The following is a 224732-nucleotide window of genomic DNA, read 5'->3' as shown; positions in this document are numbered from 1 at the left end:
TCCTTGCATCACCTGTGCGTTCTTGATCGACAACGTGGCCCCAGGCGCATACAGCTTGGCCACCGACCACGGGATCGGGGTCGGAAACACGTTCTCGAGTCCAAGCGCCTTCACTGTCGGGTCGTAGGAGACGTCGAGCTTGTTGCCGCTGTCTGGAATCACCGCATCGATCGGGAAGCGGGTCCCGTTCGGGTCGATCCACAACACCTGTTCGGCGGCCACCGAATCAGCTGCGTCCCCGGTGACGCGGGCATACCAGCCATACCCCGGTCGCGTGATCGCGTCGGTGGCCTGCTCGGCAGTTCCCTCGTTGGGCAGCAGGCGCACAGTCGAGATACGTCCCGCTTCAGTCAGTGGCATCTTCGAATTGGTGAAAACCCGTGTGTGCGCCGCCAATTCACCGCGAGTCTTAGTCCAGCTCCAGCACAGCGCTGGATTCGAGACGAGGGTCGGCACCGACGACGGGAACCGGCCGTCGTCGACGATCGACACGCGTTCGAAGGTCTGCACTGTGGCGGGATCATCGATCAGCCGCTGTGCAGCACCGACATTGACCATCATCTGGGCCAGCACGGGTCCCACTTGCTGAATTCCGGTACGGCCCACCAGATAGAAGGCGCGGGCCCCTGATGCGGTGGACACAGTCAACACGTCGCCAATAGCCGACCCGGGGACCGCTGCGCTTGGCTGGCCCTGATCAGCCAGTTGCGGTGCGGTCAGGACCGGCGAGGCCGAAATCGCCCCCAGTAGCGCCGGGGACACCACCGCGGCCGAGTCAATGCGGGCGGGAGTCAGACCCAGAGCGGCTTGTGCGGCGAAGTCGCCTCGGCCCACTTGCGCACGGGTGTCACGGTAGATCAACCACAGCTGAGAAGGATCGGTGGACGGTCGAACCAGAACTGCCCGCGTCTGGCCAAGGTCCTCGCCACCTTCCAACATGTCTTTCCCGGCGATGACCGCGGTGGTGATGTCACCGGAGCGCAGCAGCGACAACGGCACAGCGGTGTCTCGCCAGTCGCACACCGTCCAGGCCGCCTCTTCATCGGTACGCGGCGTAAGCAGGTTCGGCGCATTGGGGATTCCCATCAGTGGGCCAGTCGGCATCGAACGTAGCGCCGTATCGGTGACGACCTTCGCATCGTCGGCCTTGCCCACAATCAGCCTCGCGGAGGCCAGGTTGGTCACCGGGTGCAGGCGCCCATTGAACTGGACGAACATGCCACCGCTTCGGGTCGTGACAATTTCGGCGACACTGCCATCGGGTTTCGGACTGATCAGCGACACCACGAACGCCGCGACCAGGATAAGGATGCCGCCTCCGAAGCCCAGCCCGAGCCAGCCGCGCATTCGCTTCAAAGGGGAACCTAGGCCCCGCACATCCTGACGCGACAGGGCTTCGTCGACGCGATTCAATTCGCGCCTGTATCCCTTGATCTGCCGCGGGGTTGTCAGATACCAGGGCACCGATACCTCCTCGATCACCGGCGCCGGGCCTGTTGCGAGCGGCGCATTCGGGGGCTGAGCGTGGTCGATTGATCCGCCACGGCACGGGTGGGGCGCGGGTTAGCGCGCCCGCCGTGTGCGTGATGGGCGTGGCACTGCATGTGGTGATGTGCGTATCGGGCCTCGTAGGGTGACCGAAAACGCTGTATCCCCCACCATTCCCGGCGGGTTCCCTCCACCGATGGGACAACATGTACAGGCCACCCGCGCCTTGCAGCGCCTGTTCCTGTCACATACGATCAAACTAAAGCTCTCTACTTTAGAGATTACTCACGACATGACGGAGACACTCGACGATGACCACCTCAGGCGCGCGCCCCGCGCAGTGCATCCGCGCCCAGAAGCGGCCTCGGCTGACCGACGCGCGGATCGGGGCAATCATTCGTATCGAACGTCAGAACCGTGGAATCAGCCAGAACCAGCTCTCCCGTGACACCGGGATCGACGTAAGGGTGCTCTCGCGTATCGAGCTCGGTCAGCGCCCCTGCCGCGCCACCGAGCTGTCCACCATTGCCGCGGCCTTGCCCATCCCAGTGGACAAGCTGCTAGAGCAAGCCCGCCAGCGCACCATCACACAGGCTTCTGACGGCCGGCGCCGCAAAGCCAAGAACAGTGCAATTGCTTGATGCGACCCGGCATCAAAAGCAACATCGCATTCCGGGACGCCGGCGAACGCCATCCTGGGCTATGCACTGACGGCTGCCGCTAGCTCGCTCGAATCATGTTGCCGCACGGTGGGCAGAAACCGGCGCTGAGCATTGCGGTGACCTCACCATGACACCAGCCGCCCACCCTCAGCACCGAATGCTCATGATGGGCCACACCGCCGGTTGCTCGCACAAAATCGACGAGGTTGCCGGAATTCTCACGCCGATCCTCGAAGCCGGCACCCGCAACTTCATCCGGCACCTCGTCGACGGGCGCGTCGACCTCAGTGAGGCGGCAACTGGCGATGATCACGGCCGGCGCCATTCGCAGCCGCCGCAGTTCTCGGGCGCTCCCTGCACGCCGTTCTCGGCGGCGAGATACGTGAGGACTTGTCGCTGCTGTGCTTCCGATATCGGCGCGTCGTCGCCCCGGTGAGCATCTCAGCCTCGCAGCGCTGGTCCCACTTTTCCCACCTGCTCGGGCTGGCCGTTGCGCCCATGTGGCGGACACACCTCTCAGAACACGGCGCACCACCGCTTGTCGATGGCCGCTACGCCGACGTCGAGACCGGCTGACCGAGCCGACCGCGGCCCTCCCCACGGTGCCGGAAGGGGCGCCTCGGATCGCCCCCGACTACTGCAGCCAGTGGAGCTCCCATCGAGCCCTCCTCGGAGTCCTGGGACCCGCCCGCCGGATCCGCTGCATCCCTGGCGCTTTCTCGCATTCGTTTCCGGTTCAGCCGGCCGGCATGGTTCGCCGCTAGCTAGACCTCCCCGAGTTTCACCGTAAATTTCCCATTTGACCTGCGGTAACTGTCAGTAAATCGGTGACTTTTCGGTTCACATGCACCAATGCGTAGCTGTCGTGGGAATGGGGGGTGCCTCGGACAGCTCGGCGTGACAGAAGGCAACAGGGTCTATAGGTGAAAGCTAATTAGTTAGTTGTTCTAGATACATATCTTTACCTGCATTCTCTCTGAAACAGAGAATATCCGCTGTCGGAGGCACCCCCCATTCCCACGACAGATGCGTGTTTGCCCAGCTGAGCGGTGAATTGACCGGAGCGGTGACAGTTACCGCAGGTCAAACGGGTAATTTACATCGAAGTACGGGGAGGTTCAGCGCGAACGGGACAATTTACATCCGACAAATCCAGCGGGAAACCGGGAACCGGTCTGTCGAAAACCTGTTCGAACAGATGGGCGCGGGACTCGTGACACGACAAGTTGGGAGCGCATCGGACGCCCCTACGCGGGGCATCGCCGCCGCAGTGGCGGGGGTACCCCGAGGCACATCGGCAGCAGCGGTGCGTGTCGCCGGCAGGTGCCGCTCGATGGTGAACCCGGACGCATCCTGGGTCTCGATTCGGGCTCTACTCGCGTAGCAGGGCGCGACACCGGGCGGGGAGGTCGAACTCTCATGGCCCGCCATGGTCCGGAGAATCGCAGCGATCGGAGCCGGCCGCAAAAACCGATCAGCAGGGACGGTGTAACCCGCTGCACTCAGCCGGGTCGACTTATTGCATTCAGGGGGCGCACTCGCACCGGAATGCGGGGCTTCAGCTGGAACCATCTCGGGGCCAGACACGTCGGCGGGGATCGGGGTCTGGTGCCGGAGCGTCCGCGGGCGCCGCGGGGGCATCTAGAACCGGTACGTCGACCGCAGCCGTGTACTCGGGCCTATGCCCGAGGTGGCGCGGGCGTATCGGGTGGCGTATCCGCAACGACCGGCAGATGCATGTAGTGGGTGAACTGGCGCTGGTAGGCACCTGGGCCGCCGAACTTCACCCCGCCACCTTCACCGGAGGACACCGTTGTACCCTCGGGCAACGTCACCGCGGTGTGCGACGCGTTCCACCCAATTACGAGGGCATTGGGTGCTGTGCCTTGGACGAACCCGCGGGAAGCCAGTTCGGATGCCTCGTCGGCGGTGCTGAATCGCCCCGAGAATGGGTCGCGTCCCACCGCGGTGTTGGCTACCCAGGACGCCAACCCAGAACAGTCGGTTCCCGCGGCGCTATTGCCCCCGGGGATGTACGGAGTTCCCTGGACCTTGGACAGAAGGACCAGGATCGCTGCGATCGCGTCTGGTGTCATGCCCGCACTGTCTCCGATGCGGACATGACACTGCGCATGTGGCGCATGTCAGCAAAAACTTAGCTATCACGCAGGCAGAGAACTTCGACTGTGTGGGTTCATCTCCAGTGTCGTGCTGCTAGGTTCCGCAAACGATGCTTTCACACCACCGCTCGCGCATCGCCCGCAGCGAGCGTGTTGCGCGCCATATGGCCCGCTCGATCTCTCCGAGGGGGCATGCTCCAAGACTCAGCGGTCCCGGAAACGCCTGTTTTCGCCAACATGTCACGTCCCTGCGCTGTTACGGTGGCCGCCACGGGTGGTTTTGCCATAATCTCCACGTTAGAGACGTGAACGCGCCTCGGTTAAAGCGGAAGGACGCACTGTGGCTATTCACCTCCAGCGCACCTACGACCTGACCGACGAGGCAGTGGGAGCGGTGCTGCGTCAGGCACGCGCAGCAGTGGGGATGGATCTCGATGCCGGCGCGGAGGCATCCAACGTCAATCGCGCAGTCCTCTCGCGGATCGAGATCGGTGACCGGCCATGCCGTGTTCCAGAACTTGACGCCCTATCCCGGGCCTACGACATCCCCCCGCACATCATGATGCAGGCGATCTCCGGCGATGAACGGGCGATGGCCCGTGTCCGGCGCGCACGCAGACTGGCTCCGCAATCGGTTCCGGCCAACACCTCTCCTCGAAGTGCGAAGAAAGCTCCTGCCAAGAAAGTCGCGGCCCCCGCCGTGAAGAAGTCTGCGCCAGTCAAAGTCGCTAAAGCCCCCGCTAAAAAGGCAGCCGTGACTGCGAAGAAATCCACGCCCGCCAAGGCCCCGCGCAAAGCTGTAGCCAAGAAGACCACGAGGCGCGCCCCTTCCCGCGATCGCTAATTCGTTACTCACCCGGCACGTCTGTCGTCGACGCCATCGCGCCTCACACGTGGTTTCACTGCGCCAGCCGCAAGTCTGCGGAACATCCGCACCGCGGATGGATCAAAGTCGGCAGTGTGCGCGAATCGTGCACAGGGAAAGGGGAAGAGCCCGTGGACGATCGACAAGCTGAGCAGCTGGGCCGTAACGCTTTCGCCGCCGGTCGCCCGGCAGCCGCGGCTATGGATCCCACCATCATGGCCGAGGTCGCCGACGCCGCAGTCGGTGAGAAGACGCACCTGCTGGCAGCTTTCAGCCGGGGCTGGAGCGCCGCCAACGCCGAGTCTTGACCTTGTCCCGCACTCGCCACACGCGGCCGGGGGTGCGTCGAGACATCACGGCAGCGCGTCCCCCGACCGCTCCCCCGGCGTGGCGCGCAGTTGCTTTGAGGTGATTCCCACCGTCGATCCTATTCTCCACTTTAGCGACAGGGGCCCGCTCTCTTTTGGGACGAGAGCGAGACGGCGGTGTGTGAAGGAGGAGGATTCGGTGAGCGCGGAGGTCTCCCCGGACACCAACATCGGATTCGGCGGCGATGGGCACCGGGACACAGAGTGGTTGGGATGCCACGAGACTGCAGCGAGAACGCGAGGCCAGGGCCTGCAGGCCGACGCGTTCGCCTGGCTGATCGCAGAGTTCAACCGTCACGTAGTTCTGTTGCCGGACATCGTCGGCGATTCAGACCCGGCCGCCGGCTTTACTCGCCTGTGTGCGCGAGCCGGCAGTTACCGGCTCTTCGAATTCGCAGCCGCGCTGGAGGAACGACGCACCGCGAGAATCGCCCAGGAGCAGTGGCACGCCGCCCTCGACCAGAGCGGCGCAGACGCGGCTCGCGCACTCGAACATGACCACCCGACATACGAAGCGGTGGCGAAGGACGAGATCCACGCCTGCATCGGCAACTTCCTCGCCGTGATCGGGTACGCCGCTGAGTTTCAGGGATCAGCGCCGCTCTCCCGGTGGATCGACACGGTCCCCGGCGACATCCCCGACACGTTGCGTGTCTTCGTCGACGCATACTTATCCGTGCTGCGGTCAAGTACCGGCCTCCTGTCCCATCACGAGGCGCTGCGGCGGTACTCACGGGAGTTATCGAACACGCACGGAGCATCTGCCGGCGACTTCGAAGCTGCCGCGGGGCGTGCGCACGCCTGGCGAGTGGTCCTTTTCGAAGGAGGGCGATGAGGATGTCATCCCGGGGGTCCGGCGGCGCAGTGAAGGCCATCAGCATTTTCGACGTCACCGAAGACATGCTCCCGGTCCACGCTCCGTATCGGCCGGTGACTGACGATGATCGGCTTTTCCTGGAGCTTCTCGCACTCGACCCGCCCGGCCCGCCACGCCGGCCGTCGGAGGCCCGAGCCGGTAACCACCGCGATTCATACGGGATCTCTGACGCCGAGCACAGCGTACGGCGGCTGTGTTCGCGATGCGGTATCCATTTCACCTCTGCCCACATGCAGGTCTCGGTGTCTGCGTCGACTGCGCTGAGGTTGAACTCAGCCTTACGGCGTGACGTAATCCTTGTTCGCGACGGTCATACGCCTCGGCGTGGCGCACTGATTCGGTTGCAGTGCAAGAACTCCTAGATACTCTCTTTTTTAGAGATTTCGTTGAGCAAGGAGAGTCGTTGTGCCCGTTCCGTTCGCCCCCTCCGCCGAGCAGCAGGCCGTGATCGATGCATATCTCCGCGGTGAAGACCTCGCCGTGCAAGCACTGGCGGGCACCGGAAAGTCGAGCACCCTGGCCTTGATCGCCCAGGCTCAGCGGGATCATCGGCCCGGCGCCACAGCCTGGTACATCACGTTCAATCGACGCAACGCGGACGAGGTGCAGGCCACATTCGCCGAGTACGGGCTCACCAACGCACGTGCCTCCACCGCGCACTCACTGGCCAACCGCACCTGCCGGGCGACCCCGGCGCTGCGGCACTGGGTGGAGCGGCTCAATAAGCACTCTCTTCGCATGGTGGAGGAGATGCGCTTGCTCGGTGTCCCCCGCGCCGCACGGTGTCTTGACGCCGTATTGAAGCTGGAGCCCGGCACCGGAAAGTGCGTAGGGGTTATCGTGCCATCCCGGGATCCGCGGTTCTCGTTGCAACGTCGGTTTCTGACACTGACTCGCAAGACGGTGGAGAAGTTCTGTCAGTCCGCAGAATCCGAGATTGACTGGATGCATGTGCCGTCCCTGGCAGGGATGCCGAAAGAGATGCGGCCGATCGTGCGCCGGGAGCTGGTTGCATGCGCACGACGCATGTGGGACGAACTGTCGGATCCCCACAGCCCTCTGGGAACGAGCCACCAGCATTATCTGAAAGCGTGGGCGTTGAGTGCGCCGATCATCGGCAGCCCCGACGACGTGCTGCTCTACGACGAAGCCCAAGACGCAAACCCCGTACTAGCTCACGTCGTCATGGCCCAGCAGGGCCGGGTACAGCTGGCCCTGGTAGGCGACGAGAACCAACAGATCTACACGTTCACTGGAAGCGTCGACGCCATGCAGGACTTCGTGATGCGGCCCGGAGTCCGGGCCTTGCCGCTCACAGAGTGCCGCCGCTTCGGCCCCGCCATCGCCGCGGAGGCCAACAAGGTTCTCGACCTGCTTGACCCTGCCCGAACTGGAATCCGCCTCGTCGGGATTGGGCCGGAGAGTGGGCAGGTGCACCACCAATACAGCGACAGCGATACCCACGCCGTCACCGCAGTGGTGTGCCGCACCAACGCCCGCGTGATCGAACACATCATGCTTCAGCTCGCAGCCGGCCGCCGCGTGCACTCAACGATCGACATCGTGTTGGAGCGACTGGCCCGGGATGTTGAACTCGTCGAAGACGGCAGAGCCGAAGAGGCGAAAGACACTGTGTTGCAGGGGTTCACCGACCTTGCGCTTTGGAACGACTGGCTCTATGAAGAGGACCCCGAAAACGAGGAGCTGCGAGACCAGGTGCTGGCAGTTCTCAAGTACGGGGTATCCGCGATCAAAACACTGGCCCAGGCTCTGGTGGGGGACTCTTCAGGCGCCGACGTCACCGTCTCCACCGTGCATAAAGCCAAAGGCGGAACCTGGGATCGTGTTTTGGTCGATATGGGCGACGTTCCGATCGATGACGACAATGACGAGCAGCTGCGTCTGCTGTACGTGGCCCTGACCCGGGCGCGACATCAGGTTCTGTGGGCCCCGCCGGAACCTAAGAACGGCGCCTACGGGCGTCCCGCAGCGTAGACCTACCGCGACACACTCACGAACACGGTCTCGGTCCGGGTCTTTCAATGAATCTGTCAGATGGGATGGATCGCGCTGTACCAGCCGGTGCAGCCTTCAACGAACACACCGAGTGACCGCAAGCGCGTCTGCAGCTGGTCATGGAGCTCGTACTGCTCGTAGTCGAGATTGAATGCGCCGGCATGATCGCCGCCATCGTGGGTGATGATCAGCAGTGAACCCAGTCCGTACAACTCGCCGCGATCCAGCCACTGCTGCGGCGAGTAGAACTTGCCTCCCCACCGTGATTGGTGATGTTCTTCTCGGTGAAGAAGTCTCGGATCGTCTCGGCGGCTTTGCGGCCGTTAGCGCTCAGGTCCTCGGGGATGGGCCAGTCGTTGCTCATGGCGAAGATCCTCGCCAACGAGTCTGGGAAGTCCGTCACGCGGCGCGATCGGATGCACTGCCCTTCAGGCCGGCTTACCTTGGAAGCGGGTAGCGACCCGGTCGCTGGACTGCAACACGCCCCGGTCGCCGGGTCGTCGAATCACGTGGAACCACAGCGTTTTGTCGCCGGTGTTCTGGTTGGTCTCGTAGCCGGCTTCGGCCAGTGATATGTGGCCCCGCTCGAGATCGTTAGTCCACACCCGAAGGCCCTCGGTGATCAGGACACCGTCGGCGGTGCGGTCAGCTCCTGACAGTTCAGTGTTTCGTTCCATCATGTGCTGCAGCGTCACAGCTGCGGTTGCCCGAACTTCCCTGCGGCGCGGACGCGCGTTGCCCCGTGTATTCGCTGGTCGATGTCGGTAGCGGGTGTTACCTTTTGATACATGACCGTGTGGGGCCGCGACTATCGCACAACGACCGGGATGCACGCTGCATCCCCGGCTGCGTTGTCGTGCGCGGGCACCAATATCGCCAACATTGTCGGCCTCTGGTCGGTCGACGAGTCCCGCATCTTCAGCCAGCCCAGGTGCTTCCGGCCATCACCGCGTCACCCTTCCGCCCCGTCAGTGGGCGTGTGCCCCGGTCGGAAGCTTGGGCCCGAAGAACAATCTTATAAATCTCTCAGCCTGGCTATTTTCCCTGACAGAAACGTCGCTTGACGTCTCTGTAGCTAACTGCACTCAAATCCGCAGTCCCACAAACTATTTCAGCCGAAAATGGGCTGGACAACTCGCTTTTCGAGTAGCACCATTCTGGTCACCGGATACGGAATCGCTCGCAGCGATCACGGCTTCGGTCCGCGACACCCTGGGACATCCCGGTGATGCACAGCAACTTGAGAACTCCACAGTGTGTGATGCACTGCCCCTCACCGGGACAGGCGAACGCGCCGCCTCGGCGTCCGGGCTCTTTCGAGGGCATGCGACCGGTCAGCCAGACGCTCGCGTTTCGCCCCGTACCGGTGAACCAGGGGCAGTGGCTGGGCGCCGCCATGCGCCCAGCTGCCGTACAGGACCACGATCGCGTGGGCTGTGCGGTCTTCTGCAGGCGCGGAACGGGTCTCGAATGCCGTTCCGCACCTGCAGATACGCGCCGCTAGCTCAGTCGGTAGAGCAGCTGACTCTTAATCAGCGGGCCGAAGGTTCGATCCCTTCGCGGCGCACAACACACGACCAGTCCCCGGCGCCGCCTGGGACACTGCGGATGTAGCTCAGCTGGCAGAGCGCCACCCTTCCAAGGTGGATGTCGCGGGTTCGATGCCCGTCGTCCGCTCGATGCGCGAGATGCGCGAGCTCACCTCGACCCGGATGCTGCGTCGTCGCATGACCAGGACGCTGCAGCACCCGCTCGGCTCCCCTCAACGGCCAGGCCCTCTGGCGGAACTGGAAGACGCACCGGATTCAAAACCCGGTGCCCATTCGGGCGTGTGGGTTCGACTCCCGCGGGGGCTACCGATTGCCTCGTGGTGTAACTGGCAGCACCGGCGATTTTGGTTCGCCTAGTTCAGGTTCGAACCCTGGCGAGGCAGCAGGTCGGCGGACCACAAACGCACCTTGCCCCGTGATGTAAACGGCAGCATGACTGATTCTGGTTCAGTTCGCCTTGGTTCGAATCCAGGCGGGGCAGCCACTCTCGTCTCGTCGGCGTGTCGCATCTGGGCTGCTCACTTGTAGGCGGCGGCATCTATTCTCTATTTTAGGGAAATTGATCGTTTCCAGGAGTGAGGACATCCACCATGTCGATGAACCCGAAACTGCACCTCACACCGATCAGTCTCGGCGGCGTGGGCGTGCGAGAAAAGTGGAACTATCTGGGAGCACGTGTCGCGCTCGGGTACGGACCGCAAGTTGAGGGCAAGCGCTGCTATTGGTTCCGCCGCGAGAACATCGGCACGGGCGGCACCGCGCTGATCATTCCGGTCGCTGACTTCTGGCCGGCTGGGCAGCGGTGCGACAGCTCGCCGGCGTAGGACGTGCACGCAAAGGACTCCACGCCCAATGGTTGCCGCTAGTACGGCCGTGAGCAGCGCTCCCACTCCCTCGATTGGCATGACTCCGCCCGGTATGAACGGTGGGTCCCCTCCCGAGAGACGAGCAGCATGAACGCATTCGCAACCGCCGCGAGGCGGACAACCCGCCCCGGTAGCTCAGTCCGGCCAGAGCGGCTGCCTTGTAAGCAGCGACCGTCGCCGGTTCGAATCCGGCCCGGGGCTCAACCCGATTGTGACGAATGCAGCGGCTCAAAGTGCCGCTCGATCGCCGCAAGCATGTCCTCCATTGTCGCGAGGCCGTAGCGGAGCCGCTCACGCCTGGCCATGGGCGTGTCTGAAGTCGACGCTTCAGCGAACCGGTCGACTCGGATCCTGAACCGGTGCAACTCATCGGCGTTGCACCGGCCGACGACGGCCAACAGCAGACAGCGCTGTTGTTCAAGTAGGGCTGTGTGTGGGGATATCTGCATGCATCACGACGCTAGGCGCCGCTGCGTGAATGCGCTACTCACCCTTGTCGCTAGCCGAGACCACGCAGATGATCTGGCGGACACGCTCAAGTACGATGCTCGCAGCTTCGCCTTCATAGCTCAGTGGCACGAGCGCGCCCTTGGTATGGGCGAGGCCCCGGGTTCGACCCCCGGTGAAGGCTCCACGGTTGTCGGTGACTATCCGCTCGCGCAGCGGAGCGCGGAACCGTCAGACCAGGTCCCCTCCCCCATGCGGGGGTGCATGGGGGCAGTAGCCGAACTGGGCAAGCCAGCTGCAGCTGGTCGAAAGTCGTGGGCTCTAAGTGGATGTGGCGCAGCCGGTAGCGCGTTTCGTTGCCAACGAGAAGGCCGCGGGTTCGATCCCCGCCATCCGCACCATGCCCCTCTAGCCCAACTGGTAGAGGCGTCGGATTTAGGTTCCGAAGGTTCCCGGTTCGAATCCGGGGAGGGGTACACAGAGGAAATACCTTGGCCCGTAGCTCAATTGGCAGAGCACGCGACTGTTAATCGCGTAGTTGAAGGTTCGACCCCTTCCGGGCCAGCGCACCACTTCGGGGGCTTAGCTCAGCTGGTAGAGCGCCTGCTTTGCAAGCAGGATGTCGGGAGTTCGAATCTCCCAGTCTCCACTTCTGGCGCATCCGCGCCACCTGGCCCGCCACGACACTGAAAGGAGGTGCGGCGCCATGACGATGACGGTCCCCGCACCTGCCGTCGAGGTGTTCAACGCCGACTACAGCCTGCTCGACCGGGTGGGCTGGCAGGCTGCGGTGTCGATGCTGATGCGCGAGGTCGCCTACGCGCTGGAGGCGCACGACCCGCCGCAGGTGCTGCGCTCCCCCACCGCCGCAATCGAGCTGCCTAAGTCGCTGCTGCTGGTGCGCTACGCCCCGGTTCCGTACCGTCGCGAAGCCGATCACGCCAGCCGCGCCGAGATCTTGACGCGCGACGCGAACCGGTGTCAGTTCGTCGGCTGCGGCGGGAGCGCTACGACGATTGATCACCTGTTGCCGCGCAGTCGCGGAGGCGGAAACACCTGGCACAACCTGGTGGCCAGCTGCGAGGCGTGCAACGGCGCCAAGGCCAATCGCACGCCAGCTGAGGCGGGAATGCGCCTGGTGCGCGAGCCGTTTCGTCCCGGCCACCTGTGACGGCGGCTGTGTCCCACACCGTGTCGACCGGCATGGTGTGGACACACCGCCTACCCGACATGGTCCGTTGGAGTAGTTGGTTATCTCGCCACCCTCTCAAGGTGGAGATCACGGGTTCGATCCCCGTACGGACTACCTAGCCGTCGCTGGTCAGCCGGCTGTCACGTCAGGCAGACTGTTGATTTCCGCGCTCGATGCGCGCCACGGCGTGACCCGTGAGGTGATGGTCGCTGTCGATGCTCACCTGCACCTGCACCCGCGTGTGCGGGTGTGAGATGGTCCCGAAGCTGACACGGTTCAAGCGCCGGGTTGAAGCCCCGGAGACGCCGGTTCGACTCCGGTCGGGACCGCTTTTGTGGGTGTACAGGTTCGACTCCTGCCACCGACACCAAGCCGCGGTAGCTCAGTGGAAAGAGCATCTGCCTACGAAGCAGGGGGCCGGGGGTTCAAATCCCTCTCGCGGTGCAACGGACCGGGACCGTCAACTCCCCGAAACGATCTGTAGCTCAGACGGTTAGAGCGCATCGCTGATAACGATGAGGTCCGAGGTTCAACTCCTCGCAGGTCGACCACGCGGCGGATCGCCGCGCATGCCGGTGTAGAGCAGCTGGTTAGCTCGCCGCCCTGTCAAGGCGGAGGTCGCGGGTTCAAGCCCCGTCACTGGCGCCAGCGGTGCAATGGGCACCGTTTAGGTCTCGTAGCTCAGCGGGAGAGCGCCGCGCCTACAACGCGGATGTCGGGGGTTCGAATCCCTCCGGGACCACCACGCCGGCACGGCGCAGATGGCGAGGCGCGCCTGACTGTAAATCAGGTCTCTCGGGTGAGGGGGTTCGAATCCCTCTGCCGGCACCAAGGCCCGCGTCGGCCTCAACGAGGCGAAACGGGGTGTAGCGCAGCTTGGTAGCGCGTTCGCTTTGGGAGCGAAAGGTCCTCGGTTCGAATCCGGGTACCCCGACAAGATTTTCAGCCCGCGTAGCTCAGCGGATAGAGCGCCTGTTTCCTAAGCAGGAGGTTCCGAGTTCGATTCTCGGCGTGGGTACTTCGCCTCCATAGCTCAGTCTGGTCCAGAGCCACCGACTTTTAATCGGAGGGTCGCAGGTTCGAATCCTGTTGGGGGCACCAGGTCGTATCTTCGGCCGAGATCTTGGAAGATGAACGCGCCCGGGCGCGCACGGCTTCGAACACCGTTGGTCGCTTCGGCGATGGGGATCAGCGCCTCCGTCTTCCGCTTTACGGGGATCTCTCCCCTATGCGTCCGTGGTCTAGCGGCTATGACGCCGGTCTCCAAAACCGGACAACGCAGGTTCGAGTCCTGCCGGGCGTGCAGATCTCCGATCACCGAACGATGGTCGGATCCAGAGGTCGTGGCGACGATCGCGGTCTCGTCCATGGCGCCGTGCTGTGATGGCTAGGCACTCGGGCTTTCACCTCGGGGATGCGCGGGTTCGATTCCCGTCGGCGCTACCGCTTTCGGCGTGTCGTGGCACTTCAGTGGAACACTCCGCACGCCGCGGAGATGCTTAATCCGCGAGATCCTGTGTCAACGCCACCCCTGCTATCACCTGGCGAAGGCACCTCCACGACGCCGCACCTATCCTCGGACGAGAGGTGACCTGCACGGGATCTCGTACATATGCCCCTGTAGCTCAGCGGACAGAGCGGCGCGGTCCTAACGCGACAGACGGCGGTTCGAATCCGTCTAGGGGCACAGGGTTTTCGAGCATGGCGAGGGGAATAACCATGACGCGCAATCCTCACCTGCTGCCGGCCGGCGTCGGATACCTGTTCATCGTGGACGTCGAAGCGACTGACAAGACTCCGATGTCAGGTCTGATGACCGAGTTCGCCGTGGTCCACGTCGTCACCGGGGCGTCGTTCTATGGGCACGTGTACCGCGCTCATCCGCACCCTGACACCCCAGCCCTGCCGGTCGTGGAACTCGACGCCGCGGGAGTACCGATCGTTGACGCCTATTGGATCACCGACGGCCACGACACCGCAGATGCCACTCACGCCCGCGAGGCCAGCGGAGTGGCCGGGGCGCTGCACCGCTGGATCGACAGCTTTGGTCTCGCACGGCGCACGTTGGTCAGCGACAACAACGGCTTCGATGCGATGTGGCTAAACTGCTTCACCGATGAACAGCTCCGGCGAGTGCTGTTCGGTCACTCGTCGCGGCGCATCGGTGACTTCTACGCCGGCTCCCGCGGCAAGTGGGACGATCAATCATCGTGGAAGGGGATGCGGCGTACCCGGCACACCCACCATCCGCTCGATGACGCTCACGGAAACGCCGAAGCCCTGCGGACCCTGTTGGGCATTCCGGAGCCTCGCCTCGCCGAAGCTTCGCACTAGAGAGAAGACGCGGGCCGTCGGCGCAATTGGCAACACGCTTCCGCGGCATGGAAAGGTCGCTCGTTCGGACCCAGCCGGAACCACGCTTCATGGTCGAACGCGATCTACCGCGGCGGGTGTCCATGCGAGCGCCCCGATACCAGTGTCGCCGCCCGTATCAGCCAACGCGGAGTAGGGCAGGTAGGTAGCCCGCCGGGCTCATAACCCGGAGGTCGCGGGTTCGAATCCCGCCTCCGCAACGACGTTCGCGCTGTCCGGGGTTCGATTGCCTCGTCCGATCTCCATGGGGAGGGAAGGTGGCAGGCGCGGCAAACCCGGTGAGACTCGAAAACCATCGAGTTCAAGGCCGAGCAGCACGGAGCATCGCCGTGCCTGACGCTCCGTAGCTCAGCTGGCAGAGCTCCGCACTCATAATGCGATGGTCGCGGGTTCAAGTCCCGCCGGAGCAACGACGCGCTGACCAAACAGGCCGGCGCATCCTGGAGGGCCAACCCGACGGATGGCGACGGGAACTGTCTTGAAAACAGCCGAAGCGCAAGCTCTTGGGAGTTCGATCCTCCCGCCCTCCGCGCACCGACACGGTTGAATACCGCGCTGGAACTGCCTACCCGGTTGAGATGCCAGGCGCGGGTGGCTCCGTCTCTGCGGCCGTGGACGGGCGGTTCGGCGACGTCGGCCGGGCTGATCTGTATGTCGGCCTGTCATGGCGGTGGTAGCTCAATCGGCAGAGCACCTGGTTGTGGTCCAGGAGGTAGTCGGGTTCGAATCCCACGCATCGCCCCAGACGTCTCCCTCGGACGGGAACGGCCCCGCGGTCCGTGCGGACGGCCAAACATGCCGCCCATCTGAATTCCAGTGCCCGCGGACTGCCAAGGGCGCATCTTCGCATTACAATCGTGTTTTCTTGCGATGCACAGGTGAGCGCTGGCTCGGGAGATAAAACACCGATGCGGACCTGAAAGTACCAATCAAGCCACCGCTGCAGTAACGTGAGCACACAGACACACCGTTAACCGAGAACTCATAAATACGCAATGGAGTGAATCGTGGCTGACCAAGCAGAAGACTCCGAACTGGCAGCGAAGATCAATCGGCTGTTCGAGATCATGCGGAAACCGACCGAATCGCCGCTCTCTAATGCTGCCGCAGCTGAGGCCATCACCGCGAAGACCGGCGTATCGATCAGCTCCGCCTACCTGTGGCAGCTTAGGTCAGGGATGAAAACCAATCCCACGATCGCTCACCTTCGTGCGATTGCTACATACTTCGGCGTTCCTGCGTCCTACCTGATTGACGATGGTACGGACCCCAACGTTGACGCCCAGCTGCGTTTGCTGCAGACTCTCCGAGATGCCGGAGTGCGTGACATCGCCGCACGTGCGTCTGGACTGACACCACAGTCGCTTGAGAGTATTCGAATAATGGTTGACCAGGCACGACGCGTCGAGCAACTGCCCCCTGTCGACCGTGTCGATGACGAGTCCTGACCGGGCGGACCTGTAGCGGGGGGTTCTTAATGACACTGTCCAACCAAGACATGCTTGACCTAGCGCGAACGCTCCCGATCCCCTCTCCATGGGACCGGGATGCTTTTGTGCAGGAGGTTGCCGACATGCGCGGTCGGCCGATCAGGCTGGTTCCCGTCGATACCGCGTTCCTAGCCGACAGCCCGTGCGGTCTGTGGGTGGCCCGCGATGACGAAGATGTGATCGTGCACGAACGAGGCACCTCGGACTACCACATTGATCAGATCGTGTGCCACGAAATCGGGCACATGCTCCTAGGACACCGCAGCGGCAGCCCGCGCGAAAACCGCGACGAGACTATCGAATCGGCGTGGCGCCATCTTCTCCCTTACATTGATCCCGAAACAGTGCACGCTGTGCTGGGCCGTAAAGACTATGGCGACGACCAGGAACGCGAGGCCGAGACGTTCGCCTCGCTGTTGATGATCGCCACCGAGGAACAGGCGCATGAGCGTTCGATCATTCGTCGTGTGTTTTTCCAGCGCAGATGATCACGGGGCTCCCCGATACGGTGGCGTGGCCGCTGCTGTTCTTCATGACAGCGGTGACCATCGCCCGGTTCGCGTTTTACAGCACCAACACGACGCAGTACGACAAGTACCTGAACTATACGCTCGGGTTCGCGCTGGCCTCAAATCTGTTGCGTGACCGCACCATTGAGACTTATCTCAATCAGGCCCTGGGCTGGGATCTGACCACCATGCAGCAGGTTTCGCTGGCCCTCATGATTTTCGTGGGCGCTGAGTTTCTCGGTTTCACCACCGTGTGGCGCGGCGACCTGTCCAAAGACGAAGCGATCCGCCGCCACCGCCGCCAACGGATCGTCGCGGTGTTCTGCTGCGTGGTGTTCCTGGTCGCCGCGACACCGGCACGCAACGCCGGTGAGCACCTCGAGGTGCACGGCGGATGGCTGGCCGTCATCGCCTGGGCGTTCTACGAAATTCCTATCGTGGCGCTGACCGCGCCGCTCATGTGGATGTGCGTCAAGGAAACCATCCGCCGCGACGCCGATTTCAAAGAACGCCTCGTGCCCATCGGTGGCATCGTGATCGGGCTGCTCATCGCGGTGTCCAACCCTGGCGCTGCGGTGCTGGCGCTGCTGGAGGAACTGGGTTGGCTGCACAGCGTCGACTACCGCTTAGCAGTGCACTCCGTCATTTTCTTCATCATCTCGGTTTTCGCCAATGGCCTGGCCGCGGTCCCCTGCCTGATGGCCGTGCACATGCGATCAGGGCTGGACTCCATGAGCCGCACCTGGCGCCAGCTGCAACCCATGCTGACCGACATGACACGCATCGTCCCCGGGATCGCATTCCAGCTGTATGAACCATCGTCCTACCGGCGCAAAAAGCCCCTGGACGTCCATCAGAGCGTCGTGCAACTGCGCGACGCCATGCTGCAGCTGCGCCCATGGGAACGGCCGATCGACACCGACGACGCCACGCAGTTCCTGCAACAACACGCAGTTCCCCCACGCCGACACCCTGAAGCACTGCGCGCTTTGAGCCTGGCGCGAGCTGCTGAGGCCAAGCGCACCGGCGCCCCCGTCGCCGACAACGACGAAACCGAAGTCACCACATACCGCTGTACCAGCCTTCAAGAAGAGGCCACCGACCTGCTCCGGCTGGCCGCCTGGTGGCCCGCGGCCCGAACGTTCACCAGCTCCGGCCATCCAATGGAAGCGACCCCGTAATGGCGTATGCCAGTTCACCCACCGGTTTCCCGCACACACCCTGGCGACTGCCGATCGTCGGCGACCTACTCACTCTGGACCGCAACAAGGTCTGCCAAGGCCTGGCCCGCGAACTGGTCAAGCACGGCGGCATCATCGAGCAAAAGGTTTTCAACGTTCGCGGCATCATCGTCTCGCGCACCGACCTCGTCAACGACATCAACGACGAACAGCACTGGGAAAAACAGGTCGGCTACTCGATGGTGAAATTGCGAGCGGCAGCCGGCGACGGCCTATTCACCGCACACAGCCACGAACCGAACTGGGCCAAGGCCCACAACATCTTGATGCCGGCGTTCACCAAGACCGCGATGGCGTCCTACCACCAGGACATGGCCGCCACCGTCGGCGAACTCATCGAGGTCTGGAATGACCGTGCAGGCAGCTGGATCGAGATCCCCGCAGTCACCAACCGGCTCACAGCCGAGCTGATCGGCCGCGCCGGCATCGGACACAGCTTCAACAAGCTCAGCTCCGAGTGCGACGATCCATTCATCGCCGCGGTCATCCGCGAACTCACCTACGCCAACCGCCGCACCGATGCCATCCCGTTCTACGAGAAGCTGTTCGGCGGCCCGCGCCGCGACCAGCACAGGCACGACAAAGCCTGGCTGCGCGAACAGGTGGCATCGATCGTCGAGGACCGCCGACGCAGCGGCGCGATCGATTCCGGAGCTGGCATGCTCGACGCGCTGCTCAACACGGCCGACCCCGACACCGGCGACAAACTCGACGACGCCAACATCGCCAACCAGGTCTTGACCCTGCTCGTCGCAGGCAGTGAAACCTCCGCCAACGCCATCGCTTTCGCACTGCACTACCTGGCCACCAATCCAGACATCGCCGCGGCTGCCCGCGCCGAGATCGACAGCCGATGGCCACGCGGGGACCTCCCCGAATTCGACTTCGATGAGATCGCCCGTCTGCGCAACCTGCGCCGAATTGTCGACGAAACATTGCGCCTGTGGCCGGTGGCCCCCGGCTACTTCCGCCAGGCCCGCCACGACACGGCGATCGGCAATGGTGAGTTCCACTTCCACACCGGCGACTGGGTTTTCGTAGTACTCCTGGCCGCCCAACGCGACCCGACAGCGTGGGGCGCCGACGCCGACCAATTCCGCCCCGACAGATTCCTGCCTGAAGAGATACGCAAACTCGGGCCCCGCATCTACAAACCGTTCGGCACAGGACCACGAGCGTGCATCGGGCGGCAGTTCGCACTTCACGAGATGATGCTGACCCTGGCCGCGGTCTTGCACCAGTTCGACCTGGAGCCTGACCCCGGCTACCAGCTGGAGGTCAGCGAAATGATGACGCTCAAGCCTGACGGTCTTCGCCTCGAGATGCACCGCCGCTGAGCAGAACCGGCGATAGCCGAGGCTGGTGGCCCTCGCCTCACCCTCCGACAAGCACTGTCTCCGTGGCCGAGTGGCAAGACAGCGGTCTGCAAAGCCGCATACGCCGGTTCGATTCCGGTCGGAGACTCCGCGCCGCGTCGCACCCCGATGTCGCGTGGCTTCATGTAGACACTGGCCGTCGCAACCCATCTCCCTGCGAACGAGGAAATGACGCCATGGACCGCATCGGATATCTGGATGGTCACCCTGATGTCCGGCACCTGGCGTTCGTCGACAAGCAGGGCAACACACTGGTCGCTGTCGATGCGCATGTTGATCGGGAGTCCGGTGAGCGGGTGGCGGTGTGCCAGAACTGCGTCTGGATCGAACGCGGAAACGATCGCGATCAGGTTGATGCTGCCGCCACAGCACACTTTGACGAACACTGCGCCCAGCTTGGCCTGTAACCGTTCCGGCTTACTCGCCGGACCCGCCCCCATAGCTCAGTCGGCCAGAGCGGCTCACTCGTAATGAGCAGGTCACCGGTTCGATTCCGGTTGGGGGCTCCAGGACGGCGCACTGCGCACGTCCGCGCCGCGTAGCGCAGGGAAAGCCTCGCGCACCTACCTTCTCGCGTGATCGAGGTCGCCCCCGTCGACCTCGCCGGTGAAAAGGAAACGGCGATGTTTGTATGCGAGTTCCAGAAGATCCGCAGCGGTGAGTGTTTCGGACGCTCCGAGCATCCCGACCGCACTACAGCCGAGCAACACGCGACCGCTGAACTCGCCCTGCTCGGCGAAGATCCAGCTGACGTCCTGCTTGCGGTCGCGGCTGCCGGCTACGGATGCGCAGACACCCGCGGCGACGGGTATGGGGTGCGGATCTTCGAGGAGTGACCCGGCGCGGTGTGGCATGCCCGGTGCCGCACCCGGGATATGGCGCAGTTTGGCAGCGCGCCTCGTTCGGGACGAGGAGGTCGGGGGTTCGAATCCCACTATCCCCGACGCAGATTGCGCCTCGACGCAATCTTGATTTTGGAGACGTGGCAGAGCGGCGAATGCAGCGCCTTGCTACGGCGTAGTCGGCAGATGCCGGCCGCGGGTTCGAGTCCCGCCGTCTCCGCTCCCGCATCACACACTGTGGAGTTCCCTGTCGCGTCGCATCTCGGCGTGATGCGCGCCCACGCTCATTGCCCCGCAGGGTTTCCCGGGTACATCGTCGAACCGCTGGGGCGCAGGTTCTCCTGGTCACATCGGATTCGCCCCGGGGATTTCATCGTGGGCCTCCCCGTCCCCGCGGTTCAGCTGTCGAGTGCCCTGCGAGTTCAGCCCGCTTGCGGCGGATCAGCGCGCGGGACAGTTCTCCCATGTAGTTGATCGGAACGGCACCGAGCCGAATCGCCAACTCCCGCTTGGTGTCCGTCACGTCGTAGTGCGAAATCGCCGTCCCCGGCTTCTGGTGCCAGGACCGGCGCAGTCCGAGCTGGTCGGCGAAGACGTGCAGTTCCTCGTCGGTATCGGCCAACAGATGCGACCACCGCGCGTTAAGGCGGCCGACCCGCGCCGGCATCCTCATATCGTCGACGTATACGGTCATCGCTGTCGCGCTTTCACCCTGTCGGCGACGTCGTCGGCGGCGAGCGACGCCTCCTCAGCTGTCAGACTCCGCAAACCTTGCGGGTATGAAGCGAACGGCTCCCACCCGACGTGGGGGTTGTCGTTCCATTTGACATAGAGCGCGGCGTCGGTGACCGCGAGAACACGGCCAACACGTCCGCTGTGTCCGATCGTCACCTGGTCGCCCTTGTGGAACCCGTTGTTCATTTCGCCGCTTTCAGAGATGACATGACATGCCGGTGAGTTTCGCTCCACTGCGGGCCGGCGTCCAATGACAGGCCCCGACACGCGGACGGGAAAGTCAGGTGTCGCCCTGCCGGACGAAACGATGCCGTGATCGAGGTCAAGACAGGACCCTCAAGACCACAACTTCGTCGTCGGCGTAGTCCCAATCGACCGGTGCTCCCGTGACGACGTCGCGCAGGTTCCAGCGACCGGTGGAACGGCGGCAGCCGTTGTACTTCGCGATCTGGCTGGGAGAGCCCCAGTGGTCCCAGTCGTCATCATCGAGCGCGACGATGTAAGCCCATACGTCCGGATCTGCGGTGGCGGGGTCGATGATCGAATCAGGGATGTCCATTGGCCCCTACAGTCCCCCGAGCTCGTTCTTGGCCTCGGAGATGTACTCCTCGTCGGTGTGAACGCAGCTGTCATAGCTGGACAATTCGCTGCCGTCGGGACCGTAGATCGTCACGATGTCCGAGGATTCGGAGTCACCACAATCGTCGACTTCCAGCCGGTGCGTTGCACCTTGATGGTCGAAATAGACTGTTCTCACGATGTCGCCTCCGGATGGTTGGGTGTGCCGGGGGCAACGCTGCTTCAGTTTCCGCAGCGACAGCGAGTGCGGCGCGACGAGAAGCGGCGCAGCTCCCCATCTGACACGACACCGACGAGTACAGAATGCTGCGCGCCTGTTCCCGGATTCCCGATCCACGGGTAGGCGCACACCGAGGCATCACACTTCGGCGATCTGAAACGATCCCGATCCGCCCTGCGGGAGGCCATCAAGGCCGGGGACCAAAGTGGTCGAGCTTTCGCCCGGCAGGGGCCGTACATTGCCGTGCTCATCGTCTGAGCGCGGGCAGCAGCGCCACCCGGGCGTCACGCCACGCCTGACCGCGGCATCCCAACCGAGTAGTGTTCGAAACTATGTTCGATGATCTGGATCGCTGGGTGACAACCGACGACTACCCCACGCTGTACAGGGTGGACAGACCCGTGTGGGTTCACTTCCAGACTCTGTTCCCCGACCTCGGTAAACGCCTGACGGGGGTCCCGATGTGGTTGAGAAGCGGCGGTCTCCGGATCGAACCGTGGCAGCGAGGCCGACAGGTGGCCTGGATGCGCCGATTTCGATGGCGGCTGGTTGGCCGCAGTCGCCGTTCCCGTCTCCAGCGGGAACGGCATATCGAAACTCAACATGCAGCTGTGGCTGGAGCCGGCACAGTTCAGCGCTACGCCGCCCCCGGGATGGGTTGAGCCGCAGGAACACAGGACGTGACGGCAGGGCTGCTGTCACGTCCACCGCGCAGTGCCCCAGCCCACTAGGACCACGCACCAGCATCAGTCACTGAGAAGATTCAGGAGGTCAGCCAGGATCCGATCAGCCTTCGCCTCGATGTCGTCGAGGGTGTCGCTCACGCCGCTGAGTTTCTGAGCCGCGCGGTAACGAGCGGCGACCCCGCGCGAGAACATCGAAGGGTCCAGTTCTGGAACCTGCGGCGGTTCCGGTGCCTCGTCTTCTGGATCCAGCGTCGGTGTGGGTCGGTTAACCGGACGGTGCGCGACAGGCGCGCCCGCCAGATGAGTGGCAACGATGTGAGCGATCGACGGCGCGCTCAGTGGAACATCCAGAATCGGAGTCGCGCCCCATCTGTCGATGGGGGTCACGAGCGGCAGCGACGGCGGAGCTTGCCCTGTAGCAGGTACCGATTCGCCTCGAAGGAAAGCCGCCAGAAACCGAGGATTGGACAGGCGGTGCTGAATGCTCCTGATCCGCGCCCAGTTCCGATGAATGTCAACTGCTGAGACCCCGAGATGCACCAGATCATCCGGGGTGGAAAGCATTCCACCGTTCTCGTCCCGGACAAGGACCCGGTGTCCGGACTGGTCGCTACGCACATCGCCGATCCGCAGTGCTTCCATTCTCGTCGCGGGCAACCCCGCAGCTGCCAGAACAAGTACAAGTGCGTCCCGGCTGGCGAACAGCGCTGTCGGCCAGCCTTCGTCCGGCAGTCTGGTGATCGCGCCGGCCGCAGCAACAGCACGTTCCCGCAATCGGCCGCGGCGGCGGTCATACATCAATTGGCGCACCGCCTCGCCCCGTCCAGGCGTGGGCAGGCCTGCGCGTGCGTGAATCGCGTTGACCACTCCTACGCGGCGGCGCTGGGTGGCTTGACTGGCTGGGGTGGCGGCGACGAACTGCGCCAGTGTCAACGGATCCGTTGGCAGCGACGCACGTCCCGATGCGGTGCACCAGTCGCAGAACAGCTGCCATACGGCGCGTTCACGAGGCCCGGTCCCAGTCATAGCCCTAGGGACGTGACAGCGTTGCCGATCAGCGGAGCTTCTTCGCGGGCGTAGCGCTCAACCATTGCGGGGCTGCGGTGTTGTGTCTGGCGCATGATCGCGTGCGCGTCAGCGCCGTTGCGGAAGGCCTGCGTCACGAATCCAGCACGGAGGCTGTGCGCCCCGAGTCTGGTCACCGCCGTCGCGGAGTATCCGGCCCGCTCAGCGCGCCGGCGGATCGCGGCATGCACTGCGGCGCCGGACATAGGCCCCGTCGACAGGTTGGCAGTGCGCCCCACCGCACGGAAAATCGCTCGGCTCGAATCGATCCCGGGGACAGTGCGACCTCGGCAGAGGTGCTCGCTAAGCACGCCGTCGTCTTCAGCGACCAGCGCAATCACTGCGGGGCGTCCTCCCCTGTCGAAGGCTGCAACCACCTGTGCCCACCGCGCGTACGCACACGGAGGGCAACGGTCAGGCAGCTCGGCACGCGGCAGTGCGTGCACGGTTCCAAGTCCTTCTTGATCGGTTTTGGACCGCCGGATGTGGATGTGGATCCCATCGAGCGGATGCAACTCGACGTCTGATCCCCGCAGGTCAACCAGCTCGCTACGCCGAAACGCACCGGCGAATCCCATCAGCAGGAGCGCCGAGTCGCGCCGCTCCGCTACTGCGTCGGCCCAGCTGCCGACTTGGTCGCGGGCGGCGGCGACAATGGCCAGCACATCATCGGTGAGCAGCGGCGCCCGCGGCTTGCGGGGACGGTCCCCAGCGGCGGCATATTCGCGCCGTATGCCCGCCAGGGTGGTCCGCACCATCTCATGGTGGGTGGGCGCGAACTCTATTCCGCTCTGGCGATGTCGGTCGGTAATCGCCGCCACCCACTTGATCAAGGTCGTTGGCGCATAGGCACGTTGGCCGTCGGAGGTCAACGTGTCGGCAGCATCCACCAGGTACGCGGCCACCACCGCGGGGTGTGCTGGCAGCGCCTGATGCCCCTGCGCGGCACACCAGCGTTCGAACCTGCTCCAGGAACTGTCGTAGGTTCGGCGGGTTCCTGGCGACTGGGCACCGGAGGCGGCGCGCAGGATCCGTTCGCGCACACCACGGTCCAGCCCGGCCACGGAGCCGGGATCGGGGACAGCCGGTGTGGACACGGCCGCAGCCTAACCTCGCCGATCGACAGGTTGCCAGACGCGCCTGCACAGTCCAGCGCTGGTCGACGGTTCGAGAGCCACGGTAACTGGGGGTTGGCTGTGAAAACAGCTGTGACCGAGTGCCGCGTTGGCGGCGTTGACAGCGTCGATCGAAGCGCATCCGCTGCTCATCCAGTCCTCCCCGATGTCGTGTGAGGGGTGGGACTTTGCCGCTGCGATCCAGCTGCGCGGGCACAGGGCGCGGATGGGCAGACGCCACACGGCTGCGCGTTCAGAGTGTGCTTCGCCCCGTCCACCGACACTTTCGGCGTTGACGCGCGTTGTCATTGGCGCCTGCTAAGCATGGATCTGTGGGGACAACATTCCAGGTGCGCGAGGCATCTCCAGGTGACAACGAGCGGGCGATCGGGCTGATCGAGCGGTATGTCGGTATCGATTATCCGTGGCCAGAGCGGTTGGGCTCCGGGTCGAGCGCCCACGAGTGGCTTTCTCTGGTGGCGACCGACAGCCGCGGCGTCGTGTGTGGCGTCATCGGTGTTGGCCAGCCCACGGATAAAAACCTGCATGTCCTGCACCAGAAAGGGGGGCCGGCCTTCGATCCGGCGAAGGTCCCTTGGTGGAAGATCTATGTTCTAGCCGTGGATGAGGGCCATCGCGGCAGTGGAATCGGACGAGCCCTGCTAGATGCCACTGTTCGCCGGATGCCACGCAAATACGTTGGCCTGTACGGCAACGTCGAGCTGACTCGCACGGACTCCATTCAGTGGTATCGGCGTCAGGGGTTCTACATCAGCCCGATGTCCGGGCTAACAAGCACGCAACGCCCCCAGGACACCGACACGGTCGGCGTCGCCCCCTCGAAAGGTGAAGTAATCTTCCGCGGCTACCGCCAAACTCTCGAGGACCATCTCGCAGGTCGAGCACCTGCAGAGTGGGAACGCCGTATCGCCACAGCTGAGTTCATCCGCCAGAACAAGCAGCGTGAGAAGGCGGCGCTGGACCTCGGATATCGGCTTTATGCACGGCGGATCGCTGAAAACTCTGATGCCCAAAGCTGTGTGCATGCCAGCATGGGACCCCGCAACCTCTCGGTGTTCGGCTGGGACCCCAACCACATGCGTGTCTGTTGGGAGTGCGTAGGCCCGCACACCCAGAACATCAAGGGCTACGACGCTGACACCCTCTGCGACGGATGCGGTCGACACGACCGCGACACCCGGGTTTCCTGGGCGACCGATGACGACCAGCTACTTGTGGTGTTCGCCGGCCTGTGCCTGTCATGTCGACGTGGCGATGTCCCGGGAGTGTCCACCCGATCGTAAGTACCGTCGACGCCTGACACTCCGCCATTTGGCGCCACTATGGCGGATCTCTCCCCCGTCGAACGCAGCGTATCCACATGAAAGGACGCTGTCGGTCAGCCTCGCCGGAGCGGGTGCCGAAGGACAACCGGTAACACGGAACCGCACAACTCATCGATCAGCGACGCCGAGTCGCGGCCGCCGCATAGGCTCATCGGACGCACGCGTTCGACGGACAGGGGGCACACAGGTGGGGACGATCCATGAGGTGATGGAGGTGTTCCGCGAGGCGCCGTCGAACTCCGAGCGGGGCACCAAGTTCGAGAAACTGATGGTGCGATACTTCGAACTCGACCCGATGCTGTCGCAGCAGTACGACGCGGTGTGGCGGTGGGTCGACTGGCCCGACCGCCCCAAGGGCAAGATCGATCTCGGGATCGACCTCGTGGCACGGGAGCGGGACACCGGCGAGTACACCGCGATCCAGTGCAAGTTCTACGAGCCCACTACGACGCTCGCCAAGAGCGACATCGACTCCTTCTTCAACGAGTCGGGGAAGAAGCCGTTCACCAACCGGATCATCATCTCCACCACCGACCGGTGGGGTCCGAACGCCGAGGCCTCCCTGGAGAATCAGACGACCCCGGTGCAGCGGATCGGCCTGGCGGAGATCGCCGATTCGCCGATCGACTGGGACGTGAGCCTGGTCGACGGCGACATCCAGGTCGACGTGTCGGAGGCGACCCGCCACGAACCACGACCGCACCAAGCCACCGCGATCGACAAGGTGTTCGCCGGCTTCGCAGCCGGCAACGACCGTGGCAAGCTGATCATGGCTTGCGGAACCGGCAAGACCTTTACTGCGCTGAAGATCGCCGAGCGCACCGTAGCTGAGAACGGTGGCAGCGCGCGGATCCTATTCGCCGTCCCGTCGATCTCCCTGCTCAGCCAGACGCTGCGTGAGTGGACCGCACAGACTCAGCTGGATCTGCGGGCGTTCGCCGTCTGCTCCGACGTCAAAGTCTCCCGCGCAGCGGAGGACATCAACACCTACGACGTCGCGATCCCGGTGACCACGAACGCCGCGAAGCTCGCCTCCGAGATGGAGCACCGCAAGCGAGCCAAGGGGCTGACCGTCGTCTTCACCACTTACCAGTCGCTGCCGGTCGTCGCGGACGCGCAGAAGCTCGGAGTGGCCCCTTTCGACCTGGTGATTTGCGACGAGGCGCACCGCACCACGGGCGTCACCCTGGCTGGCGACGACGAGTCCAACTTCGTTCGAGTCCACGACGCGGACTACCTCCACGCCGACCGCCGCCTATACATGACCGCCACCCCGCGGATCTTCGACGAGAACGTCAAGGCGAAGGCGGAGGAACACTCCGCCGTGTTGACGGGGATGGACAACGAGGAGGACTACGGGCCGGAGTTCCACCGCCTCTCGTTCGGGGAGGCCGTCGAGCGTGGCCTGCTGACCGACTACAAGGTTCTGGTCCTCACCGTGGACGAGGAGATGGTCGCCGCTCCGCTGCAGGGGCAGCTGGCGGGCGGGGAAGGTGAACTGCGGCTCGACGATGCCACGAAGATCGTCGGGTGCTGGAACGGGCTCGCCAAGCGTGCCGGCAAGACCCCCGACGGTCAGGGCTTCGTACCGGGTGCGCCCCCGATGCGCCGGGCCGTAGCGTTCGCCAAGGACATCGCGACCTCCAAGCAGGTCGCCGAACTCTTTCCGAAAGTCGTTGACGCGTACCGGGAATTGCTCACCGACAGCCAGGACGACGGCGTCGACATCAACACCACGAACCTGGATCTCGCTGTGCAGGTCCGCCACGTCGACGGCACCTTCAACGCACTGGAACGCAACCGGGAGCTGCAGTGGCTCAAAGCGCCGCTGCCGGAGGACGAGTGCCGGATCTTGTCCAACGCGCGGTGCCTGTCCGAGGGGGTGGACGTTCCCGCCCTGGACGCCGTGATGTTCCTGCACCCGCGCAACAGCGTCGTCGACGTCGTGCAGTCCGTCGGCCGCGTGATGCGCAAGGCCGAAGGCAAGGACTACGGCTACATCATCCTGCCGGTGGCCGTCCCGGCCGGGATCTCGCCATCGCAGGCCCTCGGCGACAACCGGCGGTTCAAGGTGGTGTGGCAGGTTCTTAACGCCCTGCGCGCCCACGACGACCGGTTCAACGCGATGGTGAACTCGATCGCGCTGAACACCGCGAACCCCGGCACGGACACCGGTCACGGATCGGATCGCCTACTCGGCGGGCACATCGGCCCGACCGTCGACAACCCCGAAACATTCGGCGCCGAAGGACCGACTACCGCCGCGGAAGGCAGCACCGAAACTGCCGACCCCGCAGCTGGTGTAACCGACGGGGACGGATCCGGCGGCGGTGGTGGTCTGGCTTCGCAGATGGCGCTCTTCTCCCTGTCGGAGTGGCAGGAGGCCATCTACACCCGCATCGTCGACAAGGTCGGAACCCGAACGTACTGGGAGGACTGGGCGAAGGACGTCGCCGACATCGCGGCGGCCTTGATCACCCGCATCGGCGCCCTGCTCGACGGCGCCGACAAGAAGGTGACCGCGGCGTTCGACCGGTTCCTGCGGGGCCTGCGCGACAACCTCAACGACTCGATCAGCCGCGAAGACGCGATCTCGATGCTCGCGCAGCACCTCATCACCGCGCCCGTGTTCGATGCCCTGTTCGCCGGCCACGAGTTCGCGGCGCACAACCCCGTCTCGAAGACGATGCAGGCGATGGTGGACGAGCTCGGCGGTGCGGGTCTCGAAGCCGAGACGGCGCATCTAGAGGGCTTCTATGACTCGGTGCGGATCCGTGCGTCGGAGGTCGGTTCTGCGGACGGTAAGCAGCGGGTGATCGCCGAACTGTACGAGAAGTTCTTCAAGATTGGCTTCGCCAAGCAGGCCGAGGCCCTGGGCGTGGTCTACACCCCAGTCGAGATCGTGGACTTCATCCTGCGGGCCGCCGACCACGCGTCGCGGGAGGCGTTCGGCCGCGGTCTCACCGACGAGGGCGTGCACGTGCTGGATCCGGCGTTTATGCGAAATTTTGATGTCTCACGAGACGCTCGGACCGTGTGTCACGACCCCATACAGTCTGTGAAGGTAAGTGCTTGATGGGGCTGGACTCGCACCATTCGCCACCCTCCAGAAAGTCCTAGGTCGCCGACCTGCGCTCTGCGCGCCGGCCCAAGCTGGCGAAACAACCCGGCTATCCGCGGACCCCAGACGCTTCTCTGCCGCTTCGACGCGCAAGAGTCTGTCGGATAGCTCGCGCCTACCCGTCCGCATCGGGCGCCTTGATGGCCGCACCGATGATCGGCAAGTAGCGCCTTACCTGTTCACGATCACTATCCTTCTCCGAATCGCTCAGGTCCTTGTAGGGCGTCTCGATCTGGGTTTGCCAACGCTTTGCTAAATGTGCGGGGATGACCAAAGACCCGTCCTTCGCACGCTGGCACTGGTCATGCATGTATTGCTGCCAATGAGCCCATCGTTCATGCTCGATAGCGGCGAGCTTTTCCATGAGTTCGGGCGTCTCCAGACGTGCCTGGACATCTCTTTCGGTAGACATCAGATGAGGCCGTCGTCGACGAGTTTCCAATAGTGCTGGCCAAGTACAGTCAGCTCGCAGCCGTGTGACCCCATCGCCGCGTGCCACATGTGTGGGGCACCGACGGGCCTCACGAGGTTGACCTTGACATAGTTTTGCAATACCGCGAAGACAGCCGTGTGGGCCGGATCGGGCGCTGGAACCGAAGGATCTTCGAAGCCGGAGCGGTGCGGCTCGTAGCTGGGATCGAGGCTGAATACAGTTGCAGGAGAGGGGAATATGTCAGTCAGCTGCTGCAGCTCAGCCAGTTCAATTGGCGCAGTGGCCTCCCGCAATGAGATGAAGGTCTTTACGTTGGTCTTGAAAACTGGGCGTTGCGCCCAAGGTCCAAGCGATTGGTCGATGTGCGCATAGACGCTTCCAGGAGTAATTGCTCCTACGAGGTTCGCCGCAGCCCCACTGAGAGCGTCGACGAACAGGCTCGTGAAAACGCCTGATCCACCGCCGGGCGTCTCCATCGCATACTGATCAGCGGTCGACGCGGTGAGAATAGTGACACCATCGGAAATCTCGGCAATGTTCTGGCTGAGGGCGCTTGTTCCCGCAATACCACCGTGACAACTGTCCAGGATGATGACCTTATTCTTTGCTTTCGACGAGTTGGCCAAGGACATTAGTTCTGCCAGCGACAGACCGTCGTCGCCTGACTGGCAGTCGCTGGCACAAAGGAAGCCTCCGGTGTCTTCGATGTATCCGTGACCGGCGAAGTAGAAGAGTGCTATATCGGCGTCATCAGCGAAAAGCTTCCGGACCGACTCCTTGAGTTCGAGCCTAGTGACCTCGGCCCCAGGGCCGGTCCCGACCAGCAGGTGCGGGGTGGGGAAATTCAGCGTGCCGTCGGCATTCCGCTCGAGAACGTTCTTCACAGCGTGGGCATCGTTGACCGCCCCGCTGAGGTCCCCAATGTATGTGTAGTGGTCGATTCCGACGATCAGCGTTTTCCGCACGGCGACCTACAGGGAGTCGATGAAGTTGCTGATGTTTTCATCGCTCCACGTGTACGTGGGCACCCCCGAAATGTTGGTGCGGTCGTCTTTATACGCCCAGATCCCCCGGATCGGCTTGCCCTCATCTTTGGCGCACTGGATCTCCCACTTCTGCCCCGAGGACGTCAGTGAGTTCTTGCTCACCAGCACGATCACTCCGTCCGAGCGACGGATCCGCGTCCGCACTTTTTCTTTCCACTCGGACTCGTACGGTTGCTTGACCGACATGTCGATGAACTCGAAGGGCGCGCGGGGGTGCAGGGACTGACCCTTCAGGAAGTCCCTTTGACGCTCGTCCTCGATCGCGAAGGCGATGAAAATGACCTTGGTGTCTGCCACGGTGCTCCTCGGTGAGCGTGTCGTCACCGCGCCCGGTTGGCCGGTGAAATTACCAGCGAAGTTTACCGGGGAGCACCGACAAGATGGCCGTCGCAGAATCCGAATACTGGTGGCTTGCCTCCCATCGCCAGAAGAGCCACGCGGTCGAGCACCCACAGCGCACGTTGGCAGATCCATTCGACACGTTCTGGTATCTGGCACTGCCAGCAATCGACGATGCTCACAGATCCCAGCGTCTTTTCCGTCAATTGAACAGACCCCTGATCACGTCGTCACGAGCTGCATCAGCTCCGTGTAGTCGGTGACGACGTCGTACTTGACGTTCTCGCCGTTCTTCTCGTTCAGCGATGCGAAGAACTTCCGGGCGCATTCGATCTTCGCGTCCTCGACTCCTTTGAGCTGAAGAGTCGAGAGTGACCCTTTGGTCTCGGCGACGAAGTAGATGTGTTTGACCGTTCCCTCGGTGAACGCGATGGCCCAGTCTGGGTTGTAGTCACCTACGGGGGTCGGGATGAAGAATCCGCGTGGCAGCTTCGCGTAGACGGCAACCTCCTCACTGGTATCGAGCTCGGTGACGAATTTCCGCTCGACCTTGGAATCTGTGACGACGTAGTCGTAGATGTGCTTCGTCAGCTTGTTGCCGGCGTGGGTGAGGTCCTGCTTGGTCTGATTCTCCGTGAAAATCGCTGTGTCAAACCGGTCTTCGAGCGCATCGTAGGTCAGGTGCTCGACGATCGCGGTTGCCTTCTGCTCGTTGATGAGCCGGGCGGCCTCGGTGATGAACTGCTCCGGATTGAGCCGGAACTTGGCGAACGTCTCCGGGGTGACTCCGCTGAGGATTGCCGCCGCAGTACGACGGGTGAGCTGAGTTTTTTCGGTGATTTCACCGAGGAGGTCGTACCTGACCTGGGACGCGGCCGACACCGTCGCGGTGTGGGTTGCGGTGCTGGATACGTCGAACCCGGCACCGCTGGTGAGGTCGTCAGCTTCGAGGGCGTCGCGCTGCGTGCCAGCTTGGACCACGTACTGCATCGCGGCGACCTTGAGATGCTTGTCGAGTGCGTGAATGCACTTGGCGACGAGCTCGGATGAGTCGAACTCGACCTGATAGACGGCCTTGTGGTTGATCCGACGCCACAGGGCCTGGAACTCCTTCTTGGCGAAGTTGGCCGCATTGAGCGGGATCTTCTTGGGCTTGCGGTCGTCGGTTGGGGCCGGCACATCGATGTTCAGCGAGTCGACCAAGGGCAACAGAAACTTGAGCATCGGTTTCAAGGCCTCCGATGTCGGCTCTGCCAGGGTGCCAGCCTCTGTCGCTGCCTTGTACTCGTCGGAAAGCGTGTCATCCTCGTTCAAGTAGTCATTCTTGATCAAGTATTTGTAGAGTGCCTGCGCGAGGGCTTCCTCGACTAGCGACTCGCCGTCTTCGGTCTGAATTGTCTTGCCGGTGAAGAACTTCACGCTTGCCTTGCGTGGCCGCGCAGCCAGCGAGTCGGAGATTTCCTTTTGTAGTCCTGCGACGAAGTCGGTGTAGGACTCGTCGGTGACGACCGTCAACTCGTTGATGTCGTGCACCGTGACGGGATTGTCCATACGTTCGCCACGTTGGTCGACGGCCAAACGCAGGCCGCGGCCGATCTCTTGTCGCCGAGATACGGTGTTATCGCTTTTCTTGAGCATGCCCATCACGAAGACGTTGGGGTTGTCCCAGCCTTCGCGAAGGGCGGAGTGGGAAAAGATGAAGCGAACGGGCTCGGCCAGCGATAGCAGTCGCTCTTTGTCTTTGAGGATCAGGTCGTAGGCGTCGACGTCTTTGGATTGGCCCTTTTCGTCACCTGTCGTGTGCACTGGCCCGTCGACCGCATGCTTGGTCTTCTTGTCGATCGAGAAGTAGCCCTCGTGCACGGCACGCACGTCGTCGCGGCGAAGATACGCCCGGTATGCCGCGGATGCGACATCGATTTCCAGCTCGCCGAGAATCTCGTCGACGATCGCGGCGTACTCCTCCTCGAAGATCCGGGCATAGTCGCCGAGCGTGTCCTCGCGGCCGTAATCGCGGTACTTCGCCACCTCATCGATGAAGAAGAGTGACAACACCTTTACACCTTGGGCGAACAGCTCTCGTTCCTTATCGAGGTGCGCCCGAATCACCTCACGGATCTGAATGCGGCGCTTGGCTTCTTCGGTGACGTCACGGGCAGAGAGCTGTCCAGCGATGACGACATCACCGTTGCTGAGTTCGATGACGTCGCGGTTGGCGTCGATGTCGGTGATGAAGAGGCCCTTGTAGGCCTCGATGCCATTGGAGATGTCATGGAGGTTGGCACGCACATCAAGGCGCTTGACCTGGCGCGCGATCGGCCCACCTTTGGTCTGTACCTCGATCTCCACGCGGGCCCGCGGTTTTGCGCCCTTGGCGATCTCGATGGCATCGAGGTACAAGTAGGCCGTCGTGCCGGCCAGTCCCTTCACGGTGATGCCTCGCACCGCGATCTTCTTGACCAACTTCTGGTTATACGCATCGAGCGCGTCGAGGCGGTGAACTTTGGTGTGCTCGACCTTGTGAGTTGCCGAGTAGCGCAGCACCATGAGCGCATTGAACCGCGACAGTGCTTCCAATGACTTTGGTGCACTGATCTTTTGCGGTTCGTCAATGATCACGATGGGACGGTTTGCACTGATGACATCGATGGGCCGCCGCGACTGGAAGTCGTCGAGTTCGTCGTAGATGCGGCGGTTATCCTTGCTCGTCGAATTGAACGCCTGAATGTTGATGATCATCACCTGCACCCCAGCATCCGAGCTGAACCGCTCCAACTCATGCAGCTGGGATGAGTTGTAGATGAACGACCGAGGCTTACTGCCGTACGTCTGCTGGAAGTGCTCGGCCGTCAAATCGATTGACTTCTTCACACCCTCGCGAATCGCGACCGACGGGACGACGATGATGAATTTCGACCAGCCATACCGCTTGTGCAGCTCCATGATCGTTTTGATGTAGACGTAGGTCTTACCGGTACCGGTTTCCATCTCGACGTCGAGATTCGGAGCACCCGGAGCGGCCTTGCTGTCCACCAGCTTGTCCGACAGCGGCAGGTTCCGCGACCGTTGAACGTGCTGAACATTGTCTAACCGCTGCGTTGGTGTCAACGCGATCTCGGCATTTCGCAGACCCGAGTCCGAAGTCGCACTTGGTTCAAAAAGCATCGGAGCCGTGGCCGGCTTCGCCCTGCCCGGATCGATCCGATAGGAAACACCATCATGTTTCGGCTGTCCGGCGAAGACCTCGACAACCGCGTCCACGGCATCGGTCTGATACTGCTGAATCTTGAACTGAAGCTTCATCAGTGTCAGATGGCCTTCACATCCGTCGCCGGGGAGATCTCATGGAAGATCTGTTCCGCATTGATCCGAGCGTCGTCGGAGGCGAAACCGGAGTCGCGGAATACCGCCCGCAGCGGCTCACGCTTCGCGATGGCCCGCACCAGCTCCGGGCTCACTTCCGAATCGAAACAGGCGATGAGAGCGTCGTCCTCGACGAGGTAGACCTCATGGCCCTCGAGCTTCTCGACGCTGATGGGCATCGTCAGTTCGAGACCCCAGTCGAGCAACACCTGGAACAGCAGATCCTCACCCGAGCGGTCCGGCTTCACGCTGTCCCCTAAGCCGGAAAGGGCCTGTTGCTCAGTCTCGTCGGGAGTACGCAGCACGTCCGTCAAGTTTGTTGTGTCGACCTTGAGTGCTCGAAAGCCGACATCCAGTCCTCCGGCACCCAGTCCGGCTTCTTCGATGACTTTCACACCAGCCCGCCGGATGCGCTCTCTCGACAACGCCGCAATCGACGAATACCCCTCCTTCGCGGCGACTGACTTTGGGTCAGGAATCTCATCGAGTTGCACCATGATGAACTTGCGGCGTCCACCATCGGCTGCATTGGCCAGCATTACTGCGTGGGCCATGGACGAGCTTCCAGCGAAGAAATCGAGCACAGTACTGCCCGGCTCCGCGGCGATCTCGATGATCCGCTTCATCAGTTGCGGGGACTTGGGAAAGTCCATCACCGCTTCACCAAACAGATCCTTGACGGACTTGCGTCCGTAGTCGTTATTGAACTCAGGATCGAGCCAAAGCGACTTGACGAGAGTCTTTGCCACCTCGCCGTCAGCGCCGTGGAGGTAGTCCTTGCGATAGATCCGCCACTCTTTACCTGTCTGTTCAGCGAGGAGGAGCGCGTTGTCGCTATTCACACGTTCGCGTCCCCAGGTCCAGCAGGTTTGTGTGCCATCAGGAGCATCCGGAAGCACCTCCACGCTGAACTCTGCGTTCTGTGTCGTGGAGACACGGCCGGTGCTCGGTGCGACGAACAGGGGGTAATACAGATTCGGACGGGTCTGCGGATTGAACGCTTGATTCCGATTGCGCAGGCCTAGGAGTCTGTGACGGCCCCTTTCGTCGGAACGCTGGTACTCGTCAGCCATGCGCCCCTCCTTTGCGACGCCCGCGATTGAGTCTGCAGTTGCGTTCCTTACGAAGACCATTAGAGATTCGTGCGTCTTTGCAACGAAGCGATCCAGATGTCGACCTCGTGGATTCACCTGTACTGCTAGCTGAGCGACGAAGTTCCCAGCACCAAGAATCTCGTCGCCGATCTTGCGCAGGTTTGCGCTCTCGTTGTCATCGATCGAGATCACAAGAACGCCGTCGTCCGACAGTAGGTTCCGTGCGAGCTTCAGCCTCGGGTACATCATGCTCAGCCAGTCGGAGTGGAACCGTCCATTCGATTCGAGGTTTGCGACTAACTTTGCACCGTTATGGTCGGTCTGGCCTGAACGCAACAAGTATTCGTCTGCAGTCTCCGCGTAGTCATCGTCGTACACGAAGTCGTTACCCGTGTTGTAGGGCGGGTCGATGTAGATGAGTTTGACTTTGCCGAGGTACGACTCCTGGAGCAGCTTCAGGGCTTCGAGGTTGTCGCCTTCGATGAACAAGTTCTTGGTGTTGTCGAAGTCGACTGATTCCTCGCCGATCGGACGAAGGGTTTTGGCGATTGGCGCGTTGGCGGCAAAGGCTGCTTCCCGCTTGCCTGGCCAGTCCAGCCGGTAGCGCTCCTGCGGGCCTTCGACAACATGATCTGACAGTTCCTGGCGCAGCAGGTCGAAGTCGACGGCCTTATTGGGATTCCCATCGGCGTCGAGCTTCTCGGTGATGACGTTGGGGAACAGCTCCGCGAGCCTGTCAATATTGGCCTCGGTCAGGTCGGGCGATGTCATGCGAAGTTTCTCCACCTGCTACCTCTGCTGTTTCAGTTCTGCTTGCTTAGTTTTCAGGGCGCGCCGAAGCTCCACCTTGCGGTTGAGTTGCGGCTCGGCGCGGAGTTTGCGCTCCAGGGAGGCGACCTCGCGTTCGAGCTTGCGCACGGCCTGGAGTCTGGCAGCAACGTCTGACAATTCCTCTCCTGGCCGTGCTGATACCGGGGTCAGCGGCGCGAGGAGTGCGGTGTACAGGGACGGCAGGCTGATCGCTGTCGGTAGTGGCTGCCGCTCGGCATCCTGTGGTTGCCAGTCGGTCGTGTAGTAGGCGCTGAGCTTCGGCGTAGCGTGGCCGGCCTGCTTGTGCGATGCAGCCATTCGGACTCGCTGCTCGTCTCCTTCGCCCGTGACAATCTCGAAGATGATGGGGGTCTTCACCGCTTTGTCGATGGCGGCGAGCACGGACTCGCCGACGTCGTCGCCCTTTGTGTCGATCTGAAAAATTTGGATCTCGGGGACGTCTGCGTTGCCGGGCAGGTTGATGGTGGATTGGGCGAGCTTGTAGGCCCAGGTGATGCGCTGGACCTCGGTGACGAATTTGTCACGTACCGCACCGGGGACGGTGCCGTGTTCGTAGAACTTGGCCTTCGGGACGGTACGACCGAATTTGGCGGCGACGGGCCAGCGGTAGAGCAGGGCCGTCATGTGGTTCCTTCGGTGGTGTCGACGATCGCGATGAATGCGGTGAGTTCGAAGTCGTCGAGGCCGGCGATTGCCTGGGTGAGCGCGGTCGTGTGTCCTCCGCTGAACAGGCTGTCGATGTCGCGTTCTTCGGTGACGTCGATCATGGATCGGATTGCTGCGGTGAGCAATTCGGAGTACTTGCCCATCTCTGCACCTTCGTGCGTGGCAGCGTTGAAGACGCGGGTGACCTCGGTGACGGGTTCGGCATGGGGCCGGCATCCTGTGCGAATCAGGTCGAGCAGGTGTTTGGCCTCGGTGTGGTCAGCGATCACGTTGCCGTTGTCGTCGAGGTAGACAAGGTAGTGCGGGTGAAGCCGGTTGCCCCGATTGATGTTCTCGTCGGCGTCGACGTTGCGCAGCGCGAACAACACACCGGGGTGGAGACCTCTTGAGGGGTCTGCCGGGAGCACAGCGTGAAGCCCCTTCGGCGCGGCTGCCAGATCACCGGACTTCTTGAGGTATCCCAGCAGGTCCATGCGGAAGTCGTTGAGACCTAGATCGGTGATGGACACACCGGTGCGGACGTCTTCGAGTTCGATGACTTCGTCTTGGAGCTTGCGCAGCTGCTCCTTCCGGAACGCGGCATCGCTGCCTTCAAGGGTGAGGACATTGTCGTCGGCGGTGCCGGCGAGGTCGGCGATGACCATGCGGTTCTCAACGCGTTCCTTGAGGTTGATGTATTCGTCGAGGGAGATGTCGGGCCAGAAGTTCACGAGCTGGATCTGGGCGTTGGTCGAGCCGATGCGGTCGATGCGGCCGAATCGTTGGATGATCCGTACCGGGTTCCAATGAATGTCGTAGTTGACGAGATAGTCACAGTCCTGCAGGTTTTGGCCTTCGCTGATGACGTCGGTGCCGATCAGCACATCGAGTTCGCCGGTGTCTTTGGGCATGGTGAGGTGGCGTTGCTTGGACTTCGGCGAGAACAACGTCAGGACCTGCTGGAAGTCGTAGCCGGTCCCCAGCGTTGTTTTCGCGGCGTGGGCGCCGCCGGTGACCAGCGCGGTGTGTAGCCCGGAGTCGCTCAATGTGGGCGCGAGCTGTTTGTAGAGGTACTCGGCGGTGTCGGCGAACGCCGAGAAGATCAGCGCTTTGCGGTTCAGCGGGTTGAGGGGGTTGGCGGCCTTGTCCTCGATGAGTCGTTTGAGCGCCTGTAGCTTGAGGTCGTGATCCGGTGTGACCCTGCGCATCTCGTCGAGTAGTTCACGGAGGGTCTCGCGGTCGTTCCACAGGTCGCGCTGCCAGGATTCTACGTCGATGTCGTCGAGGTCGATCTTGATCTTCTCGCCAAACGAGAGAGCCTCGACGTTGGCGTCGTCCTCGTCGTCGACGTCGAGGTCCAGGCCGGAGAAATCGACGCTGAGGTCGTTCAAGGATCCCGTTTTTGATTGAAGCCGGATCAGGGTGTTGTCGACCGCCCCTTCAATTTTGGCGAGGGTGAGCCGGAACGCCTCGACCGAACTCTCCAAACGCTTGAGCAGGTTGACCGTCATGAGCTTCTTCAGGCCTTGCTCGCGGCCCAGCTGCCCGATGTTGGAGCGGGCAGTGCCGCCCTTGACGTTGTAGAGGTCTTCGTACTTGCCGATCCGGCTTGGGAATACGTAGGCCAGTGGGGTGTAGACCGCCAGGGTGAGCACCTGGAGCTGTCCGAAGATTTCGTTGAATGCGGGCACATCGGGGAGGTCGGAGAGCGGCTCACGAATCGACCGCGGCGGGAGTCGTTGCGGGAAGGTGCCGATCTCGGTGGTGTCGTAGAACGCCTGAATGTGCTTGCGGGACCGCGCGATGGTGACCGAGTCGAGCAGTTCGAAGAAGTCGAAGTCGAGCATCTGCAGGATGCGGTCGGTGGTGCGTGCCTCGGGGTCGAGCTTGGACCACTCGTTGAAGACGCGCTGCGCGTCGCTGAACACTTTCTCGACCGTCGTCGAGATGTTGAGGTGCTGGCTGAGGTTCTCCGACTCTCCTTCGTAGGCAAGCTGGAGTTGGTTCTTCAGGTCGTTGAAGCGGTTGTTGACCGGTGTGGCCGACAGCATGAGCACCTTGGTCTTGACGCCTTCGCGAATGACTTGACGCATCAGCCGCTGGTAGCGCGACTCTTTTTCTTCTGCGTAGTCGGCGTTGCGGAAGTTGTGCGACTCGTCGATAACGACGAGGTCGTAGTTGCCCCAATTGATTCGGTCGAGCCGCAGCCCCAACGATTCACCTCTGGTGCGGGAAAGATCGGTGTGAGCAAGGACGTCGTAGTTGAACCGGTCGCGTGCGAAAATATTGGTGGTCAGATTGGCGTTGTAGTTGGTCCAGTTCTCCGCCAGCTTCTTCGGTGCAAGCACCAGGACGGACTTGTTGCGCAGCTCGTAGTACTTGATCACTGCCAGCGCGGTGAAGGTCTTCCCAAGTCCCACGCTGTCCGCGAGGATGCAGCCGTTGTAGGTCTCTAGCTTGTTGATGATTCCCGTCGCCGCATCTCGCTGGAAGTTGTACAGGCTCTGCCAGACCTGCGTTTCCTGGTAGCCGGTGCGGTCGTTGGGCAGGACATCCTCGCTGATGTCGTCGAGGAATTCCGAGAACAGGTTGTACAGGATCAGGAAGTAGACTCGCGCCGGTGAGTTTTCGGCGTACACGCTCGCGATGTGGTCGTACACCGCTTGGGTGACATCTTCGAGCTGCGTGGGGTTGTTCCAGATCTGATCGAACAGGGCGGCGTATTGCCGTGCCATGGGAGCATCGTCGAGCTTGGTCACGACGTTCGACACCGCGTTCCCACGTTCGTAACCAAGGTCGGCAGACGTGAACCCCTGGATCGGCTGGTAGGCGACCTTGTCATCCACAACGGCGAACTGCTGCATCGGTGCACCGGTCCGGTTCGACCGGAAGCGAGCCTTTCGGCGCACCCACTCCGCGCATTCACGCGCGATGGCCCGCTGCGTCAGCTTGTTGCGCAGGCGGATCTCAAATTGCGATCCGTAGAGCGACGACTCCCCGTTCGATCCCGGCGGAATGAAGAACTGGCGGCGTTCCTTGGGCAGCTGATCGGTAGCCGCCGCGGCGACAAACGACGGCGAGGTGAAGACGAACTCGAGCTCTTCGACACGCTCCAACTCCTTGCGCAGCGCCTCAAACGCGAAGATGGAAAATGTCGATGCAGCGATACGCAGCTTCGACCCAACCTGCACCTCAGCCTTGAGATCGTCGCCCAGGAGATCGTTGACGTTGTCGATGATGTGCACGTTCAGTCCTCCGCGGCCGTAGCCCCGTTACGACGAACCCAATCGTCGACCTCGGCTGCCTGGAACTTCCACAGGCGCCCCAGCTTGTGAGCCGGCATGCCCTTCTCGGCGATCCAGGCGTACACGGTGTCCTTGGTGACGCCAAGGTGGGTAGCAATGTCGTCGGCTGACAGCCACGGCTCGGGCACAGGCGACACCTCCTGGCAAATTGCTAATCGACACCTCGGTGCATGGGCGAGATGAGCTTATCGGGAAGAGACCCGTTTGGACCGGTTTTGACTGGGTATAGCGGGTGAAGCCCGTTCCACGCCGGGCTTGGGTTGGCGAACGCCGGCGAGGAGACGGAGGAGAAGTGGGCAGTCGTTATCGTCGGTCCAGCAGAACGCTGAGGGTGGCCGATAATCACCTTCGTCTGCGTGCTGCACGGTCCCGTATAGGCGTGACGGTGCCAATCGGAGTCTCGCCCCGACTGGCCTGAAGCTGCGCGTTGAGCTCTGCGATCACGGTGACGGCGGCCCGGTTTCTGCGTTCGAGGTCGCTGTTGTGTTCGCGCAGCCTCGCGACGCTCTTCTTGAGTTCCGTGACCGTGGCCTGTAGTCCAGCGAGCTCGGCGTCACGAGGAGCGGGTTCCGTGCCGACGCTGGCGTTCCAGTCTGCGATTACCTCAGTGGCACGGTTCATGGTTGCGCGGCTGACGCCGGCTTCGATGTGCAAGTTGGCTTTCGTGAGTCGGCCGTCAGTCCGTTTGGACTTGCCGGCCAGCAGGCGCTCCATCGCGTCGCGGAGCTTCTTCTCGGTTGCCGGGCTGACGGTGGTCACTTCGGCTCCTGGTGGGTGATTTTGCGGACGTCGGCGAGCTGGGTTTCGAGGCGCTGGCGATGGACGGGTGCCATTCTCTTGTCCTTGAGCTTGTCGACGAGGTCGGATTCCTCGCGCCGCCAGATGGGCAGGTGTTGGTCGGTGATGACCGAGTTTCGGCAGGTGGCGGGTTGACACATGCTCGGGATCGGGCCGCCGGCTTTCACGGCTGCGGATGCGCCTTCCAGGCATAGCGCTTTGGCGGGGTCACCGAGGCAGTGGTTGAGGGTGCCGAGTCGGATGGTGGCGAATTCGTCGCGCAGCAGGTTTCGGAGCAGCCGTTCGTTACCGATGGCGACGGTGGTCTTGGCGCGGTCGGTGACGTCGTCGAGGCCGTTGGCGAAGGTTGTTGCGCCGGGGCCGCGCAGAGCGTGGTCGCCTTGGGCGTGACGTGCCCAGTCAGCGACGAGTTCCCCGGCGGCCGCCTCCTTGGCGTGGTGTTCGAATTCTTTGGCCCATTCAGGCGTGGGCGCCGCGTACCCGCTCGTGGTGGCGTTGGCAAGTGCGCGAACGGCGTTGTGTTTCAGTGTGATTCCAAGTGCGATTTCTCCGTCTGGCTCGTTGGCGGTGATCACGGCCATGGTGCGGCGAAACATGTGAGGCGCCAGCGGAGTCGTGGGAATGGGCTCCAAGCCGTTCTCGGGTGAATGGTTGTTGACCCACGCCACGAACGATCGGATCTGCTCGTATTGGTCAAATCCTGTCAAGCCGCGGTGCACGCCTTCGCGCACGGTGCCGAAGAGTCGGTTCTCGTCGCGGGTGATCTGCTCGGCGACTTCGAGTGCCCTCACGACGGGTTCACTGACCCACCAGCGCTGAGGTGTTCCACCGTATGGCTGCATCTTGTGCAGTGTGCTGGTGACGGCGGGGGCACCGTAATGTGTTCCGATGGCCCCGGTGGCGAGGCTTTGAACTTCGCTGTCACGCATCATCGTCATGATCGCGACGAAAATGTATGCGGCGTTGCGCAGTTGGGTGAGTTCCTTGCTGACGATGATGCGGTCGAAGCCGCTTATCCAGGGCCCGTGTGTGCTGTCGGGCCGTTCAACAGCCGCGGGTTGGACCGAGCTGTAGCCGTATCGAGTGGGCACGCCTTGGCTGATCGCCTGATGGACGCGAAGTTGCCGAGCAGGTCCGCGGTTGCCGTAAAAGTTGGTGCCGCTCAATCGAAGTGCCGTGCAGAGACCCAGGCCGTCCCAGTTGATGTCTCCCGCCCGTGCGCGCCCCAAGGTGTAGATGTGCAGGGGAACAAAGGCTTGAGGTGATGACAGCCAGGCGTCAAGCGCGTCGTCGATGTCCCGTGTCGAGGGACGGACCTCCCGGTTTTTGGGTCCACGCGTATTGAGGAGCGCAATTTCGTCGCGAGCAGCGGTGATATCGGGGGCGAACGTGTCGATGTAGGTCCAGCAGGCGCGTACCAGTGGCCAGAAGGTTTCCGGCGGGATGACGGGAGTCTTGACTTCGCCGCCGGATCTTGCAGCCCACGGGCCGACCTGGATGGAAAGTCCGCCGTTGGGCAGGAGCCCCCGGAAATCACCGAGGTGACGCAGAAGGTCGTTGGCGCTACGGCCGGCAGAGAAGGATCGAGCCTTTCGCTCGGCAAGGTAGGCGTCACCGTCAGCGTGAGTCCAGGCCGACAGGTCGGCGGTGAGACCGGCCCTGGCGGCCCATTCCGCGAGGTATCTCAATTCGGTGAGGACATGTCGGATGGACTTCAATTTGTAGGGCCGGTTGGAACGATAGATTCCGGCTCGCCTGACTATGGGGTGGACCGGTTGCAGCATGGCCATCGCGAGGGTCTTGGCGGTCGGCACCCACCCGTCGGGGTACACATCGAAACGCAAATGTGCTTGTGCGGCATTGAGGTTCGGTGCGAGACCGCTGGCGGTGAGATCCCAGCGCGGGAGGTCCCCGAATCGGGGGTCAGGCCCGTCGGTCACGCGGCGGTCAGCGGGTAACACCGGCTCGTCGGGATCGAAGCCTGTCAGTGTCGAACAAGTCTGCGGCTCGGGTGCGTTGGTCATTGTTCAGCCCTTTGTCCAAGCGGGCGGTGCAAATGGATGTCCGCCCGGCGGGCAGCCTCGATCTGCTCGGGTGGGAACTCGGCGACAATGGCGTCAATGTTGACTCTCTGCTGGCCGTAGATCTCGCTGAACACCCTCGGCGGCGTGTTGTTCTCGATGGCGTCCAGTGCCTCTCGGTAGGCGATCAGGCGCGGAAGGTGATCGCGGAACACGATGGCGTTACGGCATTGCAAGCACATCGACGGTGAGGCATGGCATAGCGCGCCCTGATCCATGAACGGTGCGTCATAGGGATCGCGGCAAGCAGCGATCGTCAGTTCCTGCTCAGTGGGCGTCTCCGCGGCGACGGTGGCGGCAATTTCGGCGAGCTCGGGATCTGTCGGTGATTCGGAGACCTCGGCTGCCGTCGCGGCCACGAATGTTGGTCCCTGTGAGGCGCGTTGCAGGACCTTCTGCTGCGCACGCAGCACCGTCTGGGCGGCGATCGTGTGAACGGTCGTGGTTTGCGCGTAGTGGTCGCGGAAGACCTCGACGGTGTGGTCGTCGCCGGCAGCGCCGGCGAGAGTGCCCAGCAGAGCCGCGCGTGCGCTCTTGACCGTCTTACGGAGCCGGCGCATGTCGTGGGGTTGGCTGATCGAGAGGCCGTGGCGCTCAACGAGATTCTTCAGTGAATTAACGCTGCCGAAGTGGTGTTCCCGGATCACGTAATGGGGGTACTCGTGGTCGAGCCGGTCACGGACAGACCGGCATCCGGTCACCCAGAACAGCGGTTGATCCGGCGTCAACGCGTGGGCGTGGCGCATGGCATGGGCGGCTCGCCGCAGAAGGTCGCCGGCCTTCCACCCCCACGGCTGGTCCTGCGGCGAGGCCAGAGTGTGCCATCGGATCCGTTGGGCACGCGCCTTTGTCGCCCGAACCCGCACGGACTCCACGCCGAACTCGATGTCCTCGCGGCAGAGTCGAGCGCTCTCTTCGGGCGACCATCCGGTCTGCAGATGCAGTAACACCCGGATGGCCAGGAGGTACTCGGCATCGGGAGCCAGGAATGCGCCGACGGCAGTCAGTAGTGGTGGGGCCTTGATTCGCGCGGCGGCGCGCCAGACTCCGGACATGCGGTCGATCTCCAGCGGATCAAGTTGGCGTCGTGATCCGGCGAGATGGACGTGAAACGCATCCTCATAGGGCACGTTGCGCAAAGCCCACAGCACGTTCTCCACGCGGTTCCACCCGTGGATCCGCGGATCGTGGCCATCGCGAAGTAGGGCGTCGCCGCGCGCCAGACGGTCCTCTGTGTCGCGCACGATCTGCCGGCAGGTCTGCTCAAGTTGGAGGCGCTCGTCGTTGCTGAATTCGTCGAGAGGGAGTTCCTGCCATGGCCGTCCGTCTAACACCTGGCCGTTCGCCCAGTCCGCCAGCACACCTCCGGGGATCCCGTTGGACTGCAGGTAGCGTGCGACTTGATTGCGAAGCTCCATGCCCAGGTCTTTGGCTCGGACGCTGGGCGGGGGGAACTCGGCGACCATCGCCGATTCCCAATCATGCAGCCGCCGGGCCACGTCCGCGCCGTCGCCGGACAATGTCAGGAATCTGTCCGCGTCAGCGGTAAGGAACTTCCCGACACTACGAACCACGCTGGATTGGCGGGACACTGTGCCAGGTGATAGCGACGCGGTCTCTGCGCATTCCTTCCATGCGTCAGCCAGTTCAGCCACGAGCCTTGTCGCTACATACCGGCGTGGATCAATTCGAGATTGTTTCAGCGGACCACCCGGCGGAAACGTCACAATACGCGGCTGGCGGTCGGAATCGTTCACGGCCGTTGTGCCTCGATTTGCGCGAGAACGTAACTGGCGTAGTCACGTTCGTTGTCGCTCCACGACTCGAAGGCACGTTGAATGAGCTCGTCTGACTCATCGACATAACGCAGATAAACCATCGTCGTGGACGGGCTGGCATGCCCGAGCAGACGCTGCAAAGTCAACAAAGGGTTGTGAATGATGTGCTCGCTGATAGTGCCGAACCCGTGCTTGGGACGCGATCGTTCGAGCTGCGCAGCACGCGCCTGCAAGCTACGCAACATCACCACGGCAAACGTATGGCGCAAGTCATGTGGCGTGACCGCCACCGACATCATCGGAACCTGGCCCTCGAAGTTCGCCAGCCGGTCGTTGGCCTCCTCAAAGTATTGGTGCCACCGCCGCTGCGATGGCGGCACGCCGCCTCGACCGACGAACAGCGACAGTGGCTCGATCCCGCCAGGAGTCACCTTCACCAGTACGCGTCGCGTCTCTGGCGGAATCGTCGCGAACTCGTCGCGCCGCTCGTCACCATTAAGCGTGTAGACCAGCTTGCCCGCCGGCAGGTCAACGTCGTGGACCACCGCCATATTCGGCAGTTTCCGGCGCAAGCTCGCCTGGGCCTTCCGCACCAGCGATTTCCGTTCCGTGTTTCGGTACAGCTCAACTGTCTGGACGGTGGATGCCGGAACATAAACTCGGCGTCGACGGCCGTTCTTCGCGCATGCCTCCAGCACGAGTGAAGTGCCAGCCCCCTCCGATCGGACCTCGACGTCCAGCAGGGTGCTCCATTCGGTGAGCCTCATCCCCGTGGTCAGTGCCAGCTCGGCGGCGCACGCGTTTCGGACCGTAGACCTGCCGCGGTAGGAGCGATCCAGCTCTCCCGTGGGCAACTCCCCGCCGAACCCAACATCGCGCAACGCGACCCACTGCGCGTGAGAAAGCGCCCGAACATCCATCTCAGTCCGAGGAATCCGCGGAGTCACCACCGACCGGCTACCGACCTGAATCCACGGCAAACTGTCTCTGCGCCCGGTTTCGTACAAGTACGTGAAGAGAGCTCGAATCACCACCAATTGCCGAGCCCACGAACGCGGCGAGACCCCGGAAGCGAATCGGTCCGCCCGGTAGGCCACCAGGTCGGACTCCGAGACATCTAGCACCCCAACGCCTCTCGTCTCTAGGAAGCGGCCGAATTCGAGCGCGTCGCGGGCGTAGGAGACAACAGAGTTCCGACGTAGATTTTGCGAGTACAGCCCCAGGAATGTGCACCAAGGTTCCACCGGGCGCATCGAATTGTCCACCAATACCGGAGTCCCGTCGGGCACTCGTGGCGTCGAGATGGCGTCGGAGCCGACCGCCTTCAACCTGTCCGGCCGCGACACCAGCGACCAGTCAGCGAAGTACAAATCCACCGGAAGCGTCCCCCTCAACGGCCCTTCTGTAGTCAGGGTTGCGGGCACTGTAACGGGGTGGCGCATGGATCCGAGTGAGACACGCCCAAATACAGCGCATAACGTTCACCGGCACCGCCACGTTCCTGACCCGGCTGCTGCAGTCAGGGTTGGTCAAGCGGCAGGATCTGGAGCGGAAGTACGCCAGAGAGCTTCACGCCAACGAGATCATGTTGCTCGCCTACTACATCGCGGCGGTCAACATCGAGACCACCTACCACGCGCTCACCGAGACGGAGTACAGCCCGTTCGAGGGGATCGTGCTCGCTGATACTTTCCAGATCACCGAAGACGGTGATTCGATGGACACGGAGATGTTCCCGCAGAACAACTCCCGGATCGTCAAGCAGCTCGCCGCGCCGATCCACATCATCGTCGGTAACCCGCCCTTCCGTAGAATGTCGGTGTGTTGTGGCAGGTTCTGTTGCTGTGGAACAACACGACGGCTCCCGCTGGAGACTGTGTTGGGCACGGCAGCCTAGCCGGTCGTACACCGCGAGGTCCGCTGTCCTTGCTGACTTCCCGGACATAGCAGAGCGTGAGGCTGCGCTCGGAATTCGTCCTGGTCAACCGTTTCTCCTGACGGCCGATGGCCGGCCGGACGTTGAGGTCCTGGAGTTCTTCCGGTCGGCGGCGTTCCAATCGTTGGCGGCGGGCTCGCAGGAGTCCTATGCCCCGGACATCCAGCTGTTTCTCTCCTTCCTGTCCGTTCAAGGCATCGACTGGAGAGCTGCGAAGTTCGAGCATCTTTCCGACTATGAGTTCTGGCGGCGACGCGACCAGCGGAATCCGGATCGTGTTGGTGCGGCCACGTTTTCACGGGACCTGGCGGCGATCAGGAAGTTCTACGACTGGCAGCAGTGGCGCGGCAATGTGGCTGTTTCTCCTGTCGCCCTGCACAAGTCCAGCTCGTCTGGGGACTCGGACTCCACGCGGTTGCAGCCGAGCGCTGTCCGCTCGGTTCAATTGAAGTGGCTGACGCCCAGAGCGTACAAGCGCTGGCGCGACGTCGGCCTCGGCGGTTACTGCGGCGACGGGCGGCGGAATGCGACCTGGCGAGGACGCAACGACGGCCGCAACCTGGCGTTCGCCGAAGCGCTGTGGTCGAGCGGACTGCGACTGCGTGAAGCCGGAACGCTGGTCCTGGGCGAAATCCCCAACGCTGACAACCAAGTTCGCTACGCCAAGGCCCGAGTCGGTCAAGCCGTCGCAAAAGGTCGCGGCCGTGATTTCTGGATCAGCGCCGCAGCACTGAAACACATTGACAACTACGTCATTTCAACCCGAGCAGCGGCCGTTCACCGAGCCCGTTCCGAAGGTCGTTACGACGCGCTGGCCGACATCAAGATCGTCGACACGGTGGACCATCACCGCCGTGTCCACTTCACCAACCGCGACGGCAGCAAGGGGACGGTCCCGCTGGACAGTCTCGACGCGGACGATCGGCTCAACTTCTACACCGCCACTGATCGCGGGCTTGAACCATGGATGGTGTGGCTGTCCGAAGCCGGTTTGCCGTTGCCGTACCGCACCTGGGAGGCGATCTTCTCCACGGCCAACGATCGGTGTCAGACCCATGGGGTAGACATCCATTGTCACCCGCATATGCTGCGCCACTCGTTCGCCCTGAGGATGTTGGTCACGTTGATCTACGCACACGAACGCAAGATGGGCATCACCCCCGCCGAACGGCGCGAGTATCGCCATATCTTCGGTGACCCTTGGGTTTTGGTTCAAACATTGCTGGGCCACGCAAGCTTGGAAACCACACGCAACTGCTATCTCGAACCCGTGTCGGGACTGCAGGTAGACCTGTTCCTCAATGACGACATGGCCGAGGACGCATCGATCGCCGATTTCATCACGCACATCGCGGCGGCGGCTCCCGGAATCGTCGACACCGAGGAGCAGTGAGCGGTGGCTTCGCGTAGAACAGCGGCACTCCCGGCAGGCAAGTACGCCCGACCCAGCGCAGTGGACCTTGAGCTTCGGCAACTCTGTTTCACCGACGAGGCGGGACGCACACGGACATTCTCATTCGATGACGTCCACGGGCCCGCCGAACTGATCGACGACCTGGTCACAGCACTGGCGAACGGATCTCAATCCGGTGGTCGTTGGCGCACGCTGGCGACTGTTGATGCGGCGGTGAGTGCCGCGCGGCAACTGATCGCCTATCTGGGTACGGAGTTCCCCGAGGTCCACTCGGTCGCCGATTTCGGGCCCGAGGTGTGGTGGGCGTGGCGTGCGGCCAAGGAGAGTCAGTCTCGCTGGCCGGGGCAAGTGAATCTCATGCGGGCCGTGCTGTCGGAGTCGCCGCGACTTCCCGAAACCACGCGGAAGGCGATGCGCGCGAAGGCCGTGAAGCCTCGGAACCGTTTGCCGGAGAATGACTCCTACAGTCGCGACGAGTTCGGACGGATCCGCAGTGCCGCCAAGGGCGAGGTCCGTCAAGCGCTCCGCAGAATCCGGACCAACACCGAGAGGTTGCACCGGTACCGCGAGGTTGGTGATGTCGGTGACGGAATCACGTTCAATGTCGGCGGGGCGCGGTGGAGCACCGGATCCCTGCTGGAGTATCTGTCGCGAAACGGGATGCTTCCCTCTCAGTACCTCGCGAATCGTGTGGTCCTGAAGGGCTGCTTCGACCTGGGTGGCGTGTCTAATCCGGCGCAGGCGCTGTTCCCGTCGATACGGGAAATCTATTGCTTGATGGTCCTTCTCGTGTGCGAGCGAGGATTCAACCTCTCCGTCATGGACAACCTCACCGTCACGTCGTTTAGGGCATCCGACGGTGCTGGTGAAGACTCGGTGTACACCGTCAAAACCGACAAACCGAGAAGAGGAACCAAGCGCTACAGCGCCGAAATCCTTGCTGGCGAGGCCGGGAAGCTGTGGGAGAACGCCGTCCGCTTGACCGAGCCATGCCGCGCCGCGTTGGCAGAGCTCGGAACCCCGTCGGAGAAGTTGCTCATCGCCCACCGGCACAAGAACCTCACCGACGAGGGCCCGTTCCGGCGGGAATGGTTGACCGCGGGCAGCGGCGATCACTACATGGCCGATGCAGGCCTGCTGGCAGACGACGGCACACCCTTGCGGGTGAGTCTGCGACGGCTACGGTTGTCCGAGCAGGTGTTGAACCAGCATGCCCGGCAGAACACCGAATCCGTCAGCGAAGACACCTACCGCAGCCCCGACCCGGCCACCGCAGAAGGGGCCGCCGACACCATCATTGATGGACAGGCCGATGCCGTGGCTCACGCCAAAGCCACGGTCGCGATCCGCTCGCTGAGTGCCGCCGAAGTGACTGCAGCCCGGAGAGATCCGGACACCGCCGCGACACAGCTGGGTATCCCGGTGCCGACACTGAAGCTGCTGCTTGCCGGACACCTCGATACCGCCACCACCGCGTGCACCGACTTCTTGAACAGCCCGTTCGCCGCCACCGTGGGCGAACCGTGCCCGGCCTCATTCTTCGCCTGCTTTACCTGCACGAACGCGGTTATCACTCCCGCACATCTACCGCGCCTGGTCACCCTGCTGGATGCCCTCGATAATGTCGCCACCCTCGTTGCGCCGGCCCGGTGGGAGACGGACTACCGCGACCACTACGCCCGACTGCGAGCGATTCTCGACCAGAACGCAACCAACGCCGAGATCGGCGATGCCCGCCGCCACGTCACCGACGCTGACCGCGAAGTCGTCACTGCGCTCATCGGAAGGAATCTCGACGCGTGAGCACCGCAGCAGCCAGCCCGTGGCCACAACAGACTGGTCAGCTTGAACTTGACGACACAGATCCGGTCATCGCCGACATCGAGCGCGTACCTGAAGCACAGCGAGGAATCCTCTCCACCGTGGGCGACAACCGGTGGGACCTCACCCCGCTGGTGCAGAAGCAGACCGTGTCAGGCACATTGACCATCGTCTTCGACACCTTCCCGCCACGCTACGTCGCCACGGCCAAGCGATTGATCTGGGCGAGCATCAACAAGCCGACACCGGTCGAGGATCTGGAGCGCTCCTCAGCGGCGCGTAGTCAACTCGCGCCGGCAACGGTGTGCATCTTCGCGCGCTTCCTGAGGCAGTGGATGACCTGGCTGGCAGACAGGGACATTCACGAGTTCAGCGCGGTCACCGACGCCATCTACGACGAATATGCCGAGCACCTCAAACGACACCGCGGCTCACGCGAGAACGTAGGCAACATTCTCTTCGCCGTCACCCGTGCCTGGCTCTACGCTCCCTACCTTCCCGAAGCCGACCGCCTCATACGGCCGCCATGGGAGAACAGCCCTATCGGACGCACCTCGGTGCTCGGCGCTGCGAACTGGTCGAGCGAGAACAAGACCACGCCCATCCATCCACAGACGATGGCTGGCCTGCTCGTTTGGGCGCTACGTTTCGTCACCGACTTCAGCGACGACATCCTTACCGCAAAGGCACTCAAAGCGACACCTTGCGATGTCCCGCCGAGCCTCCAGGCTCTCACTCCTTATCAACGGTTTCGCGCATACGTCGAACAGCGGCGTCACGATACGCAGACGGTGCCTGGGTGGGTGGCTTCCAATAGGCCGCACATGCGTTCTCTGGCAAGAGGATTCATCGGCTGGCAGCTCGGCCTGTCTCCCGAAGAAGCGATGGGGATGAACTCGCACTGGCCGATAGCCGGCCTGAGTGCCAGCGACGAAGCACAGCTACCCATGCCGATCACAGGCTCCGTCGACGGGAAGGACTGGACCCCGGCGATCAACTTCTACGAGGTCGAGGAGCTGGGCCGCCATCTGGCGACCGCCGCGTTCGTCGTCGTCGCGTACCTGACCGGGATGCGCGGGGAGGAGTGCCGCGCACTGGAGCGCGGCTGCTGCCGAACCCACACTGACCCCGCGACCGGGCAACTCCACTACCGCATCCACGGAAGAACCTTCAAAGGCGCACTTGATAATTCGGGCAACGCAATACCCGCCGGCGTTGAACGAGAACAACCCTGGCTGGCCATCGCGCCCGTGGCGAAAGCCGTCGCCGTAATGGAAGCACTGAACCCCACTTCCCAACTTCTGTTTCCGATCGACGCGTTCTCGCTATGGCCCTGCGGTGTCAACGCGGGAAAGGCTGTGCATCCCCGGATGGTTCGGGACCGTATCCAAGACTTGATCGATTGGAGCAATCGCGCCGCTGTGAGACTCGAACGCCCTCACGAGGTGATCCCCGCCGATCCCGAGGAAGCTGTGACCGTCAAGCGGTTCAGACGAACACTGGCCTGGTTCATCTACCGCAAGCCTGGCGGCCGCGTGGCCCTCGGCGTGCAGTACGGACACCTGCGCGGCTACACCACCGACGGCTACGGATCACGGGTCGCCAGCGGCCTCCGAGACGTCTTCCCGATGGAGGAAGCCCTCGCCCGAGCCGACTACCTCGAAGACGCACATCAACGCCTCGAAAACGGTGAACAGGTCAGCGGCCCGGCCGCTGGTCGATACACCCAGGCCATCCACCTCTTCGACCGGCAATTCCGCGGCCGCTACATGAGCACCAAGCAATCGGCCGCCCTCCGCGCCAACCCGCAGCTGCGCATCTACGACAACCCGCAACAGTTCGTCACTTGCTGCTACGACCAGTCCAAGGCCTTATGTCACCCCGACCGACAGGTCACGACAAGCCAGCACCGATCACCTGATGCCTCTCACTGCCAACCCGGATGCGGCAACATCGCCCGAACTGACCAGAACGTCGCTCAGATCGAGGACGCCATCACGCAACATCGAGCCGAGATCGCCTCTCCTACAACGCCGATACCGCTACGCAGCCGGCTCGAACAACGCGTCACTGCGCTGCAGGCCATCGTCGACGAGCATCACGACAGCGGGAAGTGGCGATGACCGGTCAGGCCGACGAGCATGTGCGCCGCGCGATCCGCGACGCGATGGACCGACTCATCGCCGGCAAACCACTGCACTCCGACGGCAAGCTCACAGTGAAGTCGCTCGCCGAGGAGGCCCGCGTCAAGCGATGGCTGCTCACCCACCGGCACACCGACCTCCAAGACGAGTTCCGCGCCCGGATCGCCAGCACCAACGTCGAGCCCCCGATCCTGCTCGCACTGCGCGAGGAGAAGATCGATGCTCAGAAGCGCGTGAAAGAGCTCACCGCCGACGTCACCGCGCTCACCGCGACGATTCATCAATTGGAGCGGATCATCCAGGTCTTGGCGTTGGAGAACGAGCAGCTCCGGTCAGGCGGTCTGGACCGGAGCAAAGTCGTACCGCTGCGAACCGGCGACTGCTCATGACGCCATGTCCACCGGTGTGCGGGGCGCGTGTAGCCCGACTTGCCCAGAAATGGTCGTGATGCTGACAGACTTGTCGGGCAAGAGCGGGTACGCATCAGACCCGCCCGGCAGGAATCGTGGGACAAGGAGCGCACCAGGTGGCGTTGAAGAAGTCGGATCTCTACTCATCGCTATGGGCAAGCTGCGACCAGCTCCGTGGCGGCATGGACGCCAGCCAGTACAAGGACTACATCCTGACGCTGCTGTTCGTGAAGTACGTCTCCGACAAGGCCAGGACGGACGCCAACAGCCTTATCGAGGTACCCGCCGGCGGCTCGTTCGACGACATGCTCGCCGCCAAGGGGGACAAAGAGATCGGCGACCGCTTCAACAAGATCATCGCCCAGCTGGCCGAAGCCAACGACCTGCGTAATGTCATCGACCAGGCCGACTTCAATGACGAGGAGAAGCTCGGCAAGGGCAAGGAGATGCAGGACCGCCTCTCCAAGCTCGTGACCATCTTCAACGACCTCGACTTCCGAGGCTCACGCGCCGAAGGTGACGACCTGCTCGGCGACGCCTACGAGTACCTGATGCGCCACTTCGCCACCGAATCAGGCAAGAGCAAGGGCCAGTTCTACACCCCCGCTGAGGTCTCCCGCATCCTCGCCAAGGTCGTCGGCATCGGGCCGAAAACGCGCCAAGACCAGACCGTCTACGACCCCGCTTGTGGATCCGGCTCACTACTACTCAAAGCCGCCTCCGAAGCACTGCGCGGAATGACGATCTACGGCCAGGAAAAGGACAACGCAACCTGGGCGCTATCCAAGATGAACATGATCCTGCACGGCAACGAGATCGCCGAAATTGAAAAAGGCGACTCCATCACCAGCCCACAGTTCACTAAAGGTGACCACCTGCGGACCTTCGACTACATCGTCATGAACCCGCCGTTCTCGGTGAAGTCCTGGAACAACGGCCTCGAAAACGACTACAGCCGTTTCGAATACGGCCGCCCACCGGAGAAGAACGGCGACTACGCCTTCCTGCTCCACGCCCTCACCTCGCTCAAGAGCACGGGCAAGGCGGCGATCATCCTGCCGCACGGCGTGCTGTTCCGCGGCAACGCCGAGGCCACCATTCGGCGCAATCTTCTCAAGCGTGGCTTCATCAAGGGCGTGATTGGCCTGCCGGCCAACCTCTTCTACGGCACCGGCATCCCGGCCTGTGTGGTGATCCTCGACAAGGAGAACGCGGTCGGCCGCACGGGGGTGTTCATGATTGACGCCTCCAATGGCTTCATGAAGGACGGCAACAAGAACCGCCTCCGTAGCCAGGACATCCACAAGGTCGTCGACACCTTTAACAAGCAGATCGAGATTGACCGCTACTCACGCATGGTGCCGATGAGCGAGATCGCCGACCCGAAGAACGACTACAACCTCAACATCCCGCGCTACATCGACTCATCCGAACCCGAAGATCTGCAGGACCTTTCGGCCCACCTGCACGGCGGCATCCCTGACCGTGACCTCGACGCACTCCAAAGCTATTGGGACGCCTTCCCTCAGCTCCGCAGCCAAATCTTCACCCCGAACCGACCCGGCTACAGCGACCTGGCCATCGACGTCAGCGCCGTGCAGCAAGCCATCTTCGACGCACCCGGCTTCCATAAGCTCCAGGACGAGGCTACCGGGATTGTCGCGGATTGGTTTGCCACACAACGCGACACCCTGGCCAGCATCACTGCCGACACCACGCCGAACGAGCTCATCGCCACCATCAGCGACGACCTGCTCGCACGTTTCAAGCCGGTACCGCTACTCGACGAGTACGACGTCTACGAGCAGCTCATGACTTACTGGCACGACACCATGCACGACGACGTCTATCTGATCATGGCCGACGGCTGGCAGGGAGCCGCCAGGCCGCGCAAGACCATCGAAGACAAAGAACGCAAGCTCACCGAAACCCCCGACCTCGTGGTCGGCTCCGGCCGCAGCGCCACCAAGTACAAGATGGACCTCATCCCCCCGGCACTGATCGTTGCCCGCTACTTCGCCGATGATCAGGCGACCATCGACGACCTCACTGCAACCGCGGAAGAAGCCACCCGTGCCGTTGAGGAATACATCGAAGAACACGCCGTCGAAGACGGCCTGCTGGCCGATGCGATGGACGACGACAAGATCTCCAAAGCCCTCGTCGCCACGCGGCTGAAGAAGATCAAGACCGGCGGTGACCCCGACGAGATCAAGGCGTTGCAGCACGCCACCAAGCTGTACAACGCCGAGGCCGCCGCCAAGAAGGCCGTCAAGGACGCCCAGGCTGAGCTCGACCTCGCCACGCTCAAGAAGTACGGCGACCTGACCGAGGCCGACATCAAAACACTTGTGCTCGACGACAAGTGGAAAGCGACAGTCGTGCGCCGCGTCGTTGGTGAAGTCGAAGCGTTAACTCTCGACCTGGTAGGGAGAGTTCAGCAGCTTGGAGGGAGGTACGCTGACACGCTCGACCTCCTCGACTCTCAGCTGCGCGTACTCGAGTTGAAAGTATCTGCGCACCTGGCTGAAATGGGTATTTCGTGATGGCTGATACCCCAGAACTCACGACGCTAGCAAGCGTCGTCGCAAGGACAGGTGGCGCACTCCAAACTGGCCCATTCGGCAGCCAGCTCCACGCGAGCGACTATCAATCGACCGGCACTCCACTAGTGATGCCGGTGAACCTCGGTGACAACGAAATCCGTGAGGGTGGCATCGCACGCATTGGCGCTACCGATGTTCATAGGCTGCGTCGTCATGCATTGCGAGACGGTGACATCGTCTTTAGTCGTAGGGGTGATGTGGGACGCCGATCCCTGGTGCGCGAGAAAGAAGTAGGATGGCTATGCGGAACCGGATGTCTTGCAGCGAAATTCGGCACCGACAGGAGGGCCGTCAATCCTGCCTATGTAGCGGAGTACCTTGGGTCAAACGCAGCACAAACCTGGCTTGTCGACAATGCGGTCGGCGGAACGATGCTGAATCTCAATACGGGCATTCTGGCAGCGCTTCCTGTTCTGTTGCCACCGAAGCACGAGCAGAATCGCATCGTATCCGCGTTCGGCGACGTCCAGCAGACGATCAAGACCCTCGAACGCCTCATCGCCAAGAAGCAGGCGATCAAACAGGGCATGATGCAACAACTCCTGACTGGCCGCGCTCGTTTGCCTGGGTTTACAGATGACTGGCGGCAGTCGACTGTTGGTGCCGAATTTGATGTTCAGCTCGGGAAGATGCTGGATGCGGCGAAGAATGCGGGTGTCGTGAAACCGTACCTCGGAAATCGTGCTGTTCAGTGGGGGCGCATCGACGTCTCAGCTGCGGGAAGTGTGCCGATGACTCCGAGTGACATCCACCGCTATCGGCTGCAGGCAGGTGATCTCCTTGTGTGCGAAGGTGGCGAGGTCGGCAGAGCGGCTGTCTGGCGAAATGAATTGTCGGAGTGCTACTTCCAAAAGGCGCTTCACCGCCTTCGCCCAAGAAACGGCTACGACATACGAGTTATGCAGGCGTTGCTTGAGTTATGGTCGTCTGTCGGTTCCTTCGCTGATTATGTGACGCAGACAAGCATCGCGCATCTCCCGCGCGAGAAGTTCGTTGAGATGCCGTTGCCACTTCCATCAATCGCGGAGCAGACGGCGATCGGAGACTTGGTTGAGGATTTGGACCGTGAGATTGCCTGCGTAGACCGTCGCATCGTCAAACATCGAGCGATCAAGCAAGGCATGATGCAGCAACTCCTGACCGGCCGGACGAGGCTGTCTGGGGCGTCCGCCTCATGAGCGACGTCGGCCAGATTGAGCGCAAGGCGCAACACCGCGTCGTCGCGCTGTTTCGTGATCAGCTCGGATACGAGTACCTCGGCACCTGGGCGCACCGCGAGGGCAACTCGAACATCGAGACTGAGCTGCTGGTGCAGAACCTGCGAGCACGCGGCTACGACGACAACCTGATCAACCGTGCCCTCGACCAGGTCGGTAAGGCCGCCTCGGTTGGCGCTGGACACGGTCTCTATGAGGCGAACCGCGATGTCTATGGGCTGCTGCGCTACGGCGTGAAGGTCAAGCCCGGGGTGGGTGAGCAGACCGAGACGGTCTGGCTGATCGACTGGAAGAACCTCGACGCTAACCACTTCGTCGTGGTCGAGGAAGTCACTGTCTCGGGCCACCACACCAAGCGCCCCGATGTGGTGCTGTATGTCAACGGTCTTGCGCTGGTTACGCTGGAACTCAAACGCTCGAAAGTGGCTGTGTCCGAGGGCATCCGGCAGTCCATCGGCAACCAGAAGCCGGAGTTCATCCGCTCGTTCTTCTCGACGGTGCAGTTCGTCTTCGCCGGCAACGACGTCGAAGGGCTGCGCTACGGCGTCATCGACACACCGGAAAAGTACTGGCTGGAATGGAAAGAACCGTCCGGCGTTGAGGATCCGCTCGACCGGGCGCTGCTGCAGATGTGCAACAAGCATCGTCTACTCGAACTGACCCATAACTTCATCGTCTTCGATGCGGGCGTGAAGAAGGGGCCGCGTCACAACCAGTACTTCGGCGTCAAAGCGGCGCAGGAGCGCATCGCCAAGCGTGAGGGTGGAATCATTTGGCACACCCAGGGTTCGGGCAAGAGCTTGACGATGGTGTGGCTGGCCAAGTGGATTCGCGAGAACCAGCCCGATGCGCGGGTGCTGTTGATTACCGACCGCACCGAACTCGACGAACAGATCGAGAAGGTATTCAACGGCGTCAACGAGCAGATCTACCGCACCACGAGCGGCGCCGACCTGATCGGCACACTCAACACCAGCGAGGAATGGCTGATCTGTTCGCTGGTGCACAAGTTCCGGGCAGCCGACAGCGACGCCGACGACGAAGAGGCGACCGCCGAGTTCATCAAAGAACTGAATGCCACGGTCCCAAAGGATTTCAAGGCCAAGGGCAACATCTTCGTCTTCGTCGACGAGGCCCACCGCACCCAGTCCGGCAAGATGCACACCGCCATGAACGCGCTGCTGCCCGAGGCGATGTTCATCGGCTTCACCGGCACCCCGCTACTCAAGGCCGACAAGGCCACCAGCATCGAAACTTTCGGCTCGTTCATCCACACCTACAAGTTCGATCAAGCCGTCGCTGACGGCGTCGTGCTCGACCTGCAATACGAGGCCCGCAACATCGACCAGGACCTGATGTCACCTGAGCAGGTCGACAAGTGGTTCGAGGTCAAGACGAAGGGCATGACTGACCTGTCCAAGGCTGAACTCAAAAAGCGTTGGGGCACCATGCAAAAGGTCGTCTCCAGTGAGCCGCGCGCCAAGCAGATCGTCAACGACATCCTGCTCGACATGGAGACCAAACCCCGCCTGATGGACAGGCGCGGCAACGCCATGCTTGTCGGCTCCAGCATCTACCAGGCCTGCAAATTCTACGAGCTGTTCAGTAACGCCGGCTTTAAGGGCAAGTGCGCCATCGTCACCAGCTACATCCCCAATGCCGGCGACATCGCCAAAGAAGACTCCGGCGAAGGCAAGACCGAGAAGATCCGTCAGTACGACATCTACCGCAGGATGCTGGCCGACTACTTTGATGAACCCGAAGACACCGCCGTCGGCAAAGTCGAAGAGTTCGAGAAAGCAGTCAAGAAGGAGTTCATCGAGAACCCTGGCCAGATGCGCCTACTGATCGTGGTCGACAAACTGCTCACCGGCTTCGACGCCCCGAGCGCTACCTACCTTTACATCGACAAGAAGATGAGCGATCACGGCCTCTTCCAAGCCATCTGCCGTGTCAATCGCCTCGACGGCGATGACAAAGACTACGGCTACATCGTTGACTACCAGGATCTGTTCAACTCGCTGGAAGACGCGATCACCGACTACACCTCCGGCGCCCTGGACGGCTACGAGAAGAACGACATCGAAGGGCTGCTCTCCGATCGTATCGAGAAGGCCCGCGAGAACCTCGACGAAGCCCTCGAACGGATCCGCGCTCTAGTCGAACCCGTTGCGCCACCGAAGAACACGCTGCAATACCAGCAATACTTCTGTGCCGCGGAGCAGGGTAACGCCGAGCAGTTGAAGGCCAACGAGCCCAAGCGTGTCGAGCTGTACAAGTCGGTCGCCGCCGTCACCCGCGCCTACGCCAACCTCGCCAACGACATGACCGCCGCTGGCTACACCGCGGCCGAGGCCGAGGCGATCAAGGCCGAGATCGCGCTCTACGTCGATGTGCGCGCTGAGGTGAAACTGGGTGCGGGCGAGGATGTCGACTTCAAGCAGTACGAGGCAGGGATGCGGTTCCTGCTCGACACCTACATCCAGGCCGGCGCCTCAGAAGTCGTGTCCAATTTCGAGGACTCGGGCCTGATCGATCTGATCGTGAAGCTCGGCGCGGGAGCAATCGACAAGCTACCGGCCGGGATCAAGAACGACCCCGAGGCGGTCGCCGAGACGATCACCAACAACATGCGCAAGGTGATCATCGACGAGCACGCGATGAACCCGAAGTACTACGACAAGATGAGCGAGTTGCTCGACGCCATCATCGAGCAGCGTCGCCAGAAGGCCATCGACTACCGGGAGTTCCTGGCCAAGCTGCTCGACGCCGCCAAGAAGCTCGGCAGTAAGGAATCCGACACCAAATACCCAGACTGGGCCGACAACGGCGCACGCCGCGCCTTGATCGACTTCGGATGGCCCGACCCGACGTTGCCCATCAGGGTGGACACCGCGATCCTGACCAGCAAACCGCACGACTGGGTGGGCAACACGATGAAAGAGAAGGTCGTCAAGAGAGCAATCAGCCGCACCCTTCCTGACGATTTCGACCGGCTCGATGAACTGTTTGAACTGGTGAAGGCGCGCGATGAGTACCGCTAATGCCTACCTGACCATCCGCGGCATTGACGTCGACGTGATCTACAAGGACATCAAGAACCTGCACATCGGTGTCTATCCACCGATGGGTCGAGTGCGTGTGGCGGCGCCACGCCGGCTCGATGACGATCAAGTGCGTCTGGCTGTCATCCAGCGGCTGTCGTGGATCAAACGCCAACGTGCGCAACTCCGTTCGACCGACCGGCAGTCTGAGCGCGAGATGGTCACCGGGGAATCCCATTACGTCTGGGGTGTGCGCCGCCGACTCAAAGTCGTTGAGCGGCTGGGCCGTGCCCACGTGGAGGTCGACGGTGATCGACTGATCCTGTACGTCTCGCCTGACCGTAACGCCGAGCAGCGCCGCGCAGTGCTCGACACCTGGTACCGGACGCAGTTGCGCGAGGCGCTCCCCGGTTTGATCTCGACCTGGGAATCAAAGCTCGACACACAGGTACCGGACTGGATTATCCGTCGCATGCGCACCAAATGGGGAACCTGCAACCGCGAAACCCGGCGACTGACGTTCAATGTCGAGCTCGCCAAGAAACATCCAGACTGCTTGGAGTACATCGTTGTTCACGAGATGATGCACTACTTCGAGCGCAACCACGGCGAACGATTCACCAAGCTCATGGATGATGCGATGCCCGACTGGCGTACGCGCCGCGATCGACTCAACGATAGTCCGCTGGCCAATGAGAAATGGGAGCAGTAACCAGATGGCTGAACCGACCCCAGGTGCCCACTGGATTCGAGCTGCGCTGCAGGTGAATCCGTATGCGTACAAGGGGAAGAACGAGCCTTCGAAATCGTTCGTGGCAGAGTCGGACTACAACACAGCTCTGCTCGACGAGTGTGAAAGCCTCGGCATCAACTTAATCGCCATCACGGACCACTGGTGCGTTGATAGTGCGAACGGCCTCCTTGCGGCAGCCACAGATCGAGGCATCGTCGCATTGCCCGGGTTCGAGGCGAACTCGTCGGAAGGCGTCCACATCCTGGTCATCTTTGAAGCCGGTACCCAACTATCCAAGGTCAATGCGGCGATTGGTGCTTGTGGCGTTCAGCCTGGATGTCCGAATGGTACGACGGGCCATGCTTTCACGGACATCCTTGAGAAGATGACCGACCTCGGTGCGATGGTCATTCCAGCACATATCAACGTGCCGAACAGCGGCATGCTGACCGGCCGTTCCGGGCCTCCGTTGATCGTGATGGTGAAGGATCCGAACCTGCACGCAGTTGCGATCACGCCAAGTCAAGCTGACGGGACTGACCAGGAACTCATCGTCAGAGGACGGAAGCCTTACGACCGGCGCCATCCCCTTGCGGTAATCCATGCCGACGACATCGTGCACCCGGATCAGCTGAGAACCGACGGGGCAACATCGTGGTTCAAGGTGAGCGACTCGCGCATGGAGAGTCTGAAGCTCGCGGTTCGCACACCTGAGACTCGTGTTGCGCTTGCCGATCCGACCGGGCCACCCCGTGCTCTGCTCAAGCAGATCAGCTGGATCGGCGGGTTCCTTGACGGTGTCACGGTCCCGATCGCTAGCGATCTCCACTGCCCTCATCGGTGGTCGCGGCACTGGCAAGTCGACAGTGATTGAGAGCTTGCGGTACACGCTCGGGCTCGAGCCGATAGGCAAAGAGGCGAAAGCTGACCACAAAGCGATCGTCGAAAAGGTCCTGCGTTCGGGGACAATTGTGAGGATTGAGGTCGAGACCGTTTCACCCACCCCGCGGCGTTTCACCGTCGAACGCGTCGTGCCCAATCCCCCCGTCGTGCGCGATACGAGCGGTACCGCCACTAACCAGCAGCCAGTAGATGTCGCGGGGTTGGTCGAGGTGTTCGGCCAGCACGAGTTGGCGGAGTTGGCGAGTCGCCCCGAAAGTGTCGCCGACATGCTCCATCGGTTTGAAGGTACGGGTGGCACGGACGATGAACACAGGCTGGTCCTTGAACAGCTCGCAGCGAACCGACAACAACTGCAGCACACCGAAGACGCGCGCACAAAGCTCAAAGATCAGCTCGCTGATATCCCGCGTCTGGACGAGCAGGTGCAGCAGTTCAAGGAAACCGATGTTGCAACGCGGCTCAAGGATTTGCAGCGTCTAGATCGAGACGAATCGGTGTTCAGCGAAGCTGCAGTTCGGACGAGTGCCGCTACCGAAGCACTCAGTGAGCTCGTCAACCCGCAGCTTGAAGCGACGTTGGTTGCCGACTATGAGGGCTTGGACGACTCTCCGCACCAGCTGACGCTTCAGCGCGCTACTTCAGCAACTGTTGGGTTGGCATCGAAGCTCAAGGAAGTCGCGGACGCCGCAATAGCTGCTATCACCGCGGCAGAGGCCGAAATCAGTGCTGCGAAAGCAGATTGGCACTCCGCCGTAGAGGATGAAAGGATCGAACACGCTGAAGTTCTTCGCAAGCTCCACGATGAGGGTTTAGAACCAGATAAGTACCTTGATACATCTAAGGCCCTCGATGACCTCAAGGCGAAGGAACCCCGCCTCTCAAGTTACGACGAAACGCTGAGAACCCTACTGGGTGAACGCGATAAGCTTCTGGGTCAACTCGCGGAGCATGAGCGGAAGCAAGCTGAGAGCCTGCACGAGGCCGTACGTGCGGCGAATGCCGCCACGGGCGGCGTCGTGGTCGTTCGCCCTATAGCCGCCCCAGACCGTAGCGACATCACCCAGGTTATTACGAATCGAGTCTCGGGCGCGCGAACGCAGATTATGGCGGCCGTTACCGCTGCCGATTACTCACCTCGAACATTCGTTACCGCTGTTCGCCGCGGGTCCGCCGAATTGGAGAAGCTGAACATCCGTGGCGCACAGGCAGCAAACTTGATAAGCGCCGGTGAACCACTGTTGCGTGAGTTGGAAGAGATGGCAGTCGGACACGCGGTCGAGGTGCTCCTCGACATCTCGTCAAACGGCGGTCAGCGCGAGCTCAGGACCATGGAGGAACTCTCAAAGGGCCAGCGTGCTACGGCTCTGCTCCTACTCTTGCTGGGCGCGTCGACCGCACCGCTCGTCATCGATCAGCCGGAGGACGATCTCGACAACCGCTTCATCTACGACGGAGTTGTAGCGCACCTACGCAAGCTCAAGGGCGTTCGGCAGATCATCGCCAGTACGCACAACGCGAATGTTCCTGTGCTTGGTGATGCCGAATTGATTGTCGCGCTCCAAGGCGATGGGCAGCACGGCAAGCCGGCGGCAGACGGTATCGGATCATTGGACGACGCGGCCATCAGAGCACATGCAGAGAACATCCTCGAGGGCGGACCAGCAGCCTTCAACGCCCGCCACCATCTCTATGGCTTCTGACCCCAGCACGGCGAGGCCAAACCGCCCACCGGGGCAGTACCGAGAAAATCCAACCGTTTCGTTGCGGCGCCATTGTTGGTGAGGGTCGCGTCCGAAAGTGGGTGTAAAAAGCACCGGCCGGTTCGCAGCTTCGTCGTGAGCATACGGGTTGGGGGACTCAAGCGACAGGCCTCTTGCGGCTGCCGCTGATGGTGTCGGGGACAACGGGCAGCGGGTTCGGTAGCTTGGCTGCGGAATGCTTTGGCACGCCCAGGGCTGATGCGGTAGGTCCCAGAGATGCTCAGCTGGAGAGGGTTTGGGCGGCGTCGGTCAGTACGTTGAACGCGGCGTCGAGGCGGTCTTGGCGGCGGCGGTTGGGTTCGTGGTTGGCTTCGGCGGCCACGAACCCGATCAGCTCTTCGAGGTCGTCGGCATTGGTCAGTAAGGCAGCGCCGTTTGGGTGGGCGCGCATGCCATACACCAGTCGCTCGCAGTCGGGGTCAAGCAGCATCAGGTCGCGTAACACGGCGGCGGTCTTGTCGCTGACGATGACCTCCTCGAGGGCGTCGGCAAGGCTGAGTCCGCGGCGGCGCAGGTCGTATGGGGAATCTGCCCAGTTGCTGATCACCCCCTCGTCGTCGCAGACGCTGCACGACCATCGGATCGGCGCCGATGCCTCGGCCGAGGCGATGGCGATGGTCATCCGTCCGGGGCAGCGTCGGTGGGCCGGTCGGCGCCGACACGGCAATGCCGATACCCACCGATCACCGACCTCGCCGGCGGTGCCCGCCCGGACTATGTCGCCCAAGTGCTGCGCGAGGCGCCGCGCGGGACCCGAAGCGTCGTGCGGCATGTCGAGGAAGTGATGCAGATCAGCGACCAACACGTCGCCACACTGTACCGGCGCCCAGCCACGGCGTTCTTGCATACCGATTGTCGGCGGCCCTGCCTACGATCATGGGTCGTGATGCTGCGATGTACCGCCAGGGTGTTGGCGCTGCTGGGGGTGTCTGAGCCGGCCATCGGCGAAGCCTGCGCGACCGACTGGTATGCCCACATGGTCTGGATCGACCGACGCAAATGCCTGCTGGTGACCCACGCCGGGACCTTGTTCTCGGTGTTCATGCCCAACGTCACCGCCGCGGGGTTGCGCCCGATCGGCCCGCCGGTCGTCTCGGCGATCCAGGCCGCGCTGCACGCCGAAGGCCTGCCCGTGGATACGCTGGGCGATCTTGATCCCCAGCAGGTGGCCGTGGCCAAGACCGCTGACCGTCGCATTCTGGGCACCATCAACGACCTCGCGTTTACCACCGAACACGTCATCGCCACCGCTGGCGGCCTGGCCCGCTGCGACATCGACGCACTGCACCACGGCCTGCATCGCACCATCAACAGCATCACCGGCTACATCCCACCGATCGACCTGGTCACGGCAAGCCGTCAAGACCAGCGGTAATAGAGCCGTCCTCCTGCCTGAGCGGAGGTGTCGGTTCCAGTCGGAAACTGAACCCGGCGAAGCAACACAGGGTCGCTACGCGGTGGCCGAAATGGGATCTGCGGGGTCGGTGTCGCCACTCGTGGCGGAGGGCGGCGGCCGCAGTTCACGGGGTGGGTCGAGCAGTGATCGGCGTAGGTCTTGGAGCAATCGGGTGCCGACCGGTGTCATGGTCAGGCCGCGCCAACCGGCCGAGGCGCGGTCGAGTACGGCCCACACCAGGCTGATGGCGCTGGTCTCGCCGGGGAATCGGCCGATGACCTTGGTCCGTCGCTTGGTCTCCCCAAACGAGCGCTCAATAAGATTCGAATGCCGAACGCGCCCATGGTGTTCGACCGGGAATCGCAGATAGGCGGTCAACCCTGCTTTGTCGGTGAGCAGGATCCGCATCGCTGCCGGGTAGAGGTCGCAGTATTTGGCGGCGAACGCCTCGATCCGCTTGTCGATGATCTCGACCAGCCCAGGCCCCGGTTCAACCGTCAGATCGGTGGTATCGAAGATGGCCCAGTAGCCGTCGCGGACCTCGGCATGCATCCCGGTGGGAATCTTGGCGAGCACGTTGCGAAGTCGATGAATAAGACATCTCTGGCGCAACGCTTTTGGGTAGATCTGTTCAATGGCCGCGATCAGGCCCTTGGCGCCGTCGGAGACGACCAGCAGCGGAGTGCCAAGGCCGCGCTCGCCCAGATCGGTCAGGAAGTCGGCCCACGCGTCGGTCGACTCGCCGGTCCCGGGCGCCAACCCGACGAACACCGGCTTGCCCTCGGTGGTGATGCCCCAGGCGGCCAGCACCGGCTCGGCCGGCGACCCCGGATGCATCCGAAAGAAGCTCGCGTCCAAAAACAGGTAATCCAGCGTGATCTCGTCAAGTCGACGACGCGCCCACGCCTGGTACTCGGCTCGGATCGCCTTACACACTTCCGAGACCGTGGATTTGGAGATCGCGGCCTGATCGCCGAGTGTTTCGGCGAGGGTGGCCTGCACGTCGCGCACCGACAGCCCACGGACGAACGAGGCGATCACCAGCGTCTCCAGGGCGTTGGTTCTCGTGACGTGCTTGCCGAACAACCGCGACGCGAACGCTGCGGTGGCGCCGCGCAGCTTCGGCCGCTCCAACGTAACCGGCCCAGTGGTGGTCTTGACCGTCACCGGCCGATACCCGTTGCGTGAGCCGCCGTTAGCGTCGGGACAGTCCGCGGCGCGTTGGTAGCGTTCGCGACCGAGGAACTCGGTGACCTCGGCCTCCAGGGCCGCCTGCATCAACAGTTGAGCGCCCAGACGGGCGACTTCTTCGAGGGTCTCCGAAAGATCCCGATCCTCGGCAAACAGAGCGTCGATCTTGGTGCGGATGCGATCGGTAGCTGATACTCGAACAGGCACGGGCGTGACTCCTTCTTCGCAGACTTGCAGGTCGTGAAGCGGAACCTACGCCCGTGCTCCCCATTTACACCGGATCCCGGACACGACCTTGGTGAGTCCGATGCGAAGTAGCCAGGTGATCCAAACGAGCTGCCTGATTCCCGGTTCGATCCGACGATTGCCAACGAGAGGGGTGCGACACGCTGGGGGGCTCGCACGTTGGCACGTGCAACACGCCGAAACCCTGTACGGAACCGCCCTACTCCGTGGGGCAGACCTCGGCGAACGACCTGAACGCCAACCTGGCCTACCCGACGTTGGACAAGAGGATCGCTGACACGTACGCGAAGAGGTCGACGGCGACCTTGAAGAACAGCCTGTACGACTCTTACCTGCGGGCGTTCCGGTGGGCCACCGACCGCGTGGGTGACCACGGCGTCGTCGCGTACGTCTCAAACGGCGGCTGGATCGACGGCAACACAGCCGACGGCATCCGCCTGTCCCTGGCCGACGAGTACAGCCGGATCTACGTCTACAACCTCCGCGGGAACCAGCGCACCTCCGGGGAGCTCTCCCGCAAGGAGGGCGGCAAGGTGTTCGGCTCTGGCAGCCGCAACACCGTCGCCATCTTCATCGGCGTGAAGAACCCCGCCTACACCGGTCCGTGCGTGGTCCAGTACCGCGACATAGGCGACTACCTGACTCGCGAGCGGAAACTGGAGATCGTCGCGGGTGGTGATCTCGAATCTGTTGAGTGGCAGCCGATCACGCCGAACAAGCACGGCGACTGGGTCAGTCAACGCAGCGAAGAGTTCGCAGCATGGCCCGCGATCGGCGACAAAGACGGGGGGACCAGGGTGTTCGGTGTCCACTCCGCGGGGCTGAAAACCAGCCGCGACTCCTGGTGCTACAACTTCTCTCGCCTGGCCCTGGAAGCGAACATTGTGAGAACCACCGCGTACTACAACGACGAGGTGGCACGGATCGCGACGTTGCGTCTGCGTGACGGCGCGTCTGCCACCGTTGAGGAGCTGATTCGCCCGGACTCGACCCAATTCAGCTGGGACCGTGTGAACAAGCGACAGGTGATGCAGGGCACGCGCATCGAGTACAACGCAGAGGGCCTGCGAGTCGGGTCCTATCGGCCGTTCGAGAAGATGCACGTCTACTTCGACCCCAAGCAGCAGCTAAACAACACCACCTACCAGCTGCCGTCCATGTTCCCCACACCGCACCATGAGAACGTGGGCATCCTGCTGACCGGATCGGCCTCCCACTTCGAGTTCACACCGTTCATGACGGATCGGTTGCCCAACCTGCACCTACTCGACACAGGTCAGTTCTTCCCGCGCTGGACGTACACCTCGGCTGAAGCGGATGGCACCCTTGATCTCGACACCGGCGAGATTGACGAGTACGGCTACCGGCGCGTCGACAACATCACCAACAAGATCCTCGCGCTATACCAGGAGGCGATCGGAGGCCAGGTCACCAAGGACGACATCTTCTTCTACGTCTACGGCTTGCTGCACGACCCCATCTACCGCGAGACCTACGCGGCGGACCTGAAGAAGATGCTGCCGCACATCCCGACGCCGGACTCCCACGCGCGCTTCGAGCAGCTCACCGCTGCTGGCCGTAAGTTGTCCGATCTTCACATTCGCTACGAGACCGTCGAGCCGTATCCCTTGGACGTGCAACTCAAAGCAGGCACCGATCCGAAGGCCAGTGAGACCTGGCGCGTGACCAAGATGAAGTGGGCCAAGTGCAAGGATCCCGATTCCGGCAAGAGCGTCGACGACCACACGAAGCTGATCTACAGCGCCAAGGTGACGATCGCCGGTATCCCGGAGGAAGCCGAGCGGTACATGCTCGGTCCTCGTTCGGCGCTCTCCTGGATCATCGACCGTTACCAGGTGAGGACCGACAAACCGTCCGGCATCACGAACGATCCGAACGACTGGTGCGATGAGCACGACGACCCGAAGTACATCGTCGACCTGATCGCGAAGGTCACCACGGTCGCGGTCGAGACGATGAAGATCGTGGACAGCCTGGCCGAGAGCGCGGATGGCTGACCTCGGTACAGCGCTGCTATCGGGCGGGTTCGGTCTGTTTGGTGCACTCATCGGTGCATTCAGCGCCCAAATCGCGTCGCGCAGAACGCGGGAGGCGGACCGCCGGAAGCGCACCTGTCACGTCCTTGCAGATGGCGCTGGCCATCACGACGGAGATCAGTCCAGGCATCGCTTGTCTGTCCGGGCGCGCGTGATCACCTGCATTCGTCCGCCCCGCAGGATCAACAGGTCGTCAACTCTCCGCATAGCCGGGTCGACCGCCTCGGATGGCGCTGGTGGCACCTCCGCGTCACGGTCCAGCACTAGATTCGTGCGTTTAGCGGGTTGAGACCTGCGCCGGCCGCTGGGGTGGCGGGTCGTCGGACACGGCGGCGGGAAGGCCGGCGAACGCGAGTGCGACCAGCAGCAGGACGCCGATAGCGGTGGCCACCTCGTCGCTACGTCGCCAACCGACAATCAGAAAGCAGACGGCGATCCCGGCCACGAGGATGAGGAGGAGTGCGATCATGCTCATGGCCTGGATAGTCACACACTTTTAGGACACGGCGGCCAACGTCTAGCCCCCACCCCGGCTGTGGAGAACCTTGAGCCGCCACCAGCCCCTCACCGCGGTTGACCGGCGGTTACTCCCGTACGTCGTGCACCCAAAATGCGCTCACCAGCGCTTTCCCTGGACTCGCTGCGGGAATGATAATTCTCGTCGGTCACCGCCGATAAACCGCGAGTGACTGTGCTCCGGTCCGTGATCGACGCCGGAACCGCGTCCGCCGGCTCCGGTCCCGGCGCGCACCGAGCGGCGCCGCGTGCCCCATAGTGGCTGGTCAGAAGTATGTCACGTCCTGTTCCCGGATAGGGACCGGAATGTTGAACGGATGGTCGGTGTTCTGCATCGCAACGGGTTGCACTTACAAGTGACACCCCCTAGCCTGGTTAAAAGATGAAGGAGGTGCACCGTGACCGCTACGTTGCAGCGCTCGATTGTGGTCGAGCAGCAGGCGGTTGAACAGGCCAAAGAGGCTGAGCGACGGATCGAACACTCCGATGCCCTCGCAGTCCTGCCCGTCAGCGGCAAACCGATCAAGCTTCCCCGTGAACTGGCTGACCTACTGGGCCAGATCATCTCCACGGTTTCGGCCGGAGGCACGGTCACCGTGGGCATGCTCCCCGCAGAGCTGACCACGACTGAAGCTGCAGGACAGCTTGGGGTGTCGCGGACGACGCTGATGAAAATGATCCGGCGCGGCGACATCGAAGCACACAGAGTCGGAAGCCACGCACGTCTGCACGCCGAGGATGTCCAAAAGTTCCGTGAGCGTAGACGCGCGCAGCAGCTGGCAGCTCTGTCTGCGCTCCGGGATCTCGATGAGGAAATGGGCCTGGACACTTAGCAGTTCAGCAGTTCAGGCATCCGGTACGGTCCCACCTATGCCCGTGGCACGTGTGCTGATCGATGCCAACGTGATCTATTCGAGGACGCTGCTCGACTGGGTCAGCATGCTTAGCGTCTACGGGAACATGTACGAGGTCGTGTGGACCGAGGATGTGCTTGCGGAAGCGAGATATCACCTCCGCAAGGACAAACCCGAGATCTCTGACGGGTACCTGACGAAGCGGTTCGACCGCATCCGCGAGCTCTTCCCTGACGGCCGGATCGACGGCTTTGAGATCACCAACCGCGATCACCCGGATCGCCACGATTGGCATGTCGTGAATGCAGCCGCCTCTGGCGGTGTCGGCTACCTCGTGACTGACGATGCCAAGTTTGAGCGCCTGGCAGGAAACGACGACCTCGAGTTCGAGACGCACACCGCCGACACTTTCTTGACCCTGGTCGACGACTCTTCGCCGGGACTGGTCCGGCGGGTAACCGCCGAACAGCATGCGTATTGGAGCGCCAAACCCGGGCACCGGCCGCTTCCTTACGCTCTCAGCCTGGCCGGAGCACCCGAGTTCGCAGACAGGGTTCAGCAGCGGCTTCAAGAGCTGTTCGGATAGCGGGCGACGACACACACCCGCACCGTGGACACCTCAGTCTGCGCTGCCGCAGCAGGCTCATGGTGAACGCGTTCGGTGATGCGGTGGCTTCCGCTACCGAAGGTTCCCAGTACAAGGTGTCGCCCACCAAGCGGGGTTCAACATCGAACTCGACAGCGTCAACGCGAAGTAGTGGGAGCTCCACGACCGCGCCGGTCTGCAGTCCAGTTTTCGCTGGCGAGTACGCGAGCATGCGTCGTACTGCACGATCACCGACCGCCAGGTACGGAGGGCGGCCGACGCGCCGCTGCCCGAAGATGCGGCAGCTGCGGCGGGGCTCAGTACACAGGGTCTACCCGGGTTCGCAGACGTGGCCAGTTAGGGTCGGTCAACGCTTGCCGCATCCACGCACCCTCGGGCAGCGCTTCGATCGCACCGATTGCCTCGGTATCGCCGCGTTTGGCCCGCTTGACGATCGCAATCTGAGCGGGAATGTTGTTCGGAATCTCGAAAGCCATATCGGAGAGCATGTGCCGGCTTGTCGTTCGCGACCCTGAGCGGCGCGGTCAGCATGTCCCTGCACCACCGTCGTCGCACATCAGGATCGACCCGGGCTCGGCCTGGATCCGCGCAATTACCTCTCGCTGCTGCGGATTGAGCATGTCGGCGGTGTAGCCCTCCATGGCCAGCGCCCACCACACGGTGCGGTTGATGGCGCAGTCCGGGCAAACGCGCGGGCCGATCACACCGAACTGGCCCATCCGCGGCGGGTAATCCCATCCAGCAGCGAACGCTGCCTCCGAGTCGAGGATCGCCTCGGTCCCACACGCCTCGCAGATATGACGGAGTCGCATGGGCCGGGATGGTAACGGCGCGCCGCGGCCCCTGGAAGGCGGTGGCGCGGTGGGCGGCGGGCTGCACATATCTTTTGACATCGCGGCGTCCATGCGCGCGATCGCACGCAGCTGCATAACTTCTTGCGCATCGTGCGATGTGCAATCCGCATCTTATGCTACGCATTGCGTTACGCTGCGTCACATGGAGAATCTGCTTGAGTTGATCAATCGGATCCTGGACGCACGCGATGAGACAGTGACAGCGTTCGCCGACCGCATCGGCGTGAACCGACTCACCGTGACTCGATGGAAGGCGAGCCTCCCCGCCCCGGAGACGCTGCGCCGCATTGCGGCTGACCTCGCCATCCCGTACTCCCACGTCATGATGTCCGCGCTGGCATCCGCCGGCTACGCGACGTGCCCGGCCGATCTGCTCGCCGGCCAGCAGGTGCGCGTCATCACCCGCTGCGGCGACCCGTTTGACGAACCCGCGGGCGCCACCGTCGACGCGATGTTCACTGACCCGGCACGCGCGAGCGAGTACCTGCGCGTGGCTAGCGCCATCGCACCCGATGCGGATATCGAGGAATCCGTCGTCACCATCGACAGCACCGAAATACCCGACACCGTACGCGTTTTCACCACGGTTTGGTCGAGCCGAACCGACCAAATACACCAGCCAGTGACGCTGTGTGGCTCTCGTCCTGCGCGCCTGCAGGACCGTGAAGTGACCGATGTACAGGCCACCGCGCTGGCCGATTCCGATCTGGTTTTCTCATTGCAGGTCGACAGTCTCACCGCCGAAGCCGGCCGCACTGCGCTCATGGCTGTGATCGACACGCTGCGCAGGCAGGGCCGCCTGTTGCCGCCGGGGGTCGATCCCTATCCCGGGCTCTCCCGCTCGGTGGCATATGCGCTGAACGCCGCCAATCGATCCGCACCCCAGGCGATGCCGTCCCCGGGCCCAATATTTGGGGGCGCTGCACTGCAGACAGTGCCGTCGACGTTCGCCGGCGCGCGCAGCTACGACAGCGACGCGGCGGCTAGTGGCCAGCAAGATCCATCAGCAGTCTGGCCAGCAACCCGGCAGTTCTTCGTCGACCTACCTGGATAGCAGCTGCACGCAGTGACCGCGATGATCATTTCGTGCCGATCCCGGCGGAGTACCAAGCGCTCTACGCCGAGCCAACACCCCTGGCTCTGGCAGGGGTGGACTGTACGGCAGGAAGGGAATCCGAGCCCGCGGGCGGCCTATTGCGCAATCGACTCATCACTCGTCGTCTTCGTCGTCCGCTTCCTCAAGCGGCGGGCGCGGTTTGCGCAACACCACCGCCAAGATCACGCCGCCGATCAGCGCCGCGACGACCGCGAAGAAGAGCAGCTGTCCCGCCATGTAGGACATCGCCATGCCTCTCGGTCGCGCTCAGTCTCGGAACTGAGGTGGCACGTAGAAGTCCTCAACGGGGATCTGCCGTCCTGTCGGTGTGTCGTAGATGCTGATGCCGCGTTCGTCTCGCACGATCTGCAGGTCGGATCCGACCGGGAAGTCATAGATACCTATGAGTGCTGGTTCGATGTTGCACACATCGTTGAACGCGACGATCCGCCAGTTGCTCTTGTCGGTGAGGTACTCGGTGGTGTCGATGTGGCTCATGATCTGCCAGCCGTTGTCCGCGCCGCCGGTGGACGGCACCCTCACCATCCACCGCACCTTGCCCCGGCGGTCCATGACGTTGGTCGTCGCCAAGCACGCGCCGGCGTGGGGGATGAACTCGATATACCTGGTCACCGCAGCTGGCCTAGTGCGGCACTTCGTCGAGACCGTTCGCGGCGAGCGTCTCCGTCATCGCGGCGACCACCCGCTCGGCCGCCCAGTCGTCCGGCGCCGAGATCAACATTCCCCCAGCCAGTTCCGACGCGGTGAGCCCGTGCGCGACCCGACTGACCATCCCGACCTCGGAGCTGATCCAGGTGCGGTAGCCGATGCCGATCTTCCAGTTGCCCCGCCGCGCGAGCTGACGAACCGGGTCGTCGGACAGAGTGAACGTGGCAGACTCCCACGTCTGCGCGACCGCGGCGCACGCAGCGTCGCCGTCGCCCGCGGTAATGGCGCCGACGTACATCTCACGGAGTTCAAGGAGCAGATGGTGGGTCGGTAGCCTCCGTCCGACGACGGGGTTCCCAGCTGCGATCCAGACCCGCGGGGAAACGCGCCCCCCAGCACCGGACAGCACGAACGAGTACCCCTCGCCCTGCAGGGCCTCCCCGATCTCCTCGGACCCGCCGACAAGTTCACGCACGGGGTTGCTACGCACGAGGTCCACTAGCGCATCTGGGGAGCCCTCCCACACCTGACCGCTAGTCAGCCGCCATTCCGGTACGTCGAACGCTGCTTTCAACTCGCGCAGCAGTGCGTCAGTGCGGGCCGCGATCGATTCCGGCGACTCACCAGCAGCTACGCGGATCGCGCGGACATTCGCGCGCTGATTGCCCCACACCGGGGCTGTGACGGCGGTACTCATCGTCTCTGAATCCTATGGTGCTTTCGGGGTGTAGAACACGTCGACGTCGTAGATCTGGCGGTCCTGGAACAGTTGCCGAAGTGCAGCCGCCCCGTAGGGGTCCGACACGTGCCATTCCAGCACGGCATCTGGAGGGATCGCCTCGAGCTGCCGTTGGACCTGGGCGAGTGCTTTCTCCGCTCGCCCTTCCCAGTAGGAGTTGTCCGGCGCGAACGCCAAGCCCCGGAACCCGTCCTTGGCTTCGAGGAACACCTCCTGGGGGCCGCGGTAGTCGTGTCCGTCGAAATCGACTTTCGCACCCGTTTCAGGGTTGATCTGACTCCACTCGGGCATCGCGCCCTCGGGTGTGCGCTCGACACCTCCGATCTGGCCCTGGTAGGGCAGCCAGTCCTTGTCAACGTTGTGCTGGATATGCGTCCAGCCCGACTGCCCCTCGGCCTTGTTGTAGGTGATGTCGGGCGTCTGCGGCGGCCACATGCCGGGGTGGTGGGAGTCGGCGGAAGGGTAGTGCAACCCTTGGCCCGGGTCGAAAGTGTCGGGCGCTGGTGGCCGGTGGGTCGGCACCTGGTCGGGGACGTGGTGTGCCGGGGTATCGGGCGCCGGCGCAGAGTGTTCCACTGGCGCGTCGGCGGAAGGCGTGTGGTGCCCGGCCGGCGGGTCTGCCGTGTGCGGGACGGGTGGCGGCTCCGCAGTGTGGGGAGCGACCGGCTCGGCGCTGTGCGGGATCGGAGGCGCTTCTGCGGTGCGGGGCGCCACGGGCGGCTCAGCTGTGTGCGGAACCACCGGCGGTTCGGCCGTGTGCGGGACGACCGGCACCACGCCACGTTCCAGCGCACCTACCTCGGGCAGCACGCCACGTTCCAGCGCACCCAGCTCGGGGAGCATCGACTTGCCCAGCAACCCCTCCGCGCCCAGCGGCGCCGTGGCGGCCATGGCGGTGGCGTCGAACAACACGTCGCCGGCGTGCTTGCCCGGGTTCTCGATCATCTCCGGTATGTCGTCCACGACCCCGTTGACGGCGCCCCACGGTCCCAGAGGCCCCATCGGGTCACGCAGATGCAGCGGATCCTTCATATGGTTCTCGACGGCCGCTTCCCCCAGCTGTTGCCATGACTCGAGGACGCCGGGGCGGCCCTCACCACCCGTGCCGGTGAGGTTCTGCAGCGTCTCCACCGTGGAGTCGAGGCGGTTATAGAACTGGTCGTGGGCTTCCTTGACGAAGTTGTTGAACCCATCTCCCAGCTTCTCGCCGAAGCTGCGAGTGTCGACGGGGGCGGGACCCGGCGTGGTGTCCGGCTTGGCCGGGGTGTGAGCAGCTGAGTCCGCGAGCGCGGCGTTCATCCGCTGCGCGTCGGCCACCATGGCGTTGACCTGCGACTCGATCTGGTCCGGTGGTACGCCCTGCTGCCGTAATAGGTTCCGAGCCTGGGACTTGAACTGTTCGACTGCCTGCGGGCTTATCGGCGGCGCCGAGGGCTTCGGTTCTGCTCCGGCGGCCGGAGGGTCGTTGACACCCAGCAGGTCTCCGAGATCACCGCCGACGTCACTCGCGGCGGGCTTCTCCTCGGGTTTCAGCCCATCCTTCTTCGCCGCGTCCTCTACGGACTTGGGTACCGCGAAGGGGCCGATCTGCCCGGGTGCCGCACCGGGCTTCTCGCCCTTGCCATCGTCGCTCGGCTTGTCCTGAACCTTGTTGTCGACGAGCTGCACCGTGGGCTCGCCGTCGCGTCCCTCGCCCTCGCCGTCGCGTCCCTCACCCTCGCCTTCGAACCGGATCCCTTCCAGCTCACCGGCCTTCGCCTGCAGCCGCCCCTCCGCGAAGGCCACGGTCTGGCCCAGCCGTTCGGCGTACCACCTGATGTCCTCCGCATGCTCGGCAGCGGCCTTGTTCCGCTCGGCGATCGTGTTGATGTCGTACTTGCGTGCGTCGGTCACCTTGAGGTCTTCGCTCACCGTGAACCCGTCGTTCTCCGCGGTGGTGATCGCGGCCACCACCTCGCGCTGGGCGGCGCTGATGTCGGTGACGGCGTCCTCGGCGATGCCGGCGGCTTCGCGCACGACTCCGTTCTGGTCACCGGCCACCACACCGTCAGCGATCGCACGATCCAACGCCGCGTCCTTGGCGTCACCCTCCCAGGTGGTTCCGCCCGGGGAGGCGATGTTCTGGCGGTGCCGGTCGAACACTTCGTCGGACTGGTCGGCGGCGGTGCGCCACCGTGCTGCGGCGTCGGCGAAGTCGGACGTGGTGAGGTCCTCGATCTCCGAACGCGTGGTGAATCGGCCGGAGGGAGCAGCGCTCACACGCTCACCGTGGTGATGGCATCGCCGCCGTCTCCGTCGGTGGTGTCGTAGCGGGCACCACCGGTGGACAGGTCGCCGGCCTGGCCGCTGATCCGGTCGGCCTGGCGACGGCGAAGCGAGGACAGCGCCGCGTCCATCGCGGCGATGCCGACGTTCGAGGACACCTCGCCTTCGCCGGCCAGTGCAGCGGTAGCGACATCGCTGTCGGCGGCTGCGATGCGCAGGCCGTCAGAGTTCACATTCAGTTTGTTTGCCATGCCAATCCCCCAACCGGCGAACACCTGGTCGTGAGGCTACCTCACGATTGCTGGGGGACGTGACAATGTTCGGCAACTACGATTTGCGCAGCTTGAGTGGCTGAAACGCCCAGTCTGTCGAGGCTCACCAGGAGCGCGCCAACGGACACAGCGAACCCGGCGACGAGCTTCCAGGGTTCGTGTCCCGGATCCCGGAGAGCATCGGCACCACCCGGCCCGTACCGGGGTACGGGTTTTGGCCGTTGGTCCGGATGAACTTCTGGCGTCGGCGTCGGTGCGGTTGATCCGTCGATGGAACGTGACTGCAGCTATTGGGGGTCGGGCGACCCGGAGCAATCCGCTCGCGGTGACAGCCGCGCCGCGCGGGAGTACAGGCGAAACAGACAACGGCGCAGGTCATCCGCATGCCGCGTCCACCGACGCGGGGAGGACGAGAGTCCAGAGCGTGTCAGTCGCGCGTGCCGGCCGGATCAATCGCCGAATCGCGGCAGCGGCCCTGCGCCGCCCGGGTCCCACATCGAAGGTGAGCACGTCAGGCAGGGCTCGCGCCCCGTGCGGTGAATCAGCGCACGGGGCGCGATGGTGGGCCCGCAGTGACAGAACAAGGCGCCTTCGGACGATAGAAAGACGACACGATGCCCAATTACACCCGTGACGGCAACTACGACATCAACCTGATCAGCTCCGGCTCCGGCTGGCTGGGCACCTTCGCCGCCACAGTGTCCTCCACAGCCGCCGACATCCTCACCGACGGCGAACCTTACGGGCCCGTCACCATCACCACTGGACCGGACTCCCCGGCACCTGACATGACCATCACCGGCACCCTCACCGAGGCCGACGCGCAGGCCCTGACGGTGATCGCCGACGACGACGCCCGCACAGTGCACCGCATTCCCGTCAACACCGTCGTGCGGTTCAGCGCCTAACCACCGCAAGGGGCCTCATGAGTCACCTTGACCCCGGAAACCGCTGAAGGGAACAGCACGTGCCCATCGACATCCAACCCGAGCAGGCAACCGTCCGGACGCAGCCGACGTCGGACTCGAAGATCAGATCCTGGACCCGCTCGCTGCGGACCTCATTGCCGCCGTCCTGAACAACCAAGACCGTACCGTCGCCGCGGAGCGCACGCGGCGTGCTGTCCAACAGGCACGAGGTGAGCGCTGAAGCCCGAGGCGAAGCGGGGTGCCGGCGGTCGAACTCCGTGCACTGGTGCGAAGAAAGGGAACTGACATGGACGTGACCGTCAACAGCATGGTCGACCGAGCGGTTTCAGATGGAATGAACCCCACGGCTGCGCGAACTGTCCTGACCGATGTGCTCGCCAACTACACAGGCGACGATCTCGAGTACCAGCTCGTAAGTCTCGGCTACGCCAGCGAGGCGGAGGCGTACCACTACGCGCATCAGGATCCGGGTATGCCCGAGGTGGTCGAGTGGATCAAGGGGAAGTACGGTCCGGTCGGTCTCGTACGGCTCACCTATGACGACTGGAATCAGCACTGCTACAAGTGCTGCGCAGGGCTCGCTGAAGGTGATCTGGCGCAGGACTGCGGCGATCACTGGCTGTGCCGGAACTGCGCTCGCTGACCGGCACAAATCTCGAACCATCACCGATCACGAAGGAATCCACTCCATGCGTAAGAAGACCGTGTTCGACCTGTGCGAGAGCCACGCCAGCCTAGGCGGTGGCCGTCGCACCGCAGAGATTGTCTGCGAAGGCGGGCCCGCCTACGGATCGCCGTGCACGCCGCGGCCGTGCCGGATCCTGCCCGGCTCGGACTATTTCGCGGAGTCGGCGACCGATGAGGTGGCTGCCGAGTGGGTCCGCGACTGGGCCATCAACCGGTAGACCAGGAGCAATCGATGCACGCCACCGTCACCGTCGTCTCGGACACCGAGCACGATCCGTACACCTGCTTCTGGGCCGAACTCCGCGACGTTCCCGCCGTGGACGCGGCGAACTACTTCATCGGCTCCGACAACTGGACGCAGGTCGAAGAAGAGCCGGAACCTGAGGCGCACCCGCACTCCGCGTCGGTCGAGCGCGACGGGCACCCTCCGCTGCACTTCATCGCATCGGAGCCCGCAGTCGCGGACGCGGCCTCCGATGCGCTCGTGAAGATCCTCGGGCGCGGCCCCGACAGCGTCCACTGAACTTCCCCCAACCCACGGAGACCACCGTGCCCGTCAACACCCAGACCTTGATCGACTGTCGCGTCGTCGGCGCGTCGGGGAACTGCGTTGCGCATATACGCCCGTCTCGCACCGCGTCCGCCAATTGAGTCGGTGTGACTTGGCGGCCCGGGGGGGTGCCAACTTCGCCGGGGATGGCTCCGACGCTGATTTCGCGTGGGCGGGTCCAAAACTCGGTGGAACCGATCGCGGCCGGGGTGCGTCCAACTGGTTGTGGACGAATACGCGGAGGATCTGACTGGGCCTCAGTTGCCGTCCGAGGTGGAGGAGTACCTGGCTGGAGAACGCGAATGGCACAGGCTGCTGCGCGGGACCGGGGCTGTGTCGGCGGAGGAGGCCGCCGAGGCGCTGATGCCGTGGGCGGGGCAGTGACCCGTTACCGGTACGCCGGCCGGCTACGGATCTGGGTGTTCTCTGGCAACCCGACGCCCTTCTGCGCCAAGGCCCGTAGCACCGACTGCCCGACGCCCAGCGGTAGTGCCGCCGAGCTATGTGCCAGCGCAACCGGGATGACAGCGTTCGGATACAGCCGTGTCCGAACACCGTCGAGCACCTCGCAGATTCTGCCGCTGTCGTTGCCGTACATGGCCATGACGCCACGCGGGCCGACAATCACGCCGGGAATCTCGCCGCTCACTTCGCACCGCGCCCCACAACCGATGCCGGACGCATCTCTACGACGATGCCGCCCATGGCCGATATCACCGCGCGCTCGATGGAACTGTTTCTCGATTACGCCCGCGACGCCGACAACTGGGGCGGGACCCCGCTCGTAGGCGGCAATGTCGGCGGCTCACGGGAGGACAACGGCAACCTCACGCAACTCAAGCAGGCCGGGCTGATCACCACGTTCAACCATGATCCGGGCGACACGTGGATCAGGTTCACCGAGGCTGGCAGAGCGTTGGCCGCAGAACACGGCGTCGAGATGGTCTGAGACCGGTTTCCCGCAACGTATTCGCCCCCGTTCCCCAGCCCTCGCCATGCGACACCAGGAGAACCGGTCACGTGGGCCCCACTCGCACACCTGCGAGGACACACAGGTCGATCGCGTCGCAGCGCAAGATCGCGCCCCGGACTGTGACGGTCCTCATCGGCGGGAAACATCCCGGCCGTGAAGTGGATTGAAGCGACCCAAACCGTCGAATTGACGCAGCGCAACGTGACTGCCCTCGCCGACAAACTCGACGACCGGCTCTCCTGCCGGACCCTGGTCACGGACTGTCGCCGGATCGCCGTCTGCTCCATCGAGGACTCCGACTGCACCGTCAGGGACAAGGCAGCTGCGGCTTCCACCGGCATCGTGCGACTGACCAGGTCCGATCTGGCGGCGCTGGCTTCCCCGGGCGCAGCAGTGGCCGCGGCGGGTGTGACCGTGGTCGCCGTCCAGGACAAGGATCACTACGGCGACCGCGCTCCCGGGACTGTCTACATGCCGAGCACTGAGGAGTACCGATGAGCCGGACGTACGACCGCAGCGAGGTTCCCGATCTGTCCGAAATCGGTGGGCACTGGGACCCGCGTCAACCCCAGTACCACCAGACCCCGGGAGGTTTCGTCTCCCCCGGCCGACTTGTGGCTCGGATTCCGGGTCGAGATTGGCCCAGTTCCCCCGAAGAGTGCACGGCGGGGCTCCGCGATGCGGAGTGGATCCTGGGCGGTCGGGTCCTGATCTGCACCGGCTGTGGACTCGATGGCACATGATCGCGTCTTTTGTCCGCCACGCTCTCAGCCGGTCGCGAAGGGCAACACGGGGCGTATTTCCTCCGGACTGATACGCCTACCATGGCGTGCTCATTGGAACTCGCACAGATGGGTGAGCTTGATCTGATCGGTGCGCCAAACGATCATCTCGTTGTTGAGCACACCGCAGTGGCCGCCGCGGATGTAGAGCGAGTCGAACTTGCGGCCTTTATCGTCGGTGCCGGTGCGGGATCTGCGTACCAAATCAGACCCGTATGAGCCCGCAGTGGAGCGGCATTCCCGGCCCATCACCACGTCGGCGAGGAACATCAGAGGATTGCCCTGCCCACCACGACCCCGCTGCCCAGGGGCACTGCCGATCGCGTAGTTGAGGCTTTTCGTTGACTGGTCGGAGAAGTAGACACCATCGCCAAACATGCGGCCGGTCGTGTTGTAGGCACCTGCCGTCGACGGTGGGCAGATCAAGCCGGTACGCAAGATCGAGAGCACATTCCCCGTGGTGGTGCCGTGCCACAACTCACGCGTGTGTTTGAGGGAGTCCTTACGGGCGTCCCAGGCTGCGCCGTCTCCGTCGACGAGAGCCCACACACGGCGCAGTTTGAGCCGATTCGCGGCGTGCATGGAGTTGCGAGAATGATCGAACTTCGCTGCAATGCGTGCGAAATCCTCATCCCCCGTACCCAGTTCGGTCATCGTGTGACGGAACGGGATTGCCACATTCTCAGCCTCGTCGTCGGCAGCCGCGGTTGACATGACGACCGCCGATTCCAACGCGTCAAGTAGGTCGTCCTGCTGTCGGCACCATGTGGACGTCACCCAGTCCGTCTCGCGAACGTTGGCGATTCTCTGCGGGATCAACGTCAGGTACCTCTCCACTGCCCAGCGGTCGTATCCGGAGCGCAGCTGGGCGAGTGCTGACCGCGCCGCGGTGACTTGGTCAAGCGACACGGGTCCCAGTGCGGTAGTCACCGATCCGCTGTCGCTGACCGTGATTCGGCCACCGGTGGCGCTGTCGATAGCGTGCCTGTTGTAGCGGACCAGCTGGTCCAGCAGCTCGGCTGACGTCGATGGCACGGCACCGGGGAACAGACCGGCAGCGACGTGGCGGCGCAACGCGCCGTTTGCTGAGTGAGGTTTGCACGCCCGGGTGGAGGCTCCGTCGAACACGGTGTAGCCCTTGCGCAGCTTCTCATCGAGCTTGGCCCGGAAACTGCCGTGTCCGGGGTAGGTGCGGGCCTGGGCATTGCCAGCGCCGATGCGGCCCCACCGTGCCAGTGTCGATCCGTCAGGCATCCTCGACAGCTCGTAGAACTTGTTGTTGTTGCCGGCCGCGTTGACCTGGATCAAGGTCACGGTCTCGACTGCATTGGTGGGCGTCGTGGCGGTGGTCATGTTCTTCTCCCCGTCTGGCTATCTCTAAAATAGAGATTAGAGGACAGGTGTGACAAGTAGTCGCACACGACCGCCAACGCGGCTTGGTCGTGGCGTTGGCAATCTGATGCGTCGGCGAGTGAAGCGTCCGATTAACGGCACTCGTGACGCGCAGCTGCGTCACGAGTGCTGCACCGATACGACCGGCCGCCGCGTCACCTGACGCAGTGACTTGACGCGGCTGAGCGCATTGCAGACGGACTCGTGACGCAGTGCTGCATCACGCGCACACGGAAAACGTTCCGCGCAGCTGTACCGCGTCATACGGTTCATGACGCACCGCTTCTGCATTGGTGACGCAATCACCGCGGGCACCGATGCGTCAGCGTGACGCAAAGCAGTTCTTCTGGCGCCCCGGAGTTTCGTGGCTACCAAACAGCTGCGGAGAAAGGCGCCAGCGCCCAGCTGCGCCACCGATCGATGGATGTGGAAACCGGCCGGGGTGTCGCATGCTGTCGCGAAAACCGGCATGTCGGATGTGCGGATACTCCCCCGCCGGCCACCCAGGGCGCGACGGCAGCTGGCGACTTCAACGGAGACTGCGAGCATTTAGCAACGTGATCATTGAGGGACGTGACAGCTCGCCATCGGTCCGCGCTAACCGCTGCCACAGGTGCAGATACAACCCCGGCTAGTCAAGGACGTCCCGCGAGCCGGCGACCTGCATGCGCCCATCAGTCGGCGCGGAATTCGAGCCGCAACGGGTACGCCTCAGCTCCGCTGATCCCGCCGTGCACGAGCACGTCGGCGGGTGGTTCACAGCGGAGGGTTCGGGGGCAGTTATCCATCGCCAAAGACTTTGAGGGAAGCTGTATCTGGCGTTGTATCGGTACATGTATCTATCTGTGTAGCTATCGCTGTATCGATCGCTGTAGCGAAGTCCGTAGCGTGCGCTGTAGCGCGGCCTGTAGCGCGGACCCGTCATCGAACAAATACTCCTCACGCATGCGCGTTACGACATCGTGCGGCCTATAGGAGGCTCGCATCAGCCGGCCGACGATGCGAGAGGCCTGTAGCAATGTCGACTATGGGTGCCACAGCTCGCAGTGCCCCCAAAAGCGCCGCCTCGTCCGATGCGCGTCCTGCACCCGAATCGTGTTGCAACTTCTGGTTTCCTGTTCGCGGCCGCCGCACCCAGCGCACGGGCCAGAAAGGGAATGCGGTGACCCCCTACGAAATACACACACGCGTACGTCGCCTGTTGTGGGCGCTGCTGGCATTCGCCACCACCGCTAGCCTGTCTGGAAACGTTGCTCGGACTGTGATCACGCACTCCGGTGCTGCCGCTGTCGGACCGATTGTCGCAGCCGCGCTGGCACCGTTCGCACTGTTGAGTCTCACTCACCTGCTTGGCTTGTGGTCACATATCGCCGCACGTGGTCCGACCTACTGGTGCTTCCTTGTCGCGATCGTCGCCCTGTCCGTAACGGCATTCAGGCTCTCTTTCGACGCACTGCGGTCGCTAGCCATCGAGTACGGATACACCCCGAACGAGGCGGCGCTCTTCCCCGTGATGATCGATGGAATCATCGCGGTCTGCACTCTCGGACTAGTCGTGCTGACGCGTATCGAGATCGCCGCGCTGGCACACCAAAGCGCCGCTGCTGACGCACACACTGACGCAACCAATGACGCACCTGACGCAGCACGTCACCTCACCTCTCGCCTGCGCGGCTGCATCACCACCGCGGTGCATCGCTTCAACCGGAGCGGGCCGGTGACGCAAGCCCGGCCCGCGGTGATGCAGCAAAACGACACTCGTGAAGCACCTGTTGACGCGACGCATCGCGACGCAACTCCCGCCACCACACGTGATGGGGTGCATCAGAACCAGACACCCGCAACGCTGCCACCACCTGGTCTTGAAGCACCCACATCCGCTTCGTCACTGTCCACGTCTGAACCGGCCACCGCTTCCGGCAGCGACCAAACGAACCGCCCACAGCCAGGAAGCTCGACGTACCCCGCGCCCCGACGGTCGCAGCTGTCGCGGTCCAAACACGCCGCTTTGGCTCACCAGCTCTTCGACTCGAAGCGTGTCGCCGCTGCCCCCGACATGATCTGCGCCGTCCTGGATCACAACGCGGAAAAGAAGCCGAGTCGGGAGATTGCAGCTGAACTCGGTACGTCACCGAGCAAGGTTCAGAGGATCCTGCGCGCAGCACGAGAAGTACAACAATCGGGCTTGGATTGAACTTTGCTCGCCGCTTCCTGACCCGCGTTGGAATTGATGACAGCGAGCGATTCTGCGGCGCGGTCCGGCCGTTCTCGCTCCCCCGGCGTGTCGTGCTCGCTCCCTGGGCCAACGCACCGCGCGCAGGCAAGGTGTCCCTGAAACGCATCAGGTCCGACCGATCCGCGACTGCAATCCCAGATGCGCCTCCCCGGACCAAGAAGGTGCGCGGCACCAGCCCCCGCCACCGACGGAAGGATCTAGTCAGTGAGCTACACCGCCGCGGATGTCATCGAGCTAGACGACATCCAGCACACCCGGATGCGGCCACAGGTCAACCTCGGTGCGAGGGTCTACCAGACCGCCGCTCGCGAGATCGTCGACAACGCCGTGGAAGAGGCAGGTGCTCACGGGTCCACGGTGTCGATCATCTTGAGATCCGACGGATCGTTCACCGTCACTGATGACGGTCGGGGCTTACCTGTTGACTCCGACCCGGCCGGAAAGAACGGCGTCGTCAAAACACTGGGCACGGCGCGGTCAGGTGGGAAGTTCACCGCGCATGCCGACGCCGAGTCCACCGGTGCCGGCCTCAACGGGATCGGTGCTGCAGCTGCGGTATTCATCTCCCGACGCACTGACGTCACCGTGTACCGCGCCGGGAAAACGTACAAGCAGAGCTTTGGTGGTGGGTATCCTGGCCGCTTCGCGGGTGACGGCTTCAATCCCGACGCCGACTTCACCCGCGATGACACTCAGAAGCTGCGTGGAGTGTCCAACGGCGAGCCCGCCGTGCACGGCACCTCTGTACGCATGCTGCTCGACCCGTCGGTGGCCCCCGACACCGCACTCGACATCACCGAGGTTCTGCTGCGTGCCCACGCGGCGGTGCGCATGACCCAAAACGTGCACCTGACCGTGATCGACGAAGGCTGGCCAAGCGGTCCCCTACCCGCAGCTTTGTTGGGGTCATTCTCCGGGCCTTGGGGTACGAGCGCAGTGCTGGACTTCATGTGTGCCTGCGCGCAGACCCCCATACCCGCGCTTCGGGCCTCCGTCGAGGGCCGCGGCGAGTACGTGACTGGTCGTGGACCTACGCCGTTTCGCTGGTCGCTGACGGCCGGACCGGCCGAGCCCGCAACGGTGTCCTCTTTCTGCAACACCGTCTACACCGCTGATGGCGGATCACATCTGAACGCGGCTGTAAAAGGACTGACCGAGGCCCTGGCGTCCCGCGCCGCGCGGCTGCGCGACCTCGGCCTGGCCAAAGGAGAGGATGGCCCCGAGCCGCAGGACTTCGCCGCGGTCACCGCGCTGGCCGTCGATACCCGTGCGCCTGATGTCTCCTGGAACGGCCAAGACAAGACCGGAGTGTCGTCACGGTCTCTGAACACGGCAATGTCGACCGACGTGGCACGCAGCACCGCGGTGTGGTCGGCCAACCCGGCGAACACCGACACCGTGACCATGTGGACGAAACTCGCTCTCGAAGCCGCACGAGCTCGCCGCAGCGCTGAGGGGGCCAAATCCCGGTCCCGTGCGGCATCTAAAGCCAAGGGGCTGGGGACGAATCTGTCACTGCCGCCAAAGCTGCTGCCCTGCCGTGAAACTGGCCGCGGTTCTGGAGCAGAACTGTTCATAGCAGAGGGTGACTCGGCTCTTGGCACCATCAAGGCCGCGCGGGACGCAACGTTCCAGGCAGCGTTCCCGCTCAAAGGCAAACCACCGAACGTCTACGGGTGGACGGTCGCAAAAGCTCGCGGTAAGGAGGAATTTCAGGCTATCGAGCGGATTCTCGACTGCGGGGTACGTGGCCATTGCGACCCGGAGAAGTGCCGGTACGACAAGATTCTTTTCGCCTCCGACGCCGATCCCGATGGGGGCAACATCAACTCGTCGCTGATCTCGATGTTCCTCGACTTCTACCGGCCTCTAGTCGAAGCCGGCATGGTCTACGTCACCCTTCCGCCGCTGTTCGTGGTCTCCGACGGCTCGCAGCGCATCTACTGCCAGGACGACGCCGAACGTGACGTCGCCGTAGCTCGATTGAGGTCAGGAGGCCGGTCGAGGGTCGAGGTGCAACGCAACAAAGGCCTCGGCGAGATGAACGCCGACGACTTCTGGAACACCGTGCTGGACCCAGGTCAGCGGACCGTTATTCAGGTACGCCCCGACGACCTCGGCGGCGCACTGCACCACACCTTGTTCGGCGGGACTCCTGAAGGCCGGCGCACGTGGATGGCCGACGCCGCTTCGCGCATTGATACCTCGTCCTTGGACCTGGATTAGGAGCTCCACACCGTGACTGCCACAGAACAGAACCGCGACCTTGTGCTCGAGCAGAGCGCCGAGGACTACTGGAACCGATACCAACTCACCTTCGCGCTCTACAGCGTCAGCGATCGTGCGATACCGTCAGCATTCGACGGTCTCAAACCGGGACAGCGCCGTCTGCTGTACCAGATGCACGCCTCCAAGCTGCTGCCGGGCAACAAGCCGCAGAAGTCGTCGAAGGTCTGCTCGGCGGTTACCGGCAACCTGCACCCGCACGGAGGTGCAGCGATGTATGGCGCGGCGGCGCTTCTGGCCGCTGACTTCCAGCGCGTCAAAATCATTGACGGACAGGGAGCTTTCCCGCGCATTCAAGGTGACATACCGGCCGCCGACCGATACACAGAAATGCGCCTGTCCCCAACGGGTGCCGCGCTGACCTCTGAACTCGCAGACCACGCGGTACCGATGACCGACACGTTCGACGGGGAATGGATTGAGCCGGCCGTGCTGCCGGCGCAATTCCCGTTCCTGCTCTGCAACGGTGCCGTCGGCATCGCCGAAGGTTGGGCCACCAAGGTTCCCGCACACAATCCTCGCGAGGTAATGGCGGCGTGCCGGGCGCTGCTGGCTGATCCACAGCTATCCGATGACGCGCTTATGGAACTGCTGCCTGGTCCCGACTGGGGTTGCGGGGCATCCGTGGTCGGCTCCGACGGGCTGCGCGACTACATCACCACCGGAAAAGGTGCGTTCACCGTACGCGGCACGGCGGTGGTCGACGGTAAGACGATCACGATCACTGAGCTTCCGCCCGGTGTTGCCAGTTCCACTGTGCAGGAACGAATCCGTGCTCTAGTCGAGTCGGGGGAAGCTCCGGGCATAGCAGACATGTCCGACCTAACCGACCGCCGCAACGGACTACGCATTGCAGTCACAGTAAAGCGCGGGCACGATCCTGAGACGGTGCGTGACCAGCTGCTGGCCCAGACTCCGCTGGAGGGCACGTTCGCCGCCAGCGTGGTTGCGCTTGATGGCGACCGGGTTCCGCGCTGGTGGACTGTGCGCGAACTGATCTCGGCGTTTTTGTCCCTGCGTGATTCAGTGGTGTTGCGCCGCAGCGAGTACCGGCTGGAGAAGGTCGAGGCGCGGCGGCACCAGGTGGCCGGCCTGATGGCGGTGCACTTGGACATCGACGCCGCCGTGGCGATCATCCGCCGCTCCGATACCGTCGACGACGCACGAACTGGGCTGCAAGCGCGGTTCACGCTTGACGCAGAGCAGGCCGACTACGTACTGGCGATGCAGCTGCGCCGACTGACCCGGCTCGATGTGCTGGAACTGCAGGCTGAATCGAAGAAGCTGGATGCTGAACACGCCACGCTCACCCGACTGGTCTCGTCACCGACCGAGCGCCGCGCGGTGATCGACAAGGAGCTGGTGGAGACGACAAGATTGTTCAACGCGCCCGAGTTCGATCGCCGCACGCACCTGGACTTCGATGCTGTTCCGGTGTCCGGTGGGAGCTCCGACGACGGCCCCCGTGAGCGCACGATCAACAAGAACTGGCGACTCGATGATCGGGGCGTGTTCTCCGACAGTCACGGTGAGTTGCTCTCGAGTGGTCTCGGATGGGCGGTATGGACTGACGGCAGAGTGAAACTGACTGACGGCAAAGGCCTGCCGACCAAGACTCGCGACGTTCCAGTCGCCCCAGATATCACCGGGCTGCTGTGCTCCGGAGTGTTGGCCCCCGGTGCGCACCTCGGACTGATCACCCGACGCGGGAAGGTTTTGCGACTGGATCCCGCGACTGTTAATCCACAGGGCGCCGCCGGCAACGGGGTGGTCGGCGTCAAGCTGGCGGCCGATGGAGGTGACGCGGTGATTGCCGCGTTCCCGCTCACTGGAGCTGAGTCTGAGGCGATCTTGTCGATCTCAGAGAAGGGCTGGAAAGTCACTGCTGTCTGGGATATTCCGCCGAAAGGACGTGGCGGTAGCGGTGTCGGGTTCCATCCGTTCATCAGCGGTGAGAGCATGCTCGTTTCTACAGTCGCCTCCACCGCCGGCTTCGTGCGCGACGGAAAACCGGTACGCGCCGAGAAGCGAGCGAAGGCCTCGGTGAAGGGCGCAGCTGCCGGAGTGGATCCGGCGAGCTGATCGGGTACGCACTGCCCCTGTGGGTTGTCAGCACCAGGACTGCCGCGAGGAGCATCGTGATCGGCACCAAGGAGGCCGGACCGCGCATCAGTTCCAGATCTCGGCACTCCTCGCGCAGTCGAGCGCGTTCGTTAATCCTGCAGCTGGAGTCAATCAACGCTGCGCACGTTGTCGCGGCGGAATGCGAGCGCAGCCGAGGCCCCAGAAGCCGATCCTGCGGCGTTGACGCCACCGTTGAGGGCTCGGCCGGCCAGCAGCTCCGCGGCGTACCCGAGATCCGGGGAGGAGACAGGCTTTGACCAACTACGACCGGGCGAAGGCCGTGCGACGTAGCGCGGCGTTTTGAGGACGAAACGGACCAGGCTGACCGGCACCCGATCCACACCACGTAAATTCGTGTAACCCATCAGGGTGAGACATCACCCTGTGTTCGTGGGTGATTCGAACGGACGCAGGGGGCTGGATGCGGAAGGTGCCGACGAAGGCGATCGCTCTTCTTCTTGTGGTGCTGGTTGCGACATTCGTGGCCGGGTGCCAGGAATCGCCCCAGAAACCAACGTGCAGAGACGATAGTTCTTCCCTTCACGGAGCACTCAGGGATGCCACGAATGCCGCCTGCGAGGCGGAATATGCCTGGTACCAGGCTCAAGAGGATCGATCGCTGCCGAGAAAGCTGGCTGACGGAGACAAGGACTCCTGGTCGATAGTTGCTGGAGCCTTGCTTCTCGTTGCCGGTATCGCCGGAATCGCCATAGGCCGATCAAAAGGCAGCAATGCCCCATCGACAGAAGCGGAACAACCTCCCGGCCAGGAGTCGGCTTTCGTGACGCCGACTCCTGAGTCAGCGGCGGGTTCACTGATGGATTCCGACGGAGGCTGCACCCGTGCTCGATGGGCGACCGTCGGCGCGTGCGCCGCGGTCGGCATGCCGGACGCGCTGGTTCTCGTCAGAGTCGACCCGCGACCAGACGGGGACGCTGAAGTCATTCTCGAGCTTCGGGGAATCACTGAAGGAACGGCCATGTCCCTGGTCAAAAGCCACCTGCTTGCGGCGTGGGGCGTTCGGTCGGTGCGCGGCATCGGCCTGTCCCGAGACGGTCTGTTCCAAGTGACAGTCAGCAACGACTAACTATGTGCTGACATCCTGGGACTGGGTCTTCACCCAGATTTCCCGCTCGCCTTCAGCGTCGATGATCCCGACAAGTGCCGGGTACCCGGCTTCAAGCCGTTCGACGGCGGCACCCAACACGAAGGGCCCGGGAAGCAGTTCCGCGATCAGTTCGTCAACGGTCAGCGCTCGCCCATCAGTGGACCCGCCACGCACCTCGAACTGCTTCCCATCACCTGCCACGCGCAATCGCTGCATCAGATCGGTTTCCGTGGCGGTGATGGTGGTCATATTCCGAATGCCCTTCCTGCTGCGGTTATCTCATGCCACTGCGTACTTGGCGGTGGCGCCAAATGAGAGTCCGGTCGGCTGATCCGACGGACCCTCCTCTAGATGAGTTGAGCATACATAGACGTCTAGACAAGTTCTACACACAGCGGGGCCATCAAAAGGGTTTCCGAGGATTTAACGCGCCGAGAACTCGTATTCGAGCAGGTAGGAAGGTGCGACTTTCACGGTGTCGCAAACTTCGACCGCCACATCGTTCACGTCGTAGGCGGTACGCAGCACGGTCAAGACAGGCACGCCCAGACCGATGTTGAGCACACGGCGTTCGTCAGGAGTGGGCATCCGTGCTCCAACCTCCTCAGTGAACCGTGCTAGGACATGCCCGGATTCTTCGAGACGCGCATAGATACCGCCGGGACCCGTGTCGGTTTGTTCGATCGCGGTGCCGGCAGCAAAAGCCACCGGGATGTAGGAAACGGCGGTCTCGATTGGCTGCCCGTCCGCCAGGTAACGCCGCGACCGTACAACGACGTCATCACTGACGGGAACGCGAAGTCGCTCGGCAACGATGGAACCTGGCTTCTGTCGCCGAACAGTGATGCTGTCGACGCGGGGAGAATAACCGGACTTCTCAGCTTCGACACTGAACGCGGCTTTTCCCTCGTCACGATGCCTGCGCGCGAACCGATCAGAGGCCAGTCGCCGAATCGGCGGACGCGCCTGCACAAAAACACCACGACCGTGTTCGGAGACAACAAGCCCCTCGCCGCGCAGCTCCTGGACGGCCTGCCGGACGGTCATGCGTGCTACACCAAAATGCTCGATCAGGTCCGCTTCGGACGGAAGCCGCTCGCCGGCCGCAAACTGGCGCGACTCGATAGCTGCACGCAAAATCGCCGCGATCTGACGATACGGTGGACGGTCGTCCGTCTTGTCGATCCCGTCAAGTTGCAGCACGTGTCGGCCTTTCATGGCATATCTAGACGACTAGCCTAGAGGTATCGCTCACGCGTGTCACGAAGCAGCACCCGAGTCAATGGAGGTCGGACGGTGGCAGACACACCGAAACACTCGGTCAGTGTGGCAGGGATCGTCGTCGACAGCGACAATCGAGTTCTCGTCATTCGACGTGACGACAACGGCCGCTGGGAAGCTCCCGGTGGCGTTCTGGAGCTGGACGAATCGTTCGAGGACGGTGTACGGCGTGAGGTTCGCGAAGAGACCGGTTTGCAGGTCGAGGTCGAGCAGCTGACGGGCGTCTACAAGAATCTCAGCCGCGGCATTGTTGCGCTGGTTTTTCGGTGCCGCCCTGAGGCCGGCGAGGTTCACCCGACCGACGAGGCTCAAGACGTCCGCTGGATGACCAGGGACCAGGTCGAGGTCGCGATGACGCCCGCGTTCGCCATCCGGGTGCTCGATGCGTTCGACGGCACGGTCCACACACGAATTCACGACGGCACCAACCTGGTCACCGCCTGAACACGCGGCTGTCCAGTAGATTCTGAGTGTCGGTCTCGGTCCTGCCGCGCCGTGCGTCGATCAGCTGCCTCCCGAGGCGGATTCTCACGGTGCCCCCGACTTCACAAAGGATCACCGTGACCCGCACTCAGGACCAGCTGTTCGACACGTTCCTGGACGACGCCTGCGCCAACCTCACCAGCGCCGGCATCCTCGCGCCGCCGCACACCTGTGACAGTGTCGCCGAACCTGCATCGCTGGCTGGCGAGTTCCACCGGTTCATCTCCGGCATCGGCTCCCCTTTCAGCGACCGGGCAGAGGCCGCCGAAGTGGCACTGGATGCGGTGGCGTCGGTCATCGCCGGATTGCCGTGGCCGCAGTGGCTGCACGAGCCTGCAGACACAATCGGCAAGCAGGGTTACCGCGCCGAGGCCCTTCTCCTGATATGCGCACTCGCCGAGGATGCCGAACCCGTTCAGGTTCGCGACTGGTACAACTCCCGCAGCGGTTTGTGGGACGACCCGGGGTATGACCGCAGCAGTGACGCCGCCGCGGCACTTCGGCGCATCGGTGAACTCGCCGGCGAGGCGGCTGGTCGCGCTGACGGTTACTTGGCATGCATCACCGAGGCGTAGCAGGCCACCGGAGTCCGTGCCCGCAATATTCCAACTGCGCGCCCGATCCGTGGACGGGTCCGAAACCGTGGCACGCTGCCCTTCGATCAGCAACTCCGGGAAAGGCGGCAGCCCATGGCATTGTTCAACGTCTTATCGAGCGTCGTCGAACTGATCGAGGCCCCGACAGCTGAGGCGGCCATCGCAGATCTGAACACGCGCCTTCGGAAGGCCGGCTTCGAACTATACGATGGTCAACCGTCGAACGCTTTCGAGAGTGAGCCGCAGTGACACGGCGCTCAACTTGCCAATGCTGGATACCGCGGGGCCCTTCGTCAGGTTCCTCATCCCGGGAATCGTCGTTGGTCTACTGACGGACGGCCACACTGGGCCGGACCACCCCGACCACTCCGCCGACACGGCATCCGCGAGGATGCGGCCGGGTTGCCAGCGGTGATCGCCAACGTCGATGCAGTCCTGCCCTCCCCAATCACCGACCAAGTTCCACAGAGCACCGTGTCGGCGCTGCGATGGTGGTCCTTGGGTTCGGACTGCTGCCGGACGGATCGCTGCGTGATGGGCTGATCGATCGGCTGCGTCAGGGATGGGCGGTGGCGCAAGCGTATCCGGCGATGCGGGGTGCGGTTTCCGGTGTCGATTCACGTGGCGGACACACCGCAGCTGCGGCCACGCGCGATTGTCTGATCGGCGGAAGTATGCCGGCACAACGCATCCTTACCGAGCGCACGTTAATATCAGCCACATCCAATGCTGCAGCGCCGCTGCGCCGTTCGATGATCGTCTCGGGCACGGTGCTGATCACCTAACCGGACCATCTGCGCCGCGCGATCGCTGATTTCCTGGTGGGCGGCGCAGCACTGCAAGCGGTCTTGGCCAGACCCGGACTGGTTCCGGGCCCCGACCAGGTCGCGCCTGTCCACGCCGTTTCCTGGGCTGTCTTAGCCTCAATCCGTGGACTGACTTGAGTGGTGTGGTTCGACGGTGATTCTGACGGCGGTTTGTGGGGTGGGCAGGATGTAGCCGCTGGTCTGCCCAGCTTTTCCTGTGTGCTTCGGTGGGGCCTGTTCGGCGACGGTTAGACGGTTGCGGTAGCGGGTGGGCTGTAGCCGATGGTGTTGCGCCACAGGGTGAGCCAGTGCTCGGTCCAGGGCCAGTGGCTGGGTAGGTGCAGGATGGGTCGGCGTTGCGGTCGGGCCAGCCGTGCCGGGACGGTGATGATCGTGCGTCGCAAGGTGGCTCCCCGGGCCACTGCGTGCGCTCCACCGGCAAGCACACCGGCGGCGCGCAGCAGATTGTGGGCGATGGCCCCGCAGAGCACCCACGCGGAGTTGGCGCCGAATTGCCCGGAGGGCATGTGGGCCAAGGGGCCGGCGATCAGGTCGGCGAAGACAGTTTCGATGATCGCGTGTTGACGGTGGGTGATGTCGGCGTCGGCGGTTGGTAGGTCGGTGTTGGTGAAGAACGGGTGATACCGCCAGACCGGGAACAGGGCGTCGCGGAAGCGCGCATCTTTGACCCGACGTACCACCAGTCGGGCGGTGAAGCGGTCTGTGGTGGCCGCGAATGCGGTGTAGCTGATTTCGGCGACTTCGGCATCAGAGATCCACTCTCCGGTGTCGGGATCACGCACCGCGCCCGGGTATTTCACCGGTGTCCACGCCGCGTCGTCGATGGCGTTGATGGCCCGGTTGATCGCGCTGTTGCGGCCCATGACCACCGAGAATTGCGCACCATGGCGTCGGCAGGCGCCGACGACGGCGCGGGTGCCGTAGGACGAATCGCCGCGGACCAGGATCTGGCCGGTGACCCCGGCCGCTCGGGCCGTGGTGATGGCCTGGGCGACCATTCGACCGGCTCCTTTACCGGAGCCGGTCTTGCCGGCCCGCAGCCGCATCCCGGCGATCACCGGCGCCGCACCGGGGGTGCTGATCGTGGTCGCCAACGGCGAGAGTCCTTTGCGCAGGACCTGCTTGCCAGCGATTTTGGTGTGTCCGTAGGAGGCGCCTTGTTTGGCATGGCCGTAGACCGGTCGTAGCAGGGAGTCGATGTCGATGAACACACCGCTGTCGGATCCGGGTAGCAACTCAACGCGCCGGCAGAGGGCGGCCAAGTGTTCGCGCAGGACTGATTCGAGTTGGCGTGCGTGTCCGAAGGTGAACTCCCGCAACAGGGTTCCGATGGTTGATGGTGCGTACACATCGCCGAAGAGTGTTTTCATGCCCCCGGCCCGGACGATGTTGAGGTCATCAATGCTGTCGGCGCCGGCGCACATCCCGGCGATCACCGTGGCCAGCTTCGGTGCCGGATTCGCTGACCCGGATTTGATCTTCGGCGCGGGGATGAAGATCTTGTCAGCCAACAGATTCGGCAGGCCGGTCTGCTCAGCCAGTGTCATCACCGGCACCAGTCCGGCGCACGACACGAGATGATCCTCATCGAAGACCGCCGACGACGCAGCGAACCCGTGGGACACTTGCACTGGAAGTGCCTTTCTTAACTGGCCTGATTGATGCGTAGAGAACACCAATCCTCCCAGCTCAAGGGGCACTTTCCTTATATCGACACCCACCTACACAGGCAATTCATCGGTGGATCGAGGCTTAGGTATCTGAGCTACGCGCCTGGCGGCCCGCTCTTCCGGCGCCCATGCCACGATCAGCGGGCGTATCACTCACCGCGGCAACGGAAGGGGGCCCACAACATGGACCAGGAGTTCGTCGCTGACGACGTTCACGTGTACGGATTCAGCGGTCCTGCTCAGGATCGAGTACTGATCGCCACGGCCGAGTCGCCAACCTGGGCGAAGACGATCGCCGAGCTTCTCACCCGCGACCCTGACGCTTATGTCGTCTGAGCCCACGGCACACCCATTCAGGGTCGGGGACCGCGTCACGCGTCGGGGCGGTTCCGGTGTCGAGGGCGAGGTGCTCGCCGACAGCGGATCCATGGGCGGACTGAACCCGGTCCCCGGCTGGGAACCGGGAACTCCACGTCCGCCGGCCGCCACCACCGGTCTCATCCCCGTGTTCTGGATGGACCGCGACCGCGGGGTTCACGAATGGTGGGAGGACCCTGCTGGGCTGGAAGTCGCGCCAGCCGACTAAGCCCCCAGCGCCGCACACCGCGACACCCCCTAGAAATCCAGTTCCGGTTTCCTCAGTTGACTGCCCATCCTTGGATGCACCCATCGGCAGCGCGGGCCGGCTGAACCTTGATGCGGTCACTCATTCGGATGCCTCCGGTGTCCAGGCGACGCGGCGTGGGAACGGCAACCGGGCTCAGTCATCCGCACCGCCTGGACAGCCCGGACGACGCGGCGCTGAATATCGGATCCCTCGCTGATGGCCCGGCCCACGTGGTTCATCACAAAGTACGACCCGTCCGGTCGGCGGCTTGCCGTGTACCACTTGCGGCCGTCGACGACTTCGTAGAGCTGATCTTCGATCAGCCGCGCCTTCACGGTGCACCGTCCCGCAGGATCTTGTCGGCTTCGGCGGGGTCTTCAGGTTCGAATCCGGTGCAATAGCAGACGCGTTCGCGACCGAACTCGACGACGAACGCAACGCACGACGCGGATGCACCGGTGTGCTCGTCATGTTCATGTGGACAATCGGCGCACGTGCCGGTGGTGACTGGCGCCGTCACAGCGATCCCCCGCCTGCGCCGCCGTCTGCCACGGTGCCAGCGAAAGCCGCTTGCGCGTCTGCGAAGATCGCGTCGATGCGATATTCGCGGGTTTCCAAGCTCGTCTTCAGTTCCAAGATGTCCGATGGGACCGACATACGCTTACCCTCCCCGAGGTCAGTATCTCTATTTTAGATACTACCACCAACACGGTGCAGATTTTGCGCCAGAAACCGGCTCGTACCAGCAGCTACTCGGTTGTCACGTCCTACAGCCGCTGCGGGAAGAAAGCGCTAAGGACACAGGACAGTAATGGCAAAAGACCGCAAGACCGCACCAGTCGACCCATCCGATTCGATTGCCGCAGCGCTGCCCCGCACGGTAAATGCATCGTTGCTGCGGCTCGCCACAGCGCCAGATCCGGCCACGTCGGAGGCATACCGCAACGTGAGACCGTCCACGGCGCCCAGGTCAACTTGCTCGACGATCGGCTCGTGTGCGTCGGTGACGATGGCGGTGATCTTGGATTCACCAGTGCCGATGACGATGCGCACTTTTCCGCCAACGGTGCTGCAGGCCACTGCGGATTCGATGTCGAGCGGCACCCCGCCGACCGAGACAGTGGCCGCACTGGGGCCTGGCGCGGCGGTGCGACTGGTCGTCGATGCAACGTCGCCGGCGACGGGCGCCGGTTCCGCGCCACACCCGGCGACCGCGAGCGAGATGACAGCAGCGGCAGTGATCAACGAACCGACCTTCTTGGTGCCGTAACGGCAGCTGCCAGGGGACGAATCGATCATCAGGTCCTCAATCTTGACGAGTCGGATCGTTGTTGGCGGACGTTAAACCGACCGATACCAGCACCAGACACTTGATGCGGCTCCTCAGTCGGCGATCAGACGGGTACTTGATCACGGCCTCGTCCTGGTCGACATCGACCACCGTTCCCGGGATTCCGCTCCAGACCTCACGCACGATGTCGCCTCGACCGATCTCAATGTGGTCGCGAATCTGGCATTCCGACATTCTGGTCAGTCTCCCGCCAGCTCGGGGAACAGACGAGCCGCCGCTTCGTCCGCGGCCAGTTGTGCGGTTTCGAGGCCGTCGTCGCCGTCCGAGCTCCCCTGTTCGATGACGCGCCCGCAGGATCCGTCCTCTACTGACCAGTTGTACGTGTAGGGCTGCGTGCGGCCGCCGTCAAGATCTGGGTCCGGCAGATCGAAAGCGACGTAGGCCATGATCCGATCGCCGCCGACTTCGCGTCGGTAGCAGGCCCGGCCGCCCCAGGTATCACCGCGAACCCAGCCGCTCATCGCCGTGCCGTCCACTGCAGCGGCGCGGTCGGGATGGCGATGCCGGTCGCGAGAACCGTGACGCCGCTTCGAATTTCCCACTCCCCGGCGCTACGCGACTGCACCAGCCGCGCGCCCTGCGCTGCGGGGTAATCGGCGAGTTCGGCGTTGACGCGCCGCACGTCGTCGTCGGTGAGCTCAGCTGTGCGGGTGATGGTGAACGTGACCTGACCTGCGCCGATCGGCTCATCGACGGTCAAGGCGACGTTTCCCCGATGGTAGGTGTTGATCACGGTCCCCCGTTTCCTTGTGGTCGCTGCGTGAGCTGTCTACCTCCGCTGACGCGTGGGCTGTGTTTGCGGCGCGATGATGTCAGTGCCGGCGGCACTTTGGTGACAGCCGGGTGGTGCGGGATCCCTCGTCGGTCGCATCGCACCACCCGGCTGGAGTCCGAGCAGGAGGTACCGGCTACTGAATCGCAGCGAGTCGATAGGGCGCTGAGCCGATGCTCGTCAGAAAGCGGCGTGCGGCAGCCCGCAACGCGGGACGTGCCGAACTCAGCCATCCCGCCCCCGAACTGCGTCGATAACTGTGCCGAAGATGCTTTTGGGAAACTCGCCGCCAGTGACCTGCCCTGGCCCATAGACACGAACACGGTTGTCCTCGGGCGCGTCGACATGCAGACTCCCCTCGTTGTCGATTGTCACCTTGGTGTGGCCGTCGGTGAGGACGTGAGCACTGGCGGCGGGGCGCACCTTGAGTGAGTTGCCCCAAGATGACCGGAATTCGATCGTGACGTGACCGGACTCGACGATGAGCCTCGGAATACCGCTCCACACCACGATCATTAGCTCGTTGCCGGGTGCGACGTTGATGGGATATTCCGGTGACACGTCTCGTGTCTTGATGTGGTTCCAGTCCACTCTGCGGCGGATACCGGTGACTCGTCGAAGGTTCAGCGCCGACACGCCTTCTCGGTGTGTGGCCGGCTTACGGCAATCGATCTCGGTCATGGTGCTTTCTCCTGGATTCGGAACTGCTTGAGCTCGGCGCGGAGCTGGTCAAGGCTGTCGAACGGAGCTCCGGTGTGTTCCGGGGAATGCGCCCACGGACGATCGCGGCAGTAGTCCATGACTGCGCCGATGTCCCAGTCACTTTTTGGCAGCACGTATTTCTGCATACCGTGCTCCAGCGAATGCTTGTGGAGCTTGATTTCCGGCTGGTCGTAGGTCGAGTGACGATAGGCCTTGATCGCGCCTTCGCGGGTCACCGAGGTCACGAGACCCACACTGATGGTGGTTCGGTCGTAGGACGGTTGACCGATCATGGCCACCCGCTCATTGCGCACGAACACGATTCCGTCACCGCGTTTGAAGCTCGTCATAGGGAGCACATCCGACTCTCATGCCGTCGCGGGATCTCGAACGCGAGGCCGGAAAACGCCTGCCCTACATGGTCTCCGTACATCAGAGTTCCCCAATCCAGTTGGGGCGATGCCACTGTGGGTGTTCGCTGGTGACGTCGCGAAGATTGACCGGCATGATGACACCGATGAAGGCGTCTCCGATCGTGACCAGGATGCTCTTCTGCGACTTGCCATGGACGCCGTCGCGCGTCACCAGGACCATCGGGGAGTCCTCGACGACGACCGCGAACTTGGCGATCTGCTTGGGGTTGAGGCCAGTCACCGCGCGCGGCACACCTTCGGTTGACTCGGGGAAGAGGGCTTGCCAACGCGGGAAATAGACGTCAGTGTCCTTGACGGTCAGCGTCTCCCCGGAACTGAACACGAACTCGGCATAGTTGCCGGCCGGATTCACCGATACAGTCCGCGTCCAGCGGTCACTTTTGAGCGTACGGCTCAGCCGTATCAGTTCTTTGGCGTCGTCGAGCGAAACATTGAGCCCGAACACCGGACCCGGCTGGTTGTCGAACTGCGATGGCGACGGGATGTCACATTCCCCGCTGATCTCAGTAATCCACTTCGCCTTCGAGACGCCCATGGCCTTCCCGTCGGTGGCCACCGAGAGCAGGTTTTCACCGAATGAGGTCAGATGGATCTGGTGGTAGCTCTTGGCCCATCCGGTGTATGCGAGCACTTTGTCGTGCTCGGCGAATGCCATCGCCTGCTTGATAATCCGGTACAAGTCGGCAGTGAACAGAACGTTGCTCATGCTCGTACCCCTTTTCAACAGTTGACATCACGGGTCGATGGCGTTGAGCTCCCGCCGTCAGCCCACTCTCTATTTTAGAGATTAGCACACCGCTGTCTATGCCGTGATCACCGGACGCACCTCATCCCCGCGCCGAGGGGCTGCGCGTGGACGGTGCCATGAACTACAACGGATTCCAGTCGTGGGCAGATCACATCGACGCCAGCAGCGCGCAACAAGCGTGCGAAAAAGCGGCTGGCTGGTGAGCGCGTGCGGGCGGGAGAAGTTGCACCACGTGAGGGGATCCCGCGTACAAAACGACCACTGCGAGGAACCACGGCGGGTCGCAGATGCCGCACCGAGGGACACGACAGCCGGCCGTCTGTTCGGCGCGTTCTACCAAAATCACTCATCGCCGCACCTTTTCCAACGTGGACACTAATTCAATTGGCAGTCCGCTTCTCTCAGCGGCATGCTTGACCGAATACCCTTGATCTACAAGTGATTTGGCCCAAGCCTCCGCATCGGGTGTCACCGACTTAGCGCGGTCAACTCGCTTGTTTCGCCGTGTGGGCGATTTCTTCGTTCCCGGCTTCTTCGCTGGTGGCAACGGGGGCGGGGTCAGGTCGCCGTCCAGCGACTCGAACCAGACATGGACGAGTTTGGCCTGGGCGATGGTTACGGGCTTGCCGCTGATCGGCGTGTTGGCCGTACTGCTGTAACCGAGCGCTGCGGTCAGCTGCTGGCGTGTCCAACCCGCCGCTGCGGCCTGGTTGAGCAGCATCCAGGTGGGCTCCGGGTCGTCGACCTGCGCGTTGTAGTCACGGATGCCTTGACGTCCCCGGGACCGCTGCACTGTCCGCACCGCGCGGACGTCGTCCGCGGTGAGGTCAAGCAGTATGCGCCGATGCAATTTGCTGCACCTGGGCTCCGCTGCTCGCCCAACGAGCAGCGACACTAGACCTCGCGAGACACATGCAGCCGCGGCGATCGCACCGATCGTGAATGTGGCATCAGATCGGTCCTTGCTTGCCTCCAGCGCAAGCAAGCCTTGGAGGTGTTCACGGACGTCCTGCGCGGACACCCAATCAGCGCGGTACGTCGCTCGCCGCTCCGATGCGACGCGTCGCATGTAACTGCGGTTCTCGGTGACGCAGACAACGCAGCGGCAACCCTGTTGAAATCCACGGGTGCTGTGGTCGGTGACGCCCGGCTTTGGACCGGTGATCATGTCGGTGCCGCCTTGCCCGGGTGAACCCCAGGTCCATCCAGTGAATCGTTCGATAGCGCCATCCTGCGGCCGTAAGTCTCCGCGCTTGCGCCGAGACCGGGTGGCCGCACACCATTGGTACAGCTCGAAACGCTTGCCTTCGACGTCCTCGACGGTCCCAATCGGCATCCGCGCCAGTGTGCCGTGCTTGGCGATGTACTGATGGCACGCCATTTCCGCTATCTGCCATCGCGTTTCCGATGGCTTCCACAGGAAGCGCCGTTCTCCTTTGCGGCCGGTCGGTGTCGATGCCAGTAGGACCGATTCCAGGATCGGTGGCAGTGTCCCGTAGATCTTGCGGCGCCGAACTGTTCCGAGCCAAGCGTCGAGGTCGATGTCATCCTCGATGTGCCCCGGTGGGACATCGGCGTGACCTTCCCACGCGGCGAAGGAGCGAAATGCCGCCACGCCGGCTTGATCGACCTCTGACAACGGATACCAGTCCCAGCCCGGCATCTGCCGGAGTGCCTCGGCGATCCCGCTGTCCAGCTCGTTGTCCCAGTATCTGCACAGCTGTGTTGCCACCCACAGCCGCAGTGGGCGGTTCAGTCCGTCGACGTATCCCGTGAAGATCGAATCGCCCGGTGCCGTGTCATCGAGGCTTCCCCGATCAGTGCAAACAGCGCGGAGACGGTCCAAGGTTCGCTCGTCGGAGGCCTCTTTCGCACCCCATCGCCAGCCGTTGACCGATTCAAGCCTCTTGCGACGGTCTTCGTCGAGCATCCCATCACGGAATAGAATGCGCTGCAGCGTGATCCACTGGCCCAACGCTGTGCATTGCGTGGTAATCCGCGCGGCTGACCCTAGCCGATCTGTCTCGTGGCATAGCTGCTGAAAGTTGCGCTCCCATACCGACGATGTGCGCTGCAGCAGCCGCGTGATTATCGTCCCGGGCTGGCTCCCGGTAACTTCCAACCAGTCCACAACATCGCGATCGATGTAGCCGTGGGTACCTGTGCGGCGTGCCTTGTCGATGTCGTGACCGATCCGCGAGTCATGGGCACGCAGCCCTTGCAGAACCCGCCACACGTGGGCGTAGGAGGACGTGGACAGCTGGTCCTGATCATCAGCGTCGGGGTCGAGAATCAGCGGAATGACGATGGTGCCGTGGGATTTTCCGGGATGCTTACGCAAGGCTCGACCAATGGCCTGGATGATTCCCACCTGGCTGGTGCGTGGATCGGCGAACACGACGGCGTCGACTGCCGGCACGTCGATGCCCTCACGCAGGCACTGCGACGAGGCAACCACGGTGATCCCATCCGTCCGTGTATCGGCGAGTCTGGCCAGGATCTTCACGCGCTCTGAGTCGTGCATTGAACCGTCAACGGCGAGCGCACGGATAGGTGCGCCGTCCACATCGATGAGTGCGCTGACACGTTCAGCGAATGCCCGTGCAGAATCGACTCGATTGTGAAAAGTCAGGATGCGCCGCACACCGTACCGGCGCACTACATCGAGCAGCGCGGCCAACGCAGCTCGCTCTCCGGTCGCTTCCCCTGCTGGTTCGGTTGTGGTGGTCACCAAGACGCGGTAGTCGGCCAACAATCCAGCGCTGACGGCTTCCCCAACATTCAGGGTGTATGCGATCTCCCCGAACAACGCAGTGTCATCCATGGATCTTGCGACCGCACTCGCTCCGGACAAATCGTCGATGGCCTCAGCGCCGCCACGGCTTTTCAGGACGATGGGCGTTGCCGTTGCGAATACTCGGCGCCGCGCCAGCACACTGCGCGGATCGAGCACCGGGAGAAATGCAGCGTTGGTGCGGCCGGCAAGGTGGTGAGCCTCGTCAGCGACCACCAGATCCAGGGGTCGTCCGCTGCGCGTCAAGCCGATCCCGTCAGCGACCACTTGCGAGGAATGGTAAGTGGACACCACGAGAGACATGGACGCACCGGATTTCTCAGCACGTTCAAGGAACCCGGCAACCACCTCAGCTCGGGTGGTCACGTTGCCGTCTTGGTCGTGTTGCCCTTCGAACGGGTCGATTCCGTCAACGCCGATTTCCGCGCGCCCGGCATCCGTTGTCGGATCTGAACATACGGCCAATACGCGCACGCCAGGTACGACGCGGCGCCACTCGGCGATGGTCTGTGCCACCAACGCAATGCTGGGCGTGAACACCGCGACTGTGCGGGCCCCGACTTCGAGCGCGTGCCACGGTCCGATGAGAGTCTTGCCGGTACCGCATGCCATCCGCAGCTGCGCTCGTTCCCCTGCGTCGGCTAGCTCGTCGAGCGCGGCACGCTGATGCGGACGCGGTTGCGGCACAGCATCACTGATCGGTGAATACCCCTGCAGTAGCGCAGTCATGCCGCCACCTGCTGCTCGCCCCGAAGTTTGGCCATCGCCCCTTCAATGAGCCCGCGGACCTTGACGACGGGGAGCCGATACTTGTCTGCGACTTCGGTCACCGACTGCGGCTCTCCCGTATCCAGCCCGAACACTTCGGAAATGACTCGCCGCTCGCGATAAGAGAGCCGCTCCATCAACTGCGAAAGCTGCTGGGCAGCACAGTCATGAGCATCATCCCGGTCGCCACAGTCTCGACCTGCCAGGAGGTCGAGCAGGCTGGAGGCGCCATCGCGACCTCCCTCGCTTAGCGGTGCGTCCAGAGAAACTGCGCGGGACATCATGGCGCGCATCTGAGCGATGCCCATTGGGCTGACACCCATCACGGCTGCGAGATCAGCATCGCTAGGCGTCCTACCCAGGTCAGTACCCAGCTGGGAGGTGACCATGAGCAGTTCCCTGCAACGCTCCTGGTCGCTGGAAGACAGCGCGGCGGGCGTTGCCTTGGCGATCGCTCGCTGTTGATGGAGACGCACCCAATGAAGCGCGTACGTGGAGAACTTGAATCCCTGTGTGTAGTCGAATTTTTGAACAGCCCGAATGACGCCGACCATCCCTTCGGCGGTGAGGTCTTCCACTGTCAGCAACGCACTGGCGCCCCTTACCGCCCGCTTACGCGCCCACCACGCGGAGAGCCGAACATTCGCGGTCACGAAATGCTCGAATGCTGCTCGACCGTCCGCAGCGACCAATCTCAACTGTGCCGGGGTGTACGGCGAGGCTCCCTTGGCGAGTAGGAACTGTGCGTACAAGCCGGCCTCTATCCGCTTGGCAAGCTCCACTTCTTGCTCCGCGGTCAACAACTCGGGCAGATCCTTGGGAAGATCCGTCTGCTTCACTAAATGCATGGCCGTGCTCACATCTCCCTGAGACGCGACACAATCGCGTGTGGGCCGTAAGTGACGTACCCCTCTCGGACTCCTCCAATGGAGGGATCCTCTACGCGGAGCCGAGCCCCATGCTCGAAGAAGTCTCCCGCCCGAAGCGGCTCAGCGTGGATCTCGGTAGTCCTCATAGCGACCACTGATCCGGCATGCACGGCGTCTCCCCCAGCGGCACAACGATCTCATCCTCGTCGCCACCCGCGTACTCATCGCAGCGCTGATCGCCCTGTTGTTCATCACCTTCGTGGTCTTCGTGATCGCTATCGAGTTCGTCGTCCGAATCACCGAACGACACCACGACGCCGAACGTCGGACGTGGCTTATTCCCCTCTCGGCGGGCGTATTCGTCGGACGCCTCGAAATCAGGCACCGTACGGATATGCTCAATCACCGCGTCCGAGATCTGCTCACCGTCGTGACGAGCGGCGACCGTCAGGCGGCACACCCGCATCTTCTGCGCGTTGTGATCGGCGGGCACCGACACCACATCGGCCGGGTCCACCAACACCACCAGCATCTGCTCGCTGAAATCGCTGGCATAGTTGTAGGTTCCGACATGCAGGCCCACCGAGCACGCCGAGTGCCTGTCTGGGTTGACCAGATCACGGTCCATCCACACCGTCGCACCGACCGGGTACGGAATGTTCCCGGTAATGGTCTCGCTGGTGCCGTCCTGGTGGACCACCGTCACCGCCTCACGACCGGCGTGCGCCGAGAAGCCATCGTTGCGTACCGACTTGTAGCCGACGATCAGCCCGTCGGTGGTCAGCACGAAGCCTCCGGCCTTGAGCCAGCCGAACAGCTGTGAGCGCGATGCGGCCGACGGGTTCCGCTCCAGACGGCGCAGGAACGCCCCCAGTGGTGCCATGTCGGCGGTCTCGCGGGCAAGCCGCAGCGCGGTAGACAGCACTGTCTCGGCCACCGGGTCACCGTGAGTGACCCGGTAGGCGTCGTCGGCGTCGTCGTCGTTGCCGTCCACTACCGACACCGCCTCGGCGACGGCTGCTTTTACGGTCACCCGCACCACCTCCACCAGGCTCTTGACGGTGGCGAAGTCCTGGCCGTGGTCATCAACCAGGTAGGTCCGCACGTTCTGGTAGGCGGGGTCGGCGGAGCCGACCATCACGGTGTCATCGCCTTCGGTGACGATGATGGAGTTGGCGTCGATGAATGCGCGCATGGTGTGTGTTTCCTTGTCTTTCGAAGCTCGATGGGGAGATACCGGTCAGGCAGCGTTAGCGGAGGCGTTGTCGGCGGTGGGCAATCGCGGCGGGGTGTGCACGATGTAGTCCACAAAGTTCCGGCGGTCGAATTCAGAGACGCTGCCTCGCATGTGGTCCAGCAGCGGGTACGCCTTGTTCAGTGCTGTAGTCAGCTGCCGCACCTCGGCCAGGGCGCCGCTGCCGACCCCCAGGACAGCCGCACGGGCCATCACATTGGCATGGTCGACGGACAGAGCCCGGCGGGCAGTTTCGATCTCGGCTAGGCGCACCACCATCTCGCGCAGCGGATGGTTCGGGTCGATCCGGTCCACCACCTCAGCGGCGAGCCCCAAGCGCACCTTGTCGCTGGTCCAGTAGGGCTGCGCGTCCACCGCAGCGGCGATACGTTCGATGTCGGTCCAACCGGCGGACTCGGCGTCGAACCGCGCCCGCGCCCACTGGTGATAGGGCTGCGCCTCGGGGACCGCAGCCAGCAACGGACCCGGTTTGCGCCTACCCAGGTAGACCGCCACTGCCACAATGGAATCCAGTCGGGAATCGTGGCTGTAGTGAGGGTCGCCCTCGATGTACCAGACCGGCAACCCGAGCGCGGCGATCTCCGCGCCGGTCAGCACCTGCCGGGTCTGCGGCCCGCCATCCGTGGCGACCATGCGGGTCTCGTATCCGGACAGCCCGCTGCGCGGTGCGCGCTTAGTTGTCGTGGCCGCCAGCCACTCGGTGAAGCTGTACACGGTGACACCGGGGGTGTCGGCACTGATCGGCCAGACCTGCCCGGTAGCGGTGTCGCCTTCTCCCAGTATCGGAAGATCGATGCGGTCGGAGCCTTCGACGATTGGGACCACCCACCGAGCCTCAGAATGCGTTTCAGCCATCAGCGTGGCGAAGCTGCGCAGGCCACGTCGCGCGGGAACACCGGTAACCACCACAACGTCTTTGAGGACACGTTCAGCTGCCAACGCGGTAAACACCACCTCGTCGGCCTCGGCGATCTTCCAACGCCGCCGGTTGGTGCGCCGCCCCTTTTCCGACCCGAACCGCACACCCGAACCGGCGGGCACCACGGCGTGAAACGGGACCGGCAGCAGATCGGCGCGGGCCACATCGCCCAGGATGCTGGCGCGCAGAGTCGCAGCGGCGTGCACGTCGGTCAGTGCCAGGGTCGCCACGTCTTCTTCAAGGTCTCCGTAGACCTGCGCGAATGTCTCGAGCGCGGCGTCCACGGCGGTCAGCGTGCGCTCAGTGGCGACCACTGATTCGCGACTGGGAGTGTGATCGAACGAACCGATGGGCAGTTCGATCACAGCCGCCTGTAGCCGCGTGGCCCCAAGAACCTGGTCGACCACCTCTGGAACGGCGTCGAACAGTGTGCCGCCGGACAGCACCGCGACGGTGCGATCCCCCGCGCGCAGGCAGCCGACGGGTCCGATCCAGCGCAGCCCACCCGACAGGCTCGCCACCGGCTTACCGTCCACCAGGACGGTGCCTTCGGGGTGGGCCGAGGCGACCTCACGGATGACCGTGTTCCACTTGTCGATCTGGCCTGTGACTTCCACGGCGACGGTGATCGTGGTGCCGTTGGGCAGGTCACTGGGAGCATCAGCGAGTAGCACCTGATGGGTGAGATCACGAGCGGCGCGCACCAGTGTGCGGCGGCCGCCCTTGATGGTGTCCACCAGGAACGATTCGGCCACTGTGAGAGCCGATTTCGCGCCGACACCAAGACCGCCGATCTGGTCGTTGCTGTCGCGCTTGGTCGAAGCGGCGAACGCCAGGAACGTGGCTTCAACCTCGGCTGCGGACATACCTATACCGGCGTCGGTGACAATGAGGTTGGGTTCCAGTTCGGTTGGGCTGGTCACCTGCACCGGGGCGGTACTGCCCGCCACGCGAGTGGCGTCAACGGCGTTGGAGACGTACTCGCGCACCACCGCCAGGCGACGGTCGGCGTAGAGGTTGATGAGGATATCCATCATGCGTCGCGCCCCCTCGGGGTCCACGCGGCTGGCCATCGTCGGTGCCGAAGCGGTGACATCGCCAGTGGTGACCAGTGTCGAGGTGGGGGCGGGAAGACGCATTTCAAGCTCCTGAAGGGGTGTCGGCTGATCTCTATTTTAGAGATTACACACAGCCGCCGACAAGTTCGCGTTGTGCAATAAATGCGGTGTTAGTCAGCCACTAGTCAGTCAAGATTCCGTCCTCGACGAGCCACTGAACCAGGCGCGCTGCAACTGTGGGCGCGTGCGGCCACCCCAATGCGCGCAGATCGTCACTGGGACCGGGAATGCGACGTTCGATGGCCGGCTCCAGCACCTCGATGCACCACATGGCCGGATCGGCTCCCCACTGCGCGGGACCGAGACCACCCATGAGCGCGGCGGCGAACTGCCGTGCCACGCAGGCGCGGTCGGGCCAGCCGAGATCATCGGCGCTGCGGCCGGCCAGAAACAGCGCCGCTTCGGCTGCGACTCGCGATGCGCTCTCAGACATGGGTTCTCCTTGCGTTCCAGGCGGGACATCGTTGGCAGGAAACCATTTCCCGGCCGCTCGACCTAGCCACATGCACCGACACACCGGGGCGCAGCCTGCCGCCGGTCACGGGCTACGGCTCGGTCGCAGGAAGGACGTGACAGCTACCAGCCTGGGCTCGTCGCGCCGCGTGCCCCCGCCGATGGGGTCGCCTGACACTGTGGCGACGCACCTGGCCCCCACGAAAGGAACCGCCCAGTGCAGATCACCGTGAAATTCACCGACGTCTATGACGGCCAGGAGTATCCGCGCACAGAGACCTTCGACGTGCCAGCTCCGACTGGCGGCCTCGACGAGTGGGCCGATGAACATCTGCGCCCACGCACTGGCAGCGATGCCGGTGCCGACGAGTCCGGTTACTTCGCCGAGATCGCCACCTGTTCCGACGATCCGGGACTGGTCGGCCGCGAATTTAGCTGGGACGTCTGATGGCCTGGGAGCTGACCACCGCCGACCCAAGTGCGGGCGAGCCTGCAGTCACGCGTCACGCCACCTACGACGAGGTGCTCGACCACATTCGCGCCACCTACGATCCCGGCGGCTATTACGCCGACGAGGGCAGCGGGAGTCTGCAGAACTACCTCCACGGCGAGGGATACGAGTTCGACTACCGCGAACTCCCCAACTGAACGGACCGCAGGATGCAGTGGATGTTCAGGACGCACCTGCCGTCAGTTCAGGTGTGCCCGTGAGGCTTTGGAGCGGCGACTTTCGCGTTGACCAGAGCACACGCCGTGCGTGTGGGCGCGTAACGACGCCTGAACGCCGCTCTGAATAGGACCCCGGTGGCGGCCAGCGCGGCGGGAACGACGGGATGCAGAGAAGCCCCTTCGGTGATATTCTCTATTTTAGAGATTTACGAAGAGCAATCACCGACCCTGTCGCGAGACCCGCAGAACCCGAACCGCCTCCACAGTTGCCGCGGTCGATCACCGCTCCAACGCCGTCAACCAGAACAGACAAGGAATGCCATCTATGTCCGCACCCGCGCTAACGGCCACACTCCCCGACTGGGCACAAGTTCTCCCACAGCATCTGGCCTCCGGGACTCTGGAGGGCCGAAGTGTGATCTTCTACCGCCACATCGACGGGGTGTTCTGGGACTCCGCGTGCCGGATGTGCCAGGGGCGCACCGCTGTCAACGAGCTCATGCCCAATCACCGCACCTCTCCAGCATGCCGCTCCGGCGGCCACCACCACTGCACCTGCGACGCCTGCTTCTGAACGGAAAGGACGAACGATGCGCGTATTCGGACGGGATCTGACAGAGGGTGACGTGGTTGTTCTCAGCGGCGTGAACTGCCACATCCGGTCCATCCTCGGCGGTGATTCGTACCGGGATCTGTTCACTGACAAGGGCTACCACCTCGTCAAACCCGGTTTCACCTATACGGTGTTGGAGCGCGGCGGCGTCGCCGCGACGGACGCCGAATCCAAGATCTGAGACTTCCGCGCCCAGCTTTCCCGGGGCCGGGCCCACGGCACTGTCGTCCTGCGCCGTTATATTGCGACTCACACGCTGCATGCAGGTCGGAGGGGAAGATGGCTGGACGTTCGCACCGGTGGGATGCATTCAGCATGCCGTGGATCGCCGAGGCACTCGCAGATTCCGAACGCTGCTACCAGGCCTCGATCGACGAGATCGACACCGTCCCAGACGAGATGAAGAACCACCCCACCAGGCCGTACATGAAAATGTTCGCCGACAACATCGCTGACGCCGAGCTGTACTGGATGAGCCGCACAGCGGCATCCGTTGCAGCAGACCTCGCCAGCCGCGATATGCCGGAGACCACTTTCCAAGAGCTGATCACCACGTCAGATCTGGCACCAGTCGGGCTGATGCTGTGGCCGAAACCGCTGGCCACATTCAGTTGGCGAAGCATTGACATGAAAGACGCGGGCCAATCAACGGTTCCGGTCACCTGGGACGGTATCGCTTGGATCTATGACCAGACCCACATCACCAGCTACCTGCTCTCCCAGATGCGCGATCCACGCAAGCACGGACAGCTCAGCGACATGCGCCCCAAAACATCACCAGGAAAAGTACTCCGCTTCGACCAGCACGAGCTAGCCACAGTGGTCGACCGCGGTTCCGGCGTCCTCGACCTGGTAAGCCCGCTCGACGACCCCGAACTGAATCAATCCGGACCACCCACACTGACGGCCACAGTGCTCTCGCTGCTCGCACTGATCGGCCAGCAGCGCGTTGTCACCCAGAAACGGGTCAACACTGGCCCGGCCAAGAAATCAACCCGCACCACACGCAACGACGTCACGATGCTCGACATTCTGCGCCCACCTGGAGTCAGCGGCGTCAACGGCAACCCAGACAACGACGATCGCGCCTACCGTCGATGGTTCGTACGTGGCCACTACAAGCACCAACCACACGGCCCACAAAACAGCCTGCGCAAACTGATCTACGTCTCCCTGCACACCGCCGGCCATCCCGACGCACCCGACCCGACCGGCCCACCGCCGCCACGTGTCTCAGGCATCTACGGCAAGAAGTTCAAGCGTCGGTAGCACTCCGGCTACAGTTTCACCCCGATCAACTCGCGCGGCCGTACTCGTCGACACGGTTCCCCTGCCGGTCGACAAGCTGATACTCCTGCCACGGTTCCAGCTCTGGGGCGCGTCCGTCACGCAGATGCTCGACAGTGACCGGGATCGGTGTCCGAGGCAGGTCACCGCGGCACTGTCGCAGCCTGATCGCGGTACGAACGCTCTTGTCCGACACCAGGAACCCGCCATGGTTGACGGGGAAGTCGCGCTGTACCCATGCCCCGCCCTCGATGCGGCACCAACGCTGCTTGGCCGCCTCGATCGCCAGCAGCGCTCCGCGTTCGATCATGCGCAGCACGGTTCGTTCACTGACACCGAGGTGGTTGGCCGTGTCATTGACAGTCTGGTTGTAGCCACCGAACCGCCTGTGCTTGATCGTTCGATACGGCCGGACCGTCTGCCGGTAGCGCACCAAACCGGGGCCGTAAACCTCGCTTTCATGCAATCGATGGTTCCCCGACCCGAAGCGCACCGCGTGCAAGGTTCCGATCCTGGCCAGATAGCGAACCTCAGATGCGGGTCGCTCGACAATCTGGGCGGCCTGGTCAAAAGTGAGGTATTCCGCGGTGACGCTGCGCCGTTGACGCGGATCACCGATCCTCAGCTTCGGGCACATCCGCGCCACCTTGGCACTGAACACCCCTGCCGCAACCAGATCGACGGTGCGGATCCGAAGATCGCGGCCGCGGCGCTGGGCCGGCAGCAGCCCTTCGGCGACAAGCGCCTCGATGACATTCGGTCGGGTGCCGGCGAACGTAGCCGCGCTGGAACGCGTGTGCAGTGCCAATGCGGGGTCGATGTCGGGTTGGCTCCACTTCAGCCACGCCAGGAAGTTCTCCACGTGCGCATCGGTCAGATTCGCACCCCGTTCAGCAGCGGCGCGACGGCGGTCGCAAGCCTCGGCGGCGCGTGCTGGTTTGGCGGCCTGGGCGGCAACGAGCGCATCCACCTCGTGGCGCCGTAACCACAGCTTGGATCCGGAGGTGACTATTTCGAGCTTGCCAGCAGCGGCACGGCGGCGCAGGGTGCGTACGGTTACACCGATCTTGTCGGCAGCCATCGCGATCGGCACCAGCAGTGGGTCCTTCATCAAGCCACCGGGCGGAAGGCCCCGAGACTTGCGGATCTTGTCGCTGCGCAGCTGGAGCACAGCGAACAAGTCGTCTTGACAGACCCGCGTCGTCCCAGCAATGGTCCAGGTGATGGCCCCTCCGCGCTGCAGCGCCTTGCGGGTCCCTGAGGTACTGATCCCCATCATCGAGGCAGCATCCGCCATAGTGAAGCACTGCAGGCCCGATACCTGGTCGCGGATCATCCTGTTTTTGCGCCGAAGCAGGCCGGGAGCGACACCATCGGTTCGGCGGCGGTTCTCGGCGATCGCCGCGCGGACTTCGGCGTCGATGCGATACGCCTCCTCGAAATAGATGCGGCGCAGCGAGGATTTCTTGTAAGGAATCCCCCACACCATCAGGATGTCTTCCGGGACCATTGCCCGTTCACGCCGACCCACACAGCGCCACATCAAATTGCGCGGCTTCATATCCGGGTTGGCCTTGGCAAACCTGCGCCACCACCGCCACATCGTTTGCGGATGCAACCGCAAGATGCGGGCCACCTCCTCGGCAGGCACACCGCGGTCGAGTGCTCCGCGAGGGCGGTTGGTGGCCCAGCCGCAGCCCATCTCTGGAGGCAGACCTGCCGCCAAGATGTTGCCCATCGCCCACACGTAGTCCGATCGGATACGGATCGTTCCGAACATCCGCAACGCGGGCAGTCCCCCTCCCAGGGTCATGCGGCGCACCCGCTCCCTCCCCAATCCCAGCTGAGCGGCTGTCTCAGCGAGGGTGAGCATGCGGACCGGCTGGTTGTGGCACGCGGGATAGAAACCGCGGTCCGGGTTCGGAGTGCCCAGCAAGGCGTCGATCTCGCGGACCCGATCGTCTGGCAGCGGTTCGGCTTCCAGATCCCGGCCCGGGTAGAGCAGCTCAGTGACCAGTGTCCGGTCGTCGACTGACGGCGGGGCGGGCACCTCGAGCCGCGTCTGCTGCTCTTGCTGCTCGTCGTAGGCCGCCATCGCTGTCATGGACTGCAGCATCATCTGGCGTTCTTCGGGGGTCAGGCCTTCGCACGCGGAACGTAGCCACTCGGGCAGCTCGTCGAAGTCGCACTGGGTGTAGTCCGCGGCCATGGGCGTCAACGTAATGGCCACACGCGGAGGCGCTTTCCTGCGACGCGGGGCACGCCGAGCAGCCGACAAAATCACAACACGCTCGAACAGGTTTTCGACAGGCCGGTTCTCGTGTCCGGTTCCTGTTTCCGTCTGGATTTGTCGGATGTAAATTGTCCCGGCCGCGCTGAACCTCCCCGTACTTCGATGTAAATTACCCGTTTGACCTGTGGTAACTGTCAAGGTTCTGGTTAATTCACTGCTCAGCTGGGCAAACACGCAACTGTCGTGGGAATGGGGGGTGCCTCCGGCAGCGGATATTCTCTGTTTCAGAGAGAGTGCAGGTAAAGATATGTATCTAGAACAACTAACTAATGAGCTTTCACCTATAGACCCTGTTGCCCCTGTCACGCCGGGTTGTCCGAGGCACCCCCCATTCCCACGACAGCTACGCATTGCTGCAGGTGAACCGAAAAGTCACCGATTTACTGACAGTTACCGCAGGTCAAATGGGTAATTTACCGCGAAACTCGGGGAGGTCCAGCTAGCAGCGAACCGCAGCGAAGACGAACACCCGAGTAGGCGTTCGAGCATTTGGAACTGGTCGTGCTGGCATGCACTTGCGCCTCATGAACGAGCACTAGCGGAACCTTGGTGCAGTGGCGGTCCAGAGCCCGGTCTGCGCATCCTGGATGGTGGATGGATCAGTAATCGCACCGGCCCGGAGGGTGGCGAAACCGCCCAGTCCGGTGGCGTGGCCCGCCGGCGCCCGGATCAGGTCAGTTCACGAGCAGCTGCGCTGAGTCCCATGGTGTGGCTTCGGTGGCCGCCTCGACCAGATTGCCGTCGGCGTCGAAGCCTACGAACAGGGTTCCGATCTTGCCGCTGGAGCTGGCGGTCACCGTCGCCCGCCCGCCCGTGCGAGCGCTGACCAGCGACGGGGAGCTGTCGTCGAGGATCATGAAATCTGTCCCGGCGAACCGGACCCGCTTGGCCACCAGCGACGCTGGCGCCACGCCTTCACGCTCTTCGCGCTGCACGTCCGACCAGATCTTTCGGAGACCGACGACGATTGCGGCCGCTCCCCCAAACACGAGCCAGGTCGGGCCGCCTTCAGAAAAGTAGAAGGCCACCGCGAGCAGACCAACGCTTGTGAAGAGTGCACCGCCGGGGTCGTGCTGTTTCATGGTCCGCTCCTTTCGTCAGATCCGTTCGGATGTGCAAGTGTTGCCTGCTGCGAGCAAATCTAACGCGGCAAGCGCCAATCATTCTCGCGTTGGCTGTCACGTCCTTCTTCCTGCTGGAGATCTTGATCGCCTCGGCCATTTTGGAAGACGGCTGACGCGCGACTAAAGAGTGTCGAGCAACGCCACGGAAGACCGGGCCCGGCCGGCCGATTAGGATGCGGTCATGATCTGGACGCTTCACGCCAGCACCAACAAATGCCTGTACAAGGCCAGGATTCATGGCGTCGCAGATATTGAAGACACCATCCGCGCGCAACGACTCGAGACCATTACAAGTCCCGGCGGGAGCCTAGTTTTCTGGTTCTCGCCGTATAGGACCATCCAGGTGCTGAATCATGTTGGCGTCGAGATGCTGCTCGCGGCGTCGGATTTCACAGCTCGCGATGTTCCGTTGCTGTATGGCGGCGTTGTTGTTTCCGGTCGCGACGCGGCTGGCAGACTGGCAAGTCTGACTGATGAGCAGATGCGCTGGTTAATAAACGTGGAGCCCGGACGTCGCGAGGATTGGGTTTTGTCCCGGCGTTTCGCCCGGGCGGAGAAGGAGCTGCGCCGCCGGTCCCGCTCTGAGCATGCGGCATTGGAGGCTTCGCTGTGGGAGAAGTTCTTGCCGCCATCCGACTGAATCCGGCCGACGTAGCTATCACTTAGGACGCACCACTAATCACGGCTTCAGCAATATCTTCACGATACCGACACCGGTCGCTAAGAGAGGCACCCCTCGGGTGATCGCCGTTCACTCTGTTCATCGATCGCTGGAATGCGGTTGCCGACAGGAGAACCAGGCGTCCCGCACGTTCGAACTGCCCCATCTGCCGACCGGGGCTGCACTTGGCCGGCTGAGTGATCGGTGTCGCGGTTGCGGATCGGCAATCCGGAACATAACGTATACAGATAGTTTCATCTGCATACGTTATGTTCCAATGACAGTGCGAATCACCTTTCGAAGCGAAACGTACACAGGTATGATCATCTGTACACGTTTCGTTTCACTGTGCGATTGAGGAGGTGACCTGTGGAAGCCCTCACCCCGAACACGGCCAAGCTGCGGGGACTGTCGCGCAGCGCGCTCTACCGCCTCGCGAACGACGGACGGATGGACCGCATCGCACGGGGGATCTACCTGCCCGTTAACGCGCCGGCTGCCGACTGGGACCAACTCGAAGCCGCGACCCGACGTACCGACGCGACGATCTGCCTGACGTCTGCTCTCGCCTATCACGACTTGACCGACGCGATCCCCTCCACGCTGGACGTCGCGATCCGGCGAGGGGCGCGCCCACCGGCCAGCACAGGTGCCATCACGTGGCACCTGTTCGATCGGGACACGTTCGACATTGGCCGCGAGCAGATCACGATCGCCGGATCGGACCAAACGATCGGGATCTATTCCCCGGAACGCTCGATCGCCGACGCGTTCCGCCTCCGCGGCGAGGTCGGACACGAGCTGGCACGCGATGCGTTGCGCGAATGGCTGCGCCGCGGTGGAAAGCCCGCGCGGTTGATCGACATCGCGACCCGGCTTCCGAGGGCCAAGACCCCCGCTCTGCGCGCGCTGGAGATGTTGGGTTGAGCGACGGCGACAAGGTGTTCCGCCGCATCCAGTCCGCCGCCCGCTCGGCCAAGGACAGGGGCGGCCCCGCCGCGCCGACCCAGGAGTACTTGATCCGTCATGTTCTCGAGTCGTTCCTGGACCGGCTCACCCGCACGCCGCACGCCCGTGACTTCATCCTCAAAGGCGGGATCCTATTGGCCGCCTACGGTGTTCGCCGACCGACGAAGGACGCTGACGCTAACGCTGCCAGCGCCGACGTCACCGCGCAGCACCTCGTCGACGTGGTCCGCGATATCGCCGCTGTGGCCGTCGACGACGGAGTCGTCTTCGACATCGACGCAATCACCGTTCAGGACATCCGCGAGCAAGCCGAATACCCCGGCTTGCGCGTGCGGGTTCCTGCGACGATCGGTCGGTGGAAAGGCGTAGCGCTGTGGGACGTTTCCACCGGTGACCCGGTCGTTCCGGCGCCCCGGCCGGTGACCATCGAGCGGATTCTCGGCGACCCGATCACGCTGCTCGGCTACGCCGCCGAGACCAGCATGGCCGAGAAGGGCGTGACGATCCTCGAGCGCGGCATCACCAGCACCCGCTGGCGGGACTATGTCGACATAGTCGCGCTCGGTCGGGCGGGCTTCGACGAGGCGGAGCTTCTGCGCGCGGCCCGGGCCGTCGCGGGATACCGAAGGGTTGTGCTCGGTCCGGTTGCTCCGCTCCTGGAGGGCTACGGCGCAGTGGGACAGGCGAAGTGGGCCGCGTGGCGGCGCAAGGAGGGCGTCGAGTCCCTCTGCGAGGAGACCCTCGATGACCAGGCCGCCCTGGTCGCAGCCTTCCTCGACTCCACCTTCTCCCTCGGCCCCGGGTAACCGCCCGCCTGGCCGACGGTCGGCGGGCACGTCCCCCTGCCGAACGGCCGACCGGCCTTTCGTTACGACGCACTGCACGTGCCTTCGACCGGCCCATTGAGTGCCCACGGCGCATCCGCCTTCCGAGCCGATAGTCCTCAGCGGGATACCGCCGCGTAAATGGTGTCGGCGCCCCTGATTCGCCGCACGCAGGCACGCTACAAGCGCTGCCGCGCCGGACACCCGCGTCAGCTGCGCGCTGTGGCACAGTGCGCGACAACGGGGCGCAGACGGAAGGGACTGCAATGGCCAATTGTGAAGTCAATCGACCGCTTGAAGTCTTCGAAATGGCACTGACACAGCGTCTGATGGACACGTTCGAGCCGATGATCGAGCGCGCGACAGCCGAACAACTCGACAGGCTGGCCACCCTCGTTGAGACCCGCCGGACCCACCTTGCCGACCCGGTAGATCAGGCCCGCCGCATTGCGGCTTTTAAGCGCGCCGCGATGGAGCTGGCGCGAGAATCAAGCGGCGATGACCCGTTGCCCGCAGGCGCCGTGTTGTTCTACGCAATCGAAACCGAATCCATGCTGACCGGCCAGCCGCCGAACGAGATAGCGGCTGGAGATCCGGCTGCCGCGGAGGCGCTCGAGGAGATAGCGCGTACCGGCCGCAGAACCCATGTCATGCGGGGGTGGCTGCATCAGAATTGGGAAATTGTGTCGCAGCGCGCCTCAACGATTCTGAGCGTCGAAGCGATCACCGCTGCGGGGTGATGAGTTTGCAAGCGCCACAGTCTTTCTCGCCGTCCAGACACCAGCTCATGCCCGCTCGCCTGCGGGCGGCGGTCAACGATCCAGGTTCGCGATATCCCTGAGTAAGTTGGACCAGATACGGGCGACGACGCCGTAACGGACCCGGTCCTCGACCAGCACAGTTTCGTCACTGTCGAGCACGCCGGCACCGCGCACGGCGACGCTGGCTAGCAGGAACACCGTCTCGATCCGGTCCCGCAGCTCAGCGTATTCGGTGTCGGTGAGGTTGACCGTTTCAGCCGCCCCAGCGGAGCCGAGCGTGGTGGGGATGGTGCTGGTTTTCATCGCGAACCTTTCGACGGACGAGTGACATAGACGGCGGCATGTGGACCGAATAGCTGCTCCCAAATGGCATCGAGCGCTGGCCGGTCAGCTTCGGTGTAGGTGAACGATCGCAGTCCTGTCCCCCTCGGAGCCCCTGACTTGCGAAGGGCAGGGAGGGACTCGATGCCGCGATTGCCCAGGAATGCGTCGAATTCCGGCTCCAACGCTTCGGCCACGGCCGAGGTCATCCCCCGCTGCTGCAGGTAGTCGCGCAAGCGCAGCGGAGCATCGCCGGGGTCGATGTCCGCGATCTCGCCGAGTGCGCCGGCAAGGGCTCGGCGCGCCTCGGCTTCCAAATGATCCGCGTCGACAAGGTCCCGAAACGCGCGCAGCACCGTCGCTTTGGCGTGCACTGCCTCGACGACGCACGCCAGCCGATCCCCACCGACACGCGGGTTGGCCCCAGCGATCTCCCCAGCCGCGGGTGCGGGTGGATCCAGTGCTGGAGATGTCCCATTGAAGTACGCATCGAGAGCATCGGCGGCCTCGGCCTGAAATGCCTCGATGATCGGACGGGCGTCATCGGAGACACGGTTGGTGTCGATGGTTGCCAGCCACATCGTGAAGGTGCGGCGGTCGATCATGACCATCTCGCGGTTCTTGCCATCCTCCGCGACCGTGGAGACGAGCTCCATGGTTGCCCAAGACTTCCCCTTAAGCTTCTGAAGTTGGCCCGAGTAGTCGACATTGATCGATTCGCAGCCGTGACGAAGCGACACCATCGGCGTGCTGTCGATCAGGGTCGCGACGATTTCGCGGTTGGTACCGGGCACCGCGATCGGAATGAGTTCAGCGCTCATCAAATCCCCCCAAGCCTCAAAACGTACGTTAACTATTGCGTACGTTCGCGCGTACGTCAAGATAATCGCGCCCTGAACACGGACCCAAACGTTCGTGTCCCCGAGATCGTCTACCGCGCAGCTCGCTGGACTTCGCCAGTCCCGTAGCCGACACTTACCCTGTGCGCGAACCTATGCAGCCACCAGAGGCGGAGTTTTTAGAACGTCTGCGTACCGCAGCAAAGCCCAGCCTTTCGGTACGCGCGGCCGCCAAGGAGGCTGGCATCTCAGATTCGCGATGGCGACAGATCATCAAGGGCTATCGGCAGGAGACGAAAGACCTGCGTATCCCTGTCCGTGCACCCGCCGATACCTTGGCCCGGATGGCAACGGTTGTTCAAGCCTCCCCTGAAGAACTTGATGCTGTTGGCCGAAGTGACGCGGCCGACATCATGCGCGCCGCTGCTGATCGCATGATGTCGGCGCTCGACGAACGAGAACGCAAGCCCGAAGGATTGGCTGAGACTGCTTCGGTCCAGGCTCTCGGGAATCGGGCCGCCAGGTACATCTCGGAGCATCCGATGTTGGTCGATGGGGTTTCCATCGAAGAACTCGCCGAAAGATTCAAAACCCTGCTCGACATGGTCGACAACAGCCAGGCCACGCATCAGGCGATGACCCAGCTGGCCCGACAACTTGAGGCGGCGACCGACAACAATCCGGAGTTTCCAACGCCATCCGAAATCGAGCAGTCCCTACACGAGGCCCGACGGGGAGCTGTCGAATTCCGGACATTCCTGGCCGACGTGATGTTCCAAGTAATGACGACCGCAAATTCCGCGACCGCTGCAGAGCTCAAATCGCTGCTACGGCCCCTGTACGACCGCGCGATCACCGGAGGGGCTTCACCGCACGCAGACGACAGCGAGGCACCTCGCGGTTGACCACAACCGCATAGTTCCTGATTCCATGGTCATTCATCAGGAATGGAAGCTGCTTCCGGCCGTGGGCTGAGAGCGGGCTACGCCCTTTAGCCGGATTCTTAAAAGGACGTGACAACGCGTGCGCAGGCCAGTAGCACACGGGTGCGACAATTGAGCGATGAACAGGCGCACGGCACTATTGGCGGCTGTGGTGGTTACGGCCAGCGCAGCGGTGTCGGCATGCTCGTCCAGCGATGCCGCCGAGAGCGCTCCTACACCTGTTTCACACGCGGTTCCCACAGCGGACACCGCTAAGGGTCCGGCGGCGCCCGCACAGCGGTGGATTGACGTGGGCGGAACCGCTGTCCCCCAAGCAGATGCGGCCGGCATCCAATATGGTGCGCAGCCTTACCCAGGTATCAACATCGGACAAGGTCAGATCGGCACCTCACCAAACAAGTGCACTCTCGGACCACTGGCCCGACGGATCGCCGACGGCGCTTACGTTTTCGTGACCGCTGGCCACTGCGACGAACGCCCTGGAGAGGTGGTCAGCATCTGGTCCGGCCCCAACGGCGAAGGCCCGAAAGTAGTGGGAACGCTCACCGGGGAATTCGATGACGAAGCCACAGGCCAAGACTCAGCGCTACTGGAGACTGTCCTCGCACCTGCGCCCGACGCCACCAAGATCGCCGGAAAATTTCCGATCAGCGGGGTGATGCCCGAAGCCGAGGTGCGGAAACTGCCAGCCGGAACCCCGATCTGTCTGGACGGTGCACGCAGCGGGGTGGTGTGCGGGCCGCTGGTCCGAACCGACTGGGACACGATCAAATTCGGCACCAACGCTATAGGAGGAGACTCGGGCTCCCCTGTGTTCCTCGTCGGCGCGGACAATCGGGCTGTGCTGATCGGGATCTTCAAAGGCGAGCACGGAGCGACTGCGCTGGATGCGGCCACCTACCTGCAGCCGGCCCTCGACCGTCTCGGTGTCGAGATCGTCACCGGCTGACCCGCGCCGCCGACACATCGGAGGTGCATCGGCCGTCCACTTCCAACCCAAATTCATCAAGGCTGCAGAAAATGGTCGCATCTGCCTGGGTAAGCCCGCGCGACGAAGACCAAGCCCGCCAATCCCGTCGTCCGATCTGTAGTCATCAGCGTACCCATCCGATGTGGATCTGGCGTCTAGGACTCGTCTGCCCGCCAGGAGCGCCGGAAAAGCCCGTGGCTGAAGTCAGGATCCGCCGAGGTTCCTGTGAAATCCGGCAATGCATCTGCTGTGACGTTACGCAGGGTCGCCGCGGTGAAGGCGTCGGTGCCTTCGAGGTCCTCAATTAGCCGTTGTCGGTGCTGTTCTAGGGGCTCAAGTACTTCAGCCACCTTTAACGCCGCGTTGAACGAGGCCTGCTGGGCGGCGGCGACGATGAGCCGGCTCAGCCGGTCACGATCCATGTACCGTGTGTCGTCGGCCAGTTCGATGTCAACGAGGTTGCCGGAGGTCGTGACCCATGCGCGGACCAGCCCGTTGTCGGATACACCGTCGACCCGGCCGATGGAGTCGATGGCTTGTCGAGCTCGCCGGAACGCTTCGGCTTGACCTTCGAGGCTGTCGAGGTCGAGATCCGGGTCGAAGCGGTGGTCGTCACTCATTCGGGGAGCCGTTCCATGGCGCGCCGAGCTTCTTTGCGGATCGACGCGTCGCTGTGGGTGAGGTAGGGCTCGATCCGTGCCCGGACACCGTGTGCCTTCATCTGGATCAGGGCGCGAATCGAGAAATACGTGAAGGTGTCGAGAAACCTCAACGCCAGATCGCGCGCCTCGTCGGTTTTCACCTTGCCCAGGTACTCGATCAGCGGGCCCGCCGCTGCGCCCTGAGGCCGCAACTCGTCGATGAGTTCAGCGATAAGGGCGAAGTCGCGTTTGGTGGCGATACGGGCCAGTGCCACTGTGGCGTAACCGATTAGGCCGCTGCGCATCGGTGGTTGTCGGCGCAGTTGGGCAACGAGCGCCTCGATCGCGGCCGAGTTGCCGCGGGCAGCGAGATCGTTGAGGTTGCGAATGAGCCCTGCTCGGATGGATTCGCGGTGGGGCGTTTCCGGGCCGGGGATGCGTTCCTCTAGGTGTGTCAGCCAGTCGATGAAGATGGGGATGCCTTGGGGAATGGTCCGGACACGGTTGGACAGGTCGCCCAGCGTGTAGCACGGCACCCCAACAGCGGCGAGTTCTTCCATGATGCGCCGGTCAAACCCCCGCTGTCCGTCCTTGTAACGGGCTGGCAGGTGCTCCATCCAGTGAGGGCCTTCAGGCATCCCTGGGTAGGTGATGGGCTCGTGGGACTCCTGTGCGTCGGGGCGGGTGCGGGGGGTGTCACCAGCTTGGGCTGGGCGTGGCGCTCGGACCAGGTCGGCGCTGGTGGCTTCGATGCTGCCGATGGCATTGCGGAGGCCGGCGAGGACCTCGGCTTTGTCACGGTTGGGTGGTGGGCCGGCGGACTGAGTCATGAGACGGCGCCCCGATGAGGGTGGGTGGTGTGGTTAGTGGTCATTGTTGTCATCGAGTTCTTTGCGGATGAGTTGGATCTGCCCCGAGTCGATCGCCTTCTGGATATCGGGATCGTTGATCTGTGTCCGGTGGTCCACGACCAGGGTCATGGTGTAGCCCTCTTCTTGGGCAAACTGAAGTTCCTTCAATATCTGGGTCTTGTACGGCCTAATTTCATTCGTGTTCTTGACCTCGACGACATTCTGGTTTTCGTCATCGATGTAATCCGGTTCGATCAGCGAAGGGACGCCGTTATATGTGATCGGTACCCTGCGTTTTTCGTGTGGTGGAATGCCGGCCCGCTCTTCGCCTTGTTCACCGGCTTTCCTGTTCTCTTCGTCGCTGCGATTGCGCACCGGGTTTGTTTGTCGCGGTGTGCGGTCGAGTATCGACGACAGCAGCTGGGTACTCGTCGTCGCTGTCGTATAAATCCCCTTGTTGGACTCCGCTGCGGTGTTGACCGCGCCGTTGATGCCGTCGATGAGCGCATCCATGGCGCGGGCATAGTCGCGCTTGTTCTTTTCGATCAAATTGTCGAGAAGCCGTACAAGCCAACCCGCTCTGATGCGTCGGGCTCCGATCTTGTCGACCTCGTAGGAGAAGACGATCGCGTTCAGAATCTGCAAACTCTGACGGCCGGTGCGTTTGTCGATATCGGCAACGCGGTGCACCTCCTGGCATGCAGCACCCAGCGCGATGCCCATATCACCCGCGTCGCTCAGGGCCCGGTAGACGTTGGCGACTTCGTCGACCATGCCGTCGACCTCGGGGCTTTGGTCTTGGGCGGCTTGGGTGAATACACCCAATACATCGGACCTCAACGTGGCAGCGGTCGCCTTCGTTGTATTCCCATACGTGGTGAAGTGCGTTCCCGCAGTGCCGATTCGACTTTCGTCGCAGTCAGCCCACTGCTTGGTGACATACTTTTCGATCAGATCCCAGTGGGCTGGCTTCTCGTGAGTGCCTCCCACCGCATGTTTGGCGGGGTGCAGATTGGTGGCCAGCGACGACCCCTGCGGATGTGGCGGTGTCGGTTGCACACCTGTGCCTCCGCTGGATCCGTTCTCAACATCGGCATGATTCAGTCCGGATTGATGGACCAGATAGCCGAGTTCACGTGCCGCAATCGATGTCGTGGATGCCATCTCGAAGACGTCGGAGGCGGATTGGTCAAAGCTGATCGCCCACACCGGCCCGCCGCTGTCGTAAGTGCCCGCGCTCTGGCTGACGTCCAGTTTGTTGTCCAGATCCTTGAGCGCGGTCTCCAGAGTCTTCGAGAGCTCGCATAACTTCGCTGCGACCGCGTAGTAGTCCTCGGGAGTAACTTTCGTCATGAACCTGGCCTATCCCAGCATTTCCACGTTCTTGCGTTGTGCCTCGGCGTAGTTCGCCCGAGCGTCCGCAACGAAGACTCGGTGGGCTTGCAGAGTGTCGAGGTGCTGCTGCAGCGAGGCCTGCCACCGGTCGTGGGACTGGGTGAAGGCTGTCGCCGCGGTACCCGAGTAGTGCTCACCGATTGATGCCACAGTCGCTTTCGCGCCGTCGCGGTGGGCCGAGAGCTCCTCAATCGAGCGATCAATCAGCTCGACGAATTCGTCGAGCTGATTCAGGTCGTATTGATATGTCGGCACGGTGCGGGCTTACATCTGTTCGGCGATCACGGCGCCGGACTCGTTGTCCTCGGTCCGATACAGTCCGGCGGCAGTATGCAATTGATCTGCATCATGGGCGAGGTCGTCGAGATGTTTGCTGACGTTGGCGAGCAGCTCCGAGAATCTGGTGTCGGCGATGTCGGAGGTCTGGCCAGTCCATGTGCTGCGAAGTCGGTCTTGGGCCGTGTGCAGGGTGTCCAGGACCGAACGCATCTCGTCGTGGATGTCGTGCAGTCGTTGCGAACCCGCGACAAGAACGTCCGGATTCACCCGTAGGCTGTTGTCCATCGACACCTCCCCCCTAGACCGCAAGGTAATCATGGACTGGCGTGCATCACTGAGTCAGGCAGCCCAAGCTGACCTCGATCGGCTGTTTGCAGACAGCATACAAGTGGCTGGCATAGGCCTAGAGCACCAAAATTTGGCGCCGTTCATGCTGGTCGTCGCTACCAACGGTGATCGTGCTATGCGAAATCTCGGGGCGCCGTCTGGGCAGCGCAGCGTCGACGCCATCATCACGGCGCTGCAGGATGAAACCGACGCCGAGAGCTTGCGCGCCCGGGCGACCGTCATGGACGTCACCGTGCGTGAGCCGTTTGCCGGTGACGCGATCAACATCCGGCTCGAACATCGGGAAGGCCAAGCCATCGACATCTTGGTGCCGTACAGGACAACCGACGACGGCATCACGATCGATGGTCAGGCAATGACGGCCTCAGTCGATGTCGCCCGATTGTGGCCAACCAGTCCACCGTGACGACGACACCACCAGTGAGAGGTCACCGCGGTTCATGGCAGTGGGGCGATGCTGAAGCCGAATTCGGTGAGTGGTTCAAGCGGGGCGGGTCCTGTGTCTCCGATTGGGGCGAAAACAATCACGGTGTCGGCACGTTCTGCCGATGCGAAAGAGCGAATTGCCTTGTAATGCATCAAGTCTTGGTGCATCGTCAGCTTGTCGTTCCATTCGCCGATCAGAATTGGGACGACCCCGCCACCCGAGCCAGGTACACGTGACATGCAGGATGCGTAGTTTTCGACGTTCGGGAACCCGGCTTTCCCATCTGAAATTGTCGACACCGTCCCGTCTGTGCAAACGGCTGCCGACCATTCCTCACGATCACCGGACACCTGACCGGCCGCAGAGGCCGCATGTCCACCGGCGACCCTGTCCAGATCGATCCACCCCGCCACCGCCGCGACAGCGACGACAGACACCAGGATCACGCATACAACCAACGTCACCGTCCGCACACGTCGAGCACGCGACCCTTCGGCCGGCACGCCCGGAACCGCGGCGCTGCGGTTGTAGCCATTCGGAGTCTGACCAGGCCCCTGATCAGAGTGGGGCAGCGACGGATACCTCATACGACTCAGCGTATCCGCACCCCGGAGCAGACTGCGCAGGATTCGACCAGAGCCGACACTCGCGTCGCCGGCATCTCAGCGCTGCTGGTCGGGGGCCATCAGCCTCGCTTCCCCCGACGGTTACAGCCGCCGGTCGCGTCGGGGCGCGCTGCTGAAAAGCCCTTGGCTGAGGCCGAGATCTAGAGCTTCGTCACCTTGGAGGTCCTCAACGAGGCGTTGTCGGTGCTGTTCATCTAGACGCGCGCGACGGGATCTGCTTGCAGCACTTGCCGCTGCGCGCGATTTCCAGATGGACGGGACCACCCACGTCCAGCCTCTTGCGGATGGCACCTACAAGGTGACCGTGGACGGTGGGTACAAGTTCAACGACATCATTGATCCGAACTTTGACTACTCGACGGACACGTGGAAGAACCGCATTGCCGAGATTGTCACTCTCGGGCAAGCTGAGCCGTATCAGATCCACATCGGATGGCATGCTGAGTCGGACTTCATTTTCGACCAGAACGGATCTCTGGTAAGTGCGAAAGGCTACCCGTACAAATGATTTTCACGACACGCGCTCGACGGGGTCTGCTTGCAGCACTTGTCGCTGTGAGCGCGATCGTTGCCGGGTGTTCGTTGTTCGGGCAGTCTAGATCGCTTGACGGGGACCGCTTCGTGCGTCCGGACCACCCGGTCGATTCACCGTCCGGTCAGTACACCGCAGCAGTGGAGCACGGGCCTGCCGAGAACGGCGTGGACACGTGGATACCGGTGATCCGGGACAAGAACGGCAACGAGGTGTTCCGCGATGTCCACGATTCCTACGCGCCATACGGCACGCGCAGTGTGCTGTATGTGACGTGGCTGTCCTCTAAACCTGCTGAGCTGTGGGTTTATTCGGGTGACGTTGGCGAGTTCGCCATCTCGCAGCAGCCAGACGGAACATGGGCAAAGCGAGTCGAGGCGGCGCCCAAGGAAATCACCGACCTGCACCCATGACAGCGGCCGTCATCGCTGCTCGATCTTCCTTGCGACCGGTCGCCTCGGGACCGCAGCCGAACGCCGAGCGAGGCAAGCGATCAGAGCGCCAGCGGGATGCGGGTTCCGTCGGGACGCTTGACCGCCACCTCCAACTCGCCGCCGGTGGCCTCGACGTACTTGCGCAGGGTCGACACCTGCGCGGCGGCGATCTGCCCGTGCTCCATCTGGGAGACCCGGTTCTGGCCGACGCCGATGAGCACGGCGAGGGCCTTCTGCGTGTAGCCGGCGTCCTCACGAAGCTGGCGGAGGCGGTACTCGGCTGCCTCGCGCCCCATCTCGGCGGCGCCGCGGGCGATGCGTTCGCGACGCTCCACGGGCAGACCGGACAGTAGTTCGTCGAGTGTGCTCATAGTCTCTTCCCCTTCCGCTGCTTCTTCTCGGTGGTCCGTTACAGGTGCCGGTCGAATAGATCGTCCGCCGCCGGAACGTTGTCCCGGTACCACTTGTTCCAGTCGCCGGTCTTGTCACCGGCGATCAGTGTGATCGCGTGCGATTGCAGGTCGAACGCGAACAGGATGCGCAACTGCCGGCTTCCGCCGGGGCTGCGCGGACGCAACTCCTTCATGTTCTGGTGCCGTGAGTGGTGGATGCGGTCCACGAACGGTCGACCCGCGGTGGGGCCGTTATCGGCCAGGTACTCCAACGCCGACAGGACGCTGTCCTGCGTGGCTTCGTCCAGGCCGATGATCCAGTCGTGGATCAGTGTCGTGTCCACCTCCCACCGTCGTATCGGCACAGGACTAAGGCATCACTCAAAACTGATACTAGCTAGAACTGATACAGGGGTCGACGTGGCCGTTCTCTGAAGCTTGACCGCAGGCCGCGCCGCGCTCGTCCAACACCCCTTGGCCAGCTCACACTCGCGTTATGGAACCCGAAGATCCTGATCTCTCGTTCGCCGATCTTGGCATGAGCAAAACCCTTTCCGAACAATCAGCCCGTTACCACGACACCGCCGACCAACTGAAGGCTGCGATCGCAGGCATGGCCGCCCAGGCGTCCGGCGCGACCCCGACCAAAAACCTCGACCAAATGCGTAAAGAGCAGGCAGAAGCTCAACGGCTCGGCGACTCGATCGGTATCGCGGCCAAGGCGACTGCAGCGATCGAGAAAGCCGCCAAGGCGTGGCGTGACGGCGTCGGAACCGGCCACTACGACAAGACGTGGCTCACTTGGCTACGTGCGCAGCTTGATTCGAAGCGCACAGCGATGGCTGACGCCGAGACCGAGCTGCAGAACGCCCAGAGCTCCGAGGACTCGGACCGGATCACCAAAGCCCGCACCGCCGTGTCGAACGCAACGAGTGATTTCATTGCGGCGCAACGGGAATACGACGACGCGAAAGCCGCCCGCCAGACGGCCGACGAGACACTCGATGCCGCGGTCGCCGAAGCGACGGAGCAGTTCAACGGTGGAGTAGCCGCGCTCGGCGGGGCCAGTTACAGAGATATGTCCAGTGACGGCAACTTCAGCAACACCCCCAATAATCCGGGCACCACTTCATCCCGCCCCGCCGGCTCCCCCGCGAGTTCCCCCGGCAACGCGGCCCCGGGTTCAGCAAAAGCTGCTGGTGCCGCTGCGCCCGGCGGCAGCCCATCGCCCGACACTCGATCGTCGAGTTCCGGTGGCGTGGACCCAGTCGCGGTTCTTAACGCATTGCGCCAGCAGCCTGCCGCGGGACAGCAGCAGCAGCCTGCCGGGACCGGTCAACAGCCCGCAGCGACTGCACAGCCGGTGTCGTCCACCCAGCCGGGGAAGAACGACAAATCCGATGCAATCACAAACTCTGACCTCGACAACGCATTCGGAACACCCCCAGGTCTGGCTGCCCTGGCGACCACACCGACTCCGACGCCGCGGGTTTCGGTACCGTCACCGGCTAGCGGGCCCGCAGCCGGGCCGGCCGAAGTGTCCGGTGGCCCCACCGGGAACTCGGTACAGGGGATGAAGACCGAAACGAACGTGACTGGCCGGCCCGAAGGCGCGACGGCGCAGACACGTCTGAGCGCCGCGGAATCCGGTAACGCGATGGGCAAGCAGGGAACCCCTGCTGCTACGGCGCCCCACGGTGCCGGCGGCGTGCCGATCATGCCTGGAATGGGCGGTGTGGGACAGGGCGGCGGCAGCACGAAACAGGCTGACCCGGTTCGGGTTCGGCAGGTCGGCCCTGACGTCGCGGAAGTTTGGGGTGAACAAACCATCGCCGAGTCGGTCCGTGGCGGAACGATAGCGAAAAAGGACCCGCTGGATCCAGGAAACGTGCCGTAACACCTGGAAGCTGCGTTCATCTGGCCGATGCGGAAGTGAAAAGGGCTCGACGCGCCCCCACGCTGCAGGCACAATTCAGGTCATGCAGCTCACCAGGCTGACGATGTATACCCCGGCATCGATCATCGCGCACGTCTCCGCCGGGTACGCCGCCATGTTCGGCGTCGAACCGGAGCTTGGCTCCGACGAGAGCGGTGCGTACACGACCGTCACATCCGCAGAAGGCCTCACGCTCGAACTACGCCAGGTGCAGCCCGGCGACGGCCGCATGTCCACTGCCACCCGCTTGGAGTTCCGCGGCACTGATGCCCATGGGGCCGCCGACCGCCTACACGATGAGACCCACGGCGTACAGCATCACTTGTTCGGCGGCCGGTGGGAGACGCTGGCGGGCAACACGATCCGCATGATCGCAGACGGAGACGAGCCCGACAATGCGGAGAAGGCCCGCATCAGCGCCGCGATCCAGCGCGGTGAGTTGGAGGCCGAGATCGCGCGCATGCATTCCCGGCAGACGTGACGCGTGTGGAGCCCACACCCGCGGCCTAATCCTCAATCCGTGGACTGACTTGAGTGGTGTGGTTCGACGGTGATTCTGACGGCGGTTTGTGGGGTGGGCAGGATGTAGCCGCTGGTCTGCCCAGCTTTTCCTGTGTGCTTCGGTGGGGCCTGTTCGGCGACGGTTAGACGGTTGCGGTAGCGGGTGGGCTGTAGCCGATGGTGTTGCGCCACAGGGTGAGCCAGTGCTCGGTCCAGGGCCAGTGGCTGGGTAGGTGCAGGATGGGTCGGCGTTGCGGTCGGGCCAGCCGTGCCGGGACGGTGATGATCGTGCGTCGCAAGGTGGCTCCCCGGGCCACTGCGTGCGCTCCACCGGCAAGCACACCGGCGGCGCGCAGCAGATTGTGGGCGATGGCCCCGCAGAGCACCCACGCGGAGTTGGCGCCGAATTGCCCGGAGGGCATGTGGGCCAAGGGGCCGGCGATCAGGTCGGCGAAGACAGTTTCGATGATCGCGTGTTGACGGTGGGTGATGTCGGCGTCGGCGGTTGGTAGGTCGGTGTTGGTGAAGAACGGGTGATACCGCCAGACCGGGAACAGGGCGTCGCGGAAGCGCGCATCTTTGACCCGACGTACCACCAGTCGGGCGGTGAAGCGGTCTGTGGTGGCCGCGAATGCGGTGTAGCTGATTTCGGCGACTTCGGCATCAGAGATCCACTCTCCGGTGTCGGGATCACGCACCGCGCCCGGGTATTTCACCGGTGTCCACGCCGCGTCGTCGATGGCGTTGATGGCCCGGTTGATCGCGCTGTTGCGGCCCATGACCACCGAGAATTGCGCACCATGGCGTCGGCAGGCGCCGACGACGGCGCGGGTGCCGTAGGACGAATCGCCGCGGACCAGGATCTGGCCGGTGACCCCGGCCGCTCGGGCCGTGGTGATGGCCTGGGCGACCATTCGACCGGCTCCTTTACCGGAGCCGGTCTTGCCGGCCCGCAGCCGCATCCCGGCGATCACCGGCGCCGCACCGGGGGTGCTGATCGTGGTCGCCAACGGCGAGAGTCCTTTGCGCAGGACCTGCTTGCCAGCGATTTTGGTGTGTCCGTAGGAGGCGCCTTGTTTGGCATGGCCGTAGACCGGTCGTAGCAGGGAGTCGATGTCGATGAACACACCGCTGTCGGATCCGGGTAGCAACTCAACGCGCCGGCAGAGGGCGGCCAAGTGTTCGCGCAGGACTGATTCGAGTTGGCGTGCGTGTCCGAAGGTGAACTCCCGCAACAGGGTTCCGATGGTTGATGGTGCGTACACATCGCCGAAGAGTGTTTTCATGCCCCCGGCCCGGACGATGTTGAGGTCATCAATGCTGTCGGCGCCGGCGCACATCCCGGCGATCACCGTGGCCAGCTTCGGTGCCGGATTCGCTGACCCGGATTTGATCTTCGGCGCGGGGATGAAGATCTTGTCAGCCAACAGATTCGGCAGGCCGGTCTGCTCAGCCAGTGTCATCACCGGCACCAGTCCGGCGCACGACACGAGATGATCCTCATCGAAGACCGCCGACGACGCAGCGAACCCGTGGGACACTTGCACTGGAAGTGCCTTTCTTAACTGGCCTGATTGATGCGTAGAGAACACCAATCCTCCCAGCTCAAGGGGCACTTTCCTTATATCGACACCCACCTACACAGGCAATTCATCGGTGGATCGAGGCTAATCACCTGGCCGGTTCGACGCTGACGGCGTCGTGCTCGATCCGGTCGGCGGCGTAGCTCGTGTGAGCGTCGGCGATGCGGGCTCCGATCGCATCGTCCGCGTCGTCGGTTTCGAATTCCACCTTCTCGCCGGTGATTCGGTTCTGCACCATGCACTACCTGGTGGGATCTTCTCTGGCTCAGTCGACTTCGGTGAACGGGCCGACGAGGCGACTGAAGCTCTCCATGGACTTCTGGCCTCGCCATGCGTCCCGGTCGGCCTCGCCTTTCGACTCGTCGAGCCACATGGCGCGGCTTTCGTCCCAGGACCATGTGCCGCCGCAGCGGGCGCGCCAGGCTCGGTCGCGGTGAACTGGTAACAGAACCGGGACGGTGCACGGGGTGTCCAAGGGAGTCCTCCTGGTCCATCGGGTCTCGTGGAATGCACGGTAGGCGGCCGAGCCGCACCCCGTCACCAGCGGCGCGGGCCTGCTGTAGCCCGCTCCTGAGGCTGTCGCCTGGTGGGGCCAGTCCGCGCCGCGGCGATCCTCAGGGTCAGGATCGCTTTACACTGCGGATGCCGGTCAAGATGCATTAGGTGTTTGCTGCGACACATTGAACGCATCTTTGGCGGCATCAAACGAGAGGCGGCGCGCAAATGGGCGGCAACGAAGGCTCAATCGCAGTCGACAAGGCTGCATTGGATCGGGACACGGCGGAGATCAAGCGGATCGCAGCCGAGCTGCGCGGGTTCGTCGAGTCGTTCGACGCCGTTGGGGCAGCGGCGGAATCTGATGCCAAGACGTTCACCGCCGATGGCGCGGTCTCCCCCGTCTACACACCCGTGGTCGCTTCGCTGAAGGCGTGGGCGGCCGCGTTGAACGCCACGATCACTGCCGCCTGCGACAGCGCCGAGAACTGCGCCGACACCGCCAAGACAAAGGGCTACGCCATGGTCGGCATCGACCTGAAGGCCGCTGACGACGTCCGCAGGGCCTGACTGGCACCTGGGACCGAGGAGGACAAGGATGAGCGAGGATGGCGCGGACGATGTCACCATCGGTGACAAATTCGGCGATGCGTGGCAGAAACTCGACACTGTCGCAAAAGCGTTGGCCAGTGTGGCAACCGAAACCGAGACGGCCGCGACAACCGTGGCGTCGAAAAGCAGCGGCAGCCTGGCCGCGGGCGCGGTTCCCAGCGCTTCGGCTCCCTTGTCGCCGTTCGTCTCTGCGCTCACCAGCACGTTGACCAAGGAGAGCGCGCCTGCGAAATCCTCGGCAGCCGCGCTGGGTACGGCGGTGACGGGGTTGCAGACTTGGGCCAAGACGACGCACAACATCGATGTCACTGCGGCTGCCGCAGTTCCCGGCGCCAGCGGCTCCGAGCCCACCCCGAAGGCCGGTACCGCTGATTCCCCGGCTGCGGGCACTCCCAACAGTGCACCGCTGCTTCCGGTGACACCGCCTCCAGCTCCGCCCGGCACGGTGCCGGCGGCCCCGGGTTCCTCGATCTTCGCTGGACCGTACGGCGGCGCCGCGGCGCCGGCTGCACCGCCGAAATAGCTTCTGAAACGACTTCGAGACGGCTCTGAAAGGACAGACTGTGGCAAACGACGTCACTATCAGCTCGCCCGAGCAGTTCCAGGCGACCCTGAACACGCTCACAACGCTGCGCGGTCAGCTCGACTCGGCGTTGAAGGCCTCCGACGCGGTGACCGAGGCAGCCGAGGCCGCCGCCAAGCCCGGCACCGGCGCTTCGGACGACATCGCCCCGGCACTTGAGCCATTCACCTCCTCGCTGCGCACAGACATCACCAAAGTAAATCAGCTGGTAAACGCCGGTGGCGGCTCTATCGGGTCGGTGACCTCAGACCTGGCGGCGCTTCTGCGGGGAATCACGGGCACCGACGCGACAGCGGCCAAGACAGCGAGGGCGGTCTGACATGGCAGGGGAAATCAGGAGCAACGAGCTGGTCATCACCGAGCCCGGCAAGATCGCGCAGGATCTGCCGGCCAGCTCCGGCGGTACCACCGCCAGCCCCGGCGTACATCCCGGCCTAACAGCTGCAGTCGACGACACCACCAAGGACGGTGAGCGAGCGCGCGACAAGGTCAAGGAGGGCTCGGACAAGACCAGCAAGTTTGGCGAGGGCGTCAAAAGCATCGACAAGAAGGGCGGCGACGGCGTCAATGCGATCCCCGCTGCCTTGCTCAGCGCGTTCGGTGCCGGAGCGAGTTCACTGCTCGGCGGTGCCGGCAACCTGGGTTCGGGGATGCAGATGCCGCAGGTGCCGTCTTCCAGTCCCGGTGGATCGATCAATTCGCCCCTGTCCAGTCCGAACGGTGCGCAGGCACTGTCCAAGTTGCTCGGCGGCGACGGCTCGATGGGCACGGGTTCGCTCACCGCCAAGGGCAAGGTCGGCGCGGGCGGGCCGACTTCACCTGGCTCCACCGAGTACCAACAGCGGATCATCGAGCTAGCTAAACAGGTTGTCGCTGAAGGTATTCCGTACGCATGGGGTGGAGGCAGCATCGACGGGCCCAGCCAGGGCATCAGCGACGGCGGAGCGGCCGACGCCGCGGGCGACTACGACAAGATCGGGTTCGACTGCTCGGGGCTGGCCCGTTACCTCGTATACCAGGCATCCGGAGTGGAGATTCCCCGCGTGTCCGGCGAGCAGTACGCAGCTGGGCAGCTCGTAAGTGCCGCCGACGCGCGTCCCGGTGATCTCGCCTTCGATGACAACCCAGATCACCACGTCATGATTTACGTCGGTGACGGCCAGGTTGTCGAAGCCCAACAGTCCGGGACCAACGTCATGTTCAGCGACGCCGCAAGCCGCGGGGCTACTCAATTCGTGCGCGTGGTCAGCGACTCGTAGGCCGCGCCGGGCCCGCCGCCGGTGGACCCCAGCCCCCAATATGGCAACACGACACGCACCCCATCTCCGGCGGTGCGGCCTGACAGAGAGGACGGAACCGCTCCGTGTCCCCCACCGACATTCCCCCCGTCCCCACCCCGCACTCCGCCGAGATCATCGGTACCAACTTCCCGACCACATCGGAGACGCAGACGGTGGCTTCGGCGTTGCAGTTGTTCGAGCAATCCGCCGCATCGGTTGGCACCGGCAACACCGCTGAGGTCATGTACGCGCTGATCGAAGCCAACGCCACCGGCAACACTCCTGATCAGCTGCTCTCCGGGTTCACTGAGGACCAGCGGGCGGCGTTCGACCGGGCACTGGCGCAGCTGAATATGGGTAACGGTGCCAGCGTGATGGCACAGGACATCCTCAACACCAAGATCCAACTCAACGGTGTGGCCACGACTTTCGAGACAGCCGTGGAGGAGTTGATCGCGTCCTACGCCGGGTCAGGTGGCCCCAACTCGCCCAAGAACCAGGCAGAGTTCACACAGAAATACAACGAGTTGCTGCAGGCGGCCAAGGACCAGGCCGACCAGATCGGTGGCAATCACAACAGCACCCAGGAGGAGCTGGTCAGCGGCGTACAGAAGGGAGCTACACCCACCATTCCTTCGACCATGGCTCCGATGCCTGAGAACGGCCAGATGGTGCCCGGAATGCCCGATGGCGCCCTGGCGTCGCTGCTGCAGAACGTCGGCGGCCAGGTGTCGAAGGTGGGATCCGGGATGCCTAACCTGGGCCAGCAGGCCCAGCCAATCATCCAGGCCGGGCAATCGGTGATCCAGGATCTGATGAAGAAGCTGCCCGGCAACAACGGCGTGCCGATCAGCGACGACGCGCTGTCACGGCTCACCAAAGCCTCAGGGCTTGCCGATAGCAGCAACCCACTATCGGGGCCGCGCGCAGACAAGACCGGAAGCTCTGAGAACAACAGCACCGCGGGATCTCCACTCGGCCGCCCACTCAGCGGGTCACGTGACGGGGAGAACGCGCGCTACACCCCCACAGGAACCTCCCCCAAAGAGGAGGAAAGTCCAGTCGAGGTGCCCGCAGGGGAAACCCGGGCCGATACACCATCGGAACCGGCAACCACTGCGGCACCGACACCGGCAGCACCAACCACGACCCTGTCCTCAGGCGAGGCAGTCAGCGGCAACAGCTCGTTGTCGACGCCAACCACCCACGTCTCTTCGGGTGACGCGGGCGCAGGTACCAACACGCTGAGTCCGGGCACAGGTGCGCCCGGGTCATCGGTGTCCCCGGGCGTGCCCATGGCACCCGCGATGGGTCCGATGATGGGGCCAATGGGTGGCGGACTGGGTGGTCCAGGGGCTGCCGGCGGCGCAGCCGGTGGACGTCCCACCAGTGGTCCCGCGATCAAGCCCGGTAAGGACTCCGACTCCGTCGCGTATGTGCCGAAGGAACGTGAAACCCCCAGGGAACTTTTCGATTTCGGAGCGGATCTCAAGGGCCTTGACCATGCCACGGACATGGACCTGGTCGCCGCGTCTATCGTCGCGGGAATCTACCGGGCGCACCGCCGAGAGGGTCGAGTCATCCAGGTGGCTGTTGGGGTGAACCGCTCCGAGGCAGTGTTCGCCACCGGTGACGGTCTCGGATTTCTGGCGCCGGGTATGCGGGCCGCACCACACCTGATTCCGTTGATTACCAAGGTGTCCGATGGATTCGCCGCCAGGTGGCTGGGATGTGACCAGCCATGGCGGCCATTGCTGGAGGCGGTGGCGATCGGTGTCGTCGGCCCGTTCGACGCAGTGGTGGCCACCGACCCCGAAGCTGCCCGCAGCGGGGTGCTGGTGCTCTCGGAGCAGGAGATCGACGCGGTGAACATCGCGGCCGGCTCCAAAGACCGCTGGGGTTTCGATGCGATCGACCCTGAAGACATCGACGACACCCTGACCTATCTGTCCACGGTGTGGGGTCGCCCCGTGCAGGCAGCGGCGGATCTGGAACGTCTGGTCAATCAAGCCCGATGGACCGGCAGCGCGGGTCCGGGCCGGTATCCCCGGATGTGGGCCCGCTACCTGCTTTCGGCGGCGCTGGCCGACCGCACTGCCGGAGACATCGACGATGCCCGTTACGCGCTGCGCAGCGCGCTGCGGGTCCCTGAGACTTTCGGAGGTGGGCAGTGACGCAGGTTGAGCCGTTGATTGTCGGCGGGATACCGCTGGTGCGGCTGTCGGGGACGGTGACTGAACGAAGTGGCGCCGAACTCGCGTCCAAGGTGATGAGCGCGATCTTCTACTCGAGCCACGAGGCGCGTCCGTTGTCCCTGCAGCAGCCCCGGTTAGCCGACAAGACACCCCCGTGACGCATACGTCGCCCCAGCGGCGGGTAGGCAGTTGAGCTACCGATTGCCGGCGCACTGGAGGACATGACATTTCGACAGTGCCCGCGACACGGCACATCGACCGTCGCTGGAGTGAAGACGTGGAATGATTTCAGCTAGAGCAAACTCGGCCAGCTCCGTCCAGGGCCGATGATCGCGAACGTAAGGAGAGAAAACGATGACCATTGGAGTGAGCAGCTTCGCCGACGTTGTCGGCCAGGTGTCCGGACTAATCACCGAGACGACCGGATTCACAGCGGCAGCCGGGACCGCGACCGCCGCCGCTGCGGCGGTCACCCCGCCCGGAAACGACGCCGACTCGGCAATGGCGGTCACTCAGCAGGCCGTAACGACCGCCGATTTCATCGCGATGCTCGGGTTGGGCATCGAGCAGCTTGGTGAGCGTGCCGCCGAGACCGCTAGTGTCAACGGCACTTTCGAGGCGCTCAACGCCGCCGGCGGACTTGCCGCCATGGCTGTTTGATCTGACCCGTCTCCGGAAAATCCCCTCCCCCTCGCTGGAGACGGGCCGGCTCGATGCCGCTGGTTTCTTTGCCTCTCCGGTAAGAAACCAGCGGCATCGCTAGTTTTCGGAGGAGGTTCCGGACGCGCCGCGGGACATAGTGCACAGCCGCCCCTGGTTACGGTGCGCGCACGGTGGCCGCCGCAGGGGCGGTCGCCGGCGGAAGGAGCCGACGTGCGTGAGATGTGGGAACTGCCACGGCCAAGTGCGGGCAGCCGTGCGACCCGCGTCGTGTTGACGCTGGCGCTGGTGTGGGCAACGGTGGCGGTCCCACTGACCGTCTGGCTGGCTTTGCGTACCCCGCCGCCGGAACCGGTGCCAGCCACCCGAACCCCATCGGTGCTCGAAGCCGCAGCGTTGCGCTACGCCAGCCAGACTCTGTCGACAGGGCCGGTGACACTGGCCTCGACGGTGACGACGGCGACCGCGCGGCTGGAGGTTCAAGAAACCGCCGATCCCTCACACGCCGTCTCCTACGGAAAAGTCCGCTCAGGTACGCAGACCGCCGAGCTGTTGGTGGTCGGCACACGTGTGCTGCTGCGAGGTGATTCGGCGTTTTGGTCCAGTGTCGGTGTCCCCACCGCAGAGCCCGGGTGGATCGAAGTCGGTGACCGTCTCGGACGCATCCCGTTCCCGCTGTCCGAGGCCATCACGGCACTGGGCGCAGACAGGGTGGAAGTGAACACCCCCACGGCTGGGTCGGACACGATGACGGCGCGTATCGGCAACTTGGTCGCCGACTTCAACGCGGCGGGGGTATCGGCGTTGACTGTCGGCGGACGCAGTGCGGCGGTGACGCGTGCCCCCGCCGACGCGCCGGCCCGCGTGTCGGCAGTGGCGGGCTCCGATCCGGCCGCGGCGAAATTGGTCGGCGCTTCCGGATCGCTGACGGTTTCGGCGCCGACTGCGCCGGAGCCCCCACCAGTTCCGGCCCCGGGTTCCTGACCACCGGCCGCTGGTCTTTCGAAAACCGCTGTCAGCGCGGGGACATGACAGCCTCAGCGGTCCGTGTCCGCATTGTCGGACACAGATTCCCGGTGGCACCCTGGCCAGCACACCCCGACTGCATGAGAGGCAGACGCAAATGACGGCACAACCCTGGTCCCTGCCGCCCGAGCTGAGCGCAGGGATGCTCGAAACCGGTTCTACAGGGGCGACGTGGGCAGCCGCGTCGGCCGCATGGATGGGTTTGGCGTCGACCACCTTGGCAACACTGGGCATCGTTGGCGAACAAATGATGGCCTCACTGTCGTCCATCTCAGGCATGCGTTCGGCCATCCAATCAGCGGCGACGCCGCCCTTTATGACCTGGCTGGCCTCCATGGCTGCGATCGCGTTCAAACAGTCGGCGATCAATGCTGTAGTTGCCGAAAGTTATGGAATGTCGCGGACATCGATGATCCCGTCGGAGCAGTCGATCAACAATCGCGTGCGGGAGCTGGCAGCCGAGTCGACCAACTTCTTCGGGCAGAACACACCGCTGATCGGCGAGCTCAATGGAGAGTACGCCGCGTACACCGCCCAGAACACCATGATTGGAACCACTTACGGCGAGGTGATCACGGCGGCCACGCTACCGGTGCCGATCCCGCCTCCGCCGCCACTGAGCAATGCGGCGTCCGCTGTCGCCGACGGCGCTCAGGCGGTGCAAGGTGCCACCAATATGGTGAGCAGCGCCGGACAAGGAGCTTCACAAGCTGCCACGCAGGCCACTTCGGCGGTTACCGATACGGGAGCGAGCACGGCCGGCACCTCCTCGGACATGACCTCGATGCTGGGGCAGTTCGGTTCGGTGCTGTCGAGCCCGATGCAGATGGCCTCCAGCTTGCCGCAGTCGTTTCAGCAGCTGCTGTCGGCACCGATGCAGATGTTCGGGTCGTTGTCCGGCATGGGTGATCTGCTCAACGGCGGATCGACCGGAAGTTCCTTCGCGCCTGCGACGTTGGCCGGTTCCGGTGGTCTTCCGCTGGGCAGTACCGGGATCAACCCTGCCTCGATGGGCGCCGGCGGAGGCGGCGGAGTCCCCGGAATGGGGGGCATGGGATCGCCGTTGATGGCCAAGCCTACTGGCTCCAGTGACAGTGTCAGTGCACGGAATACAGTGCTGTCCGGCGTGTCAAATGTCGCCCAGGAGAAAGTGATCGGCAGCGCCCCGGTGGGAACCCCGGGTTCGGGGATGGCACCAGGAGCCGGCGCCGCTGGTGCTGGCGCACGTGACCGCAGCCGCTCCGATTCGGTCGTTCTGTCGTACGCCGGCAGCGGGGACATCCCACGCCGGGCGGCCGAAGGTAACGAGCGCGAGCAGTTCACTTGAGCGGCAATTCAAGCCACGTTTCCCACTGCATCGCCGCCGAGGACGGCCAGTGCCGCCGGCTCCGCTGGCTCGGGGGCACAGACCGCATACAGCGTGGTGTGATGCTTGGTGACATCTGAGCCAATCACCGCTAGCCGGGTTCCAGCCGGGAGCATCACCGCGTAGCCGCGGCGGGTGCGCACTGCGACACCGCGACGTACGCGTGCCTTCAGCGCAAGCCGGTGGCCTTCCCCGGGCACGACATCCTGGTCGATGCGTCCCAGCGTCGGTGCCGTCAATGTTGCTCCACCGGCGCTGCGCAACTCTGCGGCCAGAGCGCTCACGTCCTGCCATGGAGGGGTCGCGAAGTTGATGGTGACTTCGACTTCAGTGCCGAAATCGAAAGGCTCTGCAGCAGCGAGCAGCGTTATCTCGTCACGGTGCACGTTCGGAAGCGTGACGTAATCCTCGAGGCGGGTGTCGGCGCTGAGCTCGTCGCCTGGATCACCACCGTGTCGCATCCTGGCGAGCATCCCAGGCGGCGCTTCCACCGGCCGTATGGAGGTGTCCGGCGCCAGTGGCAGTTCGCCTGCGGCCAGTGCTTCGAACGGGCCGGTTGCTGCAACCTCTTCGGAGCGCTGACCGCCGACCAATTCCGCGATCGCTGCCGCCGCTGGGCTGACAAGGAATTTTCCCGGTGCGGCCCCAGGCTGCAGCACCAGCTCCTCGCCCGCTTCGCCACTGAGCCGGCGCGTCATCGAGGCCACCCAGCTGCGAACACCCGGTGAACACATCCGCAAGCAGTCCGTGACCACCTCCCGAGGCCAGCGCGTCGGGCTGCGGGTGTCCCCAACGCCGGCGGTGATCTCCAGAGGTGCGGCGATTCGTGCGGTCCATGCGCCGGGCAGCGCATCGGGTCCCGCGTCGACCACAACCGTTGCGGGGTGTCCGGCGACGGTGACCGTCGAGGTGGCTCGCAGCCAGCGCATCCCTGTCGTACGACGGGAGTCTTCCCGGGTGGCGTAGTCGGGAAGCAGCGCAGTCCGGCAGCCGAGCATTCCGGTGCTGGAAAGCAGATCGCTCGCGAGTACGCCGGCCAGCGGCGCCGGTGCGGGGGCGTCTTTGGCGGTCATCTCGATCTGGCTGCAGGCGTGCTCGAGGAACCGGGTCTGCAACCGTGCCACCAACGCCGCCGCGGCGAACCACTCACGCCACGGGCGCGCCACGGCAGCGTTGAGTGTGTCGGGGTGGCCCGCCGCGGCGTCGGCCAGTGCCAGCGCCAAGTAATAGGCATCGAGGACGACCTGCTGATCGGACTCAGTGGCCCTGCGGGTCCGGGAGGGACGTGACAGTAGCACCTGCCGAAGGGCAGCAGCGGCTGACAAGTGCAGCATCTGCTCGTCGATGCGATGCCCGGCGGTATAAGCGACGTCGTCGGGATCGGGGTCCACGCCGTTCATCACCGCCGCGATCGCTTTCTGTGCACGGGTCAACCGCAGGGCGTTGGCGCGTACCGCTGACCGGCGGCGAAGCGGGGCCTGTGTCAGATCCATGATGCACACGGTATGCAGACGTGGAGGTTGTGGTCGTGCCCGCGGTACGACACGCCGGTGCCCGCACCTTACGCCTAGATGCCGACACAAGCGCAGCTGCGACCCGCGCCGTGTACGCGAGAACTGGCGGATGCAACTTACTGTGCCCGCCATGATTCCGATCCAGGACGCCGGCCGAGGGACTCTGCTGTACATGCACACTCTGGCCTCGGCACTGGCCGCCACATCCGACGAGACGGTGGTGCTGCTGGACCTGACCGGTGTGCGGGAACCGTCCCCCGCCGCGCAGAAGGCAGCGGTAGCCGCACATCTGGACGCCGCGATGGCTCGGCTGGACGCCACGATCCGGTCGAAGAAAATGGCACCGGCACGGATACCGCGAGCCACGCAGGGACGCCTGATGATTCAGGACGGCGAGGTCTACGACGCTGTCGCCCACACCTACCAGCCGGGATTCCCTTTCGCCGCCTTCGTCACCGCTTTCGTCGCCGGCAGCCGCGGCTAGACGTGACCCGTTCCGTCCGCAGATCCAGTCAGATGAGGAGAGCCGATCGTGAGTGAGTCCACAGGGTCGCAGGGTGTCCCCAACCCGACCCACGACGCCGCAACGAGTGACGCGACCAAGCCTGCCGCTGACGCTCCCCCAGCATCGGCACCGGGCACCGCAACAGCAGCAGCGAATACTCCTGCCGCTGCTACCAACACCACGTCAACGACGAATGCGGCCAAACCGGCAGCCCCAGCTCCGTCAACTGCCGGCGCCGCCAAGCCCGCCGGCAAGCTCACCGCGACCGGAACGGTCAAGGGAGCCGGGGGCCTCTACAAGGCCCAGTACAGCAGGGGTGTCGATGTTCTCGACAAGGGGATCGAGAAACTCGGCGCCAAGGGAATGGCCAAGAGTGCCTTGAAGATAGGTGCCCGTGCAGTGCCCGGTATCGGCACCGTCGTCGGCCTCGGATTCGCCGCGCAAGACCTCAAAGACGGCGACGTTGTCGGTGCCCTTCTCAATACAATCGGCGCAATCCCCGGGCCCATCGGATGGATCGGATTGGGCGCAGGCCAGGCGTGGGAGGCATTCGGACCCGACTGGCACCTGTGGGGCAACGGCGGCGCCGGCTACGGACTGTGGGACGCCCCCGACGGCACTTCCACACACATGTTGCCCGCCGCGGCCAGTGAGGCCGCAGGGGTCCGAGAGGTCGACGCGGCGCTGGCGACGGTGCAGCGCAACATCTTCGGGTTTGAAGACGGGCCGAACGGCTCGGTGTGGAACTCGAACCCGCCGGCGGCACTGACCCTGGATACCCCGCAGGTCGAAGCCGCGGTGAAAACGTGGCTGACCGGTATCGCGGACTTGTTCCATCAAATGGATCAGACCATGGCCCAGTCCGGGGAGCCCTACTTCGAGCAGTACCGCCAGAAGCTGGCCCCGCACTTTTCGGCGATCGCGGCACTGCCCGACAAAGTCCCTGAGGTGATGGCGCAGCTGCGCGCCGGGTCCAAGGCAGCCGAATCCGCCTACGACGCGCTGCTGGCCGCCAATCGCAACGCCCGCAACCAGCTCACCGACCACGGCGCGCTGACCGATCAATCACCGGCGACAACGCTGAAGAACACCCTCGAAACAGAGCTGACCAAAGTGCAGGCCGCCGCCGACAAGCTGGCGACCGTGTTCGACGGCCCGATCCCGGCCCCGGTACAGGCACGGTCGGCAACCGCCAGCCCGCACGACAAGACCGCCACCACCCCGGTCACCGCGCATCCGTCGCCACTGGCCCCGACACCCCCATCGCCGACCAGCCCGTCGGTGAAAGACACCGGCACAAGCGACAAGTCAGACCTGGGCAATCTGCTGTCGAAGCTGGGCCAAACCCCGCCCGCCGGTTCGATGGGCACACCGATGGGCGCACCGTCGACCGGCTCCGGCGGTGGCGGCACCCCGTTGAACAGCCCAGCATCGTCGAAACCGGATTCTGAGCCCAAGAAGTTGCTCGATGACGACAAGGACCACAAGAAGCGCGAGGACCGCAAGCCCGAGCCGCTGACCGCGGTGAAGTCCGACACGGCCAAGCCGGCGAGCACTGCGCCGGTCACCGCGGGGACTGCCCCCGCCGCGCCGGTGACCGGTGTTCCACCGACCGCCAAGCCGGCGGTCGCACCCGAGCAAAGCAGAGAGGTTCAAGTGAAAGACCGCAAAGTCACCTTCCCCGACGCCAAGAGCGCCAAGCTGGCGCAGGTGCTGGCGGCCGCCGATCCGACGCATCCGGTGTCGCTGGCCGATGCCGCTGCCCAGGCCGGACTCAAGCCTCCGGTACCGGGTCAGGACCTTGGGCAGCAGGTCGCACCGGTCGACGCCAAGCCCGGCGACATCCTCGACACCGGTGACAAGAAGTTCATGCTGCTCGGCGACGGCGCGTTCTACGACCTGTCGGAGTACAAGGTGGTCGACGCGAGCGCGCTGCCGCAGGACATGGGTGAGCGCGCCGCGTACTTCCATCTCGAAGATGCCGGTGCCGCATCCTCACCGGTATCCGGTCAGGCTCCCGCCGCGACGACCTTCGACGTTCCCGGCGGGACCCCCGAGCCACACGTTCCGGCCGACGGATCGCCCGCATCACCGGCCGCACCCGCGGGGGCCCCGGCCGATCCTGCCGTGGCGCCGGAATCCGGGACGCAGGCCATCCCGTCCGTCGGAACTCCCGGTGTGCCACGCCAGGGCGAGGGTGGGCCGGCCAACGCCGCGGCCACCGACACCGGCACCGGAACCGACGTCCCGTCGTCAACGGCGCCGCGGCTGGATCCGGGTGCGGTCAAGTAAGTGCGGATACACGGAAGGAACGATTGATGGCCGGTGAGATCAGCAGCGACGGAGCGGCGCTTGTTTCCGGGGCGCAGAAGGCCGACAGCACGCTTCCCGGCAATGCTGACCGAACCCCCGCAGCCCCGGGGGTGCATCCAGGGTTGACGGCGGCAGTCGATGACACCACCAAAGACGGTGAGCGAGCGCGCGACAAGGTCAAAGACGGCACAAAGAAGACCGACAAGTTCGCCAAGGGTGTCGAGGATCTCGACAACAAGGGCGCCAAGGGCGTCAACAATGTTGGCTCGATGCCCACGGTTCCGTCATCGGCACCCCAGCAGAGCGCACCAACGGCTCCCTCGCCCGCACCGATGCCGGCCCCGGTACCCGCAACCCCGCCAGCCGGTGTCACCAGTATCGACCCACAGATTCTGGCAGCGCTGATCGAAGCGTCGCGCGCGCAGGCCGAATCCGATGGCGCCAATGGAATCTTCCCTCACAGCGACGATCCGTTCGCAGGCTCTTCGGCGACCTCGCCACAAAACCCCGATCCCCTTGACGTATCGCAAGTGTCGCTGGCGAAGTACCCCGGTGGACCGCTAACGGCCCAGGAAACAGCGTCCGTGATCAATCAGGCGCTGACCATCAACGGGATCCCTGATGACCCTGCCCTGCGTGAGCAGTGGCAGGCCTTGTATCAGCACATGTCCCAAGGCGAGTCCGGCGGAAATCCGAACGCCGGCAATGGATGGGATTCCAACGCGACCGGAATGATTATGGAGGATGGGTTACCGTCCAACAGCAGCCGCGGTCAGTGGCAGTGCATTCCGTCCACATTCGCGGCCTACCACATGGCAGGTACGTCGAACTCGATCTACGATCCGGTCGCCTCGGCGAGCGCTTCGATCAACTACGTCATGGACACTTACAAGGTCGGGGCTGACGGTTCGGGTCTCGGCGCGTTCATGTCGCGTCAAGGTGTCGGTACGGGTGGATACCAGGGATACTAAGCCTCGATCCACCGATGAATTGCCTGTGTAGGTGGGTGTCGATATAAGGAAAGTGCCCCTTGAGCTGGGAGGATTGGTGTTCTCTACGCATCAATCAGGCCAGTTAAGAAAGGCACTTCCAGTGCAAGTGTCCCACGGGTTCGCTGCGTCGTCGGCGGTCTTCGATGAGGATCATCTCGTGTCGTGCGCCGGACTGGTGCCGGTGATGACACTGGCTGAGCAGACCGGCCTGCCGAATCTGTTGGCTGACAAGATCTTCATCCCCGCGCCGAAGATCAAATCCGGGTCAGCGAATCCGGCACCGAAGCTGGCCACGGTGATCGCCGGGATGTGCGCCGGCGCCGACAGCATTGATGACCTCAACATCGTCCGGGCCGGGGGCATGAAAACACTCTTCGGCGATGTGTACGCACCATCAACCATCGGAACCCTGTTGCGGGAGTTCACCTTCGGACACGCACGCCAACTCGAATCAGTCCTGCGCGAACACTTGGCCGCCCTCTGCCGGCGCGTTGAGTTGCTACCCGGATCCGACAGCGGTGTGTTCATCGACATCGACTCCCTGCTACGACCGGTCTACGGCCATGCCAAACAAGGCGCCTCCTACGGACACACCAAAATCGCTGGCAAGCAGGTCCTGCGCAAAGGACTCTCGCCGTTGGCGACCACGATCAGCACCCCCGGTGCGGCGCCGGTGATCGCCGGGATGCGGCTGCGGGCCGGCAAGACCGGCTCCGGTAAAGGAGCCGGTCGAATGGTCGCCCAGGCCATCACCACGGCCCGAGCGGCCGGGGTCACCGGCCAGATCCTGGTCCGCGGCGATTCGTCCTACGGCACCCGCGCCGTCGTCGGCGCCTGCCGACGCCATGGTGCGCAATTCTCGGTGGTCATGGGCCGCAACAGCGCGATCAACCGGGCCATCAACGCCATCGACGACGCGGCGTGGACACCGGTGAAATACCCGGGCGCGGTGCGTGATCCCGACACCGGAGAGTGGATCTCTGATGCCGAAGTCGCCGAAATCAGCTACACCGCATTCGCGGCCACCACAGACCGCTTCACCGCCCGACTGGTGGTACGTCGGGTCAAAGATGCGCGCTTCCGCGACGCCCTGTTCCCGGTCTGGCGGTATCACCCGTTCTTCACCAACACCGACCTACCAACCGCCGACGCCGACATCACCCACCGTCAACACGCGATCATCGAAACTGTCTTCGCCGACCTGATCGCCGGCCCCTTGGCCCACATGCCCTCCGGGCAATTCGGCGCCAACTCCGCGTGGGTGCTCTGCGGGGCCATCGCCCACAATCTGCTGCGCGCCGCCGGTGTGCTTGCCGGTGGAGCGCACGCAGTGGCCCGGGGAGCCACCTTGCGACGCACGATCATCACCGTCCCGGCACGGCTGGCCCGACCGCAACGCCGACCCATCCTGCACCTACCCAGCCACTGGCCCTGGACCGAGCACTGGCTCACCCTGTGGCGCAACACCATCGGCTACAGCCCACCCGCTACCGCAACCGTCTAACCGTCGCCGAACAGGCCCCACCGAAGCACACAGGAAAAGCTGGGCAGACCAGCGGCTACATCCTGCCCACCCCACAAACCGCCGTCAGAATCACCGTCGAACCACACCACTCAAGTCAGTCCACGGATTGAGGCTAAGCCGGAAGCTGTTGTCGTGCCTTGTCAGTCGGACCGGGTGACGGCGGCGACACGGTGCCGCGACGCACGGCATTCGCCATCAGCGCCATCAGTTCGCCTCGTTTCGCCGGTGTGCTGCTTTTTCTTCGGCGCGGGCCTGACGCAGCGCTGTCCGTGCGGCAGCGCGGCGGGAGCTTCTGTTCGTGGGGGTCAGGTTCGTGCCGGAGGCAGCGACTTGATCAAGGATCGAGGCCAGGCGTGCGAGGTCTGATGGTCCGTGCCGATTCTCGTGGCGAGTGTCGTTCAAAGCGTTGCGGCTTCCTCTTCGTTTTGATGTGCCGTCATCTGCGTCAGGCACTTAGGAGACTGGTGTCGTCGTCGAATAGCGTCGGCGGGTCGGGTGCCAGCGCCGAGCCGAAAGTGATTCGCGCGTTTGTGTGCGTACAGACGCGCGGCCTCAGGGGCGCGTCGTTCCGCCCGCACTTCGCCTGCACCGCATTGCGGGAAGCGATAACTCGTACCAGATGCGCGACGCGCTCATCGTCAATCGCCCAGACGCACCCGGGGTGCGGAGCCTGCGACCAGTAGCCGAGTCCAAGCGCCCGACAGGCTGCGATCTCTTGCCGCGTCGTGGCGGAAATTGCCGTGACCTCGCCGAGGATCTGTTCGGAGCCCATGCCGCCATACTACTCTCCATTTTAGAGATATAGCGGTGCGCGGGAATCGATCAGCCGCCTTCGAAGAGCTCTGTCGCATACTTCGCCAACTCCGCGAAAAGCAGGCCCCAGTCCGCAGCCTTGTCGGCCGCACTGGACATGGGGTCAGCGGGTGCCAGGATCGGCTGAGTGTTGTTCAGCGACCACACCTCGCTCCACCGCCATAGAGCGGGGGACCACACATGCACACACGCCGCCGCGTCCTGCTCGTTCACGTGCAGCGACCAGCGGAACCGGAGTTCTCCGTGGTGTGTCAGTTTTGTGAGGTCAACAGGCCGCCCCTCCCGGACATCAATCTCGTGTGCGCAGATCTCTGGAGGCAGGATCATCCGAGCTCCCCTGACGGTTCAACCAACCAGCCGTGAACGTCATCGACCCCGGCGGATCGATCGACCGTGATTGCCCGGCTGGCATGGATGCGCCCACTAGACACGTGTATCCCGATACCCGTGCTGACGCCTTCACGAATGCGGCGAGCGGTGAAGTACCGGGCCGTGCGCTGGTGCACCACCCATCCGTGCTGAACAGCGACGCGGATCAGCTTCGCGGCGATTTCGTTGTCCACCTCCGCGTTACGCTCGGGCGGCGCAGAGGAACCTGCGGTTTCGATGGGGGTGATTGTCGCCATGGCCCCGGTGCACCGCCTATCTGTCGCTGCCTCACGCTTCCAGCCGTTCCGGAACACGTGTTCGAATTATTGCAAGGAAACGTAATCGGCATAGACGACACGCCGTTTCCGGTTTCTGCGTTTAAGACCGGCATTTCCTCCCTTTCAACGTAGCGTCGCAGGCGCGTTTCAGGCATCTCCCACCCTTGCCCGAGGCGCTGTCAAAACCACCGGCCAGGAGAGTTTGCGCGATGAGCCCAGACACCAGCACCCCACAGGTCGACACTGTGACGTTGACCAGGATGGTGTCACTCGGTGCGCATCTGATGCCACTGAAGGCACAGCTAAAGAGACCGACACAGACAGGTTGGCCGTTCGCGCCCGCCTACACCGTGGACCAGATCGCAGAGCACATGCACCGCGGCGGAAACGTCGGTGTGAACCTGTCGCTGAGCCGGATGATCTGCTTGGACGCCGAGAACACCCACGCCACGATTGCCGTGCAAAATGCGGGGCTACGTGTCACCGTCATTCCGGCAAAAGCGCAGATGAATCAACCCCACAACAAGAAGTGGGGCGGGTCGCACACCTGGCTGCGCGTCCCCGACGGCATGGACGCCGCGACCCTGCCTGCCGACGCCATGGGGATTTCGCTGCCTGGCGGTGGCCTGATCGATGTGCTGGCCGGAACCCGCTATGCCGTCGCACCCGGATCGAAGCTTGCCGAGGCTCCGCAATACTCCTACGCCGCCGCACAAGGCGGCCCGCTGGACCACAGCGCCTATGGCGCCGACCCTGCGTTGAATCTCGATGTGGCTCCTGCGTGGCTGTTCGATCGCAGCGTGCCCGTTCCGGCAGGACTGGAACCGCTGCACGGATGCCTGGCGCCGCGGCCGCAGACCGTTTATGACCGTGTAACTGCCGATGCCCGTTCGATCGAGCTCACTGATGCTGTCGACGCGGTCTCCTGGGAGACCTGGATCGCCGGGGATCACCGCATCACCCTGGTCGGGCAGGTCGACGGCTGCGGGTGCGACATCGCGCACTGGGCAGGGTCTGACAACGAGAAATCCATGACGCTGCACGACCGCTGCGAAGTCGGCAACGGCGCACACGTGTGGAGCGCAACGATGATCGCCCAGCTCGGCTTGCCCGGCGACCACGTCTCGCGGCTGGAGCTTGCGGCCAAGCTGCGCGGGTGCAGTGTCGTCGAAGCCGGCCGCGCGCACGGGATCTCGATCGGAGGCAGTTCCGAGTCGCTGGCGCCAGTACTCCCCGAACACTACGAACAACAGGCTGCCGACGCGGAACGTAGCGGTGCGCATACCCGCGCCAAGCTGCTCCGGCAAGCCGCCGAGGGCCTGCGCGAAGCGCTGGCACGTGACGGCGTCGTGCGCGAGAACAGTGACGAGATGTATACCTCGTCACCGATCGCCGGCGGCGCGCCCACTCCACCGGTGATCGAAGTGACTCGGCCGCCGGAGGCGGCTGTCCACGCCGAGACGGCCCCCTCGCTGACCGATGGCGCTACAGCGCTAAGCCCCCGGCCGGCACCTCCCCCGATGCCTGCCTCTGTGCCACAGCCGAAACCGCGTAAGGTGCGGCGCTTTCCGGAAATCAGCGACGTCGCCGACATGCCGATACCTGGCGACGATGAGATCTACGAGTACCCGTTCCCCCGCACGCCCGAGCACGTTCCAGCGGTGCACAGCACCCGCACACAGTGGGCCGAGATGCTCCCCCCAATCGCCAACCGCAAAACGCACGAGACAATTGAGCACGAGTGGATCTTCACCGCGACCCCAGGGTTATCTCAGGTCGCCGCGGCTGCCGATGCACGCGGGGTTGGCCGGTGGGGAATGCTGGGCGCGCTGCTGCCGCGAGTGGCGGCCAATGTCCCGCCGACTGTGCGGTTGATCCCCGCCGACGGGTCGATCCCCGCCGAGACCGGACCCACTGGAGCGGGGACCTCGATCAACCTTTACAGCGTGCTGGTCGGCCCCCCTGCCTCGGGCAAGTCGGTGACGCTGACAGCCTCCGACACGCTGGTCCCAGGGGTGATGATGGTCCCGGTCGGCACCGGTGAAGGGATCTTGAAGCTGTTCCCCCGCGCCGGCGGCGAATCGGTGGAGGCAGCCGAGGACCGATCGGCAGACGGAGAAGCTCCGCATATCGGCAGCGTCGGCGAGGAGCGCGCCTGCGACTCAGTGCTGCTGTCTTCTGACGAGATCGACGTGTTCGTTGCTGAGATGGGGCGCCAGGGCACCAAGGCCACCGGCCTCTACCGCCAGATGTGGATGGGTGGGGATGTCGGAAACATCACCTCCGACCGGGAACGCCACTCGATGGTTACCGCGCACACCTACCGATTCGGGATCCGCCTGGGCGCCCAGCCCGAAGCGGTCTCACCTCTGTTCAGTGAATCCGATCGCGGCACCCCGCAACGCTTTTTGTGGCTGGGCGCTCAACGGATGCCGATGCGTGGCGGGTACTACCCCGAGAGGCTGCAGATCGCCCCGGTCTACTGGTACGGCGGTGCGCCGTCAATGCTTCCGCAGACCGGCGGTCCTCGCCCCCCGGTATGGGTGAAGCCGCCCCCGGCGGCCAAAGAGTTCATGGACGATGAACTGTGGCGCAGCGCTACTGCCAACCCGATGAGTCCCTCGGGAGGTTATGTCGCCGCTGAGGCTGTAGCGGACCGTGCCAGCGCGATCGCTGACCGGCACGCACTGCTACAGCAGCTCAAGGTCTGTGTGGTGTTGGCGGTGCTGGACGGATTAGCCCAGCCGCAGGATGTGCACTGGTACGCCGCCGAGGCGGTCATGGAGGTGCGCAGGAGAGTCATCAAAGAGCTTGTCGCCGTGGCAGATGCGGTGCGCGACGAGCAGGCCCGCAAGAGAGGCAAGGAACAAGGGATCATGCGTCGACACGCTGATGCGGCCTACGAGACCGAGTCGCGGACCCGTGGCGCTGAAGCCAACGCTGCGGTGATGAATGCTGCATTCGCGTTGACCCGGCAGCGCATTCCACTGACGATCGATGCACTTGCCGCTGAAATGGAGCACACCCCGCTGGGCAATCCGGACTTTGTAGGCGAGGCGGTTCGGTCAATGGTGTCGGCCGGTCAGATGGCTCCGACCGACGACGGTAGAACGTATGTGCTCACGTTGCGCACCGAGCCGGGGGACAACACGGTAACCCCGCTTCGTCCGGCCCCGCCGATCTCCTCGATCGGATAGACGAATTTCTCTAAAATAGAGATACGATGAACGGGTGAACACTTCAGGATCCGTTGACCGCTTCGAGCGCCGCGTGACATTGCACCGGTTCATCGGCGCCAAGGACGCAGAGGCGGCCCGCCGCGCTTCCACCTATGGTGTGCGCCTGTGCACTGGACCAATTCACGGGCTGGACGCTGTCATCGAAGACGCGGGCCTTGCCGGCACACGGGCCGCGATCTACCGACATCACGGCGAACAGCCGCTGTGGTGGGTGTCGACGGATATCGTCGCAACCATCATCGCTGCGGATGAACGCAGTGCCACCGAAGCCGCGTACCTGTTGGTTTCTGTGAACGCTACAGACGCTGACGGGGACGTTTTCCGCTACGAGGTTCAGGTTCTCGGCGATACGGCCTCCCATTCCCAGCGTGCCGCTGCCTGAGCAGGTGTCCAGGGGAAGTCTGCACGACTGCCTGACGCATGGAGGATGAATGAATGGATTCACGCGGGTCCTGCACGCAGCCGAACGAGTACGAACACCAACAACAAGGAGAAATTGAAGTGTCGAAGAACATTTGGGCCACTCTCGTGTTTCTGTCGGTCGCTCTCACCTTCGCTGGCTCCAGCGTGCTGATCGGTGCCCACCTGGCGGCTCCATCGAGTCCGCCGCCGCCGGTCGGCGTCTACATCGCAGCATTCGCAAGCTCGCTGATGCTTGCAGCGCTGATCGTCGCCGCCCGGCGCTCACCAGAACGCAAGTTGAAGACTCAAGTCGACAACGCAGCGCAGCGGAAACTGGCCGAACGATAGACCGGCGAATCGTATCGGCAAAGGTATCCGCTGTCAGAGCCCACGGACACTCGAATAACCGGAAAGAGAGGAAGGCTTGATGATTGGCGAAATGACGATCGCCCTAGGAATAGCGCTGATACTGGTGGGTGCACTGAACTTGCAAGCGGGCCTGTCCGGCCGTGCGCTCAGCCTCCGCGGCGGGGTCATCGTTGGAGTTCTGACGATGTGCATCGGTGCGATCAATATCGTGTTTGGCATCGGTGGTCAAGGTCTCCACGGTGCCTGGCTCGGCGTTACGGGGGCTTTGTTGGCGTGCCAGCTATGGGTGGTGACCTCGGATGTACGCAAGTCAAACCGAACGAACGGACTGCGCGGATAAGTGTCCACAGAAGGTACGCGAGACAAGGAGATTCCCTTGAAGCAACCTCCGCTCACGCGAGTGCACGCGTTGGCGATCATGGATCCGCGCCATGACCTGTTGGTGGTTGACGGAGACAATCGGTTGACCGCTACGTCATCGTCGACGTTCCTCGGCGGCGCCAGCGGCCGTATCGTTCTCACGCGCGGAGACCTGCTCGATCACGGCGTGGCGCTGGCCGGCGATGGGCGCCGGTTCGCGGCGGGGAGTGGCCTGATCGTGGACCAGCTCCTCGATGCCATCAACGACGTCCGGTGAAGGTACGAAATAGCAGAGCCGGCAAGGAGACTGAGCACATCATGGAAACGGAGAATGCGGTTCCACTTGGTGGGCCGAGTTTGCGACGTACCACCAGCCGACCCTGACCGTCGGCGAGCACCACGCTCGAGGCGGACTGAGTATCAACTTCCGACGCGACCTCATCGCGCATGACGTCGCCGACGTAGCGGGGGCATTCGCCCAGCTTCCGGAGAACTGGAAGGTTGTGGGCGAAATTCAGGAAGTAGACCCCAATTTCCATGTCGTTCGAGTGGCTCCGACGGAAACCCCGCGGGCCGTCCGGTAACAATAACGGTGAGCATCCGACATGCCACGCCACTCCTTAACACGTTCATCTGCGATCGTCACTCGTGGGGTTCCGGGATCTGTGCGGCCGCAACGGGAGCCGGCGGTGGTGTGGCAGTCGATGGCGGCGGCATCGTCATCTGGGACGCTGCGACATCCTCGTCACCAAGGCAGGTAGCTGCGAGCTCGATCGCCACCAGTTCCCGGTATTCCGGGTATGGATCGTTCAGCCGGCCCGTGTATTGCCCCGCTGCGCTCAATGAGGCCGCGGTAAGCCGGTACCGGCTTAGGTCTACACCAGCGGTGTTGAGCGCCTGCACCTGCTGCAGTGGGGCATCAGCTGATTCGTCGTCCTCATGCAAATCCGCGGCATGGTAGGCGGCCACGAACGTGTCCCAGTCCCCCAGGCCAGCTAGCCGATACAGGAACCAAACGTGGGCGACCAACGTGCTGGTGCCGGGAGGAACGGGGTCGATGAGCGTCTGGGCGTCAGCGCGCTCCAGTGAGCCATCCTCCGCGATCGGAAGCGGCGCCAGCACCGGGCCCGCCTCGGGTGTCTGAGACATCTCACCCTCGACCGGGTCCGGTGGCGTTGTCACGTCCTGCGTATCCACCCGCATCGGTGGGATCGGAAGGCACTTGATCTTCGAATCGGCACCGGATTCGGCCAGCTCCGCCCCCGAGAGCTTGTCGCTTCCGCCCGGCTCGAACAGATCGGCCGTCTTCGTGAGCACTACCCCTGAAATCGCAACCGGAGCGGCAGCTGGAGAGGACACAGCAGCCACCAACACCAGCCCACCCATCACCGCACCCACAACCGTTGCCAGCCCGACGGCCAGCATCGCCAGCCGTCGGTATCGCAAACAGGCGTCACGCAACGCGCTGAGGGGTTGTCGGGTGTCCAGTGCCCGTCGCGCCAACGCGCGCAACGCAGGGGCGGTGATCATGATGCGCCACTTCCCGACAGGCCTGCCCCGGGCCCAGCGGCGGGAGGAAGTCCGGGGGCGGGTGCAGGTCCAGCTGCGTGGGTGTCCGCGGGGCTGGGTTTGTCGCGGCGCGGCGCGCTGGAATCCGGGAGCACCCCGTGCTGCCACGGGTTGGTACGCACCAACGTCGAGGCCCCCGCGATCACCAGTGCGACCATCGACATCTGCACCGTGGTCTGGATCGACACGTACACAGCCGGATCGGTCCACGGCAGCGCCGCGATGCGCACTGCGAACAGATTTCGGTCATAGTAGGCGGTGGCAAATCCGGACAGCACCAGCCACGACGAACCACCCGGTACCGCCGCTGCCACCACCACGATCACCAGCAGTTGGCCCAGCAACGCGTAAACCGCGGTGCGTGCCAGCATCGAGGGGGTGTTCACCTGCGCCACCGTAACGACGCGCCGCGCTCGTGGAAGGCAGTGGCGCGTGCCTAACGTTGCGCGCCATGAGGCTCAAGACCGCCCTTCTGATCCCCGCCGCTGTATCCATCGCCCTGTCAGCGGCGGTCACCGTGGCTGTCGCCGACCCCGGCAGCGAACTTCCCGAATCCGAGACCACTGACGTGCGCGTGACCCCCGCGACCGTTACCGTCACCGCTACCGTCGCTCCCGGCCAATGCGCCCCGGTGGCCGGCGGGCCACCGAACATCGCAGTGACCGATACCGCCGCGGAGCCGCAGCTTTCCGAGGGCCAAGTCGCGCCGAGCACGGCCACCGTGTCAGCCGACGGGGAGGCAGGACCCTCCGGTGCGTCCACCAGCCGCTTCGACCCCTACACCTGCGCCCCTGTCCCCGCAGCGGCCACGTCCAGCGCGACACCGGCGGCCCCCGCGCGGACGGACGCCGAAATACCCACCTACACCGCGCCGCTGGCCCCCTACCCGGGTTCCAACGGCAGCGGAGTCTCCGGTGGAGCCGATGCCGAAGCGACCTCGACGCAGGGTCCTTTAAGCGAGCCCACCACGTCCTCGACGCTGCCCGCAGCACCGGCACCGCGATGACCGCGCTATCCCCGAAGCTGCAGCAAGCCATCGACTCAGCGGTGCATGCGGATGAGGCATGGACTCAGGCGACGTTCCCCAGCGTTGAGGCGGTAGGGATCGGGGTCGATGACCCCGACGATCCGCACGTCGCGGTCGCCGTGCACGGCGGATGCATCACCTACATCGGGATCAGTGACCCGATGCTGCATGTCGACCTTGAAGTTCTCCAAGACGTTCTCAACGCCGCCATCTTCACGGCGTTTAGCAGCTGGACGGCTCAGGCGAGCGGCAAGGCCCCGAGACTTATGCAGGACTGAGACAGATCGCGGATCGGAAAGAGGAGTCCAAACACCGTGGCGTACACCTGGAGCCTGTCTCTGTACCCAACACACGAGCACCCCGACCGCGGAGCATTCATCGCCGGAACCAGCGACACACTCGACGGCGCCCGTGATCACCTCGTCCATGCCCTGGTCGCTCATACCTCGATCCCTGACCAGGAGACGGTGCGTGTCGCTGTGCAGACCTGCAGCGACTGGACCGACTTCGACGAATACGCGATCACCTGTCGGATCGAAGAGAACTGAGCCACACCAGGAAAGATGCTGTTGTGTCCCGGCTGCCAACATCAGTCCGGGCGGTGAATCCGTCTACGGTGCGGCACTTCTCGGCGTTTCACGTGGCGGGTGCGAGAGCTGTGGCGCGGCCTGCTCTTGTCGGCGCTGCGCGCTACGTTCCTGACCGGAGCGGGGACCGTCGCCCGCACCAGATAAGGAGACGCCGCCAATGTGCCGCACCGCCAAGCGCCGCTGCCCCCACAATCCACAACGGGACCGAGAACGTCGGGCCGCGATGAAGACTTACCGTGCCGACTTGGCTTCCGCAGCAGCGCAGTTCGCAGGTCCTGGTGTGCTCTCGGTCATCGCTGCCGCACCCGCCTCCGCGCTGGCACCGATCGCCACCGATCTGGGGCTGGATCCCGCCACGGTATCCTCAGTGTCCCCGTCGACGCACGTCACCCACGACATCTCCGGAACACTGCGCGGACTGGCCGGCGCCAAAGCAGCCGACGCCGGTCACGTTCCTTCCGAACACACCCTTCAGCGGGCCGCCATCCTGAACTACGAGCACTCCCGAGGGTACGAACCGCTGCACCCGCTGTTTGTCGGCGTGATCGCACCTCCTCGCGAGCTGGACGATCTGCGGACCAGCTACGCCAAGGTGCACGAGCACACCGCCAGTGACGGTCTCGGCGTCGGCAACGCTCCCCTGACCGTCTCCGAACTCGGTACTATCGAGGCTGACCGGGCGAGGCGACGTCAAGAGATCGCCGACCTGTTCGTCGCCGAGACACGGCAAGACCGCGCCGACGCCGGTGACAGCCAACAATGGTCGGAATGGCTTGCCGCCGAGCAGAACTCGATCACCACCGCCGAGACAGTGTCAAATACCGCGCCCACCCGGAAGAAAAGCACGGGGCGACAAACTGCTCCACAGATCAGTTTCCACACCGCCGACGGCTTTGAGGAGAACATCGACCCCGCGACCGCCACCCACATAGCCGCCGCGTACACGCGACTGTCCGGGAACGACGTCGATATCCGATTCTTCGCCACCCACTCCGACGCGGTCCTGGCTCATGGCGTGCACATCGGACGGTGCGACACCCCGGCTGAGGCGATCGGCGAGGTGAACTGGAAGGCCTATCTGACGCGGGCCGACGGCGACGAACGGAAAGCCCGCGAGGCTGTGGCTACCGACATCGAGACTGTGTTCTCCAGCTCTGATGTTGCAGCGTTCGCGACCCGCGCGTCGCACCGCAGGGCATTGAAAGTCTCCGAGGCCGTCGAAACCGCGGCGCGACGCTGGGAAGAAGACACCGACGCGGCGTGGAAAGTCTTCCCGTCGAGCGGTCCGATCCGGCACCAGGTCATTCTCGACGGACTGTTGCGTCCCCGGCATCTGATTGGCGACGACCCGTTCGACCTGTACGACGGTGTCGCTACCTATTCCTCCGGAGGGGTCTATCTGCCGGAGTCGAACGTGGTCGAGGCGATGGTGACCCACGTGAAAATGCTGCACCAACACCACGATCTCCGTATGCAGGCAGTGGCCGACGCGATCATCGATCGTGCCCGCGCCGCACGTGATCTTCCCACCGGCAGCTTCGCTGAGCGCATCGAGCGGCAGTGGCAGCTCGTGGAACTGGCGGACGCAGCCGAGCTGCTGACCGAGGGTTCGGACTACATCGAGGACGTGACACTGTTGACTGCGAACGATCCGAATCAGATGGAGTTGTTCGCACTGGCCGCCGCTGCATAGTCGAAACCCGTGCGGGCCAGCCACGTTGAACACGCTCTGCTCGGGAGTTGCAGCGGCACGCAGAATTTCTCCTGTGTGGGTGTCCAGGTCCAGGTACCAGACCGGCCCGCCGCCACGACTTGCACGGAGCCAACCAGACCCGCCGCCGCGCACGGTGCACACCCGGCACTACGGACGGCGCTACAGACGGAACTACCAGGCGTGATCCGGGCTGCGCCACGGGCGCCGATCCAGGGTTCCGGTGTATCCCGACCGCGCCGCAGACAGTCAGTGGCGTCGCTAGAACGCAGCATCTTTCCCGTTGCACCCCGACGGGAAAGGCCCAAGGCGATGATCACTCACGACGAATTCCGCGCCCTGTGCGCGCAGTATCAGGACCGTCCAGAGACGCGCGGCGCCTTCATCGACTACGTGCGCGGACAGTACGTCTCGCACCGAGACTTGCACTGCGCAGCAGGCGCCGTGAAGACGGCGATGCCCACTCCAGAATCTGTTGCCGACATGGACGCTGTCATCGGCTACGTCGGCCAGCATTGGAAGGCGTTCGACTGAGCGCGGCAGCGCTCCTGACGGACACCGACGGGTATCCGGTCCCTGCAGCTTCGTCGCGAGTGACCGTTAACCCATCGCTGCATCGAGCTGCCCTGACGCGCCGCAGCGGGCCCAAGCGCCGCGACCACAGCAGCATGGCCACCATGACCAATTACCGAGTGGCATACGTGCTCAGCGGCGGGGAGCCCGTGGCGGTTTTCCTCGACTCCGCTGCGGATTGCAACCCCGGCAACCTTATGACCTACATGCGAGTGGGCGAGCACGACGAGGGTTCGATCGAGTGGGTGCGCGAGCAGCCGCCGGCCGTCGAGTACCAGTACCGCGACCTGCACGCCTATCTCGCCCGCCGCTACGCCGATCCGTCACAAGGTGAGTCGCTGGAGCTGGTGATCGACCAGACAGGTCTGCCCCGGTAAACGCAGAGGCATGCCGGCGCACCACAACCCGCTCCAGCGGAGCGCGCCGCTGGATCCCCCTTCTCCGGGCAACACCTACCGTCACCGCTCATGAAGCTCACCCGCATTTTCGCCAGCGCTGCCGCCCTCGTTGGCGCCGTCGCGGTGTTCACCGCGTCAGCGGCTCAGGCTGACCCGACCGACTCTGATTCCCAGGTCTTGGGCGGGGTCATCGCCGCACAGGAACCGTTCTCAGTCATCTCGGTCGCAGACCTCCCTCTGCCGGCCGCCGGCTGGCAGCCGGTACTGGGTCATGACCGCACCAGCGGCGTACTGCCTGGCCTAGCGTCCTGCTCTGTCGACGGGATCCCCGCTGAAACCGATCTCGATCACCGCGCAGCGGCGACCAGCCCAGTGTTCGTCGCTGAGCTGCGACCCAGCAACCCAGAGGGAACCGAAGGGTGGGCCGGCACGGTCTCCGGTGCCGGCTATAACGGCATCAACGCCTCCAGCTACGCGCTGGCTTCCTATCGCCGCTACCTGGACACCTGCCGCACCGCGCCCGACCAGACCACCGACTACCACAACGCCGCGGTGGGCACCTCGGTGCTGGACCCGACGCAGGCACACGCACTCCTCGAGACCACTGACAGATGGGTGGAAGTGTTCGCCGTGGCCACGAACGATGGCCTGCTGGAAGCGACGTTCACCCGTCCCAAGGACGGCCCAGTTTCGTTCGGATACAACGCCGCAGCGGTGTTCGGCGCGCTCAAGATGGCCGATCTTGGCGCTCTGGCACGCCGAGGGTAAGGGTCTCGATTGTGGCCGCTGTATGGCATCGCTGGCAGGTAAGTTGCGACGAACTCGACACCGAGGGTCGCCCCTTCTCCACGACCGTCCTCACTGTGAAGAAGGACGAGAACGAGGCTCGGAAAAACACAGGCTGGGGGCCTCGCGCGATGAGGTCCGACGTCCGTGTCGTGTACCGGGGTGAATGGGAACAGTCCAAGTGAGGAGGAAGCGATGACATCGTGGAAGCCGAACGACTTTCGCGACCGCAGCTTCTCCGTTGGCGATTTGGTCGAGCTGCGAGATCAAGCGGAGAAGGGATTCTGGATCGTCTACCGGGTCCGCTGTGTCTGCGCAGATGGCGCCCTACAGCTGGACAACGTGTCGGCCAATGACGGTCTGACAGTAGCCGCCGAGGACATCCACGCAGCGGTGTTCGCTGCTCGACCCGGCGCTTCGTCCACCGCACGAACACCGGTGCATCACTGCGTCCAGCCAGGAACGACCGTGGTGGGTATGCCGAGTTCCGTCCAGAGCGCAACGATCTCCGGGTTGTCATCGATGCAGTGAACGATGCGGAAACCGTGATCGCGCGTGAGTATTCGATGGATGTCGCGCTTGACCTCCACGTCAGCGCGGAAGTCGTTGTCGCCACGCATGAATGGGCCCGCGTAAGGCACCGGCATGTGCCGGTCGAGCCACGTGCGGGTGGATTGCTCCCAGCGGTACATGCGAGCCGTGACTACGACTATGCGGTGTCCGGCATGGTGATGTTATCTGGGGTCAGATTCTGATGTTTACTGTTGTTCCCGCTGAGGCGATCTGATCTAGTCGGGCCTGATCGGAAACAGGTTAGGCTGTTGGTGTTTCCGGTTAGGGGTTGGTTGGTGCGTTCTGGTTGACGCGACGATTCAGGAGCCCATCATTCCGCGGCCGCCCATCATCGGGCCCATCATGGCGGGCATGCCGTCGGTGACGAAGCCGGTGACTTCGTGTGCGTGGGCGCGGATGGTGTTGGTGAGCTCGGGGTCGGAGGAGGTCTCGGTGGCGATAACTCCGTTAGGTGTCAGTGTGATTCGCCGCTGGTAGTCGGTTGCATGGCGGAACAGGGTGGGCAGGCTTTGACTCATGCAGCTCACTTCGGCGCCTTGGTCGAGATGCTGATACATCGAGGAGACGTGGGCGTGCAGTTGCGCGACGAGATCGGGGGCGTCGGATTCGGTGGTGGTACGGATGCCTCCGGGGATGTTTTCCACGGTGCGGCGCAGTTCGGTGTGGCGGGCGAACATGGTCATGTAGCGATCCATGTCGGTGCCGGAGACTCCGCCCATCATGCCGGGACCGTTGGCGTTCCCGGTGGGCATGCGAATACTGTTGGTGCGCAACAGGTATCCCAGTGCGGCGATCGCCCCTGCCCCACTGAGTAGGGCAAGTGCGGCGCGTCTGGTGAATTCGGTCATGTGCGGCTGCTTTCGTGATGGTGTCCCGCTCGGACCCCTTGGCTGCAGGGCAGGTCAGGTGGCAGGGGTTTTGTGGGCGACGACGCGTTCGACGAGGCCGAGTGTGAACCGCTCACGATGGTCGATCGCGAGGTCGGTCGCGGCCCGCAGGTGCTCTAGGGGGCGACGTAGGAAGTGTTCGCCGCCGAGGGGAATGGTGAATAGTTCGAGGCCCCGCTGCACGGCTCGGACTGGGGCGGTGCTGCTGCGGATGTGGTCGACGAGGATGAGTTTTCCGCCGGGGCGCAGGACTCGGGTCATTTCGGTGAGGGCTTGGGTGTGGTCGGGGATGGCGCAGAGCCCGAAGGTGCAGACGACGGTGTCGAAGCTGGCATCGTCGAACGGCAGGTGATGCGCGTCGGCTTGTTGCAGGGTGGCGGGGTGACCGAGGTCGGCGGCGCGTTGGCGGGCGATGTCGAGCATCTGCTGGCTCCAGTCGATCCCGGTCAGGGTGACGTTCTCGGGGTAGAAGGCAAGGTTGAGTCCGGTGCCGATCGCGACCTCCAGGACGTCGCCGGTGGCTTGGCTGCAGACCCATTGGCGGGAGTCGCCGAACAGGTGGCGGTCGAAGAACCCGATCTCACGGTCATAGGTGCGAGATTTCTTGTCCCAGTACCGGTTCCAGCGGGCGGTGCGATCATCGGTGGGCATGGTTCACCTCGCGTCGGCGGTCAGACGGTCAGGCGGCGTCCGATGTAGGGAACGAACCGGCCGACAGCCCCACAGTAGTCCCGGTAGGCCTGGCCGTGGATGGTGTTGAGGTAGGGCTCTTCGACCACTCGTACCTGCAGTTCGATCGTGGCCCACAAGACGGCGAAGGCGGCCAGGGCAAGCGGGTTTGGGGTGATCAGGGTGATGCCGGCGGCGAAGATCAGCATGGCGGTGAAGATGGGGTTGCGTACCAGCGCGAACACGCCGTGGCGCACCAATGTGGTTGTTTCGCTGGGGTCCACTCCGATGCGCCACGATGGGCCCATGTCGCGTTGGGCGTGGACGGTGGCGGCGATCCCGGCGACGGCCAGCACTATGCCGGTGGTCTGGATCCACGGCGCATCAAGCACGGCCATCGGGGTGAGGATGTCGAGCAGTTGCAGCAGGGGCGCGGCCGCCCCGGCGAGGATGGCGGCGATGAATCCGACACCGGCCAACCATTGCAGCGACCCGGGCCGACCGTGGATGCCGCGGAATCCGGTGGATCCGGTGTGGCGGTATTGGGTCCAACTGCGCCAGCCGAACCCTAAGACGGCAAAGATCACGTAGAAGATGAGCGCGGTGGCGGGCATGGGTGAAACCTCCTGGCCGGGACTGGGATAGGTGCCGATGTGGAGATGGGCGTTAAAGCCGATGGACGTGGGACGGCGCGGTTAGTTCTCGGCGAGCGCTTGATCAAGGGCCTTGGCGAGGTCTTCATAGCTGTGCGGTTGGATGCGGGTGCCGTTGAGGAAAAACGTCGGCGTGCCCTGCACCCCCAAGGCCCGGCCGTCGGCCATGTCGAGCCGGATGCGCTCCAGCGTGGCGGGATCGGCGTAGGCCGCGTCGAAAGCGGCCATATCCAGGCCGAGTTCTGCTGCGAATCCACGGAATACGTCATCGGCCGGGGTTTGCTTTTCACCCCACTGAGCCTGGGTGTCATACATTTTGCGATACACCGCCTCCAGCTGGCCCTGCTGGGCGGCGGCTTCCACGGCCCGGGCGGCCCGCTCGGCGTTGACGTGCGCTGGCAGCGGGAAGTGGCGGATCACGAAATTCACCCGGTCCCCGTATTCAGCCCGCAACTTTTCGATCTCCGGGTAAACCGCGCGGCAACCCTCACATTCGAAGTCGAGAAACTCCACGAACGTCACCTTGCTCTCAGGCACCGAGTTGAGCCGGTGACTGTTCTCCCGCACCACCTGCCCGATCTCGCTGGTATCGGACTGCGCTGGGGCGGTCGAGTCACGGTCGCGCACCGACAGGTAGACCAGCGCACCGATCGCCATCGCGGCGATGACGAACGCGGTGAGCAACATGCGGCTGGCGCGCGCCATTCAGATACCTCTTTCGTGGGATCGGCGGCTATATCGCATGGCATCGATGTTGGCGAGGTTGACCGATCAATAGCATTGGACGCTATCATCGTTATGTGGCGATGAAAAGTGGTTCGGTCGATCCCGCGGTGTGCGGGAATGTGGATGCGGCGACGGCGTTGTTTCACAGCCTCTCGGATGCGACCCGGTTGGCGATCCTGCGCCGCCTGGCGGGTGGTGAGGCCCGGGTGGTGGATCTGACGGGCGAGTTGGGGTTGGCGCAGTCGACGGTGTCGGCGCATCTGGCCTGCCTGCGTGACTGCGGGTTGGTGGATTTCCGGCCGCAGGGCCGCGCCTCGGTGTATCGGCTGGCCCGCCCGGAGCTGCTGGAGATGTTGCGCGCGGCCGAGGCGGTGCTGGAGGCCACCGGCAACGCGGTGGCGTTGTGCCCCAACTACGGCCTCCCCGATCAGCGGAAGAAGGTTGCTCGATGAGTGAGGCGTGTGGCTGCGGCAGCGACGAACGTAGCGACGACGAGCACGAACCCGAACGGCTCTGGGAGATCACCGAACTGCGCGCCGCCGCGGTGGCGGGTGTGGTGCTGCTGGCCGGGTATGTGGTCGGCGGGGCCGGCGGGCCCCGCCCGGTCGAAATCGGGTTGTATGCGCTGGCGTTGGCGATCGGGGCCTACACGTTCGTGCCCTCGACGCTGCGCCGGCTGACCCAAGGCAAGATCGGGGTCGGCACGCTGATGACGATCGCCGCGGTCGGCGCAGTGATCCTCGGCGAGGTCGGCGAGGCCGCCATGCTGGCGTTCCTGTTCTCCATCAGCGAAGGTCTCGAAGAATACTCGCTGGCCCGCACCCGCCGCGGCCTGCGCGCCCTGTTGTCGCTGGTGCCCGATGAGGCCACCGTCCTGCGCGACGGCGCCGAAACCATCATCCCGCCAAGCGAATTGCGGGTGGGTGACCGGATGCTGGTCAAACCCGGTGAACGCGTCGCCACCGACGGGGTCATCGTCTCAGGCCGTACCGCGCTGGATGTTTCGGCGATCACCGGCGAATCCGTGCCGGTGGAGGCCGGGCCCGGTGATGAGGTGTTCGCCGGGTCGATCAACGGCACCGGGGTGCTCGAGGTCGAGGTCACCAGCAGCGCCGCCGACAACTCGCTGGCCCGCATTGTGGCCATCGTGGAGGCCGAGCAGTCCCGCAAGGGCGAAGCCCAGCGCCTGGCCGACCGCATCGCCAAACCCCTGGTCCCGACGATCATGATCGCCGGCGTCCTCATCGCGGCCATCGGCAGCGTGTTGGGTGATCCGCTGGTGTGGATCGAACGCGCCCTGGTGGTGCTGGTGGCGGCCTCCCCATGCGCGCTGGCGATCTCGGTGCCGGTCACCGTGGTCGCCGCGATCGGCGCGGCCAGCAAGCTCGGCGTCCTGGTCAAGGGCGGCGCGGCGCTGGAAGCCCTGGGCGCGGTCCGCACCGTGGCGCTGGATAAGACCGGCACATTGACTGCCAACAAGCCCACCGTCATCGACGTCGCCACCACCAACGGCGCCACCCGCGAGCATGTGCTGGAGGTCGCGGCGGCGTTGGAGGCCCGCAGCGAACACCCCCTGGCTGCAGCGATCCTCGCCGCCGCCGAGGGCCCGGTCCGACCCGCCGAGGAGGTGGAGGCGGTCACCGGCGCCGGCCTCACCGGGTATCGCGACGGCCGCCGGTTGCGGCTCGGTCGGCCCGGCTGGCTCGATCCCGGCCCGCTGGCCGAACAGGTCGCCAAGATGCAGGCCGCCGGGGCGACCGCGGTGCTGGTCGAAGACAACGGTCAGGTCATTGGGGCGGTCGCGGTGCGTGACGAACTACGGCCCGAAGCCGCCCGGGTCGTCGAGGCGTTACGCCGTGGGGGTTATCAGGTGGCGATGCTGACCGGTGACAACCAAGCGACCGCGACCGCCCTGGCCAAGCAGGTGGGGATCGATACGGTGCATGCTGATCTGCGGCCCGAAGACAAGGCCGCGCTGATTAGTCAACTGCGCCAACATTCCTCGACGGCCATGGTCGGTGACGGCGTCAACGACGCCCCCGCCCTGGCCACCGCAGACCTCGGCATCGCCATGGGCGCAATGGGCACCGACGTGGCGATCGAAACCGCCGACGTCGCCCTCATGGGTGAAGACCTGCGCCACCTCACCCAAGCCTTCGCCCACGCCCGCCGTGCCCGGCGCATCATGCTGCAAAACGTCGGCCTCTCACTGGGCCTGATCACGGTACTCATTCCGCTCGCCCTCACCGGGATGCTGGGGTTGGCCGCGGTCGTCGCCGTGCACGAACTCGCCGAAATCGTCGTCATCGCCAACGGGGTCCGCGCCGGACGCACCAAACCCCTCCGGGGCGCCATCATCGAAACCGGAACCGACTCCCACCGGCTGGCACACACCCGCACCCAGGAAACCACGACAGCCAGTTGAACTCGGGGCGCAACAGGATCACGTCACAGCCAAGAGGGGTCGGCCGAGCAACGGGGTGAAACCCCGGATCGATCAGGTCAACGGTGTCGCACTCCGCAGCGCCGCCAGCACGCGATCCCTGGTCGGAAGGTCCAATCGGCATGCATCAGCTGCCAACTCAGTGCCCGGCTTCATGATATCCACACCATCAACGAGCACCGTCGGCGATGGATATGCACCGACCCTTTCCACCACCACATCGTCAGCGATACCCACCTCAGACAGACACTCGGCGAGCAAGCGCCGAGCCGCCGCCGCATTCGGACACCCCGGGCTCGTGAGAAGCTCCACACGCATACATCCAGCTTCGCTCAACCCGCGCGAGTTCTGCACGCCTCCAGGCGGGGCCAACTGACACCGCCCAGGCGGAGCCAATTTAGGTTGACATAGGCACGGTGCACGAAATCGTCGTCATCGCCAACGGTGTGCGCGCCGGACGCACCACACCACTGGCCGCTGGTGCCACGACCGAAGCGCCGACGGCGGCTGCAACGCACACATAGGCCCACCACCAGTGGTGGCGCTGCTGGCTGACGCTGGCCTGACCGCTCAGCGGGCGCTATGCGCGAAGCCAGTCCCATGCGGGTTCGAGTTGATCGCGTGGAAACGTCTTCAGTTGACCGCGGATGAGCAGTGCCGCGGGTATTTTGACGCACCATTCTTCCCATTTCGGGGCGCCCAGCATGGCGATCTTGTCGAAGTGACGTCGATGTTTGAGGTCGAAGATCGTGTTGGCCCAGGCCGCGGGAAGGGTCCAGCCTTCAAAGGATTCGTCGATCAGGATCAGCACCCGCAACGTGGTGTACTGCTCCAGAAGGGAGTCGATTCGTGGGCCGAGCACGTCGCGGTAGGTTTGCCGGTTCAGCTTGCCGCTGAACCGGATTCCGACGACATTGCCGGTGCTGCAGGACAGGAACTCGATCACAGCATGCCCCTCCTGGGGAAGTGTCAGTGCGCGCGTGGGCCGTACATGATCACGGCGACGCCGGCCAGGCAGACCAGGGCGCCGATGATGTCCCAGCGGTCGGGTCGAAACCCGTCCAGCGCCATGCCCCAGGCCAGTGAGCCGGCGACGAACACGCCGCCGTAGGCGGCCAGGATCCGGCCGAAATGCGCATCCGGCTGCAGGGTGGCGACAAACCCGTAGATTCCGAGTGCGATGACGCCGAGCCCGGCCCATAGCCAGCCGCGTTGCTCGCGCACACCTTGCCAGATCAGCCACGCGCCTCCGATTTCGGCGACCGCGGCCAACACGAACAACAGGATTGAACGGATCACCATGGTGATGACCCTAGGAGACCTGGCCGGGCACTGGGGCCGCTGCCGGCTGTGATCGTCGGCACCGGCAACTGGTGTTCGTGTTCGGACGAGTGCACTGGCAGGTGTCGGCTCCGCGTCGGCGGTAGGCGCGGATCTGTGACACGACCACCCCGACGACTCCGACGGCGATGAGCGCGAATCCGAGTGGCTCTAGCCACCGGGAACCGACGAGCAGCATGCCACCGCCGGCGATGCCGGCCGCGGCCAGCAGTGGCACGACCACACAGCAGCCCACACATGCCAGCGCCCCGACGCCGATCGATGCCCACCACGCCTTGCGGGCGCGGTCGTCAGCAGCAGCCACCGGTGCCGCCTTTCGTCTCGTTGTCGGGTTCTGCGGTGAATGGTAGTGGGCAGCAGGGGCTTTCGGCGCAGGCGAGGAGGTCGTCACAGCCCGCGGCGAGCGCAGCACGCAGCGTGTCGCGCACGGCGGTAAGTTCGGCGAGCTTCTGGTCGACCTCGGCCAGTTTGGTGGCCGCCCGGGTGTGTAGTCCGGCCTCGGAGCGGCTACCGAGTCGGGTGGCGGCCAACAGGTCGGCGACTTCGTCGAGGGTGAAGCCCAACCGTTGCGCGGCCTTGATCACCCGCATCATGGTCACGGTTTCCGGTGGGTATAGGCGGTGTCCACCCAGTGATCGCTGCGGCTGGCGCAGCAGGCCGCGTCGCTCGTAGTAGCGCAGCGTCTCGGTGTTGACCCCGGCTGCGGCCGCGACCTGCCCGCTGCGCAATCCGCTGTCGCTCACCGCGTCTGCCCCGTCGTCATGTCACCGATCCGCTGTGCGAGGGCGTCGAGCACGTCGGTGTGCGACGGGGGAACGCCGATGCTTATCACCACATCCGAACCGGCCGTGTCGAAGTCGAAGCGGAAAAACGAGCAGCAGCCGACTTCGCGTGCCGCCAGGTCGCGGGCAGCGGCCTCGGCGTCGGCGGCCAGCACAAGATCCAACCGTGTGGCACTCACCCGTACCGACCGCAGCACCGATTGACCGAATAGCCCGTCGAACTCGGCCACCCGCAACGGCCGATCAACCGTGGGTAACGAGCACGAATCGGGCACCCAACCCGTAGTTTCCTCGCTGGCCATACGTCGACGATAAACCCGTACCTAGGTACGGAATGCAACCCTCAATCGGTGGCGAACGGCAGCGGGGTGGCCCTCAACCGTCTCGGCGGTCGGATTGTGTTGACTGGCCGGCGGGTGGTGCGGCCGCGGTGGACAAGTTGGCGGCCAGGGCCTGGACGCGCGTGGTGATGTCGTCGCGGATGATTCGCATGCGGTCGATGCCGTCGATGCCGCGCAGGGAGGGTTCGTCGGTGTCCCACCGTTGGATGGTGGTGCCGGGATGGTCCTCGAGTTGGGCTTGGGTGCCGACGATGACGACCAGATCGGCCTCGTCGAGCATCTGCTCGGTGAGTTGGGTGGGCTGATGGTCGCTGATGTCGACGCCGACTTCGGCCAATGCCTGCACCGATTGTTGGTTGACTGCACCCTTGGCGTGGGTGCCCGCCGAGGTCACGCGGATGTGCGGGCCGGCGATCTGCCGCATGAGCCCGGCGGCCATCACCGACTTGCCGGCGTTACTGACGCAGACGAACAACACGGATCTGTCGGCCATATCGGTGTTTTCCTTGGGTTTTCGCGATTAGCGGGTGATGGGCACGTTCAGATCGGTCAGGAGTCGGTGGATGCGTTCTTCGATGTCGTCGCGGATCGGGCGGACCGCGTCGAGGCCTTGGCCGGCGGGGTCGGGGAGTTCCCAGTTTTCGTAGCGTTTTCCGGGGAAGATGGGGCAGGCGTCGCCGCAGCCCATGGTGATGACGACGTCGGCGGCTTGCACGATTTCGTCGGTCCAGGGTTTGGGGTATTCGCCGGTGATGTCGATCCCGACTTCGTGCATGGCCTCGATGGCGGCGGGGTTGATCTCGTTGCCGGGTTCTGACCCTCCGGACCAGGCGATCGCGTTGTCGCCGGCCAGGTGGGTGAAGAAGCCGAGGGCCATCTGGGAGCGGCCGGCGTTGTGGGTGCATAGGAACAGGACGGTCGGTTTGCCGTCGCTGATCTTGCCTTCCACCCGGGCCAGGGCGTGGAGGCGCTGGCGGGCGAACCGTTCGGCCAGCAGCGGCAGGAAGTTGGGAATGGTGGCGCGGCCGGCGAACTGGTCGTAGGACGAGCAGAGGAACCGTTCGATGGTTTCGGTGCCGAAGGTGCCGTCGAACTCGCCGTGCAGACGGCTCGCCGCGGTTTTCAGGGCGAGTTGTTGGTCGATGGAGAGGTCGTGGCGCAGTTGGTGGGTGACGGGGCTGTCAGTCATCGGCTGGTTCCGTTCTCGTCGTCGAGCCGGTGGGCAGGTGTTGGGAGGTGTGGTGGCTGAACCGATTACGTAGCGCCAGCGAGACGTAGACCAATCCGACCAGGACCGGGACTTCGATGAGCGGGCCGACGACCCCGGCCAGCGCTTGGCCGGAGGTGGCGCCGTAGGTGGCGATCGCCACGGCGATGGCCAGTTCGAAGTTGTTGCCGGCGGCGGTGAACGCCAGGGTGGTGGTGCGCTCATAACCCAGATCCAACAGCGTGCCGAGCAGGTAGCCCCCGCCCCACATGACGGCGAAGTACGCCAACAGAGGTAGGGCGATGCGGGCGACGTCCCAGGGTTGGTGGGTGATCTGATCGCCTTGCAGGGCAAAGAGAATCACGATGGTGAACAGCAGACCGTAGAGGGCCCATGGGCCGATCGTCGGTAGGAACTTGGCCTCATACCAGTCGCGGCCCTTGGTTTTCTCGCCGATGCGGCGGGACAGGTAGCCGGCCAATAGCGGGATGCCGAGGAAGATGAGTACGGATTTGGCGATCTGCCACGGTGAGGTGTCGATGGTGGTTTGTTCCAGGCCGAGCCAGCCGGGCAACACCGACAAGTAGAACCAGCCCAGCACGGCGAACATGATGACTTGGAAGATCGAGTTGAGCGCGACGAGGACGGCGGCGGCTTCGCGGTCTCCGCAGGCCAGGTCGTTCCAGATGATGACCATGGCGATGCAGCGGGCCAGTCCGACGATGATCAGGCCGGTGCGGTATTCGGGCAGGTCGGGCAGTAGCAGCCAGGCGAGTGCGAACATCAGCGCGGGTCCGAGCACCCAGTTCAGGACCAGTGAGGAGAGCAGGAGTTTGCGGTCGCCGGTGACGGTGTCGAGGCGGTCGTAGCGGACTTTCGCCAGCACCGGATACATCATGATCAACAGGCCCAGGGCGATCGGCAGCGAAATCCCGTCGATCTGAACCTTTTCCAGAGCGGTGTTCAGGCCGGGGATCCAGCGGCCCAGCAGCAGCCCTGCGACCATGGCCGCGCCGATCCATAAGGGCAGGAACCGGTCGAGGGTGGAGAGCTTGCCGACGACCGCTGGAGGGGATGTGGTGGTGTCGGTCATGCCGATACTCCCGCCACGGTGTGGGCGGTGGTCGCGCCGAGGAGCACGGCCAGGCTGGCCAGCGCTTCGGGCACCACGGCGTAATACACCCACGACGCCCGGCGCTGCGAGGTCAGCAATCCAGCGTCCCGCAGCACTTTGAGGTGATGGCTGATGGTCGGCTGGGAGACTTCCAGCCCGGGTGAGATGTCACAGACGCAGGCCTCGCTGCCGGCGTGGCTGGCGATCGCCGAGAACAGCTGCAGCCGCACCGGATCGGCCAGCGCCTTGAGCTTGACCGCCATATCCGCCGCCACCGCCGCCGATATGGGTTCGTGCAGCAGGGCGCCCGGAGGGCAACACACTTGATCGGCCAACATCTCCCGGGACTTCGACATACATCGATATTGACAGCTATCGAATCAGATGGCAAATGAACGTCAGGTGAAGATGAGCTGGGCCGCGTGGAAGTCGAAATGGCGCCCTGGGTAGCGGTAGACGTCTTCGAGCGTCATGTAATCGGAGAAGAACGGATCCCATCCCGGCGGGAAGTGCATGCCGCGGCGCAGGGAGTCGTCGGTTTCTCGGGCGAGTCGTTGTTGCAGCGCGGCGATGACCCGGTCGAGTTTGGCGCCCATCCTGACCCGGTTGTAAACCAGGGCGGCGGCACACGATCCGTAGTAGTTGACGTGATGAAACGGCGTGGTCGCGGCGTTGAGCACCCGGGCGTAGGTGACGCTGACGCGGTCAGGCAGTCGGCCCATCACCCGCACCAGGGGCAGCAGTCGCTGCACGACCATGTAGCCGAACACCATGTGGAACAGCAATTGCTCGTTGGTCCGACGGGTTCCGCGCGTCGGGGCGCCCCAGTCGTCGGGACCGGCGGCCGCCAGTAGCTGGTGAAACGTGACACGCGCGCGCTCCAGATCGGCAGCGATGGCGTCGCGGTCCATGCCCCGATCATGCGCCTACCGCGGCCCGTGTGGCCACGGCCGCGGCAGGTCGCGAACGGTCGGCTAGCAGCAGGATGCTGCGGCTTGATCTGACTCCTTGGATGCGCCGCCGCAGCACACATCACCGTCACCCTCACTGGATTCGTCGAGGTGCTGTGGGCTGGCGCCGAATGTGTCGGAGTCGGCCAGCACGGTGTAGACCTCCCATTTCTCCCCGGCCGGGCCGGTCACCCAGACCTTGTCCTGGGTGGCGAAGCAACAGGTGGTGCCGATCTCCTCGTCGGTGAACAGCCCCTCGCCGGTCAGCCGGGCGATCTCGGCATGGACGGCTTCCCTGGACTCCACCTCGACGCCGAGGTGGTTGATGGTGCCGCCCTTACCGGGGTTTTCCAGCAGCACCAGCTTCAGCGGCGGCTCGGTGACGGCGAAGTTGGCATAGCCCGGCTTCACCTTCGCCGGAGTGGTGTTGAACAGCTTGGAGTAGAACGTGATCGCCTCATCGAGATCATCAACATTGAGGGCGAGTTGAACACGGGACATAATCCGCCTCCTCTAGGGCTGAGACATACATCGAATTGACGCGTCGACCTCAGGATGCCACCTTTTTGATATATGTCAAGATTGGTGGCAGGATGGGGTCATGCCCAAAGCGCTGCCCGTGATCGACATGTCCGCGCCGGTATGCTGCGCCCCGGTAGCCGCGGGCCCGATCAGCGACGACGACGCCCTGGCGGTGGCGATGCGCCTGAAGGCGCTCGCCGACCCGATGCGGGTCAAAATCATGTCTCTACTGTTCAGTTCGCGCCCCGGCGAGGAGACCAGCGGGGAACTGGCCGGGGCGCTCGACTTGAGCGAATCCACCGTCAGCCACCACCTGGGCCAACTCCGCAAAGCCGGGCTGGTGATCTCCGACCGTCGCGGCATGAACGTCTTTCACCGCGTCAAACCCGAAGCGCTCCAAGCACTCTGCGTGGTGCTCGACCCCGACTGCTGCACTTAGCCGACAGGTGAGCTGGACACCGTCGCCGCGCGCGCGGGTCAGCTGGGATGCTCCGGAATGACCGCCCCACGGTGAGATGATCAGGTGATCTGTTCGTGAAGGGTGTCGAGTTGGCCGTAGAGCAGCTCGATCGTTGATTGTTGTTCTGCCACGGTGGCTTTGAGTGCGGCGATCTCTTTGTCTTTGGCGGCGAGCCGGTGGCGCAGCGCAGCGTCGATGCTGGTTTCGCGGCCGGCCGGTGCTGGCTGGCGGGCGGCGGGGCGGTCGCGGTACTGCTTGATGAGGGCCACCAGGTCGTCGTGTTTGTAGATGGTCTTGCGGGACACCTTGGCGCGGCGGGACACGGTGGAGAAGTTGATGTCGGCGTTGGTCTTGCGCAGGTAGGCGATCGCTTTTTCGACGGCACGCCGCTTCTCATCGCTGCGGCCGTCGCGGTATTCGGCCAGCGCATTCAGTGCTTTCTGGGTGGGTGGCGGCGGCTTGGGGCGACTCATCGCGGCGTGTCCGGGTCAGCCTTGCGCAACACTGATTCGTGGCTTCCGCGGGCAGCAGTCTGCATCGTGGGTGCCCGGTTGGCGGTACCCGCACCGGCGACGCTGTTTGCGCCGTCATCGGTCACGTCGTCGCGGTGGAGCCGGTCGAGGATGGCGTCCAGGGAGGCGATTTCGCGTCGACGCTCATGGATCCACACGTTGTCGTCGGTGAGCTCGCGCCCGGTGCGGGCACGGTACTGTTCGCGGCGGACGTCGATCAGTTTCAGGGTCCTGGCGCGTTGGTCGACCAGTTCGTCGAGGTGGGTGGCGTCGGTGGCGAAATGCCCGCATGACAAGCAGGCGTTGCCTTTGTCGCAGGTGGCTACCGGTGGCAGCAGGCATACCCCGTTGGGCAGCACCCGGTCGGTGCGGGCCGAGAGCTGGGTCATGTCGTAGATGTCGGACGGGCTGATGGTGATATCGGTGCCATGGGCGCCGATCTTTTTGTGCCGCAGGAACTCCGCTTCGGCGGTCGCTTGCAGGGTGGCGGCATAGCGCAGGGTCATCGCCGGGGAGGCGTGTCCGAGATAGCGCTGCACCACATGGATCGGGACGCCGTCGTTGAGCAGCTCGGTGGCCCGGGTGTGGCGCAGCCGGTGGGTCTGGGAGAACCGCAGCGGGTGGCCGGCGGTGTCGGTGAGACCGTGGATGTTGTCGAGCCGATTGAGGATCCGGCTGTAGGAGTCATAGCTGCGTGGTCGTTGGCCCTGGTGCTGGTAGCGCACCCCGAGGAACAGGTACTTCGTCTCCAAATCCGGGTAACGCCGCCGGATCCAGTCTTGCTGTTCGCTGATCACGTTGACCACGGCCTGCTCGACCAGAATGGTGGGCACCACCCCGTCGACTTTGGTCTGCTGGTAACGCAGTTTGGCCACGAACCCATCGGGAACGTCGGTGGCTCCCGCGGGGCGGTCATGCCCCGGGATCGGCTGCAGCGGGTCGAAATCGAGCATCAGAATCTCCGAGGCCCGGCGCCCGGTCAACGCTTGCAGCAGCCAGATCCGGGCCGCTTGCGGATCGCCGAGACCAGCCACGACCGAGATGGTGGAATCGGGATGGGTGATGACCACCGGTTTGCCCGCATCGGCGGCCAGCACGTCGAGATAGCACAGCATCCGCTGCAGCTCGGCGGTCGAAAACCAGGTCAGCTCCCGGCCGCCGGTAGGGCGTCGGCTGCGAAACGCCGCACCCCACAACCGGGTATGGGTGTCGGTCAACCGGCTCCAGCGAGGATCTCCGGTCGCTGCCGCGGCTTCCTCGGCATGGTCCACCATGAACGTGTAGAACATCTGAATCTTGGACTGGACGACCGCGATCGTCGCCGCCGACAGCGGACGCTCCGGTTTGGCCCGCGCGGCAGGTGATTTGAGGTATTCGGTGAACTCGGTGAACACCAGCCGCAGCGCCGCCCGGTCGGTGCTGATCACCGGATCATCGATCCCGCGTTCGACCAAGAATGGACCCAGATGGCGGGTGATGCCGCGGGTGCGGCCGATCACCGACGACCAGCGCAGCAGTTCAGCCGTCAAACAGGTGCGCAGCCAGAACCGCACCCCTTCACGCAGCCAGACCGGTTCGATCCCTCCGAGGCGGGCAACCTGGTCATGGCAGGGTTCGTGCTCACGCTGCGGGATGCGGGGATCAGCGTCCAGATCCCAGATGTCATGAGCCCACCATGGCCGGTCGGTGCAGCGGACCGACACGTACAGGTGCAGGTGCTCGATGAAACTGGCCACGTTGCGCCGAAACCCGGCCGAGGGCAGCCGACCGGTGCGGCGCTCGAACTCGCGTACCCCGTGACGCACGATGGCCTCGGCGCTCAGATCAGCGACACTGACCGGGTAACGCCGGTGCCGTTGGTGGTAGTCGGCGGCGGCGATGCTCAGTGCACCGCTGGTCCATTTCAGCAGCGACGGTTCGATCTTGCGACGTTCTTCGTGTCCACACAGCCACACCCACCACGCGAGCTCCTCGCACAACCGTTGCGGCACACCCTGCGGGGTGAAGTCGTGGCCGTCCGGGGTGGGCCGGTAGCGCGGGTTGCGCTGAAAGACCGTGTTGGCCGGGCCGGTATCCAGGTGATAGACCAGCCTGCGCCACTGCGGCGGCACTTGTTGCCACTGCTGTGTCCACCGATCCCCGGCGGCACCGCGCGTCGGTGGGGTATGCGCTGGTGCAGGACTGTCATTGCCCGTCACGGTTCACCTTCCACCCAGCGACATAGTTCTTCCATTCGGCCAGCGTGCGCATCTCGGCGTCGGCGGTCACCCACCCGTAGGTCGACAACGTGGTCTGCACGTCGGCGTGACCGAGACGACGCATCACCACATGCACATCCACCCCAGCCAGCAACAACGCGGTGGCGTGGGTGTGGCGCAGCCAGTGCGGCGTCCACTGCTCAGGCAGCACGCCGGTTCGGCGCGCGGTGATCAGATCCACCTTGTCGTAGATGGTTTCCGGTCGCAGCGGGGCATAGCGCACGCCTCGCACCAGGTTGACAAACACGAAACACGACGCCAGATCGCCGACCGTGACATCCGCGCCGGCGGCCACCAACTGCCACACGTACTCGGTGTAGAGGGCGACCAGATCGTCGCCGATGTAAATCCGGCGCGGGCCCGATTTCGCGCGCACCCCGTGCGGATGATCATCACGGCCCGCCACCATCACCGATGGGGTACCGCCACCGGCAATATCAAAATCACTGTGGCGCAACGACAACGCCTCACCGAGCCGCATCCCGGTTTCGGCCAACACCGCGAAGAACAACCGGTCACGCAGCCCCGCCCCGCCGCCCGACCATTCACCCGAGACCGTCTGGACACTGCACGCATCCAAGATGGCGTTGACCTGCACCGGCAGCAGCACCGGTGTTTCGGCGCGCTGCAGGCCGCGGAGCCGGTGAATCGGCCCGTCCTGCTCGCGTTTCGGGCCGACCCCGGCCAGAAACGGTGCATAGCGGCCCCGCCGGGACGTACGAGCATGACTGGCGTACAACCGCCGGTAGGGGCGCACCAGGTCATGGGCATTGGCGAAATACCGGTACATCGACAACACCGCCGCACTGCGCGGCAGCAGCGAGGATTCGGCCAATCTCTGCTCCGGTTCACCGATCCGGGCCACCCCAGGCAGATCCCCGGTGCGCAGATAAGCCAGGAACTGGCCAAACAGACTGGTGGGGAAGTCATCCCACGCGGCACCGGTACCCTCCAGCACCGTCCACCACGCCGCCAGCCCATAGGCATAGGCGCGCAGCGTGTTCGGTGAGCCCCCTTGGTTGCGCAGAAACGTCAGGTACTCGCGCGCCGGGGCCACGGGCAGCTTGTCGACGCCGACCACCGTGTAGGTGGGTGGCCGGTCCTCAAAGCGCACCCGCTGCACCTGTGCCACCGTCAGCCGCACCCCACCACATTCACGATGGCCTGCCCTTACGGAAATCGTCCAACCGGATCACCTGGGAGCCGCCATCGGCCGGTGGGGCCGCGGTGCGTCCATTGCCGACACTGGCCGCGACCGGATTATGCTCGGCCGCCGGCGCCGGCCGCTGCGTGGCCAAAAACCAATCCAGCACATCAGCGGGATAGATCATCGAATCCCGGGCGCTCAGCATCCGCACAGACGCGCCGCCGTAGCAGCGCTCCACCCACTTACGCAGCAGCCGGGGCCGCTCCGGGACGCGGTCAGCCCACCCCGGTTCCGTCATACCCCACGTGTGCCCGGTATCCGGGTTGATCCGTGAATGCAGCTGGGTGGTCAACATTTTCGCCCGATCCGGCGCGATCAGCCCCGAATCCCGCAGATGCATGATCAACGAACCCAACGACAGACCCCACTTGGCTTTGAGCGGCCGCAGATTCAACAGCGACAGCACCCGCGGCAACTCACCGGCGATGACCCCTGCCGGGGCCAACAACTCGGTCGCGAACCGGTTGGCCTCCAACTCGTCGGCGGCACTGACCGAGCAATAGGCGTGACTGTGCAACACCAAATGACCGAGCTCATGGGCGACCGTGAACCGGGTCCGCTCCCACGAGTCGCTATCCCTCAACACCAACAGCGGCCGGTCCCGCAACCGGCCCACCCAACTCGAATACCCCAAATGCCGCTCATCACGAGAACGCCCACCGGTAGCGGCGAACTCGCTTTCCCACTCACCGGCGACCCGGCGCCGGACAATCACCGGAGCACCCAGCCGCTCGGCCTCATACATCAAATCATCAAGCGGCTCATCGGGTTCCAGTCCCATCGCCTCACGCAGACGCGCCGCGGCCACCGTGATCGAACTATGTGCCAGCTCATCTGGACTGACCGTCGGAACCTTCACCGGAGGCAGCTTCGACCGACCATCGAGCTCACCGAGAAAATCGCCTGCCAACGACGCGAACGTCGCCAGAAACTCCTGCTCACCCAACGTCATCGACTTCGGCGCCCGAAACAGCAACTCGTTCGCGGTGATCCGTGTCCGCGGCTCCGAGCTGAAAAACGCTGCAGGAAACCGGAACAACCCCGCCAGCAACGCAACATCGCCGTCTTCGAGCCGCACCGTCAGCGACTTCTCAATCTGGGACTGCCGTGACGTACTCCAGCCTGTGGCTTCCACCACCGACCGTGCCGTCATCCGCCTCAACAACCGGGCCTGCCGGACCCGTGCACCAAAAACCTCAATCATCGTGCGCTCAATTCAACGTCACCGGGTTGGGAAACCCACATGCACCCAACACTGTGCACGATGGCTACGACGATTTCGGCGGACCGTCCTCCTCGTCCTGATCGCTCGCAGCGTCCTCGTCGACCTCGGCGAAGTCGTCGTCGCGGCGCCGTGTCCCGAAAGTCCCCGGTCCCGCGCCCTCCCGACGGCTCCCGCCGAGACCAACATTGAATGAGCGGTCCTCCATGATCGGCGGCGGCAACGGTGTCCGACCGTAAAGAACCTCCACATTGTCGAGGAGTAGTCCCGCCGCGAGGACCGCGCCGCCGAAAAACCCGCGACCGTCCGGCCACCACAACAGGTATTCCCGATACTTCTGCGGCTCGGGAATACCCTCTTCGCCACCGATCGGGTGACCCAGCACCTCCTCGATGCTGTACTGCTCCCCACCCGGCACAAACGGCACAGTCTCGATCAGCTGACCAGTCCGCCGATTGCGCGGATGCTTGCGCACATAAATCCGCGAGCCCTTCCCGTCGAGCAGAAGAACTCCCATCCCGTTGCCCGCCTTGACTTTTAGAGTCGAATCGGGAGTCTCCCGCCGTAACCGCGATAGCAGAAACGTTTCCAACACCGAGCACGACACCGTGATCGGTCGCACATTGCTGCCCTGATCGACAAAACGATCTGGGACTTCCGGATGCCGCGCAGCCAGATCCCCATGCGCCTCGCCCAAAACCTGAGCATGCTGCCGGACGAGTTCCTCCACCAACTGCTGAGGATCGTCGTGTAGTTCCATGGGGTAAATCTGTTGACTGAACTAAGATACGAATCATTGCAGGTCAGATAGGGCTTTGGTACGTTCCCGAGTCATGGGCGATCCGGATGGGGTGCGGAATCTTGCAGTGCTGGTGGTGCCCGATGTTGGCCGGCTTGAGGCGACCGGTGACCGCTGGGTGCCGTTTCGCATGCTTGACGCAAACGGGATTTCCATTGAACCAGTCGCGGCGTTTTTCGCCGAGTTGCAGGCCGCAGATCGGCGGCCTGGCACGATCCGCTCGTATGGTCACGATCTGTTGCGGTGGTGGAGGTTTCTAGCTGCGGTCGGGGTGGACTGGGACCGCGCGACATCGATCGAGGGCCGTGACTTCGCACGTTGGATGATGCTGGCCGACAAGCCCGTTCGTGTTCATTGGCGGCACCGTGACGGAAATAAGGCAGCTGCTCCCGCACCGTCCAGGCGTGACGGTGGAGTGAATGCTGTGACTGGCAAGCCGGAACCGTCGAGTCGTTACGCTTCGTCGACGAGAGTGCACGCTGAGGCGGTATTGCGCTCGTTCTACGACTTTCAGATCGAGTTGGGGCGGGGTCCGCTGGTCAATCCGTTCCCATTGGATCGTTCACGTCGGCCGGGACGGCGCAATGCTCACCGGAACCCGCTGGATGCGGTGTCTGGCGATCGGGCAGGTCGGTACCGTCCGCGACGACAGCGTCGGATACCGAAGAGCATTCCCGATGACCAGTTCAACCGATTGTTCGCAGATCTGCGCACGCATAGGGATCGTGCCCTGCTGGCGTTTTGGGTATCGACGGGCGCCCGTGCCGACGAACTGTTGTCGACCACACAATTCGATGTGGATCCGGGGCAACAACTGATCCGTGTGACGCGTAAGGGATCTCGGGCGGTGCAATGGCTTCCCGCGTCACAGGATGCGTTCGTGTGGCTGCGCCTGTATCAGGAACAGGTGTGGAAGCGGGGCGCACCTCGCGGCAAGTCGCATCCGTTGTGGCTGACCTTGCGCCGGCCGTGGCGGCCCGTGTCGTATCCGGCGGCCCGGGCGATGTTCTCTCGTACGCAGGATGCGCTGGGGTCGAATTGGACCATTCACGATCTGCGGCATACGGCCGCGACCCGGATGAGCAATGACCCTGAAATGTCGATCACGGACGTGCAGTGGGTACTGGGCCACGCTCACCTGACGACCACGCAGATCTACACCACACCCACAGAGGAGGACGTGGTCGCGCGAACGCTGGCCCATCAGCGCCGCGTCGCCGCACAACCCAGTGACGTGGCGCCTCCGGCGGCGGGGTATCACCAACAGTCGCTCGACGTGCTCTTCAGCCGCGGAGCGACCCGATGAAAACTCCGTCGCGTCCCGACGTGGTGACTGCCGCTGTGCCGCCAGGCGTGAAACCAACGGGTTGGCAGGTTTCGGGGCGCGGTGAGTATGCCCAAGACATGCTGCGGCGCTTTCCGGCCCGTATCGCTGCACCCTGCCCCGATCTCGGCGCAGCATCCATCGATGAGGTGTTGATGCGAATCAGCGTGGCCGGCCGGGCCGCAATGCCGTTGACTCCCAAACAAGTCCGTGGTGCCACAGGCCTGTTGCGCTGGCTCGCGTCCCTATCAGGTGACACCTGGCAGCAACGATGGATAACAAGCGGAGCCGAGGAACGCGAGGCGGACTGGATCACTGAGCCTGCATTGTGGCTCGGTGCTCACACCAGACGCGTCGGCGCGTCAGCACTTAAGGCCGGCTTTCTGGTCTTGGTCGCAGCAGAAGTCTTGTCTCCCAGCTTGATGTTCTTTTCGTCACGCAAACGCGACCCTGACTTGACCGACATCATGACTGCTCGCCGCGATCCGGGCGGTTTCGCTGCCATTGAGGCGGCTACGGATTCCGATCTGTGGGGCTCGCAGCCGGGCAGACTGGCTCGATGGCAGATCGCTGCCATCCTCGCCGCCAAAGGCGGCGGGATCACCGACATCACGGTTGGCGACTGTGTACAGCTGCGCCAGGTCGAAATTAGCTTGTGCCTCACTGGATCACGCCGATACCTGTTCTATGCGATTCTGCGATCGGCCGGGGTGTTCACCGGCGGCGCACCCGCCACTCTGCGCAGAATCACCTCCTATGGAGGACAACTCACACCCGAACAGCTCATCGATCGCTATCACGTGGAGAACGGCAGAATCCGCGACCTGTTGGTGGACTACCTAACCGAACGCCAACCCGCGCTGGACTACACCAGTTTGGAGGGGTTGGCCCGCTATCTCGGTTCGAATTTCTGGCGTGACCTCGAAATTCACCATCCCGGGATCGAGTCGTTGAAATTGAGTCCTGAAGTCGCCTCGGCATGGAAAGAACGGCTGCGCACCAAAACAACTCGCCGACAGCTACCCGACGGAACCGTCACCGAGACGGTCGCACCGCGCGGCAACTACATCCCGATCCTGCACCAGGTGCGTGCCTTCTACCTTGACCTTGCTCAGTGGGCCACCGAAGACCCCGCTCGCTGGGCACCGTGGGCCGTCCCGAGTCCCATCAGCGCCACCGAGGTGCTATTGAAGAAGACCTTCGCCCGGCGCAAGGCTCGTATCGACCAGCGCACGCGGGATCTACGTCCATTCCTGCCGACGATCGTTGATGCCGCCGCACAACGGGCCCAAGACGCTCGAGTACGGCTTGAGGCAGCGTTGGCCACCGACGACGACACATTCACCGTGTGTGGTGAGACGTTCACAAGAGCGGTTCTATCGAGTCGCCGCGGCACACGCCGGCAGCGCACCGCCGCCGTCGACGCCTCGGGCCGCAAACGGCATCTGCTCAGGGAGGAGAACCGCGCGTTCTGGGGCTGGGCGGCTGTGGAGTTTCTGCGCCACACAGGAGTTCGAATCGAAGAGATGCTCGAAACAAGCCACCACAGCATCACCCAGTATCAGCTACCCAAGACGGGTGAGATCATCCCGCTGTTGCATATCGCCCCATCGAAAACCGACCAGGAACGTCTCCTGGTCGTGAGTCCCGAATTGGCCGATGTACTGGCCACGATCATTACCCGGGTCCGGGGCGACTCTGAGTCGATACCGCTGGTGCCGTTCTACGACGAACACGAGCGAGTATGGGAACCACCTTCTCCCTTGCTCTTTCAATGGAACGATGTTGGCCACCGCTCCGCCTTGTCTACCGCGACGATCCGGACAGCCATCAAAGAAGCGTTCGAGGCCACCGACGTCAAAGACGCCGACGGGCAACCCCTCTATTTCCGGCCCCACGACTTCCGGCGAATCTTTACCACCGACGCGATCCTGAACGGGATGCCACCACATATCGCCCAACTTCTACTGGGGCACAAGGACATCAACACCACCATGGGATACAAGACCATCTATCCCCAGGAAGCAATCAACGGCCACCGCGCGTTCATCGCACGGCGCCGAGCGCTGCGCCCCGGCGAGGAATACCGCACCCCGACCGACGCCGAATGGGACGAATTCCTCGGGCATTTCGAACGTCGCAAGCTCGCCCTTGGGGACTGCGGCCGCGCCTACGGGACCAGTTGTCAACACGAGCACAGCTGCATCCGCTGCCCAGTGCTTCGGGTCGATCCGGCGCAGCGGTCCCGCCTGGAGACCATCCGCGACAATCTCAGCGACCGGGTCGCTGAAGCCGAGGAAGCAGGATGGCTCGGAGAAGCCGATGGGCTACGCACGAGCCTGGCTGCCGCCGAAGAGAAACTCGCCGAGCTCGACCACCGCGCACGCCAGCAAGCGACCGTATTCCTCGCGACACCGTCATTGCCGGAGATGACCGCCCGAACCGCAGCAGATCTGCGTTCGGAGGAGTTCGCACTGGGACGCTCCCGAGAGTTCACCCTTCGCCCCTGACGAGCTGACGAGCGGCATCTGGCGCTTACCTGTGAAGCATCTCAAGGCCGTGTCTGGCCCGAACCGACTGCCGGTGGTGGATATCAGTGGCAGAATGAGCCGTGTTTTTGCACGATATCCATTGGTAGTCGAAGTGAGGCAAGCCAACAAAATGAGCCACGACGACAATGTTCGGAAGCTGGCAGCAAAGTTCAGGGCTGACCACAGATATGCCAACTTCGGGCCGATCTTGCAGTCCATTGAGATTCACGGCTTTCGGGGCGTTGCCGATCTTACTATCGAATTTCAATCACCTATTACCGCGTTGTCAGGATTGAATGGAACAGGAAAGAGCACTATTGCCCGGCTTGCAAGTTGCGCATACCGAAAAGCGGTCACTGCGGCACTTGCAAGATTTTACGTGAAGGATTTCTTCCCTGTATCGGCGGCCGACCCATCACCATTCAGCGACGATGCAAGGGTATTTTATTCATATTGCGTAGAGCGCGGGGCGGAGCCGCAAAAAGTAACGGTTAGCAGGAAGGCTAGAGAATGGTCTGGCTACAAACGACAGCCTGAAAGAGCGTGTTACTACATCGGCTTTACCCAGTTCATACCTAAGGTCGAACGCCGTGACTTGTCTATATACGGTGGCCACCGTATCCAATTGGGCGCGTCACGTGAACTACCAAACGATGCGGCCAATAACGTAGCCACGATACTCGGATTACCATACGATGAGCTGGGCTTCACCGAGGTTACCCATTCCAACCGAACCGCAGAGTTGGCGATGGCAACTCGAAACGGGAAACGGTACTCAGAGAATCATATGGGCTTCGGCGAAGGGCGTGTCGTCTATATGGTCAACACAATGGAAGGCGCTCCGACGCAGAGCCTGTTTGTTCTTGAAGAGCCTGAGACCTCGCTCCATGGCGAGGCTCAACGCCGCCTCGCCAGATACCTAGTTGACGTGGCGGGCCGTCGCGGTCACCAGATCATACTAACGACTCACAGTTCTGCGATTCTGATGGAACTTGGGCGCGATTCAGTCGTATACCTGAAACGACAACCGGATGGTCTCATTGACGCAGCGACCGGGCTGAGCACCTATCAGATAGACGCATATTTGCATGGTGATGCACGGGACAATGAAAGAGCGATCGTTTGCGTAGAGGATGAATTTTCCCGTCGCCTCACAATTGAGATAATCCGTAGTTGCGCTAGCGACTTTCTCTCAGGGGTCCAGGTTCTGGGCGTTGGAGATGCGCAAAACATACCATCGGCCGTTTCACTTTTGCGAAAAGCGGGCATTAGAGCAGTCGGACTGTATGACGGCGATATCAAAATAGGCGATTTGAAGGATCTCAAACCCTTCGTGGCAAGCCTACCAGGTGGTGTCGCGCCCGAGATATTGGTTTTTGGCTGCGCCGAGGTGGAAGAGCATTTCAAAGTCAATCACCGCATCAGTATCGCAGAGGTGATCAGCAGCGTTGACGACCATCACGACTATATCCGCGCAGTGGCTAAGAAATTAATGCTCGACGAGACCTACATTGCCACGGAGGTATGCCGCGTCTACGCTTCCACCCGCGATGCGACCGAATTTACTTCGACCGGAGAATTCCTTCGAGAAACATTGAGTGACCGCCGGTAACGGGTTCGACACCGAGTAACGCTACGACTACGCTAGATCGCTTTTCGCGATCGCCCAAATCGAAATTTCAGCATTGGCCATGCGTGGGGCCAATGTTAGTTCAGAAAAAACATTTACCCCGGTATCCCACACTCAACCTCGCGCCACGCCGCTGCCGGTCGGCAAAATTTTGGCTGCTCATACCTAATAGGTTACATGTATGCGTGGATAAAACTGCACTTCAACGCACCTTTAAGGCGTGTTTTGAGAATTTAACGCCTGATAAGAGCAGTTCACGAACTTCGTCGAGCACATGCGTATGCGGCGGGCACGTTTCGGCGGCGCTGTGGAATGCGTCGAAATCCTTGGGCCGCGCAGCAACGAAGTGCCGCACACTCGACACGTCACACAGAGTCCCGTCGACATCGACGATGACCGCGTCGGTCATCCCACGCCCACCGGGGTAAGGGCGTTGATGGGTACCTTGGTCGCGCGCTTCTCACCATGGGCGTCGATGTATTCGACCGTCGCCCGCGACCGTGACAGCGCGACGATCTCGGCGGGAAGATCGACGCCGCGAACATGGATTCGGACCTGACCGCCGACGTGAAGGTTACTCATATCGTGTCGCCTCGATTGCTTGAAGGACGGGGTCTATCCAGTAGCCCTGTCTGATCTTGAATGCCCACTGCCGATCGTCGATAGCCAGCACCGTCGCCGCACGCAGCGCGTGCTCGGCGGGGATCTGGAAGCGGTTGATAATCGCGTTGGCGATCCGCTTCGACTCGTACGGGGCGGTGTCCTGGGCAACTTTCGCGTGCTCGGCTGCGGTGCTCATTGTTGCGGTCCAATTTGGATCGGATCGGTGGGAGCATCCATCGATCCGATCTCGATCTCCGGGCGGACGAGGGGATCAGGCGCACGGTGCCGTCCTCGGTGGGAGCTGTGAGCAGCTACGTCACCGGAACTGTGTCGGCCAGTGCCGCTGCGATTGGGGCCCATGCGTTCAGTTCCTCCAGCTCGCGACGAAACGATGCTCTCTCCATCGCCGTAGGCCCACTCCCCTGGCGGGATCGGTGATCGGACTCGACGAGCTATCCGATGAGGGGCTCATGGCAGCCGCCGCATCGTTCTTCGGAATCCTCTACCTGGCTGTCGAACACAACTTTGGGGAAATCACCGCTGTCGTAGGTACGTTCGTTCATGTGGTCGACGCCGACAACTTTGGCAAGATCGGCAAGCAGCGACTCAGTGGACGCCGTGGACTCCGGATCGAACCTGCCCCAGGTGATCACTTTGTCGCGCATGCAAGTTGGACACAGATTCTCGGCCTGGAACGTGTAGCCGACGATGTCGGTGCTCGCCACAGCTCAGCCCACCGTCCGGGTGATGAGGCGATCCGCGGCGACGGTGACATTGATCTGATCGTTGTAGACGACCACCTTGTCTCCATCGATGCGCTCCACCGATTCCACGACCGCCAACTCATATTGCGCCATGCCTCGGGCCGAGACGATCGCTTCTGCCCGGTTCCGGTCGTCAGCGCCGAACGGCTGCCACGTCCATGGGTGCGATGACGGATCGTTCAAGAGTGGGGCGAGGTCAATGGGGTCGCCTTCACGAAGGTCGATCGGTTTTACCTGTTCGGTCTGGGACATTGCTGCTCCCTTTGTCATTGGTTCGTTCTGTGATCCCCAAGCGGGACCTGATCGCATGCTCGCACCCTTGAAACAGCCGTTCCGGCTCGGGCGCGGGTCTACACCGCTGTTCCTCCCGGCGTGTACTCGCCGACAGTGAAGACGTGTCCCTGGTCATCCATGGCTTCCTCAGGCTGCCAACCAATTTCGGCGTCGTGGTTGTCGTCGGGGTGTTCCCGATGTGACCACCAACCGCCGGTCGGGCAGGAGATCCAGACGCACACATGCACCCTGCGCCCTTGCTCGGCGCACGTTTTGCACATTCCCTGGAAGCGGAGTTCACTCCGCACGTTCTCCGGCATCGCGGGCCACTCGTCCATCGGTTTCTCCACTGCGATGATGCGGCGCTGAGTCGTTGCGCCGCAAACCAATTCCCTGTGGCGGCTAATCGACCACCGATGCGGTAATCTTGCCGTCGCCGTCGAGCAATTCGCCCCAGTAGGTGTTTCCGTTCAGCACCTGGTCAACGTCGAATCGCATAGCCTCAGCAGCTGTTTCCGTGCCAGTTGGGTAGTGGTCAAGGTTAGGTTCGTACTCGTAGGTGATGACTATCTTGGCCATGCTCACTCCTTAGCTTTACCAATAGCCTCGCGCTGCTGCCCTCGTGCTGCAGCGCAATTCCTTGCAGCTCCTCTATCCGGTGGTCGGTAGCGCCGTAGCCCCACGCAGCGATGAAGCAGTCATCGCTGCGTAAGTCCCGACGACAAGTGCAGCAGCAATAGGCTGGGATACCAACGCCACCGATCCGACACGCCGACTTGACTCGCGATGACTGTCTCGACTACCGAGGACAGCTCCAATGCGCCGTACCAGTCCGCCGACCACGCGGCGTTGGCTTCCACGATTCGCCAGCCGGGCTCCCCGAACCAGGGATCCGAGCACCAGCCGACGTCGATCACCACGGCCGGCGGAACAGGGACATGACACGTCACCAGTGCCTCTTCCAGCCACAGGACTGCCGCCGTTGCCCGCACCGGATCATCGAGATCCAGCCAGTCCTCCCGTGCCCGGTCCGGAAAGTAGCTGGCTCGTGCGACGACCCGGCCGTCACGCACCCAGCAACGGACCTCGGAGTCGAAATGCACCGGAGTCTGCAGCTGCACTGGCTCACCGTCCGGTAGCCGGCTCAGATCTGTGAGAAGTTCATCGAGTGAACGCAGCTGCGCCGGAAACGAATCGTGCTTGGTTTCAGGGAGCTTGGCGAATACTGTCCCGCCGTAGATGACAGGCGGTGTCTGCCGCAGCGCACCAGCTTCCGACGTCACGATCTCGCGTCCGGTCAGTTCAGTCGGCAGATAATCCAGCCAACGGGGCCCGGCCGAGGACAGCTGCAGGTGGCGGTGCCGTACCGTTGCGGCCGCAGCCCATCCGCCCGGGCACCACAGCACAGCCTCAGCATCGGCTCCGGCCGCGGTGTCTAGCCCAAAGTCCAGGCGCACATCGGCCCACGGCGCCAAGTCTTCGGCGCGCCAGGTCTGATGCGTCACCAGAATTAGTCGGGGACGTGACATTTGCACTGCGGCCATGCGGTCCTCTCTAAAGTGGAGAGATGATGCTATGGGTTCGGTTCGGATCACCCGGTGCGCGGCGCGTCACCAGGCATGGCCGCGAAGGGTATGCAGTTCAGCTGAGCTGCCCTACGTCAGGTCGAGTAGTCGTTGTCGATGGTTCCGTCCGGCAGACAGACGACGACAGGGACTTTGTTGGCCCTGGCATAGTCAACGGTGTACCAAGTTCCGCTGTGCGGACGGCGCGGCCCGTCTGGCGTTGCGATCAACAACTCGCAAGCGTCCACAATGTCGCGGTTCCGGGCGTGGTACGGCTTGGCCCTGAGCGCGTGAATCCCGCCCCGCGTGAGCAGCTTGGACAGCGGCACCATCAGTTTCTCATCGGTCGGTGGGTGCAGCCAGATCGCCGGTATATCGAGGTCTACCGCGCACAAGTGCGAGGCGTAGTCGCTCCCCTCGCAGCAGCCGTGATGCAGTTCCGTGGCGTCGAACAGGTTGCGTCGGATGAACCGCTCCTGCTCGTCGGTGGGATCGCGCCGGGTCCCGGTGAATCCGAGAATCATGGTGCCCCTTTCAGGCCGATGAACTCTGCGTCATGCCTTCGTGCACCTGCGGGTAGGTGACTGGCCACCATCCGCCCACGTCCACGCCCCGCCCAGAATCAACCGATCGCCGAAGGCGTTGAGCAGTTCGTCGCCGTCGTCGACAGTTTCATCGGCATTTCGGTGCTTCAACATGGTTGTCATTGCCTCCCTTTCGTGAGACTTCACTGTTTAGGCTGATCGGCACGGGTCCCACTTTCCGCCAGCTCGGGGCCCCGGACGCAATGGTGACCCGGCCATGGACCGGAGGCGGGCAGGCGCGAAGCGCGGGCCCGTGTGCGTCATCTTGGCGGGGGTTGAGCGCCGCGGGGTGTCCGCGTTGTTGCTGCGCCGGCTCGACGTCGACCAGGTAGAGGTAGCCAGCGGCATCTACTGCTTGGAGCACCATGGTGTCCCCCTTTTCTGGATTGGTTCGGTTATCTGTCCAGGGCTTTGCGGTGGATGGTCTCGACGCTCTTGGTGACAGTGGCCGTCAGGCGTTCAGGAACAACCACGCCGGCGCCGTCGAGCAGGTCCAGGGCCTTGGCGAGGGCGTTGCGGGCGTGGGCCTCGGTGAGGGCTGGATCGTGGGCCTGCCGCATGAACTTTCGGGCCTGGTCGATCTTGCGGAGCTCCTGGGGCGATAGTTTGTGGCCGTTGTGGCTGATGCCGCGGCGGGCCTTGTTGCGGGCGTTGTCGTCTGCGAAGTCGAACGCTCGGCGCGCGGCGTTGGCAGCGTTGACGAATGCAGTGATCAGTACGGGATCGGTGGGAACGATTTCAGTGCGAAGGGTTTGGGCGGCGCCAAGGGCTGTGTAGAAGGTGGCGGTGGCCGGCTCGTTGACGTCGCCCAGCAGGGGTCGAGTGAAGTACACCGATTCGGGATCGGTCTCGAATCCCATGAGGGCGTCCTGGGTTTCGGCCAGTACGTCGAGGCCTCGCTGCCACATTTCGATCTGGTCGGCGCGGCGGGCCTGCTGCACACGCTTGTCGGCGCGGCGTTTAGTCAGGTGCCGCCACGCGAACAACATCACCATGGCGAGCGCGACGACCGCGACGGCGATGACGGCCACGAGGACGACGGCCGACCAGTCAGCGGGCGCGTCGGGTGTCGCGGGCGGCGCGGCCGGGGGCGGGGAACTGGAGCTGTCGGGGTCGGTGAAGGTCTCGCCGATGGTGCTGGCCGACTTGATAAACGTCGGAAGCACGCTCGTGAGCACAATCAGGACAGCGACGCCCATGATGAGGGCTTTGTATTCGCGCATCAGTTCGTGCCTTTCGTTACCGGATCTGCAGATCTGGGTTCGCAGTCCTTGCAGCGGGGAGCGTGCCCGTGTTTGTACGGTTCTCCACAACCCCGGCACGTGTGGGTGTCGTAGTTGCAGTCACTGCAGCACCGGTAACAGCCCTCGTCAGCTACGTGGCCACATCCGTTGCCGGACACGGATTCCGACACTTCAGACGGGTTCGACAGTGGATGCTGAGCCGTGCCACGGTTCCGTGACTCCCTTGCTAAATGGTTGGCGAACTCCAAGATCGCAACACGATCTTCAGCCGTGACATCAGCGGGCAACAGGCACGCGGTCGCAGCCGCGGCGTAGTCCGGGTGCGCGTGGGCGGGGTCGGAAGTCCAACCCCACATCTTCGGTGGCGCCTGGCCCTCGAATGATGGTCGATACCATGTGGTCCCGTTGTCGTCGGTGCGCGCTGGGTTCTGGTCAGCGACCGTCAGCGTCCGTCTCTCGGCGGCCGCGGGTGTTGTCATGAGCCGTGCTGGGGGATCACCAGCCGAGTCCATCGGCTGGTCGAGCAGGACCGATCGGCATATCCCACACAGCCACTCGCGGTACAGTCCGCTGAACTTCAGTGGCTCGAACTCCCCGTGGTCCTGACCGTCGCAGGCGTCGCACACGCTCATCGGTTGGTCTCCTGGGCGATCCGGCGGCGTTCGGCGATCTCACCGAGAACCTTGTGCGCCAGTGCGATAGCGCCGTTCCCGTACCGGTGTTCGACGAACCCGACGGCCGTGTCGCCGTTGCGGGCATGCGTCCACCGGTAGGTGTTGATCGAGTCGGGCTGCTCACCACCGCTGGTCGTGCGGGCGATGGCCACATCGGCGATCAGTTCACTGTTCACGGCGATGTCGACGTACATACTCATCGGGACACCGCCGCCGTCAGCTGTCCCTCACCGGGGCACGGCTGTTCGTCAACCACGTGCCCGGAGATGATCCACCGCTTGTCCGGCTGAGACCCGCACCAGGCAGGATGCCACTCCTCGCAGACGGGACACATTCCCAAGGCTTGCTCATAGTGAGACAGATGCCAGTGCGGACCGTCAGGGCACCGGTACGGGTGCAGCGAGTCGAATCGACGACCGCTGGACTCGACCGCGGCCTTGACCTCGTCAGCGCCCATCACGGCCAGGTCTCGGGTCGAATACCGGCGCTTGCGGGCAAACCGGCACTCTGATTGGCCCATCGGGCCACCTCCGGCGCCCCGCGTGTGCGCCGTCATCGTGGCCACCTCCGATGTCGTTGCCGTCCGCTCCCCTGGTTCGGTAGTCCCGCGGCCCTTGTCGAGCCACCGAACTCCCTCGCGCCGCGTGTGGCGAGCTGGTCGGCGAGCTCATTGCCTTCGTGCCCTGCGTGGCCTTTCAACCAACGCCAGTCCACCGTGTGCTGCGCGGCGACGGTATCCAGGCGCCGCCAGAGATCTGCGTTCTTCACCGGCTGGCCTGTAGATGTCTTCCACCCCTTGCGTTTCCAGCCGGAGATCCAGCTTGTGATGCCCTGGCGCACGTATTGGCTGTCGGTCCACAGCTGAATGGGACGCGCCGCGGTGATCGCTTCAAGCGCCACGATCGCGGCCAACAACTCCATGCGGTTGTTGGTGGTCGCCTTCTCTCCGCCGTAGAGGTGCTTCTCGTGTTCACCGAAACGCAGCACTACACCCCAACCGCCCGGCCCCGGATTCCCATGACAGGCGCCGTCGGTGTAGATGGTGATGGTCTCAGGGACATCCATTGGTCAACCGTTTCACGGGATCTCAAAAGCACAGCCTCGGATGCAGGACACGCCGATCGGCTCCGCAGAGGCTGCAGTGCACAGCGCGGTCAGGTGCCACCACGCGGAAACTGGCCAGCCATCAGCGGGCCAGCTGTTGCGCGAGGAACTCAAAGAAGTGCATCGCGTCGCCGTTCTTGAAGTCGATCTCGACCAGCTGCTTCTTGATCTGCTCCTGCTCGGCGGGACTGGTGTTCTTCGCCGTGTCGATGACCACGGAGAGCGGGATCGAGTTCCAGCCCCAGTCAAGCCCTTCGACATCGAAGCGGTGCTCGACGTAGAGCCCCTTCTCCTCGACGAAGGTGTCGAGCCAACTGTTGAATCCGGTCATGATCAGTCCTCGACTACGGTCGCGGTGACGTCGCCCCCGGCGAACTCGATCAGCTCGTGCACGTCGACGTTGTCGATGTCGAACTGCATCGCCTCGGCGGCGGTCGTCGCTCCCGGGTAGTGGGCGAGATCGGGGTTGTAGCGGATGTCGATGCGGATCCGGGGCATGATCAGTTCTCCAGTTTCTGCAGGTCGTTTGAACGCGACGAGCACCTGTTCGCCGCGGAAGTCGTCGGTAATCAGGAGGTGGGGCTCATCAGCGCCCGGAGGGAAGCGCGGATCCGTACGCGGCCGCGGGTCACGAACCTCGTCCACGGTTCCGGTGTGCAGGTCGCCGCCGGGCCAGGGCGTGAACTGGACGCGGTCACCGGGACTGAATGGAGGCATGGTCAGTTCTCCCGCTCGAGCTCGTCGGCGTACACGTGCAGGATCGAACCAGTGGTTTCGGACCTGACTTCGAACATGCGGAGGTTGCAGTAGTTTCCGCTGGGGAGAGTTCACGCAGCACCTCGACGCGCCCCACAGCGGCCAGTACACGCGGGTAGCCCTCGCAAGGAGTGAAGTTGGACAGACGTCGGGCGCTTCCGGGCCAGGGATCAAACCGGACTCGGTCCCCGCGCCTGAACCTCAGCACCGCTCAGTTCTCCGTCCGGATGCCGAACACCCACGTGCCGGCGTCGGACTCGTCCTCGAAGACCGCGGTGACACCGACGACCACCTTTGCCGCATCGCCGTTGACCAGGTCTTCGATCTCACGCGCATAGTTCCCGCGGTTGGGTGCCGTGTACGAGCTGTGGTACTGGTAGGCGGTCCAAGGGCCGGCGGTGAACGCGTGCCGGCCGTGCTCGTCGGCGGTGTCGGGCACCTCGTAGGACGATCCGATGTCGGAGACGTACGACCTGCAACCGCGGCTCTCCGCGACCGCGAATCCGTCGCCGTCACGGGTGATGATCAGGTCGAATTCGTCTGGGTGTAGGTCGTCGATGCGGTCGTGCAGCTGCTCGCGGGTCAGGCTCATGTACGGGGTCCTCTCGTAGCGGTCGCTGGCAGCACACCAGTCATGCAGCTGGGCTGGAGAATGAGACGCGGCGGCACGCCGCGAGTCGGCGCGCCGTGCCAGGTTCAGGCGGCTCCGTCGTTGAATACGGACCAGCGACTCTCGGCGTCATCGAGCGCGGATCGGTACTGGGCCTCGTCCGAGTAGGCGTAGGTGGTGATGAACCCTTGACCGTCCTCGGCCACCACCCAGTAGTCGTTCTCCGGGAAGTCGGAGACGGACGCCCCAGCCTCGGCCAGCAGGTCACTGTGCTGGCTGCTCAGCTCCTGACGGGTCAGCTCGCCTAACCCGGTGTAGTGCAGCCCCCAAGTAGTCACGTCACCGAACGACTCCCCCGTTCCGTCAAGGGTGAGCTGGTAGAGCACTTCGTCTCGGGGGCACGCAAACTTGCTCATCGGTCGTCCTTCCCTGTCAGTGTGGTGCCGAATCGCGCTAAGGCCGCAAGTCCCGGCGCTGCGAAGGGGCGGCGCACAGGTTGCCCTTCGCCGTCGCTGTTTCTCGTCCAGGGCGCGGGCAATCAGTCGTAGGCGACGTGGTCGCGGTCTGACCCAAAATCGCAGCTGCCGTCTTCGTTGATGTGGAAGCTCACTCCACGCGAGTCGAGCTCGAATGGCTGGCCACAGTCGCCACAGGATCCGGCCAAAGAGTTAGTCGGAAAATCGCTCATGTCCGGCAGCATCTCGCCGGGCGGCGGCATCGCATGTGCGCGGCGCGGTGAGGTTTTGCAGCCGCGGGGTTCTGCCTATCGGATCACGAAGCACGCGAGGGACAGCTCACTCGCAGCCTTGGGAGGACGTGACAAGAGTCGGCGCGAAGTCCTGTTGAAGGCGCCAGCCCCAATCGCAGCGGATTAGCTTCCTCGGTCACAGCTGCCGCTCCGGACAGACCACATGCTTCTCCGCGCCACGTGGGAATACATCCCCGCCGCGATGTCACGCTGCGGACAACTCCCGTGGAAAGGAAGTCGAATGCCCCAAACTCTCAGCGGCACGCCAAAACAAGCCGACTACGCCCGTCGAGCCCTGTCCCTGTATACCGAACGAGCCGTACCAAGACCCACAGTCCTCGATGAGAATGAGGAGTGCGTGAATCGCCCTGGTTTTGCCGGAGGCTCGGGCTATTGGATTGCGACCAGTGGTTGGTCGGTCCGTTGTGCATCGTAGAACGTGGCTTCGTACTCGGCGGGTGCGACGTCGTTGAGGTAGCCGTGTAAGCGGTTGGTGTTGTGCCAGTAGACCTACCCGAGGGTGGCCAGCTCGACGTCCTCGACGGTCTTCCACGGCCCGCTGCGGGCGGGGCCGTAGATCAACTCGGCCTTGTAGTAGCCGTTCACTGTCTCCGCGAGGGCGTTGTCGAAGCTGTCCCCGATCGATCCTATAGAGGGGATCGCGCCGATCTCAGCGAGCCGTTCGCCGTAGCGGATAGAGGTGAACTGGGATCCGGCATCGGAGTGACATGTCAAGCCCGACAGCAGGTTTCCGCGTGACCAACGCGCCATCTCCAACGCGTCGAGGACCATCGAGGTCCGCATATGACTGGCCACCCGCCAGCCCACGATCATCCGGGAGTAGGCATCGACGATGAAACACACATACGCCACGCCGGCCCAGGTCGGCACGAATGTCAGATCCGTCACCCAAAGCTGGTTCGGCGCCGTCGCAGTGAACTTGCGTTTCACCAGATCGGGGTGCCGCGCGGCGCTGGCATCTGGTTTGGTGGTCTTGACCCGTTTGCCGCGCCGTGCCCCGCAGATGCCGGCGGCCCGCATGAGGCGGGCGACCTGATCGCGCCCGACGTCGTGGCCGGCCCGACCGGCGGCTTTCCACAGCTTGCGGGCCCCGTAGACGCGGTAGTTGTCCTCCCACAGCGTCACCAAGACCGGACCCAGTTCGGCGTCACGTCGCGCGCGTGCCGACAGACCGCGGGACTTGGTGTCGTAGTAGGTGCTCGGGGCCATCACCACGCCTGCTGATCGCAGGACGCTGATGATGGGCTCGACCCCGAACTCCTCCCGCTGGGCGTCGATGAAGTCGACTATTTCTTGTGTTGGCGGTCGAGCTCCGCGCCGAAAAAACTAGCGGCGCGTTTCAGTATTTCGTTGGCACGCTTGAGTTCTCGGTTTTCCTGCTCAAGCTCTTTGATCCGCGCCGACTCCGCGGTGGACAATCCTGGAGCGTATCCGTCATCGATGTCTGCCTGACGCACCCAGGAACGCACCGACTCCACTCCGTAGCCGAGCTGACGTGCCACCCGCGACACCGTGCCCTGCTCGGTACCCAACTCGGCACGAAGGGTCCGGACCATCCGCACCGCGGCGGCCTTCTCCTCCGGGCTGTAACGACGCGCCGTGGGCTTCCCGGCACACTGTTCCTTCGGCATACCTGCATCCTCGTTTCCAAGGTCAGGAGCCTCCGGGATTTCCAGGGCGATTCAGCGTGACTTTCAATGGCGGTTGGTTGCACGCAATCGCAGTCGATGAGGACGTGTTTGCGCCCGAGTTTGTTACTGAACTGCACGACAAATCGGTCGGTGACTCGATACACCTCACACCGGAGCAGCTCGACGAGATCGCTCCCTCAGCCGAGTTAGATCCCGCTGTGGCCGGTCCTGCATTCCTCCACGAAGAGCACTTGGAATCCGATTGGGTCATCGACGACGAGAGCCTCCTGCTCTACATCGAAATCCAGGACGTCTACTTCACCGTCACCAGTGAGGGTCTCATCACACGTTGCTCCGATGTAGCCGACGTAGATACCCTCGTCACCGACGCCGGCGCCAGCTGCATCATTCGTGCTGTTCACCACCCACGTGACGCATATGGCGCTCTTTGGACACCGCTGTGGGATGCGTTCGAGCTGCTCGAATCCGACGACTTTAACCCCGATGACATCCTCGATGCCCGAGAAAACCTCCTTGAGGACAAAGGTGTTGAGTTCGGGGAGCCCTACCCGCAGCATCCCAGTGGCACCTACTGGGATGGGGTCAACGCTGCTGAGAATGCGCTCACCTCGGCTGAACGAAACGCGCACTTTCCCAGGTCATGCAGCCACGGAGATGAGTATGTCGCGATCGCTGCGCGAGATCTGATCGGCACCGTCCCCGACTGGACTTGGGACGCCTACGAACTCATCGCCCGCCCGTACGCACAGGCCACCGGCCGCAAGCTTCACCCCGACGATCCAGACTGGCCTTCGAAGCGCTGATTTCCTGTCAGAGCAAAAGCAGCAACGCCCCCAAAATCGGGCGACCACACAGCCGTTGACGAAACCAGTGGCCGCGCCACGTACACGAACGCTGCCTACGCAGTGCCAGGCTGCGAACACGTTCAGGGCGGCCCCGGGGCGTGGACATCCGAAGTGACGGCGCAGAGGCGTGAGATCTAATGAAGAGATATCCCAACGACATTCATCCGGACTACCCAGTTGCCACTGTGTATGGCGCAGACGGGCAGCCCTACGATTATGTCGATGACCATGAACCAGCGCGTTCCTATGCCGCTTGCGGCTACCGCGTCGTGGTTCATATCGGCGATGGACCCTACACACGCGACGAATTGCAGGAAGCTGTCGACCGGGAGCTGTCCGGCTCGCGGTCGGGAGGACGTGACAGCGCGGCGTAAGCAGACGCGATTCGGACGGTGCGCGGCGCAGGCTGCAGCGATACAGCGAGGATCTGAAATGCCCTGCGGCAGACACAAAGTAATGACGGAGGTCGCCGGTCGAAACGAGTGGAAGGTCAGCGCCGGCCAGTTACTTCGAAACTGGGGCAAACGCCTTGCTCCAGCATTGCTCGGGCGCAGCCGCAAAGCCTTCCCTCTCAAAGCTCCGCGACTACTCGGTTCGCGTCATCGCGAGGTGGTCTGCACACGTAGTGCGGGCTGGCCGGGTCAAATTTGGTCACGGCGGGATCAGGGATGATGCGGCCGTCAGATCCTCGTTTGTCCAAGGCCACGCGGTGCATCTTCTTGAGTTCATCGACGGTGAACATTTCGAAGTCGATGTAGCCGCGGTCGCCGTTCTTCTCCTCGGCGGTGAGCTGCGCCTCGGATTTCTCCTCGATCTTGAACCACTGCCGCGTGTACATCCGCGGAACCTTGTCCGACACATTCTGTTTGAACGACGGCCAATGATCTTTGACCTGTGGCGGCAGGTTCGCGTTATCCCACGACTCGCCTGGGGAATATCCGAGGTAACCCTGGTACTCGGTGGCGTCGGAAGCGCCGGTCTTCTCGTCGACAGAGGCAATCACGCAGCGGCCCTTAATCTTCGGGTCCATCGCGTCAGTGATCAATCGAACCTTGGGCTGCACCGACTCGGGGAACCCATACTTCAGCGTCAGTTCTTTGGGGCGGCCCAAGCAGATACTCATGGGTACGTTCGACTTCCAGGTGTTCGGGATCGACACCGCACGGGCGTCCTGGGACACCAGCAGGACGTGCACCCGCAGTTCGCGGCCCAGGGAGAGAATCTCGGTCACCATCGATTCGATGGCCTCGAAGTCCTTGCCCGGCAACGCGCTCTTCCACTTCTCGCGCATGCCTTTGATCTCGTCCATCACCAACAGCACCGGCGCAAAGTTGTTCCACCCTTCCGGATCAGTGATCTTGGCTTCCATGGACCCGTTCTGCCGCTCCTGCAGAATCAGATATGCCAGAACGATCGCGCCGACATAGCTCATGCCGCGCGGGGAGGCACCGATCCCAACCGCGACTGTGCCCGGAACGGGAAGATTGTTGTCCTCTGGGTGCGGAGCGAAGTATCCGGCGTAGTCCGGCCCTTTGCCATCGGCGAGAATCAACTGCCATCCAGCGGCGCGGAACTGCTCAAGCAAGCTGCGCACACTTACCGACTTTCCAGAGCCCGACTCACCGATGCACATGAGGTGTGGCATTTTCTGCGGGCACACACCTTCCACACCCCGAGCTGACTTGCCGACTTTGAACTCCCAGCCGATGTAGAGCCGCTTGGCCGCAGCGGCGTCGGTAACGACAGGCCAGTCCGGGGGAAACACCAGCCTCTCGATCCGCGACTTGCGACTCGCCAGAAAGCGGTCACCAGTCTCATCCCACTCGAACGCCCAAACCCCGCCGAGTCCTTTGCGAAATGTCGACTGCAACCTGTCCTGGATGCCAGCGGTAGTGAGGAAACCTGAATCCACACAATGGAATCCCCACAGAACAAGCTTCCTTCCACCCCTGCCGTCTTCTTCGAATTCGACTTTTGCCGGGTCGAGCACCAGCCTGTCGCGGAACTGGGAGGCGGCGATATCAAGGATGCGGCGCACCTCAGGGTGCAACTTCCCGTGCTCATACAGGATCGGCGGGAGCTCTGGAACTGCGCTGCCTGAGACGTGTGCGGCCTCGCTCACGCCCAACGGCACCTCACGGCGGTAGCCACCGTCCTGCATCCGCCACTGGCGGCGCGCCGCGGCCAGAATCCACGCTCCGACTGCTGCGCCGCCCCACCCCACAGCCGTGCGTACCGGCGAGGGATAGCCCCATACGGCGATCGGAGCCAGCAGCCCAGCAATTCCCAGGGCGGACAAGCACAACGCCTGGGAATGGTAGGAGGCTCGAGCGAACCCGCTGGTGTCGCGACTGTCACCGGGCTTCACGGCTGGGACGCACCTAACTGATCGTCGCTATAGCTGGTCACGGGTTGCCCTCCTCATCCGATCCGTGACGGTGCTTTCCCCGGCGCGCCGGCGGTTTCTGCGGAAGAGCTGGCGAAGGTGGCGGGCTCGGCTGGCGGTCCCGGGACCGGTTCGGGGGCGGATCCACCGGTGCCAGTGGAGGTGACCCTGCCGGGGCGGGCCGCAGCGGAGTGCGGTCGCGACGACGGGGCGGGGTCTTGGCGTCCTGGGCGGGCGTGTCTGCTCGCACCGCCGGCGGCGGGGTCAGCGGGGGCGAAGCCGCGACCGGGGCGGTGTCGACTCGCGGCGCAGGCGCTCTCGTCGGCGTCGGCGCCGCGGTACGTCGCGGTGACCGGGCGGCAGCAGGTGGCGCGGACACCACCGGAGGCAGCTCTGTCACGTCCCGCACGGACAGCGTCGTTGGAGTCGCGCGCCGCTTGGAGACGGGAGGGTCCGGTCGCGTCACCGGGACTGCAGCCGGGGTCGCTGGAACCGCGGCCTGTCTCACGGTCTCGACCGCCGGCACAGCGGCAGCTGGCCGGCGCTTGGGGCGGATCGCCGCGGTGGCCGTCGGCAGATCCACGACCTGTGGAAGGCGCAGATCCGAACCTTCGCGTGGTGCAGCAGATCCCTCGGTGTCGACGTCCCCGAGCAGCGTCCGGCGCTCCATCGGTGTCAGTTCCCAGCGCACGGTCGTGGTCTGCTCATCGACTGCTACCGCGATCTCCGAATGTCCGCTGGCCGTTGTCGTTACGGTGAGACTGTTGGAGGCCCCCCGTCCGGGGACGTCTTCGGTGACCAGCAGAACTGCCTTGCCGGCGCACCGTTCGCGGTGGCGCTCCCACCATGCGGGCGTGCACACCACAACGTCGGCGGGGGCCGAATCCAGTGACCCCACAGTCAGTGTCGGGCAGTCGCGATGCGCAACTAACCGGTGCCAGCGCGGATCGTCGATCATCACTGCGATGGTCTGGTCCTGCGTCGACAGCCGCGCCACCATCTGCATCGCGAACAGGACCGGACCCGACAGCCACAACGGCTCGGCGGTCGGAGAAACTGCCACGAAGACGCGCGTCTTGTCCTCGCGCGTACCCACAAACACACCTGCTCCCCCGGCCGGGATACCGAATCCGAGGTGATGATCGTCGTCGATGAGGGCACCTGGAGACCGCAGCGGAAGCTGCCTAGTCACCGGCAACGCCTGAACCAGGCCCGCGGCCTGCTGTCCGACAGCGGCGCGCAGGCCGTATCCGGAAGCTTTGGCCAGGCCGTCCTCGCCGCGCACCAGGTACGTGATCAGAGGCTGGGCCAGCGCCTGATTATCGCCCTGCGGGGTCAGTGTCAGCGTGGTGTATTGCCGGTGGGACTGCAGGTGGTGCCAGCCGCCGGCCGACTCGGCGTTCCAGTGCCCTCGCGCTGGAACGTAGGTGCGGGTGTGCACACCGGAACGGGGGCCACAGCTTCGCCACCCGGGGCTGGCCAGTGGACGGCCCACCTGTGCGAGGACATCGGACTGGAATGCCCGGATCGAGTTGACATCCATGATTCGGCCACCGAAGCCTTGCTCGGCCAGTGCATGGCAGACCCGGGTCGCCGCGATCGTCAGTGCCTGGCACAGGCCGTGTGGGAGTGAATCACGCTGTGCGCGGCGATAAGCAGGACCGAGCATGTCGGCTTCCAGGCGCAGCGACACCTCAATCACTGTCATCCCGCCGAGGGGGACCGACACTGGTCCGATGAGGGTGTCTAGGACGCCGGCGGCGACGTCGCGGGCGGCGAATTTGTACCCGGCGCAGATTGCGGTCAAGCGGTTGACTCCGATGTCGTACTGGCGCAATTGACGGCGCAGGACATCTGCTGAGATCACCGGAGACTGGCAGGAGCCCGTTGCAGTGATACTGGTCAACTGCCACGGCCTCGGCGTGATCTGGACCAGGGTCGAGACGGTGTTCCCGTCGAAGATCACGCCTATTCCTTCGCGTGAGAACGCTGCCGCCTGCTCCGGGAGGTCACGGCTGCCGCGACGCAACGCCACCCATTGTCCCAGTGTGCGTCCCCCCACCTGCGCTCCGAAGACAGCCGCGATCGCGGCGGCCGAACCAACTGCGGCGGCCGGCCCGTACGGGGACATCCCCAGTACGGCGGTGGTGGCCAGCGCCGAGGCGGCCAGGCCGGTGCTGGGGGTCAGCGACAGCAGTTTGCGATCCGGAACCGCGAGCCGCGGCGGAGCCGATTCAGTGGCGTTGTTGTCCCCGGTCGTTGTGCGCGCACGGCGGGCCATCAGTTGTCCTCCTCGATTTTGACTGCGCGGCAACGGACACCGGAAACCGGACACCACCGCTGAGTGGTCATGGCTGTTGTTCCTTGCGTCCGCGCCCTCCTCGGGCCAGGGTCACCACCATGGCGATAAACACCGCGGACCCGAGCACGGCCAACGTGATCAGGGCGACCGTGCGGCCAAGAGTGTCCGGCGGGGGTGGCGGAGCCCCAGGAACCGCTGCGACCGCGGGAACACCGTCGGGCAGCATCGGGATCGAGTCGTCGATTGGGGCGGTCAGCGCGGCTTTGGGATCCACCACCCCGGCGCCGACCAGTGAGGACAATGCGCTCGATGGGCTGTGGGCGGTGCGCTTGATCCTCTCGATCACTTGGTGGGCACTCAGGTTCGGCCAGCGCTGCCGGATCAGGGCTGCCAGGCCAGCAACGTTTGCAGAAGCGAAACTGGTTCCGGCGATCGGCTCGTCGCCGGCTTTGGTTGTCTGCGCGTTGATCAGCTCACCGGTGATCTTGGCCGGGTCGAGGCTGACGACGTTGATCGCCGGGGCGGCCACACCCACCCACGGTCCCGGCATCGACTTGACGTACGGGTCGCCGAATAGTGATGTGCCGCCGACACTGAGCACGAACTGGTCGAACAGCGAGGGCAGCGACAAAGCGCTCACCGCGCCCCAGCCGCGTTCGTCGGACGGGGTGGCCGGGTCGGGGCCTGGGTTCGGGGCGCAGTCGTTGCCGAGGTTTCCGGCCGCGGTCACCACCACTACGTTCTTCACCACCGCTGCGAAATAGAGAGCGCCGGCCAACTCCTTCAGATCCACCGGCGCCGATACAGGCACACATGCTGTGGCCGAAATGTTGATGACCGTGGCGTTCAATGATGCCGCCCGCACAATCGCGCGGGCCATCGTGGTGAGGTTGGACGCGGCCTGTGCGTCGCGGGCATTGCCCGGTTGTTTGGTGGTATCGATGCTGTAGCGGTCGGATGTCTGGCGGATCGAAATGATCGCGGCATCGGGGGCAATTCCAACGAAGCCGTCGCCGGGCTTCGGCTGTGCCGCGATGATCCCGGCGACCAGGGTGCCGTGATGGTCGCAGTCAAGCAGCCCATCCGTGCCCATGATGTAGTCACCGCCACCGAGCAGACGCGGCAGCCGATCGTTTCGATTGACCCCGGAATCGACGACCGCGACTGTCTGGCCTTTCCCGGTGGACAAGCCGTGCAGATCCCGAACGCCCCAGACAGTGTCGATCGGCACCGAGTCGAACTGTGATCCGGCCAGTTGCCCGGAGGTAGCGCACTCGTATTGCTGCTTCATCGGGAACCGAGGGTCAGGTCCTGGTGGGGCGTCAGGCGGGGCGATGTCTACCGCTGGGTCGAACACGTACGGGCTGTAGGCCGAGGCGTGCGGCACAGGCGATAGCACTGCGGCCAACAGAACGGCGGCGAGGATGGCACCGCTGCGTTGGAGCGCTGTCAGGATGCGGAGACGGGGCACGACGAACCTTTCTCGGCAGTGGGTGGAGGTGGCGGTGCTTAGCGGTTTCGGACCTTCGACCAGCCGTCCATGATGAGAACCAGCAGCGGGAAGACCGCAACGACGGCCAACACCGCGACCCTTTCCAGACGGCGCTTATCCAGCGGTGAATGCATGGACTGGGCCCGGATCGCCCACAGCGTCGAGAGCAGCACGAACAGCATCAGCGGCGCTGCTCCGGCGATCAGCACGACCGAGTCCGCCTGATGCGGTGACACCGCCCGACCGGCCAAATAGGCGGTGGCGGCTAAGGGACCGGCCACCATCAGCGGCACGGCAGCAGCACGAATGACCAGACCGCGTCCGATCGCGACCGTTGCAACTGACGCAGAACCGACCAGTGCGAACATGTGCCACTCGTAGTTGGAGGTGAAGTAGCCGCCGGCCGCCGCCGCGGCGACCAGTGCCATTCCCGCCCCTGCGACCATGCCGATCAGGGCCTTGAGTGTGGTGATGACACGAGCCTCTTGGTTGAGCATCGCTTCGATGGCGACGCCGGACGTCGACCTTCGTGACACAGCGGCGACGGTTTGCTCGGACCGCCGTATGACCGGCTCGCCGGTGGTCGGGATGTAGTTCACCAACACTCGTCCCACTCCGCGGGAGAACTGCACAGCACACACGATGACGACCAATGACAGGAACACCATCTGCGCGGCCGCCGCTTGTGATGACGCCGGCAAAATGATGTGCAGCGCACCGACGAGCACCGCGCATGCCGAGACTGCGGCCGCACCTACGTGTAGTCCGGCAGGTTTGTTCGCCGTCACCGACCACAACGCCACGACCATGGTCGCCACAGCTGCGCCGACAGTGGCCAGGTGCCAGATCCCGAGGCTCCGTGGCACCCCCGCCAGCGCGGCCCCCGCCGTGGCCAGGTAGGCACAAACGCATAGCGAGGCACTGACATCGTCGAACTCGTCGCGGGCCCGAGACAGAACCCCGGCGATGGTGGCGCACATTACGGCCAGCGCGGCTAAAACACCCACCACCGGCCACCGCGCGGCGGCATTACCGGCCAGAACGTCGGCTATGCCGACTGCTCCGACAGCTGCGACTGCCAGCGGCAGCGCTGCGGCGGCCAACCGCCGAGTGTCGCGGCCGTCAAGAACGGCGAATAGCCGCCGAGATACCTCCGCGGCGCCCTCGGCGACGTCGTCACGCAGGACCGGATAGCTCTCGGTGCGGGTGCGGTGAGTCAGGTAGAGGTCGGCCCCCGGGGCTATTTGGGCTTCGGCCAGGGTGATCTCGGGGTCCAGCCGTTTGCGCATCGGCCCGGCCTCCAGCGCCCACTCCACGCGTTCAGCGGTCAGATAGGCGTGCACCGTCCCCTCGGAGTGAACGCTTCCGGCGAATTGTTCGCGCAGTTGGGGAAGCAGCGCCGTCACCGTCGTGTGGGCGTGCAGTTTGCATTGGAAAGCGGAGTCGCCGGCGTGCACGTTGACTGCGACGAACGTGGTGTCGGCGAGCACGGATACGGGCTGTGTCATGCGCGCAATGGTTACCTGCGCCCGGCGTCGCCCCTTGGCCGCGGCGCGACTTGCAGAAGGTCCACGGATGTTTCGGCAGATCCGCTGTCGTCCGACCGCGCCGCGCTCGTCAGCCTTCAATGTCGCGAAACACGATGTGCGCCATGACCGACAGTGAAGAGTGGCGCAGTGCTGTTACAGCATCCAGCGATGCCGAGCTCGACGATGCCCGCCGTTCACACCGAATCGGACTGGGCCTGTGCGGTGACCCTGAAGACGCCGACCACGAATAGGCCCAGCTGTCCTATCGTCCTGCTGCTCGCGCGCAGGTTCATGGTCCGTCCAACCCGGCACGAAAGACCTCGGGAGTAGCTGCTCTTCCAGATCATCCGGAATCTGGCATGCAGTCACGCCTGCAAACAGCAGCGGCACTTGAGCATGCATCTGCACGTCCCGCAGGAGGGAAACACGCAGCATATGCCGTGAACGCGCAGCTGAATGCCTGTGCAACTTCGGGCCCTCGAACCGACGCAGCGATACTCTTTAGCAAACATCACGAGAAAAGCGTGCCGTTAGCTGAGACGACTCCCGACATGTTTACAGTTGCAGCGTGCAAGGAGCGGCCCATAGCCGCACTTCACAACCAGTTTCACCCATTTCCGGTGCGGATCCGCGCGATATGCCACGATTTAACGCGTGTTGACGATCCACACGTGGCCCTTGCCTCCATATCCGGAGCGCGGGCGATCTTTTCAGATCTCACACCTGCTGGCAAACCACCACAGAACTACTTAGCGAGAGGAAGGATCCAGCACCTCAGACATCGCTGATGCCTGGCAATGGTGCATACTCAGGCCGCACGGAACCAACCGGAGAGGACCGTGGTGAGCAACGACGACAGTGGATGGCACCGCTTGGGAGCTGCGCTACGGCAGGCGCGCATCGACAGCGGGTACCCCCGCATGGAGGCTTTCGCCGAACAGTGCGGAGTCTCGATTCGGGTGTTGTCCGATCTGGAAGCAGGGCGCAGAACGAACTTCTCGTCCCGCGTGCTGGGTCGGCTGGAGGCAGGGGTCGGGTGGCCGCCGGGGACGATGGATCAGATCGTGGCCGACCCCGAATTCACTCCCCCCGGACCCGAGATCGGCAGTGATTTCCTATTCCGGCCGCCCAACTACGACCGCCGGCCCGTTCCCGTTGATGTTGCGGCAGTGGAACGCGCCATCGCCGTGCTCGACAGCTTCACGCGCAAACGCAGCGCCAGCCGGGCACGCAAACGGGGCAGCGATGCGGCGCACGACGATTCGGCGGTCGACCAGATCGGCGCCGCGCTCGTAGCACTGAGTTGGCCTTACGTGATCCGACTCGTCGAGGACAACTGTCTGCCGAGCAACGCATTGCATCCGGGTGTGCGTCCCCTCTACGAGACGTTCCTTGCCATATCCGGCGATCTGGCGCCCAACGACCCCTCAAGCCGCTACGCGCAGTGGCTTGCCGGCGATGTGACCGATGTTGGCGAAACACTGCGTCAGCGGTACACGCAGCGGTGGACGGAGTCACGCAACGTGAGGCGAGGCCGTCTCACAGAACACACCGAGGCAGAGGACTGATCTTCCGTGACACTGAGCACCGTGTAAATCTGCAGATTTTCGCGTGCACGTCACGATTGACATGGTCGCTCATCCTTTCCGAGCGCAAAACATGGCTATAGCCCATATAGTTATGTTTTCGCCTGTGCGTCTGAACCGAGGAGGCTGCGCCATGACGAAGCCTCCCAAGGCGACACTTCTCTCGATCGCCGATATCGCAGAGACGTACCGACTTGGCGCCGCCACCGTTCGGACGTACAACGACCAAGCCGCTCAGCGCCGCCGAGCCGGATCACCACGCCCGCACGACTTTCCGGCGCCCGCCGCACGAATCGGCAATAGTCCGCTCTTCGACGCCGATGCGGTCACCGACTGGTTCATCAACCGGCCCGGACGCGGCACCGGAGGTGGCCGCCCACGGAAACCGCGGGGCTCAACTGACATGGCGAGATCGACCAAACACCGGACTATGCGCTGACCAACCCTCGCTGTGAGCGCTGGGAAACCGCCTAGCGCGCCTCCCCCGCCGGAGAGGATCTCAACAGCCGTGCACCATGCGCTCCCAGTTGAGGCCGCACCGCTTGCAGATTGCCCGGCCCCCGCGGATGACGCGATTCTCCGGGTTGTCGTGTGCAGCTTTCGCCTCGGCCAGCTCAGCGGCCTGGCGCGGCAGATCCCACTCCCTCATTGAAGACCGCTTCCGAGCTCGTCGAGGTCGTACTCGACGCCCCAGTGCATGTCGTCGTTGACGTAACCGCTGGTGGACCCGTCGCGGATCTGTGTCCGGACCTCCGCCAGGTACTCCGAGGCCCCGGAGGCCGGGACGTAGATGATCAGCCTGGCCATGTCAGACGGCCAGGGGAAATTCGTCAGAGCTGACGGTCGCGCGGTCGATCCCATTCGCTTCGGCGATCTGAACGAGCACCTCCTCGATGTCCATGCCTCGCGCCCCAGGTGAAGCCTCGCCGATTCGGATCAACTCCTCGACCAGCGGGCCGGGGGTGAAGATGGCCCCTTTAAAGGCGTAATGACTCACAGCCACTCCTTGCGTTCGGCTCTACAACGGCGTCCGCGATCGTTGTAGACCGGCCGGCACGGAGTGGCGCACGGCGCGGCTTCACCGACGCGGGAATGCCGCGGCGGCGAGTCAAGCGACAGAGTCGCGCCGCGAGGGGATGGTGAGAAGGTAGCCGAGACGGGATAGAGCATCCTCGACACTTCCGACAGGTCCGGCCTCCCCGCCGAGCAGGTTGGTCCAGTCAGTGATCACCCCACGGGCACTGGAGACAAACGCGTAGAAGGTCTCCGCATCCGGGATGAGGGCGATATTGCGATGGGAGCGACCATCAACAGCAACGATCGCAGGCGTCACAGAGAAGTGCCGCTGCGGTGACCCGATCGGGCTGACACGCCGGTGCGCAAGTACTTCGTACGCAGTTCCAGAGTGGGCGGGGTGGGTCATAGCGCAGCTCCTGCTCAGGGTCGGACAGCGGGGCAACTTCAACCGACTCGCGCTGGAAAGGCCTGTGGAAACTGACGACTCGAGTCACACATCGCCTGACCCGAGTCGTGTGGTGTTGCATTCCCGGCGCCTCTCCAGGTAGTCGCGAAACCAACAGTAGTATATGCATTGAATTACAAACATATGCTCAGATAAATGGCCCGATGCGCACTCGATCCCGGGGAACACCGCCCCGCAAACTTCGCCGAGGCCTGCGGGCCGTACGCCATGCCGAGCCCTAGCCGCAACTGCCCGCGGGCCTGGGATCACCGTTGCGGTCGCCGAGGCGGTATCCGACCGCAGCGAGCGCTGATTCGTAGTCAACAACCTCGGGCTCACGCAGCACCGCCAGCGCGGTCCAATCAGCGACATCGCCAGAGCCATTCGCGGCGAACACATAGAAGGTGCTGAACCCGCGGATGATCGCCACATCGACGCTGCAACGTCCGGACCTCTTCAGCGGCGGGTCCAACCGGTAGTGACGCTGCGGCGACCCGATAGGACTGATCCGCGGGTGTGCAGCTGCCATCTCGATAGCAGTCCCGGCGGAAGAGTTGGTCACAGGGCTGTCTCCTTGGTCATGCTTCGGCGGCTGGATCCGTTGATGCTGGCCGAACACTGGAGCGAGCACACAGCGGGGCGCGGGGTCAGCCACTCAACCATGCGGCGGCCGGGCAAGCAGCCTCGAAACCACGATCCAGACGCACAGAAACCCCACGCCGACATCGTGCATTGGCGGTGTGACAGGTCATCGGACAAGCTCTCGGGTCCCCACCCGCACCCCCGCCCCCTTCCGAACGGCTGCTCGGTGTTCGTCTTCTCTGCGGTTCGCCGCTCGCTAGACCTCCCCGAGTTTCACCGTAAATTACCCGTTTGACCTGCGGTAACTGTCAGTAAATCGGTGACTTTTCGGTTCACCTGCAGCAATGCGTAGCTGTCGTGGAAAGGGGGGGTGCCTCGGACAGCTCGGCGTGACAGAAGGAAACAGGGTCTATAGGTGGAAGCTAATTAGTTAGTTGTTCTAGATACATATCTTTACCTGCATTCTCTCTGAAACAGAGAATATCCGCTGCCGGAGGCACCCCCCATTCCCACGACAGCTGCGTGTTTGCCCAGCTGAGCGGTGAAGTAACCGGATCTCTGACAGTTACCGCTGGTCAAACGGGTAATTTACGTCGAAGTACGGGGAGGTTCAGCGCGTCCGTGACAATTTACATCCGACAAATCCAGCGGGAAACCGGGAACCGGAAAACGGGAACCGGTGTGTCGAAAACCTGTTCGAACAGATGCATGCGGGACTCGTGAGACGACAGCGAGAACCGCGCCGCGGGCCGTCCATGCCGCCAGGCGATGCGACCGTGGGAGCCATGGCCACGACCCCCGACTCCGCCGGCAGAGCCTGTGCCATCGGTCTGGACTTGTCCTTGACCGGAACCGGCATCGGAGCGATCGACCTGGCGACAGCGGCGCTGACCACTGCGGTGCATCGCTCAGTGCCGCCGGCCACCAGCACCATCGACGCCCACGTCTCTCGACACCGGATCCTCGTCGACGGGATTGTCAACCAGGTGCGGGCCTGCAACCCGGCGCTGGCAGTGGTGGAGGGTCTGCAGTTCTCGGTCCGCGAGAAGGACAGCTCACTGACACGTCGCGGATTCCTGTGGTGGGCAGTGATCGAAGGCCTGTGCACGGCGGGGGTTCCGGTGATGGAAGTGACTCCGCAACAGATCAAACAGTTCGCCACTGGAAAGGGCAACGCGAGCAAAAGCCAGGTGGTCGCCGCCTATGCGGTGGCTTGGCCGGACGCCACCCGAGACAAGAACATCGAGGACCGTGCAGACGCCGCGTTCGCCGCCGCCTTGGGTGCCGCATGGCTCGGCTGCAAAGGCCTTCCACTGAGCAGCACAGTCACACGCCGAAAGGTGATTGCGAAGCTCCCTGCCCCCACCAGTCCGGAGCGCGTCGCCGTGCACGCCGCTTAACTTGCGCCATCACATGCCACTTGTTTTACGATGCACTGACATCTCCTACCGCTGCGCGCTATCGGCATCGGCGTGCCGTCATGTGGCAATTCGTCTTGTCGCCCACGCAAGTTAACGTGCCCCGCATGAGCACAGCACTGGCGCCCGCACCGGCGATCTACAGCGTCGCCCCGGCTGGCCCCTCGATCACTGTGACGACCCTGTCCGCTGCCCCGGAAATCGGCAGCGTCGCCCCGGTCGGCTCGACGACTGCGTCGGTGATCAGTAACGGCACCTTGGCGGGGCCATCCGCGGCACCGCTCATTGGCAGCGTCACGCCAGCCCCGTCGCAGGTTTTGGCCATGTGCGACGACCCGGTGGCGCCGGCCCGGACTCCCTACGCACCGCCCACCGACGCCATCCCCGCGCCTCCTGAGGTTCCCGGCAAGTGGCAGCCTGCCTACACCCGCGACAAGAAGAGCTATGTGGTCCCCGGCCTGGACGGGATCCGCCAGACCGACACCCTGACTCGCGCCACCAGCCACGCCAAGGTCCTCGACGACACAGGAAACTTGACCGACTGGCAGCTGCGGTCGACGGTGCTGGGACTGGCCCGCAACCCAGAACTGCTCGACGGACTTGCCCTTGACGGCGCCGAGCACATCTCCGAACTGGACTGGTCGTCCAAGCGTGCGCTGAGTTCAGTGGCGTGGCAGGCGGCCCGCCGCTCCGGCGCCCACGACGGCAGCGAGTTCGGCACGATGGTGCACGGCTATCTGCAAGCCGTACTGGAGGGCGTCTTGACGCTCGATGACGTTCCCTCGATGATTCGTCCCTACCTTGTGGTGCTGTTCGCGGCGATGCGCCGCCATAACCTGAATTTCGTCTCCTCCATGGTCGAACGCACTGTGTTCATCCCCGCCACCGGGATGGTCGGGACGTTCGACTTCCTGGTCATTGACGCTGAAGGCACTCTCATGATCGGCGACCTCAAGACGTCGAGCTCCATCGACCTGTCCTGGTTGGCGATCGCGGTGCAGCTCGCCCAATATGCGACCGCGTCGCTGATGTTGACGTGGAATGGCAGCGGATGGGAACCGATGCCCCCGGTATCACAGGTGATCGCGAAGGTGGCGGCGGTGCCCAAGGACGCCGCAGTTCCCAGTTGCCGTATCTACTCCGTTGATCTGAGGCTGGGAAAGCGGTTGATGGACACCGCAACTTGGGTCCGACATGTCCATGAGGCAGCGGCCCGCTCGGCCAGCAACCCGCAGCTGCAGCGTGCCGGTGACGATCTGGTCGCGTGGGCTGACGACGAAGCACTGCTATTGAATGCGGTGCCGACGCTGGTCTGACGGGTGCTTGTGCAGCACCGCGCTACCCTCGCTCCCCCGTCCCCCGGGTGGTTACGGTCGTGCGGCTCTGCATCGACAAGCTCGAGAGGACCCGACGGTTTTGAATACCCCCGCCCGCCAAGGCACGTCCACTGACACCGAGACCGCGTGGCTGGTGCGCTGCGCGTCGGTAGCCGCTTCCGCGACCCCTCCCGACCCTGTTTCCGGCGACTTCGCATGGCTGGTGTGGTCGTGGTGCCGTCGAGCGGCAGGCAAGCTGTCGGAGCGCCAGCAGCTCGCACTGGATGCGTTGCCCGCCGGGATCACGTCCCTGCGTCGCGACATCTGGGTCTCGCGTTACCTGGAGGTCGCCGCCCGCGGCGAGGCCGGAGACGATCTCAGCGGCGGCCCACGCACCGCGTGGTTGAGCCGCCAGCGGCGACGGGCGATGGCAGGGTCCCTGCCGGCCGGACGCGCTGAACTCCTGAGTCGACTCCCAGGGTTCGCGTGGACCCCTGGGGAGCGCCGCTGGGAATCCGCATTCGCCCGAGTGCGCGACTTCGTCGACACGTTCGGGCATATCCCTGCACGCGGGGATGATGAAGCGTTGGCCGGGTGGCTTGCCACGCAACGTTTCGAGTTGCGTTCAGGCCGACTATCCGCGCGCCGGGCCCAGTTGTTGGACACCTTGCCGGGCTGGGCACAGTCGTTGGCCGGCCCTCGGTCCCCGATCTCCTGGCCCCAGCAGCTTGAAGCGCTGCGTGACTTCGTGAGCGCACACCGACACTACCCGCGGACGGGAGCTGCAGAGGCCCTCGAATGCGCCCTCGCCGCCTGGGTGTGCGACCAGCGCGACAATCACCGCCGCGGTGATTTGAGCGCAGCCCGCACTGATGCCCTGGCCGCACTTCCCGGATGGCGATGGACAGCGCGCGAAGCGGATTTCGACGCCCGTGCCGTCGCATTGTCCGTTGAACTGGGTGGCCGGCCGATCGACACCGGGCACCGGTTCTACAGCTGGGTGGTCTCCCAGCGACGGCGGCACCGCGGCGGACGTTTGTCCGAAGATCAGGCCGCAACGCTGCGTGCGCTCAATCTGCTCGACGAACGCCTTCAGGCCTCTGCCTGAAGGATCAGGTTCAGTGATTTGCCGCGTATTTTGCCCGGCATTTAGAACAGGCATGCCAGAATGCATAGAAAGGACATGACACAGCTGTCGCATCGGAAGGCCAGAACCCAGACATGTGCGTTTCCCTCAGCGAATTCGCAGGATCAGCTCGTCAGTGCCGCCGCTGTGTCATGACCGACGCCAAGCGTGCCGACGCCTCGGCTCGGCGTCAGGAGAACCGGGTCACGGTGCGCACTGTGACCCACAACGTTCGCAGTCAGATGAGCAACGCCAGCGCAGCGGCAGTGGCATCTCTGGCGCCCTCATCACTGAGCAACCTCTTGGTCAGCCTCGAAGCCGTTTCGCCGGGAATCTCTTCGGAATTGTTGCGGTCCCAGTCGGGGGCGCTGCGGCGTGTTCCGGGCATGCACAACGACGTGTTCAGTGAAGTTCGCGAGAACTCCAATGAGGCCTCGTCCAAGATCAACGGCGGCAAGAGCGATCCGATGGTGGTCACCAAGATTCAGTTGGCCTCGGCGCTATGTGAGCGCGACCTGGTCGCCGACGGCGCCATCGTTGATCCGCTCGATGCCGCCGCCGAATTGGAGCGCATCGAGACACGCATCGACGCGATCGCCAGTGGGGCGATGTCTGCTCCAGCGCCGGGCACCGCGTTCGACCAGCTGCCGGAGCACACACAGAAGTTCTATGCGCGGCACACACTCGATGAGATCGGGGCGCTGACCACGGTGTCGCAGCGCATGAGCGACAAGTTGTTCGAGGACGTGACAGAGCAGGCGCAGGTCGCTGCCTCCCCACGCCCCGCCAGCGATCTGGTGAAGCGGCTGAACGACGAGCAGGACCGTCCCCTGACCGTGGCCGACCTGATCGACGGCGCACGCCGCCATCACATCGATTCCACAGCCGGGATCCAAATGGCTTCCGGCGCCACATTGGTAGCGGGAGCCGGTGGAGGGACCGCAGTGCTCGTCGACGGTGTGCGGCTGCCTGTTGAGCCGGACGCTCGTGTCGCAGACGTGCTGGCACGGATTCCCGATGTGGATTTCGAGCACTTCACCCGAGTTCCGGCCGGAGCCAACGCTTCAGGGCTCAACACGGCAGTCCAGTCGATGTTGGTCGGCAAAAGCCCACGGGCACAGTCGATGCGTTTGGCCGCACGCCGTCGCATCCTGGAGCGGACCTTCTACGGTGACACACCCATGGGATACACCGCCGACGCTTCGGGCAGCGCGCAACTGCTCGCCGGCAAGGCCCGCGCCCACACGGCAGCCGCGTTGGCTTCTCGTCCACACAGCTCGCGCCACGGGGCAGACACCGAAGCGCAGACCACCCGGATAGAGGGCTTCGACCTCTCCAGGCACCTGCGTTTCGCCCGAGCCGCGCGAAAAGAGTTCCTGCAGACGAAGGTTCCGCCAGAGCTGCTGACCGAACGAGCCGCCCAGGCCACGCTCAAGCGCTACGCGGGAAGCGTTTCCAAGGACAACCGCGATGCCGCCGCACGCGCCGGGTTCCAGATCCGCCACCGCTCGAACACGCTGGACGCGGACTATCCGGGGGCTCGCGAGAAGCTGGTCGTTGACTGGAACGCCGTCACGCCGGTGCACACGAATCCCCCCGGCAAGGCATTGTGCCCCGAACACGCAGATGTCCGCGCTGACGGCGTGGCAATGGTGGCCGCAGCCAATCAGATTGCACGCCACGGCCGCAACCCCGAACTGGCCGGCGCGCAAGCTCTACTGGCCGAGGCGAAGCTGGCCAGCGCCTTCGAAGTACACCGCGCTGTGGCTGGACGTGACCATCAGCCTCGTGTACTGACCTCCACGCAGGTGGTTCCCTCAGTCTATCGAGGCCGTGAAGCGGAGTTCATCGCAGAAGTGTTCCCCACCGGCGGCGCGTTCACCACAAAGGGATACACGCTGACCCGCAGGGACGGCAACGTACGCGGCGGCGCAGGCCGGGTCCGAGTGCGCTACCTCACCGGCGACGCGATGCCGGTCACCAACGCCGACATCATCGACACGAAAACCACATTCCGGGTGATCTCCGCCGAAGTCACAGTGGACGGGACCGTGGAGGTGCGCGCCGTGGACGACCAACTCGCCGCACAGCTGTCACGGTCAACGCCGTGAGCTCGCGACACACACTCAAGCTCACCGAGGGCTGCCACCTCACGCCCCCGGCGTGTCGTGCCGTTCGACTTCGAGCGCGGCTGATTCGGCAATAACGTCGGCCCCACTCATACGCCGCCCTTCCCCACCGGCGCACGGGTGGACTTCCACCAAGGAGAGATAGACGATGACCGGACCTACATTCCCGGTGCACACAGCGCCACGGGGGGCCAAGATCCCAGACGGTTTCTTCGACGAGATCGCCGCAACGCTGGAAACCGAGACCGCCGAGGAAATTTCCGAAGCAGTGATCGCAGCGTGCACCGGCCGCGGGATCCTGCACCCCGAGCTGGAGGAGGACCCCGACGACGAGTTGCGGGCTGAGGAAATCGCCGAGGTGTTCGCGCTGCTGGCGGAAGTCACCGCTGCGGTGGCCGACGGCACGATCATCCCGAGCCGGGTGCGCCCAAGTGACGAGGTGGACGGTGCAATGGCCGCCGCCTGGGAGAGTTTCGCTGCCGACGCCGCTGACGTGAGCACCGCCGAGGTCAGCGCGGCGATGCTCACCACAGGCAGGATCGACAATAACCAGATCCCTGCTCTGCCCAAGACTCGCCGAAAGTCTGCCGCTGCTACCAGGGTTCGCCGATGACCGAGCAGAAGACGCTTCAGGTCACCAATGCACGCCGCTCGGCCTGACAGATGTCATCGGCCCGCTGTTAGAGCAGGAGATTTATCGGCATGGACACAAACTGGGCAGAACGCCGACAAGCAGAACGCAGGGCTACGCAGCGCGAGTACGAGGAACGCCGTGACCACCAGCATTGGCGTGAGCACTTCGAGCAGTGCGGTGACCGCGACCCTTGCCCCCACGCAGGTTGACGTAATCGGCGCCATTATCGGATCGGAGAATCATGAAGATGTATACCGCCGCCTACCGCAATCAGCATGGAGAGGTTTGCCCAGTGGGTAGCCCCACTCCCGCCCTTGATGTGGCTGAACGCTTCGCCTCCGAGGCGAACGCCGACGATCCGAACGTACTGTTCTTCGTCGCTTATCTGGGTGAGCCACAGTGGCGGCAGCTGACGTAATCGTCCTTCGTCAGGTGTGTCGATGTGTTGACGAGCGCAAACAAGGATCATGTGGCTTGGCTCATCACACCCCAGTCTCGATGGACGAGGGCGCTACGAATGCTGACCGCCCGCAACATCGTGACCTGCAGGCGCCCGTCGTCGTGTCGGGCGACGGCCACTGGTCAGGCCTTCGCCCCACGCCAGTCAGTCGCGCGGATGCCGCGTAATCCACGGCGGCTGAAGGACATCCCCAATGCCGCCACAGTCTGACCGGTGGCTGAGCCCACTGCGTTACCCCGGAGGGAAAGCCCGCATGGCCTCTGCCCTCGCCGAGATCTTCCAGTCGCAGTTCGGCCTCCTGGACGTCGAAGTGTGGGCCGAGCCATTCGCCGGAGGTGCCGGCGCAGGACTACACCTTCTCGATCACGGTGTCGTCGACGAGTTCTGGCTGACCGAGAGGAACCCGGCGCTGGCAGCACTGTGGCGGACCGTCACCGGCAACAGCGCCGAGTTGGCCGCGGTGGTACGTGCCAGCCAGCCCGACATGGGTACGTGGCACGCCGCTCGCGAGCTGGTCGCTGCCCGGGAGTCCGGCGCCGACGTCGACGACATCGACCTGGCGTTCGCCGCGTTGGTCATCAACCGGTGCTCCCGGTCCGGGATGGTCAATTCTCGCGTCGGTCCGATCGGCGGGAAGAGCCAGACCGGCCGCTGGCATCTGGGTTCGCGGTGGAACCCTGAGGGGCTGTCCGACCGCATCGCCCGAATCGGCCGGCTGGGAAGCCGGATACGGGTCCGCGAAGGCGACGGGATCGTGTGGATCGCCGAGCTGAACGGAACCGTCGGGATCGAAGATGAACTCCTGTTGTTCGTCGATCCGCCGTACCTGGTTGCCGGCAACGGACTGTATTCGAGTGGAATGTCCATCGACGACCACGAGCGGCTTTCTGGTGCGCTCACCGGTTGCCGCGCTAGGTGGCTGCTCACCTACGACGAGGATCCGCGCATCCTAGAGCTCTACCCGGACCGCCGAGTTCTGGCCTATGAGATCCGCTACAGCGCACAGCGTCGGCGCGTGGCCGAGGAATACGCTGTGCTGGCAGACAGTCTCGCGGTTCGCGACGATCAGTGGCTGCTCGAGACGGGAACATCGCGATGGGTCCAGCACGGGCCGCCGGACGTTCCCGACCCAGTGCAGTGCGTCACGGCACCGGCGATGCGCGCGATCGGGGACGGTGTCTGTGCCTGATCCTCTTGCGTGCGAGGCGAAGCTCGGACTGATCTCGGGCGACGTCCGGCAGATTCGACCCGGCCGCGAGTACTGCGTAACGGTCGCCGGGATCAGGCTGCGCTTCCGATGCGGAGAGGACACCGCGATGGTCCACGTGTACGCCCAGCATCGGCTCGTGGCGCGTGTCGGCATCGACCGGTTCGGCAACCAGCTCAGCGCCGTGAGCATTCGCGCTTTTCTGCAGCAGAACTCGCCACTGTCCTGACGCCGAAGACGTCGCCGCCCCGGTGATCTGTTCTATCGCCGGGGCGGCGTGCGCAATATCGTTGCGGCTAGGCCACGTTGATGATGCCGAACCCTTTGAGTATGTTGGCCGACGCGCCAAGCACATCTTCGGAGGACAGCTGCATGAATTGTTCGTTGGTCAGTGATGCAAGATCGACGCCGCCGCTCATCAGCCGGCGCGAAGACAGACCCTGCGCCTGCTCAAAGACGTTGCGGGCGAAGCGGCCGTTACCGGCGACGTCGAGAACCCTGTCGCCCTTTGCATCGGTGTCCCACATGATCTCGATGATCTGTTTGAACCGGCCCTCCACAGCCGGGTCGACAGCGCGACCTTCCTTCGCGGCCATTCCGGTGAGGATGCGCCACATCTCGTCGGGGCTGTAGGTGTTGAACATCATCGAGTAGGCGAAACGTGACTTCAGGCCGGGGTTTTCGCCGAGGAACCGCTCGATCGGCGCCGGATAACCCGCGATGATTACCAGAATGTCATCGCGGTGGTTGTCCATGTACTCCAGCAGGGCTGTCAGTGATTCCGAACCGAACGAGTCCTTGTGGCCGGGGCGGTCCTGCACAAGCTCGTACGCCTCATCGATGAAGATGCACCCGCCGCGTGCCTCATTGAGCTTGGCGATCGTCTTCGGTCCTGACTGCCCTTCGAACTCGGCGACCAGGGTCGCCCGGTTGGCTGACACCAGGGTGTTGTTGCGAATCACCCCGAGCCCGTAGAACAGTCGCGAAATGAGGTTGGCGATCGTTGTCTTACCTGTACCGGGCGGTCCTTTGAAGATGATGTGACGCGTCTTGGCCTTCACCGACATCCCCCGCCGACGCTGCTCGTTCTCGAAAGCGATCTCGTGGGACAAGGTGAGCATCTGCTCTTTGATCTCGTCCATACCGTCGATCGCGTTCAACTCGGCCAGTGCCGCGTCGAGAATCTCGCGCCGTTCCTCTGCAGAGGAGGTGCGCTGGAAGTCGTCCATGTCCGGCTCGGAATCCACGTCCCAGTAGCTGGTGCGCGCCGCGATCACATCCGCAGCCGAGACTCGCATCCGCTGGTTCTTGTTGCGTATCGCATCAGTGAGTTCAGGCAGTGTGTTGAACTGCATGCCGTCGCCGAATGCCTTCTGCGCGGCGTCTTCCTGTCCGGCGGTACGGCAGGACAACCCCAGCTGCAGCGAGGCCCACGCCGACACATCGCGGAAGTTCTTCGACACCGCGTATCGGAGCTTGTTCTGCCCTGCCTCGTGAGAACCGAGATGAGCCAATGCCGTTCCGGACATGGCTGTGCCGTAGGCCTCCAGTGCCTGCTCCAGCGGCGAGGTGTCTTTCGCCACCAGAGTCCCCGCCACATTGAGCAGGTCCTCCCAGCGGGAAGTGTGGAAGTAGAGCAGGCACTCGACGGCGGCGATCTCCTTGGCCGTGCTAACCGCGTTTTTCTCGACCAGCACGACACGTTCGCGGGCGGCCGCATCCAACTCGGCCCGAGCCTCGTCGTAACGCCCCTGCTCCACAAGCAGGGCGGAGTATGCGGCGCGGTACTGGCCCCGAGTGACCGCAGGCAAGATGAGTGCGACGGTGGGCAGGACCCAATCGGCACCGAACCATTCCTCCTGACTCGACTTGTCGATGACCGACATCATCTCGTCGTAGGTGTTCAGGGTGTTTCGGATCGCGGTGATGTCGGAGCTCGTCAAGTACCCGCCCCGGTTGGTCACATGGGAGTACGCCAAAGCCCGGTGCAGATCGCAATGGTCGGAAAATGCCTCGCATGCATAGTCCAGATCCCGGTCCGCTGCCGCGTGATTGGAGTTCCGGAGTGAGCCGATGGCCTGATTCAGGTACTTCATGGCATCGGGGTCGATCACTGTGAGTCCTTTCCGAAAGTCGCGTCGTCAGCATTAACGAGAATCGAAGAATCGAGCGAATCCTTCGACGGCCATGGTGGCCGGTCCAAGTGCGGATCGAACCGCAGGGCGCGACCTACCGAAGGCCGGCTGAAGGTGTCGTGGCCTCACGCGGGAGACGGAGCTCCCCGGCGTCGGCGAGCACGCCCTCGTGGTGGGCGAACGCCACCGCAACCCACACCAGCAGCAGTACCAAGGATCGGCGGCGCCATTGTCTGGGGGTGGCCAGCCTCCACAGGAGGTTCACCGATCGGCCTTCGCGCCGCCGGTGCTGAGTAACCAGATCGCTTCAGCGGCAAGCAGAGTCTGTGCCCTCGCACAGATGCTGGGCCACGCCAGCGAAACCCACCGAGCCAGCTCCTCTTGCCGGGAGCCCGACAAGCGGGACCGTGCAGCATGCACCGCCGGGTCTGCGTCGGCGATGTCGTCGAGGACGCGGGAGGGTGCGCTTCGGTCGTGCAACCACCACCACCGTGCGAGCGCCGCGGCCGCGGTGAAAGCCACACCGTCAGTAGACCCTCCCTGTTCGCGGGCCAGTTCAGTGGCGACACGTGCGTAGGCGTTTGATTGCTGGAAACAGCGGTACAGAGACTCGGTGTTGGCAGCCATCAGCTACCCGCATTCCGCTTGTGGCCGTTGATGACGATAGATCCGACTGCGGAGGTTTTGTCGATGTTCTCAACGCTGTCCGGATTGTCGGCACCACCAATTCCGGAGCTCACCTGATCCTTGCCTAGCGGCGGCCGCGTACTGGCGGTGATTGTCATCGACATCTCCCGCGTGCTGATCGGAGGGTCCGTCGGAAACTGTTTACAGACCCCGGGCCGGGTGGGGTTGATCTCTTGGGGGAACGCTTGCCCGCCCATTCGCCACGTGACCGCGGTGACCAGTCGGTGGCGGGCCCATTCGTCACGACCGTCGGGTGCCACGTAGTCCCACCCTGGCACGAGGCAGATCGAGGTGATCACCACCTCCGCGTTAAAGGTGATGTTGAGGACGTTGAGGTCGAGTCCGTCTATCCGCAGGCACACCCAAGCGCGGGTCTTGTCCGCAGCGAACGGCGCGACCGCGTCGCTGTCGTTGCCGCAGCTCGCTGAGACTTTGGCGGGGACCAGAACCTCGTCCACGGGTTCAGGTTCAGGATTCTCTGACTGCAGCGGAGGTGCAGCGACTTGGCCCGCCGGCTGCGGCGGCTCGCCGCGGTTGCCGGCGATCGACGCCACAAACACGGCCACGAGCACGAGTACTGTCACGGCGGCGCCGGCGACGAGCAGTAGCCGTTTGCGCCAGCTCCCTTCTCGGACGCGTTGCAGCTGTTGGCTGATCCGTTCTTTGAGGGGGGTTTCCGGATCGCGGGTCGGCTCGTTCATGTCGTCGGGCGGTTCGGTGGCGTCCCAGGAGGGAGCGGGATCGTCGACGTCGCGATTGAACACAGCGCCCTGATCCTCTGATTCCTGATCGTCGTCATTTCCGGATGCGGGGGGCGCGATTTCGGCTTGGTCGTCCCACGGCGACGGGGTGCCAGCGAATGCATCGGTAGGTGAGGGCGGCAGCAGGACTGGAGGCGATAGCGACAGCATCGGATCGGGCTCATCGCCGTCGACAGGTTCTGGATCAGGGCCGGTGTCCGCGCCACCGCGCACCTCGTTACTTTGTTCATCCGTGTAGTCGTCGGTTTCCGATCCGGTGTAGGCCAAGCCATCGGGTTCGGTGTCGTTTTCAGCAGCGTCAGTCTCGTCCACATGTTCTCGGTACTCGCGATGATCAGCGCTATCTGAGTACTGTTCGTCGCCGTCATCGTCCAGGTGTGCGGTGCCGTCGACCGCTGAAAGGCGCTGTGGTCTTGCGGTCTCAGTCTCGGTTGAGGGTGCGACGGTGCGCAGCTCTACGCCGTCGAGCGGCGGGTCGGTCCGCCATGGTGGCGCCTCGGGGGCTGGTGACTCTGTGATTGCGCCGGCGGGATCGTCGGTAAGCAGGTATCGACGATCAGACCGCAGCGTCGGTACTGGTGCCGGATCGGCGTCGTCAACCGTGAACTCCCCGACGGGGTCACCAAACTCTGTCGCACGGTGCTCAGGCGATGTGGATGTCCGCGGCATCTTCTCCGCGGCGATCTCGTGGTTGGCGGTCTCGACGGCAGCACGGACTCGCGCCGACAACACGGCGTCAGACGCAATCTCGGTGCCGTCTTCGGTCACCATGGCCCGCGAAATCGCAGCAGCAACCCGCGTGGCCTCGGGGGCTGGGCGCGAATACGCGTTCAGGAGCGCATCAACGGTGGCGTTCAACAGATGTGGTCCTCTCTCTGTCCGCGCCGGAGGCGTCCCAGGGCCGTAGCGCGCAGCTACCGTACGGCCGCTACCAGGTCGCGAGCCTCGCGCGGCGCGACCTGCGAATTGGAAAGGACTCAGCGGGATGGCCCGATTGCTGTCGAATGTGCGCAAGCTCAAAGACCTGTCACAGTGGAAGCCCAGGGCGCGGGAACGTGCCATGGTGTTCTCGATGATCAGCGGCCCGCTGGCGTTGTGCCTCGTGCTGGTGATGGTGGTACTGACAGCGGTGATCTTGGCGCGTCTGCCCAAGCCGGTGAACACCTACTCGGCGATCACCGATGTCACCCGGGTGCAGAACTACGCGCGCAACGCTCTCCTGCTGTGGATGGGCGGTTCCGAGTCGGCGAAAAAGGCGCTGTTGTCGCGGTCATTGGCATCGCCGTCGATCGAATTGTCTGAGGTGCCTTTCGAAGTGCGCTCTATCGACCCGTCCGACATCATCCGCTGGCAAGGCTCCGACGCGGTGCTGTGGCAGGCGACGTTCGCGGTGACGTTCGTGGCCCCTGGGGTCGGCGCAGCCCAGATCAACCGCTACGCGGTGACAGTCATCGAACACGACACCGACTACCAGCTGTTGATGTGGCCGTCCATCGTCAACGTCGACACCACTCCGTTCAAAGTGGCGAGCAAGTACACGGTGCCGGTTGATTCGAAAAGCTCGCTGTCGGAGTCGTTGGGCCGGTTCGTGACCGCGTACCTGACCTCCACCGGTAACGCCACGTCGCTCGGGCAGTTCGTTTCGTCTAAGTTCTCGGGATCGGCGATCACCGACAGCCCCTATTCGACGGCCACTATCGAATCAAGCTGGGCGGCCTCAGATTCGGTTCCGGTGTCCACCGCCAAGCCGGGAGACACGCTCAAAGTCCTGGTGCGGGTAAAGGCCGCGGCTTCGATCAAGACGTGGTCGATCATGGACCTGGCGCTGCGGGTGTCCCTGGGCACGAACAACGTGTGGCTGGTCGACGGAATCGATGCCCCGGTCGGGTGGGGAGCGATCACCCCGCAATAGTTTTTCGACCAAGTAACGGAGGACGTGACAAGTTGAGTGTTGACGGCAGTGCGGCAAACATAGCTATAGTTGCTGTATCGAACTTTTGCCCGAGAGGAGGTGCCCCATGGCTCAGCGCGAAGAAGACGTCGTGTACGTGAAAACCGTCGCGACCGGATCGATGGAGCCGGTCACCATCTCGCAGTGGACCAACCACGGCTTCAACGCGCTGATCCGAGATGCCATGGCGCTCTTCGCGTCGACGAAGGGCGGCACGCTGAGCATCACGGGCACTCCGGAGTACGGCCGGGTCACTGTGGCCATGCGCGGCGAATGTCTCATGGACATGGTCTGGGGTCGGATGACCGCCGCGGAGGCACGTGGTGACATTGCGCATATCCGCCGCCCCGAGCGGGTTCCTGGAGCCGCCGCCTCCGCGGGCTAATCCAGCACCCTGCCGGCGACCGCGGTGTCAACCGGCCATTGCCGCGGGGCCTGTATCGCCGTCCAGCCCGGACATGGGCCCGGCACCATCGTCATCGTTGTCGGCGGTAAACGGTCCAACGTCTTTGAGCGCGGCGATGCGCTGCACGATCGGATCGGTAATCACCTCAGCAATCTGTGAGATGCGCTGCTGGGCTGCTTTGATCCTGCCGAACTCAGCGACGTCAATGACGGTGGTGAAGGCGTCAAGGTTCTCCCGAATCACCCGATGCATGTGTGGTCCGGTGGTCGCGGCCATGAGGTCCAGGCCGCGCACGCCGGCGTGGTTGGACGAGAACTGGCTGGGTGCATTCGGGGCGGATTTGGTCTGGTGTCCGCCTGCTTTCAAATCGATCGCACGCATCATCCCCCGGCTGATTTCGAAGTCGTGCATGGCGTGATGTGCGCCGCCGAACTGCGCACGCATCCGCGCACTGTCGGTGTTGCGGAAAGCGACAGTCACGGTGTCGTGGGGCTGCACCGACATCGGCATGTCCGAGGTCGAGAAGCCGTGACTTGGAGCCCGCGTGGTGTCGATGGCCACCCGGCCCCACACCGCTGAGTCATGTGTCAACCGCACCCAGCCCGCCGTAGGCACGTCGACGATCCGCAGGAACGTTGAGACCTCTGACAACACCCACAACGCGTTGGGCACATCGAGGTTGCACCAGACTGTCGAGCCCGGCCCGATCACCCCGAACTCGTAGAGGTCGACTACTTGAGTCACCACGGCGGGCCCGGCAGATGCCGGGGTACCAGGCCGAATGAAAGCGTGCACAGTGACGCCTGTATCTGCGTGGTTCATGCGCGCACCGTAGCTCTGTTCGTAGCACGACACGGCGTGCGCCACGAGTTGGCGACCTGCACGTATCGCGTGCTGTGTTGCCGTCTGTGGCATCGGATATATCGGTGCCTGTATGCGGGCCTGTGTTGGGTGTCGTAGTGACTTCCGTATCGCAGGTTGTAGCTCGGTGCCGCAGTCGTCTTCCACTCACATACGCGCACATGGGTGTGTATATGCGCTGGCGCCCTGCCGCCCCCTGCAACCCGCGCCGCGGTCGTTGTTGACAACTGTTGCGTATCAGCCTGTCCCCGAACACACGGCACCTGACTATTCGGGGAAAGGGCACTCATGATCTTCACCGCCGCGCAGAGCGTCATCTACAGGGCCGATCTGGTCGACCCCACCAGCGACGGCATCCTCACCACCCTCGTGAACTTCGGCCTGGCCGCACTCATGGTGCTCGCGGTTCTCGTCGGCGGTTGGCAGGCCTTCAACGTGTGGATGGCGAAGAAAGGCGCCGCTGCACACATGGAACTGCGCACCGTTGTCTTCGGCGTGCTGCTCGTCGAGATGATCCTGGGCGGCATCATGTGGCTTGCCAACTACGGCACCGGCCTGATCGAGAACTTCCGGTGACGCGCACCGGTTGCCCCGGCCTCGCCGGCACACGCGGTGGCGTAGGCGGTCCGGAGGTTCCTGTACGCGGAGGCCATGCCTGATGCGTCCCTTCAGGATCTTCAACGATGTCAAAGGCGTGCGCATGGTGGCCAAAATCGGCGGGGTGCGCATGGGCCCATTCGCGGTCATCGCAATCCTTCTGTTGATGGCCTGCGCGCTCATCGTGGTCATGGTTGCCAACCCGTTGATCGCCGCGGCCGTCTTCGCCGCCGGGTTCGTCACAGTCAGTGTCTACGTCGCGATCTTGACCCGCATCGACAACACCGGAGTGCTCTCCGAATTGACCGCACTCTCCCTGCTGCGACGTGGACTCAGCCACCGGCACAGCGCCAACTTCGACCTCCCCGGCATCTGAGCCGACTCGGAAGGACACGCACAATGGGCAACCACATCCCACCGCTCAGCAAACGCCGCAAGAACCTGATCTTCTCCGAAGACGGCAGTGTGTGGTGCAACTATCTGCTCACCGGACTCAACGTCAACAGCTATCGACCAGAGACTGCAGCAGCCGCGCAAGACTCCCACGAACTTCTGCTCACCGCTCTGTCGGAGATCCCCACCGACGACATTCTGCTGGCAGGTTCGCGGGTGCGCGTCGATCCGCTCTCGACGCATCGACGGATTACCGGAGGAATCCCGGACTGGGAACCAGACCGCTACCGTCACCTCGAGCATCTGATCAACGAGTTCTACCAACGGATGGCCAGCGGCGAGTTCGTAGAGTTCGATCGCGTGTACTGGCTCTCGATCAGCCAGCCGTCACGTCGCACGATTTCTGAGCGCATGGTCTCGACACTGGTCGAGACGGACCCTCACGAAGGCCTGGATTGGGCCGACCTCGGCGATTTCGAGAAACGGTGCTTCGCAGCGATTCCACCGGAGTTCCGTCCGGTACGGACCGTCCCCGAACTCGTCGACTGGTACTTCGAGCGGGCCACCACGCGTGGTTTGACTGTTCCGATTCTTCCGCCACCCCGCAGCGGTGCGGTGACACCGACCGAGCGGGCCTACCCGGAGGTCGTGTTCGATGAAGCTGCTGAAGCCACGGCGCTGTACTCAACGTTCCTGCGCGATCTCGACGCCGGCCGCGACTACACCAAGAAACTCTCCAAGATCGACCGAAAGACCTCGCTGTTCAAGCGCTTCCGCACACTGTCGGCCGGAACGGTGATGGCGATATCGCACCCTGGCAAGGCCCGCATCGCCGAACTCCCCGACGGCGTGACGTCGTATCAGTCACTGTTCGGGATCGCCCGCTACCCTGCCCGATTCACTGACCAGGTGTCGAGCTTCACCTACCTGGTAGACCAGGCGATCGGCGGTGATGCCGACTTCGCTCTGCGTCTTCGCTTCTCGCAAGATCTGGTCGACACCAAGAGCGTGTCCGATACTGAACGCGACCTGGTGTCTGAAGGCGAAGCCAATTCCGCCGATGAATTCGAGGCATACGACTACGACAAGCGCCGAGCCGAACTGCGCCGGTTCCACGACGCGATCCGCGCCGAGTCGGGGCCGCGAGGGATGCAGGTCGCCGCGATCTTCGCCTTCGGATCTAGCGACCTCGACGAGCTCACCGGCCGGGTCGCAGCGTTGCAGCAGCGGTTCCGATCCAACGGGTTCACTCCGCTCCTGCCGGTTGGCGGTCAGAAGGAACTGTGGACGATGATGATGCCGGGGTCGCGGCGTACTCGTCTGGGCAATGATCTGCTGCAGACCACCACCGCTCGCTTGTTCTCTGGAGCAATGCCGATCCGGCGCAGCTTCGCTGGGGATGCCGTCGGCATCCCCATCGCCATCAACAAAGAGAACGCCAACGGGCAGATCGTCCTGCTCGACGTCCTCGGTGCGACCGAACGCGGCAACGGGTCAATCGCGTTGACCGGAGCACAAGGTCGCGGCAAGTCGAACCTGATGAAGCTCATCCTGCTGTTCGTCACGCTGCTCAATCGGTACTCCACCGTGGTAGATCACTCCAAGCACGGAGAGTGGGCGGTGTTCGCCCGCCAGATCGCACGAACCCAGGTGGTCAATGCCGCCACGGGAGACTCACCTGGCGGGCCGGTGTCGATGGATTTCCTCAAGTGCCTGCCATCCCCATTGGCGGAGACCACGATGATGGCGCACTACCTGCCGCTGTTCGGATTTGAGACAAAGTCGCCTGAGGGGGCGTACTTCGCCAAGGTCCTCAATCCTTTGTTCCGCAATCCACGGGGCATCAACAGCACCCGCAAGCTGATGGGGTTCCTCAAGACCACCGGCGACGCCGAAGCCCGTGCCTTGTCACTGAATTTCGAGCACTGGGCCGCGCTCCCATACACGCGGGCTTTCATCGACCCGCCGGAGCGCGGACACGGGGACATGGGCCTGCCGCCTTTCGACAACCTGGCTGATTTGGCTGCGCGCATGGAGTCCGGGTCTACTCCGTATTCGACTGTGTTTCGCACCCATGAGCTTCCGGTCTACCGCGGCGAGAACCCGGACAACGCCACCGATCTGAACAAGTGGGCAGCTTCGGTGTACGGGTCTATCGCACGGATGACGGCTCACCGGTTCGCTCAGATCCGTGGAACGTGTGTGTTTTTCGGGGACGAGATCAGCTTCCTCAAAGGCAACGAGGACGTTGTCGAACTACTTGTCCGTTCCCCCGACCGCACCGCGCGAAAAGACGCAAATTTTGGAGTGTTCGGATCCCAGCATGGCGAGGATTTCGATCACAACTACGCGATGATCGAGAAGAAGGCAGCCCTCGGGCAGAAGGTAGCCGGCAACGCGCGGGCCGCTCTCAAGCACATGGACATGCCGATACTGGATTCGCTGATCAACATGATGGTCACTCAGACCTCACCGCCAGATCCCGACGACAACACCCGGACTCGCGCCGGCCGCGAGGGCGAAGGCTGGTGGAACGACGGCAACAGCAACATCGTGCGAGTGCAGTTCCTGCCGATCCTGTCGGCGTCGCTGGCCCGTTTCGCCGACACCCGCAGTTCGAAGATGATCCGTGAGACCGATCTCGACGCACAGCCGCGTACGCCGCGAGGAGTTGCCTAGCCATGGCCTCGTTCCTGGATCTGTTCCCCGCCACCGACTCCGCCGGTGCCGGCGCCGCGCGGTATCGCCTGCACTTCCTGGGAAGCCAATACCTGCACCAGGATTCGTGGATCTTCGGGATGATCACCAGCGTCGTCTTCGAGCTGTACAAGTTCCTGGTGGTGCCGGCCAACGCTCTGCTCGGTCTGGTGCTGTCGTCTGCGAATTGGATGACCCCGCTCTCGGAGGCGTATCAGCGGTTCTGCGCACCGCTGTTCGCATTCTTTCCGCCGTGGGCGATCGCCTGCGCAGGTCTGGCTCTGGTGACGTTCTCGGTGTTTCGGTCACGGCTAGCCTCCACCGCCGGAAGCATGTTCACCACCGAGGTCTATAACCGGATCGGCGCTGCACTGGCCATGGTGATCGCCGTGATCGTGCTCACCAACAACCCGTTCGCGATCATCGCAAAGGTCTTCGAAACAGCCAACGGATTCTCGACCGGACTGGCTTCGGCGGTCACCCGAAGCGCCAACGACACAACGCTCTCGACCGGCCACGCGCTGGTCGACCAGTCGATTCGCACCCCGGCGATCGCACTGAACTACGGCCACGAATTCACCGACTCATGCAAGAAGCTGTGGTCGGAGGCGATGGCCTCCGGGCAGGGATTGTCTGTGAACACCGGCTGCTTCGTCGAAGGCCAGAACGCGGCCGGACCCGACACCGTCATCACCGCCATCGTCATGCTGGTGCTGCCGGCGCTGCCGATGTTCGTGTTCGCCGTGGTGGCGAGCTGGAAGTTCGTCGTGCACCTGACAGTGTCGGTGGCCTGCTTCGTGGGCGCGGGGTGGGCAGCTGCGGGCAGTGTCCACAAGCGTCGCGGATTCGACACTTTGTCCAAGGCTTTCGCCCACGCCGCGAGCCATCTCATCATGGCAGTGATCACGTCGATGGTGGCTGTCGCGCTGCCTGCGACAGTCTCAGGTCTCGCTACCCAAATTCTGGGCCTCACCGACAATCCGGAGGTTCAGGTTTACGGGCTGATGGTGTCGCTCGGCATCGGATTCATCGTCTCGTCGTGGGTCATCATCCGTGTCACCGCCAACACCGGTGTCCTGGTGCGGTTGCTGCACGCCAACGCCGACATCACTTTTCAGCAGATGTTCGGAATTTCACCGGCCGCGAAGTTCAGCACCATCCCCGGAAAGCTCAAGTTCGGCTCGGACGAGTGGAAGAAGCACCGCAACGCTCATGAGGACGAGCAGAAAAAGAAGCTGGCCGCCAGCCCCGCCGACGCTGTGCAGGGAAGTGCCGCCGCTGAAAAGGCAACGCGCGGATCGAAAGGCGCCACCGTGGAAAGCACAATCAGCGCAGAGGATGCTGCCGCCGTCGAACAACTTATCGAGCCAGCGGCATCGCTTGCCGCGACCTCTGCCAGCCCTGGGCCTCCCATAACGGTGTTCGGCAACAACACTCACTCCGGACCCGATCCCGAAGGCCAGGAGCAACGGCAAGTCACCGGTCAATTGGATTCGGATGTCGACGTGTTCGGCCACTACGTCAGCACCGCGGTGCTGGCTCCAGCCTCTTCCCCTGACGACGACGGTGACCTGGCGGACCGACCCGCGCTTCCGGCCGGGTCGGGTCTAGTTCCCCCGCCGTTGTCGGCGCCGGGTCCTGTACCGGCGATCGAGGCTGCCCCGTTCGTGTCACCGGCGTCGATGCTGACCGATCCGGCGCGGCACGCACGAGACCCGCTACCGGCACCGGAACCGGTCCCCGTGGCCGGAAACGTCTACGCCGACCCCGCACTCGACATCGCCGCCCGTGCCGCAGGGGCGACATTGGTCGTCGCGCGCGGTCGCCCGGTAGTGCGCCGGGCCAAGTCGTGGCTGCGCCCGTTCCGCTCCGACCGCGAACCGGTACCAGCACCGGCGCTGGGGGTCCCCGATGTGGCGCAGGGTCCCGCGCTGGTTCCAACTGTGTCCGCCGAACTGTCGGACACAGCCAAGGAATCCGGCGCCTCCACTGTTGCGGTCAATGCCCAGCAGCAGTGGAACAGAGGATGGCTGCGCCGGTGGAGACAGCGCGAAGAACCTGTCACGAACCCCGCACCCGCGCCCGCTGCGCCACAGTCAGGCAGCGGTCCGCGAAGCATCCGACACCCGGGATCGTTCTGCGCACCCCTCCCTGACTTCGTTGCAGCCGATGCACTGCAGGTCGAACGGGAGCTGATAGGAGCAGTCCTGGCCGCCAACGGGAAACGCGCAGTCTTCGCGATCGACCCGACCGATACGCGTATCGGAATCCGGCTCAGTTCTGACCCCGACGAACGTGTGGTGCGCATCAGCGGTGACGGTTTCGGGGATCCGACGTGATCACCCGCGCCGCGTGCGGCGTGGGCTTGGTCGCCGCTGCAACCATGTGCCCCACCAGGAATCGAACCGCCAAGGAGAAACGACCATGACTGTCCCACCCGAGCAGCCCAACGTTCGGCGCATGCGGGACAAGTACCGCAACGCGCCCGCGGCCAACGACTTCATCGACCGTCCAGCCCCGGCTCCCCCGCCGGCCTTCACCGACCCCATCCCCAACGGCGCGCCGGTACCGCCTCCGCTGGGGATGGGCGGACGGACCGCCGCTGCGGCGCAGTGGGCACCCGCCGGCCAGTACGACGATGTCACCGTGATCGGGCGGCCCGCGGTTCCCGCCGACTTCGGTCGACCCGTCACCCCGACGGACCTTGGCCGACCGGCGGCCACTGCCGACACCGGTCGCGCCGAGCGCATCATCGAGGGTCGCACCGAAGGCGCTCAACGCGGCTGGCGCGCGAAAGCGAACAAGATGTTCTGGCTGCACCTGTCCAAGGGGGCCGATGAGATCGCATACGACCAGCGGATCGCTCAGATCCGGCGCACATTGCGCGCACCGAAGCGGGTCGGCGTCATCTCGGGAAAAGGCTCG

239 protein-coding genes, 30 tRNA genes, 6 pseudogenes and 1 other annotated feature (2 of these 276 only partly in view) are annotated in these 224732 nt (G+C 63.8%); of the genes and pseudogenes, 147 read left to right on the top strand and 128 right to left on the bottom strand.

Translation table 11 applies throughout. The features are described 5' to 3' along the window. Positions 1-1464 carry the 5' portion of a type VII secretion protein EccB gene (eccB, locus tag ACNQR1_RS18900; protein WP_418047433.1) on the bottom strand. Its footprint begins 198 nt before the window's first position, so 1464 of the gene's 1662 nt are visible here — the first part of the coding sequence; the start codon lies at positions 1462-1464; its stop codon lies off the left edge, out of view. A gap of 335 nt (positions 1465-1799) precedes the next feature. On the opposite strand from eccB, the gene ACNQR1_RS18895 reads away from it, so the two are divergent. Then, positions 1800-2129, top strand: a complete 330-nt coding sequence (locus tag ACNQR1_RS18895) for a helix-turn-helix domain-containing protein (RefSeq protein WP_052773173.1) — start codon at positions 1800-1802, stop codon at positions 2127-2129. Between the two features lie 79 nt (positions 2130-2208). On the opposite strand, the gene ACNQR1_RS18890 is transcribed toward ACNQR1_RS18895, so the two are convergent. Further along, positions 2209-2463, bottom strand: a complete 255-nt coding sequence (locus tag ACNQR1_RS18890) for a hypothetical protein (protein WP_345978590.1) — start codon at positions 2461-2463, stop codon at positions 2209-2211. A gap of 119 nt (positions 2464-2582) precedes the next feature. Between ACNQR1_RS18890 and ACNQR1_RS18885 the strand changes: the two genes are divergently transcribed. Then, positions 2583-2726 (top strand): hypothetical protein, encoded by a 144-nt coding sequence (locus ACNQR1_RS18885; RefSeq protein WP_345978592.1) that lies wholly within the window; start codon positions 2583-2585, stop codon positions 2724-2726. A gap of 982 nt (positions 2727-3708) precedes the next feature. Here the strand turns inward: ACNQR1_RS18885 and ACNQR1_RS18880 are convergent. Further along, positions 3709-4246, bottom strand: a pseudogene (locus ACNQR1_RS18880) (peptidoglycan endopeptidase). 364 nt (positions 4247-4610) lie between these two features. On the opposite strand from ACNQR1_RS18880, the gene ACNQR1_RS18875 reads away from it, so the two are divergent. The 4 genes from ACNQR1_RS18875 to ACNQR1_RS18860 all read left to right on the top strand — a co-directional run bounded on the left by ACNQR1_RS18875 (position 4611) and on the right by ACNQR1_RS18860 (position 8375). Beyond that, on the top strand, positions 4611-5114 hold the full coding sequence (locus ACNQR1_RS18875) for a helix-turn-helix domain-containing protein (RefSeq protein WP_418047432.1): 504 nt from the start codon (positions 4611-4613) through the stop codon (positions 5112-5114). Positions 5115-5266: 152 nt separating this feature from the next. Beyond that, positions 5267-5443, top strand: coding sequence for a hypothetical protein (locus ACNQR1_RS18870; protein WP_418047431.1), 177 nt, complete (start codon positions 5267-5269; stop codon positions 5441-5443). A gap of 199 nt (positions 5444-5642) precedes the next feature. Further along, entirely contained in the window at positions 5643-6338 is a 696-nt protein-coding gene (locus tag ACNQR1_RS18865) for a hypothetical protein (RefSeq protein WP_418047430.1), read from the top strand. Positions 6339-6785: 447 nt separating this feature from the next. Further along, positions 6786-8375 carry an ATP-binding domain-containing protein gene (locus ACNQR1_RS18860; RefSeq protein ID WP_418047429.1) on the top strand — a complete coding sequence of 530 codons (1590 nt, stop codon included), beginning with the start codon at positions 6786-6788 and terminating at the stop codon, positions 8373-8375. 208 nt (positions 8376-8583) lie between these two features. Here the strand turns inward: ACNQR1_RS18860 and ACNQR1_RS18855 are convergent, their stop codons facing one another. Both ACNQR1_RS18855 and ACNQR1_RS18850 read right to left on the bottom strand, forming a co-directional pair. After that, complete coding sequence (locus ACNQR1_RS18855; RefSeq protein WP_418047428.1) at positions 8584-8760, bottom strand: hypothetical protein; 177 nt, start codon at positions 8758-8760, stop codon at positions 8584-8586. A gap of 64 nt (positions 8761-8824) precedes the next feature. Further along, entirely contained in the window at positions 8825-9076 is a 252-nt protein-coding gene (locus ACNQR1_RS18850; RefSeq protein ID WP_047036781.1) for a hypothetical protein, read from the bottom strand. Positions 9077-9890: 814 nt separating this feature from the next. Here ACNQR1_RS18850 and ACNQR1_RS18845 point away from each other — a divergent pair. The 39 genes from ACNQR1_RS18845 (at position 9891) to ACNQR1_RS18655 (ending at position 20502) form a co-directional block, all read left to right on the top strand. Then, a tRNA-Lys gene (locus ACNQR1_RS18845) sits at positions 9891-9963 on the top strand. Between the two features lie 37 nt (positions 9964-10000). Then, a tRNA-Gly gene (locus ACNQR1_RS18840) sits at positions 10001-10073 on the top strand. Between the two features lie 95 nt (positions 10074-10168). Continuing rightward, positions 10169-10252 (top strand) — tRNA-Leu (locus tag ACNQR1_RS18835). Between the two features lie 103 nt (positions 10253-10355). Next, positions 10356-10430 (top strand) — tRNA-Gln (locus tag ACNQR1_RS18830). A gap of 106 nt (positions 10431-10536) precedes the next feature. Beyond that, the gene (locus ACNQR1_RS18825) at positions 10537-10770 is read left to right on the top strand and encodes a hypothetical protein (RefSeq protein WP_418047427.1); all 234 of its coding nucleotides are present in this window, start codon (positions 10537-10539) and stop codon (positions 10768-10770) included. Between the two features lie 166 nt (positions 10771-10936). After that, positions 10937-11013: transfer RNA gene (locus ACNQR1_RS18820), tRNA-Thr, on the top strand. Positions 11014-11370: 357 nt separating this feature from the next. Continuing rightward, a tRNA-Thr gene (locus tag ACNQR1_RS18815) sits at positions 11371-11446 on the top strand. A 138-nt stretch (positions 11447-11584) separates the two neighbouring features. Further along, a tRNA-Gly gene (locus ACNQR1_RS18810) sits at positions 11585-11660 on the top strand. Between the two features lies 1 nt (position 11661). Next, positions 11662-11735 (top strand) — tRNA-Leu (locus ACNQR1_RS18805). 16 nt (positions 11736-11751) lie between these two features. Beyond that, positions 11752-11824: transfer RNA gene (locus ACNQR1_RS18800), tRNA-Asn, on the top strand. 11 nt (positions 11825-11835) lie between these two features. Then, positions 11836-11908: transfer RNA gene (locus ACNQR1_RS18795), tRNA-Ala, on the top strand. Between the two features lie 57 nt (positions 11909-11965). Further along, the gene (locus tag ACNQR1_RS18790) at positions 11966-12430 is read left to right on the top strand and encodes an HNH endonuclease (RefSeq protein WP_087077968.1); all 465 of its coding nucleotides are present in this window, start codon (positions 11966-11968) and stop codon (positions 12428-12430) included. A gap of 61 nt (positions 12431-12491) precedes the next feature. Continuing rightward, positions 12492-12565, top strand: a tRNA-Glu gene (locus tag ACNQR1_RS18785). A gap of 142 nt (positions 12566-12707) precedes the next feature. Further along, positions 12708-12780: transfer RNA gene (locus ACNQR1_RS18780), tRNA-Phe, on the top strand. Between the two features lie 42 nt (positions 12781-12822). Continuing rightward, positions 12823-12895, top strand: a tRNA-Arg gene (locus ACNQR1_RS18775). A gap of 30 nt (positions 12896-12925) precedes the next feature. Beyond that, positions 12926-13002 (top strand) — tRNA-Ile (locus ACNQR1_RS18770). 20 nt (positions 13003-13022) lie between these two features. Further along, a tRNA-Asp gene (locus ACNQR1_RS18765) sits at positions 13023-13099 on the top strand. A gap of 22 nt (positions 13100-13121) precedes the next feature. Further along, positions 13122-13196: transfer RNA gene (locus ACNQR1_RS18760), tRNA-Val, on the top strand. A 1-nt stretch (position 13197) separates the two neighbouring features. Then, positions 13198-13282, top strand: a tRNA-Tyr gene (locus ACNQR1_RS18755). A 29-nt stretch (positions 13283-13311) separates the two neighbouring features. Further along, positions 13312-13385: transfer RNA gene (locus tag ACNQR1_RS18750), tRNA-Pro, on the top strand. 11 nt (positions 13386-13396) lie between these two features. Continuing rightward, a tRNA-Arg gene (locus ACNQR1_RS18745) sits at positions 13397-13469 on the top strand. Positions 13470-13473: 4 nt separating this feature from the next. Further along, positions 13474-13552: transfer RNA gene (locus tag ACNQR1_RS18740), tRNA-Lys, on the top strand. 129 nt (positions 13553-13681) lie between these two features. Continuing rightward, positions 13682-13754, top strand: a tRNA-Trp gene (locus ACNQR1_RS18735). A 66-nt stretch (positions 13755-13820) separates the two neighbouring features. Then, positions 13821-13894, top strand: a tRNA-Glu gene (locus ACNQR1_RS18730). A 171-nt stretch (positions 13895-14065) separates the two neighbouring features. After that, positions 14066-14138, top strand: a tRNA-Arg gene (locus tag ACNQR1_RS18725). A 32-nt stretch (positions 14139-14170) separates the two neighbouring features. Next, positions 14171-14785: a hypothetical protein gene (locus tag ACNQR1_RS18720; RefSeq protein WP_418047426.1), complete on the top strand. Its 615-nt coding sequence runs from the start codon at positions 14171-14173 to the stop codon at positions 14783-14785. Between the two features lie 165 nt (positions 14786-14950). Then, positions 14951-15024 (top strand) — tRNA-Met (locus tag ACNQR1_RS18715). A gap of 137 nt (positions 15025-15161) precedes the next feature. Next, positions 15162-15234: transfer RNA gene (locus tag ACNQR1_RS18710), tRNA-Ile, on the top strand. A gap of 257 nt (positions 15235-15491) precedes the next feature. Further along, positions 15492-15568: transfer RNA gene (locus ACNQR1_RS18705), tRNA-His, on the top strand. A gap of 263 nt (positions 15569-15831) precedes the next feature. Beyond that, a complete protein-coding gene (locus ACNQR1_RS18700) occupies positions 15832-16272 on the top strand; it encodes a helix-turn-helix domain-containing protein (protein ID WP_409347528.1) in 441 nt (146 codons plus the stop codon). 107 nt (positions 16273-16379) lie between these two features. Further along, the gene (locus tag ACNQR1_RS18695) at positions 16380-16802 is read left to right on the top strand and encodes a hypothetical protein (protein WP_234802132.1); all 423 of its coding nucleotides are present in this window, start codon (positions 16380-16382) and stop codon (positions 16800-16802) included. Further along, positions 16799-18004: a DUF6545 domain-containing protein gene (locus ACNQR1_RS18690; protein ID WP_047036566.1), complete on the top strand. Its 1206-nt coding sequence runs from the start codon at positions 16799-16801 to the stop codon at positions 18002-18004. Before ACNQR1_RS18695 ends, ACNQR1_RS18690 begins: the two co-directional genes overlap by 4 nt. Further along, positions 18004-19401, top strand: a complete 1398-nt coding sequence (locus ACNQR1_RS18685; protein WP_076111998.1) for a cytochrome P450 — start codon at positions 18004-18006, stop codon at positions 19399-19401. The genes ACNQR1_RS18690 and ACNQR1_RS18685 overlap by 1 nt, the downstream gene beginning before the upstream one ends. Before the next feature lie 56 nt (positions 19402-19457). Continuing rightward, positions 19458-19528 (top strand) — tRNA-Cys (locus ACNQR1_RS18680). Positions 19529-19616: 88 nt separating this feature from the next. After that, the gene (locus ACNQR1_RS18675; RefSeq protein ID WP_047036567.1) at positions 19617-19847 is read left to right on the top strand and encodes a hypothetical protein; all 231 of its coding nucleotides are present in this window, start codon (positions 19617-19619) and stop codon (positions 19845-19847) included. A 25-nt stretch (positions 19848-19872) separates the two neighbouring features. Continuing rightward, positions 19873-19949: transfer RNA gene (locus ACNQR1_RS18670), tRNA-Thr, on the top strand. 66 nt (positions 19950-20015) lie between these two features. Next, positions 20016-20276 carry a hypothetical protein gene (locus tag ACNQR1_RS18665; RefSeq protein ID WP_047036569.1) on the top strand — a complete coding sequence of 87 codons (261 nt, stop codon included), beginning with the start codon at positions 20016-20018 and terminating at the stop codon, positions 20274-20276. A 34-nt stretch (positions 20277-20310) separates the two neighbouring features. Continuing rightward, positions 20311-20383 (top strand) — tRNA-Pro (locus ACNQR1_RS18660). 33 nt (positions 20384-20416) lie between these two features. After that, positions 20417-20502 (top strand) — tRNA-Ser (locus ACNQR1_RS18655). 150 nt (positions 20503-20652) lie between these two features. On the opposite strand, the gene ACNQR1_RS18650 is transcribed toward ACNQR1_RS18655, so the two are convergent. The 6 genes from ACNQR1_RS18650 to ACNQR1_RS18625 all read right to left on the bottom strand — a co-directional run bounded on the left by ACNQR1_RS18650 (position 20653) and on the right by ACNQR1_RS18625 (position 24664). Continuing rightward, a complete protein-coding gene (locus ACNQR1_RS18650; RefSeq protein WP_047036573.1) occupies positions 20653-20976 on the bottom strand; it encodes a DUF4031 domain-containing protein in 324 nt (107 codons plus the stop codon). After that, positions 20973-21203 carry a hypothetical protein gene (locus tag ACNQR1_RS18645; RefSeq protein WP_047036575.1) on the bottom strand — a complete coding sequence of 77 codons (231 nt, stop codon included), beginning with the start codon at positions 21201-21203 and terminating at the stop codon, positions 20973-20975. The genes ACNQR1_RS18650 and ACNQR1_RS18645 overlap by 4 nt, the downstream gene beginning before the upstream one ends. Before the next feature lie 136 nt (positions 21204-21339). Further along, entirely contained in the window at positions 21340-21576 is a 237-nt protein-coding gene (locus ACNQR1_RS18640; RefSeq protein WP_019344656.1) for a hypothetical protein, read from the bottom strand. A 6-nt stretch (positions 21577-21582) separates the two neighbouring features. Continuing rightward, a complete protein-coding gene (locus ACNQR1_RS18635; protein WP_019344655.1) occupies positions 21583-21774 on the bottom strand; it encodes a hypothetical protein in 192 nt (63 codons plus the stop codon). 788 nt (positions 21775-22562) lie between these two features. Then, complete coding sequence (locus ACNQR1_RS18630; RefSeq protein ID WP_131721833.1) at positions 22563-23435, bottom strand: recombinase; 873 nt, start codon at positions 23433-23435, stop codon at positions 22563-22565. Between the two features lie 89 nt (positions 23436-23524). Beyond that, positions 23525-24664 carry a tyrosine-type recombinase/integrase gene (locus tag ACNQR1_RS18625; RefSeq protein WP_019344646.1) on the bottom strand — a complete coding sequence of 380 codons (1140 nt, stop codon included), beginning with the start codon at positions 24662-24664 and terminating at the stop codon, positions 23525-23527. 350 nt (positions 24665-25014) lie between these two features. On the opposite strand from ACNQR1_RS18625, the gene ACNQR1_RS18620 reads away from it, so the two are divergent. Together ACNQR1_RS18620 and ACNQR1_RS18615 are read left to right on the top strand one after the other, a co-directional pair. Beyond that, complete coding sequence (locus tag ACNQR1_RS18620; protein WP_019344645.1) at positions 25015-25986, top strand: GNAT family N-acetyltransferase; 972 nt, start codon at positions 25015-25017, stop codon at positions 25984-25986. A gap of 229 nt (positions 25987-26215) precedes the next feature. Continuing rightward, positions 26216-29017, top strand: a pseudogene (locus ACNQR1_RS18615) (DEAD/DEAH box helicase family protein); the annotation flags it as partial. 247 nt (positions 29018-29264) lie between these two features. Here the strand turns inward: ACNQR1_RS18615 and ACNQR1_RS18610 are convergent. The 12 genes from ACNQR1_RS18610 to ACNQR1_RS18555 all read right to left on the bottom strand — a co-directional run bounded on the left by ACNQR1_RS18610 (position 29265) and on the right by ACNQR1_RS18555 (position 46238). After that, positions 29265-29561, bottom strand: a complete 297-nt coding sequence (locus ACNQR1_RS18610) for a hypothetical protein (RefSeq protein WP_074354516.1) — start codon at positions 29559-29561, stop codon at positions 29265-29267. Next, complete coding sequence (locus ACNQR1_RS18605; protein ID WP_074354517.1) at positions 29561-30547, bottom strand: caspase family protein; 987 nt, start codon at positions 30545-30547, stop codon at positions 29561-29563. Before ACNQR1_RS18605 ends, ACNQR1_RS18610 begins: the two co-directional genes overlap by 1 nt. A 6-nt stretch (positions 30548-30553) precedes the next feature. Next, on the bottom strand, positions 30554-30925 hold the full coding sequence (locus ACNQR1_RS18600) for a TIR domain-containing protein (RefSeq protein ID WP_074338807.1): 372 nt from the start codon (positions 30923-30925) through the stop codon (positions 30554-30556). A 264-nt stretch (positions 30926-31189) separates the two neighbouring features. Beyond that, complete coding sequence (locus ACNQR1_RS18595; protein WP_074354518.1) at positions 31190-34270, bottom strand: type III restriction-modification system endonuclease; 3081 nt, start codon at positions 34268-34270, stop codon at positions 31190-31192. A gap of 5 nt (positions 34271-34275) precedes the next feature. Beyond that, entirely contained in the window at positions 34276-36195 is a 1920-nt protein-coding gene (locus ACNQR1_RS18590) for a site-specific DNA-methyltransferase (protein WP_074338809.1), read from the bottom strand. Positions 36196-36213: 18 nt separating this feature from the next. Next, positions 36214-36879 (bottom strand): DUF4391 domain-containing protein, encoded by a 666-nt coding sequence (locus ACNQR1_RS18585; protein WP_074338810.1) that lies wholly within the window; start codon positions 36877-36879, stop codon positions 36214-36216. Continuing rightward, complete coding sequence (locus ACNQR1_RS18580) at positions 36876-40145, bottom strand: helicase-related protein (protein ID WP_418047425.1); 3270 nt, start codon at positions 40143-40145, stop codon at positions 36876-36878. Before ACNQR1_RS18580 ends, ACNQR1_RS18585 begins: the two co-directional genes overlap by 4 nt. A 2-nt stretch (positions 40146-40147) precedes the next feature. Then, on the bottom strand, positions 40148-40333 hold the full coding sequence (locus tag ACNQR1_RS18575) for a helix-turn-helix domain-containing protein (RefSeq protein ID WP_052525842.1): 186 nt from the start codon (positions 40331-40333) through the stop codon (positions 40148-40150). Between the two features lie 214 nt (positions 40334-40547). Beyond that, on the bottom strand, positions 40548-40964 hold the full coding sequence (locus ACNQR1_RS18570) for a hypothetical protein (protein WP_079588336.1): 417 nt from the start codon (positions 40962-40964) through the stop codon (positions 40548-40550). Continuing rightward, on the bottom strand, positions 40961-42817 hold the full coding sequence (locus ACNQR1_RS18565; RefSeq protein ID WP_418047424.1) for a hypothetical protein: 1857 nt from the start codon (positions 42815-42817) through the stop codon (positions 40961-40963). The genes ACNQR1_RS18570 and ACNQR1_RS18565 overlap by 4 nt, the downstream gene beginning before the upstream one ends. A gap of 206 nt (positions 42818-43023) precedes the next feature. Further along, positions 43024-44604: a hypothetical protein gene (locus ACNQR1_RS18560; protein ID WP_418047423.1), complete on the bottom strand. Its 1581-nt coding sequence runs from the start codon at positions 44602-44604 to the stop codon at positions 43024-43026. 233 nt (positions 44605-44837) lie between these two features. Further along, entirely contained in the window at positions 44838-46238 is a 1401-nt protein-coding gene (locus tag ACNQR1_RS18555; RefSeq protein ID WP_236741616.1) for a tyrosine-type recombinase/integrase, read from the bottom strand. Positions 46239-46342: 104 nt separating this feature from the next. Here ACNQR1_RS18555 and ACNQR1_RS18550 point away from each other — a divergent pair. The 11 genes and pseudogenes from ACNQR1_RS18550 to ACNQR1_RS18500 all read left to right on the top strand — a co-directional run. Continuing rightward, a pseudogene (locus ACNQR1_RS18550) lies at positions 46343-46669 on the top strand (hypothetical protein); the annotation flags it as partial. Positions 46670-46922: 253 nt separating this feature from the next. Next, positions 46923-48191, top strand: coding sequence for a site-specific integrase (locus ACNQR1_RS18545; RefSeq protein ID WP_235624424.1), 1269 nt, complete (start codon positions 46923-46925; stop codon positions 48189-48191). Positions 48192-48194: 3 nt separating this feature from the next. Beyond that, positions 48195-50015: a hypothetical protein gene (locus ACNQR1_RS18540; RefSeq protein WP_047036601.1), complete on the top strand. Its 1821-nt coding sequence runs from the start codon at positions 48195-48197 to the stop codon at positions 50013-50015. Further along, positions 50012-52156, top strand: a complete 2145-nt coding sequence (locus ACNQR1_RS18535; RefSeq protein WP_047036602.1) for a hypothetical protein — start codon at positions 50012-50014, stop codon at positions 52154-52156. The genes ACNQR1_RS18540 and ACNQR1_RS18535 overlap by 4 nt, the downstream gene beginning before the upstream one ends. Continuing rightward, positions 52153-52566 carry a hypothetical protein gene (locus ACNQR1_RS18530; RefSeq protein ID WP_047036820.1) on the top strand — a complete coding sequence of 138 codons (414 nt, stop codon included), beginning with the start codon at positions 52153-52155 and terminating at the stop codon, positions 52564-52566. The genes ACNQR1_RS18535 and ACNQR1_RS18530 overlap by 4 nt, the downstream gene beginning before the upstream one ends. 137 nt (positions 52567-52703) lie before the next feature. Further along, positions 52704-55133 carry a type I restriction-modification system subunit M gene (locus tag ACNQR1_RS18525; RefSeq protein WP_082131833.1) on the top strand — a complete coding sequence of 810 codons (2430 nt, stop codon included), beginning with the start codon at positions 52704-52706 and terminating at the stop codon, positions 55131-55133. Next, positions 55133-56371 carry a restriction endonuclease subunit S gene (locus ACNQR1_RS18520; RefSeq protein ID WP_131721835.1) on the top strand — a complete coding sequence of 413 codons (1239 nt, stop codon included), beginning with the start codon at positions 55133-55135 and terminating at the stop codon, positions 56369-56371. Before ACNQR1_RS18525 ends, ACNQR1_RS18520 begins: the two co-directional genes overlap by 1 nt. Beyond that, positions 56368-59454 (top strand): type I restriction endonuclease subunit R, encoded by a 3087-nt coding sequence (locus tag ACNQR1_RS18515; protein WP_047036607.1) that lies wholly within the window; start codon positions 56368-56370, stop codon positions 59452-59454. Before ACNQR1_RS18520 ends, ACNQR1_RS18515 begins: the two co-directional genes overlap by 4 nt. Then, a complete protein-coding gene (locus ACNQR1_RS18510) occupies positions 59441-60166 on the top strand; it encodes a M48 family metallopeptidase (protein ID WP_047036609.1) in 726 nt (241 codons plus the stop codon). Before ACNQR1_RS18515 ends, ACNQR1_RS18510 begins: the two co-directional genes overlap by 14 nt. A 4-nt stretch (positions 60167-60170) precedes the next feature. Next, positions 60171-61061, top strand: coding sequence for a hypothetical protein (locus ACNQR1_RS18505; protein ID WP_418047422.1), 891 nt, complete (start codon positions 60171-60173; stop codon positions 61059-61061). Then, positions 61054-62790 carry a hypothetical protein gene (locus ACNQR1_RS18500; protein ID WP_418047421.1) on the top strand — a complete coding sequence of 579 codons (1737 nt, stop codon included), beginning with the start codon at positions 61054-61056 and terminating at the stop codon, positions 62788-62790. The genes ACNQR1_RS18505 and ACNQR1_RS18500 overlap by 8 nt, the downstream gene beginning before the upstream one ends. Positions 62791-63070: 280 nt before the next feature. Here the strand turns inward: ACNQR1_RS18500 and ACNQR1_RS18495 are convergent, their stop codons facing one another. Next, entirely contained in the window at positions 63071-63655 is a 585-nt protein-coding gene (locus tag ACNQR1_RS18495) for a hypothetical protein (RefSeq protein WP_047036822.1), read from the bottom strand. Positions 63656-63736: 81 nt separating this feature from the next. Here ACNQR1_RS18495 and ACNQR1_RS18490 point away from each other — a divergent pair, with 81 nt between their 5' ends. Next, entirely contained in the window at positions 63737-64225 is a 489-nt protein-coding gene (locus ACNQR1_RS18490) for a DUF6933 domain-containing protein (protein WP_047036611.1), read from the top strand. A 75-nt stretch (positions 64226-64300) separates the two neighbouring features. On the opposite strand, the gene ACNQR1_RS18485 is transcribed toward ACNQR1_RS18490, so the two are convergent. Beyond that, on the bottom strand, positions 64301-65644 hold the full coding sequence (locus tag ACNQR1_RS18485) for an IS256 family transposase (RefSeq protein ID WP_052773184.1): 1344 nt from the start codon (positions 65642-65644) through the stop codon (positions 64301-64303). A 233-nt stretch (positions 65645-65877) separates the two neighbouring features. On the opposite strand from ACNQR1_RS18485, the pseudogene ACNQR1_RS18480 reads away from it, so the two are divergent. Further along, positions 65878-67701 (top strand): annotated as a pseudogene (locus ACNQR1_RS18480) (type ISP restriction/modification enzyme); the annotation flags it as partial. A 316-nt stretch (positions 67702-68017) separates the two neighbouring features. On the opposite strand, the gene ACNQR1_RS18475 reads toward ACNQR1_RS18480, so the two are convergent. Continuing rightward, positions 68018-68215: a hypothetical protein gene (locus tag ACNQR1_RS18475; protein WP_047036612.1), complete on the bottom strand. Its 198-nt coding sequence runs from the start codon at positions 68213-68215 to the stop codon at positions 68018-68020. A 439-nt stretch (positions 68216-68654) separates the two neighbouring features. Here ACNQR1_RS18475 and ACNQR1_RS18470 point away from each other — a divergent pair, with 439 nt between their 5' ends. Beyond that, complete coding sequence (locus ACNQR1_RS18470; protein WP_019349036.1) at positions 68655-69089, top strand: helix-turn-helix domain-containing protein; 435 nt, start codon at positions 68655-68657, stop codon at positions 69087-69089. Between the two features lie 43 nt (positions 69090-69132). Beyond that, complete coding sequence (locus tag ACNQR1_RS18465; RefSeq protein WP_131721836.1) at positions 69133-69696, top strand: PIN domain-containing protein; 564 nt, start codon at positions 69133-69135, stop codon at positions 69694-69696. A gap of 317 nt (positions 69697-70013) precedes the next feature. On the opposite strand, the gene ACNQR1_RS18460 is transcribed toward ACNQR1_RS18465, so the two are convergent. Continuing rightward, positions 70014-70193: a hypothetical protein gene (locus tag ACNQR1_RS18460; RefSeq protein WP_047036614.1), complete on the bottom strand. Its 180-nt coding sequence runs from the start codon at positions 70191-70193 to the stop codon at positions 70014-70016. Positions 70194-70241: 48 nt separating this feature from the next. Further along, on the bottom strand, positions 70242-70529 hold the full coding sequence (locus tag ACNQR1_RS18455) for a hypothetical protein (protein WP_047036615.1): 288 nt from the start codon (positions 70527-70529) through the stop codon (positions 70242-70244). On the opposite strand from ACNQR1_RS18455, the gene ACNQR1_RS18450 reads away from it, so the two are divergent. Then, the gene (locus tag ACNQR1_RS18450) at positions 70528-71625 is read left to right on the top strand and encodes a hypothetical protein (protein ID WP_131721837.1); all 1098 of its coding nucleotides are present in this window, start codon (positions 70528-70530) and stop codon (positions 71623-71625) included. The two genes, ACNQR1_RS18455 and ACNQR1_RS18450, sit on opposite strands and share 2 nt — an antisense overlap. 156 nt (positions 71626-71781) lie before the next feature. Here ACNQR1_RS18450 and ACNQR1_RS18445 read toward each other — a convergent pair whose 3' ends face one another. Genes ACNQR1_RS18445 through ACNQR1_RS18425 form a run of 5 tightly spaced genes read right to left on the bottom strand, consistent with a single transcriptional unit; the run spans position 71782 to position 75591 of the window. After that, entirely contained in the window at positions 71782-71919 is a 138-nt protein-coding gene (locus tag ACNQR1_RS18445; RefSeq protein WP_165588886.1) for a hypothetical protein, read from the bottom strand. 15 nt (positions 71920-71934) lie between these two features. Beyond that, positions 71935-72300, bottom strand: coding sequence for a DUF2185 domain-containing protein (locus ACNQR1_RS18440; RefSeq protein WP_019348532.1), 366 nt, complete (start codon positions 72298-72300; stop codon positions 71935-71937). Between the two features lie 10 nt (positions 72301-72310). Then, entirely contained in the window at positions 72311-73033 is a 723-nt protein-coding gene (locus ACNQR1_RS18435; protein ID WP_019348531.1) for a hypothetical protein, read from the bottom strand. A gap of 12 nt (positions 73034-73045) precedes the next feature. Continuing rightward, entirely contained in the window at positions 73046-75334 is a 2289-nt protein-coding gene (locus tag ACNQR1_RS18430; RefSeq protein ID WP_234802109.1) for a Tox-REase-5 domain-containing protein, read from the bottom strand. Continuing rightward, the gene (locus ACNQR1_RS18425) at positions 75331-75591 is read right to left on the bottom strand and encodes a hypothetical protein (RefSeq protein WP_047036617.1); all 261 of its coding nucleotides are present in this window, start codon (positions 75589-75591) and stop codon (positions 75331-75333) included. Before ACNQR1_RS18425 ends, ACNQR1_RS18430 begins: the two co-directional genes overlap by 4 nt. A gap of 635 nt (positions 75592-76226) precedes the next feature. Here ACNQR1_RS18425 and ACNQR1_RS18420 point away from each other — a divergent pair. From ACNQR1_RS18420 to ACNQR1_RS18405, 4 genes are all read left to right on the top strand, one after another. Then, positions 76227-76520: a hypothetical protein gene (locus ACNQR1_RS18420; RefSeq protein ID WP_047036619.1), complete on the top strand. Its 294-nt coding sequence runs from the start codon at positions 76227-76229 to the stop codon at positions 76518-76520. Between the two features lie 307 nt (positions 76521-76827). Further along, complete coding sequence (locus ACNQR1_RS18415) at positions 76828-77184, top strand: hypothetical protein (RefSeq protein WP_047036621.1); 357 nt, start codon at positions 76828-76830, stop codon at positions 77182-77184. A gap of 46 nt (positions 77185-77230) precedes the next feature. After that, on the top strand, positions 77231-77446 hold the full coding sequence (locus tag ACNQR1_RS18410) for a hypothetical protein (RefSeq protein WP_047036623.1): 216 nt from the start codon (positions 77231-77233) through the stop codon (positions 77444-77446). Between the two features lie 14 nt (positions 77447-77460). Further along, positions 77461-77751, top strand: a complete 291-nt coding sequence (locus ACNQR1_RS18405) for a hypothetical protein (RefSeq protein WP_047036624.1) — start codon at positions 77461-77463, stop codon at positions 77749-77751. Between the two features lie 415 nt (positions 77752-78166). Here the strand turns inward: ACNQR1_RS18405 and ACNQR1_RS18400 are convergent, their stop codons facing one another. Continuing rightward, positions 78167-78427, bottom strand: a complete 261-nt coding sequence (locus ACNQR1_RS18400) for a hypothetical protein (protein WP_047036626.1) — start codon at positions 78425-78427, stop codon at positions 78167-78169. Positions 78428-78481: 54 nt separating this feature from the next. Between ACNQR1_RS18400 and ACNQR1_RS18395 the strand changes: the two genes are divergently transcribed. From ACNQR1_RS18395 to ACNQR1_RS18385, 3 genes are all read left to right on the top strand, one after another. Next, positions 78482-78727, top strand: a complete 246-nt coding sequence (locus tag ACNQR1_RS18395) for a hypothetical protein (protein ID WP_047036628.1) — start codon at positions 78482-78484, stop codon at positions 78725-78727. 177 nt (positions 78728-78904) lie between these two features. Then, complete coding sequence (locus tag ACNQR1_RS18390) at positions 78905-79249, top strand: hypothetical protein (protein ID WP_047036630.1); 345 nt, start codon at positions 78905-78907, stop codon at positions 79247-79249. Next, positions 79246-79494, top strand: a complete 249-nt coding sequence (locus tag ACNQR1_RS18385; protein ID WP_076111670.1) for a hypothetical protein — start codon at positions 79246-79248, stop codon at positions 79492-79494. The genes ACNQR1_RS18390 and ACNQR1_RS18385 overlap by 4 nt, the downstream gene beginning before the upstream one ends. Positions 79495-79584: 90 nt before the next feature. Here ACNQR1_RS18385 and ACNQR1_RS18380 read toward each other — a convergent pair whose 3' ends face one another. Then, positions 79585-80886 (bottom strand): WGR domain-containing protein, encoded by a 1302-nt coding sequence (locus ACNQR1_RS18380; protein ID WP_047036631.1) that lies wholly within the window; start codon positions 80884-80886, stop codon positions 79585-79587. A 1201-nt stretch (positions 80887-82087) separates the two neighbouring features. Here ACNQR1_RS18380 and ACNQR1_RS18375 point away from each other — a divergent pair. The 3 genes from ACNQR1_RS18375 to ACNQR1_RS18365 all read left to right on the top strand — a co-directional run bounded on the left by ACNQR1_RS18375 (position 82088) and on the right by ACNQR1_RS18365 (position 87529). Beyond that, positions 82088-83119, top strand: coding sequence for a DUF2637 domain-containing protein (locus ACNQR1_RS18375; protein ID WP_047036632.1), 1032 nt, complete (start codon positions 82088-82090; stop codon positions 83117-83119). 246 nt (positions 83120-83365) lie between these two features. Next, positions 83366-85387 carry a toprim domain-containing protein gene (locus ACNQR1_RS18370; protein WP_047036634.1) on the top strand — a complete coding sequence of 674 codons (2022 nt, stop codon included), beginning with the start codon at positions 83366-83368 and terminating at the stop codon, positions 85385-85387. Between the two features lie 12 nt (positions 85388-85399). Beyond that, the gene (locus ACNQR1_RS18365) at positions 85400-87529 is read left to right on the top strand and encodes a DNA gyrase subunit A (RefSeq protein ID WP_047036636.1); all 2130 of its coding nucleotides are present in this window, start codon (positions 85400-85402) and stop codon (positions 87527-87529) included. Between the two features lie 149 nt (positions 87530-87678). Here ACNQR1_RS18365 and ACNQR1_RS18360 read toward each other — a convergent pair whose 3' ends face one another. Further along, positions 87679-87936: a hypothetical protein gene (locus ACNQR1_RS18360; protein WP_131721838.1), complete on the bottom strand. Its 258-nt coding sequence runs from the start codon at positions 87934-87936 to the stop codon at positions 87679-87681. A gap of 56 nt (positions 87937-87992) precedes the next feature. On the opposite strand from ACNQR1_RS18360, the gene ACNQR1_RS18355 reads away from it, so the two are divergent. After that, complete coding sequence (locus ACNQR1_RS18355) at positions 87993-88658, top strand: hypothetical protein (RefSeq protein WP_131721839.1); 666 nt, start codon at positions 87993-87995, stop codon at positions 88656-88658. Here the strand turns inward: ACNQR1_RS18355 and ACNQR1_RS18350 are convergent, their stop codons facing one another. Beyond that, positions 88659-88928, bottom strand: a complete 270-nt coding sequence (locus ACNQR1_RS18350; RefSeq protein WP_047036640.1) for a hypothetical protein — start codon at positions 88926-88928, stop codon at positions 88659-88661. Between the two features lie 174 nt (positions 88929-89102). Further along, entirely contained in the window at positions 89103-89897 is a 795-nt protein-coding gene (locus ACNQR1_RS18345; RefSeq protein ID WP_205626388.1) for a GntR family transcriptional regulator, read from the bottom strand. 78 nt (positions 89898-89975) lie between these two features. Between ACNQR1_RS18345 and ACNQR1_RS18340 the strand changes: the two genes are divergently transcribed. From ACNQR1_RS18340 to ACNQR1_RS18325, 4 genes are all read left to right on the top strand, one after another. Continuing rightward, entirely contained in the window at positions 89976-90404 is a 429-nt protein-coding gene (locus ACNQR1_RS18340) for an NUDIX hydrolase (protein WP_047036641.1), read from the top strand. Positions 90405-90520: 116 nt separating this feature from the next. Next, positions 90521-91018 (top strand): hypothetical protein, encoded by a 498-nt coding sequence (locus ACNQR1_RS18335; protein ID WP_047036642.1) that lies wholly within the window; start codon positions 90521-90523, stop codon positions 91016-91018. A 114-nt stretch (positions 91019-91132) separates the two neighbouring features. Next, entirely contained in the window at positions 91133-91288 is a 156-nt protein-coding gene (locus tag ACNQR1_RS18330; RefSeq protein ID WP_165588887.1) for a hypothetical protein, read from the top strand. A 239-nt stretch (positions 91289-91527) separates the two neighbouring features. Then, positions 91528-91824: a hypothetical protein gene (locus ACNQR1_RS18325; RefSeq protein ID WP_052773189.1), complete on the top strand. Its 297-nt coding sequence runs from the start codon at positions 91528-91530 to the stop codon at positions 91822-91824. 269 nt (positions 91825-92093) lie between these two features. On the opposite strand, the gene ACNQR1_RS18320 is transcribed toward ACNQR1_RS18325, so the two are convergent. After that, a complete protein-coding gene (locus ACNQR1_RS18320) occupies positions 92094-93497 on the bottom strand; it encodes an IS1380 family transposase (RefSeq protein ID WP_011768002.1) in 1404 nt (467 codons plus the stop codon). Positions 93498-93719: 222 nt separating this feature from the next. Between ACNQR1_RS18320 and ACNQR1_RS18315 the strand changes: the two genes are divergently transcribed. Both ACNQR1_RS18315 and ACNQR1_RS18310 read left to right on the top strand, forming a co-directional pair. Further along, on the top strand, positions 93720-93872 hold the full coding sequence (locus ACNQR1_RS18315) for a hypothetical protein (RefSeq protein ID WP_157680274.1): 153 nt from the start codon (positions 93720-93722) through the stop codon (positions 93870-93872). Further along, on the top strand, positions 93862-94122 hold the full coding sequence (locus tag ACNQR1_RS18310) for a hypothetical protein (protein WP_047036645.1): 261 nt from the start codon (positions 93862-93864) through the stop codon (positions 94120-94122). The genes ACNQR1_RS18315 and ACNQR1_RS18310 overlap by 11 nt, the downstream gene beginning before the upstream one ends. A gap of 116 nt (positions 94123-94238) precedes the next feature. Here the strand turns inward: ACNQR1_RS18310 and ACNQR1_RS18305 are convergent, their stop codons facing one another. The 15 genes from ACNQR1_RS18305 to ACNQR1_RS18235 all read right to left on the bottom strand — a co-directional run bounded on the left by ACNQR1_RS18305 (position 94239) and on the right by ACNQR1_RS18235 (position 106306). Next, positions 94239-94478 (bottom strand): hypothetical protein, encoded by a 240-nt coding sequence (locus tag ACNQR1_RS18305; protein ID WP_047036647.1) that lies wholly within the window; start codon positions 94476-94478, stop codon positions 94239-94241. Beyond that, entirely contained in the window at positions 94475-94663 is a 189-nt protein-coding gene (locus tag ACNQR1_RS18300) for a hypothetical protein (RefSeq protein WP_019346813.1), read from the bottom strand. The genes ACNQR1_RS18305 and ACNQR1_RS18300 overlap by 4 nt, the downstream gene beginning before the upstream one ends. Beyond that, positions 94660-94800 (bottom strand): hypothetical protein, encoded by a 141-nt coding sequence (locus ACNQR1_RS18295; protein WP_019346812.1) that lies wholly within the window; start codon positions 94798-94800, stop codon positions 94660-94662. Before ACNQR1_RS18295 ends, ACNQR1_RS18300 begins: the two co-directional genes overlap by 4 nt. Positions 94801-94935: 135 nt before the next feature. Further along, on the bottom strand, positions 94936-95442 hold the full coding sequence (locus ACNQR1_RS18290) for a lipoprotein LpqH (RefSeq protein ID WP_019346811.1): 507 nt from the start codon (positions 95440-95442) through the stop codon (positions 94936-94938). Positions 95443-95449: 7 nt separating this feature from the next. Further along, positions 95450-95668: a hypothetical protein gene (locus tag ACNQR1_RS18285; RefSeq protein WP_019346810.1), complete on the bottom strand. Its 219-nt coding sequence runs from the start codon at positions 95666-95668 to the stop codon at positions 95450-95452. 5 nt (positions 95669-95673) lie between these two features. Further along, on the bottom strand, positions 95674-95955 hold the full coding sequence (locus ACNQR1_RS18280; protein ID WP_131721840.1) for a hypothetical protein: 282 nt from the start codon (positions 95953-95955) through the stop codon (positions 95674-95676). Next, positions 95952-96227, bottom strand: coding sequence for a hypothetical protein (locus ACNQR1_RS18275; RefSeq protein ID WP_047036649.1), 276 nt, complete (start codon positions 96225-96227; stop codon positions 95952-95954). The genes ACNQR1_RS18280 and ACNQR1_RS18275 overlap by 4 nt, the downstream gene beginning before the upstream one ends. A gap of 264 nt (positions 96228-96491) precedes the next feature. Beyond that, a complete protein-coding gene (locus ACNQR1_RS18270; protein ID WP_047036651.1) occupies positions 96492-96947 on the bottom strand; it encodes a hypothetical protein in 456 nt (151 codons plus the stop codon). Beyond that, positions 96944-97318, bottom strand: a complete 375-nt coding sequence (locus ACNQR1_RS18265) for a hypothetical protein (protein WP_047036652.1) — start codon at positions 97316-97318, stop codon at positions 96944-96946. The genes ACNQR1_RS18270 and ACNQR1_RS18265 overlap by 4 nt, the downstream gene beginning before the upstream one ends. Positions 97319-97400: 82 nt before the next feature. Further along, positions 97401-98108: a hypothetical protein gene (locus ACNQR1_RS18260; protein ID WP_047036653.1), complete on the bottom strand. Its 708-nt coding sequence runs from the start codon at positions 98106-98108 to the stop codon at positions 97401-97403. A gap of 388 nt (positions 98109-98496) precedes the next feature. Further along, the gene (locus tag ACNQR1_RS18255) at positions 98497-101673 is read right to left on the bottom strand and encodes a helicase-related protein (protein ID WP_418047420.1); all 3177 of its coding nucleotides are present in this window, start codon (positions 101671-101673) and stop codon (positions 98497-98499) included. Continuing rightward, positions 101670-102572, bottom strand: coding sequence for a sigma-70 family RNA polymerase sigma factor (locus ACNQR1_RS18250; protein ID WP_052773190.1), 903 nt, complete (start codon positions 102570-102572; stop codon positions 101670-101672). Before ACNQR1_RS18250 ends, ACNQR1_RS18255 begins: the two co-directional genes overlap by 4 nt. Before the next feature lie 151 nt (positions 102573-102723). Then, on the bottom strand, positions 102724-103776 hold the full coding sequence (locus ACNQR1_RS18245) for a hypothetical protein (RefSeq protein WP_076111726.1): 1053 nt from the start codon (positions 103774-103776) through the stop codon (positions 102724-102726). Positions 103777-103821: 45 nt separating this feature from the next. Further along, positions 103822-105894, bottom strand: coding sequence for an ATP-binding protein (locus tag ACNQR1_RS18240; protein WP_234802113.1), 2073 nt, complete (start codon positions 105892-105894; stop codon positions 103822-103824). Positions 105895-105994: 100 nt separating this feature from the next. Beyond that, positions 105995-106306 carry a hypothetical protein gene (locus ACNQR1_RS18235; protein WP_047036660.1) on the bottom strand — a complete coding sequence of 104 codons (312 nt, stop codon included), beginning with the start codon at positions 106304-106306 and terminating at the stop codon, positions 105995-105997. A 237-nt stretch (positions 106307-106543) separates the two neighbouring features. Between ACNQR1_RS18235 and ACNQR1_RS18230 the strand changes: the two genes are divergently transcribed. The 5 genes from ACNQR1_RS18230 (at position 106544) to ACNQR1_RS18210 (ending at position 108877) form a co-directional block, all read left to right on the top strand. After that, entirely contained in the window at positions 106544-106774 is a 231-nt protein-coding gene (locus ACNQR1_RS18230; RefSeq protein WP_047036663.1) for a hypothetical protein, read from the top strand. Continuing rightward, the gene (locus tag ACNQR1_RS18225; RefSeq protein WP_047036664.1) at positions 106774-106974 is read left to right on the top strand and encodes a hypothetical protein; all 201 of its coding nucleotides are present in this window, start codon (positions 106774-106776) and stop codon (positions 106972-106974) included. Before ACNQR1_RS18230 ends, ACNQR1_RS18225 begins: the two co-directional genes overlap by 1 nt. 346 nt (positions 106975-107320) lie before the next feature. Beyond that, positions 107321-107569, top strand: a complete 249-nt coding sequence (locus tag ACNQR1_RS18220) for a hypothetical protein (RefSeq protein ID WP_131721842.1) — start codon at positions 107321-107323, stop codon at positions 107567-107569. 16 nt (positions 107570-107585) lie between these two features. Then, positions 107586-107789 carry a hypothetical protein gene (locus ACNQR1_RS18215; protein WP_047036666.1) on the top strand — a complete coding sequence of 68 codons (204 nt, stop codon included), beginning with the start codon at positions 107586-107588 and terminating at the stop codon, positions 107787-107789. A 98-nt stretch (positions 107790-107887) separates the two neighbouring features. Further along, positions 107888-108877 carry a hypothetical protein gene (locus ACNQR1_RS18210; RefSeq protein WP_131721843.1) on the top strand — a complete coding sequence of 330 codons (990 nt, stop codon included), beginning with the start codon at positions 107888-107890 and terminating at the stop codon, positions 108875-108877. Positions 108878-108902: 25 nt separating this feature from the next. Here ACNQR1_RS18210 and ACNQR1_RS18205 read toward each other — a convergent pair whose 3' ends face one another. Next, positions 108903-111362, bottom strand: coding sequence for a helix-turn-helix domain-containing protein (locus ACNQR1_RS18205; protein WP_418047419.1), 2460 nt, complete (start codon positions 111360-111362; stop codon positions 108903-108905). A 500-nt stretch (positions 111363-111862) separates the two neighbouring features. After that, positions 111863-112270, bottom strand: a complete 408-nt coding sequence (locus ACNQR1_RS18200; RefSeq protein WP_047036670.1) for a hypothetical protein — start codon at positions 112268-112270, stop codon at positions 111863-111865. Between the two features lie 223 nt (positions 112271-112493). Here ACNQR1_RS18200 and ACNQR1_RS18195 point away from each other — a divergent pair, with 223 nt between their 5' ends. The 4 genes from ACNQR1_RS18195 to ACNQR1_RS18180 all read left to right on the top strand — a co-directional run bounded on the left by ACNQR1_RS18195 (position 112494) and on the right by ACNQR1_RS18180 (position 115506). After that, positions 112494-112952, top strand: a complete 459-nt coding sequence (locus ACNQR1_RS18195) for a hypothetical protein (RefSeq protein WP_019345525.1) — start codon at positions 112494-112496, stop codon at positions 112950-112952. A 390-nt stretch (positions 112953-113342) separates the two neighbouring features. Then, positions 113343-113900 (top strand): type IV toxin-antitoxin system AbiEi family antitoxin domain-containing protein, encoded by a 558-nt coding sequence (locus ACNQR1_RS18190; RefSeq protein WP_019345524.1) that lies wholly within the window; start codon positions 113343-113345, stop codon positions 113898-113900. Further along, positions 113897-114748 (top strand): nucleotidyl transferase AbiEii/AbiGii toxin family protein, encoded by an 852-nt coding sequence (locus ACNQR1_RS18185; protein ID WP_052773193.1) that lies wholly within the window; start codon positions 113897-113899, stop codon positions 114746-114748. Before ACNQR1_RS18190 ends, ACNQR1_RS18185 begins: the two co-directional genes overlap by 4 nt. 284 nt (positions 114749-115032) lie before the next feature. Then, complete coding sequence (locus ACNQR1_RS18180; protein ID WP_418047418.1) at positions 115033-115506, top strand: hypothetical protein; 474 nt, start codon at positions 115033-115035, stop codon at positions 115504-115506. Positions 115507-115578: 72 nt separating this feature from the next. Here the strand turns inward: ACNQR1_RS18180 and ACNQR1_RS18175 are convergent, their stop codons facing one another. After that, positions 115579-115830 carry a hypothetical protein gene (locus tag ACNQR1_RS18175; protein WP_019345521.1) on the bottom strand — a complete coding sequence of 84 codons (252 nt, stop codon included), beginning with the start codon at positions 115828-115830 and terminating at the stop codon, positions 115579-115581. Further along, the gene (locus ACNQR1_RS18170) at positions 115827-116669 is read right to left on the bottom strand and encodes a phage antirepressor N-terminal domain-containing protein (protein ID WP_019345520.1); all 843 of its coding nucleotides are present in this window, start codon (positions 116667-116669) and stop codon (positions 115827-115829) included. Before ACNQR1_RS18170 ends, ACNQR1_RS18175 begins: the two co-directional genes overlap by 4 nt. A gap of 161 nt (positions 116670-116830) precedes the next feature. Between ACNQR1_RS18170 and ACNQR1_RS18165 the strand changes: the two genes are divergently transcribed. Both ACNQR1_RS18165 and ACNQR1_RS18160 read left to right on the top strand, forming a co-directional pair. Next, positions 116831-117592 carry a helix-turn-helix domain-containing protein gene (locus ACNQR1_RS18165; RefSeq protein WP_131721845.1) on the top strand — a complete coding sequence of 254 codons (762 nt, stop codon included), beginning with the start codon at positions 116831-116833 and terminating at the stop codon, positions 117590-117592. Positions 117593-117920: 328 nt separating this feature from the next. After that, positions 117921-118580 carry a hypothetical protein gene (locus ACNQR1_RS18160; RefSeq protein ID WP_019345518.1) on the top strand — a complete coding sequence of 220 codons (660 nt, stop codon included), beginning with the start codon at positions 117921-117923 and terminating at the stop codon, positions 118578-118580. Positions 118581-118756: 176 nt separating this feature from the next. On the opposite strand, the gene ACNQR1_RS18155 is transcribed toward ACNQR1_RS18160, so the two are convergent. The 5 genes from ACNQR1_RS18155 to ACNQR1_RS18135 are packed head-to-tail and all read right to left on the bottom strand — an operon-like array spanning position 118757 to position 122052. Further along, on the bottom strand, positions 118757-119221 hold the full coding sequence (locus ACNQR1_RS18155; RefSeq protein WP_019345517.1) for a YbaB/EbfC family nucleoid-associated protein: 465 nt from the start codon (positions 119219-119221) through the stop codon (positions 118757-118759). Further along, complete coding sequence (locus tag ACNQR1_RS18150; RefSeq protein ID WP_019345516.1) at positions 119218-120072, bottom strand: hypothetical protein; 855 nt, start codon at positions 120070-120072, stop codon at positions 119218-119220. Before ACNQR1_RS18150 ends, ACNQR1_RS18155 begins: the two co-directional genes overlap by 4 nt. 33 nt (positions 120073-120105) lie before the next feature. Further along, the gene (locus ACNQR1_RS18145) at positions 120106-121446 is read right to left on the bottom strand and encodes a putative toxin (protein ID WP_019345515.1); all 1341 of its coding nucleotides are present in this window, start codon (positions 121444-121446) and stop codon (positions 120106-120108) included. A 9-nt stretch (positions 121447-121455) separates the two neighbouring features. Then, on the bottom strand, positions 121456-121743 hold the full coding sequence (locus ACNQR1_RS18140) for a WXG100 family type VII secretion target (protein ID WP_019345514.1): 288 nt from the start codon (positions 121741-121743) through the stop codon (positions 121456-121458). A 9-nt stretch (positions 121744-121752) separates the two neighbouring features. Beyond that, on the bottom strand, positions 121753-122052 hold the full coding sequence (locus tag ACNQR1_RS18135) for a WXG100 family type VII secretion target (RefSeq protein WP_081489050.1): 300 nt from the start codon (positions 122050-122052) through the stop codon (positions 121753-121755). A 31-nt stretch (positions 122053-122083) separates the two neighbouring features. On the opposite strand from ACNQR1_RS18135, the gene ACNQR1_RS18130 reads away from it, so the two are divergent. Continuing rightward, on the top strand, positions 122084-122521 hold the full coding sequence (locus ACNQR1_RS18130) for a hypothetical protein (RefSeq protein WP_047036675.1): 438 nt from the start codon (positions 122084-122086) through the stop codon (positions 122519-122521). A gap of 32 nt (positions 122522-122553) precedes the next feature. On the opposite strand, the gene ACNQR1_RS18125 is transcribed toward ACNQR1_RS18130, so the two are convergent. Beyond that, on the bottom strand, positions 122554-123129 hold the full coding sequence (locus ACNQR1_RS18125; protein WP_131721846.1) for a hypothetical protein: 576 nt from the start codon (positions 123127-123129) through the stop codon (positions 122554-122556). Positions 123130-123418: 289 nt separating this feature from the next. Between ACNQR1_RS18125 and ACNQR1_RS18120 the strand changes: the two genes are divergently transcribed. Next, positions 123419-123676: a hypothetical protein gene (locus tag ACNQR1_RS18120; protein WP_019345510.1), complete on the top strand. Its 258-nt coding sequence runs from the start codon at positions 123419-123421 to the stop codon at positions 123674-123676. Between the two features lie 113 nt (positions 123677-123789). Continuing rightward, a complete protein-coding gene (locus ACNQR1_RS18115; protein WP_019345509.1) occupies positions 123790-124113 on the top strand; it encodes a hypothetical protein in 324 nt (107 codons plus the stop codon). Between the two features lie 80 nt (positions 124114-124193). On the opposite strand, the gene ACNQR1_RS18110 is transcribed toward ACNQR1_RS18115, so the two are convergent. After that, positions 124194-124505 (bottom strand): helix-turn-helix domain-containing protein, encoded by a 312-nt coding sequence (locus tag ACNQR1_RS18110; RefSeq protein WP_019345508.1) that lies wholly within the window; start codon positions 124503-124505, stop codon positions 124194-124196. 38 nt (positions 124506-124543) lie between these two features. Next, positions 124544-124870 carry a type II toxin-antitoxin system RelE/ParE family toxin gene (locus ACNQR1_RS18105; protein ID WP_019345507.1) on the bottom strand — a complete coding sequence of 109 codons (327 nt, stop codon included), beginning with the start codon at positions 124868-124870 and terminating at the stop codon, positions 124544-124546. A gap of 152 nt (positions 124871-125022) precedes the next feature. On the opposite strand from ACNQR1_RS18105, the gene ACNQR1_RS18100 reads away from it, so the two are divergent. Together ACNQR1_RS18100 and ACNQR1_RS18095 are read left to right on the top strand one after the other, a co-directional pair. Further along, positions 125023-126423 (top strand): hypothetical protein, encoded by a 1401-nt coding sequence (locus tag ACNQR1_RS18100; protein WP_019345506.1) that lies wholly within the window; start codon positions 125023-125025, stop codon positions 126421-126423. A gap of 82 nt (positions 126424-126505) precedes the next feature. Further along, a complete protein-coding gene (locus tag ACNQR1_RS18095; protein ID WP_019345505.1) occupies positions 126506-126943 on the top strand; it encodes a hypothetical protein in 438 nt (145 codons plus the stop codon). 163 nt (positions 126944-127106) lie between these two features. Here the strand turns inward: ACNQR1_RS18095 and ACNQR1_RS18090 are convergent, their stop codons facing one another. The 3 genes from ACNQR1_RS18090 to ACNQR1_RS18080 all read right to left on the bottom strand — a co-directional run bounded on the left by ACNQR1_RS18090 (position 127107) and on the right by ACNQR1_RS18080 (position 129021). Further along, positions 127107-128510, bottom strand: coding sequence for an IS1380 family transposase (locus tag ACNQR1_RS18090; RefSeq protein WP_011768002.1), 1404 nt, complete (start codon positions 128508-128510; stop codon positions 127107-127109). 124 nt (positions 128511-128634) lie between these two features. Then, positions 128635-128784 carry a hypothetical protein gene (locus ACNQR1_RS18085; protein WP_019345504.1) on the bottom strand — a complete coding sequence of 50 codons (150 nt, stop codon included), beginning with the start codon at positions 128782-128784 and terminating at the stop codon, positions 128635-128637. 27 nt (positions 128785-128811) lie between these two features. Beyond that, on the bottom strand, positions 128812-129021 hold the full coding sequence (locus ACNQR1_RS18080; RefSeq protein WP_131721847.1) for a hypothetical protein: 210 nt from the start codon (positions 129019-129021) through the stop codon (positions 128812-128814). 248 nt (positions 129022-129269) lie between these two features. Here ACNQR1_RS18080 and ACNQR1_RS18075 point away from each other — a divergent pair, with 248 nt between their 5' ends. The 9 genes from ACNQR1_RS18075 (at position 129270) to ACNQR1_RS18035 (ending at position 136724) form a co-directional block, all read left to right on the top strand. Further along, positions 129270-129611 (top strand): hypothetical protein, encoded by a 342-nt coding sequence (locus ACNQR1_RS18075; RefSeq protein WP_047036679.1) that lies wholly within the window; start codon positions 129270-129272, stop codon positions 129609-129611. Between the two features lie 28 nt (positions 129612-129639). After that, complete coding sequence (locus tag ACNQR1_RS18070) at positions 129640-130176, top strand: hypothetical protein (RefSeq protein ID WP_047036680.1); 537 nt, start codon at positions 129640-129642, stop codon at positions 130174-130176. Between the two features lie 40 nt (positions 130177-130216). Then, positions 130217-130555: a hypothetical protein gene (locus ACNQR1_RS18065; protein ID WP_047036682.1), complete on the top strand. Its 339-nt coding sequence runs from the start codon at positions 130217-130219 to the stop codon at positions 130553-130555. Position 130556: 1 nt separating this feature from the next. Next, positions 130557-131495 (top strand): C40 family peptidase, encoded by a 939-nt coding sequence (locus ACNQR1_RS18060; protein ID WP_052773194.1) that lies wholly within the window; start codon positions 130557-130559, stop codon positions 131493-131495. Between the two features lie 104 nt (positions 131496-131599). After that, on the top strand, positions 131600-133690 hold the full coding sequence (locus tag ACNQR1_RS18055; RefSeq protein ID WP_019347705.1) for a hypothetical protein: 2091 nt from the start codon (positions 131600-131602) through the stop codon (positions 133688-133690). Beyond that, the gene (locus ACNQR1_RS18050) at positions 133687-133869 is read left to right on the top strand and encodes a hypothetical protein (RefSeq protein ID WP_019347704.1); all 183 of its coding nucleotides are present in this window, start codon (positions 133687-133689) and stop codon (positions 133867-133869) included. Before ACNQR1_RS18055 ends, ACNQR1_RS18050 begins: the two co-directional genes overlap by 4 nt. Before the next feature lie 196 nt (positions 133870-134065). Next, positions 134066-134371, top strand: a complete 306-nt coding sequence (locus tag ACNQR1_RS18045) for a hypothetical protein (RefSeq protein WP_047036684.1) — start codon at positions 134066-134068, stop codon at positions 134369-134371. Between the two features lie 213 nt (positions 134372-134584). After that, entirely contained in the window at positions 134585-135355 is a 771-nt protein-coding gene (locus tag ACNQR1_RS18040) for a hypothetical protein (protein ID WP_043369527.1), read from the top strand. A 139-nt stretch (positions 135356-135494) separates the two neighbouring features. After that, positions 135495-136724 (top strand): PPE domain-containing protein, encoded by a 1230-nt coding sequence (locus ACNQR1_RS18035; protein WP_047036687.1) that lies wholly within the window; start codon positions 135495-135497, stop codon positions 136722-136724. Between the two features lie 8 nt (positions 136725-136732). Here the strand turns inward: ACNQR1_RS18035 and ACNQR1_RS18030 are convergent, their stop codons facing one another. Further along, positions 136733-138256, bottom strand: a complete 1524-nt coding sequence (locus ACNQR1_RS18030) for a hypothetical protein (RefSeq protein WP_052773196.1) — start codon at positions 138254-138256, stop codon at positions 136733-136735. Positions 138257-138407: 151 nt separating this feature from the next. Between ACNQR1_RS18030 and ACNQR1_RS18025 the strand changes: the two genes are divergently transcribed. The 4 genes from ACNQR1_RS18025 (at position 138408) to ACNQR1_RS18010 (ending at position 143591) form a co-directional block, all read left to right on the top strand. After that, positions 138408-138761 carry a hypothetical protein gene (locus ACNQR1_RS18025; protein WP_047036689.1) on the top strand — a complete coding sequence of 118 codons (354 nt, stop codon included), beginning with the start codon at positions 138408-138410 and terminating at the stop codon, positions 138759-138761. A 48-nt stretch (positions 138762-138809) separates the two neighbouring features. Then, the gene (locus tag ACNQR1_RS18020; protein WP_131721848.1) at positions 138810-141074 is read left to right on the top strand and encodes a hypothetical protein; all 2265 of its coding nucleotides are present in this window, start codon (positions 138810-138812) and stop codon (positions 141072-141074) included. Positions 141075-141100: 26 nt separating this feature from the next. After that, positions 141101-142066 (top strand): transglycosylase SLT domain-containing protein, encoded by a 966-nt coding sequence (locus tag ACNQR1_RS18015; protein WP_052773198.1) that lies wholly within the window; start codon positions 141101-141103, stop codon positions 142064-142066. A gap of 121 nt (positions 142067-142187) precedes the next feature. Next, positions 142188-143591: an IS1380 family transposase gene (locus ACNQR1_RS18010; RefSeq protein ID WP_011768002.1), complete on the top strand. Its 1404-nt coding sequence runs from the start codon at positions 142188-142190 to the stop codon at positions 143589-143591. Between the two features lie 466 nt (positions 143592-144057). Here ACNQR1_RS18010 and ACNQR1_RS18005 read toward each other — a convergent pair whose 3' ends face one another. Then, positions 144058-144384: a hypothetical protein gene (locus ACNQR1_RS18005; protein WP_047036690.1), complete on the bottom strand. Its 327-nt coding sequence runs from the start codon at positions 144382-144384 to the stop codon at positions 144058-144060. A 50-nt stretch (positions 144385-144434) separates the two neighbouring features. Continuing rightward, a complete protein-coding gene (locus tag ACNQR1_RS18000; protein WP_047036692.1) occupies positions 144435-144752 on the bottom strand; it encodes a hypothetical protein in 318 nt (105 codons plus the stop codon). 32 nt (positions 144753-144784) lie between these two features. On the opposite strand from ACNQR1_RS18000, the gene ACNQR1_RS17995 reads away from it, so the two are divergent. The 6 genes from ACNQR1_RS17995 to ACNQR1_RS17970 all read left to right on the top strand — a co-directional run bounded on the left by ACNQR1_RS17995 (position 144785) and on the right by ACNQR1_RS17970 (position 149719). Further along, complete coding sequence (locus ACNQR1_RS17995) at positions 144785-145204, top strand: hypothetical protein (RefSeq protein ID WP_131721849.1); 420 nt, start codon at positions 144785-144787, stop codon at positions 145202-145204. Positions 145205-145281: 77 nt separating this feature from the next. After that, a complete protein-coding gene (locus tag ACNQR1_RS17990) occupies positions 145282-148269 on the top strand; it encodes a bifunctional DNA primase/polymerase (RefSeq protein ID WP_047036696.1) in 2988 nt (995 codons plus the stop codon). Positions 148270-148303: 34 nt separating this feature from the next. Then, the gene (locus ACNQR1_RS17985) at positions 148304-148693 is read left to right on the top strand and encodes a hypothetical protein (protein WP_131721850.1); all 390 of its coding nucleotides are present in this window, start codon (positions 148304-148306) and stop codon (positions 148691-148693) included. Positions 148694-148746: 53 nt separating this feature from the next. Further along, positions 148747-149061 carry a hypothetical protein gene (locus ACNQR1_RS17980; protein ID WP_131721851.1) on the top strand — a complete coding sequence of 105 codons (315 nt, stop codon included), beginning with the start codon at positions 148747-148749 and terminating at the stop codon, positions 149059-149061. A 79-nt stretch (positions 149062-149140) separates the two neighbouring features. Next, positions 149141-149422: a hypothetical protein gene (locus ACNQR1_RS17975; RefSeq protein WP_087078041.1), complete on the top strand. Its 282-nt coding sequence runs from the start codon at positions 149141-149143 to the stop codon at positions 149420-149422. A gap of 36 nt (positions 149423-149458) precedes the next feature. After that, on the top strand, positions 149459-149719 hold the full coding sequence (locus ACNQR1_RS17970) for a hypothetical protein (protein WP_131721852.1): 261 nt from the start codon (positions 149459-149461) through the stop codon (positions 149717-149719). A gap of 365 nt (positions 149720-150084) precedes the next feature. Here ACNQR1_RS17970 and ACNQR1_RS17965 read toward each other — a convergent pair whose 3' ends face one another. After that, on the bottom strand, positions 150085-150972 hold the full coding sequence (locus ACNQR1_RS17965; protein ID WP_052773199.1) for a hypothetical protein: 888 nt from the start codon (positions 150970-150972) through the stop codon (positions 150085-150087). Next, positions 150969-151397: a hypothetical protein gene (locus ACNQR1_RS17960; protein WP_047036854.1), complete on the bottom strand. Its 429-nt coding sequence runs from the start codon at positions 151395-151397 to the stop codon at positions 150969-150971. Before ACNQR1_RS17960 ends, ACNQR1_RS17965 begins: the two co-directional genes overlap by 4 nt. Before the next feature lie 65 nt (positions 151398-151462). On the opposite strand from ACNQR1_RS17960, the gene ACNQR1_RS17955 reads away from it, so the two are divergent. The 7 genes from ACNQR1_RS17955 (at position 151463) to ACNQR1_RS17925 (ending at position 156078) form a co-directional block, all read left to right on the top strand. After that, a complete protein-coding gene (locus tag ACNQR1_RS17955) occupies positions 151463-152017 on the top strand; it encodes a hypothetical protein (protein WP_232490790.1) in 555 nt (184 codons plus the stop codon). Next, positions 152014-152316 carry a hypothetical protein gene (locus ACNQR1_RS17950; protein ID WP_047036706.1) on the top strand — a complete coding sequence of 101 codons (303 nt, stop codon included), beginning with the start codon at positions 152014-152016 and terminating at the stop codon, positions 152314-152316. Before ACNQR1_RS17955 ends, ACNQR1_RS17950 begins: the two co-directional genes overlap by 4 nt. Before the next feature lie 36 nt (positions 152317-152352). Continuing rightward, positions 152353-152586: a hypothetical protein gene (locus tag ACNQR1_RS17945; RefSeq protein WP_047036707.1), complete on the top strand. Its 234-nt coding sequence runs from the start codon at positions 152353-152355 to the stop codon at positions 152584-152586. Between the two features lie 286 nt (positions 152587-152872). Then, entirely contained in the window at positions 152873-154321 is a 1449-nt protein-coding gene (locus ACNQR1_RS17940; protein ID WP_131721853.1) for a hypothetical protein, read from the top strand. 330 nt (positions 154322-154651) lie between these two features. Further along, complete coding sequence (locus ACNQR1_RS17935; protein WP_047036708.1) at positions 154652-154873, top strand: hypothetical protein; 222 nt, start codon at positions 154652-154654, stop codon at positions 154871-154873. Positions 154874-155016: 143 nt separating this feature from the next. Next, positions 155017-155289, top strand: a complete 273-nt coding sequence (locus tag ACNQR1_RS17930; RefSeq protein WP_131721854.1) for a hypothetical protein — start codon at positions 155017-155019, stop codon at positions 155287-155289. A gap of 90 nt (positions 155290-155379) precedes the next feature. After that, a complete protein-coding gene (locus ACNQR1_RS17925) occupies positions 155380-156078 on the top strand; it encodes a hypothetical protein (protein WP_052773202.1) in 699 nt (232 codons plus the stop codon). A gap of 461 nt (positions 156079-156539) precedes the next feature. Here ACNQR1_RS17925 and ACNQR1_RS17920 read toward each other — a convergent pair whose 3' ends face one another. The 5 genes from ACNQR1_RS17920 to ACNQR1_RS17900 form a co-directional block, all read right to left on the bottom strand. Continuing rightward, positions 156540-156788, bottom strand: coding sequence for a hypothetical protein (locus ACNQR1_RS17920; protein WP_052773203.1), 249 nt, complete (start codon positions 156786-156788; stop codon positions 156540-156542). A gap of 180 nt (positions 156789-156968) precedes the next feature. Next, positions 156969-157517 carry a hypothetical protein gene (locus ACNQR1_RS17915; RefSeq protein WP_036432564.1) on the bottom strand — a complete coding sequence of 183 codons (549 nt, stop codon included), beginning with the start codon at positions 157515-157517 and terminating at the stop codon, positions 156969-156971. Between the two features lie 54 nt (positions 157518-157571). Further along, positions 157572-158207 (bottom strand): class I SAM-dependent methyltransferase, encoded by a 636-nt coding sequence (locus ACNQR1_RS17910; RefSeq protein WP_036432566.1) that lies wholly within the window; start codon positions 158205-158207, stop codon positions 157572-157574. Positions 158208-158227: 20 nt separating this feature from the next. Next, positions 158228-158839 (bottom strand): methyltransferase family protein, encoded by a 612-nt coding sequence (locus tag ACNQR1_RS17905; protein WP_036432568.1) that lies wholly within the window; start codon positions 158837-158839, stop codon positions 158228-158230. 81 nt (positions 158840-158920) lie between these two features. After that, the gene (locus ACNQR1_RS17900; RefSeq protein ID WP_036432571.1) at positions 158921-159583 is read right to left on the bottom strand and encodes a DsbA family protein; all 663 of its coding nucleotides are present in this window, start codon (positions 159581-159583) and stop codon (positions 158921-158923) included. A gap of 101 nt (positions 159584-159684) precedes the next feature. On the opposite strand from ACNQR1_RS17900, the gene ACNQR1_RS17895 reads away from it, so the two are divergent. Continuing rightward, positions 159685-160056 carry an ArsR/SmtB family transcription factor gene (locus ACNQR1_RS17895; RefSeq protein ID WP_047036712.1) on the top strand — a complete coding sequence of 124 codons (372 nt, stop codon included), beginning with the start codon at positions 159685-159687 and terminating at the stop codon, positions 160054-160056. Next, on the top strand, positions 160053-162029 hold the full coding sequence (locus ACNQR1_RS17890) for a heavy metal translocating P-type ATPase (RefSeq protein ID WP_036432573.1): 1977 nt from the start codon (positions 160053-160055) through the stop codon (positions 162027-162029). The genes ACNQR1_RS17895 and ACNQR1_RS17890 overlap by 4 nt, the downstream gene beginning before the upstream one ends. 598 nt (positions 162030-162627) lie before the next feature. Here ACNQR1_RS17890 and ACNQR1_RS17885 read toward each other — a convergent pair. The 11 genes and pseudogenes from ACNQR1_RS17885 to ACNQR1_RS17835 all read right to left on the bottom strand — a co-directional run bounded on the left by ACNQR1_RS17885 (position 162628) and on the right by ACNQR1_RS17835 (position 168283). Next, on the bottom strand, positions 162628-162993 hold the full coding sequence (locus tag ACNQR1_RS17885) for an STAS/SEC14 domain-containing protein (protein WP_036432576.1): 366 nt from the start codon (positions 162991-162993) through the stop codon (positions 162628-162630). A gap of 23 nt (positions 162994-163016) precedes the next feature. Then, on the bottom strand, positions 163017-163349 hold the full coding sequence (locus ACNQR1_RS17880) for a YnfA family protein (protein ID WP_036432578.1): 333 nt from the start codon (positions 163347-163349) through the stop codon (positions 163017-163019). 10 nt (positions 163350-163359) lie between these two features. Then, positions 163360-163692, bottom strand: a complete 333-nt coding sequence (locus ACNQR1_RS17875) for a hypothetical protein (RefSeq protein ID WP_036432580.1) — start codon at positions 163690-163692, stop codon at positions 163360-163362. Beyond that, positions 163679-164131, bottom strand: coding sequence for a MerR family transcriptional regulator (locus ACNQR1_RS17870; RefSeq protein WP_036432581.1), 453 nt, complete (start codon positions 164129-164131; stop codon positions 163679-163681). The genes ACNQR1_RS17875 and ACNQR1_RS17870 overlap by 14 nt, the downstream gene beginning before the upstream one ends. Beyond that, positions 164128-164472, bottom strand: a complete 345-nt coding sequence (locus ACNQR1_RS17865) for a hypothetical protein (RefSeq protein ID WP_036432584.1) — start codon at positions 164470-164472, stop codon at positions 164128-164130. Before ACNQR1_RS17865 ends, ACNQR1_RS17870 begins: the two co-directional genes overlap by 4 nt. A 73-nt stretch (positions 164473-164545) precedes the next feature. Beyond that, entirely contained in the window at positions 164546-165004 is a 459-nt protein-coding gene (locus tag ACNQR1_RS17860) for a low molecular weight phosphatase family protein (protein WP_036432587.1), read from the bottom strand. A 27-nt stretch (positions 165005-165031) separates the two neighbouring features. Next, complete coding sequence (locus tag ACNQR1_RS17855) at positions 165032-165700, bottom strand: arsenate reductase ArsC (RefSeq protein WP_036432590.1); 669 nt, start codon at positions 165698-165700, stop codon at positions 165032-165034. 37 nt (positions 165701-165737) lie between these two features. After that, a pseudogene (gene arsB / locus ACNQR1_RS17850) lies at positions 165738-166811 on the bottom strand (ACR3 family arsenite efflux transporter); the annotation flags it as partial. Then, a complete protein-coding gene (locus ACNQR1_RS17845; RefSeq protein ID WP_036432596.1) occupies positions 166808-167188 on the bottom strand; it encodes an ArsR/SmtB family transcription factor in 381 nt (126 codons plus the stop codon). The gene ACNQR1_RS17845 and the pseudogene arsB, both read right to left, overlap by 4 nt. A gap of 42 nt (positions 167189-167230) precedes the next feature. Next, a complete protein-coding gene (locus ACNQR1_RS17840; protein WP_047036716.1) occupies positions 167231-167743 on the bottom strand; it encodes a DinB family protein in 513 nt (170 codons plus the stop codon). A gap of 63 nt (positions 167744-167806) precedes the next feature. Further along, positions 167807-168283, bottom strand: coding sequence for an ArsI/CadI family heavy metal resistance metalloenzyme (locus tag ACNQR1_RS17835; RefSeq protein WP_036432603.1), 477 nt, complete (start codon positions 168281-168283; stop codon positions 167807-167809). Between the two features lie 100 nt (positions 168284-168383). Here ACNQR1_RS17835 and ACNQR1_RS17830 point away from each other — a divergent pair, with 100 nt between their 5' ends. Next, the gene (locus ACNQR1_RS17830) at positions 168384-168743 is read left to right on the top strand and encodes an Rv2640c family ArsR-like transcriptional regulator (protein WP_036432606.1); all 360 of its coding nucleotides are present in this window, start codon (positions 168384-168386) and stop codon (positions 168741-168743) included. Positions 168744-168823: 80 nt separating this feature from the next. Here ACNQR1_RS17830 and ACNQR1_RS17825 read toward each other — a convergent pair whose 3' ends face one another. The 5 genes from ACNQR1_RS17825 to ACNQR1_RS17805 form a co-directional block, all read right to left on the bottom strand. Continuing rightward, the gene (locus ACNQR1_RS17825; RefSeq protein WP_036432609.1) at positions 168824-169237 is read right to left on the bottom strand and encodes a DUF6262 family protein; all 414 of its coding nucleotides are present in this window, start codon (positions 169235-169237) and stop codon (positions 168824-168826) included. Continuing rightward, entirely contained in the window at positions 169234-171474 is a 2241-nt protein-coding gene (locus ACNQR1_RS17820) for a tyrosine-type recombinase/integrase (RefSeq protein WP_072279042.1), read from the bottom strand. The genes ACNQR1_RS17825 and ACNQR1_RS17820 overlap by 4 nt, the downstream gene beginning before the upstream one ends. Continuing rightward, a complete protein-coding gene (locus ACNQR1_RS17815; protein ID WP_047036869.1) occupies positions 171461-172666 on the bottom strand; it encodes a tyrosine-type recombinase/integrase in 1206 nt (401 codons plus the stop codon). The genes ACNQR1_RS17820 and ACNQR1_RS17815 overlap by 14 nt, the downstream gene beginning before the upstream one ends. A 22-nt stretch (positions 172667-172688) precedes the next feature. Continuing rightward, on the bottom strand, positions 172689-173945 hold the full coding sequence (locus ACNQR1_RS17810) for an ImmA/IrrE family metallo-endopeptidase (RefSeq protein WP_076112076.1): 1257 nt from the start codon (positions 173943-173945) through the stop codon (positions 172689-172691). Positions 173946-174009: 64 nt separating this feature from the next. After that, complete coding sequence (locus tag ACNQR1_RS17805) at positions 174010-174723, bottom strand: hypothetical protein (RefSeq protein WP_049234150.1); 714 nt, start codon at positions 174721-174723, stop codon at positions 174010-174012. Positions 174724-174796: 73 nt separating this feature from the next. Here ACNQR1_RS17805 and ACNQR1_RS17800 point away from each other — a divergent pair, with 73 nt between their 5' ends. From ACNQR1_RS17800 to ACNQR1_RS17790, 3 genes are all read left to right on the top strand, one after another. Then, entirely contained in the window at positions 174797-176068 is a 1272-nt protein-coding gene (locus ACNQR1_RS17800; RefSeq protein ID WP_033711450.1) for a tyrosine-type recombinase/integrase, read from the top strand. Further along, the gene (locus ACNQR1_RS17795) at positions 176065-178596 is read left to right on the top strand and encodes a tyrosine-type recombinase/integrase (protein WP_205626389.1); all 2532 of its coding nucleotides are present in this window, start codon (positions 176065-176067) and stop codon (positions 178594-178596) included. Before ACNQR1_RS17800 ends, ACNQR1_RS17795 begins: the two co-directional genes overlap by 4 nt. A gap of 151 nt (positions 178597-178747) precedes the next feature. Further along, complete coding sequence (locus ACNQR1_RS17790) at positions 178748-180229, top strand: ATP-dependent nuclease (protein ID WP_073914419.1); 1482 nt, start codon at positions 178748-178750, stop codon at positions 180227-180229. A 220-nt stretch (positions 180230-180449) separates the two neighbouring features. On the opposite strand, the gene ACNQR1_RS17785 is transcribed toward ACNQR1_RS17790, so the two are convergent. The 19 genes and pseudogenes from ACNQR1_RS17785 to ACNQR1_RS17695 all read right to left on the bottom strand — a co-directional run bounded on the left by ACNQR1_RS17785 (position 180450) and on the right by ACNQR1_RS17695 (position 190824). After that, positions 180450-180656 carry a hypothetical protein gene (locus ACNQR1_RS17785; RefSeq protein WP_081396702.1) on the bottom strand — a complete coding sequence of 69 codons (207 nt, stop codon included), beginning with the start codon at positions 180654-180656 and terminating at the stop codon, positions 180450-180452. After that, positions 180653-180829 carry a hypothetical protein gene (locus ACNQR1_RS17780; RefSeq protein ID WP_165588890.1) on the bottom strand — a complete coding sequence of 59 codons (177 nt, stop codon included), beginning with the start codon at positions 180827-180829 and terminating at the stop codon, positions 180653-180655. Before ACNQR1_RS17780 ends, ACNQR1_RS17785 begins: the two co-directional genes overlap by 4 nt. After that, positions 180822-181046, bottom strand: a complete 225-nt coding sequence (locus tag ACNQR1_RS17775) for a hypothetical protein (protein WP_047036719.1) — start codon at positions 181044-181046, stop codon at positions 180822-180824. Before ACNQR1_RS17775 ends, ACNQR1_RS17780 begins: the two co-directional genes overlap by 8 nt. Positions 181047-181302: 256 nt before the next feature. Beyond that, positions 181303-181575 carry a hypothetical protein gene (locus tag ACNQR1_RS17770; RefSeq protein ID WP_047036720.1) on the bottom strand — a complete coding sequence of 91 codons (273 nt, stop codon included), beginning with the start codon at positions 181573-181575 and terminating at the stop codon, positions 181303-181305. A 3-nt stretch (positions 181576-181578) separates the two neighbouring features. Beyond that, positions 181579-181866, bottom strand: a complete 288-nt coding sequence (locus ACNQR1_RS17765; protein WP_418047417.1) for a hypothetical protein — start codon at positions 181864-181866, stop codon at positions 181579-181581. 98 nt (positions 181867-181964) lie between these two features. Then, the gene (locus ACNQR1_RS17760; protein WP_131721855.1) at positions 181965-182225 is read right to left on the bottom strand and encodes a hypothetical protein; all 261 of its coding nucleotides are present in this window, start codon (positions 182223-182225) and stop codon (positions 181965-181967) included. Between the two features lie 64 nt (positions 182226-182289). After that, the gene (locus ACNQR1_RS17755) at positions 182290-182466 is read right to left on the bottom strand and encodes a hypothetical protein (RefSeq protein ID WP_165588891.1); all 177 of its coding nucleotides are present in this window, start codon (positions 182464-182466) and stop codon (positions 182290-182292) included. A gap of 119 nt (positions 182467-182585) precedes the next feature. Further along, a complete protein-coding gene (locus ACNQR1_RS17750) occupies positions 182586-183431 on the bottom strand; it encodes an ATP-grasp domain-containing protein (protein WP_418047416.1) in 846 nt (281 codons plus the stop codon). A gap of 116 nt (positions 183432-183547) precedes the next feature. After that, entirely contained in the window at positions 183548-183976 is a 429-nt protein-coding gene (locus tag ACNQR1_RS17745; protein WP_052773206.1) for a hypothetical protein, read from the bottom strand. A gap of 30 nt (positions 183977-184006) precedes the next feature. Then, the gene (locus ACNQR1_RS17740; protein WP_165588892.1) at positions 184007-184159 is read right to left on the bottom strand and encodes a hypothetical protein; all 153 of its coding nucleotides are present in this window, start codon (positions 184157-184159) and stop codon (positions 184007-184009) included. Positions 184160-184431: 272 nt separating this feature from the next. Beyond that, a complete protein-coding gene (locus ACNQR1_RS17735; protein WP_047036725.1) occupies positions 184432-185259 on the bottom strand; it encodes a hypothetical protein in 828 nt (275 codons plus the stop codon). A 649-nt stretch (positions 185260-185908) separates the two neighbouring features. Next, positions 185909-186154 carry a hypothetical protein gene (locus ACNQR1_RS17730; protein WP_131721856.1) on the bottom strand — a complete coding sequence of 82 codons (246 nt, stop codon included), beginning with the start codon at positions 186152-186154 and terminating at the stop codon, positions 185909-185911. Next, on the bottom strand, positions 186151-186474 hold the full coding sequence (locus ACNQR1_RS17725; RefSeq protein WP_131721857.1) for a hypothetical protein: 324 nt from the start codon (positions 186472-186474) through the stop codon (positions 186151-186153). The genes ACNQR1_RS17730 and ACNQR1_RS17725 overlap by 4 nt, the downstream gene beginning before the upstream one ends. 32 nt (positions 186475-186506) lie before the next feature. After that, positions 186507-187019, bottom strand: coding sequence for a ribonuclease HI (gene rnhA / locus ACNQR1_RS17720; protein WP_047036728.1), 513 nt, complete (start codon positions 187017-187019; stop codon positions 186507-186509). 121 nt (positions 187020-187140) lie between these two features. Further along, complete coding sequence (locus tag ACNQR1_RS17715; protein ID WP_047036730.1) at positions 187141-187389, bottom strand: hypothetical protein; 249 nt, start codon at positions 187387-187389, stop codon at positions 187141-187143. A 2-nt stretch (positions 187390-187391) separates the two neighbouring features. Then, on the bottom strand, positions 187392-187775 hold the full coding sequence (locus ACNQR1_RS17710) for a hypothetical protein (protein ID WP_047036732.1): 384 nt from the start codon (positions 187773-187775) through the stop codon (positions 187392-187394). A 250-nt stretch (positions 187776-188025) separates the two neighbouring features. After that, positions 188026-188406, bottom strand: a complete 381-nt coding sequence (locus ACNQR1_RS17705; protein ID WP_047036735.1) for a hypothetical protein — start codon at positions 188404-188406, stop codon at positions 188026-188028. 104 nt (positions 188407-188510) lie between these two features. Beyond that, a complete protein-coding gene (locus tag ACNQR1_RS17700; RefSeq protein ID WP_047036736.1) occupies positions 188511-188840 on the bottom strand; it encodes a hypothetical protein in 330 nt (109 codons plus the stop codon). A 722-nt stretch (positions 188841-189562) separates the two neighbouring features. After that, a pseudogene (locus tag ACNQR1_RS17695) lies at positions 189563-190824 on the bottom strand (IS3 family transposase). Further along, positions 190394-190525: a sequence feature (AL1L pseudoknot), on the bottom strand. It overlaps the preceding pseudogene by 132 nt. A gap of 56 nt (positions 190825-190880) precedes the next feature. On the opposite strand from ACNQR1_RS17695, the gene ACNQR1_RS17690 reads away from it, so the two are divergent. Then, a complete protein-coding gene (locus ACNQR1_RS17690) occupies positions 190881-191648 on the top strand; it encodes a hypothetical protein (RefSeq protein WP_047036739.1) in 768 nt (255 codons plus the stop codon). Between the two features lie 613 nt (positions 191649-192261). Here the strand turns inward: ACNQR1_RS17690 and ACNQR1_RS17685 are convergent. From ACNQR1_RS17685 to eccD, 4 genes are all read right to left on the bottom strand, one after another. Further along, entirely contained in the window at positions 192262-193812 is a 1551-nt protein-coding gene (locus ACNQR1_RS17685; protein ID WP_235784421.1) for a type IV secretion system DNA-binding domain-containing protein, read from the bottom strand. A gap of 283 nt (positions 193813-194095) precedes the next feature. Further along, positions 194096-196357, bottom strand: a complete 2262-nt coding sequence (locus tag ACNQR1_RS17680) for a type VII secretion protein EccE (RefSeq protein ID WP_052773208.1) — start codon at positions 196355-196357, stop codon at positions 194096-194098. A gap of 67 nt (positions 196358-196424) precedes the next feature. Next, entirely contained in the window at positions 196425-197849 is a 1425-nt protein-coding gene (gene mycP / locus ACNQR1_RS17675) for a type VII secretion-associated serine protease mycosin (protein ID WP_234802093.1), read from the bottom strand. Positions 197850-197887: 38 nt separating this feature from the next. Continuing rightward, positions 197888-199378 carry a type VII secretion integral membrane protein EccD gene (gene eccD, locus ACNQR1_RS17670; RefSeq protein WP_047036742.1) on the bottom strand — a complete coding sequence of 497 codons (1491 nt, stop codon included), beginning with the start codon at positions 199376-199378 and terminating at the stop codon, positions 197888-197890. A gap of 143 nt (positions 199379-199521) precedes the next feature. On the opposite strand from eccD, the gene ACNQR1_RS17665 reads away from it, so the two are divergent. From ACNQR1_RS17665 to ACNQR1_RS17655, 3 genes are all read left to right on the top strand, one after another. Beyond that, positions 199522-199650 (top strand): hypothetical protein, encoded by a 129-nt coding sequence (locus tag ACNQR1_RS17665; RefSeq protein WP_267880555.1) that lies wholly within the window; start codon positions 199522-199524, stop codon positions 199648-199650. 591 nt (positions 199651-200241) lie between these two features. After that, positions 200242-200967 (top strand): helix-turn-helix domain-containing protein, encoded by a 726-nt coding sequence (locus ACNQR1_RS17660; RefSeq protein ID WP_234802092.1) that lies wholly within the window; start codon positions 200242-200244, stop codon positions 200965-200967. Positions 200968-201118: 151 nt separating this feature from the next. Further along, positions 201119-201424: a hypothetical protein gene (locus ACNQR1_RS17655; RefSeq protein WP_047036746.1), complete on the top strand. Its 306-nt coding sequence runs from the start codon at positions 201119-201121 to the stop codon at positions 201422-201424. A gap of 60 nt (positions 201425-201484) precedes the next feature. Here ACNQR1_RS17655 and ACNQR1_RS17650 read toward each other — a convergent pair whose 3' ends face one another. From ACNQR1_RS17650 to ACNQR1_RS17630, 5 genes are all read right to left on the bottom strand, one after another. Continuing rightward, positions 201485-201634 (bottom strand): hypothetical protein, encoded by a 150-nt coding sequence (locus tag ACNQR1_RS17650; protein ID WP_019349194.1) that lies wholly within the window; start codon positions 201632-201634, stop codon positions 201485-201487. Beyond that, positions 201631-201792 carry a hypothetical protein gene (locus tag ACNQR1_RS17645; protein WP_165588893.1) on the bottom strand — a complete coding sequence of 54 codons (162 nt, stop codon included), beginning with the start codon at positions 201790-201792 and terminating at the stop codon, positions 201631-201633. The genes ACNQR1_RS17650 and ACNQR1_RS17645 overlap by 4 nt, the downstream gene beginning before the upstream one ends. Position 201793: 1 nt before the next feature. Then, on the bottom strand, positions 201794-201982 hold the full coding sequence (locus ACNQR1_RS17640) for a hypothetical protein (protein WP_043371641.1): 189 nt from the start codon (positions 201980-201982) through the stop codon (positions 201794-201796). 111 nt (positions 201983-202093) lie between these two features. Continuing rightward, positions 202094-202408 carry a hypothetical protein gene (locus ACNQR1_RS17635; protein WP_019349197.1) on the bottom strand — a complete coding sequence of 105 codons (315 nt, stop codon included), beginning with the start codon at positions 202406-202408 and terminating at the stop codon, positions 202094-202096. A 277-nt stretch (positions 202409-202685) separates the two neighbouring features. After that, complete coding sequence (locus ACNQR1_RS17630; RefSeq protein WP_131721858.1) at positions 202686-203009, bottom strand: hypothetical protein; 324 nt, start codon at positions 203007-203009, stop codon at positions 202686-202688. Positions 203010-203814: 805 nt separating this feature from the next. Here ACNQR1_RS17630 and ACNQR1_RS17625 point away from each other — a divergent pair. The 8 genes from ACNQR1_RS17625 (at position 203815) to ACNQR1_RS17590 (ending at position 211548) form a co-directional block, all read left to right on the top strand. Then, entirely contained in the window at positions 203815-204429 is a 615-nt protein-coding gene (locus tag ACNQR1_RS17625; protein WP_019343703.1) for a crossover junction endodeoxyribonuclease RuvC, read from the top strand. 125 nt (positions 204430-204554) lie between these two features. Next, the gene (locus tag ACNQR1_RS17620) at positions 204555-205763 is read left to right on the top strand and encodes a hypothetical protein (protein ID WP_019343704.1); all 1209 of its coding nucleotides are present in this window, start codon (positions 204555-204557) and stop codon (positions 205761-205763) included. A 100-nt stretch (positions 205764-205863) separates the two neighbouring features. Beyond that, positions 205864-206871, top strand: coding sequence for a helicase associated domain-containing protein (locus ACNQR1_RS17615; RefSeq protein WP_019343705.1), 1008 nt, complete (start codon positions 205864-205866; stop codon positions 206869-206871). A gap of 170 nt (positions 206872-207041) precedes the next feature. Then, positions 207042-209000, top strand: a complete 1959-nt coding sequence (locus ACNQR1_RS17610) for a hypothetical protein (protein ID WP_019343706.1) — start codon at positions 207042-207044, stop codon at positions 208998-209000. A gap of 166 nt (positions 209001-209166) precedes the next feature. Further along, entirely contained in the window at positions 209167-209631 is a 465-nt protein-coding gene (locus ACNQR1_RS17605; RefSeq protein ID WP_075909286.1) for a hypothetical protein, read from the top strand. Between the two features lie 313 nt (positions 209632-209944). Then, on the top strand, positions 209945-210070 hold the full coding sequence (locus ACNQR1_RS17600) for a hypothetical protein (RefSeq protein WP_267880518.1): 126 nt from the start codon (positions 209945-209947) through the stop codon (positions 210068-210070). A gap of 295 nt (positions 210071-210365) precedes the next feature. After that, positions 210366-211301, top strand: a complete 936-nt coding sequence (locus tag ACNQR1_RS17595; RefSeq protein WP_019343709.1) for a DNA adenine methylase — start codon at positions 210366-210368, stop codon at positions 211299-211301. Continuing rightward, positions 211294-211548: a hypothetical protein gene (locus ACNQR1_RS17590; RefSeq protein WP_019343710.1), complete on the top strand. Its 255-nt coding sequence runs from the start codon at positions 211294-211296 to the stop codon at positions 211546-211548. Before ACNQR1_RS17595 ends, ACNQR1_RS17590 begins: the two co-directional genes overlap by 8 nt. 67 nt (positions 211549-211615) lie before the next feature. Here ACNQR1_RS17590 and ACNQR1_RS17585 read toward each other — a convergent pair whose 3' ends face one another. The 4 genes from ACNQR1_RS17585 to ACNQR1_RS17570 form a co-directional block, all read right to left on the bottom strand. After that, positions 211616-213433, bottom strand: a complete 1818-nt coding sequence (locus ACNQR1_RS17585; protein ID WP_019343711.1) for an AAA family ATPase — start codon at positions 213431-213433, stop codon at positions 211616-211618. Between the two features lie 115 nt (positions 213434-213548). Then, a complete protein-coding gene (locus tag ACNQR1_RS17580; protein ID WP_019343712.1) occupies positions 213549-213719 on the bottom strand; it encodes a hypothetical protein in 171 nt (56 codons plus the stop codon). Beyond that, positions 213716-214081: a hypothetical protein gene (locus ACNQR1_RS17575; protein WP_019343713.1), complete on the bottom strand. Its 366-nt coding sequence runs from the start codon at positions 214079-214081 to the stop codon at positions 213716-213718. The genes ACNQR1_RS17580 and ACNQR1_RS17575 overlap by 4 nt, the downstream gene beginning before the upstream one ends. Then, positions 214081-215760, bottom strand: a complete 1680-nt coding sequence (locus ACNQR1_RS17570) for a hypothetical protein (protein WP_047036751.1) — start codon at positions 215758-215760, stop codon at positions 214081-214083. Before ACNQR1_RS17570 ends, ACNQR1_RS17575 begins: the two co-directional genes overlap by 1 nt. 127 nt (positions 215761-215887) lie before the next feature. Between ACNQR1_RS17570 and ACNQR1_RS17565 the strand changes: the two genes are divergently transcribed. Both ACNQR1_RS17565 and ACNQR1_RS17560 read left to right on the top strand, forming a co-directional pair. Next, positions 215888-216814, top strand: coding sequence for a conjugal transfer protein (locus ACNQR1_RS17565; RefSeq protein WP_019343715.1), 927 nt, complete (start codon positions 215888-215890; stop codon positions 216812-216814). Between the two features lie 106 nt (positions 216815-216920). Next, entirely contained in the window at positions 216921-217238 is a 318-nt protein-coding gene (locus tag ACNQR1_RS17560) for a hypothetical protein (protein ID WP_019343716.1), read from the top strand. Positions 217239-217265: 27 nt separating this feature from the next. Here the strand turns inward: ACNQR1_RS17560 and ACNQR1_RS17555 are convergent, their stop codons facing one another. Beyond that, positions 217266-217820 (bottom strand): hypothetical protein, encoded by a 555-nt coding sequence (locus ACNQR1_RS17555; RefSeq protein ID WP_234709345.1) that lies wholly within the window; start codon positions 217818-217820, stop codon positions 217266-217268. Positions 217821-218408: 588 nt separating this feature from the next. Here ACNQR1_RS17555 and ACNQR1_RS17550 point away from each other — a divergent pair. From ACNQR1_RS17550 to ACNQR1_RS17530, 5 genes are all read left to right on the top strand, one after another. Continuing rightward, positions 218409-218696 (top strand): hypothetical protein, encoded by a 288-nt coding sequence (locus ACNQR1_RS17550; protein WP_019343718.1) that lies wholly within the window; start codon positions 218409-218411, stop codon positions 218694-218696. 82 nt (positions 218697-218778) lie between these two features. After that, positions 218779-219093: a hypothetical protein gene (locus ACNQR1_RS17545; protein WP_019343719.1), complete on the top strand. Its 315-nt coding sequence runs from the start codon at positions 218779-218781 to the stop codon at positions 219091-219093. Between the two features lie 23 nt (positions 219094-219116). Next, the gene (locus ACNQR1_RS17540) at positions 219117-221789 is read left to right on the top strand and encodes a hypothetical protein (protein WP_019343720.1); all 2673 of its coding nucleotides are present in this window, start codon (positions 219117-219119) and stop codon (positions 221787-221789) included. 2 nt (positions 221790-221791) lie between these two features. Further along, positions 221792-224146: a hypothetical protein gene (locus ACNQR1_RS17535; RefSeq protein ID WP_043367854.1), complete on the top strand. Its 2355-nt coding sequence runs from the start codon at positions 221792-221794 to the stop codon at positions 224144-224146. An 85-nt stretch (positions 224147-224231) separates the two neighbouring features. After that, positions 224232-224732: the beginning of a MinD/ParA family ATP-binding protein gene (locus ACNQR1_RS17530; protein ID WP_043367855.1), read on the top strand. It continues 720 nt past the right edge of the window; 501 of the gene's 1221 nt are visible here — the first part of the coding sequence; its start codon is at positions 224232-224234; its stop codon lies beyond the right edge, outside the window.

It is taken from the genome of Mycobacterium sp. 48b (assembly GCF_048282725.1).
GTDB lineage: Bacteria > Actinomycetota > Actinomycetes > Mycobacteriales > Mycobacteriaceae > Mycobacterium.
Note: the sequence above shows the minus strand (reverse complement) of the source record. Positions and strands in the feature narration are given on the sequence as shown.

Excerpts from the sequence above, each read along its gene's own strand:
- ACNQR1_RS18895 (WP_052773173.1), top strand. The coding sequence starts at position 1,800 with ATGACCACCTCAGGCGCGCGCCCCGCGCAGTGCATCCGCGCCCAGAAG.
- ACNQR1_RS18855 (WP_418047428.1), bottom strand. The coding sequence starts at position 8,760 with ATGAGCAACGACTGGCCCATCCCCGAGGACCTGAGCGCTAACGGCCGC.
- ACNQR1_RS18850 (WP_047036781.1), bottom strand. The coding sequence starts at position 9,076 with ATGATGGAACGAAACACTGAACTGTCAGGAGCTGACCGCACCGCCGAC.
- ACNQR1_RS18825 (WP_418047427.1), top strand. The coding sequence starts at position 10,537 with ATGTCGATGAACCCGAAACTGCACCTCACACCGATCAGTCTCGGCGGC.
- ACNQR1_RS18790 (WP_087077968.1), top strand. The coding sequence starts at position 11,966 with ATGACGATGACGGTCCCCGCACCTGCCGTCGAGGTGTTCAACGCCGAC.
- ACNQR1_RS18720 (WP_418047426.1), top strand. The coding sequence starts at position 14,171 with ATGACGCGCAATCCTCACCTGCTGCCGGCCGGCGTCGGATACCTGTTC.
- ACNQR1_RS18690 (WP_047036566.1), top strand. The coding sequence starts at position 16,799 with ATGATCACGGGGCTCCCCGATACGGTGGCGTGGCCGCTGCTGTTCTTC.
- ACNQR1_RS18685 (WP_076111998.1), top strand. The coding sequence starts at position 18,004 with ATGGCGTATGCCAGTTCACCCACCGGTTTCCCGCACACACCCTGGCGA.
- ACNQR1_RS18675 (WP_047036567.1), top strand. The coding sequence starts at position 19,617 with ATGGACCGCATCGGATATCTGGATGGTCACCCTGATGTCCGGCACCTG.
- ACNQR1_RS18650 (WP_047036573.1), bottom strand. The coding sequence starts at position 20,976 with ATGACCGTATACGTCGACGATATGAGGATGCCGGCGCGGGTCGGCCGC.
- ACNQR1_RS18645 (WP_047036575.1), bottom strand. The coding sequence starts at position 21,203 with ATGAACAACGGGTTCCACAAGGGCGACCAGGTGACGATCGGACACAGC.
- ACNQR1_RS18640 (WP_019344656.1), bottom strand. The coding sequence starts at position 21,576 with ATGGACATCCCTGATTCGATCATCGACCCCGCCACCGCAGATCCGGAC.
- ACNQR1_RS18610 (WP_074354516.1), bottom strand. The coding sequence starts at position 29,561 with ATGTCTACCGAAAGAGATGTCCAGGCACGTCTGGAGACGCCCGAACTC.
- ACNQR1_RS18595 (WP_074354518.1), bottom strand. The coding sequence starts at position 34,270 with ATGAAGCTTCAGTTCAAGATTCAGCAGTATCAGACCGATGCCGTGGAC.
- ACNQR1_RS18590 (WP_074338809.1), bottom strand. The coding sequence starts at position 36,195 with ATGACATCGCCCGACCTGACCGAGGCCAATATTGACAGGCTCGCGGAG.
- ACNQR1_RS18585 (WP_074338810.1), bottom strand. The coding sequence starts at position 36,879 with ATGACGGCCCTGCTCTACCGCTGGCCCGTCGCCGCCAAATTCGGTCGT.
- ACNQR1_RS18530 (WP_047036820.1), top strand. The coding sequence starts at position 52,153 with ATGACCGGTCAGGCCGACGAGCATGTGCGCCGCGCGATCCGCGACGCG.
- ACNQR1_RS18520 (WP_131721835.1), top strand. The coding sequence starts at position 55,133 with ATGGCTGATACCCCAGAACTCACGACGCTAGCAAGCGTCGTCGCAAGG.
- ACNQR1_RS18515 (WP_047036607.1), top strand. The coding sequence starts at position 56,368 with ATGAGCGACGTCGGCCAGATTGAGCGCAAGGCGCAACACCGCGTCGTC.
- ACNQR1_RS18510 (WP_047036609.1), top strand. The coding sequence starts at position 59,441 with ATGAGTACCGCTAATGCCTACCTGACCATCCGCGGCATTGACGTCGAC.
- ACNQR1_RS18505 (WP_418047422.1), top strand. The coding sequence starts at position 60,171 with ATGGCTGAACCGACCCCAGGTGCCCACTGGATTCGAGCTGCGCTGCAG.
- ACNQR1_RS18490 (WP_047036611.1), top strand. The coding sequence starts at position 63,737 with ATGCTGCGATGTACCGCCAGGGTGTTGGCGCTGCTGGGGGTGTCTGAG.
- ACNQR1_RS18475 (WP_047036612.1), bottom strand. The coding sequence starts at position 68,215 with ATGAGCATGATCGCACTCCTCCTCATCCTCGTGGCCGGGATCGCCGTC.
- ACNQR1_RS18460 (WP_047036614.1), bottom strand. The coding sequence starts at position 70,193 with ATGGCTTTCGAGATTCCGAACAACATTCCCGCTCAGATTGCGATCGTC.
- ACNQR1_RS18450 (WP_131721837.1), top strand. The coding sequence starts at position 70,528 with ATGGGCCGGGATGGTAACGGCGCGCCGCGGCCCCTGGAAGGCGGTGGC.
- ACNQR1_RS18455 (WP_047036615.1), bottom strand. The coding sequence starts at position 70,529 with ATGCGACTCCGTCATATCTGCGAGGCGTGTGGGACCGAGGCGATCCTC.
- ACNQR1_RS18445 (WP_165588886.1), bottom strand. The coding sequence starts at position 71,919 with ATGGCGATGTCCTACATGGCGGGACAGCTGCTCTTCTTCGCGGTCGTC.
- ACNQR1_RS18435 (WP_019348531.1), bottom strand. The coding sequence starts at position 73,033 with ATGAGTACCGCCGTCACAGCCCCGGTGTGGGGCAATCAGCGCGCGAAT.
- ACNQR1_RS18425 (WP_047036617.1), bottom strand. The coding sequence starts at position 75,591 with ATGGCAAACAAACTGAATGTGAACTCTGACGGCCTGCGCATCGCAGCC.
- ACNQR1_RS18420 (WP_047036619.1), top strand. The coding sequence starts at position 76,227 with ATGCCCAATTACACCCGTGACGGCAACTACGACATCAACCTGATCAGC.
- ACNQR1_RS18415 (WP_047036621.1), top strand. The coding sequence starts at position 76,828 with ATGGACGTGACCGTCAACAGCATGGTCGACCGAGCGGTTTCAGATGGA.
- ACNQR1_RS18410 (WP_047036623.1), top strand. The coding sequence starts at position 77,231 with ATGCGTAAGAAGACCGTGTTCGACCTGTGCGAGAGCCACGCCAGCCTA.
- ACNQR1_RS18405 (WP_047036624.1), top strand. The coding sequence starts at position 77,461 with ATGCACGCCACCGTCACCGTCGTCTCGGACACCGAGCACGATCCGTAC.
- ACNQR1_RS18395 (WP_047036628.1), top strand. The coding sequence starts at position 78,482 with ATGGCCGATATCACCGCGCGCTCGATGGAACTGTTTCTCGATTACGCC.
- ACNQR1_RS18385 (WP_076111670.1), top strand. The coding sequence starts at position 79,246 with ATGAGCCGGACGTACGACCGCAGCGAGGTTCCCGATCTGTCCGAAATC.
- ACNQR1_RS18380 (WP_047036631.1), bottom strand. The coding sequence starts at position 80,886 with ATGACCACCGCCACGACGCCCACCAATGCAGTCGAGACCGTGACCTTG.
- ACNQR1_RS18360 (WP_131721838.1), bottom strand. The coding sequence starts at position 87,936 with ATGGGTTACACGAATTTACGTGGTGTGGATCGGGTGCCGGTCAGCCTG.
- ACNQR1_RS18355 (WP_131721839.1), top strand. The coding sequence starts at position 87,993 with ATGCGGAAGGTGCCGACGAAGGCGATCGCTCTTCTTCTTGTGGTGCTG.
- ACNQR1_RS18350 (WP_047036640.1), bottom strand. The coding sequence starts at position 88,928 with ATGACCACCATCACCGCCACGGAAACCGATCTGATGCAGCGATTGCGC.
- ACNQR1_RS18345 (WP_205626388.1), bottom strand. The coding sequence starts at position 89,897 with ATGAAAGGCCGACACGTGCTGCAACTTGACGGGATCGACAAGACGGAC.
- ACNQR1_RS18330 (WP_165588887.1), top strand. The coding sequence starts at position 91,133 with ATGGCATTGTTCAACGTCTTATCGAGCGTCGTCGAACTGATCGAGGCC.
- ACNQR1_RS18325 (WP_052773189.1), top strand. The coding sequence starts at position 91,528 with ATGGTGGTCCTTGGGTTCGGACTGCTGCCGGACGGATCGCTGCGTGAT.
- ACNQR1_RS18315 (WP_157680274.1), top strand. The coding sequence starts at position 93,720 with ATGGACCAGGAGTTCGTCGCTGACGACGTTCACGTGTACGGATTCAGC.
- ACNQR1_RS18310 (WP_047036645.1), top strand. The coding sequence starts at position 93,862 with ATGTCGTCTGAGCCCACGGCACACCCATTCAGGGTCGGGGACCGCGTC.
- ACNQR1_RS18295 (WP_019346812.1), bottom strand. The coding sequence starts at position 94,800 with ATGTCGGTCCCATCGGACATCTTGGAACTGAAGACGAGCTTGGAAACC.
- ACNQR1_RS18290 (WP_019346811.1), bottom strand. The coding sequence starts at position 95,442 with ATGATCGATTCGTCCCCTGGCAGCTGCCGTTACGGCACCAAGAAGGTC.
- ACNQR1_RS18285 (WP_019346810.1), bottom strand. The coding sequence starts at position 95,668 with ATGTCGGAATGCCAGATTCGCGACCACATTGAGATCGGTCGAGGCGAC.
- ACNQR1_RS18280 (WP_131721840.1), bottom strand. The coding sequence starts at position 95,955 with ATGAGCGGCTGGGTTCGCGGTGATACCTGGGGCGGCCGGGCCTGCTAC.
- ACNQR1_RS18270 (WP_047036651.1), bottom strand. The coding sequence starts at position 96,947 with ATGACCGAGATCGATTGCCGTAAGCCGGCCACACACCGAGAAGGCGTG.
- ACNQR1_RS18265 (WP_047036652.1), bottom strand. The coding sequence starts at position 97,318 with ATGACGAGCTTCAAACGCGGTGACGGAATCGTGTTCGTGCGCAATGAG.
- ACNQR1_RS18260 (WP_047036653.1), bottom strand. The coding sequence starts at position 98,108 with ATGAGCAACGTTCTGTTCACTGCCGACTTGTACCGGATTATCAAGCAG.
- ACNQR1_RS18255 (WP_418047420.1), bottom strand. The coding sequence starts at position 101,673 with ATGACTGCGCTACTGCAGGGGTATTCACCGATCAGTGATGCTGTGCCG.
- ACNQR1_RS18245 (WP_076111726.1), bottom strand. The coding sequence starts at position 103,776 with ATGCGCGCATTCATCGACGCCAACTCCATCATCGTCACCGAAGGCGAT.
- ACNQR1_RS18240 (WP_234802113.1), bottom strand. The coding sequence starts at position 105,894 with ATGCGTCTTCCCGCCCCCACCTCGACACTGGTCACCACTGGCGATGTC.
- ACNQR1_RS18235 (WP_047036660.1), bottom strand. The coding sequence starts at position 106,306 with ATGTCTGAGAGCGCATCGCGAGTCGCAGCCGAAGCGGCGCTGTTTCTG.
- ACNQR1_RS18225 (WP_047036664.1), top strand. The coding sequence starts at position 106,774 with ATGGCCTGGGAGCTGACCACCGCCGACCCAAGTGCGGGCGAGCCTGCA.
- ACNQR1_RS18220 (WP_131721842.1), top strand. The coding sequence starts at position 107,321 with ATGTCCGCACCCGCGCTAACGGCCACACTCCCCGACTGGGCACAAGTT.
- ACNQR1_RS18215 (WP_047036666.1), top strand. The coding sequence starts at position 107,586 with ATGCGCGTATTCGGACGGGATCTGACAGAGGGTGACGTGGTTGTTCTC.
- ACNQR1_RS18210 (WP_131721843.1), top strand. The coding sequence starts at position 107,888 with ATGGCTGGACGTTCGCACCGGTGGGATGCATTCAGCATGCCGTGGATC.
- ACNQR1_RS18200 (WP_047036670.1), bottom strand. The coding sequence starts at position 112,270 with ATGAAACAGCACGACCCCGGCGGTGCACTCTTCACAAGCGTTGGTCTG.
- ACNQR1_RS18195 (WP_019345525.1), top strand. The coding sequence starts at position 112,494 with ATGATCTGGACGCTTCACGCCAGCACCAACAAATGCCTGTACAAGGCC.
- ACNQR1_RS18180 (WP_418047418.1), top strand. The coding sequence starts at position 115,033 with ATGGCCAATTGTGAAGTCAATCGACCGCTTGAAGTCTTCGAAATGGCA.
- ACNQR1_RS18175 (WP_019345521.1), bottom strand. The coding sequence starts at position 115,830 with ATGAAAACCAGCACCATCCCCACCACGCTCGGCTCCGCTGGGGCGGCT.
- ACNQR1_RS18170 (WP_019345520.1), bottom strand. The coding sequence starts at position 116,669 with ATGAGCGCTGAACTCATTCCGATCGCGGTGCCCGGTACCAACCGCGAA.
- ACNQR1_RS18155 (WP_019345517.1), bottom strand. The coding sequence starts at position 119,221 with ATGAGTGACGACCACCGCTTCGACCCGGATCTCGACCTCGACAGCCTC.
- ACNQR1_RS18150 (WP_019345516.1), bottom strand. The coding sequence starts at position 120,072 with ATGACTCAGTCCGCCGGCCCACCACCCAACCGTGACAAAGCCGAGGTC.
- ACNQR1_RS18145 (WP_019345515.1), bottom strand. The coding sequence starts at position 121,446 with ATGACGAAAGTTACTCCCGAGGACTACTACGCGGTCGCAGCGAAGTTA.
- ACNQR1_RS18135 (WP_081489050.1), bottom strand. The coding sequence starts at position 122,052 with ATGGACAACAGCCTACGGGTGAATCCGGACGTTCTTGTCGCGGGTTCG.
- ACNQR1_RS18130 (WP_047036675.1), top strand. The coding sequence starts at position 122,084 with ATGGACTGGCGTGCATCACTGAGTCAGGCAGCCCAAGCTGACCTCGAT.
- ACNQR1_RS18125 (WP_131721846.1), bottom strand. The coding sequence starts at position 123,129 with ATGAGGTATCCGTCGCTGCCCCACTCTGATCAGGGGCCTGGTCAGACT.
- ACNQR1_RS18120 (WP_019345510.1), top strand. The coding sequence starts at position 123,419 with ATGGACGGGACCACCCACGTCCAGCCTCTTGCGGATGGCACCTACAAG.
- ACNQR1_RS18110 (WP_019345508.1), bottom strand. The coding sequence starts at position 124,505 with ATGAGCACACTCGACGAACTACTGTCCGGTCTGCCCGTGGAGCGTCGC.
- ACNQR1_RS18100 (WP_019345506.1), top strand. The coding sequence starts at position 125,023 with ATGGAACCCGAAGATCCTGATCTCTCGTTCGCCGATCTTGGCATGAGC.
- ACNQR1_RS18095 (WP_019345505.1), top strand. The coding sequence starts at position 126,506 with ATGCAGCTCACCAGGCTGACGATGTATACCCCGGCATCGATCATCGCG.
- ACNQR1_RS18085 (WP_019345504.1), bottom strand. The coding sequence starts at position 128,784 with ATGGTGCAGAACCGAATCACCGGCGAGAAGGTGGAATTCGAAACCGAC.
- ACNQR1_RS18075 (WP_047036679.1), top strand. The coding sequence starts at position 129,270 with ATGGGCGGCAACGAAGGCTCAATCGCAGTCGACAAGGCTGCATTGGAT.
- ACNQR1_RS18070 (WP_047036680.1), top strand. The coding sequence starts at position 129,640 with ATGAGCGAGGATGGCGCGGACGATGTCACCATCGGTGACAAATTCGGC.
- ACNQR1_RS18060 (WP_052773194.1), top strand. The coding sequence starts at position 130,557 with ATGGCAGGGGAAATCAGGAGCAACGAGCTGGTCATCACCGAGCCCGGC.
- ACNQR1_RS18045 (WP_047036684.1), top strand. The coding sequence starts at position 134,066 with ATGACCATTGGAGTGAGCAGCTTCGCCGACGTTGTCGGCCAGGTGTCC.
- ACNQR1_RS18035 (WP_047036687.1), top strand. The coding sequence starts at position 135,495 with ATGACGGCACAACCCTGGTCCCTGCCGCCCGAGCTGAGCGCAGGGATG.
- ACNQR1_RS18030 (WP_052773196.1), bottom strand. The coding sequence starts at position 138,256 with ATGGATCTGACACAGGCCCCGCTTCGCCGCCGGTCAGCGGTACGCGCC.
- ACNQR1_RS18025 (WP_047036689.1), top strand. The coding sequence starts at position 138,408 with ATGATTCCGATCCAGGACGCCGGCCGAGGGACTCTGCTGTACATGCAC.
- ACNQR1_RS18015 (WP_052773198.1), top strand. The coding sequence starts at position 141,101 with ATGGCCGGTGAGATCAGCAGCGACGGAGCGGCGCTTGTTTCCGGGGCG.
- ACNQR1_RS18005 (WP_047036690.1), bottom strand. The coding sequence starts at position 144,384 with ATGGGCTCCGAACAGATCCTCGGCGAGGTCACGGCAATTTCCGCCACG.
- ACNQR1_RS18000 (WP_047036692.1), bottom strand. The coding sequence starts at position 144,752 with ATGATCCTGCCTCCAGAGATCTGCGCACACGAGATTGATGTCCGGGAG.
- ACNQR1_RS17990 (WP_047036696.1), top strand. The coding sequence starts at position 145,282 with ATGAGCCCAGACACCAGCACCCCACAGGTCGACACTGTGACGTTGACC.
- ACNQR1_RS17980 (WP_131721851.1), top strand. The coding sequence starts at position 148,747 with ATGGATTCACGCGGGTCCTGCACGCAGCCGAACGAGTACGAACACCAA.
- ACNQR1_RS17975 (WP_087078041.1), top strand. The coding sequence starts at position 149,141 with ATGATTGGCGAAATGACGATCGCCCTAGGAATAGCGCTGATACTGGTG.
- ACNQR1_RS17965 (WP_052773199.1), bottom strand. The coding sequence starts at position 150,972 with ATGATCACCGCCCCTGCGTTGCGCGCGTTGGCGCGACGGGCACTGGAC.
- ACNQR1_RS17955 (WP_232490790.1), top strand. The coding sequence starts at position 151,463 with ATGAGGCTCAAGACCGCCCTTCTGATCCCCGCCGCTGTATCCATCGCC.
- ACNQR1_RS17950 (WP_047036706.1), top strand. The coding sequence starts at position 152,014 with ATGACCGCGCTATCCCCGAAGCTGCAGCAAGCCATCGACTCAGCGGTG.
- ACNQR1_RS17935 (WP_047036708.1), top strand. The coding sequence starts at position 154,652 with ATGATCACTCACGACGAATTCCGCGCCCTGTGCGCGCAGTATCAGGAC.
- ACNQR1_RS17930 (WP_131721854.1), top strand. The coding sequence starts at position 155,017 with ATGACCAATTACCGAGTGGCATACGTGCTCAGCGGCGGGGAGCCCGTG.
- ACNQR1_RS17925 (WP_052773202.1), top strand. The coding sequence starts at position 155,380 with ATGAAGCTCACCCGCATTTTCGCCAGCGCTGCCGCCCTCGTTGGCGCC.
- ACNQR1_RS17920 (WP_052773203.1), bottom strand. The coding sequence starts at position 156,788 with ATGTACCGCTGGGAGCAATCCACCCGCACGTGGCTCGACCGGCACATG.
- ACNQR1_RS17915 (WP_036432564.1), bottom strand. The coding sequence starts at position 157,517 with ATGACCGAATTCACCAGACGCGCCGCACTTGCCCTACTCAGTGGGGCA.
- ACNQR1_RS17910 (WP_036432566.1), bottom strand. The coding sequence starts at position 158,207 with ATGCCCACCGATGATCGCACCGCCCGCTGGAACCGGTACTGGGACAAG.
- ACNQR1_RS17905 (WP_036432568.1), bottom strand. The coding sequence starts at position 158,839 with ATGCCCGCCACCGCGCTCATCTTCTACGTGATCTTTGCCGTCTTAGGG.
- ACNQR1_RS17900 (WP_036432571.1), bottom strand. The coding sequence starts at position 159,583 with ATGGCGCGCGCCAGCCGCATGTTGCTCACCGCGTTCGTCATCGCCGCG.
- ACNQR1_RS17895 (WP_047036712.1), top strand. The coding sequence starts at position 159,685 with ATGAAAAGTGGTTCGGTCGATCCCGCGGTGTGCGGGAATGTGGATGCG.
- ACNQR1_RS17890 (WP_036432573.1), top strand. The coding sequence starts at position 160,053 with ATGAGTGAGGCGTGTGGCTGCGGCAGCGACGAACGTAGCGACGACGAG.
- ACNQR1_RS17880 (WP_036432578.1), bottom strand. The coding sequence starts at position 163,349 with ATGGTGATCCGTTCAATCCTGTTGTTCGTGTTGGCCGCGGTCGCCGAA.
- ACNQR1_RS17865 (WP_036432584.1), bottom strand. The coding sequence starts at position 164,472 with ATGGCCAGCGAGGAAACTACGGGTTGGGTGCCCGATTCGTGCTCGTTA.
- ACNQR1_RS17860 (WP_036432587.1), bottom strand. The coding sequence starts at position 165,004 with ATGGCCGACAGATCCGTGTTGTTCGTCTGCGTCAGTAACGCCGGCAAG.
- ACNQR1_RS17855 (WP_036432590.1), bottom strand. The coding sequence starts at position 165,700 with ATGACTGACAGCCCCGTCACCCACCAACTGCGCCACGACCTCTCCATC.
- ACNQR1_RS17845 (WP_036432596.1), bottom strand. The coding sequence starts at position 167,188 with ATGTCGAAGTCCCGGGAGATGTTGGCCGATCAAGTGTGTTGCCCTCCG.
- ACNQR1_RS17840 (WP_047036716.1), bottom strand. The coding sequence starts at position 167,743 with ATGGACCGCGACGCCATCGCTGCCGATCTGGAGCGCGCGCGTGTCACG.
- ACNQR1_RS17835 (WP_036432603.1), bottom strand. The coding sequence starts at position 168,283 with ATGTCCCGTGTTCAACTCGCCCTCAATGTTGATGATCTCGATGAGGCG.
- ACNQR1_RS17830 (WP_036432606.1), top strand. The coding sequence starts at position 168,384 with ATGCCCAAAGCGCTGCCCGTGATCGACATGTCCGCGCCGGTATGCTGC.
- ACNQR1_RS17825 (WP_036432609.1), bottom strand. The coding sequence starts at position 169,237 with ATGAGTCGCCCCAAGCCGCCGCCACCCACCCAGAAAGCACTGAATGCG.
- ACNQR1_RS17810 (WP_076112076.1), bottom strand. The coding sequence starts at position 173,945 with ATGATTGAGGTTTTTGGTGCACGGGTCCGGCAGGCCCGGTTGTTGAGG.
- ACNQR1_RS17805 (WP_049234150.1), bottom strand. The coding sequence starts at position 174,723 with ATGGAACTACACGACGATCCTCAGCAGTTGGTGGAGGAACTCGTCCGG.
- ACNQR1_RS17800 (WP_033711450.1), top strand. The coding sequence starts at position 174,797 with ATGGGCGATCCGGATGGGGTGCGGAATCTTGCAGTGCTGGTGGTGCCC.
- ACNQR1_RS17795 (WP_205626389.1), top strand. The coding sequence starts at position 176,065 with ATGAAAACTCCGTCGCGTCCCGACGTGGTGACTGCCGCTGTGCCGCCA.
- ACNQR1_RS17790 (WP_073914419.1), top strand. The coding sequence starts at position 178,748 with ATGAGCCACGACGACAATGTTCGGAAGCTGGCAGCAAAGTTCAGGGCT.
- ACNQR1_RS17785 (WP_081396702.1), bottom strand. The coding sequence starts at position 180,656 with ATGACCGACGCGGTCATCGTCGATGTCGACGGGACTCTGTGTGACGTG.
- ACNQR1_RS17780 (WP_165588890.1), bottom strand. The coding sequence starts at position 180,829 with ATGAGTAACCTTCACGTCGGCGGTCAGGTCCGAATCCATGTTCGCGGC.
- ACNQR1_RS17775 (WP_047036719.1), bottom strand. The coding sequence starts at position 181,046 with ATGAGCACCGCAGCCGAGCACGCGAAAGTTGCCCAGGACACCGCCCCG.
- ACNQR1_RS17765 (WP_418047417.1), bottom strand. The coding sequence starts at position 181,866 with ATGTCCCAGACCGAACAGGTAAAACCGATCGACCTTCGTGAAGGCGAC.
- ACNQR1_RS17760 (WP_131721855.1), bottom strand. The coding sequence starts at position 182,225 with ATGGACGAGTGGCCCGCGATGCCGGAGAACGTGCGGAGTGAACTCCGC.
- ACNQR1_RS17755 (WP_165588891.1), bottom strand. The coding sequence starts at position 182,466 with ATGGCCAAGATAGTCATCACCTACGAGTACGAACCTAACCTTGACCAC.
- ACNQR1_RS17750 (WP_418047416.1), bottom strand. The coding sequence starts at position 183,431 with ATGGCCGCAGTGCAAATGTCACGTCCCCGACTAATTCTGGTGACGCAT.
- ACNQR1_RS17745 (WP_052773206.1), bottom strand. The coding sequence starts at position 183,976 with ATGATTCTCGGATTCACCGGGACCCGGCGCGATCCCACCGACGAGCAG.
- ACNQR1_RS17740 (WP_165588892.1), bottom strand. The coding sequence starts at position 184,159 with ATGACAACCATGTTGAAGCACCGAAATGCCGATGAAACTGTCGACGAC.
- ACNQR1_RS17735 (WP_047036725.1), bottom strand. The coding sequence starts at position 185,259 with ATGCGCGAATACAAAGCCCTCATCATGGGCGTCGCTGTCCTGATTGTG.
- ACNQR1_RS17730 (WP_131721856.1), bottom strand. The coding sequence starts at position 186,154 with ATGAGTATGTACGTCGACATCGCCGTGAACAGTGAACTGATCGCCGAT.
- ACNQR1_RS17725 (WP_131721857.1), bottom strand. The coding sequence starts at position 186,474 with ATGGGCCAATCAGAGTGCCGGTTTGCCCGCAAGCGCCGGTATTCGACC.
- rnhA (WP_047036728.1), bottom strand. The coding sequence starts at position 187,019 with ATGGATGTCCCTGAGACCATCACCATCTACACCGACGGCGCCTGTCAT.
- ACNQR1_RS17715 (WP_047036730.1), bottom strand. The coding sequence starts at position 187,389 with ATGACCGGATTCAACAGTTGGCTCGACACCTTCGTCGAGGAGAAGGGG.
- ACNQR1_RS17710 (WP_047036732.1), bottom strand. The coding sequence starts at position 187,775 with ATGCCTCCATTCAGTCCCGGTGACCGCGTCCAGTTCACGCCCTGGCCC.
- ACNQR1_RS17705 (WP_047036735.1), bottom strand. The coding sequence starts at position 188,406 with ATGAGCCTGACCCGCGAGCAGCTGCACGACCGCATCGACGACCTACAC.
- ACNQR1_RS17700 (WP_047036736.1), bottom strand. The coding sequence starts at position 188,840 with ATGAGCAAGTTTGCGTGCCCCCGAGACGAAGTGCTCTACCAGCTCACC.
- ACNQR1_RS17680 (WP_052773208.1), bottom strand. The coding sequence starts at position 196,357 with ATGGCCCGCCGTGCGCGCACAACGACCGGGGACAACAACGCCACTGAA.
- eccD (WP_047036742.1), bottom strand. The coding sequence starts at position 199,378 with ATGACACAGCCCGTATCCGTGCTCGCCGACACCACGTTCGTCGCAGTC.
- ACNQR1_RS17665 (WP_267880555.1), top strand. The coding sequence starts at position 199,522 with ATGACCGACAGTGAAGAGTGGCGCAGTGCTGTTACAGCATCCAGCGAT.
- ACNQR1_RS17655 (WP_047036746.1), top strand. The coding sequence starts at position 201,119 with ATGACGAAGCCTCCCAAGGCGACACTTCTCTCGATCGCCGATATCGCA.
- ACNQR1_RS17650 (WP_019349194.1), bottom strand. The coding sequence starts at position 201,634 with ATGAGGGAGTGGGATCTGCCGCGCCAGGCCGCTGAGCTGGCCGAGGCG.
- ACNQR1_RS17645 (WP_165588893.1), bottom strand. The coding sequence starts at position 201,792 with ATGGCCAGGCTGATCATCTACGTCCCGGCCTCCGGGGCCTCGGAGTAC.
- ACNQR1_RS17635 (WP_019349197.1), bottom strand. The coding sequence starts at position 202,408 with ATGACCCACCCCGCCCACTCTGGAACTGCGTACGAAGTACTTGCGCAC.
- ACNQR1_RS17625 (WP_019343703.1), top strand. The coding sequence starts at position 203,815 with ATGGCCACGACCCCCGACTCCGCCGGCAGAGCCTGTGCCATCGGTCTG.
- ACNQR1_RS17620 (WP_019343704.1), top strand. The coding sequence starts at position 204,555 with ATGAGCACAGCACTGGCGCCCGCACCGGCGATCTACAGCGTCGCCCCG.
- ACNQR1_RS17610 (WP_019343706.1), top strand. The coding sequence starts at position 207,042 with ATGACCGACGCCAAGCGTGCCGACGCCTCGGCTCGGCGTCAGGAGAAC.
- ACNQR1_RS17605 (WP_075909286.1), top strand. The coding sequence starts at position 209,167 with ATGACCGGACCTACATTCCCGGTGCACACAGCGCCACGGGGGGCCAAG.
- ACNQR1_RS17595 (WP_019343709.1), top strand. The coding sequence starts at position 210,366 with ATGGCCTCTGCCCTCGCCGAGATCTTCCAGTCGCAGTTCGGCCTCCTG.
- ACNQR1_RS17575 (WP_019343713.1), bottom strand. The coding sequence starts at position 214,081 with ATGGCTGCCAACACCGAGTCTCTGTACCGCTGTTTCCAGCAATCAAAC.
- ACNQR1_RS17565 (WP_019343715.1), top strand. The coding sequence starts at position 215,888 with ATGGCCCGATTGCTGTCGAATGTGCGCAAGCTCAAAGACCTGTCACAG.
- ACNQR1_RS17560 (WP_019343716.1), top strand. The coding sequence starts at position 216,921 with ATGGCTCAGCGCGAAGAAGACGTCGTGTACGTGAAAACCGTCGCGACC.
- ACNQR1_RS17550 (WP_019343718.1), top strand. The coding sequence starts at position 218,409 with ATGATCTTCACCGCCGCGCAGAGCGTCATCTACAGGGCCGATCTGGTC.
- ACNQR1_RS17545 (WP_019343719.1), top strand. The coding sequence starts at position 218,779 with ATGCGTCCCTTCAGGATCTTCAACGATGTCAAAGGCGTGCGCATGGTG.
- ACNQR1_RS17540 (WP_019343720.1), top strand. The coding sequence starts at position 219,117 with ATGGGCAACCACATCCCACCGCTCAGCAAACGCCGCAAGAACCTGATC.
- ACNQR1_RS17535 (WP_043367854.1), top strand. The coding sequence starts at position 221,792 with ATGGCCTCGTTCCTGGATCTGTTCCCCGCCACCGACTCCGCCGGTGCC.